Raw genomic sequence first — 230,686 nt, forward strand, 5'->3', positions numbered from 1 at the left:
CCAAGCAATAGCGCCGTGGAAATGCCGGCGCCGACGGCGGCTTCTGTGAAGGCCACATCCACCGCATCCAGCGCAACGAACCAGGTCGCCGAGATCAGGGAATAGATGCCCGACAGCATCACAATGGCAAACAGGCTGCGCATCCGCGCGATTGCAACACCGACGACGAATAGCAGGCCGAGCAGAAGCACATTGATCAGGGCAATGGCGAGATCGGCGCCCTCATATCCGCTCATGACAGGTCCTCCCCTTCACCATCCTCGCTGCGGAGCCGGCCCGTCACAGGCTGAAGCCCAGCAGTATGCGCCGCATTTGCCAGCGCGTGCGAGCCGGTTGGCCCGGTCAGAAAAATAAACAGCCAGATCGCGGCCAGCTTGAACACGATGAGCCAGCTTGGCGCGAGAAACGCCATGCCCAGCAGCGCCAGCGTCACAGCCCCGGTATCGGTGATGCTGGCTGCGTGCAGACGGGTATAGAAATCTGGAAAGCGCAGCACGCCAACCGTACCGATCACGGCGAGCGCGGCCCCGGCAAGACACAGCAAACCACCGATAATCGGCTTGATCACCATCAGGATGTGGAGAAAATCAGACATCATCACTCCCCTGATCTGTGGAACGTGGCACCGGTCGGCGCAGCAAAGGCACCTGGAAAGAGCGGTAGCGGAAGAATTTCAGGATCGCGATGGTCGAGACGAAATTGATGAGGGCGTAGAGGACCGCAATGTCGAGAAAATCCGGACGACCCAGAACGAAGCCCAGAATGCCGATAAACAGCACGATCTTTGTGCCGAGCGAATTGACCGCCAGCACCCGGTCATAAAGCGTCGGGCCAAGCAAGGCGCGGATCAGCATCAGGCCAATCGCTACGACAAGCGCAATTGCAGCTACTCCCGTCATGCTGTTGCCTTCTTCTTCTGGCCACCGTCAGCCGCCGCCCAGGACCGCTCATCCATCTCATGGAAAGCTTCCGGAGCGGCTGATTCTTCGTAAAGCGCGTGGACGAGGAGCTTGTCGCCCTCCACCTCAATCGTCACCGTGCCGGGTGTCAGCGTGATGGAATTGGCGAAGATGGTTTTGGCCAGGTCGCTCTCACAGCGGGTCTTCACTTTAACAAGCGCCGGATTGATATCCAGATTTGCGCCGACACATGCCTTGATGACCGGCCAGTTCGCCTTGGCAATCTCGACAAGCAGCCAAGCCCAATAGCGGAAGATCTGGAATAACCGCAGGTATGGCGCGCCTTCGCGGTCTACCGTTTCCAGGCGGGCGGCGAGAATCACGACGATGACGACCGAAATCGCGCCCAGGGTCAGCATCATGCCCGTGTAGATGCCCGAAAGACCGAGCCAGAGTGCGACCAGCACTACGATCAGCCCCAGAAAATATCCCACGAGAGACCCGCTCCGCTATTGCTCCAAGAACACTCTGCGTCGCTGTTAATCGCTCAATTTCGATTTGGCCAGACCCTCTTCCAGTCTATCGACCGAAAACCAGTCGCGCTGTCCGCTGTGAAGCAGAAAAGCGCGTTTCATTGGACGCTTCTGTTGCATCTACTTCGCTAGTGTTGGGTTTACGCGGCGAGAAGGACGAGGAAAGTGACCAGTTCCAGTAGCGCAGCGTGGTCTGTGCCTTCGCCACTGCCAGCAACTCATAGGTCTCTTTCATGTACGCAAACTGAGGATGTGGTTCGCCATTCTCAAGCTCAAGCGGACGGCGCAAGGCCTGCCAGAGCATGGTCAGATAAGGACGTTTCAGGCCGGTTGCCTTGCACAGGACAGCCAGACCTTCCCCGCCCTGGTCACTCAGTATCTTGGCGATGGTGACGGGTTTGACGCCCGCCAGAAAACCGATTTCCTGTGCCAGCTCCGGGTCGAGGCCGCGCTCTGCCGCAACTTCAATGGCGTGCTCGAGGCTGTCATAGGGGCTTTTTTCTATGGCGGCCCGGTTTCTCTGACGCCGCTCAATCAGTTGGAGCGTCTTGCGAGCAACCTCATCGGCCCATTTCTCCTCAGCAGCCACCGCAAACACATCCGCGCAAAGATCGACAAGTTCGGTCCGGTCCGCAGCCTGACGCTGAAGGATCACACGCCGTGTTGCGCCACTCGACCACCAGAACATCGCCATCGCCTGGCTGGGAATGATTTCGAGCCGCTTGATGAGAAGACCCGGTAGTCCCTCAATTTTCCGGGAGTGACGGACAAGCTTGTCCATGCCCGCTTCAGAGATGCTCGAACCGGGATTGAGAAGCAAAGCTTTCAACACCGATGGCTCCTCACGTTCACACAGGCGCTCTGATACACTTGGACCGACCCGCTTGCGCTTGGCGATCAGCAAGCGGTGGTCGGTCGTGGTGTTGTCGACAAACTCGATCAGGTCGCCAGCATCGAAGCCTTCATTGTCCTCCAGCACGTGCCGGGCGACCTGAAAATCATTCATGGCGAGGTAACGCATGAGCCGACGCGGCGCTTCCCGCGTGACCTGAAGGCGTCGCGCACAGAATTCGCGATCTTCAACCGACGCGTAAAACAGCATTTCCAGAAGGATATCGCCGCCCATACAACGATCTTGCGGCGCAACTGCGGTCGCGGGCAGCGCGACGAAATCGATCAGACGACGCAGCAGCATGCGACGCGCACGACCGTTCACAGGAAGCTTTTGTGCCTCGTCGATATTCTCAATAATATTGTTGAGTTCAGCCATGACAGGTCCGGTCAAACGCTCGTCGGAATGCCTAAATGTCGCAGCTAGAAGTTAACAGGCCGTGAGGTCAGATGCGGCGTCCATCCCGACGGCGCCTGGAACGCGGATGCATGTAGAAGAGCAGGATTGATAGCGCCAGCATCGAAACGCCCAGCGCGAAGTGGCGTCCATAATCGGTCGAGCGCTCATCCGGGGCCAGCGACGCGGGGAGTTCACGCCCCAACACGTCCGGCAGGAGATGCGCAATCAGCGCGCAAGTCAGCAGCACCATGGAGACTACGGCCGCAGGTCGGCGTGAGGCGGGCACAAGCAGGAACAGGCACAGGACCAGCTCGATCAGCGCAACGACAACGCGGCCGGTCGGCTCGAGCAACGCAATTCCAGTCTTCTCGGCCATGGTCTGGAAGGCAACATTCTCGCCTGGCCTGTCAAACAGCTGGACAAAGCCTTCCGGCGGATCTGGCAGAGGGTGTATGGTTACCTGCAAGTACAAAAAGATGAGCACCAAAGCGAGGATCCAGCTTGCAAGATAACGAAGTCCTCTCATACGTGCGAATTCCTTCCGGCGCTGGTGCGGATATCCAGACGATAGTCCCCCACCGTTTCATGTACAATGAGATTGTCGCGCGCAGGAACCGGCGCCAATCGCAGCGGTCTGACTAATTTTGCTTTTATACTGAAGCCTGGCCTATACAGTCGTCGGGTTTTGGAGGACCAGCAGTTCCGATGAATGAAGAAGACCCATCGCTTGAAGAGCTGGAAGAGAACCGCACAGAGCAGGTGAAGTCACCGGTTAGCGGTCTCGACAGCGCGACCGGGGCTGGAGCCTCCCTCGAGCTGACCGCTCGTAACCTGTTCAACCGTCGAACGCACCGGCGGGTAAAGTCCGAACTTCCAGCTTATCTGATGATCCAGTGCAGCTGGTTCACGGCCTTCGGCCTGCAGATGGTCCTCTTCCCCTACCTCATCACAAACAGGTTGGGGCTTGGCGGGACGGAGCTGGGCCTTGCGAATATGGCGCTCTCTGCGCCGTCGGTCATTTTTCTCCTGCTTGGCGGCGTCATTGCGGAACGGGCCTCCGGCAAATCGCTTCTGTTTATCCTGCATCTGATGGCGGCCGTGCCGGCGGCGGGGCTCGCGATTGTCCTGACGACGGGCAATCTGATGTACTGGTATATGATCCTTTATGGCGCGGCGATGGGCACGGTTGGCGCGTTCATGATGCCTGCGCGCGATTCGATCATCAATGAAGTCGTCGAACGGCGGGCCCGCGTCGGCTCTGGCGTAACGCTACAACAAGGCGTTGCCTTCGCCACAATCGCCCAGTTTGCCGCGCAGATCGCCGGCCTGATCGCCGGCGGATATGCCGACAAGATGACGACAATGCCAACCTGGCTGGGCGGCTTTTCCGTCGGCCCGATTCCGAGTTGGGAACTGTTGGCGTTTCAGTCGATCATTGTCGCGCTCGGCGCGGGCTTTGCGCTGTTCCTGGCCAGGGGTCGTCGGGTCAAGACGGGGCGCTCTGGCGTGGGGGCCGCGTTCGGCGACATTCGCGAGGGGTTCCACGTCGTGTTTAATGACGGCAAGCTCTGGGGCATGACGGTGCTGATGTTCGGCGTTGGTATTTTCGTCATCGGATCGTTTCTTGTCGTTCTGCCGATCATCAACCGCGATATCTATGGGCTGTCCTCGGATGGCATCCGGGACATGTTCGTGACGTTCTGGCTCGGCGCGTTCGTCTCGTCGGTCACCCTGTCTGTTTTCCGCAATATCAAGCGACAGGGCCGCCTGCTTCTGGTCGCGCAGCTTCTTGGCTCACTCGCCATCCTGATCATGCTGGCGAAGCCGCCCCATTATGTGTTCCTGATGATCGTGTTCGCCTGGGGTCTGGCGGGCGGTGTGTCCATCGCGATGAGCCGTTCGATTGTGCAGGATGCGGCGCCGAAGAACCAGCTTGCCCGCGTCCTCTCGATCTATCAGCTCGGCTTCATGGCGGGCGCCCCGTTTGGGGCCGCGCTCATGGGCTGGATCATCGACTTTTTCCCGGAGCAGCCGCAGCGTGTCGCCGTGGTGCCCGCGCTCGGCATGACGGTGCTCATCATTTACATGATGCTGCGCACGCCGATCTGGAACATGAAGAATGTGGTCCCCAGCAAGGCCTAGGGACGCGCAGGCAAGCCCGCACGCCCCCATGGATTGCTAGCGAATGGTAAGCGGCTGGCTCGTCACGACGACCCGGCCTTCATTCCCGCCTTCGAGGATATAGCGAAGCTCGTAATTGCCAGGCTCAGACGGAGCGGTGATTTCGAGAACGTCGCCGTCGGCCGTATAGGCATAGGCCAGCTCTCCATATGTCTCCTCATAACCAGCCGGAACGACATCGACATAGTCGCCTGGCGAGCCGGGGCCTTCCCACTCCACGGTAAAGGTCTCACCGGCCGCTACGCTCGACGATGCCTGCAGCACCGCCTCAGCGTCGGTGACGTCAATTGTTGTCTTGTACTGGACAACGCGCCCTTCCGGCCCCTCCATGACGTAGCGGATCTGATATTCGCCGGGGGTGACCGGCATCCACAGCGTCGATGGGCTGGCATCGGTTGTGTAGAAATAGTTGATTTCGGAATTGGTGCGAGTCGCACCCGCCTCGATCACGTCGACATAATCACCCTCACCGGCTGGACCGGCCCAGACAACGATGATGCCCTCACCCGCTTTCGCGGTTGCGGGGGCCGAGACGAAGGTCGCAAGTTCGGTAACTGTGAGCGGGCGCGAGGCGGCGACGAGCCGGTCGCTGACGCTCTCACCTTCAGAAACATAGCGGACATTATAGCTACCGGGGCGCGCAGGCGCGCGGATGGTGAGCGGTGAGCCTTCGCTGACATATGTGTAAGAGGCTTCAGCGGTCGTCCGGTTTGTGCCGGTCTCCATAACGTCGATATAGTCCTTCGGACCCGGCGCGTCGGTGTTGGACCAGGTCACCTCGAAACTCGTACCCATTGCCACTTCATCGGGCGCTTCAAGGGTCACCGGCGGGGCATCGCGTTCAACCGGTGAGTCGAGGGCAATGTCTTCAGGTTGCAATACCGTCTGGTCGAGGGCCTTACCCAAGTCTTCGGCATTCGACGCATCAAAATAGCGCCCGCCCGTTTCAGCCGCGAGACAGGAGACCTGGCGGCCTTCATCCTTGGTCAGGCCGAAGCCGATCACATGCGTGGTAAAATCGACACCCGAGGCTTCCAGTTCGCGTCCGAGCGCGCATGGGTCGGCGTTGCAGGTCTCAAGGCCATCGGTCAGCAAGACGATGGTCGCCTTGCGTTCCTTGATCCGCATGACTTCAGCGGCCTTGCGAACGGCGTCGGTAAGCGGCGTCATGCCTTTCGGATTAAGCGAGCTCGCCGAGGAGACCACCTCCCCGACCGTGCCGATCGCCGGTTCGACCAGCGTTTCGATATCGCTGCAATCGCCCTTGCGCCGGTGGCCATAGGCGATCAGGCCCAGCTCGGTATCGGGCGAGAAGTCTTCCAGCGTGGAGGAGAGCGTCGAGCGGGCAATCTCAATCTTGGTCAGACCGTCGACCTGCCCCCACATGGAGCCCGACGCATCCAGGACGACCATTACGGCGCCCGGATCTTCTGAAGTTGCATCCTGCGCGGTCGCGTTTGACGCAAGCGCAATGGCGCTGGCAGCTGCCAGCATCAGTGTTTTCGATGTCATGGATTGAATTTCCTACCCAGTTATTTGTCCCGGTTTTATTTTTCCCGGCAATGGCAAAAGTGGCAAGCCAAAAACGAACTGGTCAGGAAACACCCCCGCGAAATGAGCCGGAGCTGGATAGCTGGCGGGCGACCCGATGAGCCGCCCGCTGCGAAATTGGCGTCAGCTGCCCTTCTTGGAAATCCACTTGAAGTCCTTCTCATCCCACCATGGGAAGAAGGTCGGCATGCCCTCGGAGACTTTGACCGTGTATTCGGCAGGACGCTTCTCGAGGAAGCTCATCACGCCTTCTTTTGCATCCGGTGACTGGCCGCGCTCATAGATGGCGGCAGAGTCCACGATGTGCGCGTCCATCGGGCTGGAAGCGCCGAGCATCCGCCACATCATCTGACGGGTGAGCGCGTTGGACACAGGCGCTGTGTTGTCAGCGATTTCACGCGCGAGCTCATTGGCGCGCTTCATCAGGTCCGCCTGCGGCACAACTTCAGAAACGAGACCGCCAGCGAGCGCTTCGGATGCCGGGAAGACGCGGCCTGTATAGCACCATTCCAGCGCCTGGGAGATACCGACGAGACGCGGGAGGAACCAGCTTGAGGCCGCTTCCGGATTAATGCCGCGGCGATTGAAGACGAAGCCGAAGCGGGCATTGTCCGACGCGATGCGGATATCCATTGGCAGCTGCATCGTCACACCAATACCGACAGCCGCGCCATTGATCGCGCCGATGACCGGCTTCAGGCTTTCGAAGATACGAAGGGTCACGCGGCCACCGCCGTCCCGCTGTACGTCGACGCGCTCGGTGCGGCCAGCTTCGCCGGAGGATGAACGGGCATCGTAGTCGAATGTCTTGGCACCTTCGGAAAGGTCAGCGCCGGCGCAGAAGGCGCGTTCGCCGTCACCAGTGACGATCACGACTTTCACGTCATCATCGGCATCGGTCATGTCGAAAGCAGAGATCAGCTCCTGCATCATCTTGCCGGTGAAGGCGTTCATCTTTTCCGGACGGTAGAGCGTGATCGTTGCGACGCTGTTCTCCACGTCGAGCTTGATCTGTTCGAAATTACCTTTTGAAGCCATCTGGCGGTCTCCCTTTCATTGATTCCGCCTCAGAGAAGGGCACTGACGTAAGGGTCGTCAAGCATTCTTCCGTTGCACTTGACCACAGCTGCTAAAGCGCGGGACATATCACCTGCCCCCAATTGACAGGATGACACCATGAAGCTGCACACCTCGCTCATCGCCGCGCTTGCAATCACAACCATTTCGCCTGTGACCGCGGCGGCGCAGTCGGTCTATCTGACGGCTGGCAAGCTGATCGATCCGGTATCCGGGCAGACGGTGAGCGATCCTGCCATGGTCATCGAAGATGGCGTCGTGACAGAGCGCGGAACGGCGAGCAGCCTGAGCGCTCCGGACGGCGCGACGACCATCGATCTTGGTGATGCGACGCTGATGCCCGGCTTCATCGACATGCACACGCACCTCACCGGTGATCCGACGACGGGCGGCTATGCCTCGCTCGCCATCTCCGATGAGCGTGCGGCCATCACTGGCGTCAAGAATGCGCGGCTGACGCTGCTCGCGGGTTTCACCACGGTGCGCAATGTCGGCGCCGACAGCTATGGTGATGTCGCGCTGCGCGATGCGATTAATGACGGCGAGGTGCCGGGCCCGCGCATGTTTGTATCTGGACTTCCGGTTGGCATTACGGGTGGGCATTGCTCCGATAATAATCTGCTGCCTGATGAGTACGAAAGTTTTGGCGAGAACGTCGCGGCCGGGCCGTGGGAGATGCGGGACCGGGTTCGCAAGAACATCAAATACGGTGTCGACCTGATCAAGACGTGCTCGACGGGCGGCGTCTTCTCCAAGGGCACGACGCTGGGCGCGCAGCAGGGCACGATTGAGGAACTGACGGCCATCGTCGAGGAAGCCCATGCGCGCGGCCTCAAGGTTGCCTCTCACGCCCATGGCACCCAGGGCATCAAGAACGCGCTCATCGCCGGGGTCGATACGGTCGAGCATGCGAGCATTCTGGACGATGAAGCCATTCAGATGGCGAAGGATCGCGGCACGTATTTCTCCATGGATATCTACAACACTGAATACACGCTGGCCGAAGGCGAGAAGAATGGGGTGCTACCGGAGTCGATGGACAAGGAGCGCCAGATTTCCCAGCTGCAGCGCGACAGTTTTCGCAAGGCGACGAATGCCGGCGTGAAGATGGTCTTCGGCTCTGACTCTGGGGTTTACCCGCACGGCGACAATGGCAACCAGTTCTCCCGGATGGTGACGTATGGGATGACGCCGATGCAGGCCCTGCAGGCGGCGACCTCCTCGGCGGCCGAAGCGCTCGGCAAGACCGGGCAGCTTGGCTGCGCCGATGTCGGCTGCGCGGCGGACTTCGTTGCGGTGAGCGGTGACCCGATTGAGGACATGCAGATCCTTGCAGATGTCGACTTTGTGATGAAGGGCGGCGAGGTCTATAAGCAAGACGGAAAACCCCTCGCCAAATAGGTTGGACCCGTCTGCACATGCCTGAGTTCCCGTCGCCAACAACGCTTGCCGCGCCGGCCTTTGTGCTGGCCGTCATCTGGGAATGGTGGGCTGTTCACACGGGCCGCGCGGGCGGAAAGTATGAAACGCGCGATGCGATCACCTCGATGGCGATGGGGATCGGCAATCTGGTGGTCAACACGCTAACCGGCGCGATTGCGCTCTGGATGATGATGCTGGCCTGGCCTTTCCGCATTGCGGAGATACCTGTGACCTGGTGGAGCCTTATCCTCCTCTTCGTACTCTATGATCTGATCTACTACTGGAAGCATCGTTTTGCTCACCGGATCAGATGGTTCTGGATGGAGCATGTGACGCACCATTCCTCGCGCCATTACAATCTGACGACGGCGCTGCGCCAGCCATGGTTCGGGCCGTTCACGGGCTATATCTGGATCGGGCTGCCGCTGGTTCTGATCGGCTTCCATCCGCTTTACATCTTCTTTGCTGGTGGGCTGAACCTCCTCTATCAATTCTGGATCCATACGGAGACCATTGGCCGGATGCCGGGCTGGTTTGAGGCTGTGATGAACACGCCTTCGCATCACCGCGTCCATCACGGCATCAACCCGCGTTATCTCGACACCAATTATGCTGGCGTTTTCATCGTGTGGGACAAAATGTTCGGCACCTTCGTCCCCGAGCTTGAGAGCGACCCGCCCGTCTATGGCATCGTCAAACAGCTTGAGACCCACAATCCGCTGGTCGTCGCCTTTCATGAGGCTGGCGGCCTCGCCCGTGACTGCTGGCGCGACGGCCTTCGGCCCGACCGCTGGGTCCGTCGCTTCATTAACGGCCCCGGCTGGCAGCCCAATGGTGAGCACACTCGCTCAGATGAGCTGAAGGCCGCCTATATCGCCGAACACCCCGATCAGGCCGGAACGCCGGGTCTGCCGAAAGTCTGACCCCTTTTCAACAGACGATCGGTCGCACGGTGGAACCTTTGCACCCTCGGTCGCTTCACTCCAATGTGATCACTTCCTGAGCTCTTCCGAGCACAATGCAAGACGTGTCCTATGTTTACGGAAATTTCTGAGCTCGCCGCGGCTGGCACATGCGTCATTCTCGCTGGCATTGCACTGGAATGGTGGGCGGTCCGGCGCGGAAAAATACGTGGGCATTACTCGGCGAAAGACGCCCTGACATCGCTCACCATGGGCGCTGGAAACGCGCTCATCAATGGGTTTCTCGCCTTCATTTCGACGGCGGTTCTGGCGCTCGCCGTGACGCTGCACCCATGGACCTTCAAGATCACGGTTTTGACCGTCGTCGGCGCTCTGATCACCCACGATTTCCTGTATTATGTGAAGCACCGCATCGGGCACCGCTCGCGTCTTTTCTGGGCTGAGCACGTCACGCATCATTCCAGCCAGAACTTCAACCTGACCACCGCCCTGCGCCAACCGTGGACCGGCCCGCTCTCCAATGTCGTGCTGATCGGTGGCCCAATGGTCCTGATCGGCTTTCCTCTGCAGCTCGTCCTGGTCGCGACCAGCTTTCACCTCTTCTATCAGATCTGGATCCATACCGAAGCGATCGGCCGCCTGCCTCGGCCCATCGAAGCGGTCATGGTGACGCCCTCGCACCACCGCGTGCACCATGCCACCAACCCTCAATACCTCGACGCGAACTTTGGCGGCACGCTCATCATCTGGGACCGGATGTTCGGCACATTCGTGCCAGAGGCCGATCAGGAAGACACTCGGTTCGGCCTCGTCAAGCAGCTGAACAGCTACAACCCGCTGGTGGTCGCCTATCATGGCTTTGCGGAACTTGCCGCCGACTGCCGGAAGGATGGTCTGCGACCGGTGACATGGGCTCGCCGCGCCTTGAATGCGCCAGGCTGGTCACCGGACGGCGCGCACAATCGCAGCGAAGATTTGCGCGCGGCCTGGCTGACGGCTCAAGCTGAAAAGGTCAAACACTGAGCCTCGCCAGCACATGCGGCCACTCAAACCCGGTGGCTGAAGTGGCAGTCGTCTTCATTGTGAATGTTTGAAACGTGCTAGCTCGAATTGAGAATGGGCGGCGCGAGACGGACGTCGGTCGGCATTGGGGCAAGCATGGCGAACGCGGCGGCGAGCCAGACAGTGTCCAGCGCGTCCATCGCATCGCATGGCATGTCGAGCGCCAGCTTTTCCCATGGCGCGCGCGGCGCATGGGTCGTCCAGTCAGACGGGTCAGGCCGGTCGCCTTGAAAATAGTCGGTGATGACGATCCGCCCGGTCGGCGTGACGGCGAACATGATGATCTCGTCAAACTCTGCCGGGTTAGCCTTCCACCACGCCTTGATGCAGGCAACGTCCCACAGGAAGATCGGCCAACACCAGATTGGCAGATGTTCCAGGGCGTGAAGGATCCACTCGCGGGTCATGACACAGATTGAACCATGGATCTGGAGGGGTGGGATGAAATAGCTGGTTCGCCATGCGGGCCGACCTGGCAAGACGGGAAACGGGGATCTCGGCATTGGCTGACGATAGGCTTTACACTCCGGTAGCGTTTACGCTGCGTCGGGCATGGACGCGGCCCATCGCCTTGCTACAACAGCCACAAAACGAATGAGAGGCAGCGCGCCCACACGCTCGCCCGGCCAAAGGAAGAAACGACCATGCATCCCAAGCACTTTGCGCAGTCACACCCCGACAAACCGGCCTACATCATGGCCAATTCCGGTGAGGCGGTCACGTTCAAGCAGCTCAATGAGCGCTCAAACCAGATCGCACACCTCTTCCGAGACAACGGGATCCAGCCCGGCGACACGATTGCTATCTTTGCAGAGAATAGCGCGCGCTATTTCGAGATCACCTGGGCGGCGCAGCGCGCGGGCCTCTACTATGTCTGTATCTCGTCGCGTCTGACGGCGCCGGAAGTTGAGTATATTGTCCAGGATTCCGGGGCGCGGGTTCTGATCGCGTCTGCAGGCCTCAGCAGCGTGGCGAGTGAGGTCAACGCGATCACAGAGCTGGAAGCCTATTGGTCCATCGACGGCGACATTTTTGGCTATCAACCGCTGGAAGACCTGCGCAAGGACAAGCCGGTTACGCCGATTGCCAATGAAATGGCGGGCGCCGACATGCTCTACTCATCGGGCACGACCGGCCGGCCAAAAGGCATCCGTCCGATGCTGGAGCGCGACCTTCCAATCGACGGACCAAACGTGCTGATGGAGCTCGCGCGCGCGCTCGCCAAGGCGGATGGGCCGGACATGGTCTATCTCTCGCCTGCCCCGCTTTATCATGCCGCGCCGCTGCGCTGGTGCATGTCGTTCACGCGCTTTGGCGCAACGCTGATCATCATGGAGAAGTTCGACGCCGAGACATATCTCTCGCTGGTCGAGAAGTATCAGGTCACCCACACGCAGCTTGTGCCGACCATGTTCGTGAAGATGCTGAAGCTCCCAGAAGATGTGCGCACGAAGTACGACGTTTCATCGCTGAAAGCGGCGATCCATGCGGCTGCGCCCTGCCCTATCCCGATCAAGCAGCAGATGATCGAATGGTGGGGACCTGTGATCGAGGAATATTATGCCGGGTCTGAGGGCAATGGCATGACCTGGATCAACTCAGACCAGTGGATGAAGCATAAGGGCTCGGTTGGCCTGCCGGTTATGGGCGAGCTGCACATTTGCGACGAGGAGGGCAATGAACTGCCCGTCGGCGAAGCCGGCACGATCTATTACGGCGATACTACGCCGCCGACCTATCACAATGATCCGGAGAAGACGAAGGGCGCGCTCAACCCCAAGCGTGAAGACTGGTCGACGCTGGGCGATGTTGGCCGCGTCGATGAGGATGGCTTCCTTTACCTCACCGACCGCAAGGCCTTCATGATCATTTCAGGCGGGGTGAACATCTATCCGCAAGAGGCTGAAAACGTTCTGATTACGCACCCGAAAGTGGCCGATGTGGCGGTCATCGGCGTGCCGGATGACGAGTTTGGCGAGCAGGTGAAAGCCGTCGTCCAGCCGCAGGCTGGCATCGCCGCGAGCGATGAGCTGGCCGAAGAGCTGCTGGAGTTTTGCCGCTCAAAACTCGCCAAGATCAAATGCCCGAAGACGGTGGATTTTGACCCCGAGCTGCCACGCCACCCTACAGGCAAGCTCTACAAGCGCCTCGTTCGCGACCGCTATTGGGGCAAGGCCGACAGTACGATTGTCTGACCTCTGCGGCGCCGGGGAAGTTCCATGTCGGTTTCATACAATCCAGCGCTGACAGCAGCGGCTACGAATTGAGCATCTGTCGTAAGCGCTGGAGCCGCCTCATGTCCCTTGTCCGCATATCGGCCGTCGCTGGTTTGGTCGCCGTTCTACCGCTGGCCGGCGAGGCGGAGGGGCCATGCGATGCCATTTCCGCCGTCACCGAGGCTGCGCATGGGCCGCTTCCGTTCGCCGCTTATGGAGCGGGACCTCACACGGTTTACAAGCTAGAAGCCGCCATTGGACGCGCCGATTGCAACACTTATCAGGCAGAAGCTGGACGACCGGCGATGAGCTGCTCCTCGCGCTGGTCACCTGAGGAGCGCTATTCGACGAGTGAATTGACCGCTCTGCGCTCGGAATATTTCGGAAAGGCCAGCCAGCTTATTGCCGCCATCAAGGCCTGTCCGGGGTTCGACACATGGACGGCAACACAAGATGAGATCACTGCGCTCGACTCGCCCCGGGCCGACAAGGATGCCCGTCTGACGGACCCAGTTACCGGCCAGCAAATCATCTCCCGCACGGAAGTCTACTCGCAAGGCTCAAAAGGCCGCTACCAGTATCGGGTACGCAACAGGATGATCTTCCCGGCGCTCAAAGAATAGCGGTCCAAGTGGGTGACCGCTATCGGGGCAAGACGGTTTCGACCATCGTCTGGATCGTCCCGCGGGGACCCAGCACGTCGGTTCTATACAATATCTTGCACACCAGAGAGCGCATGGTCGCGGTTCCGTAGCCAACAGGAACCTGTCCATGCTCACACGTCTTCTCGCCTGCAGTCTCGTTCTGCTGTTGCCAGCAACTGCCGTCGCTGAAGGTGATGCTCTTTGCGAAAGCTTGAGCGAACTGTTCGACGCAGATGAGCCTTATCAGCAGTACGCTTTTCTGAATGATGATCAGCTTCAGTCCCTGGAAGTGGCTTTAGGCCAGTCCAAGTGCACCCAGTATCCAAGAGTCAGTGTCTTGTGCTCGGCTGAGGTCGAGAATACGAACGACTATTCGGTGGCAAAGAGCTGGACCGAAGCGCTTCAGGCAAAGTCCGATGCGCTAATTGCCCGCATGGAAGCTTGCCAGTCCTTTGAGGGCTGGCGTCCGCAAGAGGTCGAACAGACCGGTTCGGCAACCTATCCCATCATAACAAAGCAATGGGTGAACCATGGCCGCGACCTTAAGATCACGCTGAACTATGGCTTTGCACGGCGCGGAAAGAAGGGGTCGGCCTCTTATCAAAGCCGATATGGGATAAGCTTCGAAGAGAAAACGCCTTGAGGCCAAGCGAGGCGGCCTGAGGGGCCGGGACACCCAATCCCGCGCGATCTGATTTGGCCTTGTCTCGGCTTTCCTTCCCCCTGCTCCAAGGTCAGGCCTTGGCAAAGCCTGGCTGAGTGCGCATTAGAGGGGTAACGCCATTATACCAATAGAAAGAGGAGACCCCATGGCCGATCCAAAAACCGTAGCATATGCAGATCTTGAATCGCTGGCAGGCCAGGAAGTCGGCGTGTCCGACTGGCACACCATCGATCAGGACCGCGTCAACATGTTCGCCGAAGCGACCGGTGACCATCAGTGGATCCACGTTGATGTCGAGCGCGCGACCAAGGAAATGGGCGGCCCGATCGCTCACGGCTTCCTGACGCTGTCGCTTCTGCCGATGCTCGGCGCGGAAGTGCTGCGCGTGACCGGCACGACCCGCGGCATCAATTACGGCTCGGACAAGGTGCGTTTCACGAATATGGTGCCTGTCGGCTCCAAGGTTCGCCTGCGCCAGAAATGCCTCGCGGTTGAAGCGAAAGCAGGCGGCAAGCAGACCCGTATGGAAGCGACGATCGAGGTTGAGGGCAAGGACCGCCCGGCGCTCGTCGCTGAAACGCTGACGGTACTTTACGGCTAGCACCTGTCCACACGTTGAGACCACATGGGCCGGGCGGGAAACTGCCCGGCCTTTCCTCATTCAGCTCGGCGATTTGCGCGGCCAGAGGCTTGATCCGGAAGCCATTAAACCTCTATCTTGCTTGTGGGACGTACATCTGAATGGGGACGCGACGCTGTCTGCACTTGCAGGCTGGTAAGGCTGGTTGGCCTGACCCGCCTTGCAGGACGGGCTTTCCTCATTCCGGTTCGATATCCGGTGTCCGGCCAGCAATGGCGGGCCTCGGGGGTCGCAATTCTGACTGGGACATTGAGGGACACGCATGACACACAGATCGATCCGCTGGACAGGGCGCATTGCCGGGGCGTTTGGCGCCGTTGCGATCTTCGCAGGGTCCGCCGCCGCGCAGGCCGCCTGCCCCACCGGCCAGGCCACCTGGTCCAGCTTCAAGGCCGCGTACAGTGATTTCACCACGCGCGGCGCGACGGTCGATGCGACGACGCGCGGCCAGCTCGCCAGTCGCACCTGGGCTTACGGCGTTCTTCTCTGGCAGCAGGGCGGACGCACAGCTATCTCCAGTGATGGCGGCCTCTCCTACGCCATTGCGCAATGCTATGGCGGCCGCTGCGGAATGGGCAGCGACAGCGCCGTTTCGACGGCCGTATACGACAAGATAAACGGCAAGCGGTCTGACCTTCCTTCCAGCCTGCCAAATACGCCGCCGCGCGAAGCGCTCGCCTGGGCACAGGAAAAGCTTGGCTGCGGCACGCCCGTCGTCCAGCAGACCTCCTCGCCTGCAAAGCCCGCTTCCCCGGCCACTCCAGCCGCCACCGGTACACTCCAGGAACGCTTCCAGAAGGCCTATACCGTCGTTACCCGGGACCCTGTCGAGCCCGATGCGGCCCGCGCCGCCTTTGCTGAACTGAAGGCCCTGTGCGCGGCAAAGCATGCCCAGTCCTGCGCGGTCACGGCGAAAACGTACATGTCCGCCTTCGCAAGTTCGAAAGACGCCGCATCGGTGGCGAGCGCGCTCGATTATGGCAAACAGGCCTGCAGCCTTTCGAGCGCCAGTGGATGTCTCGAAACGGGCAATCTCCACTTCAACGAGCTCTACGGAATGGTGAACCACGTCACGGCCACTGACTACTTCAAGAAAGCGTGCGACCACGGCTCCAGTGACGGGTGCGACTATGCCGCCTACATGTACCGCGAAGGCCTCGGCGTCGCGGCTGACCTTGCCCAGACCCGGCTCTGGTATGAAAAGTCCTGCGCGCTCGGTAGTGGGTCCGGCTGTTTCCAGATCGGCTATCGCAAGGACGAGGCATTAGGCGGCCCTCTCGACTATGCCGGTGCCCGCACCGACTATGCCAAGGGCTGCTCGCTCGGCAGCTCCGGTGCATGCAACAATCTCGGTGCCTTGCTCGAAACCGAGAAGGGTGGACCGATCGACATGGAGAAGGCGCGAAGCGCCTACGTCACCGCGTGCGAGAGTGACTATGGCCTCGGCTGTACCAATCTCGGCCTTATGGTGGAAAACGGCAAGGGCGGTCCCGAGGATGCAGCGGGCGCGGCCTCCTATTTCCGCAAGGCCTGCGATCTCGGTCATCCCAAAGGCTGCTATCGCAGCGCCGAGAGCGCCCGCGCGCGCCAGACCGGCTATGAGCAGGCCCGCGCCGACACCCTGAAGGCCTGCGAGGCCGACTATCCGCTCGGCTGCAATCTCTACGGAGCCATGCTCGTCGGTGCACAAGGCGGCAGCAAGGACGCGGCCCTGGCCGCCACATATTACGGGAAAGCCTGCGATGCGGATATCGGGATTGCCTGTTCAAACCTTGGCGCCCTGAACTATCTCGGCGACGGCGTGCCTGTCGATTACCCCGCCGCCTTGTCCCTGTTTGAAAAGGGCTGCAATCTCGACGATGGGACCTCATGCTTCTCACTCGGCCTGGTCTACCGTGAAGGAAAGGCCACCCCCGCCGATGATGTGAAAGCCCGCGGCCTCTACGAAAAGAGCTGTGAACTTTCCAGCGCCAGCGGCTGCCAGGGCCTCGGCTTCATGCGCGACAGCGGCGCTGGCGGCGTCGAAGACAAGGCCGGCGCGCGTGAGGCCTATGGCAAGGGGTGTTCAGGCGGCAACGCCATAGCCTGCCGAAATATCGCGGTCATGAACCAGATGGGCTATGGAGGACCGGTTGACCTTGTCCGCGCTCGAACCCTCTATGAAACCGCATGCGACTACAAGAACGCCGAATCATGCAGGCGGCTGGCTGACCTCCGCCGCGACGGGAGCGGCGGACCGGTTGATCTTCCTGGCGCCGACACGGCCCGCATGAAGGCATGCAGCCTCGGGGAGATACTGGCCTGCCCCGGCTGAGGCCAGACGCAATTATCTCAGGCTCCAATGGTCTTTAAAAAGCCGTTGGGGCCTGACTTGCATTGGGTGTGCAGGCATTTCAATAATACGCCCTGATTGTCACTTGGTCCGGGGGGATGTTTGCCATGAAATCAACACTGAAAATGACCGCGGTCGCTTTGGCCGCGCTGGGCGCGTCGGCGCTTTTCGCACACGCGCAGTCGGCCAATGATGTGGACTTTGGCGACGATAGCAGCCTCTGGGCCGAAGATGGTGAGTGCGATGACCCACGCTTCGAAGGCGATGGCATGGCGGACCTGCTGGACGATGCAGATCTGATGTCGGACGCCACCGATTGCCGGGAAGCGTATCTCGCTGGCGACATCCGACTGATCGGGCAAAAGGCCAGCGCTCCCCTGCTCAACAAGATGCGGCCGCCGAAGAAAACGAGCAGCGCCGCTGTCGAGTTTGGCGATGACGACTCTTTCTTCTCACTGGACGGCGAATGCGATGACGCGCGCTTCATCGGCGAAGCGATGGCGGATGGGCCGTATTGGGCAGAGTCGATGTTCCATGATGCGACGGACTGCAAGGACGGCATGGATGCGGGCGAGCTGCGTCTCCGCGGCGATGGCGATCCATCGATTGAAGAGGTCACCGAAGACGAAGAGCTTACCGAAGACGACATTGAGCTTTTCGACCAGCTTGCTGCCCTTCTGGAAGGGGGCGATCTGGACGACAGCGATCCCGCCGATATTGACGCCCCGCCCGCTGATGGCATCCGGTTCAATGGCGTCAATTTTGGCGATGATGAGGGCAGCTTCTCCAATGATGGCGAGTGTGACGACCCTCGTTTCACCGGCGAAGGCATGACGGGCACTACGCTTCTGGCGGAGGATGCCTATCACGATGCAACGGACTGTCTGGCGGCTTGGAAGCAAGGCGGGCTGGAGCTTTCGGACTTCTGAGGCAGGCGTTTGAGGCCGGTTGCGCCGCTGGACGACCTGCGAGCAGCGCCGTCACAACAGATAAGGCGACTAATCACGCCCCCTTCGCGGCGGGGGAAATTTGCCGTGTCCGCGGAACCAGCGCTGACGGGAATGGTATTAATCCTGCATTACGATGTCTTAAAGGCTGATCTGGCAAGATCGGTCTCATATCGCACTGGAGGAATTGCATTCCATGTCCTGTAAACTGACCACGCTTCTTGCCGCCAGCACCGCCATGTTTCTCGTGGCTGGGCCAGCCCTGGCGCAGACGGTCGATGATATCGACTTTGGCAATGATACCAGCATCTGGGCCAATGATGGCTCCTGCGACGATCCTCGCTTTGAAGGCGAAGGCATGACGGCGCTGCTGGAAGACGAGAATATTGGCGCAGACGCCGCCGACTGCGAAGCCTTGTTCATTATTGGCGAAGTGACCCTGGCGGATACGGATGCTGCAGCCGATGCCGCTGCGACGGCCGATGCCGAGCTCGATACTGAAGACGAGATCGACACTGACGACGCCGATGATGTCGATATGGCGGTGACGAACGAGGAATCTGACGCCGACTTGGACGAAGCTGAGGCCCGTACAGCTGAAGACCTCCTGTCTGAAGACATGCTGCCAGAGGAGGCAGATAACAGCCGCGTCGACCTCGATGAAGCAGAAACACCTGATGAGCTGGCCGATGCGACGGCGGCTGAAGAATCCGATGATGCCGAAACGGCCTTAGCTGAGGGCGAGCCTGATGCGATGGTGGACGACGCCCTCGAAGACGAAGCCGACGACACAGCTGCAACGGATGACGAACCACCTGCCATCGATTTTGGCGATGATGAGAGCAAGTTCGCGCTGGACGGCGAATGTGACGATGCCCGCTTCATCGGAGAGGCAATGACCAATACCGACCTGATCGCCAAGGACATCCGCCAGGATGCGAGCGACTGCAGGGCCGGCGTCGAAGCCGGACTGTTGCGGCTGCGTGGCCCGGGCGACCCATCCGTCGCAAGTGTTCTGGGCGAAAGCGAGACTGAAATCGCCGAAGAAGCCAACGAGGCCGAGAAAGCCGCGCAGGAAGACACGAAGGCTGAGGCAGAGGCAGAGACCGAGGCGTCAGCATCCGATGATATCGAGCAGCCCGCCTCAACCGGACTGATGTTCAACGGGATCGACTTTGGCGATGACTCGAGCAAGTGGGCCAAGGATGGCGAATGTGACGATCCAAGGTTTACCGGCAAAGGTATGACGGAAACGTCGCTGCTTGCCGATGACGCTTATCATGATGCAACCGACTGCCTGGCGGCCTGGAAAACCGGGGAGCTGAGGTTGGCCCGTAACTAGTTTGGCACTGGCCGGCTGAAATCAGCTCGGGGCCTGTTTGTGGGCCGTCTGCGCCCTATATCCACTGGGTGAACATCAGACGAGGAGTCAGCCATGCTGCCGCCAAAACCAGCCGATAATTTCAAGCGCGTAAGCCGCAGCGACAAGGAGTGGCGTGAGCTGCTCACAGAAGATCAATACCGTGTTGGCGTGAAGGACGGCACCGAGCGCGCCTTTTCGCCCGGCAATCACAATGATGAGAAGCGCGACGGCACGTATCATTGCGTCGGTTGCGACACCCCGCTCTGGTCATCCGAGCACAAGTTTGACAGTGGCACCGGCTGGCCGAGCTTTTACAAGCCGATCCGCGAAACGGCCGTCGACACCAAGACAGACTTCAAGATGATCATGCCGCGCAAGGAGTGCCATTGCGCCACCTGCGGCCTGCATATGGGGCATGTCTTCAAGGATGGCCCGCCACCGACCGGCGAGCGCTGGTGTATCAATGGTGTGGTTTTGAACTTCAAACCTGCCTGAATAAATACCCCGGTCCATGGACAGGCGGGCGAAACCCGTTACGTTTCCGTTTTTCGATAAATGGAGCCCTTGTTCATGCGCCTTACCCTTCTAATGGCTAGCGTTGCCAGCGTCGCCCTGATCGCAGGATGCGCCTCCCCGATAGCAACAAGTGATAGTGCAGACAACATGACCGAAACCGCCAAAGACAACGCCCCAACGGAGGCAAATGCCGATGTGCTCGTCCCGCCAGTGGCCAAACGCGAACCACTAGTGACCGAACAGGTGGGCCGCACGCGGACCGACAATTATGCCTGGATGAAAGACGAAAACTGGCAGCAGGTCATGCGTGACCCGTCCGTGCTGCGCGCCGATATCCGCGAATATCTGGAAGCGGAAAACGCTTACACCAAGGCCGCGCTGGAAGACCCAACCGAGGCGCTGCGCGAGACGCTGCTGGCGGAAATGCGCGGTCGGATCAAGGAAGACGACAGCTCGGTGCCGTCGAAGGACGGGCCATATGCCTATTATGTCCGCTATCGCGAAGGCGGCGAATATCCGATCTATGCCCGCAAACCGGCAGATCAGGCCTTTGACGAAAACGCTGCTGAGACCATCCTGTTTGACGGCGATGCGGAAGGCGAAGGCGAAAGCTATTTTTCTATTCGGGGGCTCGACCAGTCTCCTGACCACAAGCTCCTGGCCTCGGCGATCGATACCCAGGGCAGCGAGTATTACACGATCAGCGTGAGAAACATCGCGACCGGAGAGGCTGTTGGCGAGCCAATTGAAGGCACTTATGGGGCCTTCGTCTGGGGCGCAAATTCCGACACGCTTTACTGGGTAGAGCGCGACGATAATGGCCGCCCAACCGCCGTCTTCCAGCGTAATCTGGAGACCGGCGAAGATGTCGAAATCTATCGCGAGGAAGACCCTGGCTTTTTTGTTGGCATCAGCAAGACCGAGTCCGAGGAGTACATCCTGATTGAGACAGGTGGGCACACGTCCGGCGAGGTCTGGTTCTTCCGGGCTGATGAAGCCACGCCAGAGCCAAAGCTGGTCGCCCCCCGCAAGGAAGACGAGGAATACTCCCTAACCCACTGGAATGACGCGTTTTACATTCTGACCAATGCGGACGGCGCGGTGGACTTCAAACTGATGAAGGCCCCGATCAACGCGCCGGGACGAGAGAATTGGGAAACCGTGATCCCGCATCGTCCGGGCACTTTGTTGCTGGGGCTCGACGCTTATCGCGACTATCTCGTACGGCTGGAACGTGAGAATGCCCTGCCCCGTATTGTGATCCGTTCGCGCGAGGATGGCGAAGAACATGCCATTGCCATGGACGAGGCCGCTTATGATCTGGGGCTTGGCTCTGGTGAGTTTGAATCCACCGTCATGCGGTATGAGTATGATTCGCCTGCCGTGCCGGACCAGACCTATGACTACGACATGGCGACGCGTGAGCGTGTTCTGCGCAAGACCCGTGAAGTGCCATCCGGCCACAATGCCGATGATTATGTGGTCGAGCGGATCATGGCCCCCGGCTGGGATGGCGCGGAAATTCCCGTCACAATCCTTCGCCGGGCCGACACGCCGGTCGATGGCTCAGCGCCGCTCTTCCTCTACGGATATGGCTCTTACGGAATCACGATCCCGGCGAGCTTCTCAACCAGCCGGCTGAGCCTGGTGGATCGCGGCTTCATCTATGCAATCGCCCATGTCCGCGGCTCTCAGGCAAAGGGTTATCAATGGTATCTCGACGGCAAACTTGAGAAGAAGAGCAATACGTTCAAAGACTATGTTTCGGCCGGACGCTATCTGGTCGACAATGGTTATGGCAGCGCTGGCAATGTGGTCGGCCAAGGTGGATCGGCGGGCGGTCTGCTGATGGGCGCCGTCGCCAATATGGACCCGGAACTGTTCAGCGGCATCATCGCCGCAGTGCCGTTTGTCGACGTCGTCAACACGATGTCCGATGAGAGTTTGCCGCTGACACCGCCCGAGTGGCCCGAATGGGGCAACCCGCTGACCAGCGCGGAAGCCTATGACACGATCCTCGCCTACAGCCCGTACGACAATGTCGGCGACAAGGACTATCCGGCCATGCTGATCACGGGTGGGCTGTCCGATCCGCGCGTAACCTATTGGGAGCCCTCAAAATGGGCCGCCCGATTGCGCGAAGAGGCCCCCGAAGCCGGGCCATATTTCCTTCGGATCAATATGGATGCCGGGCATGGCGGCTCTACAGGACGATTCGAAGGGCTCAAGGAAACGGCCATCGAATATGCCTTCGCGCTGGCCGCTGTCGGCAAGGCCGAAAGCCTCGATATTTCGAGGGACTCCAGCGAGTAGCTCTTCGCAGCGGGTGAGCAGGCTATAGGTCTGGGCGGCCGACTGGATCACTCCACTCAATCATAAGCGCCGTGCTCCAATTGGAGCGCGGCGCTTTTTTTTGTGCGCGCGTCGATGATGCCCCCAAACCCACGGCCCCAAACTTTCTTCCACGCAAACGAAAATGGCCCGGCGCGAACGCCGGGCCATTCCCTGAAATTTGTTCAATCAATCAGCCGACTAGCGGACGATGATCGTAACTTCCGAACGACGGTTAAGTGGCTCACGCACACCGTCGCGGGTTGGCTTGGCCAGATCGTTCTCACCGCGACCTTCGGTCGTGATCATGCTCGACGCAATGCCGCGCTGGGTGAGAGCGGTTGCAACTGCAGCCGCACGACGCTGTGAAAGGCGCTCGTTGTACGACTTGGCACCCGACGTATCGGTGTGACCAATGATCGTGACAGAGTTTGCAGCACACTGGGAACGAGCCCGGATGTTAGCAACTGCCTGATCGATAACTGCCGAAGCCTGGCTCGTCAGATCCGAACGATCCCACTCGAAGTAAACCACGAAGGCTTGATTGAGCGATGCGCAATCAAATGCCGGTGGTGGCGGTGGAGGCGGCGGCGGTGGTGGTGGCGGCGGTGGAGGTGGTGGTGGTGGTGGAGGCGGTGGTGGCGGAGGCGGCGGCGGTGGAGCCGCTGGAGCCGCAAACTGATACCGCAGGCCAACCGTTACCGAGTGATCCTGATAGCGAGCATCGTAATTCACTGGTCCGCCGAAACGGTCACGACCATCGAAGTGAAGCTCGTCGGTTACGAAGTATTTGTAGCCAACGTCCAGGGTCAGCTGATCGGTGAGGTCATAACCAACACCAACGAGTGCCTGATAAGCTGCGTCCGTGTCTTCATCGCTGAAGCCGTTTGCAGAAAACGTGTTCAGGTTAGGACCCGAAACGACACCTGCGCCCAGGTTGTGTGCTTTTGCAGTAACCTGAGCAAGACCAACACCGGCACCGATGTATGGCTTGAAAGCGCCATCGCGGTTGAAGTCGTAAAGCGCGTTGACCATCAGACGATAGTCGCGGATTTTTCCGTTGCCACCAGCTTGGTAGTAAGTTGGTGGAACATCGGCAGGCACAACACCGCCAGTGATCGTATCGCTGACGTCGAGATTACCAGACTGGTAACCCAGAACGGTTTCCAGACGGATGCCGTTGGCGAAACCATAACCGACACCGACGTCTACACCATAGGCGCCGTCGAGATCCTGATCGCCACCAAGAGCGAAAGGAACATTCGTTTCAGGATCGCTATCAAGGCGACCATCGAAAGCATAACCAAGATCGGCACGACCGTACCATCCATCCTGGGCAACTGCGACACCAGCAGACGCCAGAGCGGCTGCGGCTGTCGCGCACAATAGAGTTTTTTTCATACTCATCCCCTTTTGTGAGCCGCATGAGCACCATTGCTCACCGACCGCAGAGACTAAACGGACCATTCCGTGTGACTACTCATCTATAGGATAAATGTTCCTTAGACGAGGTGATATAGTTCCAAATCGTTTGAATGTTGCAGTTTTTTCCACTCTGCGCGACGTAAATGCAACAGAGTCAGCCTGGTGCCTTACCAGCATGCAAGAAAAGCCCACATTCGAACACAATTGCGATTCGGTGAGAATGGTACCGCCTCTCCGGCTTGAACGGAGGACCTCTGGTTCCACAAACCAGCGCTCTAACCAACTGAGCTAAGGCGGCACTAGCGACGCACATACGCGCAAGTGCGCGGGCATTCAAGATTGATTTGCCCTTTGGTGCAGTTGTGAGCTGCGCCTACTCTGCCGCTACGCTTTCCGCGACCGGCGGATGCTTCGTATCAAACTTTTTCGATCCATCCTTTCGATAGCGAAGAACACCATCTTCAAGGTTGGCATGCCGCAGAAGAAAAATGTCCTTGAGATAGTTCTGATGAAGCTTCCAGGGCGTTTCAGTGCCCTGTTTAGGCAGCTTGTGAAGCGCCCGCGTGACGTAACCAGAGGAAAAGTCGAGCCAAGGTTCTTCGCCAAGGTCACCATCGGCAATGGGCCGGGCCTCCACCAGGTTTTTCTTGTCCATGTACTGGAGCAGACGGGTCACAAAATTTGAGGTGAGATCGGCCTTCAGCGTCCAGGACGCGTTGGTGTAGCCAAACGTCGAGAACAGATTCGGCACGTTTTCAAACATGATACCGCGATAGCCATAGGTCTCGTTCGCCTTAACCGGCGCACCATCCACGACGACCTCCATGCCGCCCAGAAATTCCAGTTGCAGGCCGGTTGCCGATACGATGATATCGGCTTCAAGCTCTTCACCTGACTTCAGCCGGATACCGCCGGGCGTGAATGTCTCGATATGATCGGTGACGACAGATGCCTTGCCACTCCGGATCGTCTCAAAGAGATCGCTATCCGGGACAAGGCAAAGGCGCTGATCCCACGGATTGTAGGACGGCGTGAAGTGTGTGGCGACGTCATAGTCAGGCCCGAGCTGCTCCTGCGCCATGCCGACGATACGCTCTTTCACCTTTTCGGGGCGTTTGCGGGCCATGTTGAAAAAGAACATCTGAAACAGGACGTTCTTCCAGCGGGTCAGACTATAGGCGACCTTTGACGGGAGAAATTTGCGAGCCTTGGTCGCGAACGCATCTTCGGCCGGGCGTGACACGACATAGGTTGGCGAGCGCTGAAGCATGGTGACGTGATCGGCCGCCTTTGCCATCTCTGGCACGATGGTGACGGCGGTGGCACCGGAGCCAATGACGACCACTTTCTTGCCCGCATAATCAAGGCCTTCCGGCCAGGCTTGCGGGTGTACGATGTCGCCCTCAAAAGTGGATTCTCCAGGAAAGTCAGGCTTGTAGCCGCCTTCATAGGAGTAATAACCGGCGCACATATAAAGGAAGCGGCAGGTTAGCCGATTGACCTCGCCGGTGGTCTTGTCTTCCGCTTCGACGGTCCAGAGGGCCTTGTCGGAATCCCAGCTCGCCCGCTGGACAAGGTGATTGTATCGGATGTTCTGATCGATGCCGTTTTCCGCGGCGGTCTCACGCACATATTTCAGGATGGACGGGCCATCGGCGATGGCCTTGCGCTCTTCCCAGGGTTTGAAAATGTAGCCCAGCGTATGCATGTCGCTGTCAGACCGAATGCCGGGATATCGGAACAGATCCCATGTTCCCCCGATGGCCTCTCGTCCTTCAAGGATCGCATAGGTTTTGCCGGGGCATTTGTCCTGAAGGTGGAAAGCGGCGCCGATCCCGGAGAGACCGGCGCCAACGATGAGTACGTCAAAATCTGTGTTTGCCATGCGCGAAGTGAACCGCGAATTAGCAGACCTGTCCAGAAATCTATGTCGCGTCGCTGACCTGATCGGCCTCGTCCGGCCATGCGCCGAGCGCCCGGTAGAGCCCGATCACATTGAGGTTTCTCGAGAGTTCAGCCTGAATGAGCTGCTGGCGCGCATTGTAATAAAGCTGCTGCGAATCGAGCACGGACAGATAGTCATCAACGCCGACCTGGAACCGTTCAACCGAGAGGTTCAGCGTCACATCCGTATCGTCAACGAGCCGTGTGAGAGCGTCGACACGCTCATCGATCGTCCGGGCAACGGCCAGCGCATCGGCGGTATCGCGGAACGCCAGCTGAATCGCCTGCTCATAACTGGCGACGGCGATGTCACGATTGGCCTGCGACACTTCGAGACTGGCCTGGCGGGCGCCGGCATCGAAAATCGGCAGTGATATGGACGGGCCAAAGCTCCAGCCAGCCGACCCATCAAACAGGCTACCAAGATCAGAGCTGGCATAGCCGACCTGACCGGTAAGCGAGATGACCGGGAAGAAGGCGGCGCGCGCGGCCGCGATGTTCGCATTGGCCGCCATGAGCTGTCGTTCAGCGGCCTGCACATCAGGACGCTTCAACAAGACCAGCGAGGACTGGCCGACCGGAATTGTCTCGGCAAGCGGCGATGGCTCAAGTTCCGCAGCCCCGTAGATGTTGTCCGGCAGGTCAGTGCCGACCACGAGGCGAAGGGCATTCATGTCCTGATCGACACTGGCAGCAAACTGCGCCGCCTGGGCCCGGGCCGTTTCAACACTGGCTGAAGCGCGGCGAACATCAAGTTCTGTCGCGACACCGGCGTCGAAGAGCTCCTGCGTCAGATCAAGCGATTCCGACTGCGTATCGACCGTGTCTTCGGCTAATGCGAGAAGCGCCTTGTCGGCTGCCAACTGCATCCAGAGTTCGCCAACGGTCGCCGCGATAGAGATTTTCGCGGCCCGCTCCCCCTCTTCGGTTGCGAGATAGGACTGAAGGGCCGCTTCGTTGAGGCTGGCCACCCGGCCAAACAGATCAAGCTCATATGCGGTGACGCCCACACTCGCCGAGACCCGCTCTGACCCGGCAAAACCGCCCTGCCCGCTATTGCCTCCACCGAGTGAGCCGCCATCCGTTGCACTGCCATTGGCCGTAACCCTTGGAAGGCGCTGGGCCCGCGAGATGCCGTACTGCGCCCGCGCGAGCTGCACATTGGCCGCGGCGATCCGAAGGTCCCGGTTTTCATCCAGCGCAAGCTCGATGAGGTTCTGAAGATCTTCGGACACGAAGACATTCTGCCAGAGGACGGGGCTGACTTCTGCCCCCGCATCATCGACCACCGGCAGCGCTTCAGGAATAGGCGCCGCTGGACGGTCATATGGTTCGGTTACAGTCATGCAGCCGCTCAATGCCAGCGCCATGACCACGGCGCTTACGCCTGTTCGAATATAGCTCATGCCGCTTTCTCCTCAGCGCTAGCTGATACCAGGCTTTTGCCGCCCGTCAGCTTCCGCACCAGCACATAGAACAATGGTGCGAAGAACAAACCCATGATCACAGAAACAGCAAGGCCGCCAAGAACAGCCGTCCCGATCGCTTGCCGTCCTGCCGCACCAGCACCTGAACTCAGCGCAAGTGGCAAGACGCCAAACCCGAATGCAAAGCTGGTCATCAGGATGGGCCGAAGACGCATACGGACGGCTTCTTCAACCGCTTTCAACGTCTCAATGCCTTGTTTTTCCAGGTTTCGCGCAAACTCAACGATGAGGATCGCGTTCTTGGAGGCAAGACCGACCGTGGTCAGCAGGGCCACCTGGAAGAAGACATCATTGTCGAGTCCGCGAAGGTGGGCAGCAAGCACGGCCCCTGCCACGCCAAGCGGCGCTGTCAGAAGCACCGCAACTGGCACAATCCAGCTTTCATAAAGCGCGGCAAGACACAGGAAGACGAACAGGATGGACAGGATGTAGAGGAGCGTGGCCTGGTTGCCGGCTTCCTTCTCCTGCTTACTGATACCTGTCCATTCCATATCGATGCCGGGTTGTAGCTGATCAACCAGCTCTTCCATCCTGGTCATCGCCACACCGGAGCTGACGCCCGGCGCCGGGGAGCCCTGAATATTGAGGGCAGGAAACCCGTTATAGCGTTGCAGCTGCGGAGACCCGAAAGTCCAGCCTGTGGTAACGAATTCTTCAAGCGGCGCCATCTGGTTCGTCCGGTTGCGAACATACCACTTGCCGAGATCATCAGGCTGCATCCGGTTATCGGCTTCACCCTGCACATAGACGCGTTTGATGCGTCCACGATCAATGAAATCGTTGACATAGGTGCCACCAAAGGCCGTCGACAGCAGGCTCGTGATGCTTGAGGCATCGACGCCGAAAGCCTGCGCTTTCTGGTAGTCGATATCGATGTTGAATTGCGGGCCGTCGGCAAGGCCGTTCGGACGCACACCCACCAGCTCAGATTGCTGACTGGCCATTCCCAGCAGCTGCCCCTGAGCCTGGATCAATGCATCATGCCCGACACCGCCAGCGTCCTGAAGAAACAGGTCAAAGCCGGACGCGTTACCAAGCTCCTGGATCGGCGGAGGCACGATGGCGAAGATCTGGGCGTCGGTGTTCTGGCTGAAATAGCCGGTCGCGGCGCCAGCGATGGCAGAGGCGGAATCGCCCGGACCAGTACGCTCTGACCAGTCATTCAACGCGGCGAAGGCAATACCATTGTTCTGCCCGCGTCCGGCAAAACTGAAGCCGGCCAGGGTGAAAAGGCCATCCATACTGTCTTCATGCTTGTCAAAATAGTAAGCATTAAGTTCATCCAGGACAGTCTCCGTTCGCTCAAGGCTGGAGCCAGGCGGCAGCTGGACAAGCGTGATGACGCGGCCCTGGTCTTCCTGTGGCAGGAAGGACGTTGGCAGGCGCACAAAGCCGAATGCTGTGATGGCAACAATAACGGCAAAAACGCCAACAAATATCCAGCGGCGGCGCAGAATGCGGTCAACGAGGTTGCCATAGGTCTTGCGCAGGCTGTCAAACCCATTGTTGAACCAGACGGCCGGCTTTTCCAGCGGACCCGGTTTCTTGTCGTGCTTCGGCTTTTTCAGAATGGTCGCGCACAGGGCTGGCGAAAGGATGAGCGCGATCACCAGAGAGAGCGCCATCGCCGACACAATGGTCACCGAGAACTGCCGGTAGATGAGACCTGCAGAGCCAGGGAAGAAGGCCATCGGAATGAAAACCGCAGACAGCACAACCACGATGCCGATAAGAGCCCCCGTGATCTGCCCCATGGATTTTCGGGTCGCTTCTACCGGACCAAGCCCGTCTTCTTCCATCACGCGTTCGACGTTCTCGATCACGACAATGGCGTCATCGACGATGAGTCCGATGGCGAGCACCATGGCAAACATGGTGAGCGTGTTGATCGAGAAGCCGAGCGTCAGAAGAACGACCATCACGCCAAGCAGAACAACCGGTACGGCGACCATCGGAATGAAGGAGGCGCGCAGGCTCTGCAGAAAGACGAAAATGACGAGGAAGACGAGAATGACCGCCTCTATCAGCGTCTTCTGGACCTCATGAATCGAGGTCTCGATGAAGGGCGTGGAATCGACCGGGAACGCATAATCGATGCCTTCCGGGAAATTCTTGGCGACACGCGCAACTTCTGCCTTCACCGCCTCTGCCGTGTCGAGCGCGTTTGCCCCCGTTGCAAGAGAGACAGCAAAACCCGAAGCCGGATCCCCGTTGAACTTCGATGAGAACGAGTAAAGTTCGGCACCGAGCTCCACTTCAGCGACATCGCCGAGGCGGACCGAGCCGCCCTGGGATGTCGTGCGCAGAAGCAGATTACGGAACTCTTCCGGCGTACTGAGCAGTGACTGGAGCGTCACCGTTGCATTGATTTCCTGGCCTTTCACAGCCGGCGAACCGCCGAGCGAACCAGCCGAAACCTGGGTGTTCTGGGCGCGAATTGCGTTGATGACATCACCCGGCACAAGGTCAAACTGGGTCAGCTTGTCGGGGTCGAGCCAGATGCGCATCGCATATTGGGACCCGAACAGCTGGACCTGTCCGACGCCGTCAACGCGGCCGATGGTGTCATACAGGTTGCTGCGGATATAGTCGCCAAGATCGGTCTGATCGTAGCTGCCATCTGGCGAATAGAGCGCTGTGATCAGCAAAAAGCCCGTGCTGGCCTTGTTGACCTGCACGCCCTGACGCTGCACCGGTTCTGGCAGAAGCGGCGTCGCGAGCGACAGCTTGTTCTGGACCTGAACCTGAGCGATGTCCGGGTCTGTCCCGGTCTCGAAGGTGAGCGTAATCGAGGCTTCGCCCGATGAACTGGACGAAGACGAGATATAATCGAGCCCGTCGAGGCCCGTCATCTGCTGCTCGATAACCTGCGTCACCGAGTCCTCAACCGCCTTTGCCGAGGCGCCCGGATAGACGGCCGCCACAGAGATCGTCGTCGGCGCGATATCTGGATATTGCGACACCGGCAGTGACCGGAGCGACATCACCCCCGCCAGCATGATGACGATTGCAATCACCCAGGCGAAGACTGGGCGGTCAATAAAGAAATTTGCCATGAGTTCCGCCTACTATTCGGGGGTCGCCGCTGATTGGCCGCCATTCATGGCGGTCATTTCTGCGTCAGTCTTCTGAATGATGGTTACGGGAGCCCCCGGCCTCAAATTCTGGAAGCCGCTGGTGACCAGTCGGTCGCCGGTTTCAAAGCCGTCCGTGACGATCCAGTTTGAGCCATTCGATTCCTGCACGGTCAGCTGACGCACAACAGCGGTGTTGTCCGGGCCAACCACGAAAGCCGTTGCGTCGCCCTGCGGCGTCCGCTGAACAGCGCGCTGTGGAACGACATAGACATTTTCATACGTGCCCGCAGCAAAGTGCGCTTTCATGAACATGCCTGGCAGGATGAGATTATCCGGGTTCGGGAACTGCGCCCGCACGATGACCGTGCCAGCCTCCATGTCCACGCTGACTTCGGAAAACTCAAGCGTGCCGCGCTCAGGATATTCGGTGCCATCCTCAAAATGCAGGGTCACCGGGACCGCTGCGGAGCGACCGGATGTCGGGCCGACTGTGCGGATCTTGTTTTGCGAGACGTCCTGTTTCCATTTCAGCACTTCAGCGCTTGAGGCCGTCATGTCGATATAGATCGGATCGAGTTGCAGAACCCGCGCGAGCGAGGTGGGCTGATTGGCCGTGACCAGCGCGCCCTGTGTGACGTTCGAACGCCCAATCCGGCCCGCAATCGGCGAGCTGACCTTGGTTCGGGCAAGATCAATCCGGGCACGGGAAAGCGCGGCTTTCTGAATGCCGACATCGGCTTCAGCCTGCTTCTGGGCGGCGACGGCTTCGTCATAGGATTGCTGGCTGACCGCGTTGATGTCAGCGAGACGCTCAAAGCGTTTGGCGGTTTCGCCGGCGGTCGCGGCAGCCGCTTCAGCGCGGGCAAGGGCGGCCTGCGCGCTTTGGACGGCAGCGACATATTCGTCAGCATCGATTTGATAAAGCGCCTGCCCTTCGGAGACCAGTTCGCCTTCCGTGAACAGGCGGCTCTCAATCAGGCCGGTGACCTGTGGGCGGATTTCAGCTTCTGCATAGGGCGTTGCGCGGCCTGGCAATTCGCGGACGCTGCCGATCGAGGTTGGCTCCACGGTCACGACTTCAACGCGTGCGGCCTGCATACCTGGGGCCTGCTGCTGTTGCTGCGCGCCGGCGTTGGCAGCCTCATTGCTGCCGCCACAAGCCGATATGCCGAGCAGGCAGATTCCGGAAATCACGGCCGAAACTGTCTGGCGCGAGCCCAGACGGCGGGGAGGATGGACGCTCATTTTTTTGTCCTTCTATGTCCAATGCGCACTTTGCGTCTAGCTGGACACGCTTGCTTTTAGAATGAACATTCTATTTATTGCTGCATTGCACCAAGTCAAGCACCCCGGAGTATATAACCTATGCAAAATGATGACCCGCTGCTGACCGGCGCCCGCAAAAGACGAACAGCGCGGGTAGACCAGGTCCTGAACGCGGCGGCAGATTGTTTTGTGGAATGGGGCTTTCACGGGGCCAGCATGTCGAAGATCGCCAAACGGGCAAAGATGAGTGCCGGCCACATCTATCACTACTTCGAGAACAAGGAGGCGATCATTGCTGCGATTGTCGACCGGGATTCCGAAGAAGCCGCGGCCCGGTTCGAGGAGTTAAAGGCGGTGCCCCGCCAAGAAGTCGTCGCGGAAATGATCGCGCGCGTTGAGGAGATGGTGCACACGAAATCCGATGCGTTTCAGTCTGCGCTGAACCTTGAAATCCTTGCCGAATGCAAGCGCAATCCACAAATCGCGGCGATCGTGCGCAAGCATGACGAGCAGATCCGGGAAATGTTCAACGACATCATCGACGACAAGCTGGGCCTGCCAAATCCCGATGGCCGAGCCGAATTGCTATTGTGCATGTTTGGCGGCCTCGGCATGCGAATGCTTCAGAATCCAAGCCTCGACCCGGCGACGCTGGTTCCGATGTTCCGATACATCATGCAAACCGCCCTCTCCGAAAGCCCTTCGCCAGACGCTTGAACCTTTTTGCGGTTCAGGCGCTGTTGATGTAATGCAATTGGCAAAACGGGGCTTCATGCATGACGGCATCACGGGACGATCCGCTTGAGAATGTACTTGAGCGGGCGATCAAGGAAATCGACGCAGACGAAGTCACTTTTGGAGATGTGCTCGAACTGTTTGGCGACAGATCGTTCGGCCCAATCATCGCCCTGCTCGGCCTCCTGACCGTTATTCCCCCGCTTGGCGCCATACCGGGACTGCCTGTTGTTGTCGGCTTTGTCATCATCCTGTTCAGCGCCCAGATTATCGGCGGCGCGAATCATATCTGGGTCCCGGAATTTATTTCCAAACGGTCCGTCTCCAAGGAAGATCTGAAAAAAGCCGACAAGAAAGCCAAGCCGTGGCTGAAACGAATAGACCGGCTGATCTCAGAGCGCCTCGACTTTCTGACAGGGCGCTGGGCCATCTTTCTCGCGGCCGTGATGGTGACGTTTCTCGCGCTGACGATGATCCCGCTGGAATTCGTACCGTTCGCTGTGGCTGTTCCCGGCAGCGCAATTGTCCTGTTTGGCCTTGCCTTTGTAGCCCGCGACGGCGTGCTGATGCTGTTGGCGTATTCTGTAACGATTGCTGCGATGGCGATGACCATCTTCATGGTACCCTGGGGAAAAATCCTCGGCGGATAGGCGACACAAAATTTCTAGCGCTTCCTCGCATTGGCGATGTTGACTTGTCTGCAGACACTCTCGATAAGTGTAGGCAACTAACATTAAGGCTATAAGCATCTCGATAAGATGCAGGCCGCCCGAGGGAAACACCGCATGAAACTGACTCCGCGACGCGGGCCAAACGCGCCTGCCGACACCATAAGCCGATTTTACACCCATTCCCGACTGCTAATGGCGGGGCTTGTGTCTGCGACATTGCTGGCGGCCTGTTCGCAGTCGGCGGACACTGAGGCATCAGATGCGGACACCGGCTCGGAAATCGCAGCGGCGCCCGAGACATCTGCACCGACAGACGTGGCTGAACACGTGGTTTCAGGCGAACAGCTTTACGCGCAGCGCTGCGCGACCTGCCATGACAATCCGGACGCGACCCGCGCACCAGCCAAGGAGTCGCTGGAGGCCATGAGCCAGTCTCAGATCCTCTTCTCAATGACATCCGGCAAGATGCAGGCGCAGGCCACAGGGCTGAGCCAACCGGAAATGGCCAGTCTCGCGAGCTATCTGTCGCCCGCAGGCGACGAGAACTACACCGTTGCCGAGGAAACGCGCTGCAAAGATACGAGCATCTCGTTCGACCGCGTGGACGTTGGGCGCTGGGGACCAGACTATGAGAACACCCGTTATTTTGGCCCAGAGCGGACATCGCTGACAAAAGACAAGATTGCCTCCCTGGAAGTCGCCTGGAGCTTTGGTCTTCCCGGTACGACAGATGCGCGGGTCTATCCGGTGATCACCGATGATACGGTCTTTGTCGGCGCCGCGTCCGGGCATGCCTTTGCCCTCGATAAAGAGACCGGGTGCATCAAGTGGCACAACAGTCTTGGTGTAAATTTGCGCTCCTCACTCTCGCTCGGCGAGGTGGGTGGTCAGAAAGCGATCCTCTTCCAGGATGGCAACACGATCGTTCACGCGCTTGATGCCCTGAATGGAGAGGTCATCTGGACCAAAAAAGCCGCCGTCATGCCCCAGAATATGGGCACCGGAAGCCCGATCCAGACCGGCGACCAGATCATCGTGCCGCTGTCGGCGATCGATGTCGCCGCCGCTGGCGACCCGAATTATGAGTGCTGCAAGGGCCACGGCGCGATTACCTCGCTCGATGCCAATACGGGCGAGCGCTTGTGGGACGCGCACATGACCGAAAATGCCGAGCCGACGACCATCTCGTCCGCCGGCACACAGCTCTACGGCCCAGCAGGCGCGCCCATCTGGACAACGCCAACCATCGATACCGAGAAGAACCGTATCTATTTCGGCACGGGCGAAAATACGTCCGCCCCGGCGACCGACACCAGTGATGCGATCATCGCCCTCGACCTGACGACCGGCGAACGCCTCTGGGTCTACCAGGCCACTGAACAGGACATGTTCAACATGGCCTGCAGCGGCTTTGGCAAGGACGGCCCGAATTGCCCGACACCCAAAGGACCAGACCTTGATTTTGGCGGCGCGGTCTCGCTGGCCCAGCTTGCCGATGGCACCGATGTTATCGTGGCCGGGCAAAAAGCTGGTGTCGTGCATGTCGTGAACGCCGACACAGGCGAACTGATCTGGAAGACGAAAATCTCCGTCGGCTCAGCGCTCGGTGGTGTCCACTGGGGCCTCGGCGTGGCCAACGGAATGGTGTTCGCGCCTTCTTCTGATCCGCCCTTCCCGCGCCCCGGTTATTCGCCAAAGGCAGGCCTTTACGCGCTCGATCTTGAGACAGGAGACCTTGCCTGGAGCCGGGCGGCCGAACGGGGCTGCGAGACCGACATGGCCGCGATGCGCAGTCAGGAAAACAAGTGGCCTGATTGCAGCTTCTTCTACGGCTACTCGGCTGCGCCTGCGATCACAGACGATGTCGTCTTCATCGGTGCGCTGGACGGCAAGGTCATGGCCTTCGACACGGAGACCGGTGAGACCGTCTGGACCTACAATACGGTCCGCGAATTCAACGACACAACCAATGGCGTTTCTGCCCATGGCGGCGCGATCGACAATGCCGGTCCTGCCATTTCGGGCGACATGCTGTTTGTCCAGTCGGGGTACGCGGCCTTCAACCAGATGCCGGGCAACGCATTCATCGCATTTCGCCCTTCCGAAGGAGAATAGTCCATGAACCAGATATTACGCTCAGGCCTTATCGGACTGGCTGCGACGGCTCTTTTGACCGTTGGGGCTTGTTCGGGGTCATCTGAAGCCAAAGGCGACGAAGAACCTCAATTCGTTGAAGACATGCACGACTTCATGAATGAGGAAGTCGACACCCTGGCCGATGAGATCTGGGAAAGACAGGGCTGGGTGCTGACCGCAAAAGGTGAGACCAAGCTCTTCCCGACCGATGATGCCGGCTGGCAGGCCGTCGTCGATGCCGCTGACGAGATGATGGCCGTCTCAGAAGAGCTCGCCAGCGAGAAATATAGCCTCGGCGAAGCTGACTGGGTGACCTATTCCGAAGGGCTCGGCGTCGCGGCGCAGCAGGTCAAGGACGCGGCCCTGGTGCGCGATGAGCAAGCCGTGTTCGACGCTGGCGGCCTGATGTACCAGGTGTGCCTCTCCTGCCATGAACGATTCCGCACCTATGGCGGCTACGAGGCGGAGTAGTGATTGCGGGTGCCGGACATATTGGCCCGCCCGTTCAGGCGCGCTCCCATGTCTGGCTCACGCTCTCTGCCTGCTTGCTGCTGGCTTTGGCCGCAGCCTTCCCTGCGATCGCGCATGATGTTTCGCAATCAAACGCAAAATATGTCGAGGGCATAAGCGGGCCGGCGCCCATCCCTTTCCTCTACCTTGGCGCCAAGCATATGGTGACCGGTCTCGATCACGTCTTCTTCCTGATCGGCGTGGTGTTCTTCCTGCGCCGGTTCGGCGACATCGTTGCCTATGTTTCCCTGTTCACGCTCGGCCACAGCTTGACGCTGATCCTGGGCGTCCTCGCCAATGTTTCGGTCAACGTCTACCTGGTGGACGCGCTGATCGGGCTATCTGTCGTCTACAAGGCGTTTGAGAATATTGGCGGCTTCCAGCGCAGTTTCGGCCGCAGCTTCGATATGCGCGCCGCCGTCTTCGGCTTTGGCCTGATCCACGGCCTTGGGTTGGCGACCAAGCTTCAGGCGCTTTCGCTGTCTGATGACGGGCTGATCGTCAATCTGCTGGCGTTCAATGTCGGCGTGGAAATCGGGCAGGTGCTCGTGCTGGTTTGTGTGGTCTGGCTCCTGAATATCTGGCGCCAGTCCCCGCGCTTCGAAACGCATGCCTGGTACGCCAATCTCGCGCTGATGACCGGCGGATTTGTCCTCATGGGACAGCATCTCGCCGGCTATTTCCTTGAGGGGCGCGTATGAGCAAGACCGAGTCCCCCCTGCCCCAGCGGCCTGTTCTCCTGCCGGTGATCGGCAGCCTTGGCGTGGCCCTCATCCTTCTGGTCTTCTGGGTTTTGCCCGCCGAATTTGGCGTCGATCCGACAGGGTTTGGACGCGCGACGGGGCTGACAGGCCTTGCCGGAGAAGAGAGCGGCGCGCTCGAAACGACGCAAACGCCTCCTGCTTCGGTGAAACAGACTTTTGAGCTGCTGGGCTTTGAAACAATGGAGTTCAAGCTGGGCATGAAAGAGCATGATGGCCTGGTGTTCAGCTGGACGGCGACTGCTCCGCTACACTTCGACATGCATGCCGAACCTGAAGGCGCAGAAGACGGCTTTGCGGAGAGTTTCGCAGCCGGTGACGATGATCGCCAGCAAGGCACTTACCAGGCTGAATTTGACGGTGAGCATGGCTGGTACTGGGCCAACAAGTCCGCCGAGCCGATAACGATCGAGCTCTCTGCCAACGGCTTTTTCGAATTCACCGCGCTTTACCGCGACGGAAACGTACAACGCGTATCAACCCCGAGGGAGTAAGAAAATGAGGGACTTCTTTGTCTGGATGAGTGAGACACCGTGGAGCATTGCGCTTCGCGAGTCTTTCTACGTCTGGCCGATGCTCGAAGCGAGCCACGTCATGTCTTTGATGCTGTTTGTCGGCACGATCGTCATGGTGGATGTTCGCCTGCTTGGGCTGGGCTTCAAGTCAGTCGCCGTATCAGAATTTGATAAGCGCATCCTGCCCCTGACCGTCATCGGCTTCCTGCTGTTGCTGGTTACGGGCCTGCTGCTGTTCTACGCCAAGCCGCTGGACTACTATCACAGCCTGTTTTTCCGGCTGAAAATGCTGATCATACTGGTGGCATTCATCAACATTGCCATCTTCCACTTCCGCGTGCAGCGCGATCAGGACAAATGGGACCTGGAGGACAAGCCGCCCGCCAGCGCGCGGATTTCCGCTGTTATATCGCTCTCCTCCTGGGTCTTTGTCGTCATTGTTGGGCGGATGATCGCCTATGACTTCTATAATTGTCCCAAGCTTGAGCCCGGCGGCCTGCTGAGCACGCTGGCGGACTGCCCGGTTATCGAAACCGCAGAGAGAACGGAGTAAGCATCATGGCCACCTGTTATTATGAAGGCGAGCCGTACGACTGCTCTTTCACGGACAAGTTTTTCTACCCGATAGCCGAAAGCATCGATCAGTCCTCGCTAGCGGTCGCGATCAAGAATTCGGTTGCCATCGTGCCGTGGGCCGGCAGCTTCCATTTGCTGGCGCTCGCGGTTCTTGGCGGTGCCATCATCTTCTCGGATCTGCGTGTGCTCGGCATCGGGCTTCACAGCCAGTCGCCGCAGCGCCTCAACCGGATGATGCGCCCCGTCATCATTCTGTCGGTGATCGCGCTGATCATCAGCGGGTCACTGCTGGCGCTGGGCGAAATCATGAAGCTGTTCTACAGCCCGCCTTATTGGGTGAAGATGGCGTCCATGGTGAGCGCCCTGCTTTTCACGTTCGGCGCGCGCGATTCCGTCCTTCGGCACAATGGCGTCCTCAAACCCCTTGCCATGATATTCGGCGCGTTGGCGCTGATACTCTGGCTCTGGGTGTTCATTGGACTGTCCAGCCTGCTCGCAAGAGTGGTTTTCCTGATGATGATGGCCGCGCTGGCTGGCCTCGTCTGGTGGTCAGGCCGCAAGCCCGATGCGATGCCGCTGATGGCGCGCTGTGCGTCCGCGATCACGATCGCCCTCTGGATGACGACAGCCGTTTCAGGTCGCTGGATCGCCTTCTGGTAGGGATACGAATGGTGAAGGCTGGTTGCGAGATGACATCGCGGCCAGCCTCACGTCCAAAAGGTTTAACCGCAAAGAAGAAGGCCGCCCCCGACAATCGGGAGCGGCCTTTTTTTCTATTCGCCGGGAATGCGGCCGGCTCCTAAAGGCTCAAGCCATATTCCTGATCCTGACTAGTTGGGTTCAACGTCAGGCAGCTCGGTCTTTGGACCGCGACGCTCGCGCGGGTCGGTGCCGTCATTCGGGGCGCCGGTGCCGCTGGAGCCCATGAAGACTTTCTCGCCGTTCGATAGGGTGATGTCACGGCCATTAGCCTTACAGGCAGGGGCACAGAGGCGGTCCTTGGACTGATAGCCACGCACGATGATCGGCGTGCCGACCTGCAGCGACTTCTTGTTGAGGCCATTGCGCAGCAATGTGTTTGGCGTGCCGCCCTCAACCATCCAGGCCGTGGTCTCGTCACTGCCTTCTTCCTCAGCTGCGAGGTGGATCCAGGTATGTGGGTTGACCCACTCGACCTTTGTCACTTCGCCGCGCAGCAGGACAGGTGCCTCTGCGTCGAACTCAGCTGAGAATGCGTGGTGGGCACTTGCAGCGCCAACCACAGCGAGCGCGCCAGCGGTTACACCGGCCAACGCATAGAGCTTACTCTTCTTGTTCATGTTTACTGTCTCCCAGTGTCGGTGTTGGATATGGCGGAACGGTTTGCCGCTCCGCCGATACGTCCTTGCTTACTTTGAACCGCCGGCTGTTGCCGCTTCTTTTTCTTCCCGGCGTGCGCCGGCGAGGATGCCTGGCAGCGAGTAGTTCGCTTCATGACAGGCATACTCATATATCGGTCCTTCGGCCTGTCTGAGGATCATTTCCCCTTTCCAGACCTGCGTGAAGACTTCCGGGTCTTCGACCCAGAACTCGTAGAAAATCTCTTCTGGCGAGATACGCGTGAAGTGCTCTGTCACCTTTGCGTCCGGTGACATGTAGAGCCGGTGGCGCGTGGCCGCCCGAAGCGAGATATCAGGCTCGAAATTGGTCGTCTCGACCACGAGTGTATCACCATCCCATGATCCAACCGAATCGCCGAGCCACTGGTCCATCACTTCAGGACGGTGCTCCTCATCGATACGGATCATCCGGGTCTGGTGGTTCATCTCCACCAGAATGGCGACTTTGTCCGGCGCCTGAACGATCTGATAGTTGTTATTGTAGAGAACGTTCAGCATTGGCGGACCACCTGTCGAGCCGAAGCCGACGGTACACCGCTCTGCGGCTGCACGAACTTCCGGATTGTCGTAGTCCTCGCGCTGTTCGTTCAGACGGTCTTCGGCCATTTTCCGGCCTGCTTCGGTATAGGGCAGCTTGCCGTCGGCAGGCTCCACAATCCAGGTCGAGCGATACTCGCCGCGCACTTTTGCAAGCGCCGAACCGAAGTCCATCCAGAAGCGGTTATACCCGCCAACTTCCGCGCCGCCGGCTTCATAGGCAGGCGCATCCGGGTCTGTCGGGGCGTTGTCCGCCTCGGCAGATGCTTCGATCAAACCCGCCATCATCATGGCCTGCTTTTCAGGCACGATGATTGGCAGATTGTCCGGCTTTTCGAGCGTGGTCAGCGAGGCATTTGTCCAATAGCCCTGCATGTCCGGCGTGCCATCAGGCATGCGCGGCGGCTCATAGTCGGTTTGCGGCGGCTCAGCCATCATGGCAGGCGCGGCGACCGCGACAGCGAGAGCTGTCGCCGATGCTGTGAGAAGTGATTTCAGGGCCAGTTTCATTGCAGAGGCTCCTTGCGCAGGTGCCCGAAGAGTTTCTCTTCAACAAAGGGCACACAGTTGAAATCTTCGATGCGGGCATCCGCACCTTTGAGACGGTAAAGGGTCATTTCGAGCGTGAATGGCTCCGAGTAGGTATCGGGGTCATCGACGGTCGCCGTATAGGCGATGTGATCGGGGCCGGTTGGCGTGTAACGCTCAGTGACCTTGGCAGCGGCGGAGTAATGGTTACCCGCGCGGTCGAGCCAGGACGATCCATTCTGGCCGGTGACTTCGATCACGAATGTGTCGCCGTCCCAATAGCCATAGGACTGGCCCATCCAGCTATCGACAGGCGCCTCGCCCGGATCTTCAAGGAAGATGTTGCGCACCGTGTTCGCATATTCGTAGACGATCAGCATCTGGCTATCGTTCTGAATAATCTCGAACGGATGCGGCAGATAAGTCGCGCGTGGAACGCCCGGCAGGTAGCACTTCACTTCAGGGTCATTGTTGACCCAGTCGGCGATGTTCTCTGCAACTTTTTCTTCTCCGCCCGGCAGATAGGGAAGCGTCTGACGTCCCTCGATCACGCTTGGTCCAGGAGGAATAGCGCCGATCGCACCTATGGCAACGACATCAGCAGCCGGCACGGGAGCCACAGGCCCTTCACGCATCTGGTACGCTGCCTTGGCGTCATGCGCCTCGACATTGTCATTCGCGGTGTTCAAGACCTGCCAGACCCCTGAAAGGTTCCGGCTCACCATCGGCGTCTGTTTCGCCTCTGGTGCTTGCGCTTCAGCCGTGTTTGCCAATGAACCATTGGCGGCGACACACGCTGTCAAAAAGCTGACCGACGCCGCGGCCAGCAGAAAATTCCGCATTCTGTATCCTCCCATAATGCCCGCTTCCGGGCCATGCAGCTTGATCGCTGGTTCTGCGCCATTCCTTACAGGACCGGCGACTCCCAGCTTGTTCAACACTTTGTGATACCTGACTACACAAAAGTCAATTCGCGCAGCAGACGAATAGAGCCTCAGCGGGCTCTTTTTCTGCGTCGGCAGAGGTCGACTTCTGGAAAGGCCTATTGCTGGCGGGGCTTAATCAGATGCCCGAACATGGCTTCGACTTCATCGATGACCGCCGTGGCTTCGCTCACCAGGTCGGTATGATCGACCTCAAACCGCCTCAGCGTGTAGCTTGAGCCGGCAATCAACATGCCCGCCACAAGCCGTGGTTTGCTGACGCCGGCAGGCGACATGTCGAAATCCTTGGCGAGGGAAATGCACAGCAAATCCTCATAGCGCGCGCGAATTTCCGACAATTGACCGAGAATCAGAGGGTTTGCGTGGCGCACAGAAATGTACTTCCGGTACTTCTCCCCACCGTCGGAGGTGAGGTAAATGTAGGTCCGGGTCAGCCAGTTGCGCCAGAAGTCGAATGTGTTGGCAGTGCGTGACGGATCGTTGATCCGGTCATGGAACATCTGGAACCAGCGATTATCACCGGCGCTCGCTAGTTCCTGCTTGCTGGCGAAGTGTCGATAGAGGGTCTGAACGTGTACGCCCGCGGCTTCGGCGATCTCTTCGAGCGTCGTATTGTCGTAGCCCTTGCGATAAAACATATCCTGAGCGGCCCGAGCAATCTTCTTGTTCGTTTGCTCTTTGCGCTTGGTCCGCAATGGATACTTTGTCGCCATAAGTCATCTCCTTGCAGAACCCTCGGAGGTTTTGCTGTGCGCGTCAACTTTCGCCTCTTATATGGTTTGAAACCCGGATCAGAAAAAGGCGGTCGTCGTGGTCCAGTCAATATGTCGCTAGATCAAAAGAAATCACAATAAAACTTTTCTGAACTCAAGTGAAGATTCCGCAATTTCACTCAAATACAGCCTATTTGCTGCGCTCGGCGCGCAATCTGGCGACTGAATGCTGAGCGACATCCAGCAGCGAGCGGGCGCGAGCAAGGTCCGTGACGAATTTCTCATATTCGGCCGCCGCGCGCGCCCTGTCGGGCAAACGCAACAGGTATGACGGGTGTATCGTAGCGATCAGGCGCGCGCCCGTGCCAAGGTCGCTGAACGCTCCGCGATGATCTTTCAGGGCTGCTGCCTTACCGAAAACACCCCTGAGCGCGCTCGCGCCGAGCGTGACGATAATATCCGGTTTCACAAGCGAGCGCTCAAGGTCAAGCCAGAAACGGCATGTATCGATCTCTCCGGCATTCGGCTTCTGGTGCATGCGCCGCTTGCCGCGCGGGGTAAATTTGAAATGTTTGACAGCGTTCGTGACATAGGCCTTACGGCGATCGAGACCGGCCGCCTCGAATGCCTTATCGAGAAGCTGGCCTGCAGGCCCAACGAAAGGCTTGCCGGCGATATCCTCCATGTCGCCCGGCTGCTCTCCAATGATCATCAGGCGCGCATCAGACGGCCCCTCGCCAAAGACGGTCTGGCTGGCGCAGGCATGCAAGGCGCAGCGCTGACATTGGGACGCCGCTTCGCGCGCCCCTTCCAGCGTCGACAGGTCTTCCTCCGGCGCGTCGGCAAAGAAATTGCCCATCCGCGACGTTCGGATGTTCGACGGGGTCGACGGCTCTGCCAGCAATTTGCCTTCGCGTTCACCTGCCTGGCGGATAAGGCCCGGGATCAACTCGGCTTCAGGCAAATTCTTCCAGTATTTGGCCGGCATCTCCGACATCATGGCGCCGACCTTCAGGCGCGCCGGATTGAAGATGGAGGCGTAGTAGGTCTTCCACTGGTCTTCGATCGCGTCTTCACCCGGCAGCTGCGAGCGGTCTGCGCCCGGCGCAAAGGTCAGCGATTTTCCATCCCAGCTGGCGCAGGCATCCGGGGTCAGGATCGTCCAGTCCATGCCGGTGAAGCGCTGCACAAAGAAAGGCGCGACATGCCGGACGATACGGTGATCCGGCTCAAACCAGCTCATGAACACGTCGCGGCCGTCGCGCTCTGCGACTTTGCGAAAGCGCACAAAGGCGCGCATCTTGTGCGCGTCGCGGCGGATCTGGGCGTCGGCGGCTTTCAGCCACCCGGCCGCTTCATTCAACGGATCGCTGAGCGCGCTGGCGTTGGCCTGCAAATCGATCAGCAATTGGTATAGCCACGCGAAGCGCTGCGGGTCGCGGTGGCAAATGGCGCGTTCGGCCATCTGCATGAACGCCTTCGGCACTTTGACGACACGCGCCTCCGCCGCTCTGGATGGAAGGGCGGGCGAGTCCTCGGCGAAGAGGTCGGCTTTCTCCTCGCCCACTTGCCAGATGATGTCCGCGGGCGGAATTCGAAGACTGGCAAACCGGCGCGCTTGTGTCCGCCAGCCCTCAAAATCGACGGGAGATGCGAGGCTCGCCCGATACATCGGTCAGAGCAATTCCAGCTGAACCGGTTTCGGCAGGAAGCGGCTGCGCAAATCGGTAATGTCGAGCGTGCGGGCCGGGTGCCAGTCAATGGTCTGGATAAAGTCACGGCTGGCCTTCAGGGACCGGACGATCTTGCCGACATGCTCAAGTCTTAGATGCGTGTGCCGACGCGCGGTGAGAATGCGGTTGACCGTCTTGGTGCCGAAACCGGGCACTCTGAGAAGGTCTTCCCGGCTCGCGCGGTTTACATCAACCGGAAAGCGCTCACGCCGCTCAAGTGCCCAGGCGAGCTTAGGGTCGATTTCGAGGTCCAGCATGCCGTCGCGCCGTGCCTCGAAAATCTCTTCCTGCTCGAAGCCATAAAACCGCATCAGCCAGTCAGCCTGATAGAGCCGGTGTTCGCGCATCAGCGGCGGGCGAATAATTGGCAGGTCGGCTGAACTATCCTGAATGGGGCTGAAGGCCGAGTAGTAGACGCGGCGAAGCTTGTACCCGGTATAGAGCGTCGCACTCGTCGAGATGATGTCACGATCCGACGACGCATCGGCGCCGACAATCATCTGGGTCGATTGCCCGCCGGGCGCGAACTTCTTCGGCCGGGCTTTTGCCCTCTCCTTGATATCCGTGCGCCGATCATCAATGCCCTTCCGGACACTGGCCATGGCGGTGCGGATAACGGCACCCGACTTTTCCGGCGCGTAGGCTTTAAGGGATGTCTCTTTTGGAAGCTCGATATTGATCGACAATCGGTCGGCATGAAGCCCGGCCTGCTCAATCAGGGCCGGATCTGCTTCCGGGATGGATTTCAGATGGATATAGCCGCCGAAATGATGGTCTTCGCGCAGTTTGCGGGCCACTTCGACCATCTGCTCCATCGTATAATTGCTGGACCGGATGATGCCTGAGGAGAGGAACAGGCCTTCGATGTAATTGCGCTTGTAGAAATCGAGCGTCAGCTGAACGATCTCATCGACAGAGAAGCGCGCCCGCTCGACATTGCTCGAGACGCGATTGACGCAATAGCGGCAGTCATAAATGCAGAAATTGGTCATCAGGATCTTGAGGAGCGAAATGCATCGCCCATCCGGCGCATAGGCGTGGCAGATACCTGTGCCGCCCGTCGAGCCAACGCCGCCGGTCTTCATCGAATTTCGTTTGACTGAACCAGACGACGCGCAAGACGCATCATATTTTGCCGCGTCGGCAAGGATTGCCAGTCGATCGATCAGGGACTTCTTCGCCATGATAGGAACATATCGGGAACACTGTGCGGCGCAAGCCCAACCTACAGCCGTGAATTAGAACCGGTTTTTTCCAACACAACCAAGGCGTGCGCGGCGCGATTTAACACCCCGCAGACCTTTGTTAACCATCTGGGTGGCATATTCTCGGAACGGTTGATGGTGCCTGCGGGTTATATCATTGAAATCGAGAGTTAGAGAAATGACAAAGCAACGTGAAAACAACAGCATGAAAGGAATGAGCGCCGAAGAGCGCCATGCCCGTCGTGCGTTTCGCAATGCGATGTCAAAGGGCTTGAAAAAGACCTATGATAGAGTGGCCGCAAAGCGCGTTCCGGACGACTTTATGGCCTTGCTGGCTCAGGCCGATCAAAAGCTGAAAGCTTAGTCTTTCCAACCGAAGATTATTGCAAGCGACGGGAACGACTTGAAACGAGTTGACCGATTACGCGCCACGCGCAGTCAAAAAATCTTGAATATCAGGCCGCTGCTTGAAGTCTAAAGCTGCATCTATACGGTGTGTGGATGGCACCACCTTTCTTTAGCAATAGCGGGCCGGACGATCTATCCAACTGGTCGTCGCTCGTCTCCAATTCCATCGCGTTCAGACATCATCTGCATCGCCATCCGGAACTGAGCTGGAAGGAAAAGAATACCGCCGCTGCCATCCGCCAGGCGCTGGACCAGCTCGGCATTGAATGGAGTGTCTGTGCAGACACCGGCACGATCGGGCGTCTCGCACAGTCGGCGAAGGGGCCACATATCGGGCTTCGGGCCGACATTGATGCGCTGCCTATTCACGAAGCGAACGATCATGACCATGCATCGACGGCTGACGGTTGCATGCATGCTTGCGGTCATGATGGTCACTCAGCGGCCCTGATGTCGGCTGCGGCCTGGCTGAAAGCGCATGAAGATGATTTGCCCGGCCCGGTTACGCTGTTGTTTCAGCCGGCTGAAGAAGGCGGGCATGGCGCACGCAAGATGATCGAGGATGGGGCTTTGAAAGGCCTCGACGCAATTTATGGCTGGCACAATTGGCCGGCTATTCCGTTTGGCAAAGCAGTTTGCCCGGATGGCGCCGTCATGGCTGGCAATGGCACGTTTCGCATCACTTTGAAGGGCGCGGGCGGTCACGCAAGCCAGCCAGAAAATACGCGGGACCCGGTGCTGGCCGCCGCAGCCGTGACGATGGCGCTACAGCAGATCATTTCGCGCCGGATTACGCCGCAGAACGCGGCTGTGGTGAGCGTCACATCAATCAATGCGCCAAGCGGCGAGACTGTCATCCCAGATAGTGCGGCGCTCGCGGGCAGTATCCGCATCGCCAACCCCGATGATCGGGCGCGGATTGATGCGATGATCACAGAAATCGCGACGGCACAGGCCGCTGCCTATGGCGTTGAAGCCGAGATCGAAATCTTTCCGCGCTATGACGCGACAATCAATCATCCGGCTGAAGCCGCTACGATGCGCTCCGCCATTGAGGCGGATCTCGGGGCTGACTGGCTGTTTGAAGAGCTCCCCGTTCCGATCATGGCGTCGGAAGATTTCAGCTATTACCTCAAAGAGCTGCCGGGTGCCTTTGCGCTGATCGGCGCTGATGACGGCAATGGCCACCACGAACCCTGCCACAGCCCACGCTATGACTTCAATGACAGGCTGTTGCCGGTCATCACGAGAATTTACGCGCGCCTCGCCGGTGCGCCGCTGCCCGAACAATCGAGTCTTTCACAGGATTGAGAGCTCACACCGACAGACAAGTTAGAAGGAGAAAAGATATGGAACTATTCGAACGCTGGGAATCCAATGTCAGGGGCTATAGCAGAGCCTACCCAACGGTTTTCAAGACAGCCTCGAATGCCCGCCAGGTAGATGAAGCCGGCAAATCCTATCTCGACTTCTTTGGCGGCGCAGGCGTGCTGAACTTCGGCCATAACAATCCGAAGATGAAGGAAGCCATTATCGACTTCATTCAGGCAGACGGCATTCCGCACAGCCTGGACATGGCGACGACGACCAAGCGTGAATTCATGCAGGCCTTTATCGATACCATTCTGAAACCGCGCGGCATGGATTACCGCATGCAGTTTACAGGACCGACCGGTACGAATGCGGTTGAGGCGGCCATGAAGCTCGCCCGACGCGTCACAGGCCGTAAGAGCGTCATCGCGTTCACTAACGGCTTTCACGGCATGACGGTTGGCGCGCTCGCCGCGACCGCGAATGCCTACTACCGCAACGCCGCCGGTATTCCGCTCAACCATGTTGAGCGCCTGCCCTTCGGCCACCCGCTGGAAGGCATGGAAGAATCCTATGCTGACCCGTCATCAGGCTATGAGCCGCCGGCCGCCATCCTCGTTGAGGTGATTCAGGCTGAAGGCGGCGTGAATGTCGCCACCAAGGAATGGCTTCAGGCGATCCGCAAGTTCGCGAAGGATCGCGGCGCCCTGTTCATCATCGATGATATTCAGGCCGGTTGCGGACGCACCGGCTCCTATTTCAGCTTTGATGGCATGGATCTCGACCCCGACATCATCACGCTTGCCAAAGGGATTGGCGGCTTCGGCACGCCGCTCGCCATGAACCTCAACAAGCCAGAACATGACAAGCACTGGTCGCCCGGTGAGCATACCGGCACGTTCCGCGGACAGGGCATCTCCTTCGTCGCTGGCAAGGTGGCGATGGACTATTTCAAGGATGATACTTTCATGAGCGATGTTCGCCGCAAGGGCGACATCATCGAGGACCGTCTGAAGAAGATGGCGACCGGCAATATGGAAGTGCGTGGCCGTGGCATGATGCAAGGCATCGACACCAAGGACGGCGCCCTGGCGAAGAAAGTCGTCGCCGAATGCTTCGACAAGGGTTTGCTGGTTGGGGGCTGCGGCTCTGAAGGCCGGGTCATCAAGCTTATCCCGCCGCTGACCATCGATGATGCCGACCTCACAGAAGGTCTCGATATCCTTGAAAAGGCCATGAAGACCGTCATGGTGCCAGCATGAAGCAGCGCGATGACATGACCTTCCCGCACGAGGAATATGTGCGGCGGCTTGAAACCCTGCGTGACCGAATGCGTGCCCGTCGTCTTGATGCGGTTGTGATCTCGGACCCCGAGAACATCATGTATATGACCGACTATCAGACGACCGGTTACTCCTTCTTCCAGTGCCTTGTCGTGCCGCTCGATGGCGACTGCTACATGGTCACCCGGAAGATGGAAGAATCGAACGTCCATGCCCGCACCTGGGTCGAGAAAACCCGGCCCTTTGCGGACAATGGCGACGCCATCCAGACGCTGATCGAAAGTTTCCGTGAATTTGGCCTGTCCGATGCGACGATTGGCTATGAGCGTAACTCATACTTCCTGCCGGCCTATCAGCAGGACCGTATCCATTCGGCGTTCACCCGCGGCAAGCTGATGGACTGTTTCGGCATTGTCGAGGAAGGCCGCGTTTGCAAATCCAAGCCTGAAATCGAGGTCATGAAGAAGGCCGCCCGCGCAACTGAAGCGGGCATGAAGGCCGGGATCGAGATCGCTGCGCCTGGCGTCACCGAGAATGAGATCGGGGCCGCGATTTCCGCTGCGATGTTCGAAGCTGGCGGTGAACCGCCTGCCGTGATGCCGTATGTAACGTCCGGCCCGCGCTCCATGATTGGCCATGCGACATGGGAAGGCCGCACCGTTCAGGACGGCGAACACGTGTTTCTGGAAGTTGGCGGCTGCTACCGACGCTACCACACCGCCATGATGCGGACGGTCGTGATGCAGGACAAGCTGTCTGCCTCGATGCGCAGCGCCGAAGAGCAGATGCAGAAGGCCTTGAAAGAACTTCGCACCGCCGTCCAGCCCGGTCTGACCGTATCCGACGCTGACAAGATCGTCCGTGACATCATCAGTGATGGCACGCATGGCGGCTCACTGGTGACGCGCTCGGGCTATTCCATCGGCATCGCTTTCCCGCCGAGCTGGGACGAAGGCTACATCCTGTCGCTGATGCAAGGCGATCCGCAGATCCTCAAGGAAGGGATGACGTTCCATATCATTCCTTGGGTCTGGGGCGTTGATGGCGACAAGACGGTCGGCATTTCCGATACCTTCCATGTCACCGATACTGGCTGCGAGAGCTTTTTCTCCATGCCCGAGGAATTCACCCTCAAGCCCGGCGCAGGAAAAACGATCGAAAAATCGAAACCCAAAAAGACAAATGGTCACAAAGCTCCGACCGCCTGAGGCGTCGGCGACCAGACAACACATCAGGAGTACCAGATGCTGAAAGCCGTCAATCCGGCCACCGGCGCCGTCGTGCGTGAGGTTACCCCGGACACAGATGCAGAGATCAATGCCAAGCTCGACAAGGCCGTTTCCGCTTACAAACTCTGGAAAGAAAAGAGTTTTGCCGAACGCGGTGCGCTGCTGAAAGCTGTCGCGGCCTATATGCGCGAAAACATCGACACGCTCGGCCCGGTCATGACCGAAGAGATGGGCAAGCCGAAGAATGAGTCCATCGGCGAGGTCGAAAAATCAGCCTGGTGCGCCGTTCACTATGCCGACAATGCTGAAAGCTATCTGTCTAGGCAGGTTCTGGAGTCAGATGCGACGCTATCCTACGTCCAGCATCTCCCCATCGGCCCTATTCTTGGCATTCTGCCCTGGAATGCGCCTTTCTGGCTGGCGTTCCGGTTTGCGGCCCCTGCCCTGATGGCGGGCAATTCCTGCGTCATGAAGCATGACCCGAACGTGCCCGGCTGCGCCGAGGCAATCGAGAAGTGCTTCGTCGAAGCTGGCGCGCCGGAAGGCCTCTTCCAGGCGCTGTATGTTGAAACCCCACGCGTGGAAGCAATCATCCGCGACAAACGGGTGCGCGGCGTCTCCTTCACCGGGTCCTCGCGTGGCGGCGCAGCGGTGGCCGGCATCGCCGGGTCTGAGATCAAGCCAGCCGTGCTCGAGCTGGGCGGCTCTGATCCGTCAATCGTTCTGGCGGATGCCGATTTTGAGAAAGCGACCGACATTCTGACGCTGTCGCGCATCATCAATGCCGGGCAATCCTGTATCGCCGCCAAGCGTATCATCGTTGAAGACAGCGCCTATGAGACGGTGAAAGACCTGATGGTGAAGAAGCTCGGCGCTCTGAAAGTGGGCGACCCGACCTCTGAAACCACGGATGTCGGGCCAATCGCACGCGCGGAACTCAGAGATGGCCTTCACGCGCAGGTCACAAAGACGATCAAGGAAGGGGCAAACTGCCTCATGGGCGGCGAAATACCGGATGGGGACGGTTTCTTCTATCCGGTCACTCTCTTGGCCGACGTGAAGCCTGGCATGTGCGCCTTCACCGAAGAAACATTCGGGCCTGTCGCGGTTCTCATTCGCGCGAAGGATGAAGCGCACGCATTGGAAATGGCCAATGATACCGACTATGGCCTTGCCGCCAGCGTGTGGACTGACACCGCTCGCGGGGAAGAAATGGCGGCCAGGATCGACGCCGGACAGGTGAGCGTGAACGGCATTGTGAAGACCGATCCACGCCTGCCAAGTGGCGGCACAAAATCGTCCGGACTCGGACGTGAACTCGGTCCCCATGGCATCCTGGAGTTCGTCAACGCACAGCAAGTCTGGATCGGCCCAGTCAAACCTGCATGACCTTGTTATTACCTGAAAAGAGGCCTCAACTTCTTTTCAGGTTACAACCGTAATCGGACAAATTTGTCGCAAGTTTTGCCTGAGCATTTCAGCGAGACTTTATGCCTGCATTGTAAACCAGCCCGTTGAACCATTCGTCCGACCTTGGACGAGAACAGAAAGTTCCGGGGCTCAAATGGCATCGATTATCTCAATTGCAGGCAAGAGCTTCATCATTGCGCTGGCGGCTGTTTGCTGCCTGGGGACTGCGCAGGCCGTTCCACACCCCGTCGGCGGAGACCTGAGCAGCGCAGCCATGACGAGCGAGAACGGGCCGGTTCATACTGACCTTTCTGTCGTTGTGAACCGCTCAACGCCGATCGACATTTCGCGTCCGTTCAAACGGATCGCCGTGTCCCAACCAGAAATTGCTGATGCGTCTCCGACGTCGAACAGCCGCCTCTATGTCCGCGGCCGGTCCATCGGCGCGACAAACATTCTCGTTTATGATGACGTTGGCCAACTGGTCGAGATCATCGATGTTCGCGTTCAACATGACCTCGGCGCCATTCATAGCGATGTCGCTGCGCTGTTTCCGGATGTCCGCCTCAATCTACGAACGGTTGCCCAGCGCCTCCATGTGCGCGGCGAAGTCCCTGACCGCGCAACAGCGATTGAGGTCATGCAAATCGCATCGAGCTACGCGCCGGACGCTGTCATTGATGCCCTGTCGGTGTCCGGGTCTGAGCAGGTCATGCTGGAAGTCCGCTTCGTCGAGGCTTCGCGCGAAGATGTGCAGGAAATCGGCCTCGGCACTGAAGTCAGCCGCGCAGGCGACTTCTTGTTTGCAACGAGTTCACGCCTGTTGTCCGGCGAGGCACCGAAAACATTCGCCGCGCTGTTAACCAGCGCAGGCAACGTCAATATCGACGTCTTCCTCCGGGCGCTGGAAGAAAAGGGAATTATCCGCACGCTTGCTGAGCCAAACCTGGTCGCAAGGTCAGGCGAAACAGCCAGCTTCCTGGCGGGCGGCGAGTTCCCGGTCCCAGTGGCCGCTGACGAAGATACAGTAACGATCGAATTTCGTGAGTTCGGCGTCAGTCTCGACTTCACCCCGACAATCCTTCCGAACAATCGGATGAGCATCCAGGTGCGGCCGGAAGTCAGCCAACTTGATCCGCGCAACTCGGTACGCCTGTCAGATGTCGAAATCCCGGCACTGAGCGTGCGCCGCGCCGACACCACGGTCGAACTTGGTGATGGTGAAAGCTTTGCGATTGCCGGGCTTATCCAGAACACAGTCGACAGCACGTCAGTACAGACGCCCTTTCTGGGAGATATTCCAGTCCTTGGCGCCCTCTTCCGGTCTAACCGTTTTCGCGAAAACGAGACGGAGTTGGTGATTATCATCACCCCGCGCCTGGTGCGCCCTGCCCCGGCTGGGACGCGTCTGGAAGACCCGCTGACAAGTCATCGTGAGCCATCCGAAGCCGAGAGACTTCTGCTGGGCAAGCTCGACGACCAACAGGCCCCAACCATGGGGAGCGCTGTGACAAGCAATATCGGCACGCAACTGGTTCGACCCGACCTCGGCTATGTGCCGGTGCGCGGGGAGCAGTGAGCACGATGACTTCCCCCATGATCAAAAAGGGGCTGACCCGCCTCCACAGCTTTGCCCCCCGCTGGCAGGATAATGTCAGTGAAGCCGCCAGTACGCTGCAGACAGTTGCAGTGACCCATCACCGCGATGTGAACCAGCTGCTGGACGCCGCCAGCAATGAAGTCGGCAGCGTTGTGCTGGTTGAGTATACGGGCGACTTTGACCTCGTGAAATTCATGATCCGCGTGTCGGAAGTCGCCCCCTCCCTTCCCGGTATTGTCATCGGGGAGAACATCCCCGTCCTGGCAGTGAAGCGTCTTCTGACGATGTCGCGCTGGGACATGCTGGATGCGCCCATCAACGCCGCGCAGCTGGGAGACACGCTGGAAACGATCTGCCGCGATCAGACCTCCAAATCAGATGCGACGTCAGGTAAGTGCTGGACTGTGACGTCTTCGGTCGGCGGCGCTGGCGCAACACTGGTCGCCGTCGAGATGGCGTATCAGCTCAGCCAACGCGAGCAAGATAACAAGGTTTGCCTTGTTGACCTCGACTTCTTCGATGGCGCCTGTGCCTCCTATCTCAACTGTCCGTCGAACCTCAATCAGTCCGCCCTGACGCAGAGCGCAGACCGTATCGACGAGGCGCTGCTGCAGGCCTTCATCACGCAGCACAAGAACGGAATTCATCTTCTGTCTGCGCCGCGGTCCAAACGGCTGTGGAACTCAATCAAGACCGAGGCCATCCTGAAGGTGCTGGACATCGCATGCGCCAACTATGACTTCGTGATCATTGACCTGCCGCGTTGGCCGTCCCCCTGGGCGCCATCAGTGGTCACCGGGTCTGACGAAAACATCGTGATGAGCGAACTGACCGTTCCGGCGCTTCATGCGGCCCGGAATCGGGCCGAAGAGCTGGAAGACCTATCCGAGGGTATTGCGCGCCCGCGGATCGTACTGAACCGGATGACCAAGAAGGTCTTTGGGAACACGGTGACGGTGTCACAAGCCGAAGAAGCCATCGGACGACCCGTGTTCGCGACGATTACATCTGAATGGGATGCGGCTGTTTCGGCAGTGAACTTTGGCCAGGCCGTAGGTCAGGCCAAGCCTGGAAACCGCATCTCCAAGGACATCTCGATGATCATCGAGACCCTCGAAGCTGGCGGTAGCGTCGTTTCGGAAAACCCCAAGACCCGAAAGAGGGCATAAATGGCCAGATTTTCCCTATTGTCGAAGGCCAAAGTGCTGGACCCGGTGGACGATCCGGTCGAGGCAAATGATCCTCCGGAAGTTGATGCCACCGAAGAAAAAGCGGGCATTTTTGAAGCTGATGACGCCGCTCCGGAAACGCGTGAAGAGCAAGATGAAGGGCCCGCCTTTGACCTGCTTGAAGCCAAGCTAAGGGTTCACAACAAGCTGATCGATGAGCTCGACCTGTCGATGCTCGACAAGCTCGACGAAACGGAAATGAAGCGTCAGGTCGGACGGCTTGTCGCTGAGATCGTTCGCGAAGACCGCATTCCGATGAACCAGTCGGAAGTCGCTGAATTTGCCGACTCTGTCTATCATGAGATGACCGGTCTCGGCCCGCTTGAGCCCCTGCTCGCCGACCCCACCATCTCCGATATTCTGATCAATGGCGCCAAGCAGGTTTACGTCGAACGCCGCGGTGAGCTTGAGCTTTCAAACGCGAAGTTTCGTGACAATGCCCACCTGCGCCGCATCGTTTCGCGGATCGTCTCGGCTGTCGGCCGCCGGGTTGATGAGAGCCAGCCGCTGGTCGATGCGCGCCTTCTGGACGGGTCGCGCGTCAACGCGGCCGTCGAACCGGTCGCGATTGACGGCCCATTGGTCTCCATCCGGAAGTTTTCCAAGAAACCACTGACCCTCGAAAAACTCATCGGTTTCAAGGCGATGCCGAAGGAAGTGGCAGAGTTTCTACATGCCGCCGTGAAGTGCCGCGTCACGACATTGATCTCTGGCGGCACCGGGTCTGGCAAGACCACTTTGCTGAATGCTCTCTCCGCAGCGATCAGCCATAAGGAACGCCTCATCACGATCGAGGACGCCGCCGAACTTCAGCTGCAGCAGCCGCATGTCGCGCGCATGGAAACCCGTCCACCAAACCTTGAAGGCAAAGGTGAGATCCGCCAGCGCGAACTGGTGAAGAACGCGCTTCGTATGCGCCCTGACCGGGTGATCCTTGGCGAGGTTCGCTCTGAAGAAGCATTCGATATGCTACAGGCGATGAATACCGGCCACGAAGGCTCGATGGCGACCATCCACGCGAACAATCCGCGCGAGGCGATCAGCCGTCTGGAGCAGATGGTGGCGATGGGCGGTATGCGCATTTCATCTGAAGCCGTACGTGGCCAGATTGCGTCTGCCGTCGGCCTTATCATTCAAGCCCAGCGCCTATCAGATGGTTCGCGCCGTATCACGCATGTGACCGAAGTCACCGGCATGGAAGGCGAGATTATCCAGATGCAGGACATCTTCACTTTCAACCGGCTACGGACCGAAGAGGATGGCACAGTGGTTGGCGAGTTCCGTGCGAGCGGCCTGCGTCCCAAATGCCTTGATGACATGCAGCGGCGCGGCGTTCACCTGCCAATGGAGTATTTCGACCCATCCCAGCCACTGATGCGGGTGCCATAAGCGCAGATGAGCTTCAGTATCATCATCTATGTGATGGCCTTTTTCTCGGCCTTTCTGGCGGTGCAATCGCTGCTGGGTTTTGGCAAGACGGCGCTGGCAAAGACGCGAATAAACCGCCGACTTAAGGTCAAGGATGGACAAACATCCGTTGCTGAACTGATCGTCGAACTGCGTCGGCAGCGCGGTCTGGACAAGGATGGCAATCAGCGTCTTGCGATGCGGTGGTTCAATGATCTCGTCACCCAGTCAGGCCTCAATTATGAGCCTGCAAAATGGGTCGCGATTGCGGTTGTGCTGGCCGCTGTCGCAGGCGCTGTGACGTGGTATTTCACGCGCAGCTATATCTATCCTGTGCCAGCAGCTATTGGTGCCGGCACCCTGCTGCCGATCATGTATCTCAAGATGAAGATCGGCGGGCGTGAGAAGCAGATGGGCGCGCAGCTGCCTGACGCGCTGGAAGTCATCGTACGCAGTCTTGAAGCCGGTCACCCCGTTCCGACAGCTGTGGCTCTGGTTGGCCGCGAAATGCCGGACCCGATCGGGTCTGAATTCGGGCTGGCCGCAGATGAAATCTCCTACGGGTCGAGCCTCGAGGAAGCCGTTCGCAAACTAGCTGAGCGTACTCGCCAGCCTGATGTTGAGCTGTTTGCCGCAACGGTCAGGCTACAGGCGCGGACCGGGGGTAATCTGGCCAGCCTGCTGAAAGTGAATGCCCATACGGTGCGCGCACGCCAGAAAATGCGGCTGAAGGTACAGGCCGCGTCGTCGGAAGGTCGGGCCTCTGCCCTCATCCTGACGTCGGCGCCCTTCATCGTCATGGCCGCGATGCACATGCTGACCCCGCATTTCTACGGCTCCGTCATCGACGAAAAGATTGTCCAGTATGGCCTCGGTGGCTGCCTTCTATGGATGGCGCTCGGCAATCTGATGATGCGCAAAATGATCAATTTCAAGGTGTGAGGAACCGACCCCGTCATGCCTTTTGAAACCCCTGCCCCGGATACGCTGGTGATCTCGATCATCGCGCTCGCCATGTGCGTCGTCACGATCGTTCTCGGTTCGACCATCTTCAAATCATGGCGCAGCAAGCGTCAGGTTTCAGACCGCCTGAAAGGCGACCGGTCGGACTCTCGCACCGACTATGCGCCGGAAAAGCCGCGGAACCAGCTGATTGAATCGATCGGCAAGCGGTTCTCCAAGCCGGACTCGGCCGACCTCACCAAGCTGCGTCATCGTATGATGCAGGCTGGCTATTACTCGAAGACGGCGCCCTATCTGTTTATCGGGCTGCGCTTCATTGCGTTGATCCTGCCCCAATTGGCACTGATTGCGGCCTGGCCGATGATTGACCAGTATATGCCGAAGAACGGCCTGCTCATGGCATCCGGCGCGCTAGCCGTCATCAGCTTTGTCGCGCCGTCTTTCATCCTCGATAAAAAAGTGTCCAAGCGCGAAGACGAATACCGTGAGGGCTTCCCTGACATGATGGACCTGATGGTCGCGTGCGTGGAAGCTGGTCTCAGCCTCGATGGCGCGGTGCAGCGGGTTTCGGAAGAGCTGGTGCAACGCTTTCCGAACCTGGCAGACCATCTGAAGATCATGAACCTGGAAACGCGGGCCGGACGTGCGCGAACCGAAGCCTGGAAGAATTTTGCTGACCGCCTTGGCCTGGAAGAGGCACGCGCGCTCGCAACGATGCTGCGTCAGTCAGAAGAGCTCGGCACGAGTGTTGGCGAGACATTGCGCGTCTTTGCCGCTGACATGCGCGAGAAGCGGATGCTCTATGCTGAGGAAAAGGCGCTCGCTTTGCCCGCAAAGCTGGTTGTGCCGCTGATCCTGTTCGTCTTCCCGTCCCTGCTGACGGTGCTGATGCTGCCAGCGGTGGTGCGGATGCTGTACGTGTTTAGCCAGACCTGAGCGCTGGGAAGCTGCTGGAGATACAGTTGCGAAGGCGTCAGTTCGACAGATCCTGACCAATGACGGTGGCGGAGATGTCTGGCAGGTCAACGAACATCCAGCCAGAGCCGGAAATAATGCCATAGGAGAGCGGCACACCTTCCAGCCTGACGGTCACAATCGGCTGCAGGCCGCCTGGTGCGCCATAGACCTCATTCAAGGATGAGGTGTACTCAACCGTGACGTATTTCTCCTCAATGAGCGGGAAGATATCGCACATGCCGCGGCGCTCACGCAGAGGCTCCGGCGCGCAGGAATTGTCGGCGCCGTAGATGAGGCGCGCCATGGCGGCTGAATCGTAATTGCCGACCGAGCAGCTTTTTGTCTTGCCGCTGCACACCCTGGAATAGTCCGGCACATAGGCACCAATTTCAGCCCATTCCTTCGTCTTGATATCCTGAGAGACAGGTGTCGAAACCGCAGCAAGACGGGCACCCGCGCGCACGGCCCTTTGCCCGGTATTCCATTGGAAGAAGGCGGCCATCAGCTCAACCAGCACAATCAACACGAAGATGACAACTGTGCCGACCAGCGCGAACTCAACCGCGACCGCACCGTCTGTTTTTCGGAGATCTCGCAGCTTCATTAGCGGGCCCCGAATGCACGTTCTTCATGGAAGCCCGATAGCTCAAGATCGCCAAGCCCGACGAGTTTCAGAAGGCCGAGGCCGTCATATTCATAGCGTGTCTGCATGCGCACCACATAGATCGCGTCACCGCCGCGCAGGACGGTGTCTCCCCCGTCTTCGCCGCCCGTATTCGCAACGCTTTGAATAGTGACCGTCACATCGTCCGTGCTCCAATCCTTCACGATCGGGTCTCCCGTGCCAGCTGGATTGCCTTTGACCGCAACATTCCGGCCGAAGGACTCCACGCTGGCAGGCGCTGGTGAGCGGGACAGATAGGCAGCCCCGGCCGAGAGACCGGACTCAATCTTGTGAATGGTGAGCATCAGATAGGCCCCATCGATCACGGCGAGGCCCGCAAAGAGCAGTACCGGGGCGACAAGCGCCGCCTCGACGGCGGCGATACCGCGCTCGGACCGCTGCCAGCGGCGAAGACGAAATTTGCCGATCATCGCACAACCCGCGCGACTTCTACGATCCGGGCTTCGTCAGAGGCATCGACAGGACCGATCAGCTCGCCCCAAATGGTGGAGTCTGATCCGTCCGGCATTGGCTCCGTCACGAACACTTTCCAGAACGCCTTGACCGGCAAGTCGCCCGCCGAAGCACCGGATATCCCGTATTCCTCTTCCAGGCGCATACAGTCGAGCACCGCCACTTTGAGGATACGGCGGTTCGAATCTGCAGGCGTGCTGCCCGTATAGCATTGAGGCGCGCCATTCTCGGGCGTTGTCGAACTGACATATGATGGCGTGCCTGGAATACGGGATGTCTCAATTTCCCAATTATAGACTTCGTATCGAGTTGGCTTTTCAGGTGAGACGGTCCCGGTCGAATAATTGAAGGTGAAGGTCTGGCCGGCAATGACCGCACTCGTCGGCGAGCCATGATTAATGGCGAAATAGGAGGTGGCGTCCCAGTCGCCATCACCCAGCCGGCCACCGAGATCTGTGCAGCTATCGGTCAGGAAGCACTGATCTCTCGGCAGACCCATTGCCAGCGGATCGACCTCCGGGGAACAGGCCGTTCCGGAGTATCCCTTGGTCACGTTTGGCGCCGGGGCATATTCGGGATCATTCTTTTTTGTGGCGTACGTCCCGGTATAAATATCGAAGCGGGTATTGAAGCCGGCTTCCACCGAGGCAACCGTCCCGGTTCTCAGTTCTACGCCTTCGCGTGAATAACAAAGCTCTGGCTCGGTAACGGCCATGGCGTCCTTGAGCGCCGCGGCGCCGCTTTCATCCGCTTGAAGATAGCCGAAATTTCCGGGGTAGTATTTCGCGCTCGGCCCGCCCTTGTCCTTCATCAGGACGAGACGGCGACGGAAACTCCGGTCTTCTGCGACATCGAAGAGGTCCTGAACCGGATTATTTTCATAGGGGTTGCACATGAAAATGGGCGCAGCATTACAGATGCCGGGGTCTGTCTTTGCGACCGACGTCGCCGTCAAATCAAACTGGTCCTGCCCATTGAACAGCGAGACCGGGAAAAGCGTGGAAATCCGCACCGGCTCAACAGTGACTTCGGCATAGACCGCATCGCCCGGAACATCCGTCTCGTAATCGGCCGTGATCGGGTCATAGTCGCTTGCCGGAATTGAATAGAAAAACCGGACACCAGAGACAGAAATGTTGCCCCGGCCATCATCGCCGAATCGCTGCTCATTTTCGACGAGGCGTGTAATCGCGACATTCGCCCGGCTGATGGCATCTGGCCGCCCGTCGAGTTCATAGGCTGCTGCGCGGGCAAAGGAATCTGCGGCCGATTGAAGATCGTTTTCGAGCGCGTTCATACGGCTCAAATCAACTGATAGCGCGGCCACGACCATGAAGGCTGGCGTGACGATGGCCGCCCATATGGCAATGCCCCCCTGCCGGTTCCGCGGCAGGTGGCATAATCGCCGCAAGCTGGCAGGTATCAAATTACCGGCTCGACGGGACAACATGAGACGATGTCTCTTCTCCGAGGATAACTTCGATCGTGGCAGACGCTGGGCTAGTTGCAATGCGAGGCGCCGGACGTGGCGCCGCAGAGGCGACCTGCTTCGGCCTGGCTTCCTTTTCTGCGCCAAGCGTAACAGCGTCGGCTTGCAAGAATTCCTCATCAGCGCTGCCGCGAAGCGCAAAGGACAGAAGGCCCCGTTGCGAAGCGACAGAAAGCTGCTGAGCCTGGTCGAGCGTGACGGACAAGGTCGCGGTCTTGAAGACACCCGGGTTTTCGCCGGTCATGTCATCATTGAGATCGACGCCCAGCACTTCGACATTCTGGGCCAGGATCTTCGAGACGAGGTTAGCGGCACTGCCTTGCGGATCAGAATTCTCTGTGAAGATCACGTCCACCCGGTCCCCCGGCAGAACGAAGCCGCCAACGCCGGAGACGTCCGTGGTGCGAACCGTGAAGGCACGATAGCCCGGCTCGATACGTGTCGACATGGAGGCGCGCATGCCGGGTGCGAGCAGCATGTCCTCGACCAATAATTGACCGGCCTCAAGGCTAACAAGCGTGCGACGGGATTCGCCGCTCAGTTCCAGCGCCTTGAACGACTCAAATGAGCCGAGCGGCACCAGGGTCTCTTCGCGCTGAGCGATTTCGAACCAGGCTGGATCCAGTACGACGCCGCGCGGGATATCGCGAACCGCCACCAGGACAGGTTGCGTCACAGTTTCGACAGGCGCGGCGGCCTGCTCTGCCAGCTCAGCATCATCCTTGCTGGATGAGCCCAGCCACAGCCGCGCCCCCAATATGGCGGCAGCGCCGAATACGATCGACAGGATCAATGTGACAACGGGTGAAATCTGCATGGCTTTTGGCCCTCGGACTCGAGTTCAACCGAAGTCCTAGCCAAATGCATTTAAGTCTCTGGCAAAGCTGCAACATCAATTGAACGCAGGGCATTAACCAACTGTATCAGCTCGCATTTTCCAGCGGGAGGACATCTACCTCCTGCGTGCTGACCTGGCCCGATGCGGTCCTCAACACGCCTTTGACTGGCGAGACATCTGAGTAGTCGCGCCCATAGCCAACCACGATATGGTCTGTGCCAATGTCGACCGCATTTGTCGGATCATATTCCACCCAGCCGAGCGACGGACCGCACCATGCCCGCACCCAGGCATGCATGGCATCCGCGCCGGCCAGTCTGGGCTTTCCGGGCGGCGGGCGCGTGCGCAGAAAGCCGCTGACATAGCCCGCGGGAATACCGGCGCTCCGCAGCGCGGCAATCATCACATGGCTGAAATCCTGGCAGACGCCGCGCTTGTGCTCGAAGGCTTCTTCGTGCGTGGTTTCAACCGATGTCGCCCGCGCATCAAAGGTAAAATCCCGGTGCAGCGCGGCCCCAACAAGGCGCACGGCCTGCAATAGGGAAACATCCACCGGCAGCGTATCGAGCACATAGTCGCGTAGCGTTGCATTTGGCCGGATACGAGGCGTCTCCCCTAAGAAGTGAAGCGGTGAGCGCGGATCCAGCGTCTGCGTATTGTCCAGCGCGGCCGCCAGATCATCAAATGGCAAAGCCAGCGTTTCATCCAGTTTGACCGACTGGCGTTCGATCCGCGCCTGCTGCAGGAACTCGATCTCGCTATGATAGTCCTCAAAAACCATTTCCACGGCCGTATTCCCGAAAAAATCATCGAAACGACTTCGGCCTGTGGGGTTGGGAGATACGTCCAGCTTGGAAGACAAGACTTTCTGCACGCCCGGAATGTCAATTGGGGCCAGACGCAGCAGGTGCCGACCGGCATAGACTGGCGCTTTGTATTTATAGGAAATCCGGAGGGTTACGTCGTACAGCATCATCGGTCCCATCAGCGCATGAACGCATCGGTCAGCATGTTCGAAACGGCACCGACATCATCGTAGAGCGCCAGCAGGCGATTGCTGTCGATCTGCTCATTGTGCGTGGTGAGAAGCTCCGCCCGAAGCCGGGTGATTTCGGCCAGGACGTTGCTCACATCGCGTGTGGTAATTGAGTGAGACAGCGCCTCGCAATAGGTCTGCAATTCGCCAAAGTGGAAAACGAGCGAGCGCGGGCTAAGCGGGTCCAGCGCGATCAGATCAATTACGGATGCGCGGGTCGCCTCAAAGGAATAGCGCCTGCGGTGAGAGATGGTGCTGTCGGCATACTCCAGGGCGAGGTCCAGCGAGCCTGCAGGCGCGTCCGGGTGCAGGAAGCTCGCCAGCGCAGATGCCAGTGACATCAGGCGCTCAATAGAGCGGCCAAGACTTAGGAAGCGCCACTCTGTGAAGCGGTACATATTGTCCTGCAGCAGGCCGGTGAAAGCACTGGATTTGCGCAGGAGCACGCCCATCTGGCGGGCCGTCTCGTCGCTGGATGGATCGGACGTGCGCTCCATCGCCTGAAGGCTGTCCCGAAGGTCTGAAATCGCTGCCCAGCCATCTGGAGAGACGCGGTCGCGGACGCTTCCTGCCGTGCGGGCGGCAGCATGGATGGCCGCCGACAAGGCCTTTGGAATGGCCATGTCCGGGTCGACGCCGATATATTTCATGTATCCGGACAGCCTTGCCAGAAGCGGCGATGTTGGCGCTTCGCCGCCTGCCAGTCGCAGATGATATGAACGATTGAGCCGGGCAATGCCTTCGGCCCGCTCCACATTCCGGCCAAGCCAATAGATGTTCTCTGCCGCCTGGCTCGGCAACGCGCCCTGACGCGCACGCGGCTCCGCACTGATGCTGGAATTGATGTTGGATGCGGTTGAGACCGGCGTGTCGCTGACGATCCAGACATCGGCGACCGACCCGCCCTTCTGCATGCTCAGCACGTTCGAATAAGGCTCCGCTCCAATCCGGGCGAACCCGCCGGGCATGACCGACCAGCCATTTGCAGTACGGACCATGAAGACACGCAGGCTCATCGCGCGTGGCACAAGCTGTCCGTCAATCCACGCAGGCGATGTCGAGAAGGTGACCGCCTCCTGCCCCACCAGATGCGCCCCCTCTTCCTGGAGGAGCTGTTGCATCGTCTGGCGACCTGACGCACGCAGCTGCTCTCCCATCATGGTTGTCTCGTTGGCATCAAATAGCATGCTGGTCGACAAGGCTGGCGCGATCATCATCGTATCGACATTGGCGAGCACATGACGCTTTTCCCGCGGCTGGCCACACCACCACGTTGCGATATTCGGTATCTTGAGCGGGCCACCCGTCAGGTGACGGGCAATACGCGGCAGGAAGGCCATCAGCGCCCGTGTTTCAAGAATGCCGGTGCCGAGCGCATTGACGACAGAGACCGTGCCGCGCCGCGTCGCGCCGACGAGACCAGCGGTGCCGAGCTGCGAGCTTTCATCAAGCTCAAGCGGGTCTGCGTAAAGCGCATCAAGCCGCCGCCATAAGACTTCAATCGGCTGAAGGCCGGACACCGTCCGCACATAGACTTTGCCATCGGTGACGGCCAGGTCTTCGCCTTCGACCAGCAAGAGGCCGAGATAGCGGGCGATATAGGATTGTTCGAAATAGGTTTCGCTGAACGGGCCGGGCGTCAGGATCGCGACATGGCTGTCGGGCGAGCGTCGCATATTGAGCAAGGTGGTCCGGAAATCGGTGAAGAAGTTGGCGACCCTGCGGACATGCGCGCCGGGATAGAACTCAGAATAGATGCGCGATGTCGCCACCCGGTTTTCGAGCGCATAGCCAGCCCCTGAAGGCGCTTGTGTGCGGTCATTGACGACCCACCACTGACCGTTCGGGCCACGGCCGATCTCGAAGGCGAGGAAGTTAAGGAAGTGCCCCGATGCCGGTTTGACACCGACGAGCGGACGCAGCCATTCCGGACTTTGCGCGATCAGCCCGCCGGGAAGGAAGCCATCACGAACAAGCGTGTTTTCGCCATAGAGGTCCGCCGCGACATGTTCGAGAATATCGGCGCGCTGGGTCAGCCCATCGACAATGCTGGCCCAGTCACTTTCATGAATGAGAACCGGCATGTGGCTGAGGGGCCAGGGCCGCTCATCGGCTTTGTCGTCGGTGTACTGGCGCATGAAAACGCCGGAATCGCGCAGGTATGCGTCACCGCGGCGGTGCATACGTTCGAGCTGGTCAGGCGACTGCCGGGCCACATGCTCAAGCAGCCCCCGCCATGCCGGACGAAGCGCGCCCGATGGGTCAAGCAATTCATCCGGAACGCCCTGCTCCAGCTGGTAATGCGCCAGAAGGCGAGCGATATCGCTATCGGGTGCAATCGCGATTTGCGACATTCATCACACTCCGGGCGCCCGGCGCAGGTCCAGCGTGAATGGAAATTCCGGATGCGGGGTTTCCGCCTCCGGCAGATACGCCCCCGGCTTGTGGCCTGACGGTTCGAAGCGGGCCAGCCGGCGCGCTTCGGCCTCATTGGAATTGACCGGGAATGTCTCATAGCTACGCCCGCCCGGATGGGCGACATGATAGACGCAGCCACCGATTGCGCGATTGGTCCAAGTGTCGAAAATGTCGAGCGTGAGCGGCGTGTTGACCGGCAAGGTCGGGTGGAGCGACTCCGGCGGTTTCCACGCCTTGTAGCGAAGCCCGGCAACCTGGGTGCCGTTTTCGCCTGTTGGTGCGAGTGGCAGGCGGCGACCATTGCAGGTCACCGTGTAGCGCTCTGGCACCGGCGATTTCAGCTTTACCTGCAACCGCTCTGCCGAGCTGTCAGTGTAGCGGACGGTGCCGCCAATCGCGCCGGTTTCACCAAGCACATGCCAAGGCTCAATGGCCTGGCGAAGTTCGAGCCAGTTATTCTCATAAGTGACCTCCCCGCAGAACGGGAAGCGGAACTCGAACTGTGCCTCATACCATTCCGGCTTGAGATCAAAGCCATGCTCGCGGAGGTCATCGAGGACCTCCATAAAGTCTTGCCAGACAAATTCCGGCAGCATGAAACGGTCATGCAGCACGGTGCCCCAGCGGACGGGTTTGCCGCTTGCGGGCGACTGCCAGAAACGGGCAATCAGCGCGCGGATCAGCAATTGCTGGGCAAGGCTCATTCGGGCATTTGGCGGCATCTCGAACGCGCGAAACTCAACAAGGCCGAGGCGGCCGGTCGGGCCATCCGGCGAGAAGAGCTTGTCGATGCAGATTTCGGTGCGGTGCGTGTTGCCGGTGACGTCGATCAGACAATTGCGGAGCAAGCGATCCACCAGCCATGGCGGTGGGGCCTCCCCCTCGCCCGGTTTCGGGATCTGGGAGAGCGCGATTTCAAGCTCATACAGCGTATCGAGGCGCGCCTCGTCGATGCGGGGGGCCTGACTTGTCGGACCAACGAAGAGGCCGGAGAAGAGATAGGACAGCGCTGGATGACGCTGCCAATGAAGGATCAGGCTTTTCAGCATGTCCGGACGGCGAAGGAACGGGCTGTCCAGCGTCGTTGCGCCGCCAACGACGACATGATTGCCGCCGCCCGTGCCGGTGTGGCGTCCATCGATCATGAACTTGTCAGCGCCAAGCCGTGTCTCGCGCGCCTCTTCGTAAATCGCTTCCGTCGTCTCTACGCATTGCTGCCAGCTATGGGCCGGATGGATATTCACCTCGATAACGCCCGGATCGGGCGCGACGCGGATAACATTGAGGCGCGGGTCGACGGGCGGGGAATAGCCTTCGATATGGACCGGAAGACCGATCTGTTTCGCGCCCAGCTCAGCCGCATTGACCAATTCAAGATAGTCTTCCAGCGCTTCAACGGGCGGCATGAAGACGCAAAGACGGCCATCGCGCACTTCCACACTAACGGCTGTGCGAACCGTCATGCCGGACGCATCGATTGTCTGCTCATGAACATCCTGACCGACCGAAGCTTCGGTGCGGCTGGCGACATCCTGTGTGCGCTCGCCTGCGCCGCGTTCGCCCGCATCATCCAGCGTAAAGTCTGGCAGCGGCCCCCGTGGATCTGTCGGGTCAGCGATGTGAATGTAAGGATAGAGCGCTGGCGGCACGTGCGGCAGCGATTCAAGCGGCAATCGATAGCCGACAGGGCTGTCACCCGGCACAAGGTAAAGCTTGCCGCGGCGGAGCTTCCACTTTTCCGTCTTCCAGCGATGGCCACCGGCTTGCGCCTGCCAGCGCTGCACGGGCAGGACAAAGCCGGATGGCTCTGTCAGGCCACGTTCAAAGACGCGCGCGATGCGGGCGCGTTCCTCAGGGTCTTTCAGCTTGGAGTTTTCAGGCGTCACATTTTCAGGAAGGGAGCCTTCCTTGATGATCCATTCGGCAGGGTCTTCAAAGGCCGGCAGGATCGTCTCGTCATTCAGACCAAGGTTCTGGGCGATGGCGGAGGTCAGCCGGCTGGCGTCTTCTGCGCCGACATCATGGGTTTCGTCCTCGCGGGCGATCAGGTCCGGGTCCTGCCAGACAGGTTTTCCATCCCCTCGCCAATAGAGCGAGAAGGTCCAGCGCGGCAGGCTCTCGCCCGGATACCATTTGCCCTGCCCGTAATGCAGGAAGCCGCCCGGCGCGAAACGGGCCTGCAGGCGGCGGATCAGCTGATCGGCGAGCGCGCGTTTGGTCGGGCCAACCGCATCGGTGTTCCATTCGCCGGCCTCAAAATCATCGATCGAGATGAAGGTCGGTTCGCCGCCCATGGTGAGGCGTACGTCTTCGGCCTTCAGAACATCGTCGACCTTCTGGCCGAGCGCGTCGAGTTGCGACCAGCTATCGTCGGAGAACGGCTTGGTGATGCGAGGGTGCTCTGCGACCCGTTTGACCTGCATGTCGAAGTCGAAATCGGTGCGTGTGTCCGGATGGCCTTTGAAGCCGCCGGCAATCGGCGCGGCGTTGCGATAATGCGGCGTGGCGGCGAGCGGTATGTGGCTTTCGCCGGTCAGCAGGCCGGAGGTCGGATCGAGGCCGATCCAGCCGGCGCCCGGCACATAGGCTTCGACCCATGCGTGGAGGTCTGTAAAGTCATGATCCGTCCCAGCCGGGCCATCGAGCGCGACAAGATCAGGCTTCAGCTGGATGAGATAGCCGGACACAAAGCGCGCGGCGATACCGAGATTGCGCAGCAGCTGAACAAGCAGCCAGCTTGAATCGCGGCATGAGCCAGAGCCGATGTCGAGCGTCTCTTCCGGCGTCTGTACGCCCGGTTCGAGGCGGACGATATAGTTGACGTGGTTGGCGACCCGGCGGTTTACATCGACGAGGAAATCGACCGTGCCCATCTCATCGCGTGGGATGGAGCCAAGGAACGCCTCGAATTTCGGCGTCTTCGGCTCAGGCTTCAGATAGATGGCGAGGTCTGGCGCGAAATCATCGGAATACTCAAACGGCCAGGTCTCTGCGCGCTCTTCGACGAAGAAGTCGAACGGGTTGTACACCGTCATGTCGGCGACGAGGTCAACCTCGATCTTGAATTCGCGCACCGGCTCTGGGAAGACAAAACGGGCGAGCCAGTTGCCGTACGGGTCCTGCTGGTGGTTCACAAAGTGACCACCGGGCGAGACTTTCAGACTGTGCGAGACGATCCGCGTGCGCGATTGGGGCGCAGGACGCAACCGGATGATTTGCGGGCCAAGCTCAACGGGCCGATCGTATTTGTAGTGCGTCAGGTGATAGATGCTGGCGAGAATTGCCATAGATGGCGTGCCTTCCGGTGGACCTCGGTTAAGTCTAATACCTATTGCATCGCATCCAATAGGCGAAAGCAAATCAACACCTTGGAAGCGGCCTTCAATTTCGGTGAGAGAAATCCGGGCAGGTTTTCCGTGGGTTTGGCAAGATGCGTCCAACCGGGCTGGAGCAACATACCGCTCATGAGCTGTAACCATGCAGGACGGCAACGTTCAGGACAGACAGATCAAAGCCCAAAGCGCCGCCGACTTTCGAGAGACCTCAGCGCATCCCTCTTCCTCATGCCGACGCGCCGAAGACCGGCCAGGTGTCGACGATTGCGCCGTCTTCATAGACGGCGATGTCGCCGAATTGAAGGAGGACGGCTTCTGATTGGGTGGGACGGAAGAAGACGAAGTCGTCTGGCTTCAACGCCAAATCCGCCGGCCCGGTCATCATCTGCTGGTTGCTGGAGCGGCCATATTTCTCGTTTACGAGCAGGCCTTCCGGCCAGACCGGCTTGGCCATCCAGTTGCCACCGAAGGTGTAGACGGTCTTTGCATGGCCGTCCGGCATTTCAGGCTCGCGGCCCGGCATGAGATCGAAGCCCGCGACATTGATCCCGTCCAGCACTTTCAGTGCCGGGGTGGCGATGAAGCTCGCCGGGACATGGGCTTCCAGCATGTCGGTATCGAAATCGGTTGGTTTGACGAGGATCGATCCGGCCGACACTTCATTGGCAAGGCTCGTGTCGGTGTAGAGCCTGTAGGTCGGGCTGCCGGCGGTGTTGAGCGTCAGGGATTGTGCGGCGCCTGTATTGTTACTGCAGTCGGTCAGCACCCTCGCCCGGCGGTAAATCTCCCAGGCGGAGTCCACCGCCTTGTCCCGCAGGCCATGCTTCTGCGGCATCTTGGCGATGTGCGGTTCATAGCCCATCAGCCCGGCAAAGCGGGCGGTGTTGGACGCGCGCAACGCGTCTGCCGCAGCTTTCAGCGTCTCATCTGCGGCGAACCCGCCGCGGTGCAAACCGACATCCAGTTCCAGCACCACATCCATGGGCAGGGAGAGCTCGTCGGCGAGCGCCATATATTGGGCGAGCCGTTCGGGCGTATCGACCAGCCACTGTACCCGCGCCCCTGCCGGGGCCTCGGCATAGAATTTCCGCGCCGCCGCGACAGGCAACGGCTTGCCGAGCAGCTGGTGCGCGTCTGGCATTTCGCGCGCAATCTCCAGCAGCATGGCGAGGTTGAACGTCATCAGGCGGTCGGTGCCGGTTTTGCTGCGGATATGGGAGAGGAGCGGCAGGCTCGGCAGGGATTTCGCGACGATGCGATAGCCCATCCCCTCTGGCAGATGCCCTATGAAGGTTTCGATGTTTGCGTCGAGGCGCGCGCGGTCGATGATCAGGGTCGGCTGCGCGATAGCAGCGGCGTTCAACGCGGCCTGGAGCTTGCCGAAATAGGCCCCGTCCAAGGTGTTCAAATCGCTCATATCGTCCCCGGCTCAAACAAGGTCTTCAGGTATGGCGAGAGGAAGCGCCCGTCCGGGTCTACCTCGCGGCGGACCTGACAGAAGCGGTCGAACTCGGGATAGAGGCCGGTGAGGTCCGCGTGGGTCAGGCTGTGCAGCTTGCCCCAGTGCGGCCGGCCGCCTGCCCGCCGGAAGATCGGCTCGATATGGCTGAAGAAGAAGTCATACTCATCTTCGGCATAGGCATGCACGGCGATCGAAATCCTGCTGCCATCATTGAAGGGGCTGAGCCAGATATCGTCGCGGGCGGATTTCCTCACTTCGATGGGGAAGAACACGTCCGGGCGCTCGGTCTCGATATAGGTGATGACCTCCTGCAGCACGTCCAGCGCGGCGCCTTCGGGCAGGTGGTATTCCATTTCGTTGAAGGGCACGTTCCGCTCACTGGCGAGCAATTCCCAGCTGTTTCCGATGACATTTTCGCCCTCAAACTCGGCGAACGCGCCGGCGAGGAATTGCTTGCGTGAGGCGAGATCATCCGGCGCATAGTCGCGCGCGCGTTTAAGGCCGAGGACGGCGTCATCATCGTCACTTTCCTCGCGCGGCGAGGCGGGCGCATCGGTCAGCTCATGTGAAATCGAGATGCCGTAGCCGGAAAACGGGACATAGAAAAACTCGTAATTTCTAAGGGTCTGCCAGCGTGTTTTTGCGCTCGCGAGGAGATCCGCGAGCGGCTCGGCAGAGGTTTTCCGGTGCAGGCGATAGGCATCGACCAGCTGAACTTCCGCCTCGACCAGTATGCCGATCGCGCCCAGCGACACCTGGCACGCTTCGAAAAGGTCCCGGTTCTCATCGCGTGAGACGGTGACCAGTTCACCCGCCGCCGTCAGCACTTTGAAGGACAGGATTTCGGCAGAGAGGCAGGAGAGCGTCTCACCCGTCCCATGGGTCGCGGTGGAGATCGCACCGGCCAGCGACTGGACATTGATGTCGCCAAGGTTCCGGAATGCCAGACCATATGCTTCCAGCGCGGGCGAGAGGTCTTTGAGGCGTGCACCAGCATTTACCCAGGCGGTTTTCTTCGCCTTGTCGACAGAGTGGACAAGGCCCATCCGGTCAAGCTTCAGGAGCGTGCCGTCTGTCGCCGCGACCGGGGTAAAGGAATGACCTGCCCCCACAACGCGGACCGGGCCCGGCGCGGTTTTCATAAGTGTTTTCAGCGCGTGCAGATCGGCCGGCACAAGGATGGCCGATGGGCTCGCGGTCTGATTGCCGGACCAGTTCGACCATTCGGCCCCGGTTTCAGGCTTGTTTATTGTGTTCGCCATCTTCGTGACGCCTCCCTCATCTTTCGAAGGAGACCACATTTGCGAGGCGTCTGGCAATGGCGGCGGGAGAATGCCCGGCGGGGCGGGGATTTTCACAGCTCTGTCTGCCTGCAGGTAGGCGCGCCCTTGACTCTTTTGTGTTAGAACAAAATAAGAACATATGGAGTCCTCGAACCTAGACATCCCAGGCGTATTCCGCCTTGAAGGACGCCCCCAACGGGCTGATCCGGCCTTTCCATTAAGGCTTGGCAGCGAGGGCGTGCATGAGGTTTGCGAGGCCCGTCATGGCGATATGAGCGCGATGACCGGCTTTGTGCTGGCCGCTGCAGCCCCGCCTGCGGGGGCGATTGTCTGGATCCGGCAGTTCAACCTCTATCAGGAACATGGCGGCCTGCTCGAGGCCGGATTGCATGCCCTCTCGGCGCAGCGACCTGCTGTGCTGGGCGTCCATACCAGAAAGAGTGCCGATACGCTCTGGGCAACCGAAGAAGCAATCCGGTCGGGTGCAGCTGGGCTTGTGATTACCGAGGTCGATACGCTGGACTTTACAGCCTCGCGCCGCCTGACGCTGGCGGCCAGCCGGCATGGGGTGCCGCTCGTCCTTTTGCTGCCCTGGCGCCATCAGGGCACGAGTGCGGCGACGGCGCGCTGGCGTGTCTCTGCCCGTCCATCAGCGCCAAATCCTTTCGATACGCGTGCCCCCGGCGCCCTTCGCTGGCAGGCCGTGCTCGAAAAATCCCGTCAGGCTCCGCACATGGCGGACCGTGTCTTCAACATCGAGCTCGATAATGAAACGCTATCTCTGCGTGTGGTTTCCGGGCTGGCCACTGACCCGCCTGCGCCGCGCAAGACGCCGACAGAGCGGCAAACCCTTCCGGCCAGCTACCGGAAAACCGGCTGACGCGCCGCAAAAGCCATTTGTCCTGACAGAGACCGGCCCGCACGGCCTGCTGGTGGCGGCTGCCAATAGCTCTGCGCGCACGGTCGGCATATCGGCTGGGCTTGGCTTTACCGATGCGAAGGCGCGCTGCCCGGACCTTCTCTATGAGGAGATCGACCGGGAGGCTGATCGCAAGGCTCTGGCCGCTATCGCGGCATGGATGGTGCGCCTGTCCCCGCTCGTCGCGCTGGATGGCGAGGACGGGCTGATGATCGAGACGACAGGCTGCGATCACCTGCATGGCGGCGAAAGGAAGATGATGGCGGCCGTGGAGGCCCTGCTCAAGCGCGATGCCATTCCCCATCAGCTTGGCCTTGCGAGCACGCCGGGCGCGGCGAGCGCTGTTGCCCGGATGCAGCCCGGCACAATTCTCGCTGATGGCAAGGAGGCAGACGGGCTTGCCAGCCTGCCTGTCAGCGCGCTTCGCCTGTCAGCCGATGCAGACACCCTGCTGAAGCGGTTTGGCCTTCGTCAGATTGGCCAGCTCTATGGCATTGACCGCAAGGCATTGGGGCGGCGTTTTCAGTCGCGGGCGACGGCGGACGCGGTTCTATTGCGGCTGGATCAGGCTCTCGGGCTGCGGCGTGAGCCGATTGATCCGCTGGTGCCTGCGCCCGCCTTCTCGGTTCGCCTGCCCTGCCCTGACCCCTTGCTGGTCGTGGAAGGCATTCAGGCAGGGCTGGAGCAGCTGGCTGGGGAGCTTTGCGAGGCGCTGGCCGAGCTTGGTCAGGGCGCGCGGGCCTTTACCCTGCATGCGTTTCGCTCAGATGGGGAAGTGCGCTCAATCTCGATCACGCTGGCGCGGCCTGTGCGGACACCGAAGCATATTCTTCGCCTGTTTGCAGAGAAGACAGATCAGACCGATCCGGGCTTTGGCATTGACCTTCTGATGCTGGACGCTCACCGGACCGGGCCGATGGACACCAGCGCAATGGCCCTCTCCGGAGATCTTGCGGCGAGTGACACTGACCCGGTCATGCTGTCAGCCCTGGCAGACCGGATCACAGCCAAGCTCGGCGAAGGGGTCGTGACCGTAACAGCGCCGGCGCAAAGCCATCTGCCCGAGCAGGCCGAGCGGGCGACCGCGTTTGATGGCGCCCTGCCTGCGCCCGGTGAAGCACCGCCGCGGCGAGGGCCACGTCCGATCCGTCTGATCAATCCGCCAGAGGAGATAAAAGTGCTGGCCGAAGTGCCTGACGGCCCGCCGCTTCGCTTTGTCTGGCGGCGGGTGCCACATGCGGTCAGCCGGGCAGATGGGCCTGAGCGACTGGCACCGGAATGGTGGACCTGGACATCGCCGCCGCCTGCATCGACCAGCCCTGATGGGGTGGAACGCAAATGGCTGAACCCGAAACTCGACAAGCGGGCCGATGCGGCGCTGATCACGAAAATCCGCGCCGAACTTGAAGAAGCCGATATGGGAGAGCCGGTTTCAAACCTGCCCCGGGCGCGGGACTATTACCGCATTGAGGACACTGATGGGCGCCGCTTCTGGCTGTTCCGGCAGGGCCTTTATGATGATGGACGCGGCGGAGCACCGCGCTGGTTCATGCATGGGTTGTTCGCATGAGCCAGTATGCCGAACTCGCCGTCACGACGAATTTCTCTTTCCTGCGCGGGGCCAGCCATGGCGAGGAACTGGTGGCGCAGGCAAAGGGGCTTGGCCTTGCCGCAATCGGCATTGCAGACCGCAACACACTAGCCGGTGTCGTGCGCGCGCATCTGGCGGCGAAGGAATACGGATTGAGGCTGCTGGTCGGCGCCCGGCTTGTCACCGATGATGGCTTTGAGCTGATCACCTATCCGCAGGACCGGGCCGCCTATGGCCGTCTTTCGAGCCTGCTGAGCGAGGGCAAGCTGCGTGCTGAAAAGGGCGAGTGCCATATCCGGCTGGAAGACATCATGGCGCATGCCGAGGGGCAGATCTTTATCGCCATGCCGCCGCCCAGCGCGGGAGAGGCGTTTCGCCTGCGGCTGGAATGGCTGCGCGCGCAATGGGGGGACCGGCTCTATCTTGCTGCGCGCCACGGCTTTGACGGGCAGAACCGGGAGAAGCTCGCCCGGCTGGCAGAGCTGGGCCTGCGCGCGGGGGGTGTGCCCATCGTGGCGGTGAATGATGTGCTCTACCACGCCGCCGAGCGCCGCCCCCTGCAGGATGTGATGACCTGCATCCGTGAACATTGCACCGTCTCCGAAGCCGGGTTCCGGTTGGAGGCAAATGCTGAGCGGCATTTGAAACCGCCCGAAGAAATGGCACGGTTTTTCAAAGGGTTCGAGCCAGCTCTTCGACGAAGTCTAGAGATTGTGGCGCGGTGTACTTTCTCTCTGGATGAGCTTGCCTATGAGTATCCTGATGAGCCTGTGCCGGCTGGTAAGACACCTCAAGCTCACCTTGAGGCGCTGACATGGGAAGGCGCGGAATGGCGCTATCCGGATGGCCTGCCGGACAAGGTGCGCAAGGCTTTGACCAAGGAGTTGAAGCTGATCAGCGAACTCGATTACGCGCCCTATTTCCTGACCGTCCATGACATTGTCGCCTGGGCACGCGGTCAGGCGATCCTTTGTCAGGGGCGTGGGTCGGCGGCCAATTCGGCGGTCTGTTATTGTCTCGGCATCACGAGTGTCGACCCGTCGATTACCAGCCTCCTCTTTGAGCGGTTCCTGTCCAAGGAGCGTAAGGAGCCGCCCGATATCGATGTCGATTTTGAGCATGAGCGGCGTGAGGAAGTCATCCAGTATGTCTATCGCCGCTATGGCCGTCACAAGGCGGCGCTGACCGCGACCGTCATCTCCTACCGCCCGCGCTCTGCGGTGCGCGAAGTGTGCAAGGCGCTGGGGCTCTCGCAGGACATTGCCTCGGCGCTGGCCGGGACGGTTTGGGGCAGTTTCGGATCTGATGTGAAGGAGCAGCAGATCCGTCAGGCCGGTCTCGACCCGGCCAATCCGGTGATCCGGCGCGCGGTGCAGCTCACCCGCCAGCTGATCGGCTTTCCGCGGCACTTGTCTCAGCATGTCGGTGGTTTCGTACTGACACGAGGGCCGCTGGTCGAGACGGTCCCGATTGGCAATGCGGCGATGGATGAGCGCACCTTCATTGAATGGGACAAGGACGATATCAGCGCGCTCGGCATTATGAAGGTGGATGTGCTGGCGCTCGGCATGCTGACCTGTATCCGCAAGGCGTTCGACATGCTGCGGCTTCACAAGGGCCTCGACTATGACCTCGCCACCATCCCGCAGGAGGATGAGGCGACCTATGATATGCTATGCAAGGGTGACTCGCTTGGCACATTCCAGGTCGAGAGCCGGGCGCAGATGAACATGCTGCCGCGGCTTCGACCACGGGTTTTCTATGACCTTGTGATCGAGGTCGCGATTGTCAGGCCCGGGCCGATACAGGGCGATATGGTGCACCCCTATCTTCGTCGCCGCAAAGGCATCGAGACCGTCACCTATCCGTCCCCTGCCCCCGAACACGGCCCAGCCGATGAGCTGGAAACCATATTGAAGCGGACAAATGGCGTACCGCTCTTCCAGGAGCAGGCAATGCAGATCGCCATGGATGCGGCGAAGTTTACCCCCGATGAGGCCAATGGCCTTCGCCGGGCGATGGCGACGTTCCGCAAGGTCGGCACGATCCAGAATTATGAAGACATGATGGTCGAACGCATGGTCGCGCGGGGGTATGAGCGCACCTTTGCGCAGCGCTGCTTCGATCAGGTGAAGGGCTTCGGGGAATATGGCTTCCCGGAGAGCCATGCGGCGAGCTTTGCGCTTCTGGTGTACGTGTCGTCCTGGCTGAAATGCCATCATCCGGACGTGTTCTGCGCCGCGCTTCTGAATAGCCAGCCGATGGGGTTCTACGCCCCGGCGCAGATTGTACGCGATGCGCGCGAGCATGGTGTGGAGGTACGCGAGGCAGACGTGAATTTTTCCGATTGGGACAACATATTGGAGCCTTGCGGTCGGGGTGAGATGGTCTTTCTTCCCCCGCCTGCGGGGGAAGTGGCCCGCGAATGCGGGGCGAAGGGAGCCTCCCAACAAAGCGTACCACCCTCCACGCGCCCCCTCCGCCCTTCGGGCACGTCCCCCGTCCTTCGACAGGCTCAGGATGAGGACGGGGGAGGAAAAGGCTCTCTCCTCGCTGTGCGGCTCGGCTTTCGCCAGATTGATGGTCTGCGTGAAGACGAGATGGAAGCGATGATGGCCGCGCGGGCGGGCGGGTTTGAGCAACCGACCGATATTCGACGGCGTACGGGGATTACACGGCGGGCCATGGAGCTTCTGGCGGCAGCAGATGCGTTCGGGTCGATGGGGCTGAACAGGCGCGAGGCGCTTTGGGCCGCGCGCGGGGAAGCGCCAGGCCAGTCCCTTCCTCTCTTTGCAGCTGCCGATACAGCAGATCAGGGCCGCGAGCAGGCCGCGAAGCTTCCGGAAATGCCGCTCTCGGAACATGTCCTGCAGGATTATCAGACGACGCGTCTCTCGCTGAAGGCGCACCCGATGTCCTTCCTGCGCAACCATTATGAGACGATGCGGACGCTGAGCACAAAGGCGGCGAGCGATCTTTCAAATGGCGCGCGGGTTCAGACGGCGGGGGTCGTTCTGGTGCGCCAGAGGCCGGGCTCGGCGAGCGGGGTTTGTTTCATCACGATCGAGGATGAGACCGGGGTCGCCAATCTGGTTGTCTGGCCAAACGTGTTTGAACGGTTTCGCGCTATCGTCATGGGCGCGCGTATCATCATGGTCAAAGGCCGCGTCCAGAAGGCAGACAATGTCACTCATATTGTGGCCGAACAGCTGATCGACCGGACCGACGATCTTGGCCTTCTGTCAGAGACGAACATCACCGACCCGATGCGCGGCGTGCTGTCGAATGCAGACGAGGTGGTCAAGCCAATCCCTGACCGACGCGGACCGCCCGCGAAACCGGCACACAGTCATCCACGCAATGTGCGGATTATTCCCAACAGTCGCGACTTTCACTGACCGGCGCGACCAATTGTCAAATCAATAGGTTCAGACTGGAAGTCCGGACAGAATGCACTAGTTCGCGATAGGATATTACACTAACCTGACATATGATCTGGCCATATTGCCTCACCGGGCATTAGCCTTCCCGACATTCGCAACTATCTGCTATCTTTGACGACGTCAGACCGGTGCAACAAGGACTTGATGTGACAGACGTTAAAATCGCCCTTGCGCTTATTTCAGGCCTGCTCGTGCTGTCGTCATGCGGCAGTGAGGAGCAGACGGCCCCTGCCGCGCGGACCGAACGCGCGGTCCAGATTATTCCGCATCAGGTCAGCTATCGCACGGAAACGACACGAATAGAGGCCGTCGGAACGGCGCGCGCGCGCTCCTCGGCGACGATCTACCCAGAAACGGCTGGTGAAGTTGTGGAAGTCAATTTCGAGGCTGGCGACAAGGTGACGAAGGGCGACGTCTTACTGCGCCTTGAGTCGGATGCAGAGCGACTGGCTGAACGGCAGGCGCAGGTCACCCTGAAGAATGCCGAACGCGTTATTGAGCGCTACAACAAGGTTTCGACGCCCGGCGTGATCTCCACTAACGAAATGGATCGCGCCCAGGCGGCCTATGATGCGGCTGGGATCGACCTCTCCATTGCCCGCGACGCCCTGTCCAACCGCGTCGTGCGAGCGCCTTTCTCTGGCTATGTTGGCCTCACCGATATCGATCCGGGGGCACGGATAAATACCAATACCGTCATCACCCGCATTGATGATCGTGAAATCCTGTATGTCGACTTTCCAGTGCCCGAACAGACCTTTGGCCGTATCAAGCCGGGAGACGCGTTTGACGTGTTTCCCTTCTCAAATCCGCAAGCGAGCTATTCGGCCAAGGTCATGACGGTCGACAGCTCTATCGACGCAACGACCCGCGCCTACACTGTGCGGACCTCAATCGATAATTCCGAGGACAATCTAAGGCCCGGCATGAGCTTTCGGATCGGGTTTGACCTGCCGGGACAGTCTTATCCATCCGTGCCGGAAGCCTCGATCGTCTGGGGCGGTGACGGCGCTTTTGTTTGGGCGGTGGAAGATGGCCGGGCCAAACGGGTTGGCGTGACCATCGTCAGCCGTGATGACGGTAAGGTTCTGGTCAAGGCCGATATTGCCGAAGGCAGCTGGGTCATTGATGAGGGTGTGCAGAAGGTGCGCGAAGGCGTACCCGTTGCAACGCCCGGCCGTAGCGATCTCTCGGCGCCGGCCGCGACGGCAACCGGCCCCCGACCGGGCGGAAACGCGGCAGCGCAGCCATGACGCCTCCTGGCGCAGGCCTTCCGGGACTTTCGGTCCGTAGACCGCTTCTGGCGATGGTCCTCAACCTGCTGATCGTGATCGCAGGCCTCGCCGCCATTCTTGGTGTCGAAGTTCGCGAGCTGCCGGATGTTGATCGGCCTATCGTGTCCGTGCAGGCCAGCCTCCCGGGGGGTGCCCCCGAAACAATCGATTCCGAAGTCACGAGTATTCTTGAGGGCGCCGTGGCGGGCGTCTCAGGCCTCCGGGAAATCCGCTCATCCAGTGAAGAGAATAGCGCGCGCATGCGCATCGAGTTCAATCCTGGCGTGGACCTCGATACGGCCGCGTCAGACGTCCGCGAAGCCGTCAGCCGCGTCACACGGCAGCTACCGGAGCGCGTCGAAAATCTGTTTGTCACCAAGGCGGACTCTCGAGGCGAATCCGTTCTGACGATTGCGGTGATCTCTGACGCGTATAGCGAAGAAGAACTCACCCGCATCATCGAGAACGATATTGCGCCAGAATTCCAGTCGATTGATGGGGTCGCAACTATTCAACAATTTGGCACGCGCGAGCGCCAGATGCGTGTGCTGATCGATCCGCTGCGGCTTAACCGATTTGGCCTGACCATAGCCGATGTTGCAACCGCCCTTCGACAAGCCCCATTCGACGTGCCCGTTGGAAGCTTTCGGTCCGAGAGCCAGGAGCTGATCGTCAGAGCCGAAGCGACGGCCGCAACGCCCGCCCTGATCAAGGACATCTACATTCGCGGCAACACGAAAATCGGCGATGTCGCTGAGGTTGTGCTCGGCCCAGCGGACGCAGAGAATTTTCTACGCCTCAATGGTTCGCCGGTCATTGGTCTTGGCGTGGTGAGGCAGGCCCAATCAAACACGATCCAGATATCGGAAGCGGCCAAGCGCAAGGTCGCCCAGCTCAATCGCCGGTTCGACGACATCGAACTGCGCGTGACGTCCGACGAAGCCATCTTTATTGAGAAATCCGTCGAGGAAGTTCTGACCAGCCTGCTGATCACGGTGCTGATCGTGGTTGCTACGATCTGGCTGTTTCTTGGCTCGCTCAAGGCGACCATCATTCCGGCCGTGGCCATTCCGATATCACTGATCGGCACCGTGGCGGGGATCTGGGCCCTCGGATTTTCGATCAATCTGCTGACCTTGCTGGCTCTGGTGCTGGCCACCGGTCTCATCGTCGATGATGCGATCGTGGTGCTGGAGAACATTCAGCGTAAACAGTCCGAAGGCATTCGCCGACGGGCAGCCGCCGTGCTGGGCGGCCAACAGGTGTTCTTCGCCGTCATCGCAACAACGGCCGTCCTGGTCGCCGTTTTCGTACCGATCTCTTTCCTGCCATCGACCACGGGACGCCTGTTCCGGGAGTTCGGCTTTGTGATGTCGTTGGCGGTGATCATTTCATCCTTTGTTGCGCTGTCCATTGCGCCTGCCATTGCGTCAAAGTTCCGCTTCGTCGCGCGCGACCCAGCGGATCGAAAGGACAGCTATCTTGAGAAATTCGGCCGCAAGGTCTTGCGGCTGTATGAGCGAATGCTGCGCTTCTGCCTCGGCTTTCCGCTCGTCGTGGTTCTGGTTTCCGTGCTGACGGCGATTGGTGCCGGATTACTCTTCTTCTCCCTGCCGCAGGAACTGGTGCCGCCTGAAGACCGCGGTGTGGTGGAAGTGTTTGCCACCGGGCCTGATGGGGTTGGCCTCGCCTATATGGACCAGCAAGCCGACAGGATGGAAGCCATCCTGCAACCCTATGTCGACGATGGCACAATCGACGCGCTTTTCACCATTGTCGGCCGGTATGACCCAAACCGGATCGGGATCACCGCGCGCCTGGCGCCCTGGGAAGACCGCGATATCAGCCAACAGGAGCTGATTTCGAAGCTGCAGGGACCAATGTCCAACATACCCGGCGCACGCGTATCAGTGTTCGGCCGATCTAGCCTGTCAGGTGGGTTCGGGGGGCGCGGCGGCGGGCTGCAGGTTGCCCTGACGGGCAGCAATTATGACGAAATCTACGCCGCTGCGCGGGAATTGTCGGCATTGATCGAAGACAATCCGATCCTGTCGAACCCTGAAATCTCGTACCAACCGACACAGCCGCAGCTCTCGATAGCGATTGATCGCAGGCGCGCAGCAGACCTCAATATTCCGCTCGACGAGTTATCGGTGACTTTGCGCGCAATGGTTGATGGCGAGGACCTGATTGACCTTAATGTCGATGATCAGTCCATCCCGATCATTCTGGAGTCTGAGACAGGCACTATCCGCGACCCGGGCGACCTCAGCAATCTCTTCGTGCGGTCCACAAATGGTAATCTGGTGCCGATCTCGACGCTGACCACGATCACGGAAGAAGGGGTCGCCGCAGAGCTCGACCGTACAGAGCAGCGCCGCGCCATCGAAGTGCAAATGGACACGCTGCCCGGCGCGCCGCTGGCTGATGCGATTGCTGAGATCACACGCCTTGGCCGCGAGACCCTGCCCGACGGCATCAACATGCTGCTGCAGGGGGAGGCTGCAACGCTGGAGGAAAGCAATCATGACCTGTTGCTGACCTATGGCTTTGCATTCGTGATTGTCCTTCTGGTGCTGATCGCGCAGTTCGAGAGCATTACCAGCCCGGTTGTTGTGATGCTGAGCGTGCCGTTCGCGCTCGCAGCGGCGGTGTATGCGCTGTTTCTGACAGGCGTCTCGCTCAACATTTATTCGCAGATCGGTCTCGTCATGCTGATCGGTCTGATGGCCAAAAACGGTATTCTGCTCGTCGAGTTTGCCGATCAGTTGCGAGGTGAAGGCAAGAGCGTGAAAGACTCCGTCTTCGAAGCGGCCACCCTCCGCGCCAGGCCGATTGCGATGACGTTGATCTCGACTGTGCTGGGCGCGCTGCCGCTGATCCTGTCTTCAGGTGCAGGCTCTGAGGCACGCAACTCAATTGGTTGGGTCGTGTTCGGCGGGCTCGGGTTGGCGGGTATCTTCACCCTGTTCCTGACGCCGGTGATCTATCTCGGCATCGCGCAGCTAAGCAAGGCGCGCGTCACTGAGACACGCGCCCTGGAAGACGAGCTGAAAGAAGCAGAGACAGCGGGCCGTCAGCCGGCAGAATGATCTTTGAGCGTGGCCCAATAGCCCGTCCAGGGGGAGAGCGTTTCAGGAATAACGGCGCCCGGTTCAGCAGCGCCGGTCTGATCCACCACGAACTCCAGATCCGCAGCTTGGACCGGCAGGTAGCTCACCGGCCGTTCGGATAAATTGAAGACGCAGATCATGACCGCGTCGCCGTGCACCCGCTTGTAAGCGACCACGCCATCTGGCGTATCCAGAAACTCCATTTCACCAAGACGGAGGGCATCCGATGACTTGCGGATCGCAATGAGCGCGCGCGCGACGCTGAGGCTGGAGCCTGAAACATTGGTCTGTTGATCGACGGCCAGAAGATCATGGCGCGGATCAACGGGGAGCCAAGGCTGAACCGCTTCAGAAAAGCCCGAATTGCTCGCGCCAGACCGCCACGGCATCGGCGTGCGAGCCCCATCGCGGCCAAGCGTGCGGGGCCAGTTGGCAATGGCTTCGGGGTCTTTCAAATGCTCGAACGGCACGTCAGCCTGCGGCAGACCAAGCTCTTCGCCCTGATAGATGAAGGCATTGCCGCGCAGCGACAGCAGCAGAAGCATCAGCGTATCAGCCGCCTGCTTGCGCTGTGACTCGTCAGCCCAGCGCGAAACGGCCCTTGGTGCATCATGATTTGAAAATGCCCAACTCGGCCAGCCCTCCCCCGGACGACCGCTCCACTCCTGCAGAGAGCGTTTGATGCGGCCTGGCGACAGCGTCGTGGCGTACAGAAAGTCAAAGCTGTAGGCGGAGCTGAGATGCGTCTCGCCTTCAGTGAAACTTTTCATTTCATTGATTGAATTGGCCCCGACAACTTCAGCCACAGTGAACCGCTCGCCATAGGTATCCAGCACGCTGCGCAGGCGAGAGAGAAAGGCCGGAACGCCCGGTTGGGACATGTTGTAGATATGGTCCTGCATATCGAACGGACGCGTTACGTTCTCCATTGCGATGCCGGACGGCGGATTGTCGCGCAGCTGCTGGTCATGCATGCCGAAATTGATGGCATCCAGGCGAAATCCGTCAACACCCCGGTCAAGCCAGAAGCGCGCCGTCTCAAGAAGGGCGTCCTGCACCTCCAGATTGTGAAGGTTCAGGTCCGGCTGCGAGACCAGGAAATTATGCAGATAGTATTGCTGGCGACGGGCATCCCACTCCCAGGAAGAGCCGCCGAAAACGGCCTGCCAGTTGTTTGGCGGCGAGCCATCGGGCTTCGGATCTGCCCAGACATACCAGTCGGCTTTCGGGTTCGTTCTGTCAGCCCTGCTCTCTTCAAACCAGGCGTGCTGATCGGAGGTATGTGAATAGACCTGGTCGATAATGACCTTCAGGCCAAGCGTATGCGCGCGGGCCACGAGCCGGTCGAAATCTGCAAGGGAGCCGAACATCGGATCGACGTCGCAATAGTCTGCAACGTCGTAGCCATAGTCCTTCATCGGCGAGGTAAAGAATGGCGATAGCCAGACAGCGTCGACGCCGAGGGCTGCGACGTGATCGAGCCCTTTCACGATACCGGCCAGATCCCCGATGCCGTCCGCATCGGTATCAAGAAAGCTGCGCGGATAGATCTGATAGATGACCGCACCCTTCCACCAGGGACTGTCTTGTGTGGTGTCTTCAGGCATGGCGAAAGTCCTGTCGCGTTGCATTTGGAGCGTTCAGCTGTCCTCCAAGCTGGTCATTTTATCAAGCCGCTTGCGCCCTTGAGCCTCGCACCGGGGACGCGCTTCACCGCATTGGCGTTTTCTGCGGGCATGATGAAAATCATAGAGGCAGGGCGCGATGCTAGCGAATGTCAGCGAGACGGTCGCAGATGAAATGAATGCGCCAAACAATTTCGTTCATGCCATCTCACGCCTCGGGGGTAATCTGGGGCTGTAGGCGACACGCGCGAAGCTCAATTTATTTCAAAAATATACTGTTTCTTACGACTAACCTGTTAGTTGCTTGCGCCTAGACGTTATTCGGGGACGTGAGTTTGAGCCAGGCAGCCATCATCGGACTTTCGATCCCGGCGATTGCCGGATGTATGAGCGCGATCTTTCTTTCCTTCTGGTATTACAACCGCAAGGATCAGGCGGCGCTTTCATTTGCCGCCGCATTTTTGATGTGCGTCATCGGTTTCACGCTGAACCATTATGTTCTCGAAAAGGGCTCGCTCGCGAATGCCGCGCTGAACAATGGCGCTTACGCAATCGGGATTACATTGCTTGTCCACGGTGCTTGTCTTGCCTTTCAGCGGCGCACACCTTGGGCAACGATGGGGGCATTGGGGGTGTCCAGCGTCGTATGCGCCTTGGCCATTCAACAGATGTCGGGTGATCTTGGCCTGCGCATCCTCGTTTTGAACATGATCCACGGTTCCATGCTAACTATTGGTACGCTTAGACTTTGGGGCATATCGCGTCATTCCTGGTCTGGAACAGCTGTCCTGTCGGCCTATTCGCTTTGCATCGTGAATTTCACAGTGATTTCAACGGCGACGGTCTATGGACGTCTGATCACGGCGGACACTTTCTTTGCGTCGGCCTACTGGCTGACCATGACGATGTTGAGCACGCTTTCTGTCATCGCTGTTGGCGGCGCGCTTATTTCAGTTTGTGTAATGCAGCGCCTGCGAGCCGTTCGCGACGACGCCGACCATGATTTTCTCACCGGCCTGAAGACCCGGCGGGCATTCGAAGACAGCGTCGAGCGCTTCTGCGACGGGCGCAATGGCGACACGGCCGCGACGCTGATCCTGGTCGACCTCGATCATTTCAAACGTATCAACGACCGGTTGGGACATACCGCTGGCGATGAGGTGATCCGCTCGTTCGGTAATTTTCTGACACGCCAGACCCGGCGCGCCGACATCGCAGGCCGGGTCGGTGGCGAAGAATTCTGTCTCCTCCTGCCCGGTACCGGAACGTCAGGTGCACGCCGTCTTGCTGCAAGGCTGCGGAATGCGTTGACGACGCTTGAGGTGAGCGCTCTGCCCGAAGGTGAAAAAATCACGGCGAGTTTCGGTATTGCCGAATTTGGCAGGGTGACGTCCTTCAGCGAAGTTTATTCAACCGCTGACTGCGCCCTCTACGCAGCAAAAGCACGCGGTCGTGACCGGATTGTCTGCGCCGAACCGCCAGCAGACGCAGGCACACCGCTTTCTCGTCAGCGTTTTGCAAGTACGGACGCCGAGGTTACCCCACTGAACAAGCACAATGCGGCCTGAGCCCCAGGTTTCAGATTAGCGGCCTGCAGCTATTCCACATGCCCCGGCGTAAGACTTGTCGCGTTCTTCGCGGCATGCTTTTTCAGGCGATGAATTCGACCAGAAAAAGAGCGAGGAAATCATGTCAGACAAACCCGCAAGCGTAGGCGAGGAAGTCCTTTACGAGGTAAAGGATCACGTCGCTGTCGTCACGCTGAACCGGCCAGACAAACGCAATGCCGTGAACGGCGCTGTCGCGTCAGCCCTCGGCTGGATTTGTGAAGAAACCGAACGCGACAATGATGTGCGCGTCGTCATCCTCACATCGTCGCTGGAATCAACCTTCTGTGCCGGCGCCGACCTTTCGGAAATTTCAAAGGGCAACGCCCAGTCCCTGTCGACCAAGGAAGGCGGCTTTGCCGGCTTCGTCAGATATCCGCGTTCGAAGCCATGGATCGCTGCTGTCCGCGGTAACGCGCTGGCTGGCGGCTGCGAGCTGCCCCTGGCGTGCGACATGATTGTTGCCGCCGATAATTCGCGTTTCGGCCTGCCGGAAGTGAAGCGCGGCATCTATGCCGGCGCGGGCGGCGTGTTCCGTCTGCCGCGCTCCCTGCCCCGCAATGTGGCGCTCGAAATCGTCGCGACAGGAGACCCTCTGCCTGCTGACCGGATGTATCAGCTTGGACTCATCAACCGGATGGTACCATCCGGTGAGGTGATGGGCGAAGCGCATGCCCTCGCAAGCCAGATTTCGGTCAACGCGCCGCTGGCTGTCCGCAAGAGCCTCGAAGTGGCCCGTCAGGCATATGACGGCACCGAAGAAGAGCTCTGGAAGACATCGGGCGAAGCAGCTGCTGTCGTCTTCTCCAGCGAAGACGCCAAGGAAGGCCCGCGCGCCTTCCTGGAGAAGCGCGCCCCCGTCTGGCAAGGCAAGTAGACACCGTCTCGTCTAAGTCAGAACCGACACAAAAACCCCCGCACCCAGTGGATGCGGGGGTTTCTATTATCTACCTGCCTGAGAGGCAGAAAGTCCGTGCTTACCAAGCGGCCTGGAAGCCGATACGGCCGCCGGTCTCACCGCGGTCGACCCCGGTGGTGACGCCTGCATTGAGCTGCCAGGTCGGGTTCAGACGGAAGGCAGCTGCCATCGCGACGGCACCTTCATCATCATAGAAACCATAGCCGCCACCGATCGCGAACTTCTTGCCTTCAGGCACGTAAGGCGTGTCGAGCGCAATCGCCGCTGCGATGCCTGCCGTGTTGTCCTTGATGGCGTCCGTATTGGACTGGATCAGCGCCGTATTCGCGGTGATCAGGCCGGTATTGGCAGCAAGACCAGCTGAGAAGGAATAGTCTGCGGCGAGATTACCATCGCGGTCAGTCGTGACCACGCCAATTTCGCCGGACTGAGCCGCCGTGCTGGCAGCCGAATTCAGGCCGCTGAAGTTATAGGTGGCCGTTGAGCCCCCAATAGCGATCTGGTTGTCGGACATGGCGGTCGCGCCATTACCGATGGCAATCGAGTTGGCTCCAGCAGCCACTGTCTGGTTACCGAGTGCAACTGCGCCGAAACCGCTGGCTGTCGCGGCTTCACCGACGGCGGTCGAACGAATGCCCGATGCGTTGGCGAGGTGACCGAAGGCATGCGCGCGTTCGGCAGTTGCCGCTGAGCGCCAGCCATAAGCTGTTGCTGCAGTGCCGACGGCCTGGGCCTCACCACCGACCACTGTCGTGGAGTTGCCGTTGGCCACGGCCTCTGTCCCGATCGCGATCGCGTCGACACCTGATGCTGAAGCGAGGTTACCCTGTGCGATGCTCTCAAGCCCTGAGGCCGCAGCAGCTTCACCGATCGCAAGTGAGCGAACGCCGGATGCTGATGCAAGGTGACCGAAAGCCTGTGCGCGTTCAGCGGTGGCTTCAGAGCGCCAACCATAGGCACTCGTACCCGCACCATTTGCGAGGGCCTGACCGCCGACAACTGTTGAGGATGGGCCGCTCGCCACGGTCGCACGACCCGTCGCGCCGTCGCGATTACCACCGATCGCGATGGAGTCGCCGCCAGTTGCCTGAGCCGTATTGCCGATGGCGATCGCATTCGTACCCGATGCGATGGAGTCTTCACCGCCCGCAAAGCTCTGATCACCCGACGCTGTTGCCTGATGGCCGACGGCTGTCGCCATGGCGCCGGTTGCCTGTGACTGCCAGCCAAACGCGGACGCACCCGGCGTATTGGCGAGGCTTTCACCGCCGATTGCTGTGGTGGATGGCCCTTGAGCGTTTGCCTCTGTGCCGAGCGCAACCGCATCGATGCCGTTTGCCACGGCGAGGTTGCCTAGCGCGATACTTTCAAGGCCAGAGGCACTCGCAGCTTCGCCGACAGCGAGGGAGCGAACACCTGACGCCGAAGCGAGATGACCGAAGGCATGCGCGCGCTCGGCTGTGGCAGATGACTGCCACCCGAATGCCGTGGCCGCAGTCCCGTTCGCGACCGCTTCACCGCCAACCGCTGTCGTGGAATTGCCGGTCGCAGAGGCTTCGGTCCCAATCGCAACCGCATCCACGCCATTGGCCATTGCAAGATTGCCGATCGCGACGCTTTCCAGGCCCATCGCGTTGGCAGCTTCACCGACAGCGAGCGAGCGGACACCGGACGCCGAAGCGAGGTGGCCGAAGGCATGCGCGCGCTCGGCTGTGGCTGATGCCTGCCAGCCAAAAGCCGTTGCAGCGGTTCCAACGGCATTGGATTCGCCGCCGACTGCAGTCGTGGACGTTCCAACCGCATTAGCATCTGTCCCAACCGCGAGAGCGTCAGAGCCATCAGCATTAGCGTTGATGCCGCACTCAAGCGACGTCGCGTCGACGTCACCGGTATTACAGTCTGGCGTCGCATCCGCGGCCGCTGTCAGCAGCGGCATCGTCGCCCACGCAGCGCCAGCAAGCGCAATTGTGCTCACCGTCTTGGTCAGGTTTGAAAATCTCATCAGTTGCTTTCCCTTATTGTTTTACGGGACCGGCATGTTCTGGACTGTCGCACTGTGAGACCGGTCCACGCCTGTCGAACCCAGATACGTTGAGGGACGACGCGCGGGTGCAAAAATATCTAAAGGATTTTATAGTTCGCGATCTGCAGTAAAAACGGTCGATCTGGGCGAGTTCGCGTATGAACCCGGCCAAAAAATTTCAAAAATTCTCTACGAAGTGCCCTTTTCTTTATTCAGATCAGACTAGTTCAGCTGCTGAAGATGACGGGGAGCAGCATGCCGATTGCGGACTATGTTGAACTAAACAAGAAGTTGCAGGTCGCTCTGCAAAGCTGCGCAGCAGGCGACCAGCGTGCGTTTCAGACAATTTACGAACTGACCGCCCCGAAATTCATGGCCATTGTCACCAACCAGCTGAAAGATGCTGAGGCGGCTCGTGACGTCGTTCAGCAAGCTTATGTTTCGATCTGGAAGAACGCATCGAAATTTGACGCGTCAAAGGGCCAACCTTTCACCTGGATGCTGGTCATCATGCGAAATCGCGGTCTCGACCGCCTGCGGTCCAAAGCGCGCGCGCCGGAAACCGAAATGATCGAGGACACGCTGGTCGATGATGCGGTGCGCCCCGAAGAGAGCACGCGTCACAGTCATGCCGGACGCCTATTGGCAAAGCATCTGTCCAGGCTGCCTCAACACGTTTCCATGTCTATCTCTCTGAATGTCATTCAGGGGATGTCCTGTACGGAAATCGGCAAGGCACTCGACGTGTCACCGAACACTGTGAAGGGATGGATCCGACGAGGCCTCAAAAAGCTTCGTGACGACATGCCGGTTTCGAGCGTTGGTGCGGTCATCTGAAGATTTGACCAGCCAAGCCGCGCTGTTAGACGCACAGTCCAAACGCTAACGCTTTCAGTTCTCTAGATAGAATTTACCTTGCCCGTGAAGATGATCGGTCCTGTTGGGCCCGCTTCTGGCGACCCGCCTTGGGGTTCGACGCTGATTGCCAAAGTATCAGATCCGGCGGCGAGTTCTGTTGCAATCGACAGATTTATGCTGCCGCTTTCGGACAGTTCCTGCAACAGACCAAGCGACTGAGGCGCATCGATACCTTCGCGTAGCAACCACAGCTCCCAAACGCCATCCTCGGGAAGGCTGGTATTGGCCAGGCGCCCGGTAATCTTATTGCTCGACTTGTCATATAGCAGCACAACAACGTTAGGCGTTTGCTCTCCAGACATCAGCGCCAGCAACTCTTCGCGCGCTGTTGGTTGAGTCTCGGCCGACTGAACCTCGGCGCCTGGCACAGCATGAAATCCTAAAGATATGGCCGCAACTGCAACGGCCGCAGCCGTTGCGATTTGCCATGGGCGCTGCGGCGCCGACCTCGCAGAATGCGTCGCCGGCGTTCTCTGGTGGGACCGAACCGGCGCTTCTACTGCCGCCGGCGCCACGCGCGGGGCTGGTTCCTCACCAATCGAAGCCATGATTTCATCCAGCAGACCTTCCGGCGGCTCAGCTTCAGGCGTGAGCGTACTCAGCGGCGCAAGAAACTGTTCCATATCGCCAACCATGGCGCGGAATTCAGGGTCTTTCTGAAAGAGCTCTTCGAACTCTGTGACCTGCTGGTCGCTGGCATGTCCAAGTAGAAACGCGCTGGCCAGTTCCTGGCGATATGTGGATTGATCGCTCATTGTTCGGCCCCCGCGCGTCCTGCGAGTGTGGCGAGCCGCCCACGCACAGCATCGGGGCTGAGCCCCATTCGCTCTGCGATGGCTTCAACACTCTCAAACTGGAGATAGGCTGCTGTCAGCATTTGCCGGTCAGCTTCATCCATGGACTGAAGCGAGTGCGATGCATTGCCTTCCCTTTCATCCATTGGCTGGGCAGCCAGGCTGCCTAATATCGAAACAGTATTGTTACTCTTGAAACGTATTGCGAGGGCGCAGCGGTGCGCAATTGCAGAAATAAAGTGGACTTGATCTGCAGTTTTTACGGGGATTGCCTCCCGATCCGTCCAAATTCGATTGTAGGTTGCCACAAGCGCTTCACGTGCAAGCTGAGGTGTTTTGAGTAACGCCAGAAGTTTGCCGTAAACACGAGGCGCGGTGAGATAATAAAGCCGCTTGAGCGCGTCCTTATCGCCGTTTTTGAGCCGCGCGACGGCCGCTTCCAGTTCTTTGGTCTCGCTCACTGCCATCAAACACCCAGCCTTACCGTTCCAACCTTAAACCAGCGTGAGGTATGGGCCGGTCACCCTTGATTGAAGAAAAAACGTCGCAGTCTGCGAATAGTTCATCAAAACCAGCAATCTGCTGCCTAAATATTGAAGACGCAGTCCGCACCTACGCATCTCTTCCTTATCAATCTGGTGCGACGTATCTTTGACGCATATCATACGTCGCGTCCACCCCAGCGAAACGAGGCCATAATATGGAAAACTTTACGCCGGTTAGCGCTACACTGGGCGGCATGCTTATAGGCCTGTCAGCGGTGTTGCTCATGGGCCTGCATGGCAGGATCGCTGGTATCAGCGGACTGTTTTCCGGCACAGTGTTCGCCGGTACTGGCGATCGGCTCTGGCGCCTCTTTTTCGTGGTCGGCCTGGTCGGTGCGCCGCTGATCTATCTGATCGCGACCAATCATATGCCGGCATTCGATTTGCAAGCCGGCTGGCCGATTGTCGTTGCAGGTGGACTTCTGGTCGGGTTCGGAACCCGGCTTGGCTCCGGCTGCACGAGTGGGCACGGCGTGTGCGGCCTGTCGCGCCTGTCAGCTCGCTCGCTGGTTGCCGTTATCATCTTTATGGGAGCTGGAATGGCGACCGTTACCGCTGTCAGGCTTCTGACCGGAGGTACCCCGTCATGATCCGCAATTTGAGCGCCCTTGTTGCCGGTATCGTTTTCGGACTCGGCCTCGTCATTTCGCAGATGGTGAACCCCGCCAAGGTCATCGCCTTCCTCGACATAGCCGGAAATTGGGACCCGTCCCTGGCCTTCGTCATGGGCGGCGCTGTGATTGTGACCTTCATCGGCTACAGGCTGGTCTGGTCGATGAAAAAGCCCTTGCTCGGGGAGACGTTTCAGCTGCCGCAGAAGCGGGAAATCGATGCAAAAATCGCGATTGGAGCCGTGCTATTCGGTATGGGCTGGGGGCTTGTCGGTCTTTGCCCGGGCCCTGCCATCGCTGCGCTAACTTTTGGCGGCGGCAAAGCAGTCGGCTTTATTGCCGCGATGGCGATTGGCATGCTGGCGTTCGAACTTGGTAGCAAAGCTCTCAGCCGCAATCGCGGCTGAGGTCCGCCCTCAATCTGCGAACATGACAATCGCTGTGCCGGAGGCGAGGCGTCCCATGTCTTCGGCAGTGATCTCGAATGTGTACTCGGCACCTGAGGCAAGCCGTCCGGTACACGCCGCACTGATCGTCAGCTCACCGGCCACATCAGATAGCAAAACAGGCTTCCACGTGACGCCTTTCAAACGGGCAATATAGGCGCTTGAAGGCTGCGCGTCGCTGCCGCCCCGACCGCCGAGCGCCCCATGCAAAGCAATCGCCTGCGCGGCAAACTCGATCGCTGCGCTTGCGGGCAGGCACCATTGGCGAGCTCGCTCTACCCTGAATGGATTGCGGACATCCTTGTGCCGGCTGCTTTTGCAGATGATTGTGTCGTGATCTGTATGCGCAACGACATCCAGCAATACAGCACCTGCGCCGTGAGGAAGGTATCGACAGATTGAATTTCGGTCATGAACAGGCAATGCTGGCTCCCGTCTTGAGGGGCGAATCGTCTAATGATAAGAGCAATCTGACCCGGGGGGAGAGGTGATGATAGTAGACAGTGTGAGCGCCGACCACCCGGTCGCGCGCGACCATTTTCCGCACGACAGTGTTGTACCCGGCGTCGTCCTGCTTGAGCGTATCGAGCGGGCTGTTCACGCCGTTGACCCTGGAGCGACAATCACAGGACTAGCTAGTCTGCGGTTTTCAGCCCCCGCACGATTTGGCGAAGACCTGCAGATCGCGCTCGACCGCAAATCTGCAGACCGCATGCAGGTAAAGCTTCGTCAAAACGACGCCGTTATTCTGTCCGGAACTTTGCAGCTATCTGCTGGCGCTGACGACGAGGCGACCGTTCGATGAAACGCGTACTTGTACTAGGTTACAGCCAAACCGGGCAGTTGTCAGATATTCTAGATTCCGTGCTCGGTCCTCTGGACAGCGACGAGGCAATCCATGTTGACCGCGTCGATCTGAAGCCTCAATCGCCCTACCCCTTCCCATGGCCATTCCTGCGCTTCTTCGACACCTTTCCGGAGACGGTGTATGAGGATGTTCCGCCGATACAGCCTTTGGATATCAATCCGGACACGGACTACGATCTCATCATCCTCGGCTATCAGGTCTGGTTCCTGTCGCCCTCCCAGCCGGCGACGGCATTCCTGCAATCAGAGCTCGCCGCGAAGCTGCTGAAAGGGCGTCCGGTGATTACCGTCATTGGTTGCCGGAATATGTGGCTGATGGCCCAGGAGACCGTCAAAGGGCATATTGAGCGGCTTGGCGGACACTTGATCGATAATATCGTCCTGACCGATGATGCTCATTCGGCAATGACGTTTTATTCAACACCGATCTGGATGCTGACGGGGAATAAGGGCCCCTATTTCGGCGGGCGTATTCCACGCGCCGGGGTGCCGGAGGCCGATATCAGAGACGCTTCACGCTTTGGGCGCGCCATGGCTGCGAAACTGCCTCAGCGCGAGCGATCCGACACATCGCCCATGCTGTCAGGCTTAGGGGCGGTAGAGATCAATGAGGGTTTGATCGGCGCTGAAACCGTCGCCAAGCGCAGCTTCAAGCTGTGGGGCGGATTGCTGAGATTCACTGGCAAGCCTGGCGCCTTGCTGCGCCGCGCCGTGCTGATCCTCTACATTGTGTTCCTCGTCCTACTGATCCTCACAGTGGTGCCTTTGCTGGCCGTTCTGAAAAAACTGTTTTCCCCCTTCTCAAGAAAGAAAATCGCGCGCCAGAAGCTCTATTTTGCCGCCCCATCGGGTGAATCGAATGAGCGCGCCGGAGAGTTTGCCAACTGATGACCCGTTCTGTGTATATTACAAAAAGCGCTGCCTTCCTGCCCGGCGAGCCTATTGGCAATGACCGCATGGAAGCGGTCCTGGGCCGTGTTGGCGATCAGCCATCGCGCGCGCGCCGACTGGTCTTGCGCTCCAACAAGATCGAGCAGCGCTATTACGCCATCGATCCTGAAACCGGGGCAAAAACGCATACGAACGCGCAATTGACCGCAGAGGCTATTCGCGCGCTCGATATCGATCTCGACAGCCTCGATCTGCTTTCCTGTGGCACCTCAATGGCTGATCAAGTCCTGCCCAATCATGCCAGCATGGTTCAGGGCGAACTTGGCCTGCCCGCGCTGGAGGTTATGGCGTCGAGCGGTGTCTGCCTGGCCGGCGTCAGCGCGCTGAAATATGGATATGCCTCAGTACTGAGCGGGCTGGCTGAAACGGCCGTTGCGACAGGATCGGAATGCGCGTCCTCCATCCTGACAGCGGACAATTTCTCTGCCGAGATCGAGTCTCGCGTGCAGGCACTGGAAACCAATCCGGAGATCGCATTCGAGAAGGACTTCCTGCGCTGGATGCTGTCGGACGGCGCGGGCGCGCTGGCGCTTTCAGCGACACCCGGCGACGGCGTATCGCTAAAGATCGAGTGGATCGACATGCTCTCCTATTCCGGGGAGATGGAGACCTGCATGTATTGCGGTGGCAGCAAGCAGGAAGACGGCAGCCTGAAAGGCTGGACCGCCATGACACAAGCCGAGCGCGCCGCCGAAAGCGCCTTCTCGATCAAGCAGGATGTGAAACTGCTGAACGCCAATGTCATCCACTACACGGTTGAAAAGCCGCTGGCCGAAATTGCGGAAAAGCGCGCGCTGAAGCCAGACGATGTGGACTGGTTCCTGCCCCACTACTCGTCTGACTTTTTCCGGAAACGTGTGATGGAAGGTCTCGAGAAAATCGGCTTCGTCATTCCTTATGAGAAGTGGTTCACCAACCTCTACTCCAGAGGCAATACCGGCTCAGCCTCGATCTTCATCATGCTGGACGAACTCTTGCGGTCCGGTGATCTTGAGCCGGGTCAGACGGTTTTGTGCTGGGTGCCTGAAAGCGGTCGCTTCTCTGCCGGGTACATGCTGCTGACGGTGACCCAGGAAACTTCGTGATGAAATCCAAGGATGTTCCCCAGGATAATTCACGCACCTATGGCGGTCACAAGAAGCTCTTCTATGCCGTCGGAGAAGACGGGGATTATGAGGGCGTCCAGTCAAGCGGCTGGGAGGTTGAAAGCTTCGCGACCGTTGCAGCCGTAGAGCAGCTCGAGCGTGAAACGGCCGCGGCGCTTGCAGACGCGCGCGCCGGAAAGGTCTCGCCCCTTGCCTATCACATGCTGGCCAAGCGGATGGATATCGCAACGCTTGCATCTGCGTCCGGCATTTCGACATGGCGCATCCGCCGGCATCTGAAGCCGAAAATTTTCGCCTCTCTCAGCGACGAGAAGAAGCGCAGATACGCCGACACGCTGGACATGCCGCTTGAGGCGCTGTTGCGCTTGCCCGACGCGCCCTCGAAGAGCGACGCAACGTGACGAGCTATACTCACAGACAGTCTGCCCATTGCGAGAGCGGTGTCGTTGCGAACATGTTGTCTTCGCGCGGCCTCGCCATGTCTGAACCGATGGCCTTTGGCCTTTCGGCCAGCCTGATCTTTGCCTATCTGCCAATGGTCAAAATGGCCGGCCAGCCGATGATCGCCTACAGGATGCTGCCCGGCTCAATCATCCGCGGTGTCTCGCGCGCCATCGGGGTTGAGTGGGAAGACATGAAGTTCGGGTCTGCCGATGCGGGCATGCAGGCCATGGACGACGCACTGGAGCGCGGCGAGATCGTCGGCGCGCAAACCGGCATCTACTGGCTGCCTTATGTGCCGGACGATATGCGGTTTCATTTCAACGCGCATAACCTCGTCATTGTTGACCGCGAAGGTGACCAGTACACTATCTCCGATCCTGTCTTTCCGGACCTCAATGTCTGTGATGCCGCTTCCTTGCGCAAAGCCCGGTTCGCAAAAGGCGTTATGGCGCCAAAGGGCCGGATCTACTGGCCAAAATCCATCCCGGACAATGTTGATCTTGGCCCGGCATGCCTGCGGGCAATCCGGCGCAATGCGAAGCTGATCCGCGCGCCCATGGCGCCTATGATTGGCGTTCAGGGCATCCGCATGGTCGGCCGGAAAATTCGCTCAATGGAGAAAAAACAGGGCGACGGACCAGCACTTCGCGCCTTCCTTGGGCATATCGTGCGAATGCAGGAAGAGATCGGGACAGGCGGGGCCGGCTTCCGGTTCGTCTATGCGGCGTTTCTTGAAGAAGCTGCTGAATTGCTCGGCGATGACCGCCTCTCGCAAGCCTCTAAAGAGCTGACCGATGCGGGTGATGAATGGCGCCGCTTTGCCCTGGCCGCTGTCAAGATGTGCCGCGACCGCAAGCCGATGGATGGCGGCGAACTGCAGGCCATCCTCAACACGATTGCAGACCGCGAAGCGGCCGTCTGGAAGAAATTGCGGAAGATCTGACACCGGTCAGGCCGGATCAGGGTGTTTCACAAATTCTACCAGCGCGAATGCGCCGTCCGGCTCCCGGTCGAGGTGCAGCAAACGCGTCTTTTGCGTGACCGGCACGCGCAGCAGGTCGGCGAGATCGCGCCCGGCGATACTGTCATGCCAGCCTGTTTTGGGGAGCGTGATATCGTCCAGACGATCGCGCGTCAGGCGCTCGATATCTGCCTCACTGAGCCAGCTGCCGACCGTAAGTCTTGTTGGAAGCGCCGAATTCTGTCCATCTTTAAGCGCTTGGCTGACGGCATCCATGTCTTCCAGAAACGAGACCGATGTCATCGCGGCGATGGCAGCGTCCGGCATGTTGTCAGGCTGACAGGGCTGTTCGAACAGAAACCACCAGCTGCCCTCATGCAGGACCGCGCCGGGCGGCGGTTCAACGCGCCGCTTGTGGACGTCCATGGGGGACGTGCCCTCTTCGACAGACCCGACAAGTGGAAGGCCGCCCGCGCCCGTTCTTGCTTCTATAAATGCCGTACGCAAAGCCGCCTGAAGCGGAAGGCGTCTGCGGCTGACAATGCTACTCGCACCCGTGAAGCCGAACTGACGGGCGAGGTAAAAGCAGGTCGCGTTTGATACGGTGTTGATAAAGGAGAGCGGCTTGGGCGGCTGCTTCAACCGAACGATACGTTCGAGCACATCTTCAGTGACGCTCATATCCCCGGCTCCGGAGGCCAGATAAACGTCCACGTTTTTTGGCAAATCGCGCGTGCCGATACAGTCGGCTGCGCCAACCAGACTAAGTTGTATGAAGCGGCCAATCCGGCGGATGCGGGCATTGAACGCCTGCTTGACCATGTCAGTCAGAGACGAAGGTTCAGCACCGACGGCCAAATCGACCCCGCCAAAAGCGATCAATGGCAAGCATAGCCCTGCCCGTTTCAGATCACCCAGATCAGACATTTGACACCACAAGACACGTGTTCACGCCGCCAAAGCCAAAATGATTGAGCAGGATAGGCCCAGCCTTTGCGTTTTCGGCCTGCTGGACGAGCGAAATCCCAAGCTCAGCCTCGTCAGCGCCGATACCGGGCGTGCCAGGCCAGAACCCTTCAGCAAGGCATGAAGAGAGGATCGATAGCTCGCAAAGACCAGAGGCACCGAAGGTGTGCCCGATATAGGGCTTTAGCGCCGAGACCATAGGCAAGCGCTCTCCAAAGACGCGGGTCAATCCGGCTGATTCCCCTTCATCATTGAGGAGGCTTGCCGTCCCATGCGATTTTACAGCCCAGACCGACCCGGCCTCGACATCCGAATTGGCGAGCGCCTTGCGGATTACGACTTCGATTGAACTACCATCCGGGTTCGACGCCGAGATCGAATGCGTATCCGTCAGACTGGCGCCGCCGAGTACAGCGAGAGACGTGTCACTGTCCGCAGACCGGGACAGCACCATGGCCGCGCTGCCCTCACCCAGGATGAGCCCATTACGGCGTTCATCGAAGGGCCGCATCGCGGAATCGGTCAGAAGGTCGAGGCTGTGAAACCCAAGAGCCGTCGTCGCGTTGAAGGTCTCCAGCGCGACCACAATGGCATGATCAATTTCGCCGACCAGCAACTCGCCGCGCGCATAGAGCGTCGCGTTCGCGCTGGAGGCGCAAGCCGTATTGACCGACATGCCCACCGGGCCGAAACCGAACTTCGATCTGATATGCGCGCCGACATTGTCGATGTCACACCGCCAGTCGAGCGATACCGCGTCCGCATTGACAGCAACATCCTTGGCGAACCTGTCCTCGATAAGACAAACGTCTGATGAGGACGAGCTGAAGAAGAGCCCTGTGCGGCGAAGATCGGAGGCGCTGAGATTGGCCTCATTTATGGCCCTCTCCACGATACTTTCGAGGAGGGTGTAGAAACGCGCTTTTATGCTCGAAGGATCATAGGCGCTGGCCAGATGAACGGGCACGCGGATCTGTTGATCTTCACAATCCATGGCGAGCATCGGCGGCAGACCAAGCAGCGCCGGATCTGGCGTCCTCAGACGCTCCGCCAGCTGCTTTCCGCTATCACCAAGAGATGTCCGCGAGACGAGGGACCTAACATAGACCGCCGTCACGCAGCCGCCTTGTGAGACATAATGAAATCGGCAAGTTTCGACACCGAGGAAAACGCTTCGCGGGAGTCAGGGCCACCTTCGATCCGCACACCGTAACGGTCCTTGACGGCTAGCGCGATCTGCAAGGCGTCGAGACTGTCCAGTTCCAGACCTTCGCCGACGAGGCGTTCATCATCACCAATATCGTCTACGCTGAAATCAGCATCACACTCTTCAACAATCATCTCTTTCAGATCGTTGATAAGTTTTGCTTTTTCCTCACTCATACCTTGCTTCCATCAGTACTTTTTTCGGGTGGCCTGGACGAGGCCTGCCATGGCAACCATGACGACGCTGAAGCCGACGAGCTTGGCAACAGGCTCCATAATGTCACCAAACGAGCCATTTTCCAGCAGCAGCTTCAGAAACCCATCTACACCCCAAGCCATTGGCGACCAGTCAGAAATTGATTGCATGGCAGCAGGCATCACAAAACGCGGCACCATTACGCCGCCAATGGCCGCCAGAAGAATGTTGCCCAGCCCGCTTGCCATGGTGGCCTGTTCAGTTGTTCGGGAAATAACCGCGATGAGCAGGGCGAGGCTCAACGCTGCGCCACTGATCGCGGCGCCCACCAGCGCGATCGCAAATGGGTTGCCCAGCAGCTCCAGGCGCTCACCGCCAAAAAGCGGCACGATCCAGACACCAACCGCCAGCATCAGGGCGACCTGCAACATATTGATCACGAAATACGGGACGAACTTGCCGGCGAATTGATGCGCGATGCCTAATTCAGTGGTCTGCAGCCGTCTTTGAACGCCAAGTTCGCGCTCGGTTATGAAGGTGTTTGAGAACGGTATGGCGACAAAGAAAATGGAGAAAACGAGCCAGGCCGGCACATTCTGCTGAACGGCGCTTGGGCGTCTGTCGGTCTGTGGCCCACCCGCATAACTAATCTTCACAGGCGTATCGAACGCTGAGGAATTGAAATCATCGACCTGCTGTCCAGCATCTTCGACGAGATAGGTCAGCACCTGCTCGACCTTCAACCGGCTCATCGTTTCACGCAGCAAGGCGGTGAAGACCGCTTCGGTTCGCCGGTCGACATCCGCCGTAATGAATAACAGCACCGGAACCGCAGCGTCAGTCTCTTCAAGCAACCCGTCCTCAAGGCCAGAGGGCAGCGTAATGACGAAACGCGCATCGGTTTCGGCGGCCACAGTTTCGGCGACCGCCTCTTCCGGCACGCTTTCCAGCGTGAACTCAAAAGCTTCGCTTTCATTCAGGCGAGAAATGACGTCGGCACTGGTCTCCGTTTGGTCGAGATCGACAATCGTAACGGGAATGCCTGCTCCAGACCGGCTGGCATAGGAGTCCTGCAAGGCCAGCGACATGATGACGATGAACAGCGTCGGCAGCAGGAATAGCAGCGCCAGCCCATGCACATCACGCAGAAGAAGTTGGCATTCTTTTCGAATAGCTGACCAGAGCTGCGTCATGCGGCAACCTCGCCTGCCCCGATGGCCCGAAGGTAAAGATCCTGAAGGCGTTCTTCGCCCGCTCGGACGCTCACAATCTCCACGCCAGCTGCCTCTAGCGCCTGAACCAGGGGCGCGACCTCACCAATCGACCGGACAGGAGCGACAATGTGGATGCCATCGCGAAGAGTGGCGCCAGCATCGACAGCCATCTGTCTTTGCGCGTCCGTGAGCTGCGACCCTGCCGTCAGAATGACCCTGTCGGCGTCTGTTCGAACGAGCTCCTGCATCGGGCCGGATAGCACCAGTCGCCCGCCATCCACGATCGCAACCGCGTCGCATAGGGCCTCGATTTCTTCCATATAATGAGACGTATAGACGATCGTGGTACCGCTCTTCTGAAGCGCGGCAACGGCGCTGATGATGGTCTCGCGCGAGACCGCATCGATCCCGACCGTCGGTTCGTCGAGATAAAGGATGTCAGGTTTTCCCAGCAAAGAGATTGCGAGGTTCAGACGCCGCTTCTGCCCCCCCGAGAGGCGCTCTGATCTTTTGTCGAGGCATTCCTGAAGACTGCACGCTTCAATGGCCCAAGCGCGTCGCTCAGCGGACACCTTGCCGCTCAAGCCTTCGGCGCCTGCAAAGAAAGCGAGATTTTCCGAGACGGTGAGGCGCGGATAAAAGGCGAGATCCTGCGGGGCCGATGCGCTTTTCTGGCGGAGCACTCTGCTGTGTTGAACCAGTTCGCCGTTCAATTGGATTTGCCCGCTATCGGGCGAAAGGACGCCGGTCATCAGGCCGATCAGCGTGCTTTTTCCGGCACCATTCGGCCCAAGAAGCCCAAGGCAGCTTCCCTTCCGGATAGCCAGGTTGATACCGTTCACGGCCAGCGTGGCTTGTCCTGCATACTGAAACTTAAGATCAGAAACCTCAATCATGTGAGACCCGGTCAACAAATTGAGGTTTAGCCACTACTGAACCATCCAGCGGAATCTGGAAGTACACGATGACCGTTTGGCTGTCCATTAAGGCGGAGGGTCAAAACGGCCAGGTCGCACGCAGCCCCGCATTGTTTTCAGCGGTTCGGACAGATATAATTATTCTCGTCTATCATGGAGCATTCAGTGAAACATTCGATCCTTGCGGCCATTTTGCTCTGCACTGTTGGCGGGTGCGCTCTTCGCGAGAAGCCGGTGCTGGAGGTTGAGGCCGCCCCAATCACCTTCAATGGCGGTGAGGCCGAAATCGAAAACCGCATAAAGTCTGCACTGGCAGGCCGTGGCTGGGAAATCATAGCCGAGCAACCAAACCTCATCCGGGCGCAATATGTTAAGGCAAATGCCGAGGTCGGCGCACATTCGGTAACAATCGACATCCCCTATGACGCCGATAGCTATTCCATCCTCTATGTCGATAGCGAGAACATGATGTATGACCCGGACGCCGGGACCATTCATCGCAATTACAATCGCTGGGTCGCCAATCTACAGATGGACATCGACGCGCCGCTATAGGCCTGAAATCCTTTGCGACCGGGCTTAGCATGATAGAAGAGCGGAAACCGTAGGCACCTGCCGGTCGGTCAGGGCTGCTGACGACGTCCGACCACCGGGCCCGAGGGAAAAGATATTGGCCAGCAATTGGACAAATCTCAGCGAGCGAGGATCCTTTATCTGGATCCTGACGACGGCCTGGATTTACAGGCTGGTCGGTCGGCGCGTGACCCTGGTGATCATCTCACCTGTGATCCTGTTCTACTATCTGACGGGCCGCGAAGCACGCCGCGCGTCAAGGGCTTATCTTGAGCGTATACACGCCCAGGGACTTCTCGAAAAACGCCCCGGCTTCTGGTCAGGCTTCCGTCATTTCATGGCCTTTTCGGGCTCACTTATAGACAAGCTCGCTGGCTGGACCGGCGATATCAATGCCGATCATGTCGAAGGGGCAGATGGCGCGGAGTTTTCCGCTGCCAAGGCATCGGGCAAGGGGGCGATGGTCCTGACCGCGCATGTCGGAAACCCTGAGCTGATTCGTGCTGTGGCATCTGTCGGGCGGCGGTTTGCCGTCACCGTTCTGATGCACACGAAGAATGCCGAGCATTACAACGCCGTGATCCGTAAATTCTCACCCGACTCGCGGGTGAAGATTATCGAGGTGAGCCAGATTGATGTGACGACGGCCATGCGCCTGTCCTCAGCCATTGAGAACGGAGAGTGGGTCGTCATGGCGGCAGACCGGCTGCCACCGAAGTCCAAGGCCTCGGCTACGGGCGCTCCGGCGAGCTTACTGGGCGGAGACATGTATTATCCGGTTGGCCCATATGTGCTCGCCTCTGCCCTGAAATGCCCGGTCTATTTCCTGCAGTGTATCCGCACTAAGGGTGCCCAGCCTTTCCGGATCGTATTTCACCATTTCGCCGACCGCATCCAACTGCCATCAAAAGCCCGCAAAAAAGCTCTTCGCGGCTATATGGACCAGTATTCGCAGCTGTTGACTGAGGTGCTGAAACAAGCGCCGTATCAGTGGTTCAACTTCTATGACTATTGGGAAGACTTTTCATCCGCAGAGACGTCCTGCGATGCCAGCAATGCCCACCCTCCCCTGAAGAAAGAGACGACAGCTTGAAGCCTGCTTTCCTGACGGCGCAAGCCGAAACGCAGATCCAGTTTCACCACCTGGATCCCATGAATATAGTCTGGCACGGAAACTATGCCGATTTCTTTGAACTCGCTCGCGTCGAGCTGATGGAAAAGATCGACTATGGTTATGGTGAGATGGAAGCCTCCGGATATGCGTGGCCGGTCATTGAGTTGAAAGTGCGATATGCGCGGCCTTTGCTCTTCCGCATGAAGGTGATCATTATTGCAGAACTTGTTGAGTGGGAGAACCGCGTAAAGGTTAGGTTCAGGATCGTTGAGAAAGAATCAGGGACGAAACTCTGCAGCGGCCATACGATTCAGGTCGCCGTTGATAAAACCACGCACGAGATGCTCTGGGTCACACCGGAGGTCTTCAAGAAGAAACTGGAACCCCACCTGCCGTGACGTACAAATTCGCTCTTCTCACTCTGTCGGCCAGCCTGCTCGCCATCCCGGCGCTTGCGGCTGAAACATGCCCCGCGCCGGAAGACCTTTCACCAGTCACGGAAGCGCGGCCCTTCACGCAGACCCGCAACCTTGAAGGCGTTGCCCGGCCGCTGGTGTCCGAAGGCCATGTTACGACGACCGAGGATGAAGTCTTCTGGACGGTCACAACACCCATCGAGATCACGACTCGTATTTCAGAAGACGGTATCTACCAGTCTGTCATGGGCGGCCCGGAAGAGGCCGTGCAGGCTGGCGGCGCGTCAAATCCGATGATCTCCCAAAGCGGTCTGATTGACCTTCTTCAAGGCCGGTTCGATGTCGCTGACGAGGTTTATGCCATTGAGCGAACAACGCCCGAAACCGGCGACTGGACCCTCGTGCTCACCCCAAAAGACGAGGCCATGGCGCCCTATCTGAAGGCGATCACGCTGACCGGCTGCGAAGATATCCGCACGATCACGGTGAGCCAGCCAAATGGCGATGATATGCGTGTTGAATTCGGAGCTGGCTAGTTGATCGGGCTGGACCGCGGCCGCGCAAGGGCAGGATTGATCCTGCTGGTCTGGGCCGTGGTGGTGTCCATCGTGCTTTCATGGCGCCTGATGGTTGGCGGCATGACGTTCGACACCAATATCCGCTCGATCCTGCCAAAGCCTGCGGCCGCAGCGGGCGCTCAAGCCGCCGTTGGTGAACTCACCTCCAATCTGGAAAACAGGATTGCTCTGCTGGTGAGCGGCGATGACGCGGAAACCGCATCAAAGGCCCGCCAGGACCTGAAAGAACGGCTGATTGAGTCCGGCCTGTTCGTTGATGACCGCGCCAGCGGGGCGCAGACGGCGAGATGGATCTTCGAGAACCGGCGTGAGATTCTCTGCGAGGCGAGCGCTGAAGACTTTGATGCGCAGGCAGCGCAACAGGTCTGGAATCGGGCCCTGGCGCAGGTTTACGGCGTCGGCACGCCGGTCTCGGGCGCGCACCTTCGGGCAGACCCATTCCTGCTGACCTATCGGCTGGCCAACTGCCTGTCGGCCGGAATGGGTGCAGGGGTTCAGGACAATAGCTTGATATCGGGTCGGCTGACCCAGTCTGCCTCGAGCCTCGCTACGCAGGAGGCGATCACCGAGCTGATTGGGAGCTGGCAGGCAGACTGGTCCAGCGAAAATCTGACGCTTGATCGGTTAGGCGTCGTTTTCCACGCCGCAAATGCTGCACGCTCTGCCCGGACTGAAATCTCTCTTATCGGCGGCGTGGGCCTGTTGGGCGTGATCCTGCTGTTTCTCTTCGCGTTCAGGCGGGTCAGCTCGATCGCGTTGGTCGTGGCGCTGATTGGTATCAGCTTTGTCACCGGCTTTGCGCTGACGGCACTTGTCTTCGGGACGATACACCTTCTGGTGCTCGTCTTTGCGGCGATGCTGGTCGGCGTGGTTTCAGACTATGCGGTGCATACGCTGGCGGCGCGCGCCAGCAATCACTGGCCCGATGACCGCAGCAGCCGCAAGCTCATCGCAAAACCGCTGACCGTCTCAATGTTGACGACGGTCGCCGGCTTTTCAGGTCTCTGGTTTCTGGGGCTTTCGATTTTTGCCCAGCTTGCGGTGTTTGCAGCAGGCGGCGTGATCACCGCGTGGTTCATGGTCCAGTACGTGCTGATCCCGCTAGATCTGCGGCCCCGCAATGTCGAGCGGGCGCATGACAACTGGACGCGCCGAGTCGCTATGGTCGCGAGGCTGATGCCTCAGCGTATTGTTCTGGTCGGTCTCGGGAGCGTCTTGCTCGGCGCAACAATTGGCGGCGTGCTGTTTCACACAACGCTTGATGATGTGCGGCAATTCCAGCCACGGGATCCCGGACTGTTGGCGGAAGAAGATGCGGTTCTGGACGTGATGGGCGTCTCGTCCAGCCAGCGTTATCTGGTGTCTTACGGGCACACGCTGGATGAGGCGAAGCAGGCTGAGGAAGCCGTCCTGCGAAGCCTTGAGGCGGGTGACACAACGGGACCGGCCTATTCGAGATTTGATCCGTCAGAGGAGACGCGTGCCGCGAATCGCGCAGCGATCAGCACGCAACTTGAAGCGGTCTATCTCGATCAGGCTCGGGCGCAATTCGGTATCGAGGCGGATGAGGCACCGGAATCCGACAATGAAACCGCAGAGCAGCCTGACTGGCTGGACTCGCTTCACCTGCAGACCGCCGATGGAAAACACTATCTCGTCGCCCAGCTGACGCGCGCGGATGTTGATCTCTCGGCCTTTAGCGACCGGGCGCGCGTGGTTGATGTGGCAGGGACCTATTCGGACGCGTTTGCCGCCTACCGCGCATTCGCGGCATGGGCGTTGTTGATCGCGTCCATCATTGCCGTTCTGATTGTGCTAGCCATCTATCGAAACGCCCGCGCCGTGCTGATCATCGCTTGCCCGTGCGCAGCCATGCTCGGCGGCATATTCATTCCGGCCCTTTTCGGCATGCCGATCTCATTCTTCTCCGTCGCCGCTGGCATGGTGCTGTTTGGCATCGGGATCGACTATGCGGCCTTCTTCTGGGAAGCGCGCGAAAAGCGGGAAAACTGGACGCTTGCCTCGGTATTGGTGGGCGCCCTGACGACGGAACTTTCCATGGGTTTGCTGGGGCTAAGCGCGACGTTTCCGGTAAAAAGTTTTGGTGTCACCGTCGCCGTTGGTGTTATTTGCGCTTTGATCTACACCATGCTTGTATTTGACCAACACCATCTTGAGGGGAAGACGGATGGATCAGAGATATTGTGATGTCGCGATTATCGGAGCGGGTCCGTCAGGTGCCATTGCTGCCTCTCGCTTGACCGCTCTCGGCTGGAATGTCGAAGTCTTTGAAAGTCAGCACTTCCCTCGCTTTTCCATCGGCGAGAGCCTTCTGCCAATCTGCGTGGAATTTTTGCGTGAGACCGACATGCTGGCCGATGTCGAAGCGCAGAACTTTCAGTTCAAGGATGGCGCCGTTTTCTGGATGGATGGCGAAACGGAGACGATCGACTTCCATGAAAAGTCCGCGCCGGGCCCGGCAACCGTATGGCAGGTCCGCCGCGACAAATTTGACGACACGCTGATCAAGTGCGCGATGCGTCAGGGTGCTCATGTCCACTTTGGGCACAAGGTCACGGGCTTTACGCAGAACACGGGCGGCGTCACGCTTGAGATCGAGAATGAGGCAGGCGAGAGCCAGGTGGTCAATACGAGCTTTGTACTCGATGCGTCCGGATTTGGACGCGTGCTTCCCCGCCTCATGGACCTTGATGTCCCGAGCGACCAATCGCTGCGCCGCTCCTGCTTCAAACATGTGCATGATTTTGCCGATCATCCTGACTTTGACCGCAACAAGATCCTCATCACGGTTCACCCGGACGATCCGCAGGTCTGGCTGTGGCTGATCCCGCTCGCCGACGGCATGTCCTCAATCGGCGTTGTCGGCGCGGACGACGTCATCCAGTCGCGTGGAAGCACGCCCGAAGAGATGCTCGCGGCATGGTGCGAGACCTCCGGCTTCATGTCTGACATTCTAAGCAAAGCAACGGAAGCGCGCGCAGCCAGCCAGATCATCGGCTTTTCGCGGAACGTGAAAAACCTTTACGGCGACAATTACGCGCTGCTTGGAAATGCGGCCGAATTCCTCGATCCGGTCTTCTCGTCAGGCGTCACCATTGCCATGAAATCGGCGATGCTCGCTACGGATCTGGTTGACCGCCAGCTGAAAGGGCTGCCAGCCGATTGGGAGAAGGACTTCAGCGCTGAACTCAAGGTCGGCGTGAACGCCTTCAGGGCGTGCGTGAATGCGTGGTACACGGGTCTGCTTCAGCGCCTGATTTTCATGGACTCGCGAAACGAAGATATTTCCCGCCACTTCACGTCGATCCTCGCGGGCTATGCCTGGGACCGAAAGAACCCGATCGTGCAGGACCCGAAACGCTTCTTCTCGCTCATGGATCGCATGACCAGTGACTAGATCGCTGCCAGCCGTCCTGCTTTCCTGCCTTTTCGTTCTCTCTGCCTGCGTCACCAGCCGGTCTGCAGCGCTTGAGGACGACGGCTCCTATGCTGTGGCGATTGCGAAGGAATTGATCCTGCAATTACCGCAGCGTCCCGGACTGGATGAGCCCATCGAGGAAACGCAAACCATTGTCGGCCACTATGATGGGGCATCAAGGGCTTTCCAGGCTCAGCTCTCTGGCAATGCCAGTGAAGTCAATGTCGTCATGGTGGCTGTGGCGGGACCTAGAATCATCGCCGTTGACTGGACAGAAAATGGCATCGAGGAAACCCGCTCAACGTTCGCGCCAGAGCAACTGTCTGGCCTCAACATTCTGGCGGATATCTTCATCGTTCGTTGGCCCGAACAGAGTGTGCGATCTGCATTGCCCGCCGGCACTAACCTCGTCACCACTAACAAAGAGCGCCGGATCGAACGCGATGGTGAAGTGGTCATAACTGTGACCTATGACGCGCTGGACGAGAACGGTCGATCCATGACACGTCTGACCAACCATGACCGCGACTACTCGCTCGCGATCTATACCAGCTGAAGCAGACCATAATGACCCGCGTCTTCATCAATGATTTTGCTGTGATGTCCCGGCTCGGCATGAACCGGGAAGAGACGCTTGCATCCTTAAACTCGCCATCGCCGCCACGCCCTGACGAGCAATTTGAACTGGTCGATGGCGAAACGACCATGATTGCGCGCCTGCCCGGCCAACTAGCTGACGCCCCCTCGGCGAGGACGAGAACCAATCAGATGGCATCTGATTTGCTGGGTCAGATGCAGCCCCAGCTGGACTGGATGAAAGCGACATTCGGCGCAGACCGGATCGCCGTTATCGTGGGCACGAGTACGACAGGTATCGAAGAAAGCCTTGGCTCACTGAAAGGCCGGATGGAAGCTGGCGAATGGCCAGAAGGTTTTGAGCTGAAAGACCAGGAACTCGGCGATCTCGCACACCATATCGGTGCAGCTGTCGGAGCCGAAGGCACGCAGTACACGATCTCGACCGCCTGCACGTCCGCCACAAAAGCCATGATCAGTGGGGCCCGCCTTATTCGAACCGGCATTGCCGACGCTGTTATCTGCGGCGGGATTGATTCCTTCTCTCGCCTAACCGTGAACGGGTTTCACGCGCTGAGCAGCGTGTCTGCTGGCCAGTGTTCGCCTTTCGGGGCCGGCCGCGACGGCATCAATATCGGCGAAGGCGGCGCACTGTTCATCCTGTCGCGCGAACCGTCAGAGTGGGAAGTTGCAGGCGGCAGCGAAAGCTCTGACGCGCATCACATGTCGGCACCGGACCCGACGGGCGCGCAGGCCGAACGCGCTGTCCGAGACGCCATGGATCAGGCAGGCACCAACCCGGATGAGGTAGATTTCGTTCATATGCATGGCACCGGGACTCCCCTCAATGATGAGGCGGAAGCCGGGCTTGTCATGCGCGTATTCGGCGCCGATACGCCGGCCATGTCGACCAAGGGTATGACAGGTCACACGCTAGGGGCCGCCGGCGGACTGCAAGTCGCTATCAACATGATTTGTATGGAAGCGGGCGTCTACCCGCCCCACGTTTTCAACGGCGACCGGGACGAAACACTTGCACCCATCCGGCTTTCCGAGATTGGCGAGACAGCAGACGCGCCTCTTGTGACCAGTTTGTGCGCCAGCTACGCTTTTGGTGGAAGCAATGCCGCTCTGGTTCTAAGGCGGGTGAGTTCATGACCGTACAAACATCGTCATTTCACTGGCCGGGAGACCTCGTCCCCCACAAGCCGCCCATGCTGCTCGTCGATGAGGTGATCGCGCACGCGGCAGACAGGATCGTCACCCGCACCCAGGTCACAGAAGACAACCCGTTTTTCATGCCGGGTCGCGGCCTGCCGAGTTATGTGACCTTTGAAATCATGGCCCAATCCATATCGGCTCATGATGGCGAGTTGCGCCGTCAGGAGGGGCTCGGCCCGGCCATCGGGCTGCTTCTGGGCTGCCGCAAGTTTACGGTCACGCGCGATTGGCTGCACGCTGGGGAAAGCCTTGAAACCGAGGCTGTGCCATTGCTCCATGATGGCGAACTAAGATCATTCGAATGCGTCGTGCGCACCGCAGCGGGCGTCGAGATCTCTCGCGGCGCCATCAACGTCTTCCGCCCGTCGGACCCCGACGCCTATTTTGAAGAAATATCCAACCGACATGCCAGCTGAACACGTCTCTTCGCCCCGTAGAATTCTTGTCACCGGAGCCTCCAAAGGCATCGGCCAGGCCATTGCGATTCGTCTTGCCAAACGGGGCTTTGATCTGACGATCCATTATGGACGGGATGAAGCCGGTGCGCAGGAGACATTGAAGCAGGTTGAAGCAAATGGCGGCACGGGCCGAATCCTGGGCTTTGATGTGCGCGATGCGGAGACGGCACGCGCAGAGCTCGAAAAGCTCATCGAAACTAACGGCCCGTTCTGGGGTGTCGTCGCCAATGCCGGCATCACACGTGACAATGCGTTTCCGGCAATCGAGCAACAGGACTGGCAGGACGTCACCCGCATCAGCCTCGACGGTTTCTACAATGTCGTCCATCCGCTGGTGATGCCGATGGTACGGGCGCGCAAGGGCGGCCGCATTGTTGTGATGGCATCGGTGTCCGGCGTCATCGGCAATCGTGGACAAGTCAATTATTCGGCCGCGAAAGCGGGCCTGATTGGTGCCGCCAAAGCGCTCGCCGTCGAACTTGCCAGCCGGAAAATCACGGTAAACGCCATCGCGCCGGGCCTGATCGGGACGGCTATGGCAGATGATGTCCGCCCTGAGGTGATGGCCGCCATCCCGATGAAGCGTGTCGGAGAGGTTGAGGAAGTTGCCGCACTGGTGGACTTCCTGTTTGGCGACGAAGCAGGCTATATTACGCGACAGGTAATTGGGGTGAATGGGGGATTGGCCTGATGCGGCGTGTCGTTGTCACCGGAATGTCGGCGCTGACCGCGCTCGGCGAAGACTGGAATGAAGTCGGCCCCGCCCTGCACGAAGGTAAGGCGGGCATCCGGTATATGCCGGAGTGGGAGTATCTACACGACCTCAATGCGCGCCTTGGCGGACCAATAGACAGTTTCAGTCATGAAAAGGTCTTCCCGCGCCAGAAAGCCCGCTCAATGGGCCGGGTCGCGACGATGATGACCTACAACGCCGAAAAGGCGCTGGAACAGGCCGGTCTGACCGATGACCCCGTTCTGAAGAGTGGGCGCACAGGCGTTGCCGCTGGCTCCTCCTTCGGGTCGACGCCCCCTATCCACTCCTTCGTAAAGTTCATGGAAACAGGCAAATCGAGCGGCCTCAATGCGACGAGCTATGTCCGCATGATGAGCCACACCGGCCCGGCAAACCTCGCTGTCTTTTTTGGCCTTCAAGGCCGCGTGATTACCACCTCATCGGCCTGCACGTCCGCGTCGCAGGGCATTGGATACGCCTATGAGACCATCAAGTCAGGCGCTCAGGATGTCATGCTGGCTGGCGGTAGCGATGAGTTCTGCGTATCGATGACGATGGTCTTTGATCGCCTCTACGCAACGTCGCAGCACGCTGACGATCCACAAAGCGCCGTTCGTCCCTTCGACGCGACGCGTGATGGCCTGGTGATTGGTGAGGCTTCCGGCATTCTCATTCTGGAAGACCTCGAGCATGCCCTCGCGAGAGGCGCGACACCGCTCGCCGAAATCGTTGGCTTTGCCACCAATTGCGACGGCGCTCACATCTCACAGCCAAACCGGAAGACCCAGGAATTCGTGATGCGCGAGGCGCTGAACCAGTCCGGGATGGCGGCCAGCGATCTGTCATTCGTGTCGGGACATGGCACCGGCACGGTCACCGGCGATATTGAAGAAAGCCACGCAACGTTCGCCGTTTACGGCGACAAGGTGCCGTTCCACACGCTGAAGGGCAATTTCGGCCATACGCTCGGCGCCTGTGCAGCGGTTGAAGCCTGGCTCGGCATCGAGATGATGAAAGCTGGCCGGATATCGCCGATTGCGAACCTCAAATCCGTCGATCCGAAATGCGCAGAGCTTGATTACGTCGCGGGTGAAAGCCGCGCTGTATCTTCGAATGCCTTTGCCTCGAGCAATTTCGCTTTTGGAGGGATCAACACCTCCCTCGTCTTCAGCAATTACGCTTAGTCTCGCCCGCTCAGGAACCTCCATGAAACGTTTTGCAAGACAGGCCGCGCTGGCGGCCACTCTCCTCGCCCTCTCAGTGCCGATGGCCGCTGCGCAGGAGACCCGTGAGCGGGATGCCAACGCGCCTGACGAGCCGCTTTGGGAGGTTCGGCTTGGCGGATCAGGCCTCTACGGCCCCGATTATCCAGGCGCCTCAGACAAGTCCACACAAGGCGTGTTCGCCCCTCTTTTCATCTATCGGGGGGACCGGATCAGATTTGGTGAATATGGCGTCGCGCGGGCCATTGCGGCCGAGAACAAGACGTTCGAACTCGATGTCTCGCTTGACGCGGCCTATTCGGCCAATTCCGACGATGACGGCCTGCGCGCTGGCATGCCGGATCTCGACTATCTGTTCCAGGCAGGCCCTCAGGGCATTATCCACCTCTCCGACACCGGCTGGACGCCGGAAGGCCGAAAGGAATGGCGCATTCACGTGCCCGTCCGCGCCGTTGCGAGCACGGATTTCTCATCGATCGACCATGTCGGCTATATCGCGGAGCCGCAGCTCGTCTATCAGCGCAAATATGGCGGCGAACTTCGCTCGGGCTGGTCGATTACGCTGTTCTCGACTTTCGCAGATGAAGGGCTAGCCGATTACTGGTATGAAGTGCCGGCGCAATTCGCGACGCCGGACCGGGCGCGATACGATGCCAAGAGCGGATATATTTCGACTGGGGTCAGAGCGTCGTGGACACGTGAACTGAGCGACCGATTTCAGCTCTTCCTGACCTATCAGGGCCGCAACTTTTCTGGCGCATCGAATGAAAATAGCCCGCTTCTGCAGGAAGATTTCACACACGCCGTCAGCGTATCTTTTGTCTGGAAGGCATTTCAGAGCCGCCAGCGAGCAAAGAACGACGACATGTAGGCTGCCGAAGATTGCCGCTGGCGGTCTAGGTGTCTGAAAATCGATCTACTTCACGATTTCCGCTTCGAGATAGACGCGCGAATTGGTCCAGCCCGTAATGCACTGAAACTCTGTCGTGCTGGAAAACGGCGTCCCGGTTGCCATGGACTTGATGCCCTGAACCGATGTGGCGCCTTTGGACTCAGCCTGCTCTTTCAAGGCAATCAAACCGGACAGAAGCGCCCATTCGCAGGCTTCGCGGTCGCTCTTGCCAATGCCGTTCGTCGCTTTGCGGGTCGAGGTTGACTGGACGCGTTGCCCGCTGACCTGATCTCCCCAGACAAATTTAAATCCGCCGAGACGGTCCTGAAAATTCTGTGACGTCATCGCATCCTGGATGGACCAGGTCTGAATGTCTTTGTCAGCATGTGCGACGGGTGCCAGACCGGCAAGCGCAGCTGCGAAAGCAAATACCTTAAGTTTCATGTTTCCCCTCATTCGTGATGTTACGCAGGTTCGCAAAGCTAGCGAGGTGGATTTCTGATATCAATTCCCGCGTGAAGAAAAACTATCCACGTGTCCCCCCATCCGCATTCGGAATGCTCTTGCGGAATGTGACGAAGCTGTTTGAAAACATCAGCCGGAGGAGCCGTCGATGGGATTGCACACACAGGCGCTAAAAACGGGCGTCATTATTCCGACCTATAGGCACGTGTCGAGACTGGCGGGTATTCTGGATCTTGTCGTCGAAGCCGGCCTGCCGGTTCTCGTCATTGATGACGGAAATGCGCCAGACGACCGAAACGCTATAATTGCAGCGTGCACGGGCCGCGCGGGTGTCCAATGCCTTCATCGCAACGAGAACGGCGGAAAGGGAAGCGCTGTCAAAGACGGACTGCTGGCCGCGCTCGCAAAAGGCTGGACCCATGCCATCCAGCTGGACGCAGATGGCCAGCATGACACGTCCCGTCTGGGCGATCTGGTTTCTCTGGCAGAAACGCATCCCAATCATGTGATCTGCGCTGTCCCAGTCTATGATGAGACGATCCCGAAGGCGCGGAAAATTGGCCGGGAGATCACTCACTTCTGGGTGCGCGTCGAAACTCTGAGCAATGAGATCAGCGACTCGATGTGCGGGCTGCGTGTCTATCCGCTGGAAGAAACCTGCCATGTTGTGCGCCGCGAATTTATCGGCGCCCGCATGGATTTCGATACCGAGATTCTGGTGCAGCTGAACTGGCGCGGTTTACGGATCATCGAACTGCCGGTCCGCGTTACCTACCCAGAAGAAAACATATCGAATTTCCGGATGTTACAGGACAATATCCGAATCTCTCTCATGCACACGAGGCTGTCAGTTCAGGCGCCGTTTCGCGTACCGATACGCATGTTGCGCCGACGGTTCATCAAACGCTATCAACGCGCTGAACCGGCAGGATAAGAGGCGCCGCAAAGGCAGCGTTGCGTGCGTAAACACATAGGGTGAACCCTTCGGGAAGCCGGGCAAAACTGGCGAACCCATCGGTCTTCGCATTTAGCAGAGTAAGCCCCTCTTCCGGCTCCCTCGCCACATGTTCAATCATATCTACAGGCGGCACCCTACCCTCAGCTTTGTAGAAGGCTTCGAGAAACGTCCAACATCGCGCGCCGGTATCTGCATCAATTTGGCCGCTGATTAGGTCTGGTGCGTATCGGCTGACAATGCCGGACCAGTCGCGCCGAGGGTCTTCCAGCTCGACATCGATGCCAAGGCGAAAGTCGCCTTTGCCAAGCGCGGCAGCCGCATATCCCCGGCTATGTGTCCGCGAAAGCCGACCCTCATCCCCGTCCGTGGTGAAACCTGGCACGGAGCGCCCTAACGCCTCCGCGCGGTCCGCCAATTTCGACTGCAGCGCCCGGGGCCAACGCCGGCGCACGGGTTCAACTCGGCAGATCCCCACAATAATCGTCGCAGAAGGCGGGTCTGGCCTTTCATTTTGTACGTGAGAACAGGGATTGAGAGTTGATTTATGCATTTGGGTAAGATGAAGTTGTTCCGAGAGGGCACGACAGGGGTTTATTGTGTTGAGTATGGCGGATCTGCACAAGCAGGTCTTCATTCGTCACTATGCGGGCATTCTGCAATCGGATGGAGGTGCGCAGCTTTTCGGGCGGGCGCTGGCCTTCAGCGATCTGCCGCGCAGGGAAACTCGCCGACTTTCAGTTTTCGAGAAAAGCGTGATCGCCTGCATACTCGGCCTCGGGAACGACGCATCAGACGCGGCGATTGTTATGGGCTCGCAGTATGGAACGCTGGCAACGAACACGCTCGACATGCTGAAGGGACTGCTGTCAGATATCCCTGTATCGCCAACAAAGTTCTCCCTTTCCGTGCATAATGCCTCGGTTGGGCTGGCCACACAGCTCTCTGGCAACCGTATGGGCTACACCGCCGTAGCCGCAGGCGCCGCGTCCCTCGACGCCGCGATCACCGAGTCTCTCGCCCGGCTTGCAGACGGGGCAGAAAAGATCGTGCTGTCCTATTCCGACAGCCGCCTGACGCATGAGTACGAGCCGTTCAACACATTGGCATGCGATATACATTTCGCCTGCTGCCTTGAGCGGGGGCCGTCGGCCGAGGGCGTGCCGCTTGCTCAACTGATCTCAAATGATGGCCCAATACGAGGCCAGGATTTTCTTGACCGTGTCCATCTGTCACTGGAAGGGGCGCGTGCATGAACAAGCAGGCAGCCACGGATGCCCCGCGAATCATAGAAGGCGGACGCTGGACGTTTTCGCGCGCCTGGCGTCTTGTCGCGACGGGCATTTCCTTCAGCTTGTTTGGACTTGGCGGCCTGATCATGGCGCTGATCTGGTTTCCGCTGATCAACCTTTTCATTCGCGACAAGCAAAAGCGCGCCAGGTTCGCGCGGGCCTCCGTTCACCGCATCTGGCGCATCTATATCGAGATCATGCGCGGGCTCGGCGTTCTGACCTATGAGTTCGAGGGCGCCGAAAAACTGCGCGCCTGCCGCGGCACAGTCGTGGTGGCGAATCACCCTTCGCTGATCGACGTCGTCTTTCTCATGGGATTCATGCAGCACACGCGCGCTGTCGTGAAAGAAGGCGTCTGGAATAATTTCTTCATGTCGGGCGTGGTGCGCGCCTGTAACTATATCCCGAACCTCGGAGATCCTGAACGGCTTATCGAAGACTGCTCAGATGCGCTGCGGGATGGGGCAAATCTCTGCATTTTTCCGGAAGGGTCACGCACCCCCATCGAGAAGCGGGCAAAATACCAGCGGGGATTTGCCCACGTGGCGCTCCAGGCCGATGCGCCTGTATTGCTGGTTGCAATTGAGGTCACCCCCCCGACGTTACGCAAGAATGAGCCCTGGTATTCCATACCGGTCAAAAAACCACACTGGAGAATAAGGGTGATCGACACGATTGAAACGGCGGGAGAGCATCGCTACAAGCGCTCGGTACTGGGGGTCCGTGCTCTGACGCAAAACGTGCAGAAACGGATTGAGGAGGAGCTGAAATTTTGACCGATCTTGAACAAGAACTCAGAGCACTGATCGTGGACGTTCTCAACCTTGAGGATGTATCGCCAGAGGACATCGATCCGGAGGAAGACCTGTTTTCCGATGATGGTCTTGCGCTCGATTCAATCGATGCGCTGGAAATTGGTGTCGCGATCCAGAAGAAGTATGGCGTCAAACCGGACTCCAAGGATGACAAGCTTGCTGAGCACTTCAAGAATATCCGCTCGATTGCAAAGCTGGTCGAGGCCCGCCGGGAGGAAGCGTAATGACCACGACTCGCGATGAAGCTTACAAGATGATCAAGTCCGATCTGATCGAGATTTTCGAGATCGATGAGGCAGATATCAAGCCGGACGCAACGCTCATGGACGATCTTGGCCTGGATAGCATTGACGGCGTCGACATGATGGTCCGCATGCAGGAACGCACCGGCAAGAAAGTGACCCCGGACCAGTTCGAGAATGTCCGCACGATCAACGATCTGGTAGATCTCGTCCAGACCCTGAACAGCTGATGTCGAATTAGGACATGAACCAGAAACTGGTGAACGTGGTCGCAGGCGCTCTTGCCGTCACTTATCCGCTTCTGGCTCTGGTCCTTGTGAAGTTCTTCAGTCCCTACTGGATTATCGCAATGCTGGTTCTTGTCCTGTTGATACGATTGACGACCGGACTGAAATCGACGCCGCTATCGTTGATTTTCGCTGCCGCAACTGCCGTGGCCCTGATCGCAGTCACCAGCCTCTTCGCCCCTGATCTCGCCATGCGTCTGTACCCGGTCTTCATGACCGCAACGATCCTGGCCGTGTTTGCCGCCAGCCTGTTCAAGCCACCCTCCATGATTGAACGATTTGCCCGCATTATGGAGCCTGATCTGCCCGAAGAAGGCGTTCGGTACACCTACCGCGTGACGCAAATCTGGTGCGTCTTCTTTGTCCTCAATATCGCAATTGCGCTCTGGACCGTGTTCTATGCCTCGCTGGAAACCTGGGCGCTCTACAATGGTTTTATCAGCTATGTGCTGATGGGCATGCTGCTGGGTGGGGAATTCCTGTTCCGCAAACAGGTGCGCAAGGCGTGAGTGCACGGTCGTCGATACCGGGCGCACTGATCGCCACACTGCTTGATGCTGAGGATGACCGCATCCTCTTCGTCCCTGCACAAGGCGAACCGATTCGCGCAGCCGACATTCGCGCGGGCGCCCGCCAGCTCGTGAATGACCTTCCAGCGGCAGACGAAGCGATCACGGTCTTCTCATCCTCCGCGGCAACACTTGCTGCGGCGTGTCTTGCGGCCCAACATCTCCAGCGACCGCTGAACCTGCTACCACAGGCTGGTGCGAGCTATTGCAACTCGCTTGGCCTCGACCGGCAGTCCTTTGTTGGAGAGTTTGCCGGATATGGTCATGTGATTGACTGGTCGGCAGAGGACGACACCGGCATTGCGCTTCGGCGTCATGAAGCCTTCAGACCAACCCTTTCCTTCTACACATCCGGATCGACCGGACAGGTAAAGATAATCGAGAAGCCGCTCTCGGTGTTAGAAGCTGAGGCCGCCTACTGGGTCGACCGGCTTGAGGGAGAATTCGACTGGGTATGCGGGTCAGTCTCGCACCAGCATATCTATGGCTTCATCTTCCGGTTTCTGGTGCCCCTCCTATCCGGCACCCCGGCTGCGGACAGCGCCGCGCTGTCTTGGGAAGCTCTTTTCCAACGTTCAGGCAAACGACCAATGCTGGTGTCCAGCCCGGCCCATCTGACGAGACTTGCCCCGGAAGACACATTGGCCGGGTTTTCGCCCTCGATCATCCTTTCCTCCGGCGGCCCGCTGCCGCTCGATGCCGCGCTGACGGCCCGCAAAATCTTCGGGCATTCGCCGATCGAAATCCTCGGCAGCACCGAAACGGGGGGTGTCGCCTGGCGTCAACGCGATGGCAGCGATGAGCACTGGACGCCGCTTGAGGACGTCAACGCCACTCAGTCTGACGAGGGTGAGCTGATCGTTTCATCGCCTTACATTCCGGAAGATGAGCCCGTCCACATGGGTGATCTGGCAGAGTTCACAGCGGATGGGCGATTTCTACTCAAGGGCCGCGCGGACCTCATCACAAAGATCGAAGGCAAGCGCGTGTCGCTCACTCGTGTGACGGACGCACTGCTTGGCCATCCAGCGATTGAAGACGCACTCGCCCTCGTCACGCAACATGGCGCGCGTGAGCGCCTGAGCGCCATTGTGGTGCCCAGTGAACAAGGCCGACGCGAACTCATCGAGCGCGGGCCTTTCCGATTCTCACGCGAATTGGCCAAAGATCTGGCCGAGACGCTGGAATCTGCAGAGACGCCGAAGCGGTGGCGTTTCGTTGCCGACATTCCATTAGACAGCCAATCGAAGCGCTCGCGCGCCAATCTCACAAACCTGTTTGAAGGTCAGCGTATCCTTGAACTCCTGAAGCCGGATATCTCGCACACAGGCGACTACGAAGCTGAGCTCCTGTTTACGGTGACGCCGGATTATCCTTGGTTCAAAGGACATTTTCACGATGCCCCTATTCTTCCAGGGCTCGCTCAGGTGCACATTGCGGCGGCCGTTTGCGAAGAGATTTGGGCGCTGAGACCAGCCAGTCACGCGATTAGCCGGCTAAAATTCAACAGGATCATTCAACCAGGAGAAGACATCCGGTTGGTTCTCAAATTCAATACGACTACACGCAAGCTGAACTTTGGCTTCAGCTGCGAAGGCGATCACACTTCTTCGGGCACCATTGGCTAGAAATTCAGGCGTTGCAGCCAGTCCGGGCTGCGCGCGAAAACGTATGCGGGGGTAAGGCATGGCAGATCAGGTAAGTGACAAGGCGTTCGTCTTTGGTGAGGACGCGCTCGCCATCGATGCGCTTGTAGCAATCTCAACACGAAAGCTTCTGACGCGTCTCAGCGATGACAAGGATGCCCTTGGCCGGATCACCAGATCTGCGGAGCATGTCCGCAACATGCTGGACCGGGACGGCAAGATTTACGGTGTCACGACCGGATACGGCGACAGCGTTGTTCAGGCCGTGCCAGCGTCTCTGGTTGATGAATTGCCGCTACATTTGACGCGCTTTCATGGCTGCGGCATGGGCCGGTTTCTGACGCCTGAAGAAACCCGCGCAGTTCTGACAGTTCGCCTGGTTACGCTCGCGCTCGGCTGGTCCGGTGTCAGCCTGGAACTGGTTGAGCGGCTGGCAGATATGCTGCGGCTCGACATTCTGCCGCTCATCCCCGCCGAAGGCTCAGTGGGCGCTTCGGGCGATCTGACGCCGCTCTCCTATATTGCGGGCGCGCTCGTCGGTGAACGTCAGGTCCTGCACAAGGGCGCGGAAAAGAGCGCGGCCGACGCGTTTGCAGAGGAAGGGATCGCCCCCATTCGCCTGAAGCCGAAAGAAGCGCTCGCGCTGATGAACGGCACATCGGTGATGTCCGCCCTCACGGCTATCGCGATGCAACAGGCCCGGCGTCTTTCTGATGCAGCCACCCGCATGACGTCGATGACCTGTCTCGCCATTCTGGGCAATCCACGTCATTTCGATATCCGCCTATTCAACGCCAAACCCCATCAGGGCCAGATGCAGGTCGCCGCGCAGATCCGCGAGGACCTCGCGCCGTTTGCCGCCAGTCACGAAGCGAGCCGCATGCAGGACCGTTATTCGGTCCGCTGTGCCCCGCATGTGATCGGCGTCCTGCAAGACGCCCTGCCCGGCCTCGAAGCGGTCCTCACGACCGAAATCAACTCGGCAAACGACAATCCACTGTTCGATCCTGAAACAGGTGACGTTCTGCATGGCGGACACTTCTATGGCGGCCATGCCTGCTATGTCGCCGATACGCTGAAAGTTCAGGTTGCCAATCTTGCCGACCTGATGGACCGCCAGCTCGCGACACTTGTCGACACTCGGTACTCAAACGGTCTGCCGTCCAATTTGTCTGGCGCAACCGGCGAACGCGCCGCGATCAATCACGGTTTCAAAGCTGTGCAGATCGCTGTGTCCGCCTGGACCGCCGAGGCCTGCAAGCTAACCATGCCTGCGAGCGTCTTCTCGCGCTCCACGGAATGTCACAATCAGGACAAGGTCTCTATGGGCACAATCGCTTCGCGCGACGCGCTCCGCGTGAACACGCTGGTCGCCCAGATTACAGCCGCTCATCTAATGGCGAATGCGCAGGCGATCGAAATCCGGCTGCGTAGCGGCGAATTGACTGAAGATGTTGTCGGCGACGCCATCATGTCGCAAATCCGCGCCGTGCGCGAACACTCAGCCTTCCTTGAGGAAGACCGCCCGCTCGACACCGAGCTGCGCTCCCTCACCGACGCAATCCTCACCGGTTCAATCACGCTGGTCTGACCGACACGCAAAGAAAAACCCCGGCTCACTGAGCCGGGGTTTTGAGATGGTTTATTCTGTAGGTTCGCCGCTTGCCGGGCCGGCCTCAGCGCCAACATCGCCCGCTGCCTCATCTGGAACAGGGAAACCGCGATCACGCATCAGCGCGTTCGTGTCAGGCTGATGTCCACGGAACTTCTCATAGGCATCCGATGGGGAAATCGTATTACCGACCGAGAGGATCCACTTGCGGAAGGCCGCAGCGGTCTCTTTATCGTAAGGACCACCGGCTTCCTCAAACGCTTCCCACGCATCGGCGCTGAACGTGTCAGCCCAGAGATAGGCGTAGTAGCCAGCCGCATAACCTTCGCCTGAGAAGACGTGCGAGAACTGTGGCATGCGGTGACGCATTGGCAGCTGTTCTGGCATGCCCAGATCTTCAAGCGTTGTACGCTCGAACGTGTCGGCGTCGAAGTCCGTGAAGTCGGTCATCGTGTGCAGCTTCATATCGACCAGCGCACTGGCAAGATATTCGGTCGTATCGAAGCCCTGGCGAGCATTCGCCGCGCGTTCGATCTTGTCGACCAGCTCCTGCGGGATCGGCTCGCCGGTTTCAGCGCTGAGTGCAAATTGCTGCAGCACTTCCTGGGTCGGCAGCCAGTTCTCGTGAACCTGGCTCGGGAATTCAACATAATCGCGCGGCACGGCGGTACCGGCCAGCGACGGATACGTCACATTCGAGTTGAGACCGTGAAGCGCGTGACCAAATTCATGGAACAGCGTCGATGCATCATCCCATGAGATCAGGACAGGCTCATCGCCAGAGCCTTTCACGAAGTTGGAATTGTTCGAGACGATCGGCGTCGTAAAGCCGTCGATATTGTCCTGCGTGCGGTAGGCGTTCATCCACGCGCCGGAGCGCTTGCCAGCACGGGCATACGGATCGAAGTACCAGAGACCGACATGCTCACCATCACGGGTGACTTCCCAGACGCGGACGTCTTCCTGGAAGACAGGCACATCGTCGATCTGGCTGAATTCGAGGCCATAGAGCTCACCAGCCATCCAGAACATGCCTTCACGGAGGTTCTCCAGCTGCAGGTATTGTTTCACCTCTTCAGCGTCGAAGTCGTAATCGGCCTGACGGACTTTTTCAGCGTAATAGCGATAGTCCCACGGCGCGATCTTGATGAAATCGCCTTCTTCGTCGGCGATTGCCTGCATCGCGGCGACCTCTTCAGCCACCTTGCCTTTGGCTGCTGGCCAGACCTTCATCATCAGGTCCATCGCCGCTTTCGGCTTTTGCGCAACCTGCTTTTCCATCGACCAGGATGCATAGTTGTCATAGCCGAAAATTTTGGAGCGCTCGGCGCGCAATTTCATGATGTCGCCGATGATGGCGTTATTGTCGTACTCGTCGCCATTGTCGCCGCGGCTGTAATAGGTCTCCCAGACCTTTTTGCGCAGGTCCCGGTCCGTCGAATAGGTCAGGAAAGGGTCCATCGAAGAGCGCGTATTCAGAACGGCATATTCACCGCCCTCATTGTCACGCGACTCGGCTGCGGACTTTGCGTTGCTCAGAACCGATGCTGGCAGACCGCCAATCTCGTCTTCTGACAGCCATGTGACGTAAGCCTCCTCATCATGGAGGAGATTGTTCGAGAATTCAGTGTAGAGCGACGCGAGTTCCTGATTGATCTCACCAACGCGCGCTTTCTGTGCTTCATCAAGACCAGCACCTGCGCGCAGGAAATCTGTCTGATAGTCCCACACAAGACGCTGTTGCTCTGGTGTCAGCTCATCATAGGCATCGCTGTTATAGATCGCGTCGATGCGCTGAAACAGCTCGGCGTTCTGGTAGAGCTCATCACGGAAACCAGCCAGTTTTGGCGCCATGGCACGCTGAACAGCCTGAACTTCTGGCGAGCTGAGGTTTGACGCCCAGATGCCATAAATGGTGCCAACCCGGCCAAGATCTGCCGCGGACTCTTCAAGCGCGAGAATTGTGTTCTCAAATGTCGGCTCTTCTTCCTGCGCGGTGATGGCTTCGATATCGGCGCGGGCACGAACCATGCCCTCTTCCAGCGCGGGCTCGAACATAGAGACTTCAATCTGATCGAAGGGTGGCACGCCGCCATAAGGGCCTTCCCATTCGTTCAGCAGGATCATGTAGTCTGCTTCTTCGCTTGCCTCGGTTTCGACAGCAGCCTCAGCTTCATCAGACGCGGCCGTCGTCTCGCCGGATGTTGTTTCCTCGACTGCCCCATCCTGCGCCAGCGCCGCGGGCGTCATGGCGGCAAGGGTCAGTGCGGAAACGCCTGCAAAAAGAAGTGACTTCATAGATATTTCTCCCGGTTTTCTTCGATCAGCGCTGTATTGAACTGCGCGTTCGAAATTAATTTCATTTGCAACAGTTAAATGGATAACACCGATTGATGTTGTCTGTCCAACCACTCGCTTCAATGGGGAATGTGCGGCTTTTCTAAAAAATGCCGACGTGTTCGTTCCTGATAATGGCGGGCTTGCGTGCCAGACTAGCCTTCTGCGGCGCCGGGCATGCGGATCCGCTCCACCATGTCCTGAACGTCCTGTGGCGGGGCTTTTGTCGCCAAAGCCGCCGCAATTCCGACCCCTGCCGACAACCACATAAACACAAACCCGATCCCTTCAGGCGAGACACCGAAAAGCCAGTGGGCAGGGTCTGTATCGACGAATTTGAACCAGTAGATATAGCCAAACGTCGTCAACAGACCGGTGACCATCGAGGCAATGGCGCCTTCCTTGTTCATCCGCTTCCAGAAGATACCGAGGAAGATAACCGGAAAGAGCGAGGCGGCGGCGAGCCCGAAGGCAAAAGCGACAACCTGCGCCACGAACCCAAGCTGTGACGAGTAGATGCCAAGCAGGCCTGCCGCGAACACAGCGCCAGCCGCCGCGCCGCGGGCCACGCGAAGCTCTGTCTTGTCATCCATATTCTTGAACAGCGTTCGCCTGCAAAGGTCATGACTGACGGCAGACGAAATCACCATCAGCAGACCTGCAGCCGTCGACAGAGCGGCCGCCAGTCCTCCCGCAACAACAAGGCCGATCACCCATCCGGGAAGGTTTGCGATCTGAGGGTTGGCCAGCACGAAGATGTCATTGTTCGGCGACACCTCATTCTCGATGCCGTCCGGCGCATTGGGCCCGCGATACTGCATGAAGCCATCGCCATTCTTGTCCTGATAGTCGAGCAGTCCGGTCGATTCCCAATCCTTGTACCAGGTCGGAACCGGTTTGCCGCCATCAGCCGTGATCTCGGCAGCGCGGGCGTCGTAATCTTCGTCGTCGCTGATGTAGGTCGCGTCGTTGACGGTATCGATGAAGTTGATCCGGGCAAAGGCGCCGACGGCCGGTGCCGTTGTATAAAGCAACGCAATGAAGACGAGCGCCCAGCCGGCTGAGATTCGCGCGGCGGATGCGCTGCGTACGGTGAAAAACCGGATGATCACATGCGGCAGGCCTGCCGTACCGAACATCAGCGCCGCGGTAATGCAGAACACGTCCATCATGGATTTGTTGGTCTGCGTGTATTCCAGAAAGCCAAGATCAGTGATGGTACGATTGAGCTTCTCCAGCATGGAGATGCCTTCGCCCTGCGCCTCACCGATGAAGCCAAGCTGCGGCACCGGATTGCCGGTAATGATGATTGACATGAAGATCGCAGGCACGGTGTAGGCGAAGATCAGCACGCAATACTGGGCGACCTGCGTATAGGTGACACCCTTCATCCCGCCGAGCACCGCGTAGAAGAAGACGATCACCATGCCGATGATGATGCCCCACTCAAACAGCACACCGAGGAAGCCGGAGAAGGCGACGCCCACCCCCTTCATCTGGCCTGCGATATAGGTAAACGAGACAAACAGCGCGCAGACCACTGCGATGACGCGCGCGGTCGTCGAATAGTACCGGTCGCCAACAAAGTCCGGCACGGTGAACTTGCCAAACTCTCGCAGGAATGGCGCAAGCAGTAGCGCGAGGAGGACGTATCCGCCCGTCCAGCCCATCAAATAGACAGAGCCTCCATAGCCCATGAAGGCGATGAGACCGGCCATGGAGAGAAACGATGCCGCCGACATCCAGTCAGCGGCGGTCGCCATACCATTTACGGTTGGGTGGACGTCATGCCCGGCCACATAGAAATCATTGGTGGAGCCAGCCCGGGCCCAGATGGCGATGCCGATATAGAGGCCGAAGGTGACGATGACGAAGAAGTAGGTCCAGAACGTCTGATCCATGGCTCAGTCCCTCACGCGGTATTTGCGCTCAAGCCGCGCCATCGCCCAGCAATAATAGAAGATCAGGCCGACAAAGACGTAGATTGAGCCTTGCTGGGCAAACCAGAACCCTAGCGGTGCTCCGCCAATCGAAACCTGATCGAGAAAATCGCGAAACAGAATGCCTGCGCCGTAGGAGACGCAAAACCATATCGCGAGAAGACCTAGCGTTAGCCGAACAGTCGCGCGCCAATAGGCTTTGCCCTTGGTCTGGTCAGTCATATTTTCCTCCCGCGGCCCCTGTCGTCGAAGCTCTTGCCGGTCGAGGTTGGACCAGTCGGCGGGCTTTCGCAACACGAACCTGCCCGAATTCACGTCAGTCAGGAGGAACTAGAGGGACGTCCGCTCGACAGGCCAACCGCCTTGCGACTAGGGTCAAACAGAAACTGCCGAAGGAGCACTGAATGCGTCACGCGATCCTGGGCCTCGCCCTTCTCATTCTCGGGCCATTGCCATCAATGGCGCAGGTGGCGGCAGACGCCAACGAGTCTCAAACGCTGGAGGGCTTTTTTGACCTCGAAGTGACTGCGGCGGATGGCCAGGTGCTGGCCAAATTGCCCGCCCCGGACAGTGACGGCGTTTCGTTGCGGATGATCCATAGCGTGCGATTGACGGCCGGCCTCGGGTCCAACCCGGTTGGGCTCGATCGCGGCTGGGGCAGCGGCGGCGAAATACTGGTCTTCCGGCGCCTCGGAGACAAACTCATCATCGAAGCTGAAAATCAGACCTACCGGGCCGGACCGGAAAATCCGCTGGAAGAACGAGCCGTCCGGGAAAGCTTCGCGACCTCATTTATTGGCACGGCAGACATTGTCTCCGAGAGCGGCGGACTAACGGTCGATCTGACAGATTTCCTGACCGCTGATTCCCTCAATCTTGTTCAATATCTACATGATGCGAAGCAAGGTAGCTTCCGACTCGCAGATGACCGCACCATGGTGGACACGTCCAATGTGTTCGCTTTTCCGGACAATGTCGAAATCGATGTGTTCCTGACATTGTCCAGCGCCAACCCCGGCCGTGAGGTCTCGACAACGGCCGCGAATGGTCATGACGTGACGCTGATCCAGCATCATTCATTCTCGCGGCTGCCCGAAGAGGGCTACACACCCCTACCCTCTGATCCGCGTGCAGGCGTGATCGAAGAGGCCCATTTCGATTATAGCGCAGGCCTTGCAGACCCGGTTGAACAGCGGCTCGCCCGCCGGTTTCGGCTTGAGAAAAATGCTGACGGGAAAACGATCAAGCCCATCGTTTTCTACATTGATAGCGGCGCGCCCGAGCCAATTCAGTCTGCCCTGGTGGACGGTGCCAAATGGTGGGCAGACGCCTTCGCGGCGGCAGGGTATCCAGATGGGTATCGTGTGGAGATCCTTCCCAAAGACGCTCACCCACTCGATATCCGTTACAATGTCGTCCAGTGGGTCCACCGACAGACGCGCGGCTGGTCCTATGGTGGCGGCGTGTCAGACCCGCGTACCGGCGAAATGCTGAAAGGCCATGTGATCCTTGGGTCTCTTCGCGTGCGCCAGGACAGGATGATCTTTGAAGGGCTTGCTGGCACATCCAAGACCGGGACCGGCGCGGCCGATGATCCGGTCGAACTGGCCCTGGCGCGCATCCGCCAGCTCTCAGCCCACGAAATCGGGCATGCGCTCGGCTTCGCACACAACTTCGCGGCCAGCACCTATGATCGCGGATCGGTGATGGACTACCCGGCCCCGGACATCCGCGTGCAGGACGGGAAGCTCGATTTCAGCGAAGCCTACAGCGTGGGCGTTGGCCCTTGGGACAAGTTCACGGCGACATGGCTCTATGGTGACCTGTCGCGCGCGGAGCGCGACGCTCTTGTCCGCGAAGCAAACGCCAATGGTTTGGTCTATGTGCAGGACTCCGACGCGCGCAGCGTGAGCACTGGCCATCCGCTTGGCAATATTTGGGACAATGGCGCAGACCCGGTTGCTGCGCTCGAAGAAACCCTCGCCGTTCGCCGCATCGCGCTAGATGATTTCGGGCCTGACCGCGTGCAGGAAGGCCAGCCGATATCTGACCTCAATGCCGTTATCGTGCCGATCTACCTTTATCACCGCTACCAGACAGCAGCGGCATCAAAAGTCCTCGGCGGCATGACGTTCAATTATGGCCTGCGAGGCGATGGCCAGCCTGCCGCCAGTATTGTCTCACCGGAGCGTCAGCGTGAGGCGCTGCATGTCATCCTGCAGACCGTGTCTCCGGCGGCGCTTGATCTGAATGATGAGACGCTTGCCCTGCTCACCCCTGCCATTGAAAGCTATATCCGGGCCGATGGGCGCCGGGAGCTTTTCAAGGCAACTGCAGACCCCGCATTCGATCTCGTTTCAGCTGCGGACACTGCCGCCGAAATGACGTTTGAGGCCCTGCTGAACCCGGCGCGTGTTGCACGACTGATCGAGTTTCATCGCCGTGACGCAGCCAATCCGGGCGCAGAGGAAGTGTTCGAGACGATCCAGCGCGCGGTTTTGAAGTCATCCAGTTCAGCGCGCACGACGCCGATCGCGGATGCGGTACAGGCCCGATACGCCTTCGCGCTGATGGACCTTGCTTCCGCAGATACGACCACCAGCGTGAAGGCCGCCGCCAGCGCCGCCCTTCTCAACCTTAAAGACGGTCTCAGGAAAGCATCTGGCGATCATGCTGAATGGCTGGAAAACCAGATCGAGCTCTTCCTTGAAAACCCGGACGCGCGGTCAGCCGTGGCCGTTCCGGCCAAGACCCTCCCGCCTGGCGGCCCGATCGGCATGGATGCCTACGAAACCTGCTGGCACTGCGACTAGAGCGGCTCAGTCGTCCCGGCTGGTTGGGCCAGGTTCTGCGCCATTTGGCGGCGACTTGATCTCAGCGACGGGCTTCAGCGACGGCGTGGACTGCAGCACGGCGACAACATGATCATTCTGCGCATTGCGGGATGGCCAGACGAAGCCGTCGCTGCAGATCAGCGCCGTCGCGTCCAGCGGTGCTTTGGCAAAAGCCACCCAGCATGAATGGGCAAGATCGGCTGCTGCCTGATCATCGGCGGTTTTTGCTTTGACGCGTGGATACTTTTCCAGCGTGTCGAAGACGAAGGGCAGCTCATGGGCATGGGGCGCCCCATTCGGGTTTGCCTCGCGCAAGTCATTGGCAACGTAATCAAAGAAATACTGCCAGACCGGCGCGCCGTCCTCAGCATATTCGGCGACCTGCTTGGTCCCGGTGAGCCGGCCTTCATCGCTATTGGTCCCGACGACCAGCATCACGTCGTTCTCATGACCGGCAGCGAACGTGTCCATAATCGCCGTTTCCATGACCTCGCCATCCAGAATGGTCCGCTGTCCCCGGCCGAGCGCGCGATGTGAAATGATGGCGTCCGCGTCGAGTGCGCGTAGCTCTTCGGGCGTGGCCGCTGCACCATCAAGGCCAAGATCACTGGCAAGCTTCGCGCCGCGCTCATGCGCGAGGGCGAGCGGTGTCGCAGGCGCGCCAAGTGACCCGGTCGACTCGAAGATCGCCTTCTGGAAAAGCCCTTCCGTCATCGGAGACGCGACGAGATTGGCTGTCATCGTGGCTCCGGCAGACTCACCGAATAGCAGGATGTTTTCAGCGTCACCGCCGAAGCTCGCGGCGTTCGCCTTCATCCATTCGAGCGCGGCGATAGCGTCGAGGAGATGGAAGTTTGACGACGGCTCAGCGCTCGCCTCTGCCGTCAGGGATGGATGGGCAAAGCCCGCCAACGCGCCGAGGCGATAATTGATCGTCACCAGAACAACGCCGTCGCGCGCAAACGCCGATCCGTCATAAGTCGGAACGTTACCCGCGCCGACGACACCGCCACCACCAAACAGGAACAGCATGATTGGCGCGTTCTCGGCATCTTCCGGCGCCCAGATGTTCATGTAGAGACAGTCTTCACTGACCGGACCCGCATATCCGCCGCCATTTGGCGATCCATCCTTGCTGAGCGGTTGAACGCAGGCGGGCTTGTCTTGAGTCGCCTGATAGACGCCATCCCAACTCATGGGCTGCGGCGCTTTCCAACGAAGCTCGCCAACGGGCGGCGCCGCGAACGGGACGCCCCTATAGACGTCGACGCCCTCAACAGATGCGCCTTGCAGCGTTCCTGAAGTGGTGCTGACCAAAGCGTCCGGGCGAGGCGTCTGCGGGGCTGTCGCACAGGCTGACATCAGAAAAATGGAAGCGGCTAGCAAGAGGGGCGAGCGTGAGCGTGTCATGGAGCGATAACCTTGTTTGATCAGGCGGGAAGAATCTGGGCGAGCGCGTCCCAGGCAGCATCAGTTGAAAGACCGGGACGGCCAAAGCCCATTGTTGAAATGACCATGTCCTGCTCTGGCAGCACAAAGCAGTACTGGCCGAGCGCACCGGCCGCAAAAAACATCGACTTTGGCGCCTTCGCGATGCTGTCGTCAGCATTCAGCCACCAGAGATACCCATAGCCCTCACGGGTCGCCGATGGGCTGGTGGCCTGGCGCACATAGTCTTCGGAAATCAGCCTCTTGCGCCCCCAGCGGCCACCGTTCAGATAGAGCTGACCGAGGCGAGCCATGTCGCGGCAGGAGATCAACATCGAGCCGCCGATCCGCACATTGCCATTCGAGTCGACGCCTTCAGGCTGATAGCCGGTATGCCGACACCCAAGCTTCTTGATGACCTCATCGGTCATGTATTTCAGGCTGGTCTGGCCTGTTGCGGCAGAGACAATATCTGCAAGGTGGTCAGCAGGCGCACCATCATAGATGAACTGCGTGCCTGGCTGGATGGTGGTGCCGTAGCCTTCCGGTTTTCCATCCTCCGGCGCATCATGCCACTCATATTCGACCCCCGCTCCGGGCGGCGTAGGATCGTCCAGCCGCTTCGGAGGCACACTGCTTGGCTTGGTGTTCAACGTTCCCCCGGACGACATGGTCAGCAGGTGTTTGATCGTCGTTGCTGGATTGAAGCCCGTCGTCTCTGCCGGGACATATTTCGAGGCAAGATCGTTTATGTCGAGATAGCCCTGGTATTGCGCCCGCCCGACCATGGTCGATCCCCATGACTTGCCAGACGAGAACGACACGTTCTGCCAGTCCGGCGTCGCACGTGCATAGTCGTTCGCCCAGTACTGCTCGAACACAAGCTCGCCGCCTCGTACGACAACCAGCCCTTGGCGTTCTCCCGGCGCGCCGAGCTGCGCGGCGGCCGCCTTGAGCGCAGCTGACGACAGACCTTTGGCTTCAGGAGAGGACGTGGCCCATGCTCCAGTGCCAGGCCCGGGCGCAGACGTCTGCGTGAGCGAAGACGTGGCGCACCCTGCAAGCAAAAGCGAGCCACCCAGCATGAAGGATCGGCGATCAGGTTGGAAACTCATCTACTTCTCCAGCGCATCAATGACGTCGGCCGTAAAGGAAGCGATGTTGAATCCCGCCCCGACGTCGAGACCGCGGCGAACAACGACAAGGTTTTCGCCAGGAACAATCATCGCATACTGGCCATAGGCACCTGCCGCAGAATAGCCAGGGCTCTGCAGGCCCTGACGTTCGTCATAGAGCCAGAATTGCGCGCCATAGCCCGCGCTGCCGGTCGTGTGGGAGCCTGGCTGGGCGGGCGCATAGGTCGAAACGTATTCAGACCAGTCCGCAGGCAGGATCTGTTCGCCGTTCCACTTGCCGTCGTTCAGATAGAGAAGACCTAACCGGCCAAAGTCCCGCACAGTGCTCCAGCACTGGCCGGAGCCAAGAAAATCGTTGCGCCAGTCGGTCTCCATGACGGTCCGCGTCATACCGATTTTCCACATAAGCTCGCGATGCGGGAAGCTGACCCAGGCGGCGTCATCATCGAAGGCTTCACGGACAGCCCGAACCGACATGATGGTGTCTGAACCGGAGTAGACAAATTGTGTGCCCGGCTCCGCATCGATCATGTTGAGTACGGAAATCTCGGAGACCGGCGCGCCTGAGCCGTAGATGTCCCGCTGTGGGTTGCCCGCGCCTGACGTCCAGAGACCGCTCGCCATGTGAAGCATGTCGTTGATCGTGATCTTGCCGCGCGGATCGCCCGGCGTGCGCCAGGCTGCGAGCGGCGCAGGTTCGTTGATGTCGACCAGTCCTTTCCGGACACCGACGCCAACGACACTGGCGGACAGACTTTTGCACATTGAGTTGGTGCGCGCCGACACGTGCGGGCCATAGCCTTCGTCTTCGGCGTAGCGCTCGGCGATGATCTTGCCATCCTTCACGATGGCAACGCCCCAGGTGTCGCCCTTGTACTTGCCGGCCTGGTCTTCGAAGGCGACGTCCAGCACAGCTTCCAGTGCCGCCTTGCTGTCAGCATCAATTTCGGCAGCGGCATCCACATCGCCCATCGGCCACGGCTGATCGTCTAAGTTTGGCGTTTCGAGGTCTGCTGGCCACGGCGTGAGATTGTCTGCAATGGTGAGATCGGCCCCGATTGGAAGCTGTGTGCAGCCCATATTTGGCCGGAACACCGCGTAGCGCGGCGGCATGTCATCTAGGTAGGAGACAGCAACGTATTTCCCGTCTTGATCAATCGTTTCTTCGAAGCCCGGAAGCTTGGTCGAGCGGCTGAGCGTCGCTCGGACCAGGTCTTCACTCATCTCCGAGGTGAATAGACCCGTGCATAGATGAAGCGCGCGAAACCCGGCCGCTTTGGCGGCATCGTGCCGTGAGATGTCAGCACGCGACGCCATTGAGCCCGTCGTCCGGGCCGGGCCTGCAGCCGCGTTCTGCTGCGTATCCCCCTCCTCCTGCGCCATAACCGGCGCGGCGAAAACCAGAGCACACGCCGAAACGGCGAAAAGGAACCTGTTCATTTTGTCTCCTCCCGAGAGATCGTTTTTATTGGTGAGATTGCCACACGCTGATAGTTGGCTATCATCAAATAAAAGGTGAGCGCAATCTTGTTGTAATCTCAAGGCACGTTCAGCAAACAAATCAGGAGCGAAACATGAGCCAGAATCCAATGAATCCAAACTTTAGCAGACGTGGAACACTCGGACTTGGCTTGTTCGGACTTGGAGCCGCGCTTGCAGGTGCGCCAAAAGCGATGGCCGAAGGCGGCGCCGAAACCAGCGAAGCGACTGAGACAGCTGCAGATGTGCCCGCGAACATCACGCCCACGATCAGCAAGTATATCGCCGAAATCCGGACGGCTGATGTTGAGCCCGAATTTCTGGAGCTCGCAAAACGGCACATCCTTGATTCCATCGCATCTGCGGTGTCCTGCAAGGACCTTGAGCCAGCCATGCTCGGCCGTAAATACGCCCTCATGAAATCGGAAGGCGCCGCCAATGGCGCCACCATGCTGGGCACCAAGGAGCGTGTCGGGCTTGTTGATGCCGCCTTTGGATCAGCCATGATTGTGCACGGGTCCGAGATCAATGACTTCATTCCATCCGCCTTCGTCCAGCCCGGACCGGCCGTCGTCGGGACGGCGTTCGCCATCGCTGAGAATCGCGGCCTCTCAGGCCATGATGTGTTGCGGTCCTGCGTTGCCGGGTATGAACTCTGCGGACGGATGCCGAAAGCGCTCGGCGTACGAAACCTATATCGCATGGGGATTGCCAACCACAGTCTGGGCCCCTGTTTTGGTGCGGCTGCCACCGCGGCCTCGCTGCTTGGTCTGCCGTCCGAGAAGGTACAGCATGTCATGTCATACGCCGTTCAACAGGCATCAGGCTCATGGCAATGGCTGCTCGACGAGGAGCATATCGAGAAGACATTCGTGTTCGCCGGTGTTGGCGCGCGGAATGGCATCGAAGCCGCCCTACTGGTTGAGACGGGCCTGACCGGTGTTGCAGACTGCTTCGACAATGAGGCCGCGTACATGCATCACAAGATGTTTGCAGGCGGCGATCATGATCCGGCCTATCTGATCGAAGATCTGGCGACCCGTTCAGAGCTGACGCATACGGCCTATAAGCGCTATCCCGTCGGCGGCCCGACCCAACCGGCCGTTCAAGCGGTCCTGGAGCTTCTGCCGAAAACGTCTCCAGAAACTGTCGAATCCATCGTGATGGAAATGCCCGGCCGTTGGGACGCCTTCCGCAATGCAGAGATGCCAGCGCTCAATCTTCGCTACCTCGCCTCAATTATCCTGATTGATGGGCGGCTCGACCTGGTGTCCGCGCAGGACCGCGACCGCTTCAACAATGATGCCAAAGTGCGCGCCCTTATGGAGAAGATGGACGTCATCCACGCGCCAGACCTTGAAGTGAAAGAAGGCGAGACCCGCACCGAACCGGCCCGCGTGACGCTAGTTGACGGCAAGACGGGTGAGACCAAGCTGTTTGTGCCGTGGGTTCGCGGCTTCCCATCGCATCCGATGACGCGCCAGGACGTGCTCGACAAGGCGATGGAACTGCTCTGGCCGGTCGTTGGCAAGCCGCGCGCGAAGGATGTCATCGATACTGTGATGGACATCGAGAACGTGCCGAAAGCCGATACGATTGTTCAATTGATCGCAAGTTAGACGCCTTTAAGCGCTGGGGGCTTAGTCCTCCAGCGCGTAGGCGATCAGCTGGCCGCCACCGGTTGGCGCGCCGTCATCTGGATTGTTCGGGACAGCCACGACGACGTATTGCTTGCCGTCTTCGGTGAAGGTGATAGGCGCGCCGTTCGCGGTGTGGGGCAGCCTGGTCTGCCACAGCGTCTTGCCATTGCGGATATCAATGGCCCGGAATGTGGAATCCAGCGTGCCGACCTGAAAGATCAGGCCGCTGCGTGTCGTTGTCGTGCCGCCATAGACCGGCGTGCCGACTTCGAACGGCAGGCCCGGCTTGATACCGAACGGCCCAAGCTCACGCATATTGCCGATGGGGCGGCTCCAGAGCAGCTGATTATTGTTCAGATCGATCACCGCCAGCCGACCATAAGGCGGCTCAAAGCATGGCATGTCAGATGCGATATTGGTGAAAGGCAGTTTCCACTTGGAGACAAAGCGGCTGGTGATGCCATAGCGCGGCGTGTCATCTGCCCAAGGCCCCTGCCCTGTCAGAGCATTGTCCGATGCCGGCGGCGCTTCACGCCCGGATTCTGCGGCGCGCTCGGCGGCCGTCTGTAGATAGATCCGGTTACCGAGCAACATGGGCTGAGCGATCAGCAAACCGTTCTCGGCATCGACGGATACGCTCGGCCAGTTATAGCCGCCCTGATTGCCGGGATACTGGAATGTGCCGCCCCATGTCTTGTCGCGGCCAAGAACGCCGCCGCCAGGCATTGGCGGGGTGAAGTGGCCTTCATAGCGCATCTTCTTGAACTCGATGCGGCAATAGAGCTGATCGAGAGGTGTGAGCCCCCACATGTCCTTTTCCGTGCGCGGCGCGTTGAAGCGCGGCAGCCCCGAAAACGGCTGGATAGGTGATACGCGATCACCTTTTGCAGGCCCCTGTGGCACGGGGCATTCGCCCGCAGCGGTCGGTGCTGATCCATTCGGACAGTCCGTGGCGGGCCAGAGCGGCTCCCCGGTGCGCCTGTCGAGCAGGAAGACCTCACCGCGCTTGGTCGGCTGGGCGACGGCGGGAACGACCTCACCGTCGCGCTTGATGTCGATGAGTGTCGGCTGGGATGGGGCGTCATAGTCCCAGATGTCATGATAGACCGTGCGGTAGGACCAGACCTCTTCGCCCGTGGCCCCGCGTATCGCTACGACTGAAGCATTGTAGGCGTCATCGATATCCCGGCGCTTGCCGCCATAATAGTCAGGTGAGGCATTTCCCGTTGGCGCGAAGAGCAAGTCCAGCTCCGGGTCATAGCTCATAATCGACCAGACATTGGGCGTGCCCAGCGTAAACGTCTCGCCCTCTGCCGGGAAAGAGGTGTCGCCCGGACGGCCAACATCCCAGCCCCAGACAAAAGACCCGTCGACCGCATTGAAAGCCCGCAGCGCGCCGGACGGATTGCCGAGCTCCTGATTATCGACGACCCAGCCGCCAACCACGACATTGTCGCCCGCGACAAGGGGAACTGAACTGTGGAAGTAGGCAAAGATGGGGTGTGGGCCGAGGCCCTGACGAAGGTCCACTTCGCCATCCTCGCCGAAGTCGCTACAGCGCTCGCCCGTCTCTGCGTTCAGCGCGATGAGCCTTGCATCCGTCGTGCCTGTCAGAATGCGCGCTTTGCACTGTCCGGCATAGTCCTCGCCCGCTTCATAGTAGGAGACACCCCGGCATCCGCGCGTGAACGTGTTGCCGCGCGCCAGCGCCTCCGGCGTCGCGCCGGACAGTTTGTTCTGCGGGTTAAACCGCCACGTTTCCTTGCCGGTGCTCGCATCCACCGCGATCACGATATTGCCGGACGTGCAGGTGAAGATGTTGGAGCCGACCTTGATCGGGGTGTTCTTGTACTCGTACGGGATCTTCGTATCGAAGCGCCAGACTTCCTTGAGATTGGTCACATTGTCCGGCGTGATCTCGGCAAGGGCCGAATAGCGCGTGCCTTCTGGCGTGCTGCCATAATCGGCCCAATCGGCTGCAGTGGCGGTCTGCGCAGACGCATCGCGGTCAAACTCAATAACCGGGCTTTTCTGAAAACCGCTAACGACAAGAAGTGCGATACCAGCAAGGCTCGCGCCCGCGACCCATTTGGCATCACCGCTCGACGTCATCGCGGCGCGATGCCAAGGCGTCAGGAACCAGAGCCCGACAACGATCCAGGCCGCGAGGCGCGGCAGAAGCGCCAGCAGGTCGAGGCCCGCTTCGGGTATCGACCAGATCAGGGTCACCGCAATGATCAGCGCATAGAGAATACCGGCTGCCGGGCGCCGCATAATGAGGAGGGCCACGACCCCCAAGAGAGCGAGGCCTGCCAGCGCATAATACCAGCTGCCGCCCAAGGAGATCAGCGTGAAACCGCGGATCGTCAGATACAGCGCGATGGCCAGCAGCAAGGCTGCAAAGCACCAATTGGCGATGCGTGAAATCATGGTGGCGCTCCCTCTTGCAGCTGCACGCGGTACATTGCCGCTCAGTATGCTTCTCCCGTCTATTCCATGACTGATAGAACAGGTTGGGGCACTTCTGCCAGATAAATGTGAGTGAACTACACTGAATTCAACAAAGTGGGGTCGCCGCGCGGTGCGCTCAATCGATCAGCTTAGGATCAAGCCCTCCATTCGGGATGTCTGACGCCACTCGTCGATAAGCTTGAAGAACGCCACTGAACCTTTTCCATAGGGAGCAAAGCTTGCCGCCTCCGGGGATGGCTGGCCTTCATTATTGTAGTAGCCGGGCGTGCATTCCTCGAGGAATTTGCGACGGTCGAGCACGGCGCCGAGGATCGTCTCGGTCCAGGCCTCTTCAGCGTCGCGGGTCGGCTCCACGCGAGAAGCGCCGCGCTCAAGCGTCTCGGCGATGATGTAGGCTGCATGCTGGCTCTGCTCGGCGAGCGCGTGCGGATAGTTCGCTGTGAAACCAGACTGGATCGTTGAGAAGATGAAGCAGTTTGGAAAGCCATTCACGGTCATCCCATGCAAGGTCCGCGCGCCGTTTTCCCATTTTTCTTCGAGGCTTTGGCCGCTATGCCCATGGACGTGATAGCCCGCCCGACGTGCATAGCTGGTGCCGACTTCAAACCCTGTCGCAAAGATCAGGCAGTCAAGCTCATACTCGCGGCCACCGGCGACCACACCGCGTTCGGTGATGCGCTCGACCCCCTGCCCGTCTGTGTCGACAAGTTTCACATTCGGGCGATTGAAAGTCTCCAGATAGTCGTCGTGAAAGCATGGCCGCTTGCAGAACTGGTTATAGTACGGCTTCAGCGCCGCAGCGGTGGCTTCATCCTTCACGACCTCATCCACCCGCGCGCGGATCGCCTCCATCTTCCGGAAGTCGGCGAGTTGCACCAGTTCGTCAGGACTGAGCGGGCTGTTCTTGTCGGCCATGGCGCGTTGACGCGCGACGACGCCAAGGTTGCGGATGATATCGGTCCAGCCATCAGCGACGAGGTCTTCCTTGGCATGCCCGCCCGACACCAGCGTATTGAAATTCTCCATGCGGTACTGGTGCCAGCCGGGCTCCAATGAGCGCGACCATTCCGGATCGGTCTCCCGGTCACCGCGTACATCGATTGAGGACGGGGTCCGCTGAAAGACATAAAGCTGTTTTGCCCCGGCACCGACATGCGGGACGATCTGAACAGATGTCGCCCCTGTGCCGATGATACCGACGGTCTTGTCGCCAAGGCGATCGAGACCGCCTGTCGTGTCCCCGCCGGTGTACTCATAGTCCCAGCGGCTCGTATGGAAGGTGTGCCCTTCAAATGACTCGATGCCCGGGATGCCGGGAAGCTTGGGTCGGTGCAGCGGGCCATTCGCCATGATGACAAACTGCGCACGGATGGCATCGCCCCTATTGGTTGAGATCGTCCATCTTCCGGCGTCCTCATCCCAGCTCATATCCGTGACTTCGGTCTGAAAAAGCGCGTCGTTATAGAGGTCGTAATACTCTGCGATGCGGCGCGAATAGCTGAGGATTTCTGGCGCGCGGCTATATTTGCGCTCTGGCATGAAGCCGGTCTCTTCCAGCAGCGGGAGATAGACATAGCTTTCGATATCGCAAGCCGCGCCCGGATAGCGGTTCCAGTACCAGGTGCCGCCGAAATCCCCGCCCTTCTCGATGATGCGGATGTCCTTCAGACCAGCGTCACGCAAGCGCGCGCCGGCCAGGAGGCCGCCGAAACCACCTCCGATAATGACGACCTGTTTTTCATCGAAAAGCGCTGCGCGGGTGTCGGCTTGCTCGATATAAGGGTCTTCAAGAAACCGGGCGAACTTGCCCGTCATTTCTACGTATTGCTCATTGCCATCGCGGCGCAGGCGCTTGTCGCGCTCTTCCCGGTACTTCCGACGCAGGCCATCCGGGTCAAAACCAAATTCGCTATCTGCCGCCGCTCCTACTGCGCTCGTATCGCTCGCCATGCGTGTGCTCCCTCACTTATTTTTTTGTGAGTAAGCGACAGATCGTGCGATCCGTCTATCCTTACCTCAAAGTCAACCTTCGATGAAAAAACGTCGACGTAGCCGACATGATGAGGCGATCACCTGCGCTGCGCAGATGACCGCCCTATCGTTGGTCGACCGATTGGTAGGTTAGGCCGCCGCAACCGGCGCGCGCGAATTGGCGACCGCGCGGGCCGCATCCTCACGATAGCGGCGCGCAGACATGAGAAGGCAGAGGATGCTGCCTGCATTGAACAGCAGGATAACTTCAAGTGCCCGCGCCAGTGGTCTCTCACTGCCGGATGCCGCGAAATAGTCGCTGAGCAGACCGGCGATCCATGGGCCACAGCCAATCCCGATCAGTGTCAGACAGAATAGCATGAAGGCGGACGCGAAACTGCGCATCCGCAGCTGCACCAGTTCTTGAGACGCCGTGTACGCGATGGACGCATAGATCAGACCAACAAAGCTCGGCACCAAATTCCACGCATAGGCCATGCCTGCTGTGTCCGCGCGAAGGAACATCCACGCAAATGGCAGGGCAAGCGCGGCGCAGGCTGCGATGATCCAGGGTCGCCAGCGCAGATCCTTCTTCGACAGACGGTCGCAAACCGCGCCGATCACGACGGCGCCAACACTGCCGACGCCGCCAATGAGCAGACCAAGCGGCAGTGCCACGTCCCCAGGCGACAAGGCATAGGTGCGCTGAAGCAGGCTGGAGGTGAAGACGAGGAAAGCGTTTGCCGAGATGCAGATGAGAAGGCATCCCGCCAGAAGCCAGAGATACGAAGACTGACCGAAAATGAAGCGCAGCGTTTCACCAAGGCTCGGCGCCTGACCATGGTCGACTGTGGCATCCGATCCCCCGCGGACAGGTTCCTTGATCGCGAAACGGACAATAAGTGCCAGTATCACCCCGGGAATACCCGCCGCAAAGAAAGCGACACGCCAGCCGTAAAGCTCGTAAATGTACCCGCCGAGCGCAAAGCCCGCCATGATGCCCAGGCCGATGCCGGTTGTATAAACACCTAGCGCCGTGGCCCTTTGCTCTGGCGGATAAAGGTCAGCAATCATTGATGTGGCAGGCGGTGTGCCCCCCGCCTCACCGACACCGACCCCCATTCGGGCAAGTAGCAGCTGCCAATAGGTCTGCGCGAGCCCCGAAAGCGCCGTCATGCCCGACCAGATCAATAGCGCGATGGAGATAATATTCCGGCGATTTCCTCGGTCAGCCCACATTGCGACAGGGATGCCCAAAGTGGCATAGAAGGCCGCAAAGGCGATACCGGTCAACATGCCGAGCTGGCTGTCTCGCAGGTTCAATTCCAGCTTGATCGGCTCCAGCAGGATAACCAGAATTTGCCGGTCGACATGGTTGAATGTGTAGACCAGCGTCAGAACAGCGAGCACCCAGGCCCGGCCTTTAGCCGCCGCTGGTTTGGACCCTGCAAAATCAGTCATAGGCCTGCCTCTATTGTTTCCAGAAATTGCGAGATGGCCGAAATGGCGACCGGTTCGTCCAGCATCGGCGCATGGCCGCGTCCGGGCACTTCAACAAGATGCGCGCCTTTGTGACGACGCACCATCCTTTTGGCGGTCGCTTTTGAAAGGACATCAGACGTCTCGCCCCGCACGATCAGCAGCGGAATCTTTCGCATAGCGCCATAGAGCCGCCACATCGCGAAATTCGCCAGACGCCCAGGCTTTGCCTCGCCAAGGGAACGCGTAATCTCGGGATCATAGTCGAGACGGATCTGTCCGTTCTCTTCCTCGCGCCATGTTCTACGCGCAAAAGCGAGCCAGTCTTCATTCCCATAGTCGGGGAAAGCGACGGACTGACTTTTCGCAGTCCGGTCGACGGCTTCTGACCAGTCATCTACCGGCAACGGACTTCCTGAATAGGCCGCAATGCGTTTTAGCCCGGCCTGCTCCACCTTGGGGCCGACATCGTTCAACACGATGCCCTGAATGCGTTCAGGCATGGCTTTCGCCATTAGCATGGCCATCAACCCGCCCATCGACGTTCCGATCAAGACGGTTTTTGCAATCTGCATCTGGTCCATGAGCGCGATCATGTCGCCCGCATAATTGACCGGAGAATATGTCGACGGGTCGGTCGCGCGGTCTGATCTGCCTCGCCCCCGCACATCGACGCAAACATATCGCCGCTCATCGTTCAGCGCATCAATCATCGGCTCGAAATCTTTGTGATTTCGCGTTAGCCCATGCATGCACAGCACTGTCAGCGCGGCGTTTTCTGGTCCATATGCCTTCGCAAAAAGGTCCAGGCCGTCCGGCGATTTATAAGTGATTTCTGTCATCGACTGACCCGTTTCGATGCCTCAGCAACTGGCCGGACAGCGTGCTGTGACGCTGCCCGGCACGTTGAAGAGCGTGATCGAACTAGAATTTGTAGTCGATGCCGGCGGTGACCGTCCGAGGGTCACCATAGAAGGCCGTCAGCGTGCCTTCGAGACCAAGCGTCGGCGTGAAGGTGCCGTTCGGGTTCACCGTCACGAAGTTGTAGCCTGCGACAATGTATTCCTCATCGGTGAGGTTCTTGCCGGTCAGGCTGAAGCCCCAACGGCCGTCCGCCGTTTCCCAGCGCACGCTGGCGTCCCACAGCGTATAGGCTTCCTGGTCGAGGAACGGATTGGGCACTTCGAATTGGCTCGACTCACCGCGATAGGAGAGCTGCGTGTTGAGCAGCAGATCACCGCCCGCAAATGGCGTCTCATAGGAAGCGCGGGCGTTCGCGGTCCAGTCTGGCGTGTTCTGGATGACGCGCTGATCGGAAACGTCATTGCCGAACGCGTCGATGAACTCGTCATACTGGGCATCGAGATAGCCGACAGACCAGCCAAGGTTCAGAAGGTCGCCTGTGCGCGCCATGTCTTCAGCCACGGTTGCCGTGCCCTCAAACTCAACACCCCAGATCGTTGCGGCACCGGCATTGGTCGTCACACCGGAGAAGGAGTCGTTGACGCCGTCGCCGTCGGTATCGACACCGATAGAGCCCGGCACCTGCACGTCGGTATAGTCGGAATAGAAGCCGGCAAGGCTGTAATTGAGCCGTCCGCCAAGCTGGCTGGCCTTGTAACCGACCTCGAAGGAATCAACCTCTTCCGGGTCGAACTGCATGAACTGATAGATTTCCTGATCGGACACGGTGCCGTTCTGATCAAGGTCAGGCGCCGCCGTCGTCTGGCCGCGCGGGTCGAACGAGCCGCCTTTGAAGCCCTGCGAATAGGTAGCGTAGATATTGGTATCCGGCGTCGGCTTGTAGGAAACCGAAACGCGTGGGCTGAAATCGTCGAAGTCAGCCTCGCCGTTGAAATCCGAAGTTGTTGCGATGAGGGTCGGGTTTCCGCCGAAGAACTCCGAGAAGCCGCCAATATAGGTCCGGCGCAGGACCTGCGATGTGCGGGTGTCCTCGGTATAGCGACCGCCCAGAGAGACAGAGAACTTATCGGTGACATCAAAAGTGAAGTCGCCAAAGATCGACCAGGTCTCGGTGCCGACATCACCAAAGGTCTGCGCATTCAGACCCGGCAAACCAAGCACATCGCCCGTTGTGGCAAGCAGCACATCGAACACGGTCGATGCGTTCGCATCGAGATAGTAGAGACCGATCAGACCGTTCAGGCGATCACCTGAATAGAGGAACTGAAGCTCTTCAGAGAACTGGTCGTTCTCATAGATGGCCGGCACATCGACGTCGGCTTCTGGCAGAGAGTCGAAATCGATCGGAGAGGTGCTTTCATCTTCGCGGTAGGCGAGGATATTCTTGATCGTCCAGTTTTCATTGATATCCCACTGCGCAACCAGCGATCCACCATAGGCCTCGACACGCTGTTCGATGGCATCAAGCCCAGCGCGCGTATCGAAGACGTCGCCCAAAACCGGATAAGTGAAAGGTGGGAGCTGGTCAGGGATCAGCCGATGACCCTGACGGGCATTCGACTTGTCGAGCGAATAATCTGCTGCCGCGCGGATCTGAAAGTTATCAGCGGCATCCCACTCGGCAGAAATACGCGCGCCGAAGAGGTTCTTGTCGTAGTTTTCTTCGCCCGTGATGACATTTTCGCCGAAACCATCGCGGTGGAAGCGCGCGGCTGAAAGGCCGACGCGGAACGTATCGGTCACAGGCAGCGATGTGGTGATCACGCCGTCGATCTGATTGTAGGTGCCGGCTTTCAGATTGATCTCATAGGTCGGATCATCGGAGAGGCCCTTGGTCACATATTTGATGGCACCGCCAATCGTGTTGCGGCCATAGAGCGTGCCTTGCGGTCCACGCAGCACCTCGACCCGCTCGACATCATAGACATCAAGCACGGCGCCCTGTGGGCGGTTGAGGTAGACGTCATCGACATAGATGCCGACGCCAGCTTCGAACCCGGCCACCGGGTCCTGCTGGCCTACGCCGCGGATGAAGGCCGACAGCGTCGTGTTCGTGCCGCGGGAGACTTCCAGCGTCACGTTTGGCGTAATCTTTGCGACTTCCGTCAGGTCGGCGACACCGAGGTCAGCCAGAAGGTCGCCGTCGAAGGCAGACACGGACAGCGGAACGTCGACGAGATTTTGTTCGCGGCGCTGCGCGGTCACGGTGACCGTGTTAAAGCGGCGCTGGTCCTGAGCTTGTTCGACCGCGGCAGAAGCGGTGGCTTCCCCTGTGTCCTGGGCGTGAGCAGCGAGTGCGGCCGTCAGGGCCGTAGCGGAAACGAGCGCGAGGCGCACCGCAAGCGGTGTGTGTGAATTCATGATATCCTCCCATATGCATCTAAGCGCATTGGGGAGACCTTCTCTTTATTCCAGGGCGCAGGACTACGACACATCCCGTCAACAGGAGTGAACACTTTCGCTCAAATACGTGAGGCGCTCAGGATTGGCAGGTCTGCGCGAACGCGGCTGGCGTCTGACCTTTCCAGCGTTTGAAGGCGCGATTGAAGGCCCTGATATCTGAGTAATCGAGCACTTCTGTCGTGTGCGCCACTGAGCAGCCGCGCCGCAGCATCGCTTCAGCCCGGCGAAGTTTTGTGTTCAGGACCAGCTCGCGGAAATGCGCCCCCTCCTCGGCAAGACGGCGGCGCAGCGTCGCCACACTGACATCCAGCCTGTCGGCCACTTCGGACTGCAGTGTCATACCATCATCGATCAGGTCGAGCGTCCGGGCCGTGAAGCTCTGCTCACCGGCTTGCGGGAGCCGCGTTTCAAGATAGCCAATCACGCGTGAGAAGACCCCGTCGGCGCTGAGGTCCACTTTTTCGCGGATCCGGATCGTCTCACACGCCCGGTCAAAATCATAAATGAGTTCATAGGCTGGCGCGCCATACTCAATTGGCACCTGCCAGAAGCTGTTCTGCGGCTGGCGTTCGATCCCGCGCTTGCGCTTCAGCCGGATGCGTTTCAGCGCGGTAGACGCGAGCCCCTCCGTCAGACTGTCGAGCAGGCAATGTATCTTGATTGTCAGGCAATCGCCGACAAGCTCGACAAAGGCCGTATTCTCCCGCGACCGATATGGAAACTGGCTGTCATCGACCACGAGTGAGACCCGGTCATCGCTATATCTAAGCGAGTTGTAGGCGTCGCCGTGCATCATGTTCATATGCTCGGCGAGTGTCTCCAGCGTCGTCAGCAACGAACCGGCCTGTTGCATCTGCGTCAGAAGGAAGTGGCCTGTCCGATAGGTCAGCTTGCGGCTTGAAATCACGGCTGTGAGATCATCGGAGGCCAATGCGATTGTGCGCTGAAAGCGGAAATAGTCGATGATCGGAATGGTGTTGGCGCCGGCCGGGACAAGCGCAGCCGTATCAAGCCCGAGGTCCCCCGCTGCCTGCAGCAGGGGCTCGATGTCTTCCACTTTTACGCAGGCATCCGACATGAACAACAGACCACACTTCCCAAGGAAACCGGTCTTTGATCCTACATCGATTTACGCGGAATGGCGAATAGGCCAGGCAGACAGGACGCTGCAGGCCGCAGCCGGTTGCGCCGCAGAAGGCACCACGAACGAGTGCCTTCCACGCCGAAAGAGCTTTAACCAAGAAAGAGTGGCAGCCGGGAGAGGCAGACCCTCCTCCGGCTGACCGCTTTTGCGACCTAGTGATCGCCTTGAATGATCAGGGTCACATTCCCCCGGCCGGACTGTTTCACATTCGCTGTCTGACCTTCACCAACCTGAATAACGCCAAGGCCGTTATTCGATCCGCTCTGCTCGGTGATCGCGGAGTGATAGTTTCCGATCTGAGCAACGCCAGTCAGATTGTTCGTACCGGTCTGGTAGGTTTTGGAATAGTTGTAGGCACCTGTCTGGCCGACGACTGTGGAGTTGCGGCGCCCGTGCTGGGCCAGCGCCGCGTCATTGCCGCGACCAATCTGCCCAACCGTTGCGCCATTGCGGGCGCCGTTCTGGAAGGTGCTGATGAACTGGCCATAGCCGTCTTGGCGAACGGACAGCGACTGCCAGTAACCTTTCTGCTGGCCGGCGATTTCATTCGCGTAGCCCGACTGATTGATGCGGACGTTGTTTCGTGATTGTGCCTCCGCTGTCGAAACCGTCGAAGCGATGGAAACGAGGCTGAGCGAGGCAGCGATGAGAATGTGAAGTTTCATGTTTATTTCCTTTTGGTCCTGGTTCGCACGACCACCGCGCGACAAGTTCAGGTGTAAAGGACCGGGGCTGAACCAGTTCGGATCATGCCGTTCACATTCCGCTTATCTTGCAGGTATTTTTGTTATTTATTTTCAGCGCTTTGTCCTAGTTATGACATCATTCTTCTTAAGGCGAATAAGGATCCTTGAACTCCGGAATTCATGAGCCAAACGGACGTCCTTTCAGGCCCGGACGACTGCATCACGAACAAAAAACGACGCCCCTGCCGGGGGCGCCGCTCATCACTTTTGTCTGGTGAAATCTGCTACCAGCGCAGACGGTTTAGGCCTTGAATCACGAGCTTCACCTCGCCGCGTTCGGACTGCGTCACGTTAACCGCATTGCCGTCGCCAACCTGAACGATGCCGAGCGCACTATAGGAGCCTGTCTGATTTGCGCTGGCTGAGTTTCCTTGGCCGAGCTGAGCGACCCCCGCAAGATTGCCCTGACCGATTTGATTGATCGCCGCAGAATTGAAAAAGCCAGCCTGCCCCAGGAAGCCTGAATTACGCCGCCCCGACTGGGTAAAGGCAGCGCCGTTGCCGCGACCATATTGTCTGATCTCCGCGACATGCCGGGCGCCCTCCTGAATGGCTCTTATACCTTGTTCATAGCCGCGCTGTTTGACGGACAAGGACAGCTGATAACCGGTCTGGCTTCCAGAGATTTCGGATTTGAAACCATCCTGATCGATGATGACAAGGTTTTGCGATTGCGCGGTCGCCGTCGGGATTACCGAAGCGAATGCGGCAAGGCAGAGAGCGGCAGCAATTGGCGCATGACGTTTCATAGAACTGGCCTTTCCAGCAGGGCTACGCGGCGCAGGCCGCTTGATACCCCTGCTTTAAGTGAACGGCTTTGAACTCATTCCGAGTGCGCCGTTCATATCACGGTCACCACAACAAAGAAGGAAGGTTCAACTGATAGGCGATGCCTGGATTGATATTGGTCGTCTGAAGCTCGGCGCCGTATTCGGTTCGAGTTTCGCACCTTTTTGCGATGGGCGAAGCACCTATATGGAGAATGGTGAACGAATGAAACTGAAGCGCGGCAACGTTTAGAAACGCCCGGTCTTGATGAGGGTTGAATGACAAACGACAGCAGTTTGCGCAGTACAGAAGAGCGACCCATCTGGCCGTCTGCGGAAGACTGCGCGCAGGATGTCGTCAATCGCATCGGCAAGGATATTCGGCTCGCCCTCCCTCTTGGCCTTGGCAAGGCAAACCGTTTTACAAATGCTTTGTACGCGATGGCGAAGGCCGATCCGGACATAAAGCTCAAGATATATACGGCCCTCTCAATCATTCGCCCTGCCCTGCCCGGCGGACTTGGGGGGCGGTTCGCCCGGCCATTGATAGAGAAGTTCTTCGGCGACTATCCCGATCTTGATTATGCCGTTGATCGTCAACAGGGCCGTCTGCCGCCCAATGTCGAAATTGAGGAATTTTTCCTCGCCACCGGCACCTTGCTTGGCAATGAATACGCCCAGCGCCACTACAATAGCGTGAACTACACGCACGCCATGCGCCGTATCGTGGCTGAGCGCGTTAACGTACTTGGCCAGATGGTGGCCTTTCGCGACGGTCGCTTCAGCCTCGCCTGCAACTCAGATCTCAGCCTCGATCTCATCCCCCTGATGCGAAAGAAAGTGGGCCGCGAGAATTTTATCGTCGTCGGTGAGCTCAATGAGCGCCTGCCCTTCATGCCAAACGACGCGGAAGTCCCCGCCGATGAGTTTGATGTCCTGCTTGAATGCGGGGGGTATGACCTGGCAGGCCCGCCAGCTCCACGCGTCGATACGGTTAGCTATGCCATCGGAATGCGGGCAGCACGTCTTGTGAAGGATGGCGGCACATTGCAGATCGGCATTGGCTCGCTGGGCGATGGCGCCGCGCAATCCGTTCGCCTTCGTCATACTGAGCCCGACGCCTTTCGCGCCGCAGTCAACGCCCTCCCCGGCCCCGCGGGGCCCGTCGACGAAGGCGGCGATGACGCATTTGTAAGCGGGCTATACGGCTGCACCGAAATGTTCACGCAGGGCATGTTTGAACTCTTGCGCGCGGGCGTGTTCAGGCGCCGGGCGCACAAGGGCCGCGAGATAACGGTGGATGGCGGATTCTATCTCGGACCCCAGACCTTCTACCGCGGGCTGCGCGATGCCCCCGATGAGGTGCTGAACCGGGTCAACATGACGAGCGTCGATGACGTGAATGCGCTCTACGGCAATGAAGCGGTCCGCCGCCAAGAGCGCGTCGATGCGCGCTTCATCAATATCGCGATGAAGGCGACTTGCCTTGGCGCCGTGACCTCTGACGCGCTCGAAGACGGTCGTGTCGTCAGCGGGGTCGGCGGCCAATATAATTTTGTCGCGCAGGCGCACGAACTGGAAGATGCCCGGTCGATTATCCTGCTGAAGGCCGTCCGGGAAACGGCATCCGGCATCGAGTCCAATTTGGTCTGGAATTATGGCCACGTGACGGTGCCCCGGCACCTAAGGGATATCATTATCACCGAATACGGCGTTGCCGATCTGCGCGGACAGCCTGACGAGGAATGCGTCCGCCGCATGCTCGCCATCACCGATGCGCGGTTCCTCGACGGGCTTGTGAAAGACGCCATCGCCGCGAAGAAACTACCGGATGATTTTGTGGTCCCCGCTGAGTGGCGCCGCAACACACCAGAGGCCATCACGACCGCGCTGCACCCCTTTGCCGATATCTTGCCGGCCTTCCCGTTCGGCACAGAAATGGACGCCGTCGAGCAGGATCTGGCACTTGCGCTGGAGCATTTGCAACTTCAGACGGCAAACTGGGGCGGGCGTTTCCGATATGCCCTGAAGGCCCTTGCATCGCCTCCCGAATTCGAACGTTTCAACGCACACCTTGTCAGACTGGACCTCAATAAGGCTTCCACACTCGAGGACCGCCTCACAAGACGGCTCGTCGTCCAAAGCCTGAAGGACACTCACTCCACGGCCGGGGCGACGATGAAGAACAGCACGGCATAAGCGCAGAGCTTTGCGGACTAATTGCGCTCAGCTTCAATCATGTTGGAGACAAACTCCATCATCGAATCGTCGCCGTACAGGACATCATCAACGGTGTAGGATAGCGGAAGTCCGGTTGAACCGCCTCGTCGAGAGACAGGCTGGGCGCGGCTACGTCAAACCGCATCCGGGCAATGCTGTACTCAATGCCGTGCACGGTTGAACTAAAGTTCTGCGCACCGTCGTTCGTGGACGCATTTCCGCCCATCGCCTCGCCGACAATCGTGCCCATACCATGCTCCTTGAAAAGGGCGGCAAAATGCGGCGCCGTGGAGACCGTATTTCCATCCACTAATAGAAAGACAGGAGCATCGAGCCCCACGTCCACTGGCCGCTGGGTGTCGAACAGCTCCAGCACTCCTCGCTTGTCAGCCTGATCTGACCAGTAAACAAACGGTTCCTCAGTGAGGCGCCTTAAGACGTACGCGACCGCTAAACCAGAGCCGCCATTATTGCCCCGAATATCGATGATCAGTGCAGGTCGGTCCTTTTCCACAACATCGGCGAGTGCAGAGTCGACGAAGTCTGCGAAGACCTGACCCTGGTCGCCATAATAGGCAAACGACCGGATCGTCATAATGCCGGCGCCAGTTTCGATATCCTCTCGAGAGCAAAGCCCTTCCTGGCAAAGTGCGGCTGGATTGATGACGGGTTTAGACGAAAAGTCCGTGAGAGGCTTGAGCTCAGTCGGCGCGGTCTGCCCAACCAGTGTAAGCTGGTAGGCGTCCGGAAAACCAAGCGCGTAGGTCAGGTAAGCTGTCGCGTAATAGTTGAACGCATAGTCCTTGAAGGTTTCAGCCACGCCCTCTGCAGCGATGTGCGGGAATATTTTCGTTCGGAGTTCATTGACGCTTTGGCCGTTAATGCTCGCGATCTCATCGCCTTTCTCCAGACGGTCTGAATTGGCGAGCGGGTCCAGAACGACAAGCCGCTCGCCCACGAAACGCACATCTACGGGAAACCGGTCTTCGACTTCGATCAGGGCGTTTTCCTGATTGAAGTATGACATACCCGTATGTCCGCACTGAATGCTGGCGAGAATTTCACTGAACGCCCATAGCGCATCCGCGCGGGAAGACTCCGGACCCATGCTCTCCACGCTGGACGCGACAAGCCGATCGAAATCGGGCTCTGAAATATATCGAAACGGCCGCGGATGCTCCGATTTGATCCGCTCTGCGAGTTCCTGCAAATCTGCTTTGTAACCGGCAGTCTCCGTCTGACTTTCGGTGGAAGTGTGGGATGTCTTTAACTTAGGCTCCTCAACGGTTGCAGGCGATGTACAGCCCGCCAGCGTCAGGCCCGCACACAGGGCGAGCAGCCCGCCACCAAGCATGGCTTTTCTCGACGATCTCTTCGATTTCAACATCCGCATTCCCTCTGGTCATTTTCGCAAGATGCCCATGGTAATGCGCTGCGGCGCGCACGCGCCTTTCCATGCTTGTTGAAATCGCGGAAAAGCTGATCGAAACCGCGTATCATCGAGAATGAAGGCTATGACGGCTGCGGACCAAGCTGGCGGGCCCGATATTCGCTCGGGGTGACCCCTTCGCTTTCACGAAAGGCGCGGTTGAACGGCGCAAGCGACTTGAAACCGCAGTCGAGCGCCAATGTCTGGATGGGCAGATGCCGCTTACCCTCATCGCTGAGCCAGAACTTCATTTCAGCAATACGCAAGGCGTTCACATATGTGCTGAAGTTTTGAAAACCGAGTGTGCCGTTGATCAGTGCCCTGAGGCGGTGTTGCGTCACGCAGAGTTCCGAAGCCAGGCTGACAATGCTTAGCCCGCGTCTCTTGAAAGCACTCTGCTCTATCATCACGCGGTCGAGCTTCTCCTTCAACGCTGCGTCTGACGCTGAGATGTTCGACGGGCTCAGACCAGCTTCATCGAAGCGGACGCCATTTGTGTCAGCCTTTAGAAGCCACACCGCCGCAATCGCAATGGCCGGCCAAATCGACACGACCTTGAATGTCTCCGCAGCGATCCCGTCGCGGCCAACAAGGAAGGGCTCAGAGACGGCAGCAACCACGACAACAAAGATGATCGTCAGAACGAAAAAGAGGCGAGACCGGCGCCTTTCCGCCACAAGATCGTCGGGCCACTCTCGAAGGGTTGCAAAGATCAAATGTCCGATCAGAAGGATGGACGTCACGCTCACAAATGAGATCAGCCACGCTGGCACCAGTGGCACGAGTCCAAACTCAGCGAACCGGATCCAGAAAATCGGGGCTGTATAGGCAAGCCCCACAATGACGTGAGCCGCGCGCAGTTGGAATTCCCTCTGGTAGAGCGACAAGGCAAATAGCCAAACAAGGACGAGATGAGGCACATCAAGCAGGCGAGCGGCCACATGTAACCATAACGGGGCGCGAAATTCCTCGAGCGTATACCCGACAAACAGCGCCGCTACGCTCAAACAGGCAAGCAGCAAATAGGGAGCGCTTCGCCAGGCCCGATTGTCTCGAATTGTGAGCACAGCGATCAGTGCGAGCGCACCCATTCCTGAAAATCGAAAAAACGCATCCAAGAACATGTTCATCAACTGACCGGAAATACGCTGAATACGGGAAACGGGCTGGCCGAGATATTAATCGGGGCAGCCCCGTCTGAAGTGGGTGTGGCCGTCAGGATTGGAATAGCTCTTGGGTGAGTCGTAGGCGGACGCAAACTTCTGAGGCTTCGGCATTCGTCGCCCGCTCACCTTCGCCGCAGGCTGGCGGATGCGCCAACCCGCTCATTTGTTGATATCCGCGGACGCTTCCCGACGGCCCAGAAGACGACCTTAGGACTTGCCGCCTTGCTTGCACTTTGCGCCCGACTGCAGCTGCCTTGTGTCGCTTGGGGTGTGATCGAACTGTTGGCGATAGACGCGTGAGAAGTATGGCGCGCTATTGAAGCCCCAATTAAAGGCAATCTCCGTAATCGTCATATGGTTGAGCGCCGGATCCTTCAGCGATGAATAACACGCCATTAGTCGACGCCGCAGAATCCACTCCGACACGGTGTACTCCGTCGCTTCGAACAGCTTGTGCAGATAACGCGGGCTAATGCCGAACGCGCCGGCGATCTTGCCGGGCGATAAATCCGGATCGCGCAAATTATTGACGATATAGTCCTGGATACGCCGGTGCATCGTCTTGTGGATCGATGACTTGAAGTCGCCCGCCTTGTCGGGCCGGATCGCTGCGCTGATGAGATCCAGTGTTGCGGCCTCTGTACTCAGTTTCTCGGCTTCGTCCGACCAGGGCAGCACCTGGCTCAACGCCTGCAGGTGGGAGGCAAGCAACAAGCCGAGCCCAGAACGGCCGCTGATCCTCTGGGCGCAGACATCTTCAATACTGGACGAATAGAGCCTGAGTTTGTTGTGCGGGATGAGAACGGAAATTTGGCGTACCGGGCCAGTCGAGCTGAACTCGCAAGGCCGGGTCGCATCCCAGACTGAAAGCTCACCCGGTTCAAGCAGGACTTCATGGCCGTCCTGCACCAGACGCTGCCCTCCAGCAAGCATCAGGATGACGCCGTAAAACGTGTCGCTGAGATGGCGGATGTGCGTGCTCGTCCTGTGGCCGGAAAGCCCGAAGCCTACCTTTACATCTGTAAAGCCGACATCGCCGATCCGTTCCTCCCGAAAACGGGCATCAAAAGCCTGCCCGTCCGGGCGGTCCAGCGCCCAATTGGAATGAACCGCACACAGCCGCTCACAGAAATCCTGGAAACTGACCTGATCGAGGCGAACCTCGCGATTACTGATAGAACGATTGATCTCCTGCATATCTATTATCGCCTCCCTTATATGTTTTTCTTCTTGTTATTGCTGGCACCTTAGCCGCAAACCGCCGTCCTTCAAAACATACCAAGAGCTTTGTGCACGGAGAGCAAAGACACCTGTCCCTCCAGGGTAAGCGCGCGTCCGGAAATCTGCGCGTAATTGGCATCATAAGAAAATAGGGAGGAGGAAACCCGCTTTGTCTGATTACCTGATGCAGGACGTTCAGCTACGCATTCCGGACATTCTCCGGTATGCCGCCGAGCAACATGGCGATCTCACCATGCCCTCGCTCGACGAGGAAGGCAGCTGGAATCGAGACACGTATAGGACCGCCTGGCAAAGAGCCAGACGGCTTTCCGGTGCCATTGCTTCACTCGGTCTTGACCATCAGAGCCGTATCGCCTCGCTGGCGCTGAATACGCGTCGGCACATGGAGCTCTACTATGGCGTAACCAGTGCCGGTCACATACTCCACACGATCAATCCACGCTTCAGCGCCGAACAGATCCGCTTCACCGTCGAGCAAGCCGACGACGCCGTCATCTTCTTCGACCCGGCCTTCTCGCAACAGGCCGAAGCGATCGCCAACACTTGCCCGTCCGTCCAGATGTTTGTGGCGCTCTGCACGGCAGACCAACTGCCGCCGCTGAAGCTGCCCGGCCTGACCGACTATGAAAGCTTCATAGCCGCGGCCGCACCTAGCGACGGCGCGCCCGGCCTATCCGAGCGGGACGGCGCCTTTCTTTGCTACACATCTGGAACGACGGGTAATCCAAAGGGCGTTCTCTACTCCCATCGCTCCTGCATGATCCACGCCCTTGCCGCCAGCGCCCCTGGCAATTTCGGTATCGGCCCGGGCGATGTCGTTCTGCCTTGCGCGTCGATGTACCATGCAACGGCGTGGGCCCTTCCGATGGTCGCCCCGATGAACGGAGCCAGACTCGTCCTGCCGGGAAGCAAGCTGGATGGCGAAACGCTGCTTGAGCTGTGCGCCAGTGAAGGCGTGACGCATGCCTGGGGCGTTCCGACCATCTGGAAGACCGTGCTCGACGCAGCCCTGCATAGCAACCGCAAGCTGCCGGCCCTCCGCCGCCTTTATGTTGGCGGTTCTGCGGTGCCGCCACAGCTAAAGCGCGACTTCGCCGACCACCTGGATGTGGAAATCGTGCAGATATGGGGCATGACGGAGACGAGCCCGCTCGGCGTTATCGGTACGCCCAGCGCGGCCCTCAAGGGCCAGCCCCGCCACACGCAGGATGAAGTGCTACACGCCAAGCAAGGCCGCATTCCTTATGGCATTGAGCTCAACATCGTGGACGAAGCCGGGAAGGCACTGCCGCATGATGGCGCGACCAGTGGTCGGCTGATGGTGCGCGGTCCGTGGGTCGTCAATCAGTATTTCGGGCATGAAACGCCCACCACGGATGCGCAGGGCTGGTTCGATACCGGAGATGTCGCGACAATCGATCCGCTCGGTTACATGCAGATCACCGACCGGACCAAGGACATCATCAAGTCTGGCGGCGAGTGGATCAGTTCAATCGAACTTGAGAACACGGCTGTCGAGCACCCCGACATCACGTCGGCGGCCGCGATTGGCCTGCCCCATCCCAAATGGGACGAACGCCCGCTGCTCGTCTTTTCAAAGAGAGCTGGAAGCGCCGTGTCATCAGCCGACGCTCTGGCATTTTTATCGTCACAACTACCGAAATGGTGGGTGCCTGAGGACGCGATCGTCGCTGACGAACTACCCCTCACAGCAACCGGGAAGGTCGACAAGAAGCAATTACGGCAGATCCATGCCGAGCATTACCAGAAACACGAAAAACAAGATTAGAATTCTGGGGAGGAATTCCGTGTACAAACAATTTTACTCATCAGTCGCAGCGCTCGCTATTGCCGGTGCCCTGTCATGGCCAGCGGCCGCGCAAACAGCCTCATCCGACGAAGGCACAAGCCCGAAAAGGCTTCAGTCCGTCACCGTTACCGCGCGGAAGACATCCGAAGACATTCAGGATGTTCCGCTGTCCATGTCGGCCTTCGATGCCGAAGCCCTGGCCGACTATGGATTTACCGATTCACTGGCCATCGACGATCAGGTTCCAAACCTTGAAATCAAGACGTTCGGCGGCAACCCAAATCTCTTCATCCGGGGTGTCGGGAACAATGACTTCAATGGCACGACCGTGTCACCCGTCAGCATCTACAGCGACGACGTGCTCCAGGGCCTGACCGGCGGACAGCTGATGCAGATGTTCGACCTTGAGCGGGTCGAAGTCCTGCGTGGCCCGCAGGGCACCCTGTTTGGCCGCAACACCACAGGCGGCGCGATCAACTTCTATTCCCGCAGGCCCGGCAACACGCAGGAAGGCTATCTCCGCGTCGGCATTGGCAGCTACAACGCCCGCGAAGTCGAAGCCGCCGGTACCATCGTCGCGATCGAGGACAAGCTTTCCACACGCATCGCCGGCAAGATGCAGGCGAATGATGGTGACCGCCGAAACCTGTTCGACGGCTCGCGGGCGAATGCCGTCGACCTCGCCGCGATGCGCGCCATTACCCGGTATACGCCGAACGATGATGTCGAGGTGTTGTGGAACCTGCATTATGGACGTGATCGCTCCGACTACCAACAGGGCAAGTCCGTCGGCGCGATCAATGGCGGCAATGCGCTTGGCTATGTCGATCCGGTGCCGGACGACCCGAAATACATCAACGTTAATCGCACCGACAATCGCCATCACGCCGACACATGGGGCACCAGTGTCGCCATCACCTGGGACATTGGCGACTACACGCTAAAGTCGGTCACCGCCTATGAAGATGTCGAGACCGACTATCTCGGCGATATCGATCAGAGCCCGCAAAGCCTCGACGAGCTGCGCTTCCAGCAGGATGGCGAACAGATCAGCCAGGAGTTCAACCTCTCCTATGATGGCGGCGGCGACCTGACCTGGATCTCCGGCCTGTTCGCCCTCAAGGAGGATTTCGGCTACCGCACGTCCGGGCCTCTCTTTGGCGATGTTCCCGGCGCAGCGCTACCGCTCGATGCGCACTCGCAACGCGACACCAAGACCTATGCAGTATTTGGCGAAGCGACCTACCAGCTGACCGATGCCTTCAGCCTGACGGGCGGTCTTCGTTATACATATGAGGAAAAGGATGCGGTTCTCGATAGCCTGCTGACCTATGGCGAGTTCGGTACGTCACCGGCAGGCCTTGTCGTCCCGCTCATTCCGGAAACAAGCCGTTCGGAAAGCTGGGACGCCTGGTCCGGACGCCTCCTCGCCAAGTACGAATTCGGCGCCGACAGCATGGTCTATGGTAGCGTGTCGCGCGGCTTCCGGTCGGGCGGATATAATCTCGGCGCGTTTTTTGACCCGAACGAGCTCACCACCGTCGATCCGGAATTCCTGACCTCTTACGAGATCGGCCTGAAGACCACCCTGCTGGATGATCGGTTCCGTGCCAACATGGCGGTGTTCATGTATGACTACTCCGACCTGCAGGTCTTCACCTTTACCCAGGGTTCAAGCACGGCCAATCCGATCGTGATCGCGCTGGAAAATGCTGCGGACGCCGAAGTGTCCGGGTTCGAGGGTGAGTTTACCGCCATTCCGGTTGACGGCATGCACCTGTCGCTCGGCATCGGCTATCTCGACGCGTCCTATGAAAACTACGTCTCGCCCATCGCTGGCGATCTCAGTGGCAACCGGCTGCCGGGCGCGCCTGAATGGAACATCAATGCCTCCGCGCAGCAGGATTTCACGCTGCCGAATGGATGGGTTCTGACGCCGCGCATCGAGTATGTCTATGTCGACCAGCGCTACTACGACTCCAACCAGCTCGAGGCCATCAGTTCACGCGGATCGCATGAGCTTGTGAATGCGCGGCTGTCCCTCTCGCCGGAGACATCCGACTGGGAGATCGCTCTTTGGGCCAAGAATATTGGCGACGAGCAATACATCGTCGATGCCGGGGACCTCAGAGCAACATTTGGCTTCATCCCAACCTATTACGGCCCACGTGAGAGCTGGGGCCTGGAAGCCCGGATCGAATTTTAAACAAACAGGAGACTGACATGCGTGAAGAAGAAGAACTACTCTACAATCCCAAGGATCTGAAGTGGCACAGCCTGGGCAATGGCGCCCACTACCGCTTGCTGAGGGTTAGCCCGGAAACCGGACACTTTTCGATCATTCTGAAGCTTGATGCTGGCGGCATGTTCGCGGGCCACTATCACCTCGGCGCGGGCGAGTTCCTGATGCTGAAGGGTGAGCTCAAATACAAGGATAGCACCGCCAAGGCAGGCGACTGGGGATACGAACCGCTCGGTGCCGTACATGCCGACACCAATGTCGAGATGGAGACCGAACTTCTGTTCATCGGCTACGGTCCCATCGCCTTCACCGGTGAAGATGGCAGTATCGCACAAATCCTTGACGCCAAGCTTCTCAGCGATGTCGCAGAAGGCAAGATCCAACCGGTCTCCTTCACGGTCGACGCGTAAGTCGCATTCAACTGTTTCGGCAAGCCGGCTGAAGATCAGCTGCCCCCATCGTGGGGCAGCGGTCATGCCCGCCCTGTTAGCGGCGCTTCGGCTCCGATTTCGGATCAATCACTATTCAGGAGGACATCGTGACAAAGCGTCTCGAAAACAAGATTGCACTCGTAACGGGCGCAGCCCAGGGCATCGGTGCTGCCATAGCTCATCAGTTCGAGGAACAGGGCGCGACTGTCTGGAGGACGGATCTCCAACACATCCCTGGCGAGCGTACGCGTCAAAAGGACTCCGCCTCTGAAGACGACTGGAAATCCTTGCTCGCCGAAATCAAGGAAACATCCGGCGGCCTTGATATTCTTGTCAACAATGCGGGCATAGAGCTGGAGTGTCCCTTGGAAGAGGTGACACTCGATAGCTGGCGCAAAGTCATGAGCGTGAACGTCGATGGTGTGTTTCTGGGCTGCAAGCTTGCCACCGACATGCTCGCCGACCGGAAGAGCGGCCTGGCCTCCGTCATCAACATATCATCGGTCGCCGGCATAATCGGCTTCCCTTTCCAGCCCAGTTACAACACGTCCAAAGGCGCCGTGCGCCATTTGAGCAAAACACTGGCGATTGAGTGGGGCGCCAGTAAGAAACCGATACGCTGCAACTCAATCCATCCCGGCTGCATCGACACGCAAATGCTGCGCGAAGCGAGCGTAAAATGGCAAGATCACGGGCTCTTGCCCGATGGCGATCGCATGGCTGGCATGTCGGCACTTTGCCCGCTTGGCATGGTCGGCGCACCGGATGATATCGCGCACGGCGCTGTCTACCTCGCAAGCGATGAATCCCGTTTTGTTACCGGAATCGAGCTCATCATCGATGGTGGCTTTGTCGCACAATGAGCCAATTCACGGCTTTCCTCCCGGGCGCTCGATCCAGCCGGAGAAAGCGCTCAAACTTGAAAGGGTGCTGATCCGCAGAGGTCAGCACCCTTCCCTTCCTTTAGGACTTACTCATGACGCAACTAACCGGAAAAACCGCCATCATAACTGGCGCGGCCAGCGGGATCGGGGCGGCGGCGGCCCGCCTTTTTGTCGCCGAAGGCGCCAGTGTCGTCGGCATCGACCGCGACACGGCAGGCCTTGAGGTCGTGGCAGCCGATCTTGGCGCGTCCTTCGCTTTTGTCGCCGGAGACATCACCCAGCGCGCGACTCTAGACAGGGCCTTGACCAAGGCTGCAGACCAGTTCGGCGCCCCGAACATCGCCATCCTGAATGCTGGCATGGACGGCCCCATGGCGCCTCTGCTGGACATCGATCCGAAAGACTTCGACCAGGTTCTCAAGGTGAATGTCAGGGCCGTTTTTGACGGCGTTCAGGTGTTCGGCCGCGCCATGCAGGCGAGCGGTGGTAGCATCGTCATCACATCATCGGTGAATGGCCTTCGCGCCTTCGGCAATACCAGCCCGTACACCACCAGCAAGATGGCCGTGCTGGGCCTCGCCCGGGCTGCAGCAAACGATCTCGCCGCGTTCGGCATCCGCGTGAACACGGTCCACCCGGGCCTGATCGATACACCGATGCTCAAACGCGCCGAAGAAGGACTCGCCCCGGGCGGACAAGAAGCGCTGCGCGAGGCGCTGTCGCAGACCGTGGCCCTGAAGCGGGTTGGATCACCATCGGAGATCGCAAACGCGATGCTGTTCCTCGCAAGTGACGCGTCGAGCTATGTCACCGGCGAATCCATTGTCGTGGACGGCGGCTTCACCCGCCTCCTCAGCATGTAGGCATGAAGACGGCGCTGAGCGCGGCGTCTGCAAACGCCATGCTCAGGCTGTCGAGCCGCCCCGTCCAGGCTGTCGCTTCGGCCAGCGTAATGCAAGCTTCTGTCCGGTAGATGCCCGGTAAGCCAAGCCGGCTTTCGACATGGTTGATCGCGGCAATGGGCTCCTCCAGAGCCCCGCCTACCCAGAGACAGGCATGCACCAGGGTCACTGTTGTGGCATCCCGCATTCGCCGGCGCATCGCCAGCCCGGCCAGTTTTCGACCATCCACGAGCAGGTTGAACCGGCCATCGCAGGGCGCGTCAGGTGCAGAGCCGATAGAAACACCGCTTACCCCCAGCGACGAGACCGCCGCGCCAAGCCCGTTTGCAAAGTCCTCATAGATCCGGTCGACCGGCACTGGATCGCGCTTGCTGGCCAATATGCCGGACACGCATAGAACGCCCGGTCCGTGAAACACGCAGGCCCCGCCGGACCGGCGGAATGTGACGGGCCATCCTTTCGCGGCGGCAATGGTTTGCGCAGCATCAATGTCGGGCATTGACTGCCAGCGCTGAGGGACGACCAGGCACTTTGATTGCTGCCAAAAGGACAGGCTGAACCGCTCAGCGTCCGCGCCAAAGGCTTGCTGAAAAAGTTGCTCTTCATTGTCGAGACCGGCAGGCGCCTGAAACCGAACGATGTCCGGCGCGTCAGGGCGCAGCATCAAACGCCTCAAGCGTCTTGCAGAGGCTGTCCAGAAACAGGCCGGCCGGCTCTCCGTCGATGATACGGTGATCGGCCGTCAGTGACAGCGGCAGGAGCTGCCTGACCGATAGTCCGCCTTCAGTGTCCAGCGAGACCTTCTCCTCAAGCCGTCCGACGCCAAGCAAAGCCACCTGTCCGGCATTCAGGATCGGCGTGAAATAGCGCACGCGCGTATGGCCGAGATTGGACAGGGTGACACTGCCGCCTTTCATCTCTGACACGGCCAGCTTTCCAGACATGGCGCGCCCGATCAGGTCCCGGCGCTTGTCAGCCAGAGCTTTCAGACTGTCGCCGCCGATATCTTTCACGACCGGCGTCATCAGTCCGGCGGGTGTTGAGATGGCGATCGAAAGGTCAATCGGTTCACTGATCGTGATCGACCGCTCATCGGCCGTGGCATTGAAGGCTGGAAATGCGCGAAGGGTCTTTGCAAGTGCAAAGATCACGCAGGCTTCAAGGCTGACCGGCTCGCCCTGCTCTTTCCAGCCACGCCGCATCTGCATTAGCGCGGTGATGTCGGCATCGCCGTGATAGGTGAGCTGCGCGCTGCCCTGCAAGGAGGCCATCATGCGATCGGCGATCACCTTGCGGACGCCGCGGAACGGTTGAGCCTCGGCCATTACGCGCTCTCGATCGTCGCGATAAGCTCGCCTTTTTGCACGGCGGCTTCAGCTTCCACCTTGATCGTCAGCTTGCCGCCATCAGCCGCTTCGATCTCGGTCGCGACCTTTTCATTCATGACCTCGCAGAGCACGTCACCCTTCTCGACCATGTCGCCAGAGTCGAAGAACCAGGTCGAGATTGCGCCTTCGCTATCATCATCCCAGCAGTCTTGAGGAATACGAACATCAGACATGAGCGCGCGCCTCCAGCATGGCCGATACGGTACTGACCACCTTGTCACAATTGGGAAGGACGGCATGTTCCATTTCCGGCGCAAACGGCACAGGAATATCTGGATAGGAGATACGTTTCAGCGGTGACTTGAGGCGTACTTTCTCGCTTTCTGCCACGGTTGCGATGATCTCCGCGCCCACGCCATAGGAGTGGTAGTCGTCATCAATGCTCAGGAGGGCGCCCGTTTTTCCGACCGACGCCAGGATGGTCTCCCGGTCCAGTGGCGCGATGGAGCGCAAATCGATCACCTCCGCCTCAATGCCCTTCGCCTCAAGGGCAGCGGCGGCATCGAGAGCTATATGAACGGTATGCCCGAGCCCCACCAGGGTGATGTCGCGCCCGGTCCTGACAACCTCGGCCTTGTCGAGCGGTACGGTGTAGCGCCCCTCTGGCACATGGGTGATCGATCGCTGGACGGTGCCGAGCCAGCCCATGCCCTGAAGCGCCTTGTGGTACATGAAGATGACAGGGTTCGGGTCCGCGATCGCTGCGGCCATCATCCCCTTTGCATCATGGGCGTTCGATGGGATAACGACTTTCAGGCCCGGCAAATGCCCGAACGTGGCATAGAGCGTCTGGGAGTGCTGCCCCGCATCGCCATACCCGCCACCTACGGACGTCATTAGCACCATCGGACAGGTCACATTGCCACCAGAAAAGTAGCTCTGCTTGGCCGCAAGATTGTAGATCGAGTCCATGCACACGCCGAAAAAGTCGACGAACATGAGTTCGACGACAGGCCGCATGCCGGCTGCGGCCATGCCTACAGCAGCGCCGATGAAGCCGGTCTCTGAAATCGGCGTGTCGCGGACACGCTCCGGCCCGAACTCATCCAGCAGGCCGAGCGTGTTGCCAAACACGCCGCCAAGCTTGCCAATGTCTTCCCCCATGACGAGCACGTCATCGCTGGCACGCATCTCTAATGAGATGGCTTCAGCCATGGCCTTCGCGATCGTCAGTTTACGTTTCTTTTCCTGCATGTCGGTCCTCAGGCAAAAACTGTTGTGAATGCGTCGTCCGGCTTCGGCGACGCGGACTGGCGCGCATGATCGAAGGCAGCAGCGACCCGGCTTCTTGCGTCCTCTTCGAGCGCGTCGAGATCGCCAGCAGCCGCGCCCGTGCTTTCCAGCCGCGCGCGATACCGGGTGATCGGGTCCTTCTCCTGCAGCGAGGTCTTCTCGCCTTCGGGGCGATAGCCTTCGGCGTCACCCATGAAATGGCCTTCAAGCCGGATCGTCTCGATCTCGATAAGGCTCGGCCCGCCGCCGGATCGGGCACGTTGAATAGCTTCCCCGGCGACCCGGAAGACTTCATCGGGATCATTGTCCGGTACAAAATGCCCTGGCATGGCGTAGGCCGCCGCCCTTTCGGCATTCCCTTCAACGGCCGTCGCCTGTCGTTTGGAAACAGATATGCCGTAGGCATTATCCTCGATGACGAAGACGACCGGCGCCTTCCAGACTGAAGCCAGGTTAAGGGTCTCGTGAAAGGCGCCCTGATTGGCCGCGCCCTCTCCGATGAAGGCGACAGCGACATCGTCGCGCCCGCGCAACTTTGCTGCCATCGCGGCCCCGACTGCCGGGCCCATACCTTGTGCGATAATGCCCGAGCAGCAGAAATTCACACGCGGATCGAACAGGTGCATATGGCCCCCGCGCCCACCGGACAGGCCGTTCGCTCGCCCGAAAATCTCCGAGGCCATATCGTTCAGATTCACGCCTTTTGCGATGGCAATGTGGTGCGGGCGGTGCGTTGCCGTAACCGCATCAGTCGGCCTCAGATGTGCACACACCCCAACCGCGCACGGCTCCTGTCCGTCCGACAGATGCATCTCACCCGGTAACGGTCCTTTGGCCATGTTGAAGACCGGCTGCTTTCCTTCGAAATAAGCCGGCTTGATCAGGTCCTCAAAATGGCGGCTCGCCACCATCGTCTGGTACATCCAGAGCATCTGCTCGCGAGTCGGCTCCATCAATTCCTCCAGGTCACATTTTCTTTTGAGCAAGATGACCGCCAAAGCGGAGCTTGCTTTACCCAGAGCGAAGACAGTCTGAACCTCGGCATCGCCAGTTCGCTTCGCGCGAATGGCAAATGCGAATTCTCGGCACGATTATTGTGATCGCTTGCACCCCCAAACTTATGGCACTATAAATGCCATTAGTTTGGGGGTGCATTTTGATTTTGCGTTCGGCGATCCTTTTTCTCGCTTCGGTTTGTGGTCTCAGCAGCCTTTCAGCTGCCGATGAGCCCGCCCTTCAGTCTGAAGTCCGCGAGCAGGCGCAACCGCCCAATTTTGTTATCCTGCTCATTGATGATGCCGCCTTCATGGACCTCGGCACCTATGGCGGAGAGGCAGCAACGCCGAACATCGATGCGCTGGCCCGGCGCGGGGTGATGTTCACGCGCTACTACACCTCACCGCTCTGCGCGCCGTCGCGCGCCATGCTTCTGACCGGCATCGACAATCACCAGACAGGCGTTGCCACCATCCCCGAAGTGCTCCCGCGCGAGCATGTTGGTCAGCCGGGCTACACCATGTCGCTTGAGCCAGGCGTCATGACGATCGCCGCCCGGCTTCAGCCGCAGGGCTATCGCACCCTGATGACCGGTAAATGGCACCTTGGCAGCGACCAAGGTGACCTGCCCTCTGATCATGGCTTTGACCGATCTTTCGCCCTTGATGCCTCTGGCGCAGACAATTGGGACGATAAACCCTACATGCCCTTCTACAGCGAGGCTCCGTGGTATGAGGATGGCAAGCCCGCCGACCTTCCTGACGATTTCTATTCCTCGGAATTCATTGTCGACAGGATGATCGACTATCTGTCGGAAACAGACACATCGAAGCCCTTCTTCGCCTATCTCGGCTTTCAGGCCGTGCACATTCCGGTTCAGGCCCCTGCAGAGATCACGGCGCGCTATCGCGATACCTATTCAGGCGGCTGGCAGGAAATGAGGGAAGCGCGCTGGCAAAGGGCAAAAGCGCTTGGCCTCATCCCCGCAGATGCCCCCCTTGCCCCGCTACCAGACGGGATGCGCCGCTGGGAGGAGCTCAGCGCCAAAGACAGAGAGCTCTATGCCGCCCGAATGGCGGTCAATGCAGCGATGCTTGAGGCCATGGACCTTCACATAGGCCGGCTGATCGAACACCTCAAAGCCTCAGGCAAATACGACAACACTGTCTTCCTCGTGACATCAGACAATGGACCAGAACCGAACCGCGGCGACAATGACTGGCGCCTGAAGCTTTGGATGAAATTCAACGGCTACCATCTTGATCTTGAAGGGATCGGCGAGAAGGGAAGCTGGGGCTTCATCGGTCCGGAATTTGCCATGGCCGCCGCCTCGCCCGGCAATCTGTTCAAGTTTCACGGCGCGGAAGGCGGCATCCATGTGCCGATGATTATGGCGGGGCCGAACCTGCCGGAAAGTATTCGCCAGGACGCCCTCGTCCAGGTCACCGACATCGCCCCCACCTTCCTTGAAATGGCAGGTGTAGAAGGTGAGTCCACAGATGGCGTCCCCATGACAGGACGCAGCCTTGTACCGCTTCTCGCGGGCGAGGCAGAGGCCGTGTATGGAGCGGAGGAGCCTATCGGGATCGAAGTGTCCGGCAATTCAGCGCTCATCCGGGGCCATTATAAGATAACCCGTAATCAGCTTCCCTGGGGCGATGCCAAGTGGCGGCTTTATGACCTCGCCAGCGACCCGGGAGAGGTAAACGATCTTGCCGCGGCGCGACCGGAGCTGATGGCGAGCATGCTGGCGGACTATGAGGCTTACGGCTCGAAGGTCGGCGTTCTCGAAGTGCCCGAAGGTTACGATAGTCACGCCATTCTTACCCATAATACGCAAATGCGGCAGCTACGGACCTTCTGGTGGGTGCCGGTCCTGCTCTTGCTCGTCCTTATTGCCGTTTGCTGGCCGGGGGTCCGCCTCCTCAAGAGCCTCAGACGATCACGTCCTGACTGGCCCTCCTCTTAGAAAGCCTGAGACCATGTGGAAGAAGATTGTTTTTGCTGTCGTGATTGTCCTGTTCGCCGGGCTTGGGCTGGCCTGGCTCAACCGGGAGGCTGTCATCCTCTTCATCGCGTCTCATACGGGAAAGCAGGACGTTGCCGAAAACCGTCAGATTGACTGGCAACAAGGCCCCACCGAGGAGACCTCCAGCCCGTCGGCACGCGCGCCGAATGTCATATTCATCCTCGCCGATGATCTTGGCTTTAACGACATTTCGACCTTCGGAGGCGGTGTCGCCGGCGGCGCGATAAAGACACCCAATATCGACCGGCTGGCGCGCGAAGGCGTGATCTTCACCAATGCCTATTCCGGCACGGCGAGCTGCGCGCCATCGCGGGCCATGCTGATGACGGGGCGGTATCCGACCCGCACCGGCTTTGAGTTCACCCCCACGCCAAACGGGATGGGCCGCATTATCTCTAGCGTCTCGCGATCGCATGAAAGCGGTATTCCACCCATCGAATGGAACGAAGCAGCCGCGGCGACCTCGCCACCTTTCGAACAACAAGGACTTCCCGGGTCCGAAGTCACCCTTGCTGAAGTGCTCGGTGATGCTGGCTACCACACCGTCCACATCGGCAAATGGCACCTCGGGCGCGGACCTGAGTTTGGTCCGAATGCACAAGGCTTTGACGAGAGCCTTCTTATGGCGAGCGGGCTCTACTTGCCGGAAGACGATCCCGAAGTGGTGAATGCGCGCCTTGATTTCGACCCGGTCGACAAATTCCTCTGGGCGAGAATGCAATATGCCGCGAGCTATAATGAAAGCGACTGGTTTGAGCCGGGCGGCTATCTCACAAATTACTGGACCCAAGAAGCGCAGAATGTGATCCGCGCCAATCGCAACAGGCCCTTCTTTCTCTACCTCGCGCATTGGGGGGTCCACACACCACTACAGGCGACGCGCGAAGACTATGAGGCTGTCGGCAACCTCGAACCGCACCGCCTCCGCGTCTATGCCGCGATGATCCGTGCCCTCGATCGCAGCGTCGGGGACATACTGGACACGCTGGATGAGGAAGGGCTGGCCGAAAATACAATTGTGGTCTTCTCAAGCGATAATGGCGGCCCTGGCTATATAGGCCTGCCCGACATCAACGCCCCTTATCGCGGTTGGAAACTCACCCTTTTCGAAGGCGGCATTCGTGTGCCCCTTTTCATGCGCTGGCCGGCACGCATAGAGGCAGGTCGCACCGTTTCCGCGCCGTTCGCTCATATCGACCTCCTGCCGACGCTGGCTTCAGCTTGCGGCGCGCCGCTGCCGGAAGGCGTCGAGATTGATGGCCGGGATCTTCTGAGCGTGGCGACAGGTGAAGCAGAGCCAAACCCAGATCATCCCATCTTCTGGCAGAGCGCGTACTATCAGAGTGTTCGGCGCGGGGACTGGAAGCTGCAGGTTAGTCAGCGGCCGGACAAGGTCTGGCTATACGACCTGTCTACTGATCCAACAGAGCAGGTGAATCTCGCCGATGAGCGCCCTGATATTGTGGCAGAGATGAAGGCCCTGCTCGATGCTCATCAGGAAGGCGCACGCGAGCCGCTCTATTCTTATACACTCGAAGGCCCTGTCGCCGTGGATCTCCCACTCTCCGAAAAATTGAGATCCGGCGAGGAAGTCATCTACTGGCCCAATTAGTCCGATCTATCGATGTCTTTCAGCAAGCTTTTGGCCGAATGAATTAGAACTGCCCTGGCCTGATCGGCTGAAAGCTCCTGGTCGTGACGCAGCCTCCGCCAGGCCTGAAACCCCGTCAGCAGCTCCAGCGCACCGAGCAGAACCTCATCCTCGGCAACGCCTTGCGGCAATATCCCTTTCAGCCCCGCCCGCTCCATCACCAGAAAGCGGCGATAGGCGTAACCAAGCTGGGGCGAAGAAAAACGCCGCAGGCCCGCAGCGATCTTGAGCGGCATGATCCGTTCGTAAATTTGTGCGCGGCGCTCGATGAGTTCTATGACACGCTCGCGCCAGGTCGACGCTGTCCATGGCGTCATCACGACAGGCAGGATTTCAGCCTCCAGCCGCTCGGCCATTTCCCGATAGAGCCCGTCCATATCGTCGAAATGGCGAAACACGGTGCGAAGGCCGACGCCGGCTTCTTCCGCAACCTTGGCCGCGCTTGGGTCCATGTCCCCCCCGTCGATGAGCGCAAACAGGGCATCGACGATCTGTGCGCGGCTACGCTGACTGCGGGCCTTCCGGCCATCATCGGCCTCATCCTCGCGCAAAATTTTCAGGTCAGGTTTGCTCTTCTCCACCATTCACCGCGTCTCCGGAGTCTTCAGTTGAGCAAGTTGCGGCGGATCATCCGGTCGCTGTCTGCTGGCAAGCTGATCATCATCCCATCCTCACCGACCTGAATTTTACCATCGAATTTCTTACCTGCGCCGTCAAGAAATGCAGGATAGAGCATCGGCGTTGGAAGCGGTGGCACGATATGGGTCAGCACCAGCGCTTCCACGCCCGCCGCCTGCGCTGTTTCTGCGGCTTCAGACGGGCTCGTATGATAATCCAGTATGTCACTGAAAACCTTGGAAAGTTCGGGATTACCATTTCGGGCGGCCGCTTCCGACATCACCGCCACCATGTCACGATTGAGCGCTTCGTGAATGAGAAGGTCGCTCCCCTTGGCGGCGTCCCTCACCGCTTCACTCTGGACCGTATCCCCGCTGATGGTGATCGACCTCCCCTTATAGTCGATGCGATAGCCGAAAGCCGGCGCAACAGGCTCATGATTGACGAGGAAGGCCTGCACACGCACGCCCCCCTCTGAAAAAACCTCTATTGCACCGCTCTCAGGCAGCGAAATCTCATTCACTCGGGCCCCAAACCCTGATGGGTTGGCAACTGCGTCCCCATGATGCGCCGTTCTGTATCCCGCATCGATCCGGTAAGCCGATACAAATCCATCCACTACTTCGCCCGTTCCTTCCGGGCCAGAAATCATCACCGGCGTGGTCCGCGACCCGCCGATCCAGGCCTGAAGCATCATCTCGCCAAGGCCATCGATATGATCTGAATGCAGATGGGTCAGAAAGACCATGTCCGTTTCACCAACCGGAAACCCCATCCGCATGAGCTTGCGCAAGCTTCCTGAGCCGGTATCGAAAATCAGAGCAGTTTTGCCAGCGAGAACGCCGAGACATGGCCCTGCACGTTCCGGGTCCGGGAGCGGTGACCCCGTGCCGCAGAAATAGACATGAAGGCCGTCGTCCAGCGCGTCTGCCTGATCAACTCCAACCAGCCTGCCAGCCATACGTTCGAAGACGGTAGCGCCAATCCTTGCCTGAAAAACCTTGAATGCGACGCCGGTTAAAACCAGCAGAACAACAAGTCCAATTGCGCCGCGCAGAAACCACTTCATCATCTTCCCCCTTGCCCCACGTTCATGATCAACCCGCAGCCAGCGAGGCCTTCATCGCATCCTCGATCACCCACAAACGGTCCTGTCCCCAGGTCGCAACTTCGCCGAACCGAAAACTCGGCACCCCCCAGAGGCCGAGCGACATCATCTCGGTTCGATTGTCTTCAGCCTCCGCTCTCCAATGGTCTTTTCCGATCAGCGGTCTGGCGTCATCCCAGTTCAGACCTGCCCGCTCTGCGATCTTTCGCAGACCCTTATCGGAGCCGGCATTAAGGCCCTCTGCCCAGACGCCGCGCAGGAAACTCTCCGCGAACGCAAAGCCCCGGCCCTGTTCAATCGCCCAAGGCAGGATCGCATAGCCACGCTCGACCGGCTCCCCGACCGGGTCGCAGACCTTGCCGAACGACACTGAAAGCCGGCGCGCCTCACGCGCGGTATCCTGAATGATGTAACGCCCCTTCGCCCGTGGCACCTGCATGCCTCGCATCACCATGGGCAAGACAAAGCGAAGCTTCAGATTGGCCCCATAGGCATCGGCAAGCGCCTTCACGCGGCGCACGGAAATGGCCGTATAGGGACTACGAAAAGACAGGTAGAAGTGAAGGTCCGGCGCGTTTGTGAAACCTGCCTTGGCTGGATTTTCGGAGACCGTCGGCGGCTCATAGATAAGGCCATGCGGCGCCTGCCCGGATACAGCGCCCTCTTCCCATAAACGCGCCTCCAGATGGTGGAGCCGGTCGATCCCCCAATACCATTCGCCCTCATAATGAAACGTCGCGCCAAGATAATGACCGATTTCATCTCGAAGCCGGTCACCCTCTTCTAACATTTGAGCCGGATTCAACGATGCGTCGGGTCCGCGTCCAAGGCCCGTCCAAAGCCACGCGCTGATCCAAGATGCATCGGCGGTAAATCGCCCCTCGCCAATGGCTGCAGCGAGCCCGGCACGGGCCCTTTCGCAAGCCTCGTCCGAAGGCTGACGCCCCGGATCCTTGAACGAAAGCCCTGCTTTGCGAGCAAGGCGGGCGGCATCAAGGCGTGAATAGGCAATCAGTCGTTCGCGGTCCGGCGCGGCCCAGTCAGGCGGAGGTGATACCAGATGAGGCTTGAGCACGATGTTATATCGCTCAGCCAGCGCCGGAAGTACCTGCGCCGTCAGACAGGAATAAGGGTCTGCGACATCGTGGAAATAGTCGACTGTCCTCATGAGCCCCTTCCTTTTGCGGCGACTTTGGGCCGCAGCGCGGCGACGCTGGAGTCTGGCCGCGCTGGTGAGGTAGCCGCTCACGATCGGTGAAATAACACTCTTCCAAGACACGCGGCTATTGATCTCCCTCAAGCTCACAAATAGAATTTGGCACGCACAGTGTCAATTTTATTGTGGGATATCAGCCGGAAGGAATGAAGACGAAAACTCGGCCAGCTTTCTTCATGTCCGAACTTGTCTGTCTGGTATTTGCAGCTTGTGGTCAGGCAGGGAAATTGGAGGATACAGCACAGACCCAGTGCCCTCTTCCTTCAGGCGCGCTTTTCACAGCGGTAGAGGGTGGCCGCTTTCAGATGGGCTCAGACACCAGTTACATCGAGGAAGCACGCCAACGCCTCCAAGCCGTCACTCGCTTAGTTGCTTGTCAGGCTGTTGCAGCCCCGGCGCGCTCCGACAACAGTTTTTCGGCGAGCGCTATTCCATCCTCCCGAGACGAGGCGAGCTTCATCGGATAGCCCCAGAATTTGGCAAAGGCCATGCCGAAAGGCTTGAAGGCCATACGCTTGGCGGCGTTTGGCTCAATCACGATCATCGCCAGCACCAGTGTCCGCAGGTCACCCTTGTGTTTCTTCATCCACAGCACGGTGCGCTTCTTTTCTTCCTGGCTGTGGTGGTGCTCTTCAGTCGGCGCATTATCCGTCAGGATCACGAAAGGCTCGCCACGCTCAAAGCTCGCCTCCAACGCCTCGAAGTCCTCATCGTGATCGTGATCAGGTGCTTCATCATAGCTCATCCAGACGAGCGGGAAATTTCTATTGTCCACAGGCATATATCGTCTCCTTGCGGGATGGAGGGGGTCAATTCGAGCGGATGTGGCGCCACGACATGATCAGTGCGACCATGCCCGGAAGCGTAACGGCTAACAGTTCCAGGCCAACGAGATGGCTGCCATCGCGCAAGCCGTCCGCTACGCCGGCGAGCGTGCTCATGATGACGAGAAGACCGCCAAGGACAAGCATGGCCCAGTCAGCCGCGCGCGTTGCGGCAAACGCGAGCAATGGCGGCAGGGCCCAAGCGCCATAAAAAATAGAGACGCCCCACAATGCAGCAGCGTCGAACGTGATGGCTTCCATCGTGCCTCCGCTCGCAACGTAGCCGTTCAGAAACGAGAAGCATTGGATCGTGACGAACAGCGCAGCACCGACGGCTGGGATGATCCATGCAACTGCAAGCTTCACCGGATTATTGTCGATCACATCAAATCTCCTGTCCGAATGGACTCGATCGGGCAGATGGCGCCGCCCCTTCTCTCTGAATCCAATAGATCAGCCGACAAATGGCGTCATTGCGCAATCCTGCCATTATATGTTTCAATACAGCCAAACCGGATAACCCCGAGGCCCTTGATGTATCTGGACGTCCGTAGCGATTGGCTGTCGCATGTCGATGAGATCCCCCGCGCACTCGTCGCGGCCAATGCTGTCGCCAATCTTGAGGCCCTGGAGCTGTCACCACGGCACCACCATAAGAAAGCGCAATTGATTTTCACGGTCCGCGGCGTCATCAACTGCGAAGTTGACGACGCTGTCTGGATAGTGCCGCCGCAATGCGCCGTGTGGATCCCCGGCGGGCTGCCCCATACCGTTTTCGGGTCAGGCGAGGTAGAGTGCACGTCCCTCTTCATCGACCCTCCTGAGACCCCGAACCTGCCAACCGAATGCTGCACGATCACAGTGTCGAGCTTTCTTCGTCATTTGCTGATGCGGGCCAGCGTGCTGCCTGAGCTCTATGACGTCGATGGCCCAGACGGCCGGATCGTTTCGGTTATCTTTGATGAGCTGGCTATGGCCTCGGTCGAAGACCTCCGCCTTCCAATCCCCAGTGACCCGCGCCTGAAGAAGCTCACTGACCTGTTGATCGCGGCGCCTGCCGATCACGCAACCGTCGCAGAGTGGGCTTCCCGCGTCGCGCTCAGCGAGCGCAGCCTGAGCCGTCTGCTGACCGAAGAAGTGGGCATGAGCTTCGGTCGCTGGCGCCGTCAGCTGCATGTCATCCTCGCCTTGCGCCAATTGAGTGCTGGCGAGACGGTCCAGGCCGTTGCGATGGATCTCGGCTATGAAAGCGCCAGCAGTTTTGTGACCATGTTTCGAAAGATGGTCGGCAAGCCGCCAAGCCGCTACCTGCACGAGCGGCTCAGCTCTGCCCGTGACGATCATGACGAGCGATATTGAATCTTTGCTCGTAGCACGCCGAATGCTCCGGAACGTCGCTTTCAAATTGAAACGGAATTGAGCGCTTTGCCATGCTGGAGACGGCTTCGCCCTGGACTAACAGCACGAAAAAAGAGCCGCCTGTGGGGCGGCTCTTTTCGATGGAGTAGAAGAGAAACTATCTGATTTTAGTTCTTGCGCTCGATGCCGGAGCTTTTCCGGGGTGCAAATCGCCCTACTGATGGTTTTTTCGAGACTGTCTGCAATTTCTTGCTCATCATCTTGCCATTCTCGATTGTTTTCAGCGTTGCGCCACCGCCATTCGACGATTTCATGTTGGAGCCTTTGACTTCGATGTTCATCATGAAGTCGCTCGTCGCGCATTCCTTGCCGAAGGCTTCCTTGCCGTTATTGAGCGACACACTGGATTGGACGCGATACCAGTTATTGATGTTCATGGCCTGAGACGGAAGACTGAAGAAGTTTCCGTTGCCATTTGATGGCGCAGATGACCCGCCGGCGGTCCAGGTCAAAGAATGCTCAGAGCCAAGCTGAGTGCCAAGCCCTGGCGCATTCGGATTCTGATCTTTGTTATACAGTTTGAATTTCACGGTGATTGAGGTCACACCCGGATCAAGGGCATGCAGATAGTTTATATAGCCTTCCATTTGCGCATTGATCGACGCGTCCGGGCTATAGTGAAGCGTGTACGCGTCCGTGATATTTCCGGTGCCCTGATACTTCAGCGAGCTTTTCAGCTTGTCTTCGGTCCAGGGTGAGCAACAGCCTGGCAGGTCCGGATTTGATGGCACATCGAATATGCTTGGATCGGCCATTTCCAGTTCCATTTCAATGAGCGGACCGGCTGGCATGCCAGGATTGCCAGTCAAGCCTCCGGTATTGCCGCCACCTTCGGGTGGATAAGCGCCACAACCTTTGACGAACTTCACATAGCCTTCATCGAAATTCGCTTCGTCGTTCATGTCGACTACGAAACTATACGTCTGACCGGCCACCACATTTGTTGTGAAATCTGCTGGCAGCCATGGACGTCCGACCGGGGGGCCACCGGCAACCGTCACTGTATTGGTTTGCCCGACAACACTCCCGTTCAGGCCATCACCATTCCTGATGGAAATTGAACCGGTTGCTGTGCCACCGCGATTGGAAAACGCGCCCCCGAATTTGACTTCACCTGTGCATTCTGGCTTGAAAGTCTGGTAAAAATTGTTCCGACCGTTGGCGATATCCAGATACTGGCGGTCAACGCCAGCCCCGGCATTTGTCGCATCAGAATCCGGCCCGGTTGTGTACCATGTTGCCTGCCCGCCCGGGCCATCCACTTTAACAATATTCGGCTGGTCGCCAGAACCAAACGTCCAGCCAGTCGGCTGGTTGTTCTGATTTACGGTCGTATGGTTTCCGTACGTGGGCATGACGTCGTCTTCAAATCCACCATTGGTCAGCACATTGCCTGAAAGTTGTTGGGCATGAGCCGTTGAGCTCATCAAGAGGGCGGTTATCATGCCCGTTGAGGCGATTGTGATTACGCGTTTGTTCGTCATCGTGTTTCCAGTTCTGTTGTTCTTTAACGTCCTTTCCGCATAACGAACTGGCGGTTGGGCACACTCACATGATCATGTGGCAAAGCGCGAAACCTGAGTGTTTACTTATGGGTATGCTGGCCAAGTCTGCTATCAGACCACAATGAAAACCGCTTCAGACGCTCCAGAAAACAGACGCCGGCCACTGATGGGCACCATGCTGATGGCAGCATGTGTCGCCGCCGTGATGGCCCTGTTTTTCATTTTTGCGGCCCAGCGCTTCCCGGACCTTTCCTCACAAAAGATTGAAGCTAAAGAGGTGAGTGTCCTGCCGCATTCGGGCCCGGGCCCCTTTCGTCGGCGAATGGTGAATGAGGAGGTCTATGACCTCAACTCAGCCTTTAAAATTCCCATCAGAACACGTCGTCAGTACACTTACGCCTTCACGGTAGACCAGGTCCCGCCTCAAGGCGGCGAGGTCTTTGCGCCCTATGTCGGGGGCGCAACAGAGGTCTATCTGAACGGTGTGAGAGTTGGCTCGGACACCGATGCCGATGTTCATTTTCCCGGCCTGGCGCGGCGGTACATCTTACTGGATATTCCGGTCGATTCCTATCAGTCCGGGATAAACAGACTGACGATTGTTGTAACTCCGGACCTCTCATATGCAGGGTTACCTGAGCTTTTTGTTGGCCGCAGAGATGACTTTCTTGATGCTCAGGCCAGACAGGCTGGTGGGCTTAAGATCCTGCATTTCGTTCAGATGGCGACCGGGGCAATCATTGTCTTTTTGGCCGCGGCAGGCTTCTTCGTTCGGGCGAGGTTTGGCGTCTACCTTCCATTGATGCTGATCGGTTCGGGCCTCATCGTTTTAGCGTATCTGAGCACGGCGCACCGCTTGCCCATAGCCGGTTTGCAGACAGACCTCGCGCTTTCCACGTATGGCATAATGGGACTTTCGTGCCTTGGTCTGGCGCGATGCCTGCCGATGAATGATCGCCCCGTACTCATGGGTCTGTGGGGGGTGGGGATCGCATCCAGCCTGATTGCAGTTGCTTTTCTTCTGCCTATCCAGCGGCCGCCGTCGGCGCAGTTACTGACTTATCTTATCGTGGCCGGGCTCACCCCGTTTGGGGTATACGCAGGCTTGACGTCATTGCTTGAGGACAGACGTCTTGCCAAGCGGTCGCAGGCGGAACTCCAGAAAGTGGTTTCCAGGCAGCAGGCCATCATCTCGGCGCAGGAAGCTGCAATTGAGGAAGGCCTGAAAGCAAAAGGTCGACTCGAAGAACGCCAGCGTCTGACCCGTGATATTCATGATGGCATTGGTGGACAGCTTCTCTCGCTGCTCGTGCGGGTGCGGGGCGGAGACATAAGTTCAGCTGAAATTGAGAATGACCTTCAGTATGGTCTCAATGACCTCCGCCTGATCGTCGACTCCATGGATCATTCTGAAGGATCCTTCGACAGCGCACTTGTCACATTCAAGGCTCGCGCCCAGGCGCAGCTCATTGCTGAAGGTATCGCGTTGCGATGGGAACAGTCTGATCCGTTTGTTCCGACATATTTCGGCCCCGCAGCTATCCTCAACATTTACCGGCTGATGCAGGAAGCTGTAACGAACGCTATGCGTCACGCCGACTGCGATGAGCTGTTTATCTCTATTTGCCGCGAGACTGAAAGTGATGATCTCGTGATCACCATTGCGGACAATGGCGTTGGTTTCGCGACAGGCGGTGACCCTGCTGCGGGTCAGGGCCTCAAGAACATGCGTTACCGGGCCCGGATACTAAACGGGAAGCTGGATATTTGCGAAAGCGCGTCCGGGGGAGTGCGGATACAGCTTACGGTCGAACCTGAGAACAGGGCGGCGAGCCCCGTCACGGATTGATGTCGATCAGACCGCTCTGAAGTGCTTCGAATATCGCCTCATTGCGTGAATGCACGCTCAGTTTGCGGTAAATGGACTTGGTGTATTCCCTGACTGTGTTGAGCTTTATCTCCAGAACGTCTGCTGTCTCCTGATAGGAGAGGCCCCGGGAGAACATCACCAGGATGTCCTTTTCACGTGGTGTAATAGTGCTTTCCGTCGCCACTGGGAGCAAAGGTTCGGCCTCGGCGGTGGTTTTCAGGAGTGTCAGAAGGTGGGTTGCCGCTTGGGGGCTGATCGGATTGTCACCAGACATCACGGATTCAATCGCCTGTTCGATCTGAGAAGGCGGCGTATCCTTTAACAGATATCCTTGCGCTCCCGCCTGCAAAGCAGCCAGCACGCTGACCTTATCTCCGAGCACAGTGAGAATAAGCGCTTTTGTTTTTTTTGTTTCCTGGAGATCGGCGACAAAATCCATCCCACTTCCATCAGGAAGCTGCAGGTCGACCAGACAGATATCGCTTGGATGCACCTGATACATTTGGCGCGCTTCTAAAAGGGTTTCTGCGGCAAAGGCGAGTGACAGTTTTTCAGAACGCGCAACGATTTTTGAGAAATGCGCACGCATACTGAAATTGTCTTCCAGAATGCCAACCCTGACAATTTCGGTCACTTCAATGCCTCATCAGCTGGGGGAAGTGTATCACGTGCCCAGCATGTCCCGTGTGGCTGGTCTTTGATGTCGATCCATACCCTGTCCTCCGGGTCGTGTGCGGATCGAGGGGCCGCCACAGCGCTGAAACTGCCCTGATGATAATCAAGCACTCGCCAGTCTGCGCCGAACTGTTCTGCGCAATAGGCATTGGCCTCTGAGAGTGTGCCGAATTTATCCCCTCTTACGGGCGGCGTGAAATCTATCTCCCCGCCAACCCAGAAATTAGCGACAAAAACCCTGACGTCTTCCGGTATGTCGGCGGACATGGTTGGCACTGACGATCTGGTGTCTATAAAACAGGCTAGAGGCAGAGCATCGCTGCATAGTCTGTCTCCGTAGATCGGATTGCAGTGCGGAGAGGTCCATACACTGTTACAGGCCAGGAACTGAAAATCCACGCTGGTGTCGCTTGTTGGTTTGTAGGGTGCAAAAGTTAGTCCCGCGGGTTGGGCGGGCTCTGAGCAGACAGCCATCGCCGAGAAATCTGCGGTTGTGTCGTCGTAAAACAGTATTTCCAAAGTCACAGGGCCATCATCCTTCTGCAAAAAAGACAGAAGGTCGGAGTATTCTCGAAATGCACCATAATCTTGGTCAGGATCATTAGACTTGAACCTGATGTCTTTCAGGCGTGCCGAAAACACATTGTCGGGCGTCCTGCTCCAGCCCGGCACATCAGATAGGGTCTGAATGTGGTTGTGAAATGCGTTGGGGTTGTAGAACTCACCGTTGTGGCCGGGAAGGCTAAGATCTCCCAGCGCCAGATAGTCGTTACTTTCCCGATCTGGATCGGCGATGCGGGTAACGAACAGCCCGCTTGAGATACGCGGGGGCATCTCGAAGAAATCAATCAGAACCTTGTCCTGTCCGGGTTCATCATATTGTCGCCGAACAGGGAAATTATAAAAATGTCCCGGATACGCAGATAAACGACCGCTATTTCGCGATGGCTCAGGGGTGTTGGCTTGGAAATTGTCGTCAACGCCGTTCATCAGAATATGCTTGGTCTGGCCGTAACGACACTGGAAATTCAACAGAGCTCGATAGCCGCTTCCCGCGCCATAAGGGTCAGGGCCGACAGCTCTGTTTGCTGGGCCGTGCAGGCCGAACACCAAAAATAGCCCGCCAACCACACCACCTGAAATGACAGCGCTCATCAGGCTCAGAATAATAATTGTCCATCTGGACATAAGTGAGAACACCCCCTCGGGTATCTGCTGTGAACCTCAGACCCCTATAGAAAATCAGTTTTATCTGGACCAACACGTCGCATCAGGCTGATCCTTGATATCGATCCAGACCCGGGAGTTTCCGGAGCTTGGCATACCATAGCCTTTGAGGGTCCAGCCACCTCCATCATGAAAGCTCGCCACACGCCAGCCTTCACCGAATGTTGACGCGCAAAAGGCATTTGCGTCTGCCAGCGCTTTGAACCGATTTCCCCGTTGAGGCGGCGTTGATGCAAAAATTCCCCCCGTCCAGTAAAGCGGGTCATCCAATGTTTCAGGTACCGGTGCATCAATGTCCCGAAAACAGAGTAACGGCCTTTGTTGGTGGCATTGTGTATCACCGTGATAAGGATCGCATGCGTGCCGATTTTCGGCATCTGATCCACATGAGGCACTGAAAAAGTTGTCAGCCCCCTTTGCCGGGTCGCCAGCGTTTTCTCCATCGGGCACAAAGGTAAGTCCCATGCCTTCTATTTCTTTTGGAGGCGGATCAGCATGGACGACTTGAATAGTCAGGCAGAGAGTCGCCAGACTCCAGATAGCAATGGCAAAGAGATTCCTGAGCATGATACGACACCTAAAAGGTGTGACCCGTTCTTGTAACCACATGATGATGTGGGGCGAGCGTACGACCATCGGGTACGCTGCTGCGGGTGAAGGGTTACGCTGATATGTGAGGCCAAAGGGGATGAAAAATCAGCAGATATCTGCACCTGTCTGGCCGAACGGATCGCCTTCCTCGGCAAGATAGTGACCCAGAATATCCATCAACTATGCCCTTCGATCAGGTGATAATGATTGCCCAGCGTTTGAAGATTACGCGCCCAACCGGGTGAGTTTGCTCTCGTGCGTTGCCCTTAATGCAGGGGCCAGATGTGACGTCGCCAGCCTTTTCTCACCCCTCGCGCCTGTCCCAGGCCTGAAGCAGGACCTCCCGCTCCGCCTCGTCAAACAGGTCCGGCGCGCCGAGCCCCCAGACGGTTTCAAGCATGGCGCTGCCGGCCGCCGCCCACGGGCCTATGAGCCAGCGTTCGTCTTCGTCTTCCTCAAAAGCTGCAGCCCCATCGATCCGCTCGGCCGCATCCCAGACAGCACGATGAGCAAGCGACAGTCCGTGGCCGACAGGTGATTTCAGATTATTCGCCGCTCTTACGACCCCGCGCATGTCCCGGTCCGGCGTATTGTCCGTTCCCGTCGCCAATGCCTGCCAGCGATGCCAGCCTTGAGAGGTGAGGTCTGCTGCGTCCGGATGACGATGCCCCGCGAGCCTTTCAGCACCTTCGCGATCAAGGCCGCCTGCGAAACGCAGGGCCCGCTCCACCTGCTCACCATACGGACCGAACAGATTGTGCGTCGGCATCTCCCGGACGATCTTCACCGAAACGCATCGTGTATAGTTTCCGCGATGATCCTGTGGCTCCAGCCTGTCCAGAACCCGCGCCAGCCAAAGCCGGCCCGGCCAGCGAGCGACCGTCACATCCCGTAGGCTGTGATCCACAATGATCCATGGCGGTTCTCGGGACGGGTTCGACACCACCGTCCCCTCTTTGGCGTCCGCAAACCGGCCAAGCTTGTCATCGGAAAGATAGATGAAACCTGTCTCAACGGCTTTCATGCGATAGGCGCGCCAGGCGACGTCTTCATCGGGAAAATACTCGGCGACCCCAGGCATGTGTCGATCAAGGTGGTCAATATCCAGAACGCTGCCATTCGGAAGGCCAATCTCCACGATCCCGGCGAACTCACCGCTCCAATTGGATACTTCGATCGTCCAGCCATTGCTGGCGCGATATGAAACATCGCCATTGATACGCTCCTGCGGATCGTAATCAGGTACAAGCGTCACATCGCCCGTCTCGATCTGTTTTAGAACACCTAAAACATCATCTTCCGTTACGTTCATTCATCTGAATCCGGCGCGGCCCAGCATCGGACAAGATCAATCGCTTCAATCGGAGCGACGCTATTGGGAAAAATTTCGACCAGGTCTCCGATGATGTGATCTTCACCAGCAGATTTGACCCGCAAGAAGAGATTGTCCCAGCCATACGGCGTCACTTCTATAAAACCGTTGCGGGCAAGAAGAATGTCCGCTTTCGTCAACTGGTCTTCATCGAAAGGCATGTCCGCATCAGGAGCCACTTCGGCATAAACACCATCGCTGTCCACATAGAACCGGAATGAAGCCTGTTTGGCGCCGCAGCTCTCAAACCAGACGCCATTCAGCCAGCTGAGATCGTCATCTGTAATCGTGTCCGTCGTCACCTCATAAAGCGACTGCAATTGCGTAGTCCGCGCCGCGGTCAGCTCTGCAAGGCAGACCAGCTCATCCTCATGGCGGGTGGTGCCGCCGCTCATCAGGCGAAAGACGGCGGCGCAATGCGCATCTCGATAACTCGACCAGGATGTCTGCCCCAGCTCCAGACTGTCGCGGATGTCATCAGGCTCGACCATGTAATCCTCGAACCCGTTACTCTCGATTTTGGTCTCGATAGCTGCCAGCGTTTGTTCCATTTGCGCGTCGACCGCTTCAAACGCTTCTTGCGCCAAGCACATGTCTTCCTGAAAGTCGCAAGCAGGTTCCGCCTGACTGCTCAGAGCGAGCATGGACAATGCCGCAACCAATATAAGTCTCATGAATATAGTCCCCCTGATAAAACGTTCGATAAGCTCGATCCGGCTTATCACGACGTAAAAAAATGGCTTTTCCTAGGTCGGATCTGGTTCGTCTTGCATCGGGCACCATCGCTCGGCATCGAACCAGCCAGCCCCCACATAATCGTCGGTAAATTGCGCAATGGCAGGCGAGCCTATCTCAGGGCAATTCCACTCCCGTAAACCCAACTCTTGCACTGGGATCAGGCGTTCCTGTTCGGCTGTGTCGGCAATGTCGCGTCTTATCTTCCGGATGTGCGGCGCTCGTGTTTCGAACCATTCGCGCTTTTCTTCAAACCAGGCCAGACATTCCGCGACCTGTTCCGACGTAAGCGCAAAAATCTCATAGGTGCGGATCTCTTCCCCAGCATCGCTGTTGAGGTGGAACCAGACGTCTTTGCCTGCCCATTGCGCGAGCCCGGACACCGGACCGTCATACCAATCCCGCCAGCAGATCAGACGGATCTCGTTGCCTTCCTCGAGTTTCGCTGCGGTGTCCATTTCACGCTAGTCTCTTTCTCAAACGCTTCACGACCGTCTCTCGCGCCTGCCTTGTCAGGAAGACGTGAGGAATTCTCATCAGGAACGGCCAATAGACAAAATCATCCTGCCTTCGGTGCGACGCGCAGATATAGTCTATCAACTCTGCGGTGCTTGCGCGATCAAATGCCCACAAATTCTGATTCCGATACTCAATTTGAAAATAGGCTTCCCTTGGCCAGTCCAGAGTATGCTTGCTGCGTTTGCCACAGGAGCCGCAGACGAGTGTCCCCCGCCAATCGCTCAAGGGACGGAACTTATGTTCCGAATGTGCCCAGTCCTCGATTTTATAGCCGCGCGGAAGATCGCTTATCGTCCGGAGGGTATTGCCCATAAGTTGATGGTAGTAGATCGCTGCATGATAGTTCTGCCCATCCGCACCTGCCTGCTTCAGGCAATCGAAGTGTTTCGATTTTTCAAACCAACGAAGATCATCGTTCGTCTTTATCCTGACGCGTTCCGCATACTCGAAAGCAGCTTCACCTCCACATTCGGGGCACGTGACAGCCACACGGTGCGGCATGACGCTATAATATGAATATGAACTCACCTGGCCTTGCCTCCTCCCCCGTTCGCAGACAGCTTATCCGGAATATCCAAGATTGGAGTAGGCGAGACGTGCTTACGCAGCTTTAAGACACCCGACCTGATCGGCCTGGGATCTCAGGTGATTTCTGGAAGCGGCGGAGCGGATTTACGGGCCGCCCAGAACGACCGCATCAATACAAATCCGCTGACAATTCTCGCTTAGCGACCGCAAACCGGCGGGGTTCGTCTCCGCCTCAGGCGTCGAAGCTGAAGCTCACCGATTTGAGGTCAGCATATTTGTACAGAGCATGAAGGCTTCGATCGCGACCGAACCCTGACTGTCCGAAGCCACCAAACGGCATCGTAATGTCGCAAGCGTCCCAGCCATTGACCCACACCAGTCCCGCCCGCAGTTCCCGTGCAAATCTGTGAGCCTTGGAGATGGACCCCGTCCAGACACCGGAAGCCAAGCCGTACTCAGTGCCATTCGCAATAGCCAAAGCATCATCCTCGCTATCAAACGGGATGATTGCGAGAACAGGACCGAAGACCTCTTTTCGGGCCAGCGCCCATTGAGGGTCAACTTGGTCGAAGACCGTCGGCTGCATGTAAAAGCCGCCGCTCGATTCCAGTGCTCTCTCGCCGCCCAGCAAGAGTTCAGCCCCATCCGTCAGAGCTTGTTGCACATGCCCCAGGATGCGCGACAGATGTTGTTCGCTGATCACCGAACCCAGTTCGGTTTTAGACTTCATCGGATCGCCAGGATGTATCTGTGCTGCGACTTCCAGCAATTTCTCGACAAATTCGCGGTGGATCGATCTCTGCACCAGCAAACGTGACCCTGCTGTGCAGACCTGTCCTTGATTGTAGAAAATCCCCCACGCTGCGCCCCGTGCGGCCGCTTCCAGATCTTCACAATCTTCCAGAACAATATTCGGGGACTTTCCCCCAAGCTCAAGCGCCACGCGTTTCAGATTACTGTCGCCGGAATCCCTCATGAGCTGACGCCCCACGCCGCCGGAACCGGTGAAGGCAATCATGTCGACATCCATGTGCCGCGAGATCGCCGCGCCAGCCTCTTCGCCCAGCCCCGTGACAATGTTGATCACGCCCGGTGGCACACCTGCTTCCAGGGCAAGGTTGGCGACATGCAGGATCGACAGCGACGTAAGCTCGGATGGCTTCACGACCACGCTGTTGCCCATGGCAATCGCTGGCGCAATCTTCCACATCGCCATCAACAAAGGAAAATTCCAGGGAACGATAATGCCGACAACGCCCAATGGGTCGTGGACGGCATAGGAGAAACGATCAGGACCGCTCGGGCCTACCTCCCCTGTGATCTTGTCGACGGCTTCGGCGTAGTAACGAACCGCATCAATGGACAGAGGGATGTCAGCGGACCGCGTGTTGGCGATGGGCTTGCCCGCATCCGTGGTTTCGAGTTGTGCCAGCACTTCCCGATCCCGTTCCATCAGCTCAACCCATTTCAGCATCACAGTGCGGCGGGTTCGAGGTGAAATACGCGACCAGCTTCCGCTGTCGAAAGTCCTGCGCGCGGTGGACACGGCGAGATCGACGTCTTCAGACGTCGAGCGAGGGATCATGTTGAGACGTTGTCCCGTTGCCGGGTTGATATTCTCCAGCTCACCTCCCTGGGCTGCAGCTAAATGCTGGTCTCCAATGAGATTGAGCGAAGGCAACGGCACAGCGAGGGTATTGGACATCTGAAAAATCTCCTGGAACGTCTGGGGATGGCGGCGGTCAGATGCCGAGCTTGTCACGCAGGGAATAGTACCAGCTGCCAAGCACAGTCGCCGGAACTCTGAACAATCTTCCGCCTATAAATGGCAGGTAAGGGAATGCAGCCAGTGTATCGAATTTCGCCGGATCACCGTCGACAGCTTCCGCCAGTCGCCGTCCCAGCATCTGCGTGGTCGTCACACCATGACCACTATCGCCATGAGAAAACAGAACATTATCGGAGAGGCGTCCAATCTGGGGAATGCGCGTCATCGTCAGGGCGAAATTTCCGCTCCACGCATAATCGATTTTCACATCCGCGAGTTGAGGGAAGGTTTTCAACATACCAGGCCGGATCCGACCGGTAATGCTTGCGATGTCACGCGCGCCGTAAACGGTACCGCCACCATACAGGAGACGGTTGTCTGCCGAGAGCCGGAAGTAGTCCAGAACGAAGCGAGAATCCTCGATACAATGCCGGGTAGGAAGAAGCTGCTGCGCCAACTCGCTACCGAGCGGTTCGGTGGCAATCACCTGACTGGAAACCGGCATTATCTGCTGGGTTAGCTTAGGCACAGCATTACCGAGATACGCGTTGCCACAGAGCAAGACATGGTCGGCTTGCACTTCACCGTCTTCTGTCTTCACAATCGGCTTCTGCCCTTGCGAGACGCCCGTTACTCTCGATGACTCAAAGATCCGGCCAGACATCGCTTCGAATGCGCGAGCTTCACCGAGAAGAAAATTCAGGGGATGAAAATGCCCTCCATAAGGGTCAACCATCCCCCCTACATACTGATCAGATCCGACATGGGCCCGTATTCCGTCGCGATCCACCATGTGGACACTGGTATGCCCATGGCGGTGCCACTCTTCAGTCTGCTCGCGAAGACTACGCATGTGACGTTCATTTAGCGCCGCAACGACGCCGCCTTCCGCGAAATCACATTCGATGCCAAACCTGTCGATGCGGTCGCGAATGATGGTCGCTCCTTCCAGAGCCATCTCACCACAATTGCGTTCGGCCTCTTCGCCATAATGGCGGCCGATATGCCCGAGGCTACGGCTGTATCCATTGACAAGTTGACCGCCATTGCGGCCGGACGCCCCGAAGCCAACCCGTTCAGCCTCTAGAACGATGACATTGAAGCCTTTTTCAGCGAGCTCCAGCGCTGCCGACATACCGGTAAAACCGGCGCCGACAATACAAACATCCGCCGTTTCCTTGCCGCTCAGCTTGGGTCTTTGAGGGGCTGGATGAGCGGAAGCCGCATAATAGGAAGCCATGCCGGCATAAGCCGGAGGACGGTTCTGGCTGACATCGTGTTGCAATTTTTTAGGCCTGAGAAAGATAGAGTTGATGTTCAACGTCGCTGACGCGGGAGAGGAGAAGGTCGAAGTCCTGCCATTTGCAGGCCGCGATCATATCTCGTGCGTTCTCGCCCAAGGCCCGCGCGACGAAGTCTGAAGTTTCGAATTTTGAAATGGCGGCGCGCCAATCGAGCGGCAGACGTCCGCCGGCTTCGCCTCCTTCTTGAGGATCTTGCGGGCCGCCCGGATCAACCTCTCGCTGAATCCCCTCAAGGACTCCAGCCAGGACAAGGGCCACGACGAGATAAGGATTGGCGTCGGCGCCCGCGACGCGATGTTCAATTCGGGCCGGTGAGCTGGGAATAGCTCGAACGGCTGCTGTTCGATCATCGATGCCCCAACATGCGCTACAGGGGGCATGACTATTACGGCGGAAACGTCGGTACGAATTTGCATGGGGCGCGAAAGCAAGCATGCTATCGGCCATGTTCGTAAGAAGCCCGCCGATTGCATGGCGCATCGGCGCATTTGGCGAGACGTCATCCTGCCCGAACACCGAGACCCCATCGGGGCCTAGCAAACCAATGTGCACATGCATGCCGCTGCCCGCGATGTCTCCAAAAGGCTTCGACATGAAGGTAGCGGTCAAGCCATGCTGGCGTGCAATTGCTTTAATGCATCTCTTGAAAAGTACAGCATCATCAGCCGCCTTGAGCGCGTTATCCGAATAGGAAATGTTGATCTCGAACTGACCGGGGGCGTTTTCCGATAGAATGGATTCAAGATCCAGATTCATCGTCTTACACGCCGACGCCACGTCGTTCAGAAACGCTTCCTGCTCCTGCAGCGCCACCAGAGACAGAAGGTCGCCGGCGCCGGGCATCGGAGAGACCTGCTGTTCGCCGCGCACGAGATAGAACTCTGTCTCGACAGCTACGGTCGGGCGCAAACCTGCCGCTTCGAAGCCTTTGAGCACACGGCCCAGCATGGCCCGAGGGTCTCCGTAAAACGGCTGACCATCAACCTCCATCGTCAACAGAACCTGGGCAGCCCTGTTTGCTGACCAAGAGACTGGAAACAAGGTGCTTTCAACCGGAACGCACGTGCCGTCTGGATCGCCGGTGCCGAAAGCAAGCCCCGCGCCCGCAACGTCCTTGCCTTCGATATCAAGCGCGAATGCGGAGCGCGGCAAAAGAAGCCCGGTTTCCGAGAGCTTCCGCGCCTTTGCCGGCGACATCCACTTACCTCGAGGGCATCCGTTCACATCAATCACAAAAGCTTCAAGCCGCTCAATAGGCTCAATTGCCTTCAGCCGACCCAGAAAATCCGACATACAACGCTCCAGTATTGTGATCACATAGTCATGAGCCGACCATGGTGTCAATCAATGACGCCCCAAAGAAGTACGCTACATGATCTGACATAAGGGGCCTCATGCTCAGCCTGGAGGGGTCACGGCAATAGAGAGCAAACCCACGAAAACCGTTATGGCTGCTTGTTTTATAAAAAGAACTAGGACCTGAGACATCGCACGACGACGCCGAATATTTGGCGCTCTGCCTGAAAAGCAGCGGGCGTAGTCCCTGTCGCAGGCCGCAGTCAAAAATGTCGCGGCAGAACTGAGGCATATCTTTTTAGCCTATTGTGATCACAATTCGACTGCACTAATGTGCCCGTGCCAACTCTTGGAGCACAATGTGAACACGACGCGATTCAGCCAACTCACAGATCCAGCCGGTCAGCTGTCTGTGACTAATCCCGCAACTCAATCTGTTATAGGTCGCGCAAGATCCTATGATGGCGAGGCCGTATCACAGGCGATCGACAAGGCCGAAAACGCGCGCACCGGCTGGGCAGCGAAGACCGCGAGAGAACGCGCTTCAATCCTGCTCAGCTGGCACAATCTGATACTTGAAAATGTCGAAGACCTCGCTGAGATCGTGACTGCCGAATGCGGCAAACCCCTGTCTGAAGCTCGCGGCGAAATCGCCTATGGAGCTTCTTTCATTCAGTGGTTTGCCGAGGAAGGTAAGCGCGCCTATGGCGAGACCATTCCAACGTTTGCGCCCGACAAGCGCGTCCTAACCATCCAGCAACCAATCGGCACCTGCGCGGCTATCACGCCCTGGAACTTTCCGGTTGCAATGATCACACGTAAAGTCGCACCCGCGCTAGCGGCCGGGTGCGCAATGCTTGTGAAGCCAGCCGAAGCAACCCCGCTTTCTGCCTTGGCACTTGAACAGCTCGCGCACGAGGCCGGCGTCCCTCATGACGTATTCCGCGTCATGCCAACGACCGATCCTGAAGCCATCGGAGACGTGTTCTGTAATCATCCGGCGATCCGGAAACTGTCCTTTACCGGATCAACCAATGTCGGCCAGATTTTGATGGCCAAAGCCGCCAAGAACGTGGTGAAGCTGAGCCTCGAACTGGGCGGGAACGCTCCTTTCATCGTGTTTGGCGACGCCGATATCGATGCCGCCGTCGAAGGCGCGATTGCTTCAAAGTTCCGAAATGCTGGCCAGACCTGCATTTGTGCGAACCGCATTCTTGTTCAGGACGCCGTCCATGACGAGTTCGTGGAGCGCCTGACGCAGCGTGTCAAGCAATTGAAAGTCGGCCCCGGCTCGACTGAGGGCGTACAAATCGGACCTCTGATCAATGCGAAGGGGATTCAGAAAGTAAGCGAGCTCGTTGATGATGCCGTTCAATCGGGAGCGATGATCGTCACGGGCGGGGAAATCGATGAAGCCGGCCCCCTATTCTATACGCCAACTGTGCTGACAGGCGTCGATGCCTCTATGGCCATTACCCAGACTGAAATCTTCGGGCCGGTTGCCCCCATCATTCGCTTCAAGGGCGAGGCAGACGCGATCCGCATGGCCAATGATACGCCATTCGGTCTGGCCGCTTATTTCTACACCCGGGATATCGGCCGGGTCTGGCGAGTGATGGAGGGGCTGGAATATGGAATGGTCGCCTCCAATGACGGCGCCCTATCGACCGAAATAGCCCCGTTTGGCGGCTGGAAGCACTCCGGCATCGGCCGCGAAGGGTCCCGGCATGGCCTCAATGAATATCTGGAAATCAAATATTGCCTCATGGGAGGGGTAAACAAATGACGACGAACAACGAATTGTGGGGTCGCCGCGAAGCCGCTGTACCGCGAGGCGTGGGGTCCATGCATCAGCGGTTCTTTGACCGGGCCGAAAATGCCGAAGTCTACGACGCTGAGGGCAACAGATACATCGACCTGGCGACCGGTATCGCTGTTTGCAACACCGGCCATGGACATCCGCGCATTCTGGCCGCTGTGAAGGCACAGCTGGACCGGTTCTCGCACTGCTCTTTTCAGGTCACACCTTATGAGAGCTACATTGAGCTCGCAGAAAGGTTGAATGCCATCGCGCCAATCAGCGGTGACACGAAGTCTATCTTCTTCACAACAGGCGCCGAGGCGCTTGAAAATGCGGTCAAAATAGCCCGCGCCTCGACGGGACGCCCCGGCGTCATCACGTTTCAGGGCGGCTATCACGGCAGAACGCTGCTGACGCTCGCGATGACCGGCAAAATTACACCCTACAAAAAAGGGTTTGGGCCGTTTCCCGGAAGTATCTTCCAAACACGTTTTCCGGTCCCTTATCACGGCTTTGATGAAGATCAGGCTATCGCAGGCCTTGAAGCCCTCTTTGCCTCATCCATCGCTCCGGAAGATACGGCGGCGATTGTTATTGAGCCCGTGCTTGGTGAAGGCGGCTTCTACGTTGCCTCCTATCGCTTCATGCAGGCCCTGAGAGAGATATGCGACCGCCATGGCATCTTGCTGATTGCAGATGAAGTTCAGGCCGGATTTGCGCGAACCGGTAAGATGTTCGCCATGGATTGGGTCAAGGAAGCCAATGGTGTGACCGCCGACCTCATCACCGTTGCGAAGGCAATGGCAGGAGGCTTTCCAATATCGGGCGTCCTTGGGAAGGCAGACCTGATGGACGCGCCGGCGCCCGGGGGTTTGGGAGGCACTTATGGGGGCTCTCCGCTCGGCTGCGTTGCCGGCCTGGAAGTTCTCGACATTATTGCAGATGAAAATCTATGCGAACGCGCCGAAATGATCGGCGGAAAGCTCAAGGGCCGCATGCGCGCGCTCCGCGACAACGGATTGAGCTTCATTGGGGATGTTCGTGGACCGGGCGCCATGGTCGCCGTGGAGATCGTCAAGAATTCTGATCCAGCGCAACCCGATCCTGAGATGACAAAGCGCATTGTCTCAGCTGGGGCAGATCAAGGCCTGCTCATGCTGTCCTGCGGAATTCGCGGAAACGTTGTCCGGTTTCTGCCCGCCCTGACAATGCCGGATGCCGTCCTTGCAGAAGCGCTCGATAAAATCGAAGCGACCATGCTTCAGGTGAATAGCGCGCAAAAATAAGTCGTGAAGTAAGGCCGCATTCGGCCAAGCTTAGCGGATAACGCGTCGGGAAATTTTAAGCCGATCAATAAAAAAAACGGCCCTGTCTCTTATGAGATGGGGCCGTTTTTTTATTTAGGAGGTCGGTCTTCTAGCTAGCGCTCTATCAAGCCCTAGCTCATGGTCGGAATGACGAAGGAGCCACCGCTTGAGCGACCGGCAGTCGGCCAACGCTGGGTCACAACTTTGGTGCGCGTGTAGAACCTGATTCCATCCATGCCGTACTGATTGTGGTCGCCAAAGGCAGATCGCTTCCATCCACCGAAGCTGTGGTAGCTTACCGGAACCGGAATGGGCACATTCACACCGACCATCCCAACTTCAACCGAATCCGTAAATTGCCGGGCCGCACCACCATCTCGCGTAAATATCGAGACTCCATTGCCATACTGGTGACAGGTCGCGAGGCTGATCGCCTCCTCGAGGGAGTCGGCTCGAACGATCTGCAACACCGGGCCGAAGATTTCATCCTGATAGGATTTCATATCGGGGCGGACCTGATCGAGCAGCGTTGGCCCGAGGAAGAAACCGTTATCATGACCTTGCAGCGCCAGGCCACGACCATCGACCACCAATTCTGCGCCTTCTGAAACGGCAAGGTCGATATAGCTTTCGATCCGGCTGCGATGTGCGGCCGTTATGACGGGGCCAAAGTCAGCCTCGGGATCGGATGAAACTCCAACCCGGAGCTTCGGAATCTCTGCCACAAGGCGGTCGCGGAGCTCATCTGCCGTCCGTTCACCCACAGGCACCACGACGGGAAGCGCCATGCATCGTTCACCAGCGCTGCCATAAGCAGCGCCGAGAATGTCCTGGACAGCCTGATCCATGTCTGCATCCGGCATGACAATGCCGTGGTTCTTTGCCCCGCCCATCGCCTGAACGCGTTTGCCAAGTGCGGCGCCGCGGGCATAGACAGCTTGAGCGATGTCCGAGGAGCCAACGAAGCTGACAGCTTTTACGTCAGCGTGGTCTATCAGAGCTTCCACGGTTGTCCGGTCGCCGTTCAAGACCTGGAGAATGCCGTCTGGCAAACCTGCCTCGCTGAGCAATTGCGCAAGGCGCAGGGGCACGGAGGGCGTGCGCTCAGACGGTTTTAGAATAAACGCATTTCCGGTGGCAATGGCAGGCGCGAGCATCCAGAGCGGGATCATCGCCGGAAAATTGAAGGGCGTAATGCCAACCGTTACGCCAAGCGGCGCGCGAATTGAGAAAACATCGATGCCAGGCCCTGCGCCCTGGGTGGACTCTCCCTTCAACAGCTGGGGAACCCCGCAACAGAACTCAACAACATCAAGTCCCCGCTGCACATCACCGCGCGCGTCAGCGACGGTTTTGCCATGCTCAGACGACAAAAGCGCAGCAAGGGAATCCATTTCCTCTTCAATCAACGCCTTGAACCGATACATCACTCTTGCCCGACGTTGGGGGTTGAGAGCTGCCCAATCTGGCTGAGCCGCCTTAGCCGCCGCCACAGCGGAGTCGACATCCGAGGCCGTCGCCAGACGAACCTGTTTCGCAATATCGCCTGTGCATGGATTAAATACGTCTGCGAACCGGTTCTTGTCGGTGGTCGCATCGGAGATCGAGCCGTTCAAAAAATGATCGACAACAGCCATAGGAGTACCCTGTATCAAGAAAAGTTTTGTAGATTATGCGAGTTGGCGCAGCACACGCCCCAGCTGCGAGAACATGCTCTCTATTTGCTCAGCGCTGATCATCAGCGGTGGAGACAGGGCAATAATGTCGCCCGTCACGCGGATCAGAAGTCCTTCGTCAAAGGCTTTGTGGAACGCTTCCATGCCGCGCTCGCCGACGCGGCCTTCGCGCGGTGCCAATTCGATACCGACGATCAGGCCCAGATTGCGAATGTCGATGACATTGGGACAATCTGCCAGCTGGTGAGCCGCCTCTTCCCACACTCCAGACAGGTTGCGAGCATTTTCGAACAGACCTTCTTCGCGATAGACTTCAAGCGTCGCGAGACCGGCCGCGCAAGCCAATGGATGGCCTGAATAAGTGTAGCCGTGGAAGAACTCGATACCCGCTGGCGAGTTTTCTACGACGGTCTCATAGACGTCGCGGCTTGCCGCTACCGCCCCCATCGGCACTGCGCCGTTGGTAAGCCCTTTCGCCATTGTCAAAATGTCCGGAGTGACCCCGAAATAGTCTGAGCCCGTGGGGGCACCGAGGCGGCCGAAAGCTGTGATAACCTCGTCAAAGATAAGCAGGATGCCATACTTGCTTGTGATGCTGCGAAGTCTTTCGAGGTAACCTTTCGGCGGGATCAATACGCCGGTGGAGCCGGCAACTGGCTCGACCATGACCGCAGCAATCGTCTCTGGGCCATGCAGGGCGATTATGTCTTCCAGCTGATCTGCCAGATCGAAGTTTTCAGGCTGGAGTCCGCGCTGGAAGCGGGCAGCTTTTCCGTGTGTGTGGGGCAAATGATCCACGCCCCATACCTGGGCTGAATGACGTCGCCGATTGCCACCGATCCCGCCGACGGACATGCCGCCAAAGTTGGTCCCGTGATACCCTCGCTCGCGACCAATAAGCCTGTAGCGCGCATGATCACCTTTAGCGTGATGGTAAGCGAGCGCCATTTTCAGGGCTGTATCGGCGCTTTCCGACCCGGACCCTGTAAAGAAAATACGGTCCAGACCGGCCGGCATCAGCTCGGCCAATTCCTTGGCAAAGCGAAAAGCGAGCGGGTGACCAAGCTGAAACGTCGACCCGTAATCGAGAACGCCCGCCTGATAACGGATCGCTTCCGTTATTTTCTTGCGCCCGTGTCCAGCATTCACGCACCACAGGCCCGCAGTGCCATCGAGAAGCCTTCGGCCCTTCGCGTCCGTGTAGTGCATGTCGCTCGCTGAAACGACAAGTCTGGGGTCCTTCTTGAACGCCCGATTGTTGGTAAACGGCATCCAGAAGTTCTCGAGATCTTGACCTTCGAGATCTATGGTCGGCGCAAGGTTAGTCAGGTGGAAATTCATTTGTCGCTTCCGTCAGGCTTCGATCCTACCGTCAGCTTTGTCTGACAGTCGAAGCCCCCGCGGCAAAGGCGCGATCAAAACACCTGGTGGTGCGTTTTAGTCTCCACCAGCCTGGGCACATTTGAGCAGGAACTGCCGAAGCAAACGCAGAGCCGGGTCGTTCCACCGATCTTCCCGGCAAACAAAGCAGTATCTGCCAACGGGCGCATTTACAGCATTGTCGATCTGCAGCTCGACGAGCCTTCCCTCGATGAGGTCTTTTCCAACCAGATAGGAATTTGTCAGAGCGACCCCTCGCCCTTGCTTCGCGCCCGCAATCGCAAGGTGTGCATGCCAGAGGATCACACCGCCTGACGGCGCGCCGGCCGCCACGCCATTTGATTTCAGCCAGGCGCTCCATTGCTGCCGATCTTCTTCATGTAGGAGCGGCGCAGCGCACAGGTCTTCGAGCGTCCTGACCGGCCCGGTTTTGTCGAGGAATTGCGGGCTAGCCACGGCAATCAGCGGAGGACGTGCAAGTTCAACAGATTTCTTCCCGGGCCCGTCAGGTCCTGTTCCCCAGCTATCGCCATAGTATCTGATGTCGGCATCTGCTTCGTGCCTGGCAAGATCGGCAACTCGGTCCGTCGGGCGCAGTTCGACCAAAAAGCCGGGAGCGGTTCTCTCAAATTCAGCAAAACGGGCCGATAGCCACTGGGCCGCAAATCCTGGCACGGCCCAGATCTGAAGATCGCGCGGCTCTTTCTCAGAAAGAATCTCGGACGTGGCCGTTTCAATCGCCCGCAATGCTTTCGCGATGGCGGCGTGATACTCGGCCCCGGCTTGGGTCAAAACAAGTCCGTCAGGTCTGCGATCAAACAGAGAAATTTCCAGGTAATTCTCCAGCGCGAGCAATCGCCGACTGACGACCGTGTGATCAACATTGAGAAGCCGGGCCGCCTTTCGAATACCGCCAACCTGGCTGACCAGGTCAAAAGCCTGCAGTGAGCTCAGCGAAGGCAGCGGTTTTCGAGGGGAAAAAGCGATTGTCATCTTGCTAAAACACGGCGCACTTTTGGCGGCCGAAGGTTGGCACTCCCATTCGCACTACCGCCTCATGCGGAGTGTCACGACAATACCAGAAACTAAGCTCTGCCATACGGCCTTTACCACCTCGGCTCCCAGCGAGCGTGCCCTGTCCATCTTACTAGCGCAAGCTAATGAGGCTGAACACGCAAAGGTCGTGTCCGAGCAAATTGCATTTGCACCAATGGAGCTTTGATGCAAAATGAGATCACGTTTTTGAGCAAAAATTGGACAAACTGATATGAACCATGCTCGATCCTTGATCGGAGTATCCTGCTGTCGGCGCCTGGACTCAGCTGAGCCGGTGCACGGCGTTGTTGAAAGATACGTCTTGGCCGCCAGCGAAGGCTGCAACGCAGACACTGTGCTCGTGCCCGCGCTCGCAACAGACAGCGGACTGGCCATGCATCTCGACGGATTGATCCTCACCGGAAGCCCCTCAAACCTTCATCCAGAACGGTCCGGAATCATCAATGGCGAGGGGCCCTTCGATCCGCACAGGGACGCAACAAACCTGCAATTGGCGCGCGACATGCTGGATGCCGGCAAGCCAGTGTTCGGTATCTGCCGGGGGCTACAAGAGCTGAACGTGCTGTTTGGCGGCACCATCAAGACCGTCAGTGCGGCAGCTCACCATTCGAAGGAAAGCTCGCCTGTTGAGAAAATGTTCGCACACGAACACCCAATAGCCATTGAGCCGGAGGGGGTACTCTCCAAGCTGTTTGGCGCAAATGACATCACAGTGAACAGCGTCCATTTTCAGGGGATTGACCGTCTCGGCAACGGCCTCACCGTTGAGGCCACAGCGCCAGATGGACAGATCGAGGCCTTCTCCGACGGAACCGGCGGATTGGTTCTCGCCGTTCAATGGCACCCCGAATGGGATGCGCGGACAAACAAGGATTCCAGCGCTCTATTTTCGCATTTCGCGCAAATGATCAAAGCAAGTCAGCGCAGTTGACATGCGCGAACATTGCTGAAATGTGATCACATGATGTCGGCATTTGGGTTCACAAAATCGCAAGAGCATGGTCGGAACGGTCTGGAGCACGCACCGTCGTACTACCGTGCCACTTGCGAGCCTATGTCCGAGCCTCCCGAGCTGACTGAGCATGTCGAATGCGACACGGTCATTGTCGGCGGAGGCTTTTGCGGCCTCTCCGCGGCCCTCGCGCTTGCGGAACATGGAAGTGACGTCCGTTTGCTTGAAGCCGGGCCATTGGGATATGGCGCATCCGGACGCAATGGCGGTCAGGTCCATGTTGGCATGCGTCAAGACCAACACTGGCTAGAGTCCCATCTGGGATCGACCAAAGCCCACGAATTCTGGCGTATGGGCCAGGACGCCAGAAATAATCTGGATCGTCTTATTACGGACTATGGCATCGAATGCGATTTTTGCGATGGCCAGATCTATGCCGATCACAAACCCGGTTATGTCTCCCATAGCCATGCTGCAGCGCGCCATCTTCAGGAAGAATATGACTACCAGGAAGTCGAGCTCCTAGACCGGGATGAGCTGCGAAGCATGGTGGCGAGCGACGTCTATTATGGCGGCGTTTTTGACCGACGCGGCGGAAACCTTCATCCTCTGAAGCTCGCTCGCGGCATAGCCATGGCCGCTGAGAAAGCCGGAGCTACCCTGCATTCGAACTCACACGTCGATGCGATTGAGCGCTCGCAGGGTGGCTGGCATGTCATGACACGCAACGGAAGCGTGAAAGCCAGAACCGTTATCGTCGCCACAGGCGGTTATAGCAGAAAGTTGAACCACAAGCTTGATGCGCACGTCATGCCGATCAACAACTTTCTGGCAACAACAGAGCCACTGGATCCGGAACTCGCGGACAGCCTGATCAAGGGGAACCGCTCGGTTTCAGACTCCCGGTTTGTGGTCTATTATTATCGCATCACAAAAGACAATCGTCTCCTGTTCGGCGGAGGAGAAAAGTACACATATGGCTTTCCTGCCGATATCGGGAGCTTTGTTCGTCCTCATATTGCGAAAGTATTTCCGCAACTTGCAGACACACCGATCGACTACGCCTGGGGCGGCACACTCGGCATTACGACCCGGCGCATGCCCTACCTGGCAGAACCGCAAGATGGCCTTTTTCTCGTCGGCGGCTTTTCGGGCCAAGGCGTCATCATGGCACCCTATGTCGGACGCGCCGTTGCCAATCATATTGCAGCAGGCGATAGCGAAGCTTTCCGCCTTCTGTCATCGCTGCCACAACTCGCATTCCCGGGCGGTCCCATTCTACGCTGGCCCACGATGGCTGCCGCCATGGCATTCTTCGCCCTTCGTGACAGGCTCTGAGGACTATTGATCCATGTCGATCCGTTGGAAGAAACAACCTTCATCATTTCTGGCAAGCTTTCTGCCACCAGTCCTGTGGCTGGCCATTTTCTTCATCGTACCGATGGCCATCATTTGGCTTTACAGTTTTGGTGAGTCCACGAGCCTTACGGAAATCTCGCTAACGGGCACTTTCGCGAACTATGCGAAGGTCTTCGATTCACTGTATATTGGGATTCTGGTGAAGTCGGTCTTCATTGCCGGGCTGACAACTGTTCTCTGTCTGGTTTTCGGCTTTCCCATCGCGTGGCTGATGACTTTTGTCGGTCCGCGCACGCAAGGCTTGTTGCTTCTAGCAGTTATGCTGCCCTTCTGGACAAATCTGTTGATCCGGACATATGCGCTGATCGCCGTCTTGCGGACTGAAGGCTACGTCAACACCATGGCTAGTTGGTTCGGCCTCGGCCCCTATCCTCTACTGTATAACAATTTCGCGGTGCTCGTCGGGTTGGTTTATGTCCACCTGCCCTTCGCCGTCCTACCACTATATTCTGCGCTCGACAGACTTGATCGATCATCGCTGGAGGCCAGTCTGGACCTCGGCGCCGGTCACCTTCGCACCGTGTTCTACATCGCCATACCGGCATGTTGGGCAGGCATCTTTTCCGCGGCATTCATCACATTCATCCCTGCGCTTGGGTCGTTCCTCACGCCAGAACTTCTTGGTGGTCCTAGCGGCCAGATGATTGCGAGCGTTATCGAGCGGCAATTCAAGCGAGCGAATGATTGGCCATTTGGCGCCGCCCTCTCTTTTCTTCTCGTTTATCTGACAATCGCGATCGTTCTGTGCCGCAACTATTTTGAGCGCAAAAAAGCTCAGGGAGGAGAGGCATGAGCGCCAAAAAGAACCGAGCGCCCCTCGCTTACGGTCGAAGCAAGCGTCTGTGGGTATGGACCGGTCTCGTCTTTCTGTTTTTGTATCTGCCGCTGCTCAGCGTCATGCTGTTCAGTTTTAATGACAGCCGAAGAACGATCGTCTGGCAGGGTTTCACGTTTCGCTGGTATGAAAAGCTCGCCGGCAATGGAGAACTTCTTCAGGCGTTCGGCAATTCCTTGTTTATCGCAATCGTCTGCACGATCCTGAGTTTGATACTGGGATCGCTATCAGCCTTCGCGCTCTGGCGGTTCAAGTTTGGGCTGAAATCAGCTTTCGATAGCGCCATGACGGTGCCGATGGTGGTGCCCGAAATCTGCATGGGTGTCGCGATGATGGTTTTCTTCACGCGCATCGTGCCGTGGCCGGTAGGTTTGAGCTGGCCGTTTAATCTCGGCGCCATCATTATTTCGCACACCACCTTCGCTTTTCCGTTCGTCGCAATGGTCGTCAGAGCGCGGCTGAATTCCTTTAATATGGAATTTGAAGAAGCCGCGCGTGTGCTTGGGGCGGGTCCTTTCGACGTCATCAAGGATATTACGATCCCTCATGTTCGGCCGGCCTTGATTGCGGGCGGGCTACTCGCCTTTACGCTAAGTCTTGATGACTTCGTGATCACTTTCTTCACTGCGGGACCAGACACACTCACCTTCCCGGTGAAGGTCTATTCGATGTTGCGCTTCTCCGTGACGCCCGAAGTGAATGCCGCATCGACACTGCTGATCGTAATTACTGCTTTGGTCACCGTTCTGGCGATGCGGTTTACGGGCAAAAGCGGCGTAACCGCCGGCAAGGAATAGGAAACAAAAATGGCTCTCATCCGGTTCGAAGCGGTTACCAAAAAGTTCGGAACCTTCGTCGCCGTCGACGACGTGACGATAGACATAAAAGAAGGCGAGTTTTTCTCTCTGCTGGGTCCGTCCGGCTGCGGAAAAACCACGCTTCTTCGCATGCTGGCAGGTCTGGAGCATCCGACCTCGGGACGGATTCTTCTCGAGGGCCAGGATATAACGGAGTTGCCGGCCGGGAAGCGGGGCGTGAACATGGTGTTCCAGTCCTACGCGGTCTTCCCCCACATGTCCGTGCTGCAGAATGTTGCGTACGGGCTGAAGATGGACGGCGTAGGAAAGAAGGAGCGTCTCGAACGCGCACGAGAGGCTCTGGATCTTGTCCAGCTCTCTGAGTTCCGTGATCGCATGCCCGATCAGCTGTCCGGAGGGCAGCGACAGAGAGTGGCCGTCGCACGGGCTCTCGTAAAACGCCCGAAAGTCCTGCTTCTTGATGAACCTCTTTCAGCCCTGGACGCCAAGCTCAGGGACGATATGCGCAACGAACTGGTCAAACTTCAACAGCAGACAGGCGTCACCTTCGTGATGGTGACGCACGACCAAAGCGAAGCGCTGGCAACGGCCGACCGGTGCGCGATCATGAAGCGTGGCATGCTGCAGCAGGTGGCAACACCAGACGACCTTTACGAATTCCCGGCGAACCGTTTCGTCGCTGATTTCATCGGAACCATCAATCTCATCGAAGGTGTTCTGAGCGTCGATGAAACCAATTACGCGCAAGTCAGCTGCCCAAGCCTGTCGACCGAGATCTTTGTAGATCACGGTATCAGTGGCGCAGAGAGCGGGACCGTGTGGGTGGGCATCCGCCCCGAAAAGATCACGATGACACCCGTTTCTGATGAACCGGCAACCACGCCGGGTGTCCCAAGCAATGCAAACCGGCTGCTCGGCTCGATCATGGCCGAGGCCTATCTCGGAAGCGAGAGCATATACGACGTTCGCTGTAGCGACGGCTCGATGTTCAAGGTTCGAGAATCAAACTCCCGGCGAACCTGGGAGACAGAGTTCAAAACCGGCGACGAGGTCTGGCTCAGCTGGCTCCCATCATCCCCCATCATTCTGCAATCCTGATGCAAGAATGGAAAAGGCATACACCAAAATGACCGACAAACTATCCGAATGGATCAAACAGCACTCGATCGAGGAGGTCGAATGCATCGTGCCAGATCTGAATGGTGTGCTCCGCGGCAAGGTCTGGCCCGCTGACAAATTCGTTTCTTCGATGAACAACGGATCTCTTCGAATGCCGTCCAGCGTGTTCTCCGTCACAGTAACGGGAGACTATGCCGATACTGACGAGGACAGCATCATGTATAGCGATCCGGATGTCACGCTGAAGCCGGATATGAGCACCATCAGAATGGCGACCGGCTCGAAAACGCCAACGGCATTCGTTATTGCCGACGCGTTCCACCGAGATAAGACGGACTTCGAAATTGCGCCCCGTTTCGTGCTGAAACGTATGCTCGGCCTGTTCAAGGAAATAGGCTGGACATTCGCGATCGCTCCAGAACTGGAATTCTATCTGGCTCACCCCAATGCCAACCCGGACGAGCCAGTAAAACCGCCAATCGGTCGCTCCGGAAGATCGGAAACATCGCCTCAGCCTTACGGCCTGGAATCAATGAATGACTATGAAGACATCATTGAAGACATCTACGAGTATGCGAAACTATCCGATCTGCATCTCGACACGATGATCCATGAGAGTGGAACGGCCCAGCTGGAGATCAACTTCAATCACGGCGACCCTGTGATGCTCAGTGATCAGGTTTTGATGTTTAAGCGCATCGTGCGCCAAGTTGCACTACAGCACGGCATCTACGCGACATTCATGGCAAAACCGATGGAGAACCAGCCTGGTAGCGCCATGCATCTCCACATCTCTGCGAGCGATGAAAACGGCGTGAACCGCTTCGGCAAGGACGGACAGCTGACGCAGGACTTTCGTCACTTCGTTGCAGGGCTGCAGAAGTATCTGCCGCAGATAGCGCCGCTCTTCGGCCCCAACGTCAACAGCTTTCGCCGGATGCGGCCAGCCTATAGTGCACCAATCAATCTGCGCTGGGGCTACGACAATCGCTCTTGCGGATTGAGAATTCCCGAAAGCGGAGATGAAGATCGGCGCATTGAGAACAGGCTGCCGGGCGCTGATGCAAACCCCTATCTCGCCATCGCGGCTTCTCTTGCTGCTGGGTATCTGGGTCTCAAGGAAAAAGCTGAGCCGAGTGCTCTACTCACGGGCAATGCCTACGAAAAAGACCGGACTCTTCCGCGGACGCTTGATGGAGCCTTGGAAGCCATGATTGCCTGTGAACCGATCGCGGAACTCCTCGGACACAAATTCCTGAACGCCTTCTATCAGCTTAAAATGCTGGAATTGTCCGCCTATCAGCGCGTAGTCAGTTCTTGGGAACGAGATCACCTGTTATTGAAAGCCTAGCCTTGCCGGGGCCATCGGCCCCTGAGTGACACTTACTGGAGCATCCAGACATGACAAAGTTCAGCCGCCGCAACCTTCTGAAAATGCTATCAGCTGCTCCTCTAGCCGGAGGGGTGGGGATCAACCTATCTGCATGCGGAGGGCCGTCCAAGGACCGGATCAACATCTATACCTGGGACACTTATACGGGCGAGAACACGGTTGATGATTTTGAAGCCGCAACCCAGTCGAGTGTAAACCTCTCTTACTTTGCCAATAATGACGAATTGTTCGCCAAGATGCGTGTTGGCAATCCTGGCTTTGATTTGATCGTCCCTTCCAACGATTTCGTGGAACGGCTCATTGCGGCGGATCTTCTGGAAAAGCTGGATCACTCAAAAATTCCGAACCTAAAGAATATCGCTCCGGAATTCATGGATGTCCCGTACGATCCCGGCAGACAGTATTCGGTACCTTACACCTGGCTCATCACCGGCCTCGGCTATCGCAAATCAAAAGTCGACAGCGTTCCTGACAGCTGGAAATGGGTGTTCGACTCCGACCGCTACAAAGGCCGAATCGGCCTCCTTGGGGAAGCGAGCGAGCTCTTCGAACTCGCCATCAAATACCAAGGCCACTCGGTCAACGACACCGATCCTGACGTGATCGAAAGCGCTGCAGACATGCTGATGCGGCAGAAGCCCAACATCGCCATGTTCCATGACGACAATGGGCAAGACGCGCTACTCGCAGGCGATGTCGATATCGTCATTGAATACAATGGGGATATCGCCCAGGTCATGCAGGAAGACGACGATATCGACTTTGTCGTCCCGAAAGAGGGAAGCATCCTCGCGTCAGATGGTTTCTGCATACCAAAAGGCGCCCGCAATCCGGACCTGGCGCATCAATTCATCAACTTCATTCTCGATGCCAAGAATGGCGCGCACATTGCCGAGACGATCCAGTACCCAACGCCCAACGAGGCTGCGCTGGCGTTAATGCCGAACTCATACAGGGACAATAAGGCGATTTTCCCGCCGCAGGACGTTCTGAGCGTGAGCGAATATGTGCGCGATCCCGGAATGGAAGTGAACCGCATCTTTTCAGAGTATCTGACGCGCATCCGTAGCGCGTAGAGACATTGGCAAATCTGCTGGTTCTATCGGCCCGAGCTGGGATTTAACCGCCTTGGAAGGCCCTGTGCGTCGGAAGCGCCCGAGCCGGCTCGCAAGGGGCTGGTCCGACCGATCGCTTCTGAAAATGCAACGGCCCAGAGCAATCGTACCATCCTGAGATGGACCGGCGAAGCTGTCACCCGAATACCGGGAAGGTTACGCCTGAAAAGCTAACATGGACATGTGAGGACTTCAGCGGACCAATGGCCACCGCGCCCCCGCCCTGCCGGCTGAACCGGCCGACAGAACGACGAGCGTCGCGCGGTCGATTTCTCTACAATTTCAGTGAGATGTCCGGCGCATTCTTGAGCCCACTGGTGGGACCCAAGAATGCGCCGGAAAACTGCGCGATATTCTGCCGGCGAGCGCAGTGCCCCGCCGACATTTCCTTAGTCTTCCGAATAAACCAGTTCGCCATCCAGATAGACAGAATCAACGCGCATCTGATCCATCTGCGAAATGTCTATCTGGTACGGATCATCTTTCAGAACGACGAAATCGGCATCTTTTCCGACTTGAATGGTTCCGATTGAGTCTTCTTTTCCAAACTGTTTCGCAGAGTTCACCGTGTAGGCTTTGATCGCGGCGTCACGTTCCATTTTAGCCGATTCAGGATCCTTGAACGGATGATCGCCTGGCGTGTACTCACGGCGCGTCACCGCCATCTCTATGCCAATAAATGGATCGGCCCGCGGATACTCCCACCATGAGACGACATCGCTAGATAGCGTGACATTGGCGCCAGCGTCGACAAACTGCCCCACAACCATATTCTGTTTGGCTCTTTCGGGTCCGAGCAATGCTGCGCCGGCGCCCCCGAACACCGAGCCCCCAAACCAATGTGGCGTGAAGTCGACATTGACGCCCAGGTCTGCAGCCCGCTCGATGTCCGGCGGAGACACATACTCGACGTGAGCAATGGTCACTTCAATATTGAGAGGCCTGCCCAACTCGGATGTCGCAAGCTCCACTGCATCCAGAACCGACTTGGTCGCATCGCTGCCAACCGTATGAAGATGAAGATCGATGTTCTCAGCATCGAGCTCAACCATCAGCTTAACGAGCCGCTCAGTGCTAAATAACTTGCCGCCCGAGCCGAGCGAAGGGATTGCATACGGTTCAACTTCGGCCGCCGTGGCCACTTCATGAACGCCGTCATAGTGGACCTTGACGGTATTGATCGTGAACCGTCCGAAGGCATATTCATCTCTCAGCCTGCGAACTTCTGATACGGCCGCATCTAACTCGTTCGGGTTCCAGATGTGATAGGATCCCTCATAGTTGAGCGGCAAACGATGACTATGGGCGAGCTCCGAAACTACGGCGTAAATTTCATCATCCCAGATAAAATTGCCCGCATCGAAAAGCGTGGTCACGCCTCGACTGCTGAGGAAGTCCAGGAAAGTCGTCATGTTCGCCTTGAGTTCGTCTCGTGGCGAAATCATCGAACTATCCATATACGGCATCAGGGCAAACTCTTTGACCCAACCCGTTGGCTCGCCGTTCTCATCTCGTACGAAATATGAAATTCCCGGGCTAACATCGGGCGTTTCCGATGTGACGCCATACATGTCGATCGCAGCTGAATTCAGCCAGCGGGTATGACCCGAATTATCACTCAACAGCACCGGACGGTCCGGAAAGATCTCGTCCAGTTCGTACCTGTTTGGGCCATCGGGGAAAAACGCTTCCACGTCCCACTCGCCCAACCTGATGATGTCAGGCAGGTCATCAGATTGGCTGTACTCCTTCAGCCAATCCAAGGTTTCCTGCCGGTCCATGTCGCGAGGCATCGTCATGACGTCGCCATCATCCCCCTCGCCCGGCCCATTTAGAGCAATCAGGCCTGGGTGAGTATGCGCATCAACTAGACCAGGAAGAACAAATTGGCCTTCCAGATCACGCACGTCGGCAGAATCTCCGGCAAAATCGAGCGCCTGCTCCGAAGAGCCAACGAACAAGAACTTTCCGTCGCCGACAACAACCGCTTCAGCAAGCGGGTTGGCGTCGTCTTCAGTATAGATCTGCGCATTGTCGAAGACCGTAACATCTAATGCGGGAGAGGATGGGCTCCCCGACTGGATTGCCCCGCTTTCCTTGCCTACCGGAACGCACGCGACAATACTGAGAGTCGCAATCCCCAAATACAATGCGCGTTTACTCATCTACGTTCTCCTGTTCCCGAACAATACGAGTGCGTTCCGAAGGCAAAGACATTCACGATGCTTCCTAGAAGCGATAATAGATCGAAGCACCAAATGTTCGCGGCTGACCGAAATTGAACCGCGTGTCCTGAATGGTGTTACCAAATCCATTGGATTCGATCAGCGAATAGTACACGAATTCATCCGTCAGGTTCTCAACGAAGAGTGAAACGCCCCAGTCGTCGACGCTATCATAGCCGATCCGACCATTCACCAGACTATACGACGGTATGTAAGGCGAATCCGGGTTGCCTGAAACGCGCATCTCGTCCTGATAGCTATAGCTTCCGTTGATAAAGACCTCAGCACCCGACTCCAGTGGAATGGTATATGTCGCAATCAAAGAGGCTGTCACTTCAGGAGAACGCGCTTTTGGCGTCCCAACGTTGGCCGGATTGAATTCGTCTTCCTTGATCTCGGTATCCAGCAAAGCGAGGGTCGCAGACAAATCCAGGCGATTAGTCGGCAGCCATCTAACTTCGGCCTCAAGCCCCTGCCCGACGACTTCACCAACATTTTGAACAATGTAGGAAGCACCCTGGCTCACCAGCTGCTGTTGATCTTCGAACACATAATAGAAGGCAGCGGTATTTAGCTGGACGCTGTTGTCGAAGAACATCCCCTTCATGCCGATTTCGTAGCTATCGCTGGATTCCGGATCCGCGACGGCTGGTCGGCCGTTTATGGTCGGATCGGAGACATCGACTCCTGCGAAGGCAGGGATCGGAACATCAGCCTCGAAAGACAGAGCATCGATTGCGCCTGCTTTGAAACCCTGAGCCCAACTTGCATAGAAGTTCAGATCGTCAGTTGCGGCATAAGAGAGCGCCGCGCGCCACGTCACCTTGTCCCAGTCAGCTTCAGACGTCACAGGAGTTGTTGCGATCGCCGGCCAGTTAAAGGCTGTTGCATACGGATTGTTGTTTGGAAAGATCGACAGGTCTGCCGGGTCTGGAACGTATTGGGTGAGACGCTTCTTATCGTAGTTGTAACGCCCGCCAACGGTGAGCTCAAACTTCTCTCCCAATGGAATCGTGACGTCCCCGAAGAGAGACCATCCCGAAAAAGCGCCGTCCGTAGTTCCGAACTCTTCCTGGATCAAAGTCGTTGGGCTGCTGAAGTAGTTTAGCGTTTCGCTCCAGCTGCTCCCGATATATCCGTCCAGGTCTTCATCGAAGTAGCTTGCACCGAGCACCCACACCCAATCATTCGCAGGCTCTATGAGCAGCTGGAATTCTTGCTGAAAGACCTTCTGGTCGGAGTTTTGCTCGTAAGGACCGAAATATGTCAGATCCGGTATGGCGTTGCCGTCATAATCTTCCAGGTACCGGCTTTCAATGTCACGGTAGCTGGTGATCGCTTTGAGGCTGGTAATGTCGTTTAGTTCGACATTGACCTCTCCGGTAATGTCAAACAGTTCGGTTTTGATATAAGGGTCGAGATCGGTAGCGACATTGTAATTGTCACCGAACGGACCAGCCAGATTGGTCGTATCCAGCGTCGGATCCAGAATATAATCTGTAAGAGGAAATCCGAAATAGGTCTGGTCGGCCAAGGAACCGGTTGCCTGGTGAATATTCGGAACGTCGGTCCGGTCTTCATAGTTGACCGTCAGCTTGGCATCCCACAAATTCTGTTCATACTTCACAGCCGCCCTGACGGCGAAGGAATCGGTATCACCAATCGTTTCGCCATTTGCGACGTTGTTGTAAAATCCATCCTGCTGATCGACGTGTATGCCACCACGGAAATACAAATTGTCGGTCACTGGAACGTTGAGCACACCGGTGAAGTCGTATCCGTTTCGCTCAGAAATTTCAGCCTGCACGTCTCCCTCGAACGCGTCTACAGGCTCATTATTGATAATGTTGATCGCGCCGGCGATGGCGCTTCTGCCGTAGAGCGCATTCACAGGTCCTTTAACGACTTCTACCCGTTCCACATCGAATAGCGCGCTCGTCTGGGCACCATTGCGCCCCTGGTGCACACCATTCACGAAAACGCCCACATGCGGATCAAATCCGAACGTGAAGGCAGCCGACCCCAGACCGCGAATAGAGGTCCGTTCAGAGGTGGCATAGTCTGGCGCCGAGACCAGTCCCGGCGTGAATGAGAAGATGTCGGTAAATTCGCCGATATGCTGATCTTCGACGATCTCGCCAGTGAAAGCGGTAATCGCGAGAGGCACGTCCTGAGCCGACTGAGCGCGCTTTTGAGCGACGACGACGACTTTTTCGATAACCCTGGTCGAATCTTCGCCATCGCTCTCCTGCACATCGGCGCTTTGCGCGAATGCGGTAAGCGAAGCCGAAGTCATCAGCGCGACTATCGAAACACTCGTTATAGATTTAAAAACCCTGGATGCCATGACCTTCAACTCCTCATTGGTCAGGCCGAGCGGCTCGCTGCATCATTCAGCATAATCCACGCACGCACAGCCACATTTTTGCAATCACATTCGCCCAAAAGCCTCCCTCTCAGTAAGCCAATACGCTTGGGCGCGAATAGATAACTTTGTTTTTATTCCTTTTTCTGCCTTTTCTCAACTTGGCAAAACAAGGATAACCGCAAATCTTTTTTGTGATCACAATTGGAGTCTTAGTTTACGAGTTTTACAGTTGTCAAGAGAAGTCGCTACTTTTCGTCGACAAGTTTTATTGCCGGGTGCTTTGCCCCTCACATGTGATGAACCTCTTGCCTTCTCTCCCTTCAAAGAGAGCGCTTAGTGCAGCAGCGGCACTCCGATCAAGCGAGAACAATTGGAGCGTCTGTTGGCGGGGACCGGCCTCGCAATGACCGTCACCAAACGCGATTAAAGCCGTGGCGGTTTATCGATCTCGGCTTCCTCGGATAATTTCTCGCCAGGCTCCTGAACCGGCAGAGTCGGCCGTCAATATGTCGAAGGATCACCGATCTCACCCTGTGCTGGAGACACAACTCAGCAGAACATACGGTATGCTACCCTTCGCCAAGATCGAGATCACTTATTCGTCTATGAAGCAGCGTGCGTTTGATCTTGAATAGCCAATGTCAGACGTCCTCTTTTAAAGCCGAACAAACCACAAATCCTGTTGTGGGATCGGACTTCAGAGATTTTTGATGGAGTGCCGGTTCAAGTTAACCTTGGCAACAATGCTATTCTAAGCCTACTTTGATGTTTCGATAACCGCCAATAGGGGCGGTTATTCACAATTCTCGACACGCAGATTGAATTAAGGACATTGATGAAAAATTCTGTGCCACAAGACTCAGGGTTGAACGGCGACGATGCAAACTCATCTTCGGAGCACGCTGAGACGGCGGGCAAAGACAGCGCTGTGCACGAGCAGGTCTTCCTCAAACTTCGTGATCTCATAATCTCAGGGCAATTAAGCCCAGGCGAAACGCTTTCAGTGCGCGGAATCGCTAAAACCTTCGATGTGAGCACCATGCCGGCACGAGACGCGATCCGTCGATTGGCCGCGGCCGGGGCGATTGAGTTTAATGACACAAGGCGGATCAAGGTCGCGCGGATCGATCGCACCCACCTTGAGCAGATCCGGTTTGCCCGGTTGCAGCTTGAGCCGGAAATTAGCCGTCATGCGGTGCGTCGACTAAGCAAGATGCCAAAGCGGAAGAAGCAACTCCTGGAAACGCTCGATCAATACGACCGACTTCTGGACCAGGCGATCAATGCCGGAGACATTGATGGATATGCCAGACATAATAGCGCCTTCCACTTCGAGATTTATCGTGCGGCCGAATCGACAGTGCTCATGCGTCTGGTAGAAGATCTATGGCTTCAATTGGGGCCAACGATGCGCACGGTCCTTGGAAGACTGGGCACATCCAACCTTGTTGAAGACAGGCACAAAGAGGCTATGGCAGCCCTCCGCGATAATGATGAAGATGCGTTAGCAGAAGCCATACATATGGACATTCGGGAAGGCTTGGACAGTTTGCGGGAAACGGTCGTTTAAGCACAGGATGGGGGCTCTCAGTCCAAATACGAACCCGCCTCTGCCGCGCAGCAACCGCCCTACCCTGTCGAAGCAAAAGCCCGCGCTGCCTGATGTTGAATTATCCGTCGGGGCCGGCAAAAATAAGTCTGCTTTGGCTGAAATCGGCAGGGAGGATACGGCAGGCCATGAAGTTCGATTATAATTCGGTGATGAACACACTGACCTATCTCGATGTGGCATCTGCGAATGCGAAACTGCGGCGAATTGAAGGTCAAATGAATCGCCCCGCCCGTGATCCTGTTGCTGATCGCGAAGCGGCAGAGTTCATGGCCAACTTCAAGCTGGAAGCACTATTCGACAAATTGCTTGCCCGAGACGCGAAGATCGAAAAAGACGGATCGGCTCGCGAATACTTTCAAATCGAGCTTCTTGCGCTGGAACTCGTCAATTACGAACCAGAGGATTTCGACCGGCCGAGCTACGCCGCTAAAGTTGATCAACTTCGCTACTCCACATTCGCGCGCAGGAGGGAGTTGGCGGAAAAGTTCGGCGAGGAAGGCCGCCGCCGGATAGAAGATCTTATTCAACTGCCTTCGCTGATCGACCGGACCAAGAAGGCTTATGTGTTCGAAGAGGCGCGCCGCGCCCAAAAAGGTTCCTGGATACTCAGCGGTGGGGCTATTCCGATATATATGCTTGGCGCTCTATTCGTTGGTGCGGCCGCCTGGTTGCCGACCTACTGGGATGGCCCCTTTCTCGAAATCATGAGCGGAGATGAGAGCTATCGGCTCGCGCCAATTTTATTCACCAGCGGCCTTGGCATTGTCGGGGCTATTGCCGTGCTGCGCCTTTTTGTCTTTTCACGGATTAAGACGAAGATCAGGCGTGCAAAGCAACAGGTGAGCTATGAAGGTGAAGTGCCGGTTTCGCTCTCAAAAGCAGCCAAGTACAGAGCCCACCAAAGTGCACATCCGATAACGCCCAACACGCTTGATCGTCACAAGTTTGACGATTCGTCCCCGGAGGGCCTGAAAACGGGGCTGCAGAAGCTGGAAAAGATGCTCATAGATGCCCGACAGTGGCTTGAAACGAATTAATTGAACGCCCCGCCCCAACCGCTCCTTTCACGATAAGCCGCAATGGCCGCCATCGATGCAATTCTGTCGATGCGCTGATAGAACGGCATTCCTTCCCCATAGCCATATTTATGAGGTTCCTCGCCGTACATATTTTTCAATTGGCGCATCTCCTCGAGCGTACGTGCCACGGCCTCCTCGAAGTCAACATCGTTCCACTGCCGGAAATACTCAAGATAGCAGGGACTAAGCATTTCGTTGGATCGACTTGCCTGTACGAGTGAGCCAGACCGCTCAAACCAGCGTTCGGCAATCTGCTGACAGGACTGGTCACTCGTCTGGTTCGTCCATGGCTGGTAAGACGCAAGTCCGGCAGGCACATTCCCACCGCGTTCGCGCTGCATGTTGATCAGTGTTTCTACGAAAGCTTTTGACGCATCGGGACGACCGCTATCGGCCAGAAACCATCCAACATTAGCAATGTCGAGCAGCTTCCAGTCTTCCAGTCCATTTCGAAATGATTTTTTATCCGCCTCGAATATTGTCTCTAGTTGAGCGCGATAATCGACATCGCTTTCGATAAAGCGCAACGCCCAGATCCAGGACATATCGGACTGTTTCCAGCGCAACGAACCGGTAGGGCCATACCGTTCGTTAAGCTCTGCCTTAACGCAAACAGGGTCCAGATCACGCAAGCATTCTTCGCCGGTCATTGGCGCGGTCCGGTATTCAGTCCAATGCGCATATTCCGGAACGAAATAACGCGCCGCGAGGATCACTACCGCGATCGCTGCAAGATCGACCCAAGGCCACGTTATTCCACTACGTCCTTTGCGTTGCTTCGCCATTTTCGGCCCCCTTTTTTAAGAGGGAATAGCAAGAGATCAACGCAGATGCCAAGCCGCAGGACAAACCGATCAGACAAAATCGATCTGACGTCAAACACCAATATTTCTGTTCTCGCGGCTGATCAACTCATCCTTTCAGGGGTCTTGAATGGTGGCTAAAAGTCTAATGCGAGCCAGCCTCCAGCAACTGTCGGCGCACCCTGCCCTATCCAGCCAGAAGCTGACACCATTCAAGGAGAGCGGCATCTCGTTTCGTTTTTATGGTCTGGCGATGGTTGATGTGGCGGTCGAGGTTGAAATTATTATGAAACGAGGCGTGGGTTGAGGCGAATTTCTGGAGGTTCGACATCCGCCTGACCCTCAGCATCGCCCGCTCTCGTCGGCGGAATGGTAAGTGCGAATTCTCCGCACGATTGTTCAGATGACGACCGACCTCATGGCGGTCGATATTGCCGATCGCTTTCATTGCACCGCCATATGATCGGAGCCTGTCTGTCACCACGGTTCGAGTTGCTCCATAACGCTTCATGGCTTTCCTCAAGAACCGCAATGCTGCTGATATATCGCGTGTTTTTGTGACATAGCTTTCGATAACTTCGCCTTCGTGATCAACGTCGCGCCAGAGGTAATGCGTCTCACCATTGAGTGATCTGGCGCATGTAACGAGCGCGGCGGAGGCGGATCTTGCACGCCAACATCGCTCCAAATCGATCGCACCAGAGCCTTACGCTCTCGTGGCAAACATCGATACCTCGTTCGCGGAGAAGGTCTTCGACGTTTCGAAGCGACAGTGGGAAACCCACATACAGCATCACCGCAAGCTGGATAATTTCGGGCAACGTTTTGAAATAGCGGAACGGATTTGGGGACATCAAGTGATGCTACCGGCTCAATCGCCCGGTTCCGCTGACAACACCCCAGCCGGTTCCCGATCCGCTTCCCGCAGGATCGGCACCATCTCTTTCGTCCTGGAAACGGGCCTTCCGTATGATAACCACCTTTTCAGATGGTCGTATCCCAAGCAAAAACTGGTCCGAAAAACCGGGGTCAGGTCATATGTTCCAATCAGTCGATCTGGATTATTGACGCCAGCGCAAGGCCTGCCGAATCCACGATCAACCTGCGATTTTTGAAGGCCGTCTCAAACAACATTTCGATCGTCGAATAGGAAAACTCCACAACCAGCTGAGTGCGGGCAAGAAGATGAGCTTTTTTTGCCGGGTGTCCAAGGTCGACAAGATTGTCGAAAATTATCTTGGCCGCAGTATTGTGAGCCTTACGACGTAGCGGGGCGAGTTCTGGAATAGCGCGCACTGAGACCATCAGCGCGTGCGAGCCAATAAATTCTTGTGTAACGTCGATGACACCGCTCAGGGTAACTGCGGAGTGGGAAGCAACCTCCTCCAGGTTGTCGAAGACAACGAGCGGACGTGATTTTACCACCTCGTCCTGCATTTCCATCAAGCGATTGAACAATATTTCCAAAACGCTGTGCTTGTGTTCAAACCATCTATAGAAAGTAGGCGGCGTAAGGCCCGCACGCTCGACAATCAAATTTGACGTGAAGCTCTCTAATCCGCGTTCGCTCAAGAGCTGCTGAGATGCGCTCAAGATTTTCTCATAGTTTGCTATCGATCGTTCTTGTCGAGGCCGACTATCTCGCATTCGTTCGCTTTCTAACTAACTGCAAATTCAAATCTTTTTAGACGCAGACATATCAAATCTAAAAAGCTTATCTACGTTTCTTTCCTTAATAAGCACGCTTCAAACACTGAGCGTGTTTATTCTTCAGGCACTTAAATTGTCTCAATAACTCGCAAACCGTTAGCGAGAATTTGTCCTTTTAAAGCCTCAGTCTTCCGCTCTGAAACATATATGCTTCAGAAGCTCTCTTCACGTCCACGGCGCTAAAAGGAGTGGTATCAACTCAGGCTGATTACCCCAAATATCTTTTTACAAGCGCTCGAGCTTGATCAAGCGGCATCGCCTTAGCCACTTCGATTGCACTGACGGCTCGATCTATGTGTTCTCGCGAATTGTAAATGTGCGGGCTCAATCTCAAATAGACTGGCCGCGGCTGGCCGGGGCCTGACGTAGCTCCATCAATGAAGGCGCCTGCAACACTTGCCTGATGAAGGACTAGAAAACCGGCCATTGCAAGCAAGGGGTCACCGAGATCCATAACGATCACGCCATGCCCACCTTCTGGCGATCTTATGTCGATGTTTTTCGTTCTTAGCTCTGTCTTTGCATAAGCCACAATGTCATCGATCGCACTCTCAACGGCACCTGGCCCTCCAAAGGCGTCGTGTGCATCAACTGCGTCACCGATCGCGGCAAAAGTACCGACATCTCTCTGGCCATGGCATTCAAACCGCTCGGCCGTTTGGGACAATCCGTTTTCCGGATATGTGAAGTAGAGATTGTAACCGAGCGTCACGGGTCGAATTTTGGGGACCGCAGTCTTGCGGACGTAGAGCACCCCTGCTCCACGCGGTCCAAGTAAGTACTTGTGCGCGCTGGCGGCATAGCTATCGCAGTCCATATCGGTCAGATTTACTTTAACGCTACCCCAGGATTGAGCCCCGTCGATATGGACATGAACGTCTTGCTTTTTGGCTCGAACGGCCGCGACAATCTCTTTGATGGGCATCCGGCGTCCGGATATATTCGAAATGTGGGAAATAGTGAGAACTCTAGTGTTCTCTGTAACCGCACGGGCAAAGATATCTGCGATGTCGGAAGCAGAAAGTTCGCCTTCAGGAAGGTAAATGTCGCGCAGCGATATTGGAGTCGTCTCGGATCGGTAGCGCCAAGAGATGTTGTTGGTGGCGTGATTTTCTGACCAGATGAGAATTTCATCTCCGGCTTCGAGTGTCATGCCATTGATGACTGTGGAATTGCCTTCACTCGTGTTTCGTACAAAGGCAATATCTTTCGGATCAGCCACGCCAAGCATTTTCGCCGCCTTTTGACGTGCGCCCTCGACTTTTGTCGCCACAAACTCGTTGCGGGCGAGAAAAGATACATCTCGGCGCAATTGGCGCTCATATTCATCGAACGCCCTCTCAACGCTGGTAAACATCGGCGTCAAATTTGCCGCATTCATAGGGATCAGGCCCTGTCCTGCCCCGACCAGACGCGGGTTTGGAGCCTCAGTATTTCCGGTGGGTAACGGCGAACCCGTTTGAGCATCCGCTTGGCCATCTAATGCAACAGTAGCGCACCCAGCGGCCGCACCCGCGCCCAGAAGTGCGAGCATAGCCCGTCTGTGCAACACCGTCATTTTAGGATTCTCCGAACAAAGATTTGAGGTGTTGGTTCAAGAACTTGCCTTCAGGGTCGAGCTCTCTACGCAATTCACGAAATGAGTTGAACTTCGGATACATATCCTTCAGTTGCTCATACTTGAGGCTGTGCACTTTCCCCCAATGTGGCCGGCCGCCGTGGCGCAGCATCATGGGCTCGATGACCTCGGCATGAAGCGAATAATCTTCATTGGCCGGTGTATGAAATGAAATCGAGTTGCGCACGCCATCGTTGAATGGGCTGAGCCACGCATTGTCGGGACCAATATATCTGAACTCAGAAGGAAAGTAGAAGCTCTTTCGATTGTCGAGAAACTTGAGCATCTCTTTATATGCAGCAATTCCAGATTCGACCGGAATATGGTACTCGGTTTCAAAGATTTTGGTCGGACGAGGTGTGGAAAGGAGCTTCCAACTCTCCTCTTTCACGTTTTCGATTTCCACATCAGACGGAAAAGCGGAATTGAACATTCTGCGACGCATCCAGGGCCACCAGCCAAGCTCATTCCTGAGATGTTTCAATTGCTCAAGCAGATCATCATCATCGGGCGTTTCACGCACATCGCTGGGATCACCATCGTAATAATTATGAACAATTACGAGCGCTTTGCCGACATTATGGAGATAGAAGAACTCAAAGAACGGATGCATCTCCAGCATTTCTGGAGCGCGGTCCAGCAATTGGTAAATGTCTTCGAGCCAAACGCGCCGGTGTAAAAGGAATCTCGGCTTAAGCTTCAACGTGTACTGAGTAATGATACCGAGCGCGCCAAGTGAGACCTTTCCAGCCTCAAACAAATCCGCATTGGTTTCCGCAGTGACATCAAGGATCTCACCGTTTGCCGTTACCATGCGAAATCCAATCACAGAGTCATGCATGGCCGGCAGTTCCTGCCCTGTGCCGTGAGTTGCTGTGGCAAATGCTCCGGCAAGCGTCTGCTGGTTGATATCTGGAAGGTTCGGAAAGGCGAGTCCCTGCTCCGCCAGCAATCGCGCAGCCTGACCAATTCGGGTGCCTGCTCCGACAACTGCAGTTCGAGCAGGTAAGTCTACATCATAAACGCCTACAAACCGGCCAAGATCGATCAGCGTTCCGTCGGTTCCATCTGTCGGCACCACGCCCGACCAAGAATGACCGCTCCCTAGAGGTCGAATGCCGCCTTGTGCATTGGCGACTATGCTCGCAAGCTCTTCTTCTGATTGAAGTGATTTGATCGCGCTCAAAACCGCACCTTGGTTTGCGGCCCAGTTCTTCCAAACCGTCTGACCAGGTCCAGCCTCAAATTCGGGATAATCAAAGCTGTCTTTGGTAAAGTTGCGTCCGCTCCAGGCGACGTGCTGCCCGCCACCGATAACGACCGGCGCGCCAATAATTCCGGCTCCGCCAATTAGCGCATTCCGACGTGATATTTTCATTTTTAGCTCCCGCCATCTTTGGCCATGAATTCGATAAGCGCGATGAACTGATCATCACTGCAATCAAAGCACTGCCCGTTCGCTGGCATCATTTGATATCCATACTTTGCGGAGTTCAGCAGACCGTTCACTCCTTCTCGAGCCTTCATTCGAGCGGCCCAATCAGCGCCATGCCCGGTCAATGGGGCGTTCATACCCTCAACTGCGTGGCATAACCGGCATGACCGGTCATAAAGCTCACTAAGCTCAGCATCAGACGGTAGTGAGTGCTCCGCATATTCGATCTGCGCAGCGGTTGGATCGGTCACGATAGCGGCGCCGCCTTCTCGAGGGGAACCGCATGAATATAGCAGAACCGCCATACTGATCCCTAGGCTCAAACGCACCTTTTGCAAAAGACAAATCTCCCATTATGATAGTATTTACTACTTTATAAGCGGGACTCGAATGGGTCAAGAAATTTGAACCATTTTGCACCGTTAATGGAACGCAGCTGGACGAGATTGCCAAAAGCCGAGCCCTGGAAGTATTCCAGGGCTCGAGAGGCCCCGCGCACACGAAGGACGCGGACGACGTTTTTGGCAAAGACTCTGCTTAAAAGCTCACTCTCAGTTCAGCACCAAAGGACCGAGGGGCAGCGAACATGCGTTGAATGAGCCCAAAATCACTTAGATCGGCGGCATTTACCAGGTACTCTTCGTCACCGAGGTTCTTACCGAACAAGTTGAACTCGAAGCGGCCATCCGCGCTGGTATAGCCCAATTGCGCATTCAGAAGCGTGTAGCCGTCCTGAGCAACCAATGGGTTATTCTCTGTCGAGAAGAAGATATCACTCTTGTACGCGGCCGAGCCTTGAACATGAAACCTGCCGCCATTGAAAGCATCGAACTCATATCTGGCGAGTCCGGAAATTGAGGTATCCGGGGTGTTTGCGATACTGTTGCCATCAAATCCGCCAGTGCCGGAGGTATCCTCAAGCTCGCTGTCGTACAGCGCCAGACTCAAGTTCAAAACCAGATTATCTGTTGGGAACGCGGTTGCATCCAATTCAAATCCAAACACTTCAGCACCGCCAGCGTTATCCAAGACCTGGACTGGCAGATTGCCCGTATTGATCAGTGTAAAGACTTGCAGATCTTCAAAATCGTTGAGGAACAGCGCGCCATTCAGACGAAGCGCCTTGTTGAACAGCTCGGACTTAAAGCCGACCTCATAAGCAGTAATGAATTCTGGCTCGTAGGGCTGCAATTCGGCGACGGCAGTGGCTGGATCTCCAGACAGAAGCCCGCCATTAAATCCGCCGCTTTTGAAGCCGCGTGACACACTGCCGTACAGAAGTGTATCTTCATTTGGCTTGTAATCCAGAGCGACACGCCAAGAGATCGCATCGTCGCTCGTGCTCAATCCCGGCACACTGTAAAGCGGCAGAGGGCCGTCCACAATGATAGGGTTCGAACTCTCGTCGAAACCGACAAAGTATTGGTCGTTCAAGATATTCGATGCGCCATCGAAATCCCGGTCTTCAGACGTATAACGCAACCCTACCGTCGCTGAGAGCTGATCGGTCAAATCATAGGTCCCTTGCCCGAACAGCGCATATGTCTCTGTCGACTGCTTGTTCACAGTTTCAGAGATCACAACCGGCGCACCGACGAGCGCTCCCGACAAATCTCCAACGCCGCCCGTTAGTGGAAGCAACTCAGTGAACAATTCCAGTCCGTTCACCTGGTCGAGATCTTCATTGAGGTAATAAGCGCCGAGCAGCCAATTCCCACGATCAGTATTGCCGGCAAGACGAAACTCTTGGGTAAAGGTCTCAGATTCGACGCCATAACTCACAAACAGCAAAGACAACGGAGAGGCGTCAGAATCTTCGGGCAGGAAGTGCTCGACCTCATCGTAAGCGGTAATCGATGTGAAATCGAAGCCATCGAAATCGTATGTGGCCTGGAAATAACCGCCAATTGAGTCCTGATCGACATCTCCGACGCGATTATACTCGCCATCATATGCATCCCCGGTTCCTGGATAACCGAGCACGTCTTGCGTTCCTGACCCTGTTACATTTCCTGCGCCGTCAACACTCAACAGCCCAAAGTGATTGAACTGAGATGCTTGCGATTCATTTTGAGCGCCATGAAGATTGAAACGCAGCGCAAGACGGTCAGTCGCATCCACATCTATGAATGCGCGCCATGCGAGCGTATCGAAGCCATGAGTATCCTCACCGGTAACCAGGTTAGTGCCGAACCCATCAGAGTCCTTCTTAACCGCAGCAACTCTCGCCCGAACATTATCACTCAACGGACCGGAGATCGCAGCCTCTAGTTCCGTTGTGTTGAAGCTGGAATAGGATGCTCGCAAACTGGCCTCAAATGTGTCGGTCGGCTTGTTCGAGATAAACTTGATCGCACCGCCAGTTGTGTTTCGGCCATAGAGTGTGCCTTGCGGCCCCTTCAAGACCTCAAGCCGCTCGGTATCAAAGAATTGAAATGCGGTCAGAACAGGCGAACTGACGTAGACTTCGTCGGCATATACCGCGACGGGGCCCGCATTATTGGTATTGAAGTCGTTTAGGCCTGCGCCTCGCAAGAAGAAGACAACCTGGCTGCCTTCCCCGCTCGGAGACAAAATTTCCAACCCCGGCAAAAATTCGCCCAACTGATCCGTCTCGGTGATGCCTAGATCTTCAAGTGTTTCGCCTGTGAACGCAGAAATACTAATCGGAACATCCTGTAAATTTGCAGCGCGCTTTTCCGCTGTCACCGTAATGGCCCCAAGCGTACGGGTTTCTGTTTCAGCCGCGTCCGCGCCTGAATCTGGGCCGCTTTGAGCGGCAGCTGAGAGGGCCAACACCAGGGTGCTGACGCTCGAAATAACTCCGAATTTGATCTTGTTCATATTCTGCACTCCTCCAGCGAGAGCTTTAAGGCACGATTTTTTGATAAAGTAGTCAATCATACTTTTTTAGAATTTTCAGGAAGTGTGTCGAATTTGCTACACATCCATTTTCAGCAGTTACAGGCATTCTACTGTCCGTTGATTTAAAGGCTTGACTTAAAAATATGGTATACTACTTTTTTCTTGTTCAAAGCTGTCGACAGGGAGAGCCCGGATATATCCGGCGCCGAAGGAGCAACCGCCCCGGAAACTCTCAGGCCTAATACCGGTCGACTTGAAGGACATCTGGAGAGTGGTCGCTATGGCGGCCCACCGAAGGAGCAAGTGAGTCGACGCTCATGAATCTCTCAGGTTCAGGACAGATGGGGCAGAAACGATTGCGGATCAGGCCCGCGTTCGTTTCTGCCCATTTGTCTGCTTGGAGATTCAGATGCAGAATATTGCGATTGTTGGTGCCGGGATTACGGGGATCACCACAGCCTACGCCCTGCTTAACCGCGGATTTGAAGTAACCGTTTTTGACCGAAACCGATACGCAGCGATGGAAACGTCGTTCGCAAATGGTGGCCAGTTATCTGCTTGCAACGCTGAGGTCTGGAACAACTGGACTACCGTCGGCAAAGGTATAAAGTGGCTCTTGCGCAATGATGCGCCGCTCTTATTCAGCCCCTCGCCGAGCTGGCACAAATATTCCTGGATTGCCGAGTTTTTGTTGGCGACGCGGAAGTACCGCGAAAACTCGATGGAGACGGTTCGTCTGGCACTTCTGGCGCGTCAGCGCTTATTTGAGATTGCCGAGACTGAGCAACTCAGCTTCGACTTTGCTCAAAAAGGGATCTTGCACTTTTACAAATCAAAAGAAGATCTTGAATCTGCCGCAACCGTCAATGGCATGCTGAATGAGGCGGGACTTGATCGCCGCGCGGTTACACGCGAGGAAATCAAGTCAATCGAGCCAGCGTTGAGCGGCGAGTTCGTCGGCGGATACTACACTCAAGATGACGCAACGGGCGACATTCACAGATTTACACGCCAATTGTCGGAGGTTTGCGTCAATCGAGGCGCGATCATGCGATTGGGAGCCGAAATTTCCCGCGTCAAAGCTCATGCACAAGGCGTGGATATCCAGTTCGACCAAAGTCCGAATGGCCGGGCCGATCCTCAAACATCGACTCACGATGCCATCGTGGTTTGCGCCGGTGTGGAAAGCAGACGCTTTGCATCCCAACTGGGCGACCGGATCAATGTCTACCCCGTCAAAGGCTATTCGATCACCGTTCCCATTACCCACGTAGATAGTGAGTTGGCGGCGCCACAAGTTGGCTTGCTCGATGAAGCGGCAAAAATCGTTACCAGCCGACTTGGGCCTGACAAATACCGAATTGCGGGTACAGCGGAAATAAATGGATTTGGCCGCAATATTCGCGCGGACCGAATTCGTCCACTGGTCGAATGGGTTCACACGCATCATCCTGAATTAGACGCGTCGGGCTCAATTCCCTGGGCTGGTTTGCGCCCGATGATGCCGGACATGATGCCTCGAGCGATGGCCGGCAAGCGAGACCGCGTGTTCTATAACACCGGTCATGGACATCTCGGATGGACGCTGTCAGCCGCGACCGCCGAGATCGTTTCGGAAAAGATCCTTAAATCATTTACCGGGCGTTTGCAGACCGTATCCCCTGCTCTGGCAGCCTGACCTCCAACAGAATTTTGGTGAGAATAGTAATGACAAACTATGTGGACCGCGGGCAGCTCAAAATCGATGCCGCGCTAGCTGACTTCGTTGAACGAGAAGCTCTCAAAGGATTGCCGTACGATAGCAAGACCATCTGGTCGGGATTGGAGGAGATCATCTCTCACTTTTCTGGGCGAAACCGCGCACTGCTGGCCCGCCGAGAAGTCCTTGAAGATCAAATTCAGGATTGGCAGAGCCAGAATGCTGAACTGGCAAGATCAGGCGGCGCCCAGAAAGAGTTTTTGAGTTCAATCGGCTATCTCTTGGATGAGCCGGCTGACTTTGAGATCCAAACGTCGAACACTGATGTTGAGATCGCTGAAATATCTGGCCCACAATTGGTCGTTCCAGTTTCGAATGCGCGATATGCGCTGAATGCCGCAAACGCCCGTTGGGGCAGCTTGTACGATGCTCTGTATGGAACCGACGCCATCATGCCACCACCAGAGGCTGGCGGATATGATCCAGAACGCGGGCAAAAAGTGATTGATTGGTCAAAACAGTTTCTCGACAAAACTTGGCCTTTGGCAGAAGGATCGCACGCGGATGTGACCCAGTATTGGGTTGAGGAAGGTGAGCTGGCAGTTGCGATAAACGGCTCGATTACTAAACTATCAACACCAGAAGCGCTCGTTGGATTTTCGGGCCCATCTGGAACGCCAGAATCAATTCTCTTGATCAATAACGGCCTTCACGCCGAACTTCAGTTTGATCGCAATAGCAATATTGGACGCGATGATCGCGCTGGCATGAAAGACATCTATCTTGAATCGGCACTAACCACGATCATCGATTTCGAAGACTCGGTTGCGGCGGTCGACGGCGAAGACAAAACGGCATGTTATCGCAATTGGCTCGGTCTCATGCGAGGAGACCTGCAAGCGCGTTTGACAAGAGGCGGGGCAGAAATCGTTCGTCAACTGGCGCCTGATCGCGAGTATACAAGCGCGCAAGGTACTTCGATCTCGCGGCCAGGCCGCAGTCGTTTGCTCGTCCGCAATGTTGGTCACCTCATGACCACCCCAGCCGTGATCGATCGCGACGGTGAAGAAGTGTTCGAAGGATTACTCGACGCGCTTCTGACGAGCCTAATGGCGTGCCACGGCTTGAACAATGGCACACTTCAATCGGTGTACATTGTGAAGCCAAAAATGCATGGGCCGGAAGAAGCCGCCTTCGCGAATGATGTTCTCGAGACTGTGGAGCAAATCCTAAACCTTTCGCCCAGCACTTTAAAAATTGGATTGATGGATGAAGAGCGCCGAACCTCAACCAATCTGAAGGCGTGCGTCTATGAACTGCGCAATCGGATCATTTTCATCAACACAGGTTTCCTTGATCGAACTGGCGATGAGATTTTTACCGCCCTGGAAGCAGGTCCCGTTGCTCGCAAAGAAGAGATGAAGTCGTCGCCCTGGCTTGGCGCTTACGAAATGGGAAATGTTCAAACAGGCCTAGGCGCCGGCTTTCGTGGTAAGGCGCAGATCGGCAAAGGTATGTGGGCAAAACCCGACTACATGGGCGAAATGCTCGCGCAAAAAGCCAACCATCCGTTGGCGGGTGCAGACTGCGCTTGGGTGCCTTCCCCCACTGCCGCAACGCTTCATGCATTGCACTATCATGAGATTGACGTTGAGACGGTTCAGGCAGATTTGCTCGCTAACTCTGATCCGATAAGTTCTTCTGAGCGACTAATTGCTCTTCTGACACCGCCGATCGCTGACCCGAAGAACTGGACCAAGGAAGACATCCGAACCGAAGTTGAGAACTGTTGTCAGACCACACTCGGTTACGTCGTACGCTGGATTGACCAGGGTGTCGGTTGCTCAAAAGTTCCGGACATCCACGATGTCGGATTGATGGAAGACCGCGCAACCTTGCGGATTTCCTGTCAGCTTCTAGGGAATTGGCTCCATCACGGCGTCGTTTCTAGACAGGATGTCGAAGCCGCGCTTTTGCAGATGGCAGAAATTGTCGACCGCCAGAATTCCGGCGATCCAGCATACACGCCTATGCTCCCAGATCATGAGAACAACATCGCGTTCCAGGCCGCACGAGACCTAGTATTTCAGGCGACCTGCCAACCGAGTGGCTACACCGAGCCAATTTTGCATCGCCGCCGTCGCGATCGCAAAGCCCAACTCGCGGCCAATGAGCAAAATTAGAACCTTCAAGAAGGAAGCCAGAAAATGCTGACCCTGAAACAGTCTGAAATCATCACAAGCACTGTCTTGCAAGAAGGGCGGGCTCGCGAGCTGGCACCGCTTTGCGTTATCGTCCTTGACGCTGGCGGACATCTCGTAAACTCCAAACGCGAAGACAACTCTTCAGTAGGCAGACCACAAATTGCGATGGGCAAAGCATCCGGCTGCATTGGGCTTGGCGTTGGCGGTCGCACACTTGCAAAAATGGCTGCCGATCGTCCATCTTTCATGTTGAGCGTTTCAGGCGCATTCGTTGATGGGTGTGTGCCTGTCGCTGGCGGAGTCCTTATTCGCGATGAAAAAGGCGCGATCCTCGGCGCTGTCGGCGTAACTGGCGACACTTCCGACAACGACGAAGCCTGTGCGATTGCTGGAATCAGCGCCGCTGGTCTCGTTGCTGATGCCGGATCTTAGCGGTCAACACGGTGCTGTCAGTCTAATGCGACCCCGTCTTCAGCATCGACAAGCACCTCTCCTCACCCAACGGGACGTTCACGCCCCTCAGCCCCATCCCTCTCAATCGGCCGGTTCGACCGACGATACCCGCTCTCGCCTGAAATAGGCGCGCGTATGACGAACCACTTTCGGTGACAGAATAATCGCTGAAACCAAAGTCGGGACCGCCATCAGAGCAAAGCTGAGATCGATGAAGTTCAGGATGATACCGACAGACGTCACGGCTCCCAGAAAAATGGTCGTGACATAGACGGAGGTATAGATCGGGACGCGTTTCACCCCAAACAGGAAGGCGAAGGATTTGGCGCCATAATAGGAATAGGAAAAGAGCGAAGAGATGCCGAAAAACAGAATGCAGAGGAGCAGGATATAGCCGCCAAAGCCCGGATAAGCCGCCTCGAATGCGTTCGCTGTCAGCGATACGCCGGTGGCGTCGCTGCTCTGCCAGACTCCGGTCATCAGGATGGCCAACGCCGTCATCGTGCAAATGACCAGCGTATCGATGACAGGACCGAGCATTGCGACCAGCCCCTCATGAACAGGTTCACTCGTCTTTGCTGCACCGTGCGCCATGGCGGCCGTGCCCAACCCGGCTTCATTGGAGAAAGCCGCGCGCCTGACGCCGAGCAGGATCAATCCACCGACTGCACTGCCGAAGGCTGCTTCGCCGCTGTAGAAGCTTGCTGAAAAGGCATCACTGATGATGAGGCCAATATAATGCGGCACCTGGCTCGCATTGAGAAACATGATCCCGACCACGGCAGCGACATAGATCACTACCATGGCGGGAACGAGCAGCGTTGTGGCATAGCTGATCCGGGTCAGCCCACCAAACACGACGGCCGCTGTCAGGCCCGTGAGGACGATGCCAATGATTGCATTGGTCACGAAGCTGTCCGCTATACCTGCCGGCACGAGGGCGATATCACTGACAGCTTGGGTTAGCTGATTGGCGTTGAAGACCGGCAGGCATCCTGCCATGCACGCGACGCAGAACCAGATCGCCAGTGGCCGCCAGCGCGGACCGAGCGCTTCGCGGATCACATACATTGGACCACCTTGCAGCTCGCCTTCGGAATCCCTTCCGCGGAACATGACTGCCAGCGAGCAGGTAAAGTACTTCGTCGCCATGCCGAGGATTGCCGAGACCCACATCCAGAAGACCACGCCTGGACCGCCCATTTTGATGGCGATCGCGACGCCGGAAATGTTGCCCATACCGATCGTGGCCGCCAATGCCACGGAAAGTGCCTGAAAATGGCCAATCATGCCTGGCGCCCCGGCCTTGTCATGCCGACCGGTCAGAACCTGGATCGCAAAGAAGAAATGCCGAAAAGGCAGGAGCCGCGAAAAGCAGAAGAAGAACAGACCAGACGCCGTCACCAGAAAAACCAGTGGGGGTCCCCATACCCAGCTCGCGGCGCGGGCGAGCAGCTCCTCAATCAGCCCCATGACATCCTCGCTCCGATTTTCGATTGGCGCGCTTCGCGGCTTCTATGCGGCGGCAAGACACAGCGCGGCTGGGCGGTCAGCGGCTTCAATCGCTCAAACCGGCATCTACGGTCAGCATGGCGTAGTCGCTTTCGGCCGCCACATAGGCCCAGATCGGCCAGTATGATGTATCCAGTATGTCTTTGAGCACCTGCCGGGCTGCATCATCATCACCGGCCGCAATCATCCGGCTGGCGAGGCCATAGGCCACCGTCGCATCGCGACCGTTCCAGCCTTCTGCCTTGTCGAGATTGATGACGTCATCAGGCGAAAGGACGCCTTTGTAGATCATCACGCGCTTGTAATAGGGATAGGTCTCATCCGCCTCTATATCCTCGGCAACAAGCGCGAGGGCAGCATTGGCCTTCTCAGGCTCACCAGCCCTCATTTCGGCATTGTACAACCAGTCGACGGCCCCGATCAGCATGTCATTGTCGGTCGCCGTCTCCACGCAGCTGGCAAATTGCTCCGCCGCTTCCGCAAAGTCCTGATGCAAATAATGGTAGATGCCGAGATGGTAGGCGATCCAGTGTGCGTAGGTGCCATGCGGTTTCCCGCTCTTCAGCTCATACACGTCCGTTTCGCCCTTGGACTCGACCAGTGCCTCAGCTTCCAGAAGATCGGCGTACGCTTTTTCAATCTGGCGCGTTGTGATGTAGCGATGAGCGCGATGCCGACGGAGCTTGTACGACTGAGGATAGGCTTCAACGCCCTTGGAATAGGCGTCAATCGCGTCGCGATAGCGCCCAGCACCAGCCAGCGCCGCTCCGACCTCCACATACTCATCTTCGCTGGAAACCGCACCCGACTGCAGTCGCTCCATCGCCTGCCTGGCCGCTTCCGCCTGCTCAGACGTCGCTTCCTTTCTGTAGAGTGGCTCACCCAGAAAAGAGATCGCTTCGACCGGCCGCGCCTCAACATCAGCTGCGGACGTTTCCGTCGCCGCTCCAAATGACCCGCTGGTTTCCGTAGTACAGCCCGAAAGCAGGATAATAGCCGTCATGGCGGCAAGCATATGGCTCTTCATGGCTGGGTTCCTATTCAGCAGATTTGTAGAATTCGACATTGTCGAGCTCGAACCAGAAATCGGTTCCCGGCTCGTCATGACGTCCGATGGACAGCCAGTGCAGAGCGGCGAGGTCCACAGGGCCGGCCTCCGGCTCGCCGGCAAATCCCTCAAAGGGAAGCTCTACTGTTTTCCAATTCTTGGTCGTCTCGAACGCAGACTCAGCCTCAGAGGGGCCGCCACCAATCTTCATTTTGATCGGTCCCTGGCCGCGCACGTCCAGTCGCACACCGTCAAAACGCGCAGCATCGACCGGCAGGAAACCAGCGGGCGAAAGCGGAAGGACAACAAACGCAAATGGATCTTCTTTCAGCGTCAGGTCCGCTGAGACATGCAGAGCCATGCCGCCCTCGATCCGTTCGACCGTATTGCGAACGAGCCTGCTGCGCGGATGATTGCGGTCCACATCATACCCTCGGCACGCTCCAGTGCTCGTTAGAGCGTCATTCTCGAAATCATCGATCATCCTGCCGGCGGGACGTGCGTCTGGCATGACAGCGCCTTGGTCCACCGACAGCTTTGCATCTGCGACGACTTCCCTGCCATCAAGGAAGACCCTGTCGAGCGACCGAAGCTCCGATATATCCTTCCAGGGTTCGCCAGCGACAAGAATGAAATCTGCTCGCTTTCCCACTTCGATGCTGCCGCGATCATCGGACAGGCCGAGAAGCTCGGCGCTATGAAGCGTCGCCGCTGTCAGCGCCTCGCTTGGCGTGAGGCCAAAATCGACCATCAATTCCATCTCACGGAGATCGGCTTCGCCGAATGGGTTGTTATCGATGCCCTGGTCGGTTCCCATGGCGACCTTCACGCCGGCATCGAGAAAAGCGGACATGTTCGCGCGCGAGAACTGCTGGCGACGCATGACAATTGCCGCCTTCGCCGGACCCATCTCGGCCATCTCATCCTCGAAAGGCTCATAAACGGTCAGCGTCGGCGAGTAATAGACACCGTTTTCGGTCATCAACTCGACAAGCTCTTCATCGGCTGTTCGGTCCTGAAGCGCGTGTACGATGCCGTCGACACCAGCCCTTGCTGCCTGCTTCCCACCCTCAACGGTGACGGTGTGGCTGAAGACCGGCAAACCCGCCTCATGCGCGACACCAACAATCGCGGAGAAGGCATCAAGGTTGATGCTGCTGAGATTGGCGCCGCTGCCATAGCGCCAGCCATCGGCAAAGACCTTGATCGCGTCCGGCTTGAAAGCGAGGATATCCTCGACCGCTGCGTCGGCCTCGCGGGCGCTAAACACGGTCTTTGTGACGCGCTCATCCGTCCAGGCCGTACCATGACCATAGGGAACACTCATTCGGGCCGCGTAGAACACATGCGGCGAAACGATACCGGCATGATAGGCGCGCATATCTTCAAAGGCCTCGGGGGACGAGTGGAAATCCGTGGCAGTCGTCACACCCGCTTCCAGCAGGTCGACGGCAATGGACGCCCGTGTCGCGCCATTCATCCCGGTCCAGTGCGTGTGAACATCTATCAAGCCCGGCAGTAAGGCTTTGCCGTCAGCGTCTATGACCTTAACGCCTTCAGGAGCGGCCTCGATGCTCTCTTCAATCTTCGTGAACCGACCATCTTCAGCAAGCACATCCAATGTGCGCACATCTCCGGATGTCACATCGAAGACCTTCGCGTCGCGGATCAGGACATCCTGTGCGCTCGCCGCGAAGTTAGCTGTCAAAAGGACCGTCACCGTGAGGGAGATGGCACGCCAGTTTTGAAGTCCGGGCATCTGTCTACTTTCCTGCAGGTTTTGCACGATATTTGTCCCGAAGCGCCGTCTGACGGTCTTCCAGGGGTTGCAGCACGCCATCAATGTAAAGCGCATCAAGGCCGCTGAGAGGCTCGAACGGGTCGCCCGACCAGATTGCCATGTCGGCGACCTTACCGGGCGCGATCTCACCATAGTTATCGAGACCGAGCATGCGAGCCGGGCCTGAGGTGATGGCAACGAGAGCAGCATCTTTCGGAAGGCCCGCAGCAACTGCAACGCCGGCTCTGTAGCGAATGAGCCGCGCGTCATGGCCGGCGCGCGGCGGAACGATCAGAACCGGCACCCCTGCCTCATGGAGCCGAACGGCATTCTGTGATGATGCCAGAACAGCGTTGAAACTCTGCGGCAGGTTTTCGTAAGGGTCGAGAACGACAGAGGCGCCCGCGGCCGCAATCTCATCGGCAACAGACCATGCTTCAGCCGCGCCAACAAAAACGATACGCAGATTGTAGGGAGCGGCGATCTTCAGAAACGCCCGGATATCCGATGCCCGTTCTGCAGCGACGTAAAGCGGTATCTCAGCGCGCATGACAGGCACGAGGCCCTGCAGATCAGCCTGTGTCCACTTGGCCGCCTTGAACGATGACACCCGTTCAGGCGACGGATTCTCGGCAAAGCTCGACGCGTCTTCCAGCATGGCCTTGAGCTGCGGGAAAACAGCTGCCCTGCCCTGATCTGATCCGAGCAAATTAAGAGTCATGGCGACTTGCGGCTGAGAGATCGCGTCGCCATTCGCAGCTGTGCTGATGAGGGCGGCCTGACCACCAAACGCCGCGGCACCGCCGGTCTTAGCTTCCAGCCCCGGCGTCACGATAGCGCGAGCAACGCCGCCGCGCCGCGCCACAGGGATAAGGGTCGAATTCGGGTTGATCGCATACTGAATATCCGCGCCTGCGGATAGCGTTGAAGAGGACGCATCAATATCATTTGCATTCGCGCGATCATTGATTTCGACAGCGCCTAGCGTCGTGCTTGAAACGATAAGTCCTGGCGTAATGACCTTGCCGTTCATGTCGACCATTCGTGCATCGGCTGGGATACGGACGTCCGCACCGACAGCGGTAAAGCGGCCATTCTCGATAAGAATGGTAGCGCTCTCCAGCTCACCTGCCTCGCCCGCCGTCATCACTTTAGCATTCGTGATCGCAAGCGTTTGCGCAAGCGCGGGCGAGAAGCAGAGTGAGACCGCCGCTGAAAGAATAGCAAAAAGGCGCATTGTCATTCTCCTGCTCCCGTTTGACCTGTCAGGAAGTCTGACTCGACAGAGCCCTCGTCTTTCTCGCGCTCATAAACCAGCGCACCGTCGATATAGACGAGATCGGCATGCGAATAGACGCTGAATGGATCGCCAGACCAGACGACGACGTCGGCGAGCTTGCCCGGTTCGAGCGTGCCGGTTCGATCATCGATCCCCATCATTTCGGCGGGCCGGGACGTGATCCACTTGATCGCCGTCTCATAATCATAGTCGAGCCCCGCGTCTTTCGCGGAGGCCAACGCCATGGCAGCCTCGATATTCAGTCGCTGGATCAGCAGCGCGTTATCAGAATGAAGCGAGACCGTCACACCGTCCTCCTCCAGCATCGCGGCGGCAGCCGGAACCGCGTCATAGGCCTCCATCTTGAAGCCCCACCGACGCGCCCAGGTCGCGACAGCGATGTCTTCATCCCTGAGAAGATCAGCAATCTTGTAGGCTTCAGTAGCGTGGTGAAAGGCGCCGATCTGGAAGCCGAATTCGTGTGAGACCTCGATCATCTGCTCCATCTCGTCAGCCCGGTAGCAATGAAACACAGGGATGATGTCCCCATCGAGCACGCCCGCCATTGTCTCCATCTGAAGATCGGCCGGTGCGGGCTTTCCAGCTTTCATCGCTTCATCTCGCTGGCGGCGATACTGTGTGGCATCGGCCCAGGCTTGGCGGAATTCGGCCACGACACCCATCCGGGTGACCGGGGCTTTGCCGGCGCCGCCATAGACCTTCATGGGGTTTTCACCGCATGCCATTTTCAAAAATTCAGGTGCGTCGGGCAGGAGCATCTCACTGGCCGTCACCGATTCAATATTGTGAACTGTAACGCCGCGGCCTCCAATCAGGTTTGCAGAGCCCGGCAGGATAGCAAGGCTAGTCACGCCGCCCGCCCGAGCCATCTCGAAGCCCGGATCCTGCGGCCAGATTGCATCTTCCGCCGACACCTGGGCTGTATTGGTCCCGCTCTTCTCGTTGAGATCCATCGTCGTCGGCAGAAGCGGCGTTGGAAAGACTCCAATATGCGAATGAGGATCAATCAGGCCCGGCGTCACCCAACGCCCCTCGCCATCAATAACTGCGGCATTCGCCGGCACGTCGACAGCGGAGCCGATCGCTACAATCTTTCCGTCCTCGAACAGAATAGTGCCATTCTCGATGCGGGGGGAGGCGGCCGTCAGGATAGTGGCGTTGATGATCGCCGTGGCTGCTGATCGCGTGTCGGCTTCGCCCGTCTGGCCCTGCGCACCAGCGCAACTGGGCCAAACGACGAGACAGGAAATAGCGGCGAGTTTCAGCAAATTGAGCATCGAAAATCCTGTATTTAATCCTTTTATTGAATGAACACCCTTCCCGGGAGGTAACGGGAAGGGTGTTCAGCTCCACCGATCAGAAACGAATGGTGGCGCCAGCGAAGAGGAAGCGGCCCTGCGCATCATAGATCGATGGATAGGTGTTGCCGCGGCCATCATTTTCGTTGCCGCCATAACCCGCCAGTGAGGTAAGTGGCGGATCCTGATCGAGGACGTTGTTCACCCCGGCCCGAAGCTCAAGCGCTTCTGAAACGTCATACTGGACCGACACATCGAAGTAGGATGTCGCTTCCAGATCGTTCACAGGCGAAGGGTTTACAGAGTACTCGTCGACTGCAGAGATATAGCGCCATGCCAGTTGCGCCCGAAGTTTGTCGAGGCTCCAGTTGGCACTGACCCGGTGACGATACTCCGGCGCCGGGTTGTTACAGGCGCCGCCATGCATACCCGCACATTCGACGGCCGGCTCACCGACAAGCGCCTGGGTGGAAAGCTCATCGAGAACGGTTGCGACATAGCTCAGCTGCAGATCGCCAAAACCGGGTGCGCCCACATCCTCAAGGCCAAAGCGGTAAGACGCGCTAAGGTCAACACCGGACGTCTTGAGGTGGCCCGTATTGATCAGGGCGACGTCCACATAGGCATCGCCATCACCAAGGAAGAGCGTGCCCGACGGCTCCCGGTTGATGAGCGAACAATAGCGCGCATCGCCAGTTGTCAGACACTGATCGATGGTCTGGCTGGGATTGATCGATCCGATGAAATCCTCAACTTCGATGGAGAAGTAATCGACGCTCGCCACGAAGCCCGGAAGATAGGAAGGCTCGTAAACGATGCCTGCCGTCCAGGTATCCGAAACCTCAGGCTCCAGCGCCTCATTACCACCTGTCAGAATGTCGATATTGCCGGCGCTGTCGAGAATTGTCCCGTACTGAGCCTGCGTTACGCCAGTCTTTGCACATGCCTCAAAGGAAGCGAATGGCTCAGCCGTCGATGTCGTTGGATCGAAGTCGCCGGCACATGGGTCCTTCAGACCGTTTGGCAGCGTCGACAGCGTGCCGAAGCCAAATTCACGCGGGCTGTAAAGCTCGAGCGGGTTGGGTGAGCGTGTCGCACGCTGGTATTGCGTGCGGAGGCGAAGGTCAGTGACCGGACGCCAGGCCAGGCCGACGGAATAGGTGCTCTGCCCACCCGTCGTATCGTAATAGTCAGAATAGCGATAGGCGCCTGTCAGGGTCAGCTCCTTGGCAAACGCCGCATTCTGGATAAGAGGCGCCTGAAGCTCGCCGAACAGCTCGCGGACCGGAACTGAACCGTCCACCGGCGCACGCACACTGGTACGGGTGTCGGCGGAGTCCGGGGTAAGAGACAGGGTGTCCTTACGGTACTCAAAACCGATGACGGCGCCGAACCCATCTTCTGCGAGCGGGCTGGTAAGACCGTAGAGACCGAGGTCGCCGGTAAGGCTGCCACCGAACACGAACTGTTCGGTTTCGCCAACGCGCAGGCTCGGGGTGGTGATATAATTATTGGCTTCCGGCGTGATGCCATCCGCTTGGAAGATATTGAAAGGCACACAATCAGGGTCTTCGCCCGTCAGGACAGAGCGGCAAACCGGGTCCCCGCTGACCGGATCCGCGACGATATCAACAGCCCGTGTTACGCGGGAAATCGATACGTCATTCAGGATCGTTTCCTGATAGTCTACGGTCGAGTTCTGGACAAAGATTTCGTAGTCGAAGCCATCGAACGCTTCACCTCGGGCACCGCCTACGAAACGCTGGGTCTTCAGACCAAATTCTGCGACACGTGGATAGTCGAGATTCCGGCGTCCAAGGCGTAGCGGCGCGCGCGGCACGCCATCACTACCGATCGAGACGACGGAGGGATCGCAGAAAGTCGCCTGCATTTCCGACGTCAGCAGCGGGTTGTCGCAATTGATCGTGGTCGTGGTGCCCGTCGCCAGGCCAGCTGCACCGATCTGCGCATCGGTCTGGTTGTCGGCCACAGAGAAGTCGAAGAACAATTCAATGTTGTCGGTCACATCATACCGGGCGAAAGCGCCGTAGGTATAGCGCTCACGGGGGCGCTGCAGGTAGTTTCCGTAGGCAAAGTTAAAGGCATCGACCGAGCCATTGTAAGCCCGCAAATCGCCTGTCGTTTCGTCGACAACAAGGTCAAAACCGCCTGCCCCTGTGCGCAGATAGCGCGTATTGGCGGGCATGGAGCCTGAGCCGCTACAGGAGAAGTCCGTGCCCCCATTTCGGGTGGAAAACGGACAAGATGTGAAGTCGCGATCTTCCCATTTGACAGCGTTGTCCTTGGAGTAGCCGAAATACGCCGTGACGTTGCCACGGTCGTCATCAAAGTTCGTGCCGGCGACAAGGTTCAGGTCGACAGACTCGCCATCCATGATGGAGTCGGCGTCCGGCTGGCCGAAGTCGTTCAGGACACGCTCGATATTCGAATTGTTATTGTCGGCCCAGAACGTGCTGCCCTGAATATCCGCTTCAAAGCCATCAAAGTCGCGCTTCATGATGAAGTTCACGACGCCCGCAATCGCGTCGGAGCCATAGACGGCCGTCGCCCCGCCGGTGAGAACTTCAACCCGCTCAACGAGCTGCGACGGAATCTGGTTCAGGTCGGCGGCAACATTAATTGGCGACCCATATGGCAGCCGCTTGCCGTCAACGACCACCAGGGTGCGCTTTGCACCAAGTCCGCGAAGGTTGACCGTCGCCTGCGCGCCGCTGACGCCCGACGTCGAGCTCTCACCCGAAAGGGTCTGTGGCAGTGTGCTCAGAAGGTCTTCGACTCGCAGCACGCCGCGCGCATCGAACTCTTCTGCTCCCAGCGTGGTCACTGATGAGCTGGATGTCAGGTTAGGATTTGAAATCCGCGATCCGGTAATGACAACGCGGTCGAGACCAAGCGATCCTTCATCCGCCACTTCTGATGACTCAGGTTCATCTACAGCCACGACCTCCTGCGCGTATGCGGACGCAAACCCCGTTATCGCCAAACCGAGAACCACGCTTGAAACCCCGCGCGAGATCAACTTAGTCGCTTTAGATTTTTTTACCATATAATTCCCGTTCATCCCTACTTTTTCCCTATGCAGCACCAAATTCAGTTCCAATATAACTTTATGAAGCCCATTTGGGATTGTACACCCATTTTATTGTGATAAACTCACCTTTCGTAACACTTATTGCTTTGTTTTTGGGATTTTTTACCATGATGCGAGAAGCCGCCAAATTGGATCAGCTGGATATCAAGATACTGAATGCGCTTCAGGATGACGCTTCGCTGTCGATTCAGGACATTGCCAACAAGGTCGGACTGTCTTCCAACCCGTGCTGGCGCAGGATCAAGAAACTCGAAGACGATGGCGTCATCGCGAAACGTGTTGCGCTGATTGATCCCAATCTCGTCAATCTTGGAGTTACGGTTTTCGTGTTCCTCAAAACGGAAAACCACAGCAAATCATGGCTGGATATGTTTTCACGATCTGTCGCCGCTATTGATGAAATTGTGGAGTGCCACAGACTCAGCGGCGCCAATGACTACTTGCTGAAGATCCAGGTCTCCAGCATCGACCATTATGACAGTGTCTACAAAAAGCTCGTGGAAAGCGTGACAGGTCTGACCGATGTCTCGTCCAGTTTCTCAATGGAAAAAGTCAAATACTCTACCTCCCTCAAACTTTGACGCAGAGCCGACAACAGCGGACGGCGCCTCGAATTCAGCCCCGCACTTCCAAGCCGCCCGCACAATGAGGTCAATGCCATACAATAAGATATTCCCTCATTTTCACACGAAAGTCCGTAATTTGTGCGCTTTTGCCTACAGACTGACCAGAGACACCGGTATCTGCGGCACGTTAGCAATCGATTTATACCAATATAAAGCGTTATAATAGCAAATTTTGGGAACACTTTCGTCGCCTTTGGGCGTAGGTCTTGCGTCAGATAGATTGAGACGAAAAGGCCAGAAAAGTGACGATTCCAGCTTTAAACAGGTATCCGAGACCGTCTTTGGTGACGACCGTCAAGGAACGCAACATACGCGACTGGGCCCGGGAGGCGATCAATACCATTCAAGCCGAGGCGACGCGGCAAGGCCAAACCAATTTGGTAAAGCTCAAGCTGCCCGGCTTCCGCTATGTGGATATGTACCTCAAGGACGAGAGCGCGCATGCCTCCGGCAGCTTAAAACACCGGCTTGCTCAATCACTGTTCCTGTGGGGGATCTGTAGCGGCAAGATCGGACCGCACACGACCATAATTGAGTGCTCATCCGGAAGCACAGCGATCTCAGAAGCCTATTTTGCCAATCTGCTCTCGCTCGATTTCAAGGCGATTGTCCCGAAACGCACCGCGCAGCGCAAGATCCGGGAAATCGAATTCTACGGTGGGGAATGCGTGCTGGTTGAACCGCATGAAATATACGAGATAGCCGCCAAGCAAGCGTGCGAAACCGATTGCTATTTCATGGACCAGTTCACCTATGCCGAGCGGGCCACCGACTGGCGCGGGCCGAATAATATTGCGGCCGCCATCTTTGAGCAGATGAAATCTGAAAGATGCCCCGAGCCGGACTGGATTGTAGTCGGGGCCGGTACTGGCGGAACGTCAACTACAATCGGGCGCTACCTTCGCTATTCAGGCCGCGGACGTAACTCCCGGTTGTGCGTTGTCGACCCTGAGAATTCGGTTCTCTACGATCATTACAAGACGCGAAAAACCAATCTCGTCTCAGCCCACTCCTCCCGGATCGAAGGAATCGGGCGCCCGCGGGTTGAGCCATCCTTCTTCCCCGAACTGGTGGACGAGATGATCCAGGTGCCCGACGCGGGGTCGATGGCCGCGCTACGTTACCTTGAGGGGCTCACCGGTCGGCAGCTCGGCGGCTCGACCGGCACCAATTTCTTCGGCGCATATCAGCTGGCGCTCGAACTCGAAGACAGGAAGGAGCCGGCAAGCATCGTATCTCTCATCTGCGACGACGGCCAGCGCTACGCCGACACCTATCACAATGAAGACTGGGTGAGAGCGCAGGGCCTCGATCCATCAGAATATGAACGCCTTTTCAGGCACTGAACAATCGGAGCGCTCTCGCTATCCCCTGCCCTCGAAAGCCAAAGAAGAAAGGAGCACCTCATGGGCTCTATCGATGAACGAATTGAAGAACTTGGCATTACCCTGCCCGCCCCCTCCGCGGCTGTCGCGAATTACGTACCCTATGTCATGGCGGGGCGATTGCTGTTTGTCTCGGGGCAGATCAGCGCTCGCGACGGCAATCTGATCAAGGGACGCATTGGCGAGACCATTTCTATGGACGATGCCGTCGAAGCGGCGCGACATTGCGGGATCAGCCTTCTGTCCCAGTGCATGGCGGCCCTCGGGAGCCTCGACCGCATTCACAAAGTGGTCAAGCTTGGCGGGTTCGTAAACGCCGCGCCGGACTTCGAAGCGATACCGCATGTCATCAATGGATGCTCCGATCTCATGGTCGACGTTTTCGGCGACCGCGGCAGACACGCGCGCTCAGCCGTGGCGTCCCCGACACTCCCTCTAGGCGTTGCCGTCGAAATCGACGGTGTCTTCGAGATTACCCCGGACTAAACGCCGCGCTGGCGAATAACTGGCGCCTTTACGATAAACGCTGACAATGCCATCAACCTTGCTCCGTCTCCGGGAGCTCAATCGACCCGTTCCCCTGACAATGCCGCCGGGACTATTCCGAGACGTCTGGGATTCGCTGATTTTCGGGAAACTGGCTGGCGGTGCTGTCAGTCTAATGCGAACCCGTCTCCAGCATCGCAAGGTTTAGCCCCTCTATCCAGCCAGAAGCCCGCGCCACTCGAAAAGGGCAACATCGCGTTTCGATTTGAAAGTCTGACGGCAGTTGATGTGGCGATCGAGGTTGAAGTGATTGTGGAATGAAGCGTGGTTCGAGGCGAATTTCTGGGGGTTGGACATTCGCCTGAACCTTAGCCTCGCCCGCTCTCGTCGCCGGAACGGCAAATGGCTGTTCTCGGCTCTGTTGTTGAGATGGCGACCGACCTCCCGACGGTCGATATTTCCGATTTCCTTCATCGCCGCGCCATATGATCTTAGCCGGTCGGTGACGACTGTCCGTGGTGCGCCGTAGCGCTTTCTGGCTTTTCTCAGAAAGCGCTACGCTGCGGATTTATCGCGTGTTTTCGCAACTTAGCTTTCCAGGACTTCGCCCTCATAATCAACGTCGCCAGAGGTAATGCGTCTCGCCATTGAGCTTCACGAAGACCTCGTGGAGATGCCACTGCCATTGCGTGATCTGGCGCATGTAGCTGGCGCGGCGGACGCGGATATTATCGGCGAACATTGGCCCGAAACGGTCCACCCATTTCCGAACGCTTTCGTGGCAAACGTCTATGCCACGATCATGCAGCAAGTCCTCAACGTTCCGCAATAAGAGCGGGAAACGGACGTACATCATGACCGCGAGCTGGATGATCTCGGGCGATGTCTTGAAATAGCGAAATGGATTGCGGGTCATCTAGCGAAGCTAGCGAGGCTGTCCTTCCCGCTCAATCGGTCCGTTCCGCTCACAATACCACACGCCCCGCCGTCACGCACATACGTTTGGACAGAGCGGCGCCGTGAGTTTGCGCATGCAGAGCGGCACCTAGAGCACGCCCGGCGGCGCAAGATCAGCAGTGCGCTGCGGACCGTTTGCACGGTAACGCAGCCCGTCAACCAGCAGTGCGACCAGCCGGCGAGCTGCTGATGGATTGCCATCGCTTGACGGCATGCACAGGCTCGCGACGGCGCGCAGAAGATCATACGGATTAGCGTCCGGCCGTATGTCTCCGGCGGTGACGGCGGCATCGAGCAAGTTTTGCAGTGCAGGCTCGAACCGGCTATCGAAATAGGCCGGCAAGGCCTCGAAGGCGGGGTCGCCCGAATACAGGGCCGCAGCGAGCCCGCGCTTGGCAACGATAAAGTCGACATAGCGTTGCATCCAGCGGTCGAGCGCTTCCCCGGGAGGAAAGGCTTCCGCAAGACTGGCCGCGGCGTCCGCGCAGGCGTCAACCTCACTGCGAAACACTGCTGCAATCAGATCGGAGCGCTGGGGAAAGTTGCGGTAGATGGTCCCGACGCCGACACCTGCCTTTTCGGCGATTTCGCGCATCGGCGCCTCAACACCGGATGTGGCGAACACGTCCCGAGCGGTGCGCACCAGTTTTTCGATGTTGCGCTGCGCATCGGCGCGCACGGCCCGTTTCGACGATTTTCCAGCCATGGATTCTCCCATTTCGGCAATCAACGCTTGTTAAGCGGAACAACGTTCCGTATATAGGCGGAAGGCTGTTCCGCTTAATACGCCGCCGGACGTAAAAAGGCCAGCAAAGAAACCCAGCAAGGAAACTTCATTATGTCGGACGAACGCATCGCTCTCGTCACCGGAGCCACTCAAGGCATCGGCCTCCAGATTGCGAAGGATCTGGTTGCAAAAGGACTGACGGTGATCGTCGGCGCGCGCGACCTTGAGAAGGGCGAGAAGGCGGCGCAGGAAATTGGCGGGCAAGCCCACGCCATTCAGCTCGACGTCACGGATGAAGCATCGATCGCCCGGGCGGCTGATCTCATTCGCGCCCGGTTTGGCCGCCTTGATATCCTGATGAACAATGCCGGGATCTCACGGGCAAAGCCGAACCAGGACTTTGCGGAGGCCGTCAGGACAAACCTGCTCACGGACGCGCCGCTTGCCGACATCCGGACGGTGTTCGAGACCAATGTGTTCGGCGTCATTGCCGTGACACAGGCGATGCTTCCCCTCCTGCGCGAGTCGCCGGCAGGCCGCATCGTCATCACCGGGAGTTCTGGCGCATCGCTGACGCTCAACTCCGACCCCGCCAATGATCATCGGAGGATGTTCGGCAATTATTCAGTCTCAAAGGCAGCCGCACATGCCGTGATGCTGGCCTTCGCGCTGGCGCTCGAAGGCACAAACATCAAGGTCAACGCCGCCTGCCCCGGCTTTACCTCGACCGCGCTCAACAACTTCAACGGCACACGTAGCGTGGAAGAAGGCGCACGCGAACCGGTCCGGCTTGCCCTGATGGGTGACGACGGACCGACCGGAACCTTCTCGGACGAAGACGGTCCGGTGGCCTGGTAAACGCGCGGACCTGAAGGGCGCGGCTCAGTCAGCCAATCGCGTCTGCAGGTCGCTCAAAAGCCAGCGGCCCGCCGGGCCAGGCACGCGATCGGCGAGGTGCGCCGCGTAAATCGTCAACGGATCTGCATTCCCTCTGGTATCGTCATCAAGCATGAGCCTGACCAGCCGGCCTGCATCCAGGTGCTCCTTCACGAGATGCTGGGGCATCCGACACCATCCAAAGCCCGCGAGCAGGAAATCCATGCGCCGTCCAAGATCGACGAACCGCCATGGAGTCGAGCCGGTCAGCCCGTAGTTCGGTCCATCTCGGTTCGCCGGATCGGCGAGAACAAGTTGAACATGGGTCTCCAGATCGACGCGGCTCGCCGGACGACCTAGCGTCGCCAGGGGATGATCTGCGGCAGCCACGGGCAAAAGGTTGATCCGGATGAGCGGCGTCGCCATCACATCCTCCGGCACGTCGGG

194 protein-coding genes, 1 tRNA gene, 2 pseudogenes and 1 riboswitch (2 of these 198 only partly in view) are annotated in these 230,686 nt (G+C 58.1%); of the genes and pseudogenes, 96 read left to right on the plus strand and 101 right to left on the minus strand.

Annotated elements, in window-relative coordinates:
• The 6 genes from B8783_RS07930 to B8783_RS07955 all read right to left on the minus strand — a co-directional run.
• A protein-coding gene (locus tag B8783_RS07930) for a DUF4040 domain-containing protein (RefSeq protein WP_084419645.1) crosses the window boundary here: on the minus strand, positions 1 to 236 show its 5' portion. Its footprint begins 358 nt before the window's first position; only the first 236 of its 594 coding nucleotides appear in the window; it begins with the start codon at positions 234 to 236; its stop codon lies beyond the left edge, outside the window.
• Positions 233 to 595 (minus strand): monovalent cation/H(+) antiporter subunit G, encoded by a 363-nt coding sequence (mnhG, locus tag B8783_RS07935; RefSeq protein WP_084421987.1) that lies wholly within the window; start codon positions 593 to 595, stop codon positions 233 to 235. The genes B8783_RS07930 and mnhG overlap by 4 nt, the downstream gene beginning before the upstream one ends.
• Complete coding sequence (locus B8783_RS07940; protein WP_084419646.1) at positions 588 to 899, minus strand: monovalent cation/H+ antiporter complex subunit F; 312 nt, start codon at positions 897 to 899, stop codon at positions 588 to 590. Before B8783_RS07940 ends, mnhG begins: the two co-directional genes overlap by 8 nt.
• Complete coding sequence (locus B8783_RS07945; RefSeq protein ID WP_084419647.1) at positions 896 to 1,393, minus strand: Na+/H+ antiporter subunit E; 498 nt, start codon at positions 1,391 to 1,393, stop codon at positions 896 to 898. Before B8783_RS07945 ends, B8783_RS07940 begins: the two co-directional genes overlap by 4 nt.
• Before the next feature lie 85 nt (positions 1,394 to 1,478).
• Positions 1,479 to 2,702 (minus strand): DUF2336 domain-containing protein, encoded by a 1,224-nt coding sequence (locus B8783_RS07950; protein WP_084419648.1) that lies wholly within the window; start codon positions 2,700 to 2,702, stop codon positions 1,479 to 1,481.
• A gap of 67 nt (positions 2,703 to 2,769) precedes the next feature.
• Positions 2,770 to 3,249, minus strand: a complete 480-nt coding sequence (locus B8783_RS07955; protein ID WP_084419649.1) for a hypothetical protein — start codon at positions 3,247 to 3,249, stop codon at positions 2,770 to 2,772.
• A gap of 179 nt (positions 3,250 to 3,428) precedes the next feature.
• Between B8783_RS07955 and B8783_RS07960 the strand changes: the two genes are divergently transcribed.
• The gene (locus tag B8783_RS07960) at positions 3,429 to 4,865 is read left to right on the plus strand and encodes an MFS transporter (RefSeq protein ID WP_084419650.1); all 1,437 of its coding nucleotides are present in this window, start codon (positions 3,429 to 3,431) and stop codon (positions 4,863 to 4,865) included.
• A gap of 36 nt (positions 4,866 to 4,901) precedes the next feature.
• Here B8783_RS07960 and B8783_RS07965 read toward each other — a convergent pair whose 3' ends face one another.
• The gene (locus tag B8783_RS07965) at positions 4,902 to 6,416 is read right to left on the minus strand and encodes a vWA domain-containing protein (protein ID WP_084419651.1); all 1,515 of its coding nucleotides are present in this window, start codon (positions 6,414 to 6,416) and stop codon (positions 4,902 to 4,904) included.
• 162 nt (positions 6,417 to 6,578) lie between these two features.
• On the minus strand, positions 6,579 to 7,493 hold the full coding sequence (locus tag B8783_RS07970) for a crotonase/enoyl-CoA hydratase family protein (protein ID WP_084419652.1): 915 nt from the start codon (positions 7,491 to 7,493) through the stop codon (positions 6,579 to 6,581).
• Between the two features lie 138 nt (positions 7,494 to 7,631).
• Here B8783_RS07970 and B8783_RS07975 point away from each other — a divergent pair, with 138 nt between their 5' ends.
• From B8783_RS07975 to B8783_RS07985, 3 genes are all read left to right on the plus strand, one after another.
• A complete protein-coding gene (locus B8783_RS07975) occupies positions 7,632 to 8,933 on the plus strand; it encodes a Xaa-Pro dipeptidase (RefSeq protein WP_139792300.1) in 1,302 nt (433 codons plus the stop codon).
• A 17-nt stretch (positions 8,934 to 8,950) separates the two neighbouring features.
• Positions 8,951 to 9,877, plus strand: a complete 927-nt coding sequence (locus tag B8783_RS07980; RefSeq protein WP_084419653.1) for a sterol desaturase family protein — start codon at positions 8,951 to 8,953, stop codon at positions 9,875 to 9,877.
• Positions 9,878 to 9,988: 111 nt separating this feature from the next.
• A complete protein-coding gene (locus tag B8783_RS07985; protein ID WP_084419654.1) occupies positions 9,989 to 10,900 on the plus strand; it encodes a sterol desaturase family protein in 912 nt (303 codons plus the stop codon).
• A gap of 77 nt (positions 10,901 to 10,977) precedes the next feature.
• Here B8783_RS07985 and B8783_RS07990 read toward each other — a convergent pair whose 3' ends face one another.
• Positions 10,978 to 11,346 carry a hypothetical protein gene (locus B8783_RS07990; protein WP_084419655.1) on the minus strand — a complete coding sequence of 123 codons (369 nt, stop codon included), beginning with the start codon at positions 11,344 to 11,346 and terminating at the stop codon, positions 10,978 to 10,980.
• 237 nt (positions 11,347 to 11,583) lie between these two features.
• On the opposite strand from B8783_RS07990, the gene B8783_RS07995 reads away from it, so the two are divergent.
• The 9 genes from B8783_RS07995 (at position 11,584) to B8783_RS08035 (ending at position 22,574) form a co-directional block, all read left to right on the plus strand.
• Complete coding sequence (locus tag B8783_RS07995; RefSeq protein ID WP_084419656.1) at positions 11,584 to 13,134, plus strand: acyl-CoA synthetase; 1,551 nt, start codon at positions 11,584 to 11,586, stop codon at positions 13,132 to 13,134.
• Positions 13,135 to 13,235: 101 nt separating this feature from the next.
• The gene (locus B8783_RS08000) at positions 13,236 to 13,778 is read left to right on the plus strand and encodes a hypothetical protein (RefSeq protein ID WP_084419657.1); all 543 of its coding nucleotides are present in this window, start codon (positions 13,236 to 13,238) and stop codon (positions 13,776 to 13,778) included.
• Positions 13,779 to 13,926: 148 nt separating this feature from the next.
• Positions 13,927 to 14,442, plus strand: coding sequence for a hypothetical protein (locus tag B8783_RS08005; protein ID WP_084419658.1), 516 nt, complete (start codon positions 13,927 to 13,929; stop codon positions 14,440 to 14,442).
• 166 nt (positions 14,443 to 14,608) lie between these two features.
• A complete protein-coding gene (locus B8783_RS08010; protein ID WP_084419659.1) occupies positions 14,609 to 15,064 on the plus strand; it encodes a MaoC family dehydratase in 456 nt (151 codons plus the stop codon).
• 301 nt (positions 15,065 to 15,365) lie between these two features.
• The gene (locus B8783_RS08015) at positions 15,366 to 17,417 is read left to right on the plus strand and encodes a tetratricopeptide repeat protein (RefSeq protein ID WP_084419660.1); all 2,052 of its coding nucleotides are present in this window, start codon (positions 15,366 to 15,368) and stop codon (positions 17,415 to 17,417) included.
• 125 nt (positions 17,418 to 17,542) lie between these two features.
• Complete coding sequence (locus tag B8783_RS08020; RefSeq protein ID WP_139792301.1) at positions 17,543 to 18,364, plus strand: hypothetical protein; 822 nt, start codon at positions 17,543 to 17,545, stop codon at positions 18,362 to 18,364.
• Positions 18,365 to 18,578: 214 nt separating this feature from the next.
• Positions 18,579 to 19,724 carry a hypothetical protein gene (locus tag B8783_RS08025; protein WP_084419662.1) on the plus strand — a complete coding sequence of 382 codons (1,146 nt, stop codon included), beginning with the start codon at positions 18,579 to 18,581 and terminating at the stop codon, positions 19,722 to 19,724.
• A 93-nt stretch (positions 19,725 to 19,817) separates the two neighbouring features.
• A complete protein-coding gene (gene msrB / locus B8783_RS08030) occupies positions 19,818 to 20,240 on the plus strand; it encodes a peptide-methionine (R)-S-oxide reductase MsrB (RefSeq protein WP_084419663.1) in 423 nt (140 codons plus the stop codon).
• 75 nt (positions 20,241 to 20,315) lie between these two features.
• Complete coding sequence (locus B8783_RS08035) at positions 20,316 to 22,574, plus strand: S9 family peptidase (protein ID WP_084421991.1); 2,259 nt, start codon at positions 20,316 to 20,318, stop codon at positions 22,572 to 22,574.
• Between the two features lie 219 nt (positions 22,575 to 22,793).
• On the opposite strand, the gene B8783_RS08040 is transcribed toward B8783_RS08035, so the two are convergent.
• The 6 genes from B8783_RS08040 to B8783_RS08065 form a co-directional block, all read right to left on the minus strand.
• Positions 22,794 to 23,993 (minus strand): OmpA family protein, encoded by a 1,200-nt coding sequence (locus B8783_RS08040; protein ID WP_169711740.1) that lies wholly within the window; start codon positions 23,991 to 23,993, stop codon positions 22,794 to 22,796.
• A 245-nt stretch (positions 23,994 to 24,238) separates the two neighbouring features.
• Positions 24,239 to 24,315 (minus strand) — tRNA-His (locus B8783_RS08045).
• A gap of 75 nt (positions 24,316 to 24,390) precedes the next feature.
• The gene (locus B8783_RS08050) at positions 24,391 to 25,902 is read right to left on the minus strand and encodes a flavin-containing monooxygenase (protein ID WP_084419665.1); all 1,512 of its coding nucleotides are present in this window, start codon (positions 25,900 to 25,902) and stop codon (positions 24,391 to 24,393) included.
• A gap of 40 nt (positions 25,903 to 25,942) precedes the next feature.
• Positions 25,943 to 27,367 (minus strand): efflux transporter outer membrane subunit, encoded by a 1,425-nt coding sequence (locus B8783_RS08055; protein ID WP_084419666.1) that lies wholly within the window; start codon positions 27,365 to 27,367, stop codon positions 25,943 to 25,945.
• Entirely contained in the window at positions 27,364 to 30,504 is a 3,141-nt protein-coding gene (locus tag B8783_RS08060) for an efflux RND transporter permease subunit (protein WP_084419667.1), read from the minus strand. The genes B8783_RS08055 and B8783_RS08060 overlap by 4 nt, the downstream gene beginning before the upstream one ends.
• A gap of 12 nt (positions 30,505 to 30,516) precedes the next feature.
• Entirely contained in the window at positions 30,517 to 31,770 is a 1,254-nt protein-coding gene (locus tag B8783_RS08065) for an efflux RND transporter periplasmic adaptor subunit (protein WP_084419668.1), read from the minus strand.
• Between the two features lie 120 nt (positions 31,771 to 31,890).
• On the opposite strand from B8783_RS08065, the gene B8783_RS08070 reads away from it, so the two are divergent.
• The 8 genes from B8783_RS08070 (at position 31,891) to B8783_RS08105 (ending at position 38,355) form a co-directional block, all read left to right on the plus strand.
• Positions 31,891 to 32,508, plus strand: a complete 618-nt coding sequence (locus B8783_RS08070; RefSeq protein WP_084419669.1) for a TetR/AcrR family transcriptional regulator — start codon at positions 31,891 to 31,893, stop codon at positions 32,506 to 32,508.
• A gap of 59 nt (positions 32,509 to 32,567) precedes the next feature.
• A complete protein-coding gene (locus tag B8783_RS08075) occupies positions 32,568 to 33,176 on the plus strand; it encodes an exopolysaccharide biosynthesis protein (RefSeq protein ID WP_084419670.1) in 609 nt (202 codons plus the stop codon).
• A gap of 135 nt (positions 33,177 to 33,311) precedes the next feature.
• Entirely contained in the window at positions 33,312 to 35,312 is a 2,001-nt protein-coding gene (locus tag B8783_RS08080; RefSeq protein ID WP_169711741.1) for an outer membrane protein assembly factor BamB family protein, read from the plus strand.
• A 3-nt stretch (positions 35,313 to 35,315) separates the two neighbouring features.
• A complete protein-coding gene (locus B8783_RS08085; protein WP_084419672.1) occupies positions 35,316 to 35,804 on the plus strand; it encodes a hypothetical protein in 489 nt (162 codons plus the stop codon).
• A 2-nt stretch (positions 35,805 to 35,806) separates the two neighbouring features.
• Positions 35,807 to 36,544, plus strand: a complete 738-nt coding sequence (locus tag B8783_RS08090) for a HupE/UreJ family protein (protein ID WP_407646333.1) — start codon at positions 35,807 to 35,809, stop codon at positions 36,542 to 36,544.
• Positions 36,541 to 37,098 carry a hypothetical protein gene (locus B8783_RS08095; RefSeq protein ID WP_084419673.1) on the plus strand — a complete coding sequence of 186 codons (558 nt, stop codon included), beginning with the start codon at positions 36,541 to 36,543 and terminating at the stop codon, positions 37,096 to 37,098. Before B8783_RS08090 ends, B8783_RS08095 begins: the two co-directional genes overlap by 4 nt.
• 4 nt (positions 37,099 to 37,102) lie before the next feature.
• On the plus strand, positions 37,103 to 37,672 hold the full coding sequence (locus B8783_RS08100; RefSeq protein WP_084419674.1) for a DUF6644 family protein: 570 nt from the start codon (positions 37,103 to 37,105) through the stop codon (positions 37,670 to 37,672).
• A gap of 5 nt (positions 37,673 to 37,677) precedes the next feature.
• Positions 37,678 to 38,355 (plus strand): DUF6644 family protein, encoded by a 678-nt coding sequence (locus tag B8783_RS08105; RefSeq protein WP_084419675.1) that lies wholly within the window; start codon positions 37,678 to 37,680, stop codon positions 38,353 to 38,355.
• 170 nt (positions 38,356 to 38,525) lie between these two features.
• Here the strand turns inward: B8783_RS08105 and B8783_RS08110 are convergent, their stop codons facing one another.
• From B8783_RS08110 to B8783_RS08135, 6 genes are all read right to left on the minus strand, one after another.
• Positions 38,526 to 39,014, minus strand: a complete 489-nt coding sequence (locus B8783_RS08110; RefSeq protein ID WP_084419676.1) for a DUF6152 family protein — start codon at positions 39,012 to 39,014, stop codon at positions 38,526 to 38,528.
• A gap of 69 nt (positions 39,015 to 39,083) precedes the next feature.
• Complete coding sequence (locus tag B8783_RS08115) at positions 39,084 to 40,121, minus strand: hypothetical protein (protein ID WP_233355716.1); 1,038 nt, start codon at positions 40,119 to 40,121, stop codon at positions 39,084 to 39,086.
• Entirely contained in the window at positions 40,118 to 40,981 is an 864-nt protein-coding gene (locus B8783_RS08120; RefSeq protein WP_084419677.1) for a hypothetical protein, read from the minus strand. The genes B8783_RS08115 and B8783_RS08120 overlap by 4 nt, the downstream gene beginning before the upstream one ends.
• 200 nt (positions 40,982 to 41,181) lie before the next feature.
• Entirely contained in the window at positions 41,182 to 41,796 is a 615-nt protein-coding gene (locus B8783_RS08125; RefSeq protein WP_084419678.1) for a TetR/AcrR family transcriptional regulator, read from the minus strand.
• A gap of 190 nt (positions 41,797 to 41,986) precedes the next feature.
• Entirely contained in the window at positions 41,987 to 43,468 is a 1,482-nt protein-coding gene (locus B8783_RS08130; protein ID WP_084419679.1) for a UdgX family uracil-DNA binding protein, read from the minus strand.
• Between the two features lie 3 nt (positions 43,469 to 43,471).
• Complete coding sequence (locus B8783_RS08135; protein WP_084419680.1) at positions 43,472 to 44,713, minus strand: putative DNA modification/repair radical SAM protein; 1,242 nt, start codon at positions 44,711 to 44,713, stop codon at positions 43,472 to 43,474.
• Between the two features lie 178 nt (positions 44,714 to 44,891).
• On the opposite strand from B8783_RS08135, the gene B8783_RS08140 reads away from it, so the two are divergent.
• The 10 genes from B8783_RS08140 (at position 44,892) to B8783_RS08185 (ending at position 56,510) form a co-directional block, all read left to right on the plus strand.
• Entirely contained in the window at positions 44,892 to 45,098 is a 207-nt protein-coding gene (locus tag B8783_RS08140) for a NepR family anti-sigma factor (protein ID WP_139792302.1), read from the plus strand.
• A gap of 137 nt (positions 45,099 to 45,235) precedes the next feature.
• A complete protein-coding gene (gene doeB2 / locus B8783_RS08145) occupies positions 45,236 to 46,453 on the plus strand; it encodes a N(2)-acetyl-L-2,4-diaminobutanoate deacetylase DoeB2 (protein ID WP_084419682.1) in 1,218 nt (405 codons plus the stop codon).
• A 38-nt stretch (positions 46,454 to 46,491) separates the two neighbouring features.
• Entirely contained in the window at positions 46,492 to 47,715 is a 1,224-nt protein-coding gene (locus B8783_RS08150) for an aspartate aminotransferase family protein (protein ID WP_084419683.1), read from the plus strand.
• Positions 47,712 to 48,944 (plus strand): ectoine hydrolase, encoded by a 1,233-nt coding sequence (gene doeA / locus B8783_RS08155; protein ID WP_084419684.1) that lies wholly within the window; start codon positions 47,712 to 47,714, stop codon positions 48,942 to 48,944. The genes B8783_RS08150 and doeA overlap by 4 nt, the downstream gene beginning before the upstream one ends.
• A gap of 36 nt (positions 48,945 to 48,980) precedes the next feature.
• Positions 48,981 to 50,354: an NAD-dependent succinate-semialdehyde dehydrogenase gene (locus B8783_RS08160; protein WP_084419685.1), complete on the plus strand. Its 1,374-nt coding sequence runs from the start codon at positions 48,981 to 48,983 to the stop codon at positions 50,352 to 50,354.
• 175 nt (positions 50,355 to 50,529) lie between these two features.
• A complete protein-coding gene (locus B8783_RS08165) occupies positions 50,530 to 51,954 on the plus strand; it encodes a type II and III secretion system protein family protein (RefSeq protein WP_084419686.1) in 1,425 nt (474 codons plus the stop codon).
• A gap of 5 nt (positions 51,955 to 51,959) precedes the next feature.
• Positions 51,960 to 53,144 carry an AAA family ATPase gene (locus tag B8783_RS08170; protein WP_084419687.1) on the plus strand — a complete coding sequence of 395 codons (1,185 nt, stop codon included), beginning with the start codon at positions 51,960 to 51,962 and terminating at the stop codon, positions 53,142 to 53,144.
• Complete coding sequence (locus tag B8783_RS08175) at positions 53,145 to 54,593, plus strand: CpaF family protein (protein ID WP_084419688.1); 1,449 nt, start codon at positions 53,145 to 53,147, stop codon at positions 54,591 to 54,593.
• 6 nt (positions 54,594 to 54,599) lie between these two features.
• Positions 54,600 to 55,553 carry a type II secretion system F family protein gene (locus B8783_RS08180; RefSeq protein WP_084419689.1) on the plus strand — a complete coding sequence of 318 codons (954 nt, stop codon included), beginning with the start codon at positions 54,600 to 54,602 and terminating at the stop codon, positions 55,551 to 55,553.
• A gap of 15 nt (positions 55,554 to 55,568) precedes the next feature.
• Positions 55,569 to 56,510 carry a type II secretion system F family protein gene (locus B8783_RS08185; protein ID WP_084419690.1) on the plus strand — a complete coding sequence of 314 codons (942 nt, stop codon included), beginning with the start codon at positions 55,569 to 55,571 and terminating at the stop codon, positions 56,508 to 56,510.
• Positions 56,511 to 56,547: 37 nt separating this feature from the next.
• Here the strand turns inward: B8783_RS08185 and B8783_RS08190 are convergent, their stop codons facing one another.
• From B8783_RS08190 to B8783_RS08230, 9 genes are all read right to left on the minus strand, one after another.
• Complete coding sequence (locus B8783_RS08190) at positions 56,548 to 57,135, minus strand: TadE/TadG family type IV pilus assembly protein (protein ID WP_084419691.1); 588 nt, start codon at positions 57,133 to 57,135, stop codon at positions 56,548 to 56,550.
• The gene (locus B8783_RS08195; protein ID WP_084419692.1) at positions 57,135 to 57,626 is read right to left on the minus strand and encodes a TadE/TadG family type IV pilus assembly protein; all 492 of its coding nucleotides are present in this window, start codon (positions 57,624 to 57,626) and stop codon (positions 57,135 to 57,137) included. The genes B8783_RS08190 and B8783_RS08195 overlap by 1 nt, the downstream gene beginning before the upstream one ends.
• Positions 57,623 to 59,119, minus strand: a complete 1,497-nt coding sequence (locus B8783_RS08200; RefSeq protein WP_084419693.1) for a pilus assembly protein TadG-related protein — start codon at positions 59,117 to 59,119, stop codon at positions 57,623 to 57,625. Before B8783_RS08200 ends, B8783_RS08195 begins: the two co-directional genes overlap by 4 nt.
• Entirely contained in the window at positions 59,097 to 59,975 is an 879-nt protein-coding gene (gene cpaB, locus B8783_RS08205) for a Flp pilus assembly protein CpaB (RefSeq protein ID WP_084419694.1), read from the minus strand. The genes B8783_RS08200 and cpaB overlap by 23 nt, the downstream gene beginning before the upstream one ends.
• 106 nt (positions 59,976 to 60,081) lie before the next feature.
• The gene (locus B8783_RS08210; protein WP_084421997.1) at positions 60,082 to 60,969 is read right to left on the minus strand and encodes a transglutaminase family protein; all 888 of its coding nucleotides are present in this window, start codon (positions 60,967 to 60,969) and stop codon (positions 60,082 to 60,084) included.
• Between the two features lie 11 nt (positions 60,970 to 60,980).
• Entirely contained in the window at positions 60,981 to 63,386 is a 2,406-nt protein-coding gene (locus tag B8783_RS08215; protein ID WP_084419695.1) for a circularly permuted type 2 ATP-grasp protein, read from the minus strand.
• Between the two features lie 3 nt (positions 63,387 to 63,389).
• Complete coding sequence (locus B8783_RS08220; RefSeq protein WP_084419696.1) at positions 63,390 to 66,737, minus strand: transglutaminase family protein; 3,348 nt, start codon at positions 66,735 to 66,737, stop codon at positions 63,390 to 63,392.
• A gap of 274 nt (positions 66,738 to 67,011) precedes the next feature.
• Positions 67,012 to 68,202, minus strand: a complete 1,191-nt coding sequence (locus B8783_RS08225; RefSeq protein WP_084419697.1) for an alanine racemase — start codon at positions 68,200 to 68,202, stop codon at positions 67,012 to 67,014.
• Positions 68,199 to 69,509: a D-arabinono-1,4-lactone oxidase gene (locus B8783_RS08230; protein WP_169711742.1), complete on the minus strand. Its 1,311-nt coding sequence runs from the start codon at positions 69,507 to 69,509 to the stop codon at positions 68,199 to 68,201. The genes B8783_RS08225 and B8783_RS08230 overlap by 4 nt, the downstream gene beginning before the upstream one ends.
• A gap of 292 nt (positions 69,510 to 69,801) precedes the next feature.
• On the opposite strand from B8783_RS08230, the gene B8783_RS08235 reads away from it, so the two are divergent.
• From B8783_RS08235 to B8783_RS08255, 5 genes are all read left to right on the plus strand, one after another.
• The gene (locus B8783_RS08235) at positions 69,802 to 70,410 is read left to right on the plus strand and encodes an ImuA family protein (RefSeq protein WP_084419699.1); all 609 of its coding nucleotides are present in this window, start codon (positions 69,802 to 69,804) and stop codon (positions 70,408 to 70,410) included.
• Positions 70,298 to 72,019, plus strand: a complete 1,722-nt coding sequence (locus B8783_RS08240; RefSeq protein WP_233355717.1) for a Y-family DNA polymerase — start codon at positions 70,298 to 70,300, stop codon at positions 72,017 to 72,019. Before B8783_RS08235 ends, B8783_RS08240 begins: the two co-directional genes overlap by 113 nt.
• Positions 72,016 to 75,438, plus strand: coding sequence for an error-prone DNA polymerase (locus B8783_RS08245; RefSeq protein WP_084419701.1), 3,423 nt, complete (start codon positions 72,016 to 72,018; stop codon positions 75,436 to 75,438). The genes B8783_RS08240 and B8783_RS08245 overlap by 4 nt, the downstream gene beginning before the upstream one ends.
• Before the next feature lie 191 nt (positions 75,439 to 75,629).
• Positions 75,630 to 76,736 carry an efflux RND transporter periplasmic adaptor subunit gene (locus B8783_RS08250; RefSeq protein WP_084419702.1) on the plus strand — a complete coding sequence of 369 codons (1,107 nt, stop codon included), beginning with the start codon at positions 75,630 to 75,632 and terminating at the stop codon, positions 76,734 to 76,736.
• Complete coding sequence (locus B8783_RS08255) at positions 76,733 to 79,849, plus strand: efflux RND transporter permease subunit (protein WP_084419703.1); 3,117 nt, start codon at positions 76,733 to 76,735, stop codon at positions 79,847 to 79,849. The genes B8783_RS08250 and B8783_RS08255 overlap by 4 nt, the downstream gene beginning before the upstream one ends.
• Here B8783_RS08255 and B8783_RS08260 read toward each other — a convergent pair.
• Positions 79,834 to 81,477, minus strand: coding sequence for an alpha-glucosidase (locus B8783_RS08260; protein ID WP_084421999.1), 1,644 nt, complete (start codon positions 81,475 to 81,477; stop codon positions 79,834 to 79,836). The genes B8783_RS08255 and B8783_RS08260 overlap by 16 nt on opposite strands.
• A gap of 353 nt (positions 81,478 to 81,830) precedes the next feature.
• Here B8783_RS08260 and B8783_RS08265 point away from each other — a divergent pair, with 353 nt between their 5' ends.
• Both B8783_RS08265 and B8783_RS08270 read left to right on the plus strand, forming a co-directional pair.
• Entirely contained in the window at positions 81,831 to 83,063 is a 1,233-nt protein-coding gene (locus tag B8783_RS08265; RefSeq protein ID WP_139792303.1) for a GGDEF domain-containing protein, read from the plus strand.
• A 121-nt stretch (positions 83,064 to 83,184) separates the two neighbouring features.
• On the plus strand, positions 83,185 to 83,979 hold the full coding sequence (locus B8783_RS08270) for a crotonase/enoyl-CoA hydratase family protein (RefSeq protein ID WP_084422001.1): 795 nt from the start codon (positions 83,185 to 83,187) through the stop codon (positions 83,977 to 83,979).
• Positions 83,980 to 84,079: 100 nt separating this feature from the next.
• Here the strand turns inward: B8783_RS08270 and B8783_RS08275 are convergent, their stop codons facing one another.
• On the minus strand, positions 84,080 to 86,023 hold the full coding sequence (locus B8783_RS08275; RefSeq protein WP_084419705.1) for a YadA C-terminal domain-containing protein: 1,944 nt from the start codon (positions 86,021 to 86,023) through the stop codon (positions 84,080 to 84,082).
• Between the two features lie 276 nt (positions 86,024 to 86,299).
• Here B8783_RS08275 and B8783_RS08280 point away from each other — a divergent pair, with 276 nt between their 5' ends.
• Positions 86,300 to 86,881, plus strand: coding sequence for an RNA polymerase sigma factor (locus B8783_RS08280; protein ID WP_169711743.1), 582 nt, complete (start codon positions 86,300 to 86,302; stop codon positions 86,879 to 86,881).
• A gap of 62 nt (positions 86,882 to 86,943) precedes the next feature.
• On the opposite strand, the gene B8783_RS08285 is transcribed toward B8783_RS08280, so the two are convergent.
• Both B8783_RS08285 and B8783_RS08290 read right to left on the minus strand, forming a co-directional pair.
• Positions 86,944 to 87,717, minus strand: coding sequence for an anti-sigma factor (locus B8783_RS08285; RefSeq protein WP_084419707.1), 774 nt, complete (start codon positions 87,715 to 87,717; stop codon positions 86,944 to 86,946).
• A complete protein-coding gene (locus B8783_RS08290) occupies positions 87,714 to 88,223 on the minus strand; it encodes an RNA polymerase sigma factor (RefSeq protein ID WP_084419708.1) in 510 nt (169 codons plus the stop codon). The genes B8783_RS08285 and B8783_RS08290 overlap by 4 nt, the downstream gene beginning before the upstream one ends.
• Positions 88,224 to 88,456: 233 nt before the next feature.
• Here B8783_RS08290 and B8783_RS08295 point away from each other — a divergent pair, with 233 nt between their 5' ends.
• Both B8783_RS08295 and B8783_RS08300 read left to right on the plus strand, forming a co-directional pair.
• Positions 88,457 to 88,891, plus strand: a complete 435-nt coding sequence (locus B8783_RS08295; RefSeq protein WP_084419709.1) for a YeeE/YedE family protein — start codon at positions 88,457 to 88,459, stop codon at positions 88,889 to 88,891.
• Positions 88,888 to 89,319, plus strand: a complete 432-nt coding sequence (locus tag B8783_RS08300) for a DUF6691 family protein (protein WP_084419710.1) — start codon at positions 88,888 to 88,890, stop codon at positions 89,317 to 89,319. The genes B8783_RS08295 and B8783_RS08300 overlap by 4 nt, the downstream gene beginning before the upstream one ends.
• 9 nt (positions 89,320 to 89,328) lie before the next feature.
• Here B8783_RS08300 and B8783_RS08305 read toward each other — a convergent pair whose 3' ends face one another.
• Entirely contained in the window at positions 89,329 to 89,721 is a 393-nt protein-coding gene (locus B8783_RS08305; protein WP_084419711.1) for a hotdog family protein, read from the minus strand.
• 127 nt (positions 89,722 to 89,848) lie between these two features.
• Between B8783_RS08305 and B8783_RS08310 the strand changes: the two genes are divergently transcribed.
• Genes B8783_RS08310 through B8783_RS08330 form a run of 5 tightly spaced genes read left to right on the plus strand, consistent with a single transcriptional unit; the run spans position 89,849 to position 93,669 of the window.
• On the plus strand, positions 89,849 to 90,163 hold the full coding sequence (locus B8783_RS08310; protein ID WP_084419712.1) for a hotdog family protein: 315 nt from the start codon (positions 89,849 to 89,851) through the stop codon (positions 90,161 to 90,163).
• The gene (locus B8783_RS08315) at positions 90,160 to 91,113 is read left to right on the plus strand and encodes a hypothetical protein (RefSeq protein WP_084419713.1); all 954 of its coding nucleotides are present in this window, start codon (positions 90,160 to 90,162) and stop codon (positions 91,111 to 91,113) included. The genes B8783_RS08310 and B8783_RS08315 overlap by 4 nt, the downstream gene beginning before the upstream one ends.
• On the plus strand, positions 91,113 to 92,261 hold the full coding sequence (locus tag B8783_RS08320; protein ID WP_084419714.1) for a beta-ketoacyl-ACP synthase III: 1,149 nt from the start codon (positions 91,113 to 91,115) through the stop codon (positions 92,259 to 92,261). Before B8783_RS08315 ends, B8783_RS08320 begins: the two co-directional genes overlap by 1 nt.
• Positions 92,261 to 92,683, plus strand: coding sequence for a hypothetical protein (locus tag B8783_RS08325; RefSeq protein ID WP_084419715.1), 423 nt, complete (start codon positions 92,261 to 92,263; stop codon positions 92,681 to 92,683). The genes B8783_RS08320 and B8783_RS08325 overlap by 1 nt, the downstream gene beginning before the upstream one ends.
• The gene (locus B8783_RS08330; protein WP_084419716.1) at positions 92,680 to 93,669 is read left to right on the plus strand and encodes a BtrH N-terminal domain-containing protein; all 990 of its coding nucleotides are present in this window, start codon (positions 92,680 to 92,682) and stop codon (positions 93,667 to 93,669) included. Before B8783_RS08325 ends, B8783_RS08330 begins: the two co-directional genes overlap by 4 nt.
• Before the next feature lie 6 nt (positions 93,670 to 93,675).
• Here the strand turns inward: B8783_RS08330 and B8783_RS08335 are convergent, their stop codons facing one another.
• Genes B8783_RS08335 through B8783_RS08355 form a run of 5 tightly spaced genes read right to left on the minus strand, consistent with a single transcriptional unit; the run spans position 93,676 to position 98,165 of the window.
• Complete coding sequence (locus B8783_RS08335; protein WP_084419717.1) at positions 93,676 to 94,614, minus strand: hypothetical protein; 939 nt, start codon at positions 94,612 to 94,614, stop codon at positions 93,676 to 93,678.
• Positions 94,607 to 95,770 carry a beta-ketoacyl synthase N-terminal-like domain-containing protein gene (locus B8783_RS08340; protein WP_233355718.1) on the minus strand — a complete coding sequence of 388 codons (1,164 nt, stop codon included), beginning with the start codon at positions 95,768 to 95,770 and terminating at the stop codon, positions 94,607 to 94,609. Before B8783_RS08340 ends, B8783_RS08335 begins: the two co-directional genes overlap by 8 nt.
• The gene (locus B8783_RS08345) at positions 95,767 to 96,036 is read right to left on the minus strand and encodes a phosphopantetheine-binding protein (RefSeq protein WP_084419718.1); all 270 of its coding nucleotides are present in this window, start codon (positions 96,034 to 96,036) and stop codon (positions 95,767 to 95,769) included. Before B8783_RS08345 ends, B8783_RS08340 begins: the two co-directional genes overlap by 4 nt.
• A gap of 12 nt (positions 96,037 to 96,048) precedes the next feature.
• Complete coding sequence (locus tag B8783_RS08350) at positions 96,049 to 97,248, minus strand: ABC transporter permease (RefSeq protein WP_084419719.1); 1,200 nt, start codon at positions 97,246 to 97,248, stop codon at positions 96,049 to 96,051.
• Complete coding sequence (locus B8783_RS08355) at positions 97,245 to 98,165, minus strand: ABC transporter ATP-binding protein (RefSeq protein WP_084419720.1); 921 nt, start codon at positions 98,163 to 98,165, stop codon at positions 97,245 to 97,247. Before B8783_RS08355 ends, B8783_RS08350 begins: the two co-directional genes overlap by 4 nt.
• Before the next feature lie 186 nt (positions 98,166 to 98,351).
• Between B8783_RS08355 and B8783_RS08360 the strand changes: the two genes are divergently transcribed.
• From B8783_RS08360 to B8783_RS08415, 12 genes are all read left to right on the plus strand, one after another.
• Positions 98,352 to 98,741 (plus strand): hypothetical protein, encoded by a 390-nt coding sequence (locus B8783_RS08360; RefSeq protein ID WP_139792304.1) that lies wholly within the window; start codon positions 98,352 to 98,354, stop codon positions 98,739 to 98,741.
• A gap of 115 nt (positions 98,742 to 98,856) precedes the next feature.
• On the plus strand, positions 98,857 to 99,852 hold the full coding sequence (locus B8783_RS08365) for an LpxL/LpxP family acyltransferase (protein ID WP_233355719.1): 996 nt from the start codon (positions 98,857 to 98,859) through the stop codon (positions 99,850 to 99,852).
• Positions 99,849 to 100,271 (plus strand): acyl-CoA thioesterase, encoded by a 423-nt coding sequence (locus B8783_RS08370; RefSeq protein ID WP_084419723.1) that lies wholly within the window; start codon positions 99,849 to 99,851, stop codon positions 100,269 to 100,271. The genes B8783_RS08365 and B8783_RS08370 overlap by 4 nt, the downstream gene beginning before the upstream one ends.
• Entirely contained in the window at positions 100,268 to 100,825 is a 558-nt protein-coding gene (locus tag B8783_RS08375) for a LolA-related protein (RefSeq protein WP_084419724.1), read from the plus strand. The genes B8783_RS08370 and B8783_RS08375 overlap by 4 nt, the downstream gene beginning before the upstream one ends.
• Complete coding sequence (locus B8783_RS08380) at positions 100,826 to 103,075, plus strand: MMPL family transporter (protein ID WP_084419725.1); 2,250 nt, start codon at positions 100,826 to 100,828, stop codon at positions 103,073 to 103,075.
• Complete coding sequence (locus tag B8783_RS08385; RefSeq protein WP_084419726.1) at positions 103,056 to 104,285, plus strand: NAD(P)/FAD-dependent oxidoreductase; 1,230 nt, start codon at positions 103,056 to 103,058, stop codon at positions 104,283 to 104,285. Before B8783_RS08380 ends, B8783_RS08385 begins: the two co-directional genes overlap by 20 nt.
• Positions 104,278 to 104,862, plus strand: coding sequence for a DUF3261 domain-containing protein (locus B8783_RS08390; protein WP_084419727.1), 585 nt, complete (start codon positions 104,278 to 104,280; stop codon positions 104,860 to 104,862). Before B8783_RS08385 ends, B8783_RS08390 begins: the two co-directional genes overlap by 8 nt.
• A gap of 11 nt (positions 104,863 to 104,873) precedes the next feature.
• Complete coding sequence (locus B8783_RS08395) at positions 104,874 to 106,040, plus strand: beta-ketoacyl synthase N-terminal-like domain-containing protein (RefSeq protein ID WP_084419728.1); 1,167 nt, start codon at positions 104,874 to 104,876, stop codon at positions 106,038 to 106,040.
• Positions 106,037 to 106,519 carry an ApeP family dehydratase gene (locus B8783_RS08400; RefSeq protein WP_084419729.1) on the plus strand — a complete coding sequence of 161 codons (483 nt, stop codon included), beginning with the start codon at positions 106,037 to 106,039 and terminating at the stop codon, positions 106,517 to 106,519. The genes B8783_RS08395 and B8783_RS08400 overlap by 4 nt, the downstream gene beginning before the upstream one ends.
• Complete coding sequence (gene fabG / locus B8783_RS08405) at positions 106,509 to 107,252, plus strand: 3-oxoacyl-ACP reductase FabG (protein WP_084419730.1); 744 nt, start codon at positions 106,509 to 106,511, stop codon at positions 107,250 to 107,252. Before B8783_RS08400 ends, fabG begins: the two co-directional genes overlap by 11 nt.
• Positions 107,252 to 108,478 carry a beta-ketoacyl-ACP synthase gene (locus B8783_RS08410; protein ID WP_084419731.1) on the plus strand — a complete coding sequence of 409 codons (1,227 nt, stop codon included), beginning with the start codon at positions 107,252 to 107,254 and terminating at the stop codon, positions 108,476 to 108,478. The genes fabG and B8783_RS08410 overlap by 1 nt, the downstream gene beginning before the upstream one ends.
• A gap of 22 nt (positions 108,479 to 108,500) precedes the next feature.
• Positions 108,501 to 109,388, plus strand: a complete 888-nt coding sequence (locus tag B8783_RS08415) for a MipA/OmpV family protein (protein WP_084419732.1) — start codon at positions 108,501 to 108,503, stop codon at positions 109,386 to 109,388.
• Between the two features lie 45 nt (positions 109,389 to 109,433).
• Here the strand turns inward: B8783_RS08415 and B8783_RS08420 are convergent, their stop codons facing one another.
• A complete protein-coding gene (locus tag B8783_RS08420) occupies positions 109,434 to 109,853 on the minus strand; it encodes a hypothetical protein (RefSeq protein WP_084419733.1) in 420 nt (139 codons plus the stop codon).
• A 169-nt stretch (positions 109,854 to 110,022) separates the two neighbouring features.
• Between B8783_RS08420 and B8783_RS08425 the strand changes: the two genes are divergently transcribed.
• The gene (locus B8783_RS08425; protein ID WP_084419734.1) at positions 110,023 to 110,808 is read left to right on the plus strand and encodes a glycosyltransferase family 2 protein; all 786 of its coding nucleotides are present in this window, start codon (positions 110,023 to 110,025) and stop codon (positions 110,806 to 110,808) included.
• Here B8783_RS08425 and B8783_RS08430 read toward each other — a convergent pair.
• A complete protein-coding gene (locus B8783_RS08430) occupies positions 110,774 to 111,214 on the minus strand; it encodes a 4'-phosphopantetheinyl transferase family protein (RefSeq protein ID WP_084419735.1) in 441 nt (146 codons plus the stop codon). The two genes, B8783_RS08425 and B8783_RS08430, sit on opposite strands and share 35 nt — an antisense overlap.
• Before the next feature lie 223 nt (positions 111,215 to 111,437).
• Between B8783_RS08430 and B8783_RS08435 the strand changes: the two genes are divergently transcribed.
• From B8783_RS08435 to B8783_RS08465, 7 genes are read left to right on the plus strand one after another with little or no spacing between them, the layout of a single operon-like run.
• Complete coding sequence (locus B8783_RS08435; RefSeq protein WP_084419736.1) at positions 111,438 to 112,085, plus strand: beta-ketoacyl synthase chain length factor; 648 nt, start codon at positions 111,438 to 111,440, stop codon at positions 112,083 to 112,085.
• A complete protein-coding gene (locus B8783_RS08440; RefSeq protein WP_084419737.1) occupies positions 112,082 to 112,897 on the plus strand; it encodes a lysophospholipid acyltransferase family protein in 816 nt (271 codons plus the stop codon). The genes B8783_RS08435 and B8783_RS08440 overlap by 4 nt, the downstream gene beginning before the upstream one ends.
• Positions 112,894 to 113,160, plus strand: coding sequence for a phosphopantetheine-binding protein (locus tag B8783_RS08445; protein WP_084419738.1), 267 nt, complete (start codon positions 112,894 to 112,896; stop codon positions 113,158 to 113,160). The genes B8783_RS08440 and B8783_RS08445 overlap by 4 nt, the downstream gene beginning before the upstream one ends.
• Positions 113,160 to 113,408, plus strand: a complete 249-nt coding sequence (locus tag B8783_RS08450) for an acyl carrier protein (protein WP_084419739.1) — start codon at positions 113,160 to 113,162, stop codon at positions 113,406 to 113,408. The genes B8783_RS08445 and B8783_RS08450 overlap by 1 nt, the downstream gene beginning before the upstream one ends.
• Before the next feature lie 14 nt (positions 113,409 to 113,422).
• Entirely contained in the window at positions 113,423 to 113,974 is a 552-nt protein-coding gene (locus B8783_RS08455) for a COG4648 family protein (RefSeq protein WP_084419740.1), read from the plus strand.
• Positions 113,971 to 115,662, plus strand: a complete 1,692-nt coding sequence (locus tag B8783_RS08460; RefSeq protein ID WP_084419741.1) for an ApeI family dehydratase — start codon at positions 113,971 to 113,973, stop codon at positions 115,660 to 115,662. Before B8783_RS08455 ends, B8783_RS08460 begins: the two co-directional genes overlap by 4 nt.
• Positions 115,663 to 115,720: 58 nt before the next feature.
• On the plus strand, positions 115,721 to 117,271 hold the full coding sequence (locus B8783_RS08465; RefSeq protein WP_084419742.1) for an HAL/PAL/TAL family ammonia-lyase: 1,551 nt from the start codon (positions 115,721 to 115,723) through the stop codon (positions 117,269 to 117,271).
• Between the two features lie 51 nt (positions 117,272 to 117,322).
• Here B8783_RS08465 and B8783_RS08470 read toward each other — a convergent pair whose 3' ends face one another.
• The 3 genes from B8783_RS08470 to B8783_RS08480 form a co-directional block, all read right to left on the minus strand.
• Positions 117,323 to 119,590, minus strand: a complete 2,268-nt coding sequence (locus B8783_RS08470) for a M3 family metallopeptidase (RefSeq protein ID WP_084419743.1) — start codon at positions 119,588 to 119,590, stop codon at positions 117,323 to 117,325.
• A gap of 194 nt (positions 119,591 to 119,784) precedes the next feature.
• A complete protein-coding gene (locus tag B8783_RS08475) occupies positions 119,785 to 121,530 on the minus strand; it encodes a sodium:solute symporter family protein (RefSeq protein ID WP_084419744.1) in 1,746 nt (581 codons plus the stop codon).
• Between the two features lie 3 nt (positions 121,531 to 121,533).
• Positions 121,534 to 121,791 carry a DUF4212 domain-containing protein gene (locus tag B8783_RS08480; RefSeq protein WP_084419745.1) on the minus strand — a complete coding sequence of 86 codons (258 nt, stop codon included), beginning with the start codon at positions 121,789 to 121,791 and terminating at the stop codon, positions 121,534 to 121,536.
• Between the two features lie 182 nt (positions 121,792 to 121,973).
• On the opposite strand from B8783_RS08480, the gene B8783_RS08485 reads away from it, so the two are divergent.
• On the plus strand, positions 121,974 to 124,382 hold the full coding sequence (locus B8783_RS08485; protein ID WP_084419746.1) for a zinc-dependent metalloprotease: 2,409 nt from the start codon (positions 121,974 to 121,976) through the stop codon (positions 124,380 to 124,382).
• A 6-nt stretch (positions 124,383 to 124,388) separates the two neighbouring features.
• Here the strand turns inward: B8783_RS08485 and B8783_RS08490 are convergent, their stop codons facing one another.
• Genes B8783_RS08490 through B8783_RS08500 form a run of 3 tightly spaced genes read right to left on the minus strand, consistent with a single transcriptional unit; the run spans position 124,389 to position 128,407 of the window.
• On the minus strand, positions 124,389 to 125,813 hold the full coding sequence (locus B8783_RS08490) for a carboxylesterase family protein (RefSeq protein WP_084419747.1): 1,425 nt from the start codon (positions 125,811 to 125,813) through the stop codon (positions 124,389 to 124,391).
• A 20-nt stretch (positions 125,814 to 125,833) separates the two neighbouring features.
• Entirely contained in the window at positions 125,834 to 126,946 is a 1,113-nt protein-coding gene (locus B8783_RS08495) for a serine hydrolase domain-containing protein (RefSeq protein WP_084419748.1), read from the minus strand.
• On the minus strand, positions 126,947 to 128,407 hold the full coding sequence (locus B8783_RS08500; RefSeq protein ID WP_084419749.1) for a serine hydrolase domain-containing protein: 1,461 nt from the start codon (positions 128,405 to 128,407) through the stop codon (positions 126,947 to 126,949).
• A 134-nt stretch (positions 128,408 to 128,541) separates the two neighbouring features.
• On the opposite strand from B8783_RS08500, the gene B8783_RS08505 reads away from it, so the two are divergent.
• Positions 128,542 to 130,065: an MmgE/PrpD family protein gene (locus B8783_RS08505; RefSeq protein WP_084419750.1), complete on the plus strand. Its 1,524-nt coding sequence runs from the start codon at positions 128,542 to 128,544 to the stop codon at positions 130,063 to 130,065.
• 21 nt (positions 130,066 to 130,086) lie between these two features.
• Here B8783_RS08505 and B8783_RS08510 read toward each other — a convergent pair whose 3' ends face one another.
• The 8 genes from B8783_RS08510 to B8783_RS08545 all read right to left on the minus strand — a co-directional run bounded on the left by B8783_RS08510 (position 130,087) and on the right by B8783_RS08545 (position 141,974).
• On the minus strand, positions 130,087 to 132,516 hold the full coding sequence (locus tag B8783_RS08510; protein ID WP_084419751.1) for an outer membrane protein assembly factor BamB family protein: 2,430 nt from the start codon (positions 132,514 to 132,516) through the stop codon (positions 130,087 to 130,089).
• A 165-nt stretch (positions 132,517 to 132,681) separates the two neighbouring features.
• Positions 132,682 to 134,508, minus strand: a complete 1,827-nt coding sequence (locus B8783_RS08515; RefSeq protein ID WP_084419752.1) for a flavin-containing monooxygenase — start codon at positions 134,506 to 134,508, stop codon at positions 132,682 to 132,684.
• 171 nt (positions 134,509 to 134,679) lie between these two features.
• Positions 134,680 to 135,990 (minus strand): spinster family MFS transporter, encoded by a 1,311-nt coding sequence (locus B8783_RS08520; protein ID WP_084419753.1) that lies wholly within the window; start codon positions 135,988 to 135,990, stop codon positions 134,680 to 134,682.
• The gene (locus B8783_RS08525; protein WP_084419754.1) at positions 135,987 to 136,850 is read right to left on the minus strand and encodes an alpha/beta fold hydrolase; all 864 of its coding nucleotides are present in this window, start codon (positions 136,848 to 136,850) and stop codon (positions 135,987 to 135,989) included. Before B8783_RS08525 ends, B8783_RS08520 begins: the two co-directional genes overlap by 4 nt.
• 82 nt (positions 136,851 to 136,932) lie before the next feature.
• Positions 136,933 to 139,293: a TonB-dependent receptor gene (locus B8783_RS08530; protein ID WP_084419755.1), complete on the minus strand. Its 2,361-nt coding sequence runs from the start codon at positions 139,291 to 139,293 to the stop codon at positions 136,933 to 136,935.
• A 118-nt stretch (positions 139,294 to 139,411) separates the two neighbouring features.
• Entirely contained in the window at positions 139,412 to 140,413 is a 1,002-nt protein-coding gene (locus B8783_RS08535) for a helix-turn-helix domain-containing protein (protein ID WP_084419756.1), read from the minus strand.
• Between the two features lie 218 nt (positions 140,414 to 140,631).
• A complete protein-coding gene (locus B8783_RS08540) occupies positions 140,632 to 141,144 on the minus strand; it encodes a curlin-associated protein (RefSeq protein ID WP_084419757.1) in 513 nt (170 codons plus the stop codon).
• A 305-nt stretch (positions 141,145 to 141,449) separates the two neighbouring features.
• Positions 141,450 to 141,974: a curlin-associated protein gene (locus B8783_RS08545; protein WP_084419758.1), complete on the minus strand. Its 525-nt coding sequence runs from the start codon at positions 141,972 to 141,974 to the stop codon at positions 141,450 to 141,452.
• A gap of 297 nt (positions 141,975 to 142,271) precedes the next feature.
• On the opposite strand from B8783_RS08545, the gene B8783_RS08550 reads away from it, so the two are divergent.
• A complete protein-coding gene (locus tag B8783_RS08550; RefSeq protein WP_084419759.1) occupies positions 142,272 to 144,191 on the plus strand; it encodes an acetyl-CoA hydrolase/transferase C-terminal domain-containing protein in 1,920 nt (639 codons plus the stop codon).
• A gap of 58 nt (positions 144,192 to 144,249) precedes the next feature.
• Here B8783_RS08550 and B8783_RS08555 read toward each other — a convergent pair whose 3' ends face one another.
• The 3 genes from B8783_RS08555 to B8783_RS08565 form a co-directional block, all read right to left on the minus strand.
• Entirely contained in the window at positions 144,250 to 145,599 is a 1,350-nt protein-coding gene (locus B8783_RS08555; RefSeq protein WP_169711744.1) for a S41 family peptidase, read from the minus strand.
• A 125-nt stretch (positions 145,600 to 145,724) separates the two neighbouring features.
• Positions 145,725 to 146,732 carry a helix-turn-helix domain-containing protein gene (locus B8783_RS08560; RefSeq protein WP_169711745.1) on the minus strand — a complete coding sequence of 336 codons (1,008 nt, stop codon included), beginning with the start codon at positions 146,730 to 146,732 and terminating at the stop codon, positions 145,725 to 145,727.
• 282 nt (positions 146,733 to 147,014) lie between these two features.
• Positions 147,015 to 148,004: an AraC-like ligand-binding domain-containing protein gene (locus B8783_RS08565; protein ID WP_084419762.1), complete on the minus strand. Its 990-nt coding sequence runs from the start codon at positions 148,002 to 148,004 to the stop codon at positions 147,015 to 147,017.
• Positions 148,005 to 148,197: 193 nt separating this feature from the next.
• Between B8783_RS08565 and B8783_RS08570 the strand changes: the two genes are divergently transcribed.
• The 5 genes from B8783_RS08570 to B8783_RS08590 all read left to right on the plus strand — a co-directional run bounded on the left by B8783_RS08570 (position 148,198) and on the right by B8783_RS08590 (position 154,279).
• Positions 148,198 to 149,838 (plus strand): long-chain fatty acid--CoA ligase, encoded by a 1,641-nt coding sequence (locus B8783_RS08570; RefSeq protein WP_233355720.1) that lies wholly within the window; start codon positions 148,198 to 148,200, stop codon positions 149,836 to 149,838.
• 19 nt (positions 149,839 to 149,857) lie between these two features.
• On the plus strand, positions 149,858 to 152,065 hold the full coding sequence (locus B8783_RS08575; RefSeq protein ID WP_169711746.1) for a TonB-dependent receptor: 2,208 nt from the start codon (positions 149,858 to 149,860) through the stop codon (positions 152,063 to 152,065).
• Between the two features lie 17 nt (positions 152,066 to 152,082).
• Positions 152,083 to 152,511, plus strand: coding sequence for a 2,4'-dihydroxyacetophenone dioxygenase family protein (locus B8783_RS08580; RefSeq protein WP_084419764.1), 429 nt, complete (start codon positions 152,083 to 152,085; stop codon positions 152,509 to 152,511).
• Between the two features lie 128 nt (positions 152,512 to 152,639).
• The gene (locus B8783_RS08585) at positions 152,640 to 153,395 is read left to right on the plus strand and encodes an SDR family oxidoreductase (RefSeq protein ID WP_169711747.1); all 756 of its coding nucleotides are present in this window, start codon (positions 152,640 to 152,642) and stop codon (positions 153,393 to 153,395) included.
• A 113-nt stretch (positions 153,396 to 153,508) separates the two neighbouring features.
• Entirely contained in the window at positions 153,509 to 154,279 is a 771-nt protein-coding gene (locus tag B8783_RS08590) for an SDR family NAD(P)-dependent oxidoreductase (RefSeq protein ID WP_084419766.1), read from the plus strand.
• Here B8783_RS08590 and B8783_RS08595 read toward each other — a convergent pair.
• The 5 genes from B8783_RS08595 to B8783_RS08615 are packed head-to-tail and all read right to left on the minus strand — an operon-like array spanning position 154,269 to position 157,895.
• Positions 154,269 to 154,982: a lipoyl protein ligase domain-containing protein gene (locus B8783_RS08595; RefSeq protein ID WP_084419767.1), complete on the minus strand. Its 714-nt coding sequence runs from the start codon at positions 154,980 to 154,982 to the stop codon at positions 154,269 to 154,271. The two genes, B8783_RS08590 and B8783_RS08595, sit on opposite strands and share 11 nt — an antisense overlap.
• Entirely contained in the window at positions 154,969 to 155,643 is a 675-nt protein-coding gene (locus B8783_RS08600; RefSeq protein WP_084419768.1) for a 2-oxo acid dehydrogenase subunit E2, read from the minus strand. The genes B8783_RS08595 and B8783_RS08600 overlap by 14 nt, the downstream gene beginning before the upstream one ends.
• Positions 155,643 to 155,879, minus strand: a complete 237-nt coding sequence (locus tag B8783_RS08605; RefSeq protein WP_169711748.1) for a lipoyl domain-containing protein — start codon at positions 155,877 to 155,879, stop codon at positions 155,643 to 155,645. Before B8783_RS08605 ends, B8783_RS08600 begins: the two co-directional genes overlap by 1 nt.
• Positions 155,872 to 156,900: an alpha-ketoacid dehydrogenase subunit beta gene (locus tag B8783_RS08610; RefSeq protein ID WP_084419770.1), complete on the minus strand. Its 1,029-nt coding sequence runs from the start codon at positions 156,898 to 156,900 to the stop codon at positions 155,872 to 155,874. Before B8783_RS08610 ends, B8783_RS08605 begins: the two co-directional genes overlap by 8 nt.
• Positions 156,901 to 156,908: 8 nt before the next feature.
• Entirely contained in the window at positions 156,909 to 157,895 is a 987-nt protein-coding gene (locus tag B8783_RS08615) for a thiamine pyrophosphate-dependent dehydrogenase E1 component subunit alpha (protein WP_084422006.1), read from the minus strand.
• 200 nt (positions 157,896 to 158,095) lie between these two features.
• Here B8783_RS08615 and B8783_RS08620 point away from each other — a divergent pair, with 200 nt between their 5' ends.
• Both B8783_RS08620 and B8783_RS08625 read left to right on the plus strand, forming a co-directional pair.
• Entirely contained in the window at positions 158,096 to 159,904 is a 1,809-nt protein-coding gene (locus B8783_RS08620; RefSeq protein WP_233355721.1) for an arylsulfatase, read from the plus strand.
• A gap of 13 nt (positions 159,905 to 159,917) precedes the next feature.
• Complete coding sequence (locus tag B8783_RS08625) at positions 159,918 to 161,576, plus strand: sulfatase (RefSeq protein ID WP_084419772.1); 1,659 nt, start codon at positions 159,918 to 159,920, stop codon at positions 161,574 to 161,576.
• Here the strand turns inward: B8783_RS08625 and B8783_RS08630 are convergent.
• The 5 genes from B8783_RS08630 to B8783_RS08650 form a co-directional block, all read right to left on the minus strand.
• Positions 161,573 to 162,199 (minus strand): TetR/AcrR family transcriptional regulator, encoded by a 627-nt coding sequence (locus B8783_RS08630; RefSeq protein ID WP_084419773.1) that lies wholly within the window; start codon positions 162,197 to 162,199, stop codon positions 161,573 to 161,575. The two genes, B8783_RS08625 and B8783_RS08630, sit on opposite strands and share 4 nt — an antisense overlap.
• A 20-nt stretch (positions 162,200 to 162,219) precedes the next feature.
• Positions 162,220 to 163,302, minus strand: a complete 1,083-nt coding sequence (locus B8783_RS08635; protein WP_233355722.1) for an MBL fold metallo-hydrolase — start codon at positions 163,300 to 163,302, stop codon at positions 162,220 to 162,222.
• Between the two features lie 28 nt (positions 163,303 to 163,330).
• Positions 163,331 to 164,509: a DsbA family protein gene (locus B8783_RS08640; protein WP_084419774.1), complete on the minus strand. Its 1,179-nt coding sequence runs from the start codon at positions 164,507 to 164,509 to the stop codon at positions 163,331 to 163,333.
• Positions 164,510 to 164,933: 424 nt separating this feature from the next.
• Positions 164,934 to 165,338: a hypothetical protein gene (locus tag B8783_RS08645; RefSeq protein WP_084419775.1), complete on the minus strand. Its 405-nt coding sequence runs from the start codon at positions 165,336 to 165,338 to the stop codon at positions 164,934 to 164,936.
• A gap of 28 nt (positions 165,339 to 165,366) precedes the next feature.
• A complete protein-coding gene (locus tag B8783_RS08650) occupies positions 165,367 to 165,765 on the minus strand; it encodes a hypothetical protein (RefSeq protein WP_084419776.1) in 399 nt (132 codons plus the stop codon).
• A gap of 150 nt (positions 165,766 to 165,915) precedes the next feature.
• On the opposite strand from B8783_RS08650, the gene B8783_RS08655 reads away from it, so the two are divergent.
• A complete protein-coding gene (locus B8783_RS08655; RefSeq protein ID WP_084419777.1) occupies positions 165,916 to 166,740 on the plus strand; it encodes an AraC family transcriptional regulator in 825 nt (274 codons plus the stop codon).
• Between the two features lie 167 nt (positions 166,741 to 166,907).
• Here B8783_RS08655 and B8783_RS08660 read toward each other — a convergent pair whose 3' ends face one another.
• Positions 166,908 to 168,284: a hypothetical protein gene (locus B8783_RS08660; protein ID WP_084419778.1), complete on the minus strand. Its 1,377-nt coding sequence runs from the start codon at positions 168,282 to 168,284 to the stop codon at positions 166,908 to 166,910.
• 142 nt (positions 168,285 to 168,426) lie between these two features.
• On the opposite strand from B8783_RS08660, the gene B8783_RS08665 reads away from it, so the two are divergent.
• The gene (locus B8783_RS08665) at positions 168,427 to 170,154 is read left to right on the plus strand and encodes a sensor histidine kinase (RefSeq protein WP_084419779.1); all 1,728 of its coding nucleotides are present in this window, start codon (positions 168,427 to 168,429) and stop codon (positions 170,152 to 170,154) included.
• Here the strand turns inward: B8783_RS08665 and B8783_RS08670 are convergent.
• The 10 genes from B8783_RS08670 to B8783_RS08715 all read right to left on the minus strand — a co-directional run bounded on the left by B8783_RS08670 (position 170,144) and on the right by B8783_RS08715 (position 180,187).
• Positions 170,144 to 170,809 (minus strand): response regulator, encoded by a 666-nt coding sequence (locus B8783_RS08670; RefSeq protein WP_084419780.1) that lies wholly within the window; start codon positions 170,807 to 170,809, stop codon positions 170,144 to 170,146. The two genes, B8783_RS08665 and B8783_RS08670, sit on opposite strands and share 11 nt — an antisense overlap.
• A complete protein-coding gene (locus B8783_RS08675) occupies positions 170,806 to 172,038 on the minus strand; it encodes a hypothetical protein (protein WP_084419781.1) in 1,233 nt (410 codons plus the stop codon). The genes B8783_RS08670 and B8783_RS08675 overlap by 4 nt, the downstream gene beginning before the upstream one ends.
• A gap of 60 nt (positions 172,039 to 172,098) precedes the next feature.
• The gene (locus tag B8783_RS18335; RefSeq protein ID WP_139792306.1) at positions 172,099 to 172,644 is read right to left on the minus strand and encodes a hypothetical protein; all 546 of its coding nucleotides are present in this window, start codon (positions 172,642 to 172,644) and stop codon (positions 172,099 to 172,101) included.
• A 328-nt stretch (positions 172,645 to 172,972) separates the two neighbouring features.
• On the minus strand, positions 172,973 to 173,980 hold the full coding sequence (locus tag B8783_RS08685) for an SIMPL domain-containing protein (RefSeq protein WP_084419783.1): 1,008 nt from the start codon (positions 173,978 to 173,980) through the stop codon (positions 172,973 to 172,975).
• Entirely contained in the window at positions 173,977 to 174,714 is a 738-nt protein-coding gene (locus B8783_RS08690; protein WP_084419784.1) for a lysozyme inhibitor LprI family protein, read from the minus strand. Before B8783_RS08690 ends, B8783_RS08685 begins: the two co-directional genes overlap by 4 nt.
• 72 nt (positions 174,715 to 174,786) lie before the next feature.
• Positions 174,787 to 175,233 carry an uL29 family ribosomal protein gene (locus tag B8783_RS08695; protein WP_084419785.1) on the minus strand — a complete coding sequence of 149 codons (447 nt, stop codon included), beginning with the start codon at positions 175,231 to 175,233 and terminating at the stop codon, positions 174,787 to 174,789.
• Between the two features lies 1 nt (position 175,234).
• A complete protein-coding gene (locus B8783_RS08700) occupies positions 175,235 to 175,822 on the minus strand; it encodes a hypothetical protein (RefSeq protein WP_139792307.1) in 588 nt (195 codons plus the stop codon).
• Between the two features lie 232 nt (positions 175,823 to 176,054).
• Positions 176,055 to 177,527 (minus strand): aldehyde dehydrogenase, encoded by a 1,473-nt coding sequence (locus B8783_RS08705; RefSeq protein WP_084419787.1) that lies wholly within the window; start codon positions 177,525 to 177,527, stop codon positions 176,055 to 176,057.
• Positions 177,528 to 177,564: 37 nt separating this feature from the next.
• A complete protein-coding gene (locus B8783_RS08710) occupies positions 177,565 to 178,830 on the minus strand; it encodes an NAD(P)/FAD-dependent oxidoreductase (protein ID WP_084422008.1) in 1,266 nt (421 codons plus the stop codon).
• Positions 178,831 to 178,879: 49 nt separating this feature from the next.
• Positions 178,880 to 180,187: a glutamine synthetase family protein gene (locus B8783_RS08715; protein ID WP_084419788.1), complete on the minus strand. Its 1,308-nt coding sequence runs from the start codon at positions 180,185 to 180,187 to the stop codon at positions 178,880 to 178,882.
• 334 nt (positions 180,188 to 180,521) lie between these two features.
• On the opposite strand from B8783_RS08715, the gene B8783_RS08720 reads away from it, so the two are divergent.
• Together B8783_RS08720 and gabT are read left to right on the plus strand one after the other, a co-directional pair.
• Positions 180,522 to 181,976 (plus strand): NAD-dependent succinate-semialdehyde dehydrogenase, encoded by a 1,455-nt coding sequence (locus B8783_RS08720; RefSeq protein ID WP_084419789.1) that lies wholly within the window; start codon positions 180,522 to 180,524, stop codon positions 181,974 to 181,976.
• Positions 181,973 to 183,277 carry a 4-aminobutyrate--2-oxoglutarate transaminase gene (gene gabT / locus B8783_RS08725; protein ID WP_084419790.1) on the plus strand — a complete coding sequence of 435 codons (1,305 nt, stop codon included), beginning with the start codon at positions 181,973 to 181,975 and terminating at the stop codon, positions 183,275 to 183,277. Before B8783_RS08720 ends, gabT begins: the two co-directional genes overlap by 4 nt.
• Positions 183,278 to 183,429: 152 nt before the next feature.
• On the opposite strand, the gene B8783_RS08730 is transcribed toward gabT, so the two are convergent.
• The 3 genes from B8783_RS08730 to B8783_RS08740 form a co-directional block, all read right to left on the minus strand.
• Positions 183,430 to 184,935 (minus strand): CoA-acylating methylmalonate-semialdehyde dehydrogenase, encoded by a 1,506-nt coding sequence (locus B8783_RS08730; RefSeq protein ID WP_084419791.1) that lies wholly within the window; start codon positions 184,933 to 184,935, stop codon positions 183,430 to 183,432.
• A 33-nt stretch (positions 184,936 to 184,968) separates the two neighbouring features.
• On the minus strand, positions 184,969 to 186,315 hold the full coding sequence (locus B8783_RS08735) for an aspartate aminotransferase family protein (protein WP_233355723.1): 1,347 nt from the start codon (positions 186,313 to 186,315) through the stop codon (positions 184,969 to 184,971).
• Positions 186,316 to 186,411: 96 nt separating this feature from the next.
• Complete coding sequence (locus tag B8783_RS08740; protein WP_084419792.1) at positions 186,412 to 187,347, minus strand: LysR substrate-binding domain-containing protein; 936 nt, start codon at positions 187,345 to 187,347, stop codon at positions 186,412 to 186,414.
• Between the two features lie 274 nt (positions 187,348 to 187,621).
• Here B8783_RS08740 and B8783_RS08750 point away from each other — a divergent pair, with 274 nt between their 5' ends.
• The 7 genes from B8783_RS08750 to B8783_RS08780 all read left to right on the plus strand — a co-directional run bounded on the left by B8783_RS08750 (position 187,622) and on the right by B8783_RS08780 (position 195,022).
• Positions 187,622 to 188,341 (plus strand): gamma-glutamyl-gamma-aminobutyrate hydrolase family protein, encoded by a 720-nt coding sequence (locus B8783_RS08750; RefSeq protein ID WP_084419794.1) that lies wholly within the window; start codon positions 187,622 to 187,624, stop codon positions 188,339 to 188,341.
• Positions 188,342 to 188,464: 123 nt separating this feature from the next.
• Positions 188,465 to 189,700 (plus strand): NAD(P)/FAD-dependent oxidoreductase, encoded by a 1,236-nt coding sequence (locus B8783_RS08755; RefSeq protein ID WP_169711750.1) that lies wholly within the window; start codon positions 188,465 to 188,467, stop codon positions 189,698 to 189,700.
• A gap of 13 nt (positions 189,701 to 189,713) precedes the next feature.
• The gene (locus tag B8783_RS08760; protein ID WP_084419795.1) at positions 189,714 to 190,574 is read left to right on the plus strand and encodes an ABC transporter permease; all 861 of its coding nucleotides are present in this window, start codon (positions 189,714 to 189,716) and stop codon (positions 190,572 to 190,574) included.
• Entirely contained in the window at positions 190,571 to 191,413 is an 843-nt protein-coding gene (locus B8783_RS08765) for an ABC transporter permease (protein ID WP_084419796.1), read from the plus strand. Before B8783_RS08760 ends, B8783_RS08765 begins: the two co-directional genes overlap by 4 nt.
• Positions 191,414 to 191,422: 9 nt before the next feature.
• Positions 191,423 to 192,532, plus strand: coding sequence for an ABC transporter ATP-binding protein (locus B8783_RS08770; RefSeq protein ID WP_084419797.1), 1,110 nt, complete (start codon positions 191,423 to 191,425; stop codon positions 192,530 to 192,532).
• Positions 192,533 to 192,560: 28 nt separating this feature from the next.
• Positions 192,561 to 193,904 carry a glutamine synthetase family protein gene (locus tag B8783_RS08775; protein WP_084422012.1) on the plus strand — a complete coding sequence of 448 codons (1,344 nt, stop codon included), beginning with the start codon at positions 192,561 to 192,563 and terminating at the stop codon, positions 193,902 to 193,904.
• Positions 193,905 to 193,954: 50 nt separating this feature from the next.
• Complete coding sequence (locus tag B8783_RS08780; RefSeq protein ID WP_084419798.1) at positions 193,955 to 195,022, plus strand: ABC transporter substrate-binding protein; 1,068 nt, start codon at positions 193,955 to 193,957, stop codon at positions 195,020 to 195,022.
• A gap of 428 nt (positions 195,023 to 195,450) precedes the next feature.
• Here the strand turns inward: B8783_RS08780 and B8783_RS08785 are convergent, their stop codons facing one another.
• Both B8783_RS08785 and B8783_RS08790 read right to left on the minus strand, forming a co-directional pair.
• On the minus strand, positions 195,451 to 197,226 hold the full coding sequence (locus B8783_RS08785) for an amidohydrolase (protein WP_084419799.1): 1,776 nt from the start codon (positions 197,224 to 197,226) through the stop codon (positions 195,451 to 195,453).
• 64 nt (positions 197,227 to 197,290) lie between these two features.
• On the minus strand, positions 197,291 to 199,582 hold the full coding sequence (locus B8783_RS08790; RefSeq protein WP_169711751.1) for a TonB-dependent receptor: 2,292 nt from the start codon (positions 199,580 to 199,582) through the stop codon (positions 197,291 to 197,293).
• Between the two features lie 907 nt (positions 199,583 to 200,489).
• Here B8783_RS08790 and B8783_RS08795 point away from each other — a divergent pair.
• Positions 200,490 to 201,224: a GntR family transcriptional regulator gene (locus B8783_RS08795; protein ID WP_084419801.1), complete on the plus strand. Its 735-nt coding sequence runs from the start codon at positions 200,490 to 200,492 to the stop codon at positions 201,222 to 201,224.
• A gap of 167 nt (positions 201,225 to 201,391) precedes the next feature.
• Positions 201,392 to 202,303: a hypothetical protein gene (locus B8783_RS08800; protein WP_084419802.1), complete on the plus strand. Its 912-nt coding sequence runs from the start codon at positions 201,392 to 201,394 to the stop codon at positions 202,301 to 202,303.
• Here B8783_RS08800 and B8783_RS08805 read toward each other — a convergent pair.
• The 7 genes and pseudogenes from B8783_RS08805 to B8783_RS08835 form a co-directional block, all read right to left on the minus strand.
• Positions 202,300 to 203,130 carry a hypothetical protein gene (locus tag B8783_RS08805; protein WP_139792309.1) on the minus strand — a complete coding sequence of 277 codons (831 nt, stop codon included), beginning with the start codon at positions 203,128 to 203,130 and terminating at the stop codon, positions 202,300 to 202,302. The genes B8783_RS08800 and B8783_RS08805 overlap by 4 nt on opposite strands.
• A gap of 205 nt (positions 203,131 to 203,335) precedes the next feature.
• Positions 203,336 to 204,002: pseudogene (locus B8783_RS08810) on the minus strand (IS6 family transposase).
• A gap of 193 nt (positions 204,003 to 204,195) precedes the next feature.
• Positions 204,196 to 204,741, minus strand: a complete 546-nt coding sequence (locus B8783_RS08815) for a TetR/AcrR family transcriptional regulator (protein ID WP_169711752.1) — start codon at positions 204,739 to 204,741, stop codon at positions 204,196 to 204,198.
• A 325-nt stretch (positions 204,742 to 205,066) separates the two neighbouring features.
• Positions 205,067 to 206,416, minus strand: a complete 1,350-nt coding sequence (locus tag B8783_RS08820) for an aminotransferase class V-fold PLP-dependent enzyme (protein ID WP_084419805.1) — start codon at positions 206,414 to 206,416, stop codon at positions 205,067 to 205,069.
• A 1-nt stretch (position 206,417) separates the two neighbouring features.
• Complete coding sequence (locus B8783_RS08825) at positions 206,418 to 207,854, minus strand: D-arabinono-1,4-lactone oxidase (RefSeq protein ID WP_084419806.1); 1,437 nt, start codon at positions 207,852 to 207,854, stop codon at positions 206,418 to 206,420.
• A gap of 2 nt (positions 207,855 to 207,856) precedes the next feature.
• Positions 207,857 to 208,162 carry a c-type cytochrome gene (locus B8783_RS08830; RefSeq protein WP_169711753.1) on the minus strand — a complete coding sequence of 102 codons (306 nt, stop codon included), beginning with the start codon at positions 208,160 to 208,162 and terminating at the stop codon, positions 207,857 to 207,859.
• A 286-nt stretch (positions 208,163 to 208,448) separates the two neighbouring features.
• Positions 208,449 to 210,755 (minus strand): TonB-dependent receptor, encoded by a 2,307-nt coding sequence (locus B8783_RS08835; RefSeq protein WP_169711754.1) that lies wholly within the window; start codon positions 210,753 to 210,755, stop codon positions 208,449 to 208,451.
• A gap of 275 nt (positions 210,756 to 211,030) precedes the next feature.
• A riboswitch (glycine riboswitch) is annotated at positions 211,031 to 211,127 on the plus strand.
• 58 nt (positions 211,128 to 211,185) lie between these two features.
• Here B8783_RS08835 and B8783_RS08840 point away from each other — a divergent pair.
• From B8783_RS08840 to B8783_RS08850, 3 genes are read left to right on the plus strand one after another with little or no spacing between them, the layout of a single operon-like run.
• A complete protein-coding gene (locus tag B8783_RS08840; RefSeq protein WP_084419809.1) occupies positions 211,186 to 212,454 on the plus strand; it encodes a D-amino acid dehydrogenase in 1,269 nt (422 codons plus the stop codon).
• A gap of 29 nt (positions 212,455 to 212,483) precedes the next feature.
• Positions 212,484 to 214,658, plus strand: coding sequence for a malate synthase G (locus B8783_RS08845; protein WP_084419810.1), 2,175 nt, complete (start codon positions 212,484 to 212,486; stop codon positions 214,656 to 214,658).
• Between the two features lie 24 nt (positions 214,659 to 214,682).
• Positions 214,683 to 215,111, plus strand: coding sequence for a GlcG/HbpS family heme-binding protein (locus tag B8783_RS08850; RefSeq protein WP_084419811.1), 429 nt, complete (start codon positions 214,683 to 214,685; stop codon positions 215,109 to 215,111).
• Between the two features lie 102 nt (positions 215,112 to 215,213).
• Here the strand turns inward: B8783_RS08850 and B8783_RS08855 are convergent, their stop codons facing one another.
• From B8783_RS08855 to B8783_RS08875, 6 genes are all read right to left on the minus strand, one after another.
• Complete coding sequence (locus tag B8783_RS08855; RefSeq protein WP_084419812.1) at positions 215,214 to 216,605, minus strand: alanine/glycine:cation symporter family protein; 1,392 nt, start codon at positions 216,603 to 216,605, stop codon at positions 215,214 to 215,216.
• 85 nt (positions 216,606 to 216,690) lie between these two features.
• On the minus strand, positions 216,691 to 217,671 hold the full coding sequence (locus B8783_RS08860) for a tetratricopeptide repeat protein (protein WP_139792310.1): 981 nt from the start codon (positions 217,669 to 217,671) through the stop codon (positions 216,691 to 216,693).
• A 10-nt stretch (positions 217,672 to 217,681) separates the two neighbouring features.
• Positions 217,682 to 219,451 (minus strand): amidohydrolase family protein, encoded by a 1,770-nt coding sequence (locus tag B8783_RS08865; RefSeq protein ID WP_169711755.1) that lies wholly within the window; start codon positions 219,449 to 219,451, stop codon positions 217,682 to 217,684.
• A 4-nt stretch (positions 219,452 to 219,455) separates the two neighbouring features.
• Positions 219,456 to 220,709 carry an amidohydrolase family protein gene (locus B8783_RS18340; protein ID WP_169711756.1) on the minus strand — a complete coding sequence of 418 codons (1,254 nt, stop codon included), beginning with the start codon at positions 220,707 to 220,709 and terminating at the stop codon, positions 219,456 to 219,458.
• A gap of 2 nt (positions 220,710 to 220,711) precedes the next feature.
• Entirely contained in the window at positions 220,712 to 222,049 is a 1,338-nt protein-coding gene (locus tag B8783_RS08870; protein ID WP_084419815.1) for an amidohydrolase, read from the minus strand.
• Between the two features lie 79 nt (positions 222,050 to 222,128).
• The gene (locus B8783_RS08875; RefSeq protein ID WP_169711757.1) at positions 222,129 to 225,032 is read right to left on the minus strand and encodes a TonB-dependent receptor domain-containing protein; all 2,904 of its coding nucleotides are present in this window, start codon (positions 225,030 to 225,032) and stop codon (positions 222,129 to 222,131) included.
• Between the two features lie 278 nt (positions 225,033 to 225,310).
• On the opposite strand from B8783_RS08875, the gene B8783_RS08880 reads away from it, so the two are divergent.
• From B8783_RS08880 to B8783_RS08890, 3 genes are all read left to right on the plus strand, one after another.
• Positions 225,311 to 225,763, plus strand: a complete 453-nt coding sequence (locus B8783_RS08880) for an Lrp/AsnC family transcriptional regulator (protein ID WP_084422014.1) — start codon at positions 225,311 to 225,313, stop codon at positions 225,761 to 225,763.
• Between the two features lie 326 nt (positions 225,764 to 226,089).
• Complete coding sequence (locus tag B8783_RS08885) at positions 226,090 to 227,154, plus strand: PLP-dependent cysteine synthase family protein (protein WP_169711758.1); 1,065 nt, start codon at positions 226,090 to 226,092, stop codon at positions 227,152 to 227,154.
• Between the two features lie 60 nt (positions 227,155 to 227,214).
• The gene (locus tag B8783_RS08890) at positions 227,215 to 227,679 is read left to right on the plus strand and encodes a RidA family protein (protein ID WP_084419817.1); all 465 of its coding nucleotides are present in this window, start codon (positions 227,215 to 227,217) and stop codon (positions 227,677 to 227,679) included.
• 213 nt (positions 227,680 to 227,892) lie between these two features.
• Here B8783_RS08890 and B8783_RS08895 read toward each other — a convergent pair.
• Both B8783_RS08895 and B8783_RS08900 read right to left on the minus strand, forming a co-directional pair.
• Positions 227,893 to 228,595: pseudogene (locus tag B8783_RS08895) on the minus strand (IS6 family transposase).
• A 129-nt stretch (positions 228,596 to 228,724) separates the two neighbouring features.
• On the minus strand, positions 228,725 to 229,342 hold the full coding sequence (locus B8783_RS08900; RefSeq protein WP_084419818.1) for a TetR/AcrR family transcriptional regulator: 618 nt from the start codon (positions 229,340 to 229,342) through the stop codon (positions 228,725 to 228,727).
• 132 nt (positions 229,343 to 229,474) lie between these two features.
• Between B8783_RS08900 and B8783_RS08905 the strand changes: the two genes are divergently transcribed.
• On the plus strand, positions 229,475 to 230,221 hold the full coding sequence (locus B8783_RS08905) for an SDR family NAD(P)-dependent oxidoreductase (protein WP_084419819.1): 747 nt from the start codon (positions 229,475 to 229,477) through the stop codon (positions 230,219 to 230,221).
• Between the two features lie 24 nt (positions 230,222 to 230,245).
• Here B8783_RS08905 and B8783_RS08910 read toward each other — a convergent pair whose 3' ends face one another.
• Positions 230,246 to 230,686 carry the 3' end of a LysR family transcriptional regulator gene (locus B8783_RS08910; RefSeq protein ID WP_084419820.1) on the minus strand. Its footprint extends 459 nt past the window's final position, so only the last 441 of its 900 coding nucleotides appear in the window; the start codon falls outside the window, past its right edge; the stop codon is at positions 230,246 to 230,248.

The sequence above is a fragment of the Henriciella litoralis genome, assembly GCF_002088935.1.
Classification (GTDB): Bacteria; Pseudomonadota; Alphaproteobacteria; order Caulobacterales; family Hyphomonadaceae; genus Henriciella; species Henriciella litoralis.

Coding starts and splice junctions, on each gene's coding strand:
- B8783_RS08280 (WP_169711743.1), top strand. CDS start 86,300: ATGCCGATTGCGGACTATGTTGAACTAAACAAGAAGTTGCAGGTCGCT.
- B8783_RS08515 (WP_084419752.1), bottom strand. CDS start 134,508: ATGGCGAGCGATACGAGCGCAGTAGGAGCGGCGGCAGATAGCGAATTT.
- B8783_RS08195 (WP_084419692.1), bottom strand. CDS start 57,626: ATGATCGGCAAATTTCGTCTTCGCCGCTGGCAGCGGTCCGAGCGCGGT.
- B8783_RS08490 (WP_084419747.1), bottom strand. CDS start 125,813: ATGACACGCTCACGCTCGCCCCTCTTGCTAGCCGCTTCCATTTTTCTG.
- B8783_RS08210 (WP_084421997.1), bottom strand. CDS start 60,969: ATGCTGTACGACGTAACCCTCCGGATTTCCTATAAATACAAAGCGCCA.
- B8783_RS07990 (WP_084419655.1), bottom strand. CDS start 11,346: ATGACCCGCGAGTGGATCCTTCACGCCCTGGAACATCTGCCAATCTGG.
- B8783_RS08005 (WP_084419658.1), top strand. CDS start 13,927: ATGCTCACACGTCTTCTCGCCTGCAGTCTCGTTCTGCTGTTGCCAGCA.
- B8783_RS08270 (WP_084422001.1), top strand. CDS start 83,185: ATGTCAGACAAACCCGCAAGCGTAGGCGAGGAAGTCCTTTACGAGGTA.
- B8783_RS08295 (WP_084419709.1), top strand. CDS start 88,457: ATGGAAAACTTTACGCCGGTTAGCGCTACACTGGGCGGCATGCTTATA.
- B8783_RS18340 (WP_169711756.1), bottom strand. CDS start 220,709: ATGCGCCTTTTTGCTATTCTTTCAGCGGCGGTCTCACTCTGCTTCTCG.
- B8783_RS08100 (WP_084419674.1), top strand. CDS start 37,103: ATGAGGGACTTCTTTGTCTGGATGAGTGAGACACCGTGGAGCATTGCG.
- B8783_RS08240 (WP_233355717.1), top strand. CDS start 70,298: ATGAAACGCTATCTCTGCGTGTGGTTTCCGGGCTGGCCACTGACCCGC.
- B8783_RS08765 (WP_084419796.1), top strand. CDS start 190,571: ATGAGCGCCAAAAAGAACCGAGCGCCCCTCGCTTACGGTCGAAGCAAG.
- B8783_RS08480 (WP_084419745.1), bottom strand. CDS start 121,791: ATGACTGACCAGACCAAGGGCAAAGCCTATTGGCGCGCGACTGTTCGG.
- B8783_RS08215 (WP_084419695.1), bottom strand. CDS start 63,386: ATGTCGCAAATCGCGATTGCACCCGATAGCGATATCGCTCGCCTTCTG.
- B8783_RS08715 (WP_084419788.1), bottom strand. CDS start 180,187: ATGTCGGATTTTCTGGGTCGGCTGAAGGCAATTGAGCCTATTGAGCGG.
- B8783_RS08150 (WP_084419683.1), top strand. CDS start 46,492: ATGGAACTATTCGAACGCTGGGAATCCAATGTCAGGGGCTATAGCAGA.
- B8783_RS08290 (WP_084419708.1), bottom strand. CDS start 88,223: ATGGCAGTGAGCGAGACCAAAGAACTGGAAGCGGCCGTCGCGCGGCTC.
- B8783_RS08475 (WP_084419744.1), bottom strand. CDS start 121,530: ATGGATCAGACGTTCTGGACCTACTTCTTCGTCATCGTCACCTTCGGC.
- B8783_RS08610 (WP_084419770.1), bottom strand. CDS start 156,900: ATGCAGGAAAAGAAACGTAAACTGACGATCGCGAAGGCCATGGCTGAA.
- B8783_RS08435 (WP_084419736.1), top strand. CDS start 111,438: ATGGCGGATCTGCACAAGCAGGTCTTCATTCGTCACTATGCGGGCATT.
- B8783_RS08175 (WP_084419688.1), top strand. CDS start 53,145: ATGGCCAGATTTTCCCTATTGTCGAAGGCCAAAGTGCTGGACCCGGTG.
- B8783_RS07985 (WP_084419654.1), top strand. CDS start 9,989: ATGTTTACGGAAATTTCTGAGCTCGCCGCGGCTGGCACATGCGTCATT.
- B8783_RS08665 (WP_084419779.1), top strand. CDS start 168,427: ATGAAAACCGCTTCAGACGCTCCAGAAAACAGACGCCGGCCACTGATG.
- B8783_RS08315 (WP_084419713.1), top strand. CDS start 90,160: ATGAAACGCGTACTTGTACTAGGTTACAGCCAAACCGGGCAGTTGTCA.
- B8783_RS08645 (WP_084419775.1), bottom strand. CDS start 165,338: ATGCCTGTGGACAATAGAAATTTCCCGCTCGTCTGGATGAGCTATGAT.
- B8783_RS08180 (WP_084419689.1), top strand. CDS start 54,600: ATGAGCTTCAGTATCATCATCTATGTGATGGCCTTTTTCTCGGCCTTT.
- B8783_RS08245 (WP_084419701.1), top strand. CDS start 72,016: ATGAGCCAGTATGCCGAACTCGCCGTCACGACGAATTTCTCTTTCCTG.
- B8783_RS08825 (WP_084419806.1), bottom strand. CDS start 207,854: ATGAAAATATCACGTCGGAATGCGCTAATTGGCGGAGCCGGAATTATT.
- B8783_RS08550 (WP_084419759.1), top strand. CDS start 142,272: ATGACAAACGACAGCAGTTTGCGCAGTACAGAAGAGCGACCCATCTGG.
- B8783_RS08805 (WP_139792309.1), bottom strand. CDS start 203,130: ATGGCGAAGCAACGCAAAGGACGTAGTGGAATAACGTGGCCTTGGGTC.
- B8783_RS07980 (WP_084419653.1), top strand. CDS start 8,951: ATGCCTGAGTTCCCGTCGCCAACAACGCTTGCCGCGCCGGCCTTTGTG.
- B8783_RS08730 (WP_084419791.1), bottom strand. CDS start 184,935: ATGGCTGTTGTCGATCATTTTTTGAACGGCTCGATCTCCGATGCGACC.
- B8783_RS08165 (WP_084419686.1), top strand. CDS start 50,530: ATGGCATCGATTATCTCAATTGCAGGCAAGAGCTTCATCATTGCGCTG.
- B8783_RS08120 (WP_084419677.1), bottom strand. CDS start 40,981: ATGCGGAATTTTCTGCTGGCCGCGGCGTCGGTCAGCTTTTTGACAGCG.
- B8783_RS08300 (WP_084419710.1), top strand. CDS start 88,888: ATGATCCGCAATTTGAGCGCCCTTGTTGCCGGTATCGTTTTCGGACTC.
- B8783_RS08625 (WP_084419772.1), top strand. CDS start 159,918: ATGTGGAAGAAGATTGTTTTTGCTGTCGTGATTGTCCTGTTCGCCGGG.
- B8783_RS08130 (WP_084419679.1), bottom strand. CDS start 43,468: ATGTATCGGGCGAGCCTCGCATCTCCCGTCGATTTTGAGGGCTGGCGG.
- B8783_RS08865 (WP_169711755.1), bottom strand. CDS start 219,451: ATGCCCGGACTTCAAAACTGGCGTGCCATCTCCCTCACGGTGACGGTC.
- B8783_RS08060 (WP_084419667.1), bottom strand. CDS start 30,504: ATGGCAAATTTCTTTATTGACCGCCCAGTCTTCGCCTGGGTGATTGCA.
- B8783_RS08590 (WP_084419766.1), top strand. CDS start 153,509: ATGACGCAACTAACCGGAAAAACCGCCATCATAACTGGCGCGGCCAGC.
- B8783_RS08185 (WP_084419690.1), top strand. CDS start 55,569: ATGCCTTTTGAAACCCCTGCCCCGGATACGCTGGTGATCTCGATCATC.
- B8783_RS08565 (WP_084419762.1), bottom strand. CDS start 148,004: ATGCAGGAGATCAATCGTTCTATCAGTAATCGCGAGGTTCGCCTCGAT.
- B8783_RS08420 (WP_084419733.1), bottom strand. CDS start 109,853: ATGAAACTTAAGGTATTTGCTTTCGCAGCTGCGCTTGCCGGTCTGGCA.
- doeA (WP_084419684.1), top strand. CDS start 47,712: ATGAAGCAGCGCGATGACATGACCTTCCCGCACGAGGAATATGTGCGG.
- B8783_RS08220 (WP_084419696.1), bottom strand. CDS start 66,737: ATGGCAATTCTCGCCAGCATCTATCACCTGACGCACTACAAATACGAT.
- B8783_RS07965 (WP_084419651.1), bottom strand. CDS start 6,416: ATGACATCGAAAACACTGATGCTGGCAGCTGCCAGCGCCATTGCGCTT.
- B8783_RS07975 (WP_139792300.1), top strand. CDS start 7,632: ATGAAGCTGCACACCTCGCTCATCGCCGCGCTTGCAATCACAACCATT.
- B8783_RS08065 (WP_084419668.1), bottom strand. CDS start 31,770: ATGAGCGTCCATCCTCCCCGCCGTCTGGGCTCGCGCCAGACAGTTTCG.
- B8783_RS08580 (WP_084419764.1), top strand. CDS start 152,083: ATGCGTGAAGAAGAAGAACTACTCTACAATCCCAAGGATCTGAAGTGG.
- B8783_RS08845 (WP_084419810.1), top strand. CDS start 212,484: ATGACAAACTATGTGGACCGCGGGCAGCTCAAAATCGATGCCGCGCTA.
- B8783_RS08755 (WP_169711750.1), top strand. CDS start 188,465: ATGTCCGAGCCTCCCGAGCTGACTGAGCATGTCGAATGCGACACGGTC.
- B8783_RS08640 (WP_084419774.1), bottom strand. CDS start 164,509: ATGAGGACAGTCGACTATTTCCACGATGTCGCAGACCCTTATTCCTGT.
- B8783_RS08655 (WP_084419777.1), top strand. CDS start 165,916: ATGTATCTGGACGTCCGTAGCGATTGGCTGTCGCATGTCGATGAGATC.
- B8783_RS08260 (WP_084421999.1), bottom strand. CDS start 81,477: ATGCCTGAAGACACCACACAAGACAGTCCCTGGTGGAAGGGTGCGGTC.
- B8783_RS08455 (WP_084419740.1), top strand. CDS start 113,423: ATGAACCAGAAACTGGTGAACGTGGTCGCAGGCGCTCTTGCCGTCACT.
- B8783_RS08395 (WP_084419728.1), top strand. CDS start 104,874: ATGACCCGCGTCTTCATCAATGATTTTGCTGTGATGTCCCGGCTCGGC.
- B8783_RS08870 (WP_084419815.1), bottom strand. CDS start 222,049: ATGCTCAATTTGCTGAAACTCGCCGCTATTTCCTGTCTCGTCGTTTGG.
- B8783_RS08075 (WP_084419670.1), top strand. CDS start 32,568: ATGACGGCATCACGGGACGATCCGCTTGAGAATGTACTTGAGCGGGCG.
- B8783_RS08705 (WP_084419787.1), bottom strand. CDS start 177,527: ATGTCCAATACCCTCGCTGTGCCGTTGCCTTCGCTCAATCTCATTGGA.
- B8783_RS08530 (WP_084419755.1), bottom strand. CDS start 139,293: ATGAATTCACACACACCGCTTGCGGTGCGCCTCGCGCTCGTTTCCGCT.
- B8783_RS08105 (WP_084419675.1), top strand. CDS start 37,678: ATGGCCACCTGTTATTATGAAGGCGAGCCGTACGACTGCTCTTTCACG.
- B8783_RS08110 (WP_084419676.1), bottom strand. CDS start 39,014: ATGAACAAGAAGAGTAAGCTCTATGCGTTGGCCGGTGTAACCGCTGGC.
- B8783_RS08255 (WP_084419703.1), top strand. CDS start 76,733: ATGACGCCTCCTGGCGCAGGCCTTCCGGGACTTTCGGTCCGTAGACCG.
- B8783_RS08850 (WP_084419811.1), top strand. CDS start 214,683: ATGCTGACCCTGAAACAGTCTGAAATCATCACAAGCACTGTCTTGCAA.
- B8783_RS08020 (WP_139792301.1), top strand. CDS start 17,543: ATGAAATCAACACTGAAAATGACCGCGGTCGCTTTGGCCGCGCTGGGC.
- B8783_RS08440 (WP_084419737.1), top strand. CDS start 112,082: ATGAACAAGCAGGCAGCCACGGATGCCCCGCGAATCATAGAAGGCGGA.
- B8783_RS08675 (WP_084419781.1), bottom strand. CDS start 172,038: ATGTCCAGATGGACAATTATTATTCTGAGCCTGATGAGCGCTGTCATT.
- B8783_RS08520 (WP_084419753.1), bottom strand. CDS start 135,990: ATGACTGATTTTGCAGGGTCCAAACCAGCGGCGGCTAAAGGCCGGGCC.
- B8783_RS08335 (WP_084419717.1), bottom strand. CDS start 94,614: ATGTCTGATCTGGGTGATCTGAAACGGGCAGGGCTATGCTTGCCATTG.
- B8783_RS08545 (WP_084419758.1), bottom strand. CDS start 141,974: ATGAAACGTCATGCGCCAATTGCTGCCGCTCTCTGCCTTGCCGCATTC.
- B8783_RS08690 (WP_084419784.1), bottom strand. CDS start 174,714: ATGAGACTTATATTGGTTGCGGCATTGTCCATGCTCGCTCTGAGCAGT.
- B8783_RS08095 (WP_084419673.1), top strand. CDS start 36,541: ATGAGCAAGACCGAGTCCCCCCTGCCCCAGCGGCCTGTTCTCCTGCCG.
- B8783_RS08660 (WP_084419778.1), bottom strand. CDS start 168,284: ATGACGAACAAACGCGTAATCACAATCGCCTCAACGGGCATGATAACC.
- B8783_RS08510 (WP_084419751.1), bottom strand. CDS start 132,516: ATGATTTCACGCATCGCCAATTGGTGCTTTGCAGCCTTGCTGCTGGCC.
- B8783_RS08855 (WP_084419812.1), bottom strand. CDS start 216,605: ATGGGGCTGATTGAGGAGCTGCTCGCCCGCGCCGCGAGCTGGGTATGG.
- B8783_RS08540 (WP_084419757.1), bottom strand. CDS start 141,144: ATGAAACTTCACATTCTCATCGCTGCCTCGCTCAGCCTCGTTTCCATC.
- B8783_RS08385 (WP_084419726.1), top strand. CDS start 103,056: ATGGATCAGAGATATTGTGATGTCGCGATTATCGGAGCGGGTCCGTCA.
- B8783_RS08595 (WP_084419767.1), bottom strand. CDS start 154,982: ATGCTGCGCCCTGACGCGCCGGACATCGTTCGGTTTCAGGCGCCTGCC.
- B8783_RS08410 (WP_084419731.1), top strand. CDS start 107,252: ATGCGGCGTGTCGTTGTCACCGGAATGTCGGCGCTGACCGCGCTCGGC.
- B8783_RS08465 (WP_084419742.1), top strand. CDS start 115,721: ATGGCAGATCAGGTAAGTGACAAGGCGTTCGTCTTTGGTGAGGACGCG.
- B8783_RS08135 (WP_084419680.1), bottom strand. CDS start 44,713: ATGGCGAAGAAGTCCCTGATCGATCGACTGGCAATCCTTGCCGACGCG.
- B8783_RS08500 (WP_084419749.1), bottom strand. CDS start 128,407: ATGAACAGGTTCCTTTTCGCCGTTTCGGCGTGTGCTCTGGTTTTCGCC.
- B8783_RS08115 (WP_233355716.1), bottom strand. CDS start 40,121: ATGAAACTGGCCCTGAAATCACTTCTCACAGCATCGGCGACAGCTCTC.
- B8783_RS08080 (WP_169711741.1), top strand. CDS start 33,312: ATGAAACTGACTCCGCGACGCGGGCCAAACGCGCCTGCCGACACCATA.
- B8783_RS08015 (WP_084419660.1), top strand. CDS start 15,366: ATGACACACAGATCGATCCGCTGGACAGGGCGCATTGCCGGGGCGTTT.
- B8783_RS08905 (WP_084419819.1), top strand. CDS start 229,475: ATGTCGGACGAACGCATCGCTCTCGTCACCGGAGCCACTCAAGGCATC.
- B8783_RS08040 (WP_169711740.1), bottom strand. CDS start 23,993: ATGAAAAAAACTCTATTGTGCGCGACAGCCGCAGCCGCTCTGGCGTCT.
- B8783_RS07940 (WP_084419646.1), bottom strand. CDS start 899: ATGACGGGAGTAGCTGCAATTGCGCTTGTCGTAGCGATTGGCCTGATG.
- fabG (WP_084419730.1), top strand. CDS start 106,509: ATGCCAGCTGAACACGTCTCTTCGCCCCGTAGAATTCTTGTCACCGGA.
- B8783_RS08200 (WP_084419693.1), bottom strand. CDS start 59,119: ATGTTGTCCCGTCGAGCCGGTAATTTGATACCTGCCAGCTTGCGGCGA.
- B8783_RS08275 (WP_084419705.1), bottom strand. CDS start 86,023: ATGAGATTTTCAAACCTGACCAAGACGGTGAGCACAATTGCGCTTGCT.
- mnhG (WP_084421987.1), bottom strand. CDS start 595: ATGTCTGATTTTCTCCACATCCTGATGGTGATCAAGCCGATTATCGGT.
- B8783_RS08635 (WP_233355722.1), bottom strand. CDS start 163,302: ATGAAGTGGTTTCTGCGCGGCGCAATTGGACTTGTTGTTCTGCTGGTT.
- B8783_RS08505 (WP_084419750.1), top strand. CDS start 128,542: ATGAGCCAGAATCCAATGAATCCAAACTTTAGCAGACGTGGAACACTC.
- B8783_RS08355 (WP_084419720.1), bottom strand. CDS start 98,165: ATGATTGAGGTTTCTGATCTTAAGTTTCAGTATGCAGGACAAGCCACG.
- B8783_RS08790 (WP_169711751.1), bottom strand. CDS start 199,582: ATGACTTCGGCTTCGCTTACCGCATTCGCGCAAAGCGCCGATGTGCAG.
- B8783_RS08350 (WP_084419719.1), bottom strand. CDS start 97,248: ATGACGCAGCTCTGGTCAGCTATTCGAAAAGAATGCCAACTTCTTCTG.
- B8783_RS08740 (WP_084419792.1), bottom strand. CDS start 187,347: ATGACAATCGCTTTTTCCCCTCGAAAACCGCTGCCTTCGCTGAGCTCA.
- B8783_RS08425 (WP_084419734.1), top strand. CDS start 110,023: ATGGGATTGCACACACAGGCGCTAAAAACGGGCGTCATTATTCCGACC.
- B8783_RS07970 (WP_084419652.1), bottom strand. CDS start 7,493: ATGGCTTCAAAAGGTAATTTCGAACAGATCAAGCTCGACGTGGAGAAC.
- B8783_RS08720 (WP_084419789.1), top strand. CDS start 180,522: ATGTGCCCGTGCCAACTCTTGGAGCACAATGTGAACACGACGCGATTC.
- B8783_RS08085 (WP_084419672.1), top strand. CDS start 35,316: ATGAACCAGATATTACGCTCAGGCCTTATCGGACTGGCTGCGACGGCT.
- B8783_RS08890 (WP_084419817.1), top strand. CDS start 227,215: ATGGGCTCTATCGATGAACGAATTGAAGAACTTGGCATTACCCTGCCC.
- B8783_RS08795 (WP_084419801.1), top strand. CDS start 200,490: ATGAAAAATTCTGTGCCACAAGACTCAGGGTTGAACGGCGACGATGCA.
- B8783_RS08835 (WP_169711754.1), bottom strand. CDS start 210,755: ATGAACAAGATCAAATTCGGAGTTATTTCGAGCGTCAGCACCCTGGTG.
- cpaB (WP_084419694.1), bottom strand. CDS start 59,975: ATGCAGATTTCACCCGTTGTCACATTGATCCTGTCGATCGTATTCGGC.
- B8783_RS08605 (WP_169711748.1), bottom strand. CDS start 155,879: ATGTCTGATGTTCGTATTCCTCAAGACTGCTGGGATGATGATAGCGAA.
- B8783_RS08535 (WP_084419756.1), bottom strand. CDS start 140,413: ATGTCGGATGCCTGCGTAAAAGTGGAAGACATCGAGCCCCTGCTGCAG.
- B8783_RS07995 (WP_084419656.1), top strand. CDS start 11,584: ATGCATCCCAAGCACTTTGCGCAGTCACACCCCGACAAACCGGCCTAC.
- B8783_RS07960 (WP_084419650.1), top strand. CDS start 3,429: ATGAATGAAGAAGACCCATCGCTTGAAGAGCTGGAAGAGAACCGCACA.
- B8783_RS08600 (WP_084419768.1), bottom strand. CDS start 155,643: ATGGCCGAGGCTCAACCGTTCCGCGGCGTCCGCAAGGTGATCGCCGAT.
- B8783_RS08345 (WP_084419718.1), bottom strand. CDS start 96,036: ATGAGTGAGGAAAAAGCAAAACTTATCAACGATCTGAAAGAGATGATT.
- B8783_RS08685 (WP_084419783.1), bottom strand. CDS start 173,980: ATGAACGTAACGGAAGATGATGTTTTAGGTGTTCTAAAACAGATCGAG.
- gabT (WP_084419790.1), top strand. CDS start 181,973: ATGACGACGAACAACGAATTGTGGGGTCGCCGCGAAGCCGCTGTACCG.
- B8783_RS08900 (WP_084419818.1), bottom strand. CDS start 229,342: ATGGCTGGAAAATCGTCGAAACGGGCCGTGCGCGCCGATGCGCAGCGC.
- B8783_RS08860 (WP_139792310.1), bottom strand. CDS start 217,671: ATGAAGAGCCATATGCTTGCCGCCATGACGGCTATTATCCTGCTTTCG.
- B8783_RS08190 (WP_084419691.1), bottom strand. CDS start 57,135: ATGAAGCTGCGAGATCTCCGAAAAACAGACGGTGCGGTCGCGGTTGAG.
- B8783_RS08450 (WP_084419739.1), top strand. CDS start 113,160: ATGACCACGACTCGCGATGAAGCTTACAAGATGATCAAGTCCGATCTG.
- B8783_RS07950 (WP_084419648.1), bottom strand. CDS start 2,702: ATGGCTGAACTCAACAATATTATTGAGAATATCGACGAGGCACAAAAG.
- B8783_RS08125 (WP_084419678.1), bottom strand. CDS start 41,796: ATGGCGACAAAGTATCCATTGCGGACCAAGCGCAAAGAGCAAACGAAC.
- B8783_RS08225 (WP_084419697.1), bottom strand. CDS start 68,202: ATGAGCGATTTGAACACCTTGGACGGGGCCTATTTCGGCAAGCTCCAG.
- B8783_RS08285 (WP_084419707.1), bottom strand. CDS start 87,717: ATGAGCGATCAATCCACATATCGCCAGGAACTGGCCAGCGCGTTTCTA.
- B8783_RS08310 (WP_084419712.1), top strand. CDS start 89,849: ATGATAGTAGACAGTGTGAGCGCCGACCACCCGGTCGCGCGCGACCAT.
- B8783_RS07955 (WP_084419649.1), bottom strand. CDS start 3,249: ATGAGAGGACTTCGTTATCTTGCAAGCTGGATCCTCGCTTTGGTGCTC.
- B8783_RS08775 (WP_084422012.1), top strand. CDS start 192,561: ATGACCGACAAACTATCCGAATGGATCAAACAGCACTCGATCGAGGAG.
- B8783_RS08735 (WP_233355723.1), bottom strand. CDS start 186,315: ATGAATTTCCACCTGACTAACCTTGCGCCGACCATAGATCTCGAAGGT.
- B8783_RS08035 (WP_084421991.1), top strand. CDS start 20,316: ATGCGCCTTACCCTTCTAATGGCTAGCGTTGCCAGCGTCGCCCTGATC.
- B8783_RS08780 (WP_084419798.1), top strand. CDS start 193,955: ATGACAAAGTTCAGCCGCCGCAACCTTCTGAAAATGCTATCAGCTGCT.
- B8783_RS08555 (WP_169711744.1), bottom strand. CDS start 145,599: ATGTTGAAATCGAAGAGATCGTCGAGAAAAGCCATGCTTGGTGGCGGG.
- B8783_RS08010 (WP_084419659.1), top strand. CDS start 14,609: ATGGCCGATCCAAAAACCGTAGCATATGCAGATCTTGAATCGCTGGCA.
- B8783_RS08400 (WP_084419729.1), top strand. CDS start 106,037: ATGACCGTACAAACATCGTCATTTCACTGGCCGGGAGACCTCGTCCCC.
- B8783_RS08325 (WP_084419715.1), top strand. CDS start 92,261: ATGAAATCCAAGGATGTTCCCCAGGATAATTCACGCACCTATGGCGGT.
- doeB2 (WP_084419682.1), top strand. CDS start 45,236: ATGGCACCACCTTTCTTTAGCAATAGCGGGCCGGACGATCTATCCAAC.
- B8783_RS08495 (WP_084419748.1), bottom strand. CDS start 126,946: ATGAGTTTCCAACCTGATCGCCGATCCTTCATGCTGGGTGGCTCGCTT.
- B8783_RS08320 (WP_084419714.1), top strand. CDS start 91,113: ATGACCCGTTCTGTGTATATTACAAAAAGCGCTGCCTTCCTGCCCGGC.
- B8783_RS08820 (WP_084419805.1), bottom strand. CDS start 206,416: ATGACGGTGTTGCACAGACGGGCTATGCTCGCACTTCTGGGCGCGGGT.
- B8783_RS08160 (WP_084419685.1), top strand. CDS start 48,981: ATGCTGAAAGCCGTCAATCCGGCCACCGGCGCCGTCGTGCGTGAGGTT.
- B8783_RS08070 (WP_084419669.1), top strand. CDS start 31,891: ATGCAAAATGATGACCCGCTGCTGACCGGCGCCCGCAAAAGACGAACA.
- B8783_RS08170 (WP_084419687.1), top strand. CDS start 51,960: ATGACTTCCCCCATGATCAAAAAGGGGCTGACCCGCCTCCACAGCTTT.
- B8783_RS08630 (WP_084419773.1), bottom strand. CDS start 162,199: ATGGTGGAGAAGAGCAAACCTGACCTGAAAATTTTGCGCGAGGATGAG.
- B8783_RS08750 (WP_084419794.1), top strand. CDS start 187,622: ATGAACCATGCTCGATCCTTGATCGGAGTATCCTGCTGTCGGCGCCTG.
- B8783_RS08050 (WP_084419665.1), bottom strand. CDS start 25,902: ATGGCAAACACAGATTTTGACGTACTCATCGTTGGCGCCGGTCTCTCC.
- B8783_RS08710 (WP_084422008.1), bottom strand. CDS start 178,830: ATGGCTTCCTATTATGCGGCTTCCGCTCATCCAGCCCCTCAAAGACCC.
- B8783_RS08470 (WP_084419743.1), bottom strand. CDS start 119,590: ATGAAGTCACTTCTTTTTGCAGGCGTTTCCGCACTGACCCTTGCCGCC.
- B8783_RS08415 (WP_084419732.1), top strand. CDS start 108,501: ATGAAACGTTTTGCAAGACAGGCCGCGCTGGCGGCCACTCTCCTCGCC.
- B8783_RS08230 (WP_169711742.1), bottom strand. CDS start 69,509: ATGGCGAACACAATAAACAAGCCTGAAACCGGGGCCGAATGGTCGAAC.
- msrB (WP_084419663.1), top strand. CDS start 19,818: ATGCTGCCGCCAAAACCAGCCGATAATTTCAAGCGCGTAAGCCGCAGC.
- B8783_RS18335 (WP_139792306.1), bottom strand. CDS start 172,644: ATGCTCAGGAATCTCTTTGCCATTGCTATCTGGAGTCTGGCGACTCTC.
- B8783_RS08485 (WP_084419746.1), top strand. CDS start 121,974: ATGCGTCACGCGATCCTGGGCCTCGCCCTTCTCATTCTCGGGCCATTG.
- B8783_RS08055 (WP_084419666.1), bottom strand. CDS start 27,367: ATGAGCTATATTCGAACAGGCGTAAGCGCCGTGGTCATGGCGCTGGCA.
- B8783_RS08025 (WP_084419662.1), top strand. CDS start 18,579: ATGTCCTGTAAACTGACCACGCTTCTTGCCGCCAGCACCGCCATGTTT.
- B8783_RS08770 (WP_084419797.1), top strand. CDS start 191,423: ATGGCTCTCATCCGGTTCGAAGCGGTTACCAAAAAGTTCGGAACCTTC.
- B8783_RS08235 (WP_084419699.1), top strand. CDS start 69,802: ATGAGCGCGATGACCGGCTTTGTGCTGGCCGCTGCAGCCCCGCCTGCG.
- B8783_RS08840 (WP_084419809.1), top strand. CDS start 211,186: ATGCAGAATATTGCGATTGTTGGTGCCGGGATTACGGGGATCACCACA.
- B8783_RS08695 (WP_084419785.1), bottom strand. CDS start 175,233: ATGGACACCGCAGCGAAACTCGAGGAAGGCAACGAGATCCGTCTGATC.
- B8783_RS08785 (WP_084419799.1), bottom strand. CDS start 197,226: ATGAGTAAACGCGCATTGTATTTGGGGATTGCGACTCTCAGTATTGTC.
- B8783_RS08560 (WP_169711745.1), bottom strand. CDS start 146,732: ATGGGTGCGCTCGCACTGATCGCTGTGCTCACAATTCGAGACAATCGG.
- B8783_RS08800 (WP_084419802.1), top strand. CDS start 201,392: ATGAAGTTCGATTATAATTCGGTGATGAACACACTGACCTATCTCGAT.
- B8783_RS08000 (WP_084419657.1), top strand. CDS start 13,236: ATGTCCCTTGTCCGCATATCGGCCGTCGCTGGTTTGGTCGCCGTTCTA.
- B8783_RS08760 (WP_084419795.1), top strand. CDS start 189,714: ATGTCGATCCGTTGGAAGAAACAACCTTCATCATTTCTGGCAAGCTTT.
- B8783_RS08525 (WP_084419754.1), bottom strand. CDS start 136,850: ATGACAGAAATCACTTATAAATCGCCGGACGGCCTGGACCTTTTTGCG.